Genomic DNA, 225,244 nt, shown 5'->3' with positions numbered 1-225,244 from the left:
GCGATGAGGAGCCATCACTCACCGTACTCAAGCGGCGACACCGCATCTCGCCACACCTAGCCCCACCTGCACGAATCGGCATGCGGGTCGCGGAATCGGCCCTATTAACTGTCGACGTTCACGCAATCGCGTGCGCCTGCATCCTTACAGCCTGCGTCGGGTATCGCACCCACGCATACACCCCGCGTGGCTGGTCGAAGTTCCTCGGCGGCTTCTGTCGTAGCTGCTACTCGGCCGCCGTCAGGAGCATCGGCTCTTCGCGCATAACCCACTCCCCGATCCACTCGTTCATCAAGCAGCCGGAGTGCTCGGCGTACCGCTTGTTCTGACTCATGCAGTGCAGGGTAGGAGCCCCGCTGAACATATGATCGGCCCATGACCGAGCAACCCCGCTTCATGACCCCAGTCGACGTCGCTAAGGAGCTGGCGGTGAGCCAGTCTCAGATGTACGCGATTCTGAAGTCTGGCGCGCTACCCGCAATCCAGGTCGGCGGCCGCGGCCAGTGGCGGATCGAGCGGTCAAAGCTCGAGGAGTACATTGGCCGCCTCTACGAGCAATCGGAAAAGCAGCGGTCGAGGCTAACTCCGGAAGACCTTTCCGCCGAGTAGATGGAGGACGAGGAAGAGTGGGGCCCGTGCCGGTCGCACGAGGAGTGGCTCCTCATGTACGAGCGCGGTCTGACCCCTAAGCGGATTGCGAAGCTTTGCAGGGTCGAGACCCGGGCAGTACGCCGGGTAGCAGAGAGAGCAGACCGCAAAGACGAGTCGTTCTTCCAGCGGCGGCGCGTCGTGCACAACCAACCATCGCTTCCGCGGGTCCGCCCCCTTCTTACGTGGCAGCAGCGCTACGACAACCTCCAGTGGTTCATCGACACCGTCGGACGCTTCCCGACACAAACAGGGCGGGTATGGGAACGAATGTGCCACCACTTCCTCTACGTGCAGCGTCACAAGCACCACGCCAAAGCACTTACCGCTGAGCAGGTCTGTCTCCTCGACACGCTGGGCGACTGGTACGTCGCCCCTCGTGCTGAGGACCACTGGCAGCAGCGACTCGAAGCGTACCTGCGCTTCATCAGGGAGCACGGGCGTCAGCCGCGGGTGGAGTCGGAGAAAGGCAGCGAGGAGCGGTCGCTAAAGGTCTGGGTGTGGTCGCAGCGAAGGCGCTTGGTCAACGGAACGATGCCGACCGAGCAGGTTGCGGTGCTCGACGCGAGCATCCCACGCTGGCGACCTAGGGTCTGAAACAGCGCATCCTGCTACAGAGTCACCAGCATGGTGCGATTTCGGGCGCCGGTCTTCCGGAGCATCGACCCCACGTGTTTCTCCACGGTCTTCACTGAGATCCCGAGCCGCGTGGCGATCTGCTTGTCTGCTAGGCCCTCGGCGAGCAGATCGCGCACCTCAAGTTCGCGGGCCGTCAGATGAGCGGCCGTCGGTTCCTGCTCGAAGGTGTGCCGGGTCCCGGTGAGCTGGCTGAACATAGCGCCGTCCAGCAGGGCGTCTCCTCGGGCGGCGGCGACGACAACGCGCGCCACCTCCGAAGGCGTCGAGGACAGCGAGATGAAACCCCGTACGCCCAACGACGCCGCGGCCGCCAACTGCTCATGCGTGGGGCTGTCAACCACGGCGACAATGGGCCGCTCGACTTTGTCTCCGCTTGAGTTCCTCGCGTCCGCGTGCTGACTCAGCATTTGCTCGTCGAGGATGATCATGTCCGGCTGCAACAACGACACCGCCTCGGTGAGGTCTCCCAGCGTGTCTAGTTCACCGAGAACCTGGACCGACGGCTCGGACGTTTCGAGCATCCGCACGAGTCCGGCTCGAATAAGCGGCTGCGTGCAGGCGACGAGAACCTTCCAGCGTTCCCGAGACCCGTCGCCGTTAGAGGAATAGGGAACCTCCGCGCGGATGCTGGTGCCCCAGCCCAGCGTCGAGTCGACGTGCAGTTCGCCGCGAAGGTAATGGGCGCGGGCGGCCATGCCGTGCAGGCCGAGTCGGGTCTTGCCGCTATCGGTATCGCTCAGCGTCGCACCGCGGTCGAAACCGCGGCCGTTGTCCTCGATGACGGCCGCCATGGCGGTGGCGTCGTAGAAGATGCCGACCCGACAGGTGGTGGCGCGCGCGTGGGCGACGACGTTCGCGACCGCCTCCTGCGTCAGCATGAACAGCTGGTGCGCGACGACTGGCGCCAGCTCGTGCTGCTCCCCGGTAACGAGGAGCGTGAAGTCGATGGGATAGCTGGTGCCCACTCGGTCGAGCTCTTGCCGGACCGCGTCCTCGAGGGAACTACCGGCGAGGCTCGCGGGCGCGAGGCCGAGCACCGTGCGGCGGGTTTCAAAGAGAGCTTCGTGGGCGAGCACGCGGGCGGAGTCGATGTGCTGGATCGAGGGTGAACCGCCCGGGGTCGCCTTGTCCGCCCGATCGAGGTGCAACAGGAGCGAACCGAGGGACCGGCCGATGGTCTCGTGAACGCCCTGCACGGCCCGTTCCCGTTCACCGGCGACGGCAGCTTCGCGCGCCTTTTCAGCGGCGGCCTGGTGTAGACGGGAGTTCATAATGGCAATGGCGGCGTGGTTGGCGAACAGCTCGACCAGAGACGCGTCAGCCGCGGTGAACATGCGGCCGGGTCCGCTGCTGAATATGGCGAAGGTCCCGATGATGCCGCCATCCCAGGCAATGGGGACACCGATGACGGCGCTCCCCCAGCGTGGGTCAGTGGGACCAATATGCCCGATGGCCACAGATGCGTAGCGGTCAAGGATCACCGTTCCACGGGTGGCGACGATCTGTCCGGTAAGACCCTCCGTCAATGGGAAGGTCTGGCCCTGATGGCAGCTGACGCCCTGGTCAACTTCCTTGCGGTAGTGGCCCTCCGTCTCGTGCACGATAGAGATGGAGCCGCTCTCACAGTCCAAGAGCGCGACGGCGTGCCCGAGCACGCGCTCGAGGAGTGGTACCAGCTCGAACCGTCCGGCGAGGTCGCCAGCGAGCTCGGTGATGCGGTCGAGCTCCGACGGCGGGGCGTGGTTCCCGTAGTTATGGGTCTGGTGTGGCGTGGGAAGCTGCGGCATGCATGGCACCTGTCTCCTGCAACCCGGCGCGACACTGCGCTCGGACCTTCAGAATAGCGGGCCGCCCAGTGCCAGCAATTTGTACAGCAAACGGGGTGCGACGAAGACGACCGCCAGGTGCTCCTACCTCGCCGCCAATCTGCCACAGCATCACATAGCCAGCAACACAGCGCCCCACCGCGATCAGCCCTGACAGTGAAGTCGACTTGCGGCTCGCAAGAACGGACCGCGAACTGCGGTGATGTCCCGAGCGACTGCGTGCGCCTACATCCTGACAATTAGCGTTAGATAGCTTCCCAGGCGTACCTGCGACTTGGTAATCGAGATTTCTCCGCTCCGGCTCGGCCGTCGCCAGGAGGATCAGCTCCTTGCGCATGACCCACTTCCGACCCGCTCCCTATCGAGCAGCCGTAACGCTCGATGAACCGCCTATTCTGACCTGCGCGTTGCAGGTCAGAAGCGCCTGCTAACGTATGATCTGGCCACGACCGAGCAGCCCCAATTCCTCACACCCCTCGGGATCGCGAAGGAGCTCTCGTGAACCGATGGCAAATGTACGCGATCGTCAAGTAGCGGGCTAAGTTTAGGAAATTCCGAGCGCCCAAGCAGCGTTGCTCGATGAAAGCATCTCGGGTTGGGTAACCCCAAGGTTGACGAGAAGTAGGGCTCAGCCCGTTCTTCTTTTGATCAACTCACTTCCGCCATTTTGGCTCACAGCTGCGGGCCGCGTGCCAATCCGTGAAAAACGCTTTCACAACCAGATGCTGTATCTCGAGTCCCCGGCCGCTCGGCAGGTGGCGGTCGACTCTCCTGACGGCTAGCCCTTGAGCTCATGAAGCATGCTAAAGAAAACTTCACGTTTAACCCTGACTCTGACTCCCACTCTTGGCGAATCTGCGGCAGACATACCAGATGCACTACCGCCTTCTTCCGAGACACAGCTCACGACTAATGGTCGCTACGCAAAGCATCAAGTACTGCGCGGCCCGTGATCCTCTTGGACAGATAGCGAGTCACTGAGTGCGAATCACTACCATTACTCACCTCGAAATCATCAACCTGGGGCCAGACAGCAGAAACCCCACCTGCGGCAGCGACTGGATCGACTTTGTCGAAAATATTAATCCAACTAGCCAGATTACCCGGCAAACAATTCCCCCGCGGACTTATGCCGAACCTCATCCGGCTCGATACCGTTCGCATCGACAATGGGGAACCTAATGTGATTAATCTTTCGACCTTGCAATCGGCGTTCAGCGCTAACGTTTCATACGCGACAACCGAACCCAGGGAGTGCCCAATTAGAACGTCGCAACCAGATCCGATGCTGTCGAGCAACCTACCGCGTATATTAGCAGCCAGCGTATCATCTGCGAGGTACCGACGAACCTGCCTCAGTTCACTGATAAGAGCGGTGATCCACCAGAGGTCGAACTGACTACTCATGCGCTGAGTCAAGGGCAGAAGTGCCGTCGGAATCGCAACTTGACCTTTCGTCTTTATTGAGCTGCAAAGCGAGATTTCCGTCAACGCCCTAACCAAGAATTCCTCTTCCTCCGGGGAAACCTGACTGTAATCTGGTAACTCAGGTCCTCTACGTCCTCTAAACGCAGGTACTCCTTGGTCAGCTTCAGACAGGAATAGATCTCCATAAAAAGCCAACTTCAGATCCGGCCCGCTCACGATTTCTTCTGCTATAGCGGCCAGTCTCAGACCGTCCTCGAACGCATCGAGCCATTTGGTCCTCAACTGAGCACGACCCAGCTGTTCCTGACCAACGCCATGTATGCCAACTACAGTCAAGCCGTCCGCCTTCGCTCGGTGATTACTCACATAGCCCTATCAAAGGTCTAACTTGGCCACTAAATCGACCGCATTCGAATACAGTTCCAGTTCCGAGCCACCTCTGCCTCCCATGATTCGGTATTCAATCTTCGATAGCGTACTCATCCAATAGATCGGAGTCATCTGAAAGCATCTTGTAGAGATTAAGTCGAGCTTCCGCCTGGACGGAGAAACTAACTTGTTCATCTGACATCACGAGTAATCCATGCCCGATCAAACGATTTAGGGCACTTCGCACATCACCATCCAGATTCGCGAAGAAGTCGGTTGTCGGCAGGGTGTCCCGCGCCGCGATAAAAAGCAAATCATTTTTTAGCGCGCCTGGTTGCTGTTGTGGCGTAACGTGTCTAAGCGCCACGCCACTAGCCATGTGACTCTTCAGCACCGAAGGACCGTTTTTGTAGGTCCGATCATGGCGGTTCTCGTCGACAAAACGATGCAAATCTGCGATACCGACTCGACCGTTCGAATTCGCTGCCCCTCCTTCTAACCCCGCTGCTAGTAGACGCGTGAACTGGCCCCACCCTCCCGCCAAAGCATCCTCTGCTGCCAATCGATCTGGTCCGCATGCTGCTAGAACTGAAACATTCGGGGGTAGAATTATAAAATCGCTGAAGAAAGCATTAGAAAACGAGTTCGCTCGACCCGCGAAGCAGCAATCTAGGATAAGGGTCAGCGAGCTGAAGCGTTTCGCATGCTCCACCGCCTGGCGAATGAGTAGATCAAACGGCACCCCACCGAGGTTTAGGTTCTGTGCCAAATCTGGCGTCACGAGCTGTAAATCACCAGAAACGCCCACCTGTCCGTGACCGCTGAAGTAGAAGACAAGATCCCTATCGGAGCGTTCTTCATCTTCAGCATACGAATCTCGCGGATTTCTTGGATCGCTCTTCTCATTCATCGGGTCGAAATATTCATCAACCAGCAGCTTATTGAATTCATCAAGTAGACTATCAGCGGTAAAGTTCTGGTTCTCTCTCTTAGGGAATATTTCAACGGTAAAGTTTGCAGAACCGTCGACATTGGTCTGCAATAACTTCGCCATGTTTTGCGCATCACTGTGCGCATGACTCAGCCGCAGTTCCGCAGGATACTCATTAATCCCAATGCAAAGGGCTTTTCGGTTGGTCATTTATTAAATTCACCGACCGGGATATGCCGCTGAAGATCGAACTTCATCTGAGTGAGTTTCTTCGTGCTCTTAAAATCGACCTTGAAATTATCGCCTTCTGCATCCAGCAAAAGCTTTTCTCTACGTTGGGTTAAGAATGCGCACACTTGAGTGGCTATTCTAATCAAGTCTGCATCTAATTGACCCTGTCGAACCGCGCGCATATTTGGGTCGAACAACACATCCGACCCACTCCTCGAAGCACGTAGTAGTTGACCGCATAGATACACCGAAGTGAGCGCGGCCAAGCTCCAGGACTTTCTGTATGCCTCAGGGTAATCGCTCCTGACAGATTCGACTGACGCCCTAATCTTCAAAGCAAGTGCAATGTGTGCGGCGCCGATCTCCTCCGTGAAAATTCGCTCGTAAGCTCCGGTCTGGAAGAGAACCTGTCGCTTAACCGCCAACGCGGGCTCCTCCAGATACAGACCGCAAAGCCACTGCGCAGCGTCATCATTACGTATAGTCTTACCCCCAGAAATCAGGTTAGCATCGGGGCGAAGAACATAATCGTAGCTGGAGAGAGCCAGCTCTCTCTTCAACTCAAGTTGCCTGTCATCAAGAGCGCGAAGATTTCGAGTCGTTACCGGGTTTTGAGTATTGCTTCTAATAGCGATCTGCGCAGCTTCATCTTTGTCGCGCCCCGCTGCAACAAATTTCACTACTACTTCAAGTTGCGAGTCTATCCGCTCCCTATTCTCGTATAGCGCAATGAGCGATTGTGCTCCGTTGACTACTGACAGACCCTCCACTACAAAGTGATCCGCCTCGTCGCGTATTTCGTTGCATACGACCGTCAGACCGTTATGACTCGCAAGGAAGTCACTATTGTCGGCCGCTCTTACGGCCGTGTCCAGTGACTTACGGACTCGATTCATACCTAGCCCAAAACGAACGTTGAGGTCAAACAAACGTCGATCTTCGATACCATCCCAGCACACGAGATCCGTCCCAGCCATCGGTACGATGAGCACCGGAGCTTTCCCCTTTGGCACGTATATCCAACCTCCGGGCTTCTTGACTATGTCAATCTCAGCCTCAATAGTGCCCGGCTCGGTGATCGCGCGCGCGAACGATCGCATCCTAGAGATGTCGAGGATATCGAGTGAGAAAGGTTTTTTCGCCGCTTCTCGAAGTCGCGATTCCGACGCACCCGAGATCTGCCCAGGCGTCACGACCACGATGTTCCAATCGACGTCGTCGGCTGACGCAAGCTCGAACTCGCCTTCTAATAAGATTCGCCTAGTGCGTTTGTTGGACCTACGGAGAGCGTCGAGCAGAATGGAAGCGTTCTCCGTCACCGTCGACAATTTTGCAACTATCTCGGATATATCTTTCGGGCTAACACGGATGTTGATTTCGCTTTCTACGAAGATCAAAATATTGAATATCGGAACGCCTCCTTGCGAGGCCGCAACAAATCCGTCTAAAAGTAGTCTCGCATCACCAAGTCGAACAGCAGCTGGCGGCGTGAATACGTATTCGAAACTGTCCTCGCGATCGACGTAGTAACGGTTACGAATCACCCATAAACAGAACCGCTCTCTGGTGTCTGTCACGCCGTCGATGCTCTCAATTGCGGCAAGGTCCTGTTGAAGGCTTGTTTGACCAATACTATTAATATTCACCGATCAGGCTTCCTATCTGCTGAGGTTTCCTAGCGGAACGGGGCAGGCGGCGCAGTTTCAGGACCTTCGAATGTGCGCTTTTAATTTCCGCTCGGTTGACTCCTGAAATTTGAATATTCAAACTTCCGAATCGTCACGAACGACCGTGAAGTACCAAACAATTTTGCTTACTGACAAACTACACCGATGAACGTTGTACTAATAGTATGAAATACTATTAAGTCCCAGTTCACACGATTTGCAGCCGACATAGACGGTGCCTCATCCTGCTTGGCCCTGTCGGCCTGAGCTAGGGATCATCGTAGGGTACTTGCTATCCAACGCGGAGTCGTCGGGTGACGGGCCTCCCGAAGAGTGGTTGGAACCTACGCACCCACTGCGCCGATCCCACCTACAGTGCCCCGACACTCAACGAGGCTCGCCTTAGAACGACGCAACGTCTCCCCCTTATACGCGAGCGATTGCGGGTGCAGCGCTTGTTGGCTCGTTCACCCGTCGGAAGCCTCCAGTGCAAGCACTCGATCGAGCCGCAACAGGGTATTCCGAGCAGAGTGGGTCAGCTTCGCGGAATCATCCGATATCCTCGATGAGTCCCACTAAGCGAGGCATGGAGAACAGTAGATGGCTGTCGCAAACAGCGGCGAGATCGAATACGGTGATGTTTTCACGCGCCGCTGGGTTGTAGAGGCGATTTTGGACCTGGTGGGATACACACCTGATCGAGATCTGGCCTGCATGACCCTTGTAGAACCCTCCATCGGATCTGGCGCATTTCTCATACCCGTCGTGGAGCGACTACTGAAGTCGGCCAATGCTTATGGTGCTGATCTCGACCAGCTCGGCGCGGCGATCTTCGGGCTTGACCTGCAACGCCAGCACGTCGAGACCTGTCATATTCGCGTGCTTGAGCTACTCCGTGCTGCTGGCGCCACGAAGGAGCAGGCAACGGCGCTCGCTCACAGTTGGCTTCACACCGGCGACTTCTTGCTGGACAGAATCCCGAAAAATGTAGATTTCGTTGTCGGGAATCCTCCGTATATTCGAACGGAGGACCTTGATGACCTAGTGGAAATGGAATACCGCCGACGCTGGCAGACGATGCGTGGCCGTGCAGATATTTATGTAGGGTTCTATGAGAGGGGCCTCGGGGTGCTTGCACCCGGTGGACGACTTGGCTTTATATGCGCGGACCGCTGGATGCGCAACGCTTACGGGAGGCATTTACGCGGTTATGTCATTTCGGGCTACTGCGTGGAGTCGGTCTGGCAGATGCATGACGTCGACGCTTTCGAAGCAGAAGTGTCAGCTTATCCTGCAATCACCATAATTTCTAATTCCTCACAGGGGAATGTCACGTTCATCGATACCACCAGTTCATTCGATTCGAAATCTGCTCGCGAAGCATTGTCGTTTGTCGAAGGAAATCATGATGAGGGCGCAGGTAGCGGGTGGGAGGCGACGCGCCTACCTAGCTGGTTCGAGACTTCAGACTTTTGGCCAGCGGGGTCACCGCGAACCATCAAGTTACTCGAGCGGCTGCAGGAGAGCTTTCCAACGCTGGAAGCAGACGGCACAACGCGAATCAGTATTGGGGTGGCAACCGGAGCCGATAAGGCATACATAATGCGTCGGCATTCCGACATAGACGTCGAAGAGGATCGTCTGTTGCCCATTGTCATGTCCGATGACATTCGGGCAGGCTATCTCAAGACTCCAACTCACGTCCTGCTGAATCCGTGGGGTGACGACGGAAAACTGGTGGATTTGGCGGTCTATCCGAGGTTAGCTGCAACTCTCGGGTCTCACGAAGCCGTCACCAAGCGATTCGTAGCGAAGAAGTATCCTGCAACATGGTATCGAACGATCGATAAGGTATATCCCGGATTAGCGGCGAAGCCGAAACTCTTACTACAGGATATGAAAGCGCAAATCACACCGGTCTTAGAGCCAGGCGGCTACTACCCGCACCATAATCTTTATTACGTTACTTCCACGTCCTGGGACATGGAGGTACTGGGAGGAATATTGTTATCTAGGATTGCCGAGGCCTTCATCAGCGCATATGGAGTGAAAATGCGCGGAGGCACTTTACGGTTCCAAGCGCAGTATCTACGAAAGATTACTGTGCCGATGCCAGACAGCATCCCTGCTGATGTCGCGGACAGACTTCGGAAAGCATTCCGTGAAAGTGATCGAAACGCGGCCACGCGTGCGGCGGAGGAAGCGTACGGGCTTATGCCTGGCGAAAGCGATATCTCCTGGAGGGCAAACTGATATGGAAGAGCAGAGTGCTGTACTTGAACTGCTGACGGACTTTTGGATGGAGAAGTACGAAGCCGACAGGCTAGCTGCCGCATCAGGAAAAAAGGGGTCGGGCGCTCAGTCGCGCAACGCCCGCCACATGCGCAAACTCGCGAGTTTTGTCCGGCAAATGTTCCTCGACGCCGGTCTCGACGATCACGAGGTTCAGATCGACAGAGCAATACCTGGGTATTATCGGAGATCGAAGAACTGGGACGTAGTCGCCACTCACAAAGGACACCTCGTTGGTGTCGTCGAGCTCAAGTCGCAAGTGGGCAGCGAAGGCAACAATGGAAATAATCGGATCGAGGAAGCACTAGGCAACGCGTTCGACGCCGGAACGGCGCAAGACCTAAACCAGGCCTTCGGCTCCTTGCCCGTGTGGCGAGCATTTTGCATCATATTCGGCTCCGATCCAAGTCTCGCGAAGCCAGTCGGCACGCGCGGCACACCAGTATTCCGCACCGATCCAGTATTCGATGGCATGAGGTATGTCGATCAGTGGGCGATCGCGGTGGAACGTTTCATCCTTACAGGCGCTTACAACGCTGGGTGGATGGCGGTTACTTGGGTGGACGAAGCCGAGAACGTTGACTTTGCCGAGCTGGTGCCTACTGCGACAATTGAAACCCTGCAAATGCAAATCCAAGCGCGCGTTCTATTCGCTAAGGAATCACTTCGTCGCGTATAACAGCGCCTAGTCTGAAATAGACACGAGGACCCTGACGTCGTCGCATACCGCCCAGTAGCTTCGTCCGCCCGTGTAGGTGAGCAGGCCGCTTCGTACGTTCTCGCACACCAGCTCCGGGTCGTGGGCCAGCGGGTCGCCTCAGCCCCTCATCGCTCCAAGTAGCGAACTGGAGGACGTCGTCCATGACGACGGCGACGTCGTGCACCTTTGGTCGTGCACCTTAGGTCGTGCACCTTTGGTCGTGCACCTTAAGTCGTGCACCTTAAGTCGTGCACCTTAAGTCGTGCACCTTAAGTCGTGCACCTTAGACGGCATCATCGACCGGGTGCCTTGCGCGTGGTGCCACGCGCCGGGCTCGCCGCCCTTCACACCTCACCGGTAGCTGAGCCAGCCGTCGTCGTAGGTCGCGACGGTGCCCGCCTCCCAAAGCGGTACGCCAGAACTAAGCGACGTCGTCGCCGCGGAACTGCTCGTACATGCCCATGGTCCGCAGCACCTCGATGAAGCCGGGCAGTTTGTCCGTGGTGAGGAGCCAACCGATGCCCTTGGCGTGCTGCTCGCCGGCTTCAATGATGGTGTCCTCGACGGTGCTGAGAATTTTAGGCGAGGAGTAGAAGTCGACCTTGCCGTTGGCCTGCGCCTGGCCGCGCAATGTTTCGTTCTCGAGGGCCTTCTTCAGGACCGTCTCTGCCACAGAGAGTTGATCCGCGTCGGACAGTCCGGAGCCCTCGAAAAATCCGTTGACCTGCTCGATGATCTCGGCCCACCTCAGCTTGTCGGCGTCATGGACCATCCCGGACCCGGGTTGCTTCATCGGCTCGAGCTGTTCAGGATCGCCCTCGGCGAGGCGCAGATCTGCCTTCTGCTGCTTCTGCAGCTTGTAGTGCGTCATCACCACCTCGGACAGGTCGATGGTCTCCCGGTCCTGGTTATCTGCGCGAATCACGCGGATGAGCAGCCGGTAGAAGATCGACCGCTTTTCCAGATCGGTGTCCTGGTAGTCGATGATCTGCGAGAGGAAGTCGTAAGCCCTGATGAAGGTGCCGAGGTCCTTTCGGAAAATCTCGAGGGCATCCTGCGCCGACGTGTCCTGGGCCTCGACGGCGGCCCGGTAGCGCGCACGGAAGATCGACCGCGCGGGGGCTACGGACGCTGTGAGCTCCTCATGGCTCGTCCTGCCGATCCACACCTGCACGGCACGTTCGACGTCGCTTTGGTCATAGATCCCGGCGCCGTCGAGCTTGGCCTGCAGGTCGTGGACAATATCCGGGTCCGTGACCCTGGAGAGCTCGGCCGTGGTGTGGTACTGGCGGAACGCGGCAAGGATCTCGTCCGGGTCGTTCACGAAGTCCAGCACGAAGGTCTGGTCCTTGCCGGTCGTCACCCGATTCAGTCGAGAGAGGGTCTGGACAGCAGAGATTCCGGACAACCTCTTGTCCACATACATCGCGACCAGGAGTGGCTGGTCGAACCCCGTCTGGAACTTGTTGGCCACCAGCATGATCTGAAACTCATCGGTGGCGAATGCCTTCGGCAGTTCGCGACCCTTCAGGCCGGGGTTCATGGTGATCTCGGTAAAAGCTGACGGCCCCGAGTCCGGATCCGTCACCTCGCCGGAGAACGCTACGAGGGCCGCGAGGTCCTTGTACCCCTTCTCGGCGATGTACTTGTCGATGGCGAGCTTGTAGCGGACGGCCTCCTTCCGTGACCCCGTGACCACCATGGCCTTCGCTCGGCCTGCCAGGTGGTGGCGTACGTTCGAGCGGAAGTGCTCGACGACGATCGCGACCTTCTGCGTGATGTTGTACGGATGTAGTTTGACCCACCGCATCAGCTGCTTCACGGCCTCGGACTTCTCGACGACGGCGTTGTCGGCTTCGTAGTCCACCCCGTTGTGCGCCAGCTTGAACGCGAGCTTGTACGGCGTGTAGTTCTTCAGGACATCGAGGATGAAGCCTTCCTCGATGGCCTGCTGCATCGAGAAGACGTGGAAAGCCTGCGGCATGCCGGCGTCGTCCTTGCGTCCGAACAGCTCGAGAGTCTTTGCCTTCGGCGTCGCGGTAAAGGCAAAAAACGAGATGTTGCGGCTTTCGGCACGGTTGGTCATCTCTGCAGCGAGAACGTCCTCGACGTCGACGTCGTCGTCCGCTTCCCCGGTTCCCGCGCCGACGGAGGTGAGAACCTTCTTCAGGGTCTTGGCGGTCTCGCCGGACTGGGAGCTGTGCGCCTCGTCCGCAATAATTGCGTACTTGCGCCCGGCGAGGCCGGTGTCCTTCTCGATCGCGTCCAGCGCGAAGGGAAAGGTCTGCAGCGTCACGCCGATAATCTGTCTGCCGGCCAGGAGTGCTTCGGACAGCGCAGCTGACTTGGATCCACCGGTCGAGATGATGGCCTCGAAGACGCCCTGCGTCTTCTCCAGCTGCTGCACCGCGTCGCGGAGTTGGCCGTCAAGGACTTTGCGGTCGCTGATGACGATCACCGAATCGAAGACCTTTGCTCCGGACGCGGTGTGAAGGGCATTGAGCCGGTGCGCGGCCCAAGCGATGGAGTTGGTCTTGCCCGAGCCTGCCGAGTGTTGAATCAGGTACCGCTGGCCGGGGCCCTCGGCGGCTGCGGTCTCGGCGAGCTGGTTCACGGCCTCCCACTGGTGGAAGCGCGGGAAGAGCAGGGACTTGTCGATCGTCGTCTTGCCGGCAATCGGGTCGGTCCTCCTGTTCACCTGCAGGTGCATGAACTTGCCCAGGATGGTCAGCCAGGAATCACGCTGCAGCACCCGCTCCCAGAGGTAGCTGGTGGTCGAGCCGTGCGGGTTGACGGGATTGCCCCTGTGCCCGTGGTTGCCCATATTGAAGGGTAGGAACCGGGTCTGTGCGCCCTGCAGGTGGGTGGTCATGAACGCTTCGCTGTTGGAGACGGCGAAGTGCACCAGCGCGCGGTGCCCGAAGGACAGCAGCGGTTCGACGCGTCGGGTCGCCGGGTCGACGGGCATGCGGGCGGTCCTGTACTGCTCGACGGCGTCCTGCACCGTCTGTGTGAAGTCGGTCTTGAGCTCCATGGTGGCCACGGGCAGACCGTTGACGAAGAACACCAGGTCGATGCTGTTCTGGTTGCCGGAGGAGTAATAGACCTGCCGCATAACGCGCAGGCGGACCTTCGAGTAGTCGTCGACCGTTTTCGGGTTGAGATTGTCCGCCGGCTTGAACTGACACATGGAGAACGACGACGGCGTCACCTTGAAGCCGCTGCGCAGCACCGCGAGGGTTCCGCCGCCATTCTCCAGAGGAGTGTCGAGGACCTTGACCATGCGTTCGAGGATGCGCCTAAAGGCCTTGTCCTGAACCGCCTGATCTTCGCTCGGGTTGACGATCTTCCGCAGCTGTTCGGGCTGGGTTTCGACGAGCCAGGCGCTGACGTCATCAGGGTAGAGAGCGAGCTCCTTGTCGTAGCCCGTGCCATTCTGCGAGTACAGCCAGCCGTGTGCGGCGAGGTACTCGCAGATTTCCCGCTCGAACTCGTTCTCATTGTAGATCGCCATCCTTATCCGTGCCCCTTCGCTGCCCAGTAGTCCCGGACGTCGATGTTCCCTGTGATGGCGGCCGAGATCAGAGCCGCACGGCGTTCTTTCGACAGTTCGACGGCTTTCTTGGCGTCGGTGATGGCGGCGTCAATCGCGGCGTGGTCAGTGTGCCAACGTTTGACCGTTGCCGTCTGAACCTCCACCGGCGGCACGGGTATGGTCAAATTCCGAAGAGATTCGACATTGAAATGCCCTTGTATCGCACCAACCGACCCCGCTCGTACCTTTTCTTGGACCTCGGCCGAGTTGAGTACGAATGCTAGGAAATCTCCAGATACGGTGCTCCCGGGACGAACAAGTAGAAGGTCGATAGCGTTGTAGCCATGCATCTCAGAGGGTACCCGAGCGGCAGCACCCGCTTGGCCCGTACGGACCACGACCACATCGTTTTCTCGGAGCGCAGATTTGCGGTGGTACTGGTGCCCCGCTTCTGTGATGAACACGATTTCATCGAGGTTGATTGCCGCCTCCTTCACGTTCGTCCCCCGAAGGGCCGGTACTCCTTCATCTGCATACCACACAGAAGGCGAGACCACGATCCCTACCGTTACAGCCGAAGTATGTTTCAACGGTTTCGTCGTACTGAAGATCGCTGCTTCGGAGATAAGCACCGATCGCAGCGCGCTGCGGCGCTCATTCAACAGCCGGATGAGTTCCTGCTGATCCGAAATGAATGCGTCGATCTCGCCCGTTTCGTGGTCGAGGAAGTAGGCGATGTCCTTTTGCAACTTGAGTGGTTGAGAAGGAAAGGTCATATTTGCGTATTTCGACGCGCTGTAGTTTTCGATCGTCGAGCCCACCGTGCCAGCTCTTATCTGGTTCCAATAATCAGTCGATAGTGTCCAGTATGAAATGAAGCCGGGATCCACCAAGTCTACGTTTGGACGAAACCGAGCGAGATACCCGGCATAACAGCAAACTTCATCCGACAGATGAAGGTAGCTCTTGCCCACCGTAGCTCCGACAGCTGCCAGCAAGAGATCGTTCCGCCTCACATCTGCGCTCTTTGCTAAATTGGACGGCTGGGAGGCGTAGACGTCGGTTCGAAGAGCTTTCTCAGAAGCTATGTCAGTGATGCGAATGTAGCGCGGGTCCGAGTAATCGCTGTGGCCGCCTGGCAAGCCGAGCCCGTTTCGGAGTGGTTCGGCGGCAACCTGTTTGAGTCTCAATCGTTTCATACGTGCACCTTTTCCAGACGCGCACGAATTCGACCGAGAACCGCATCGAGGTCAGCATCGATCTCCTCCAGTGGCCGTGGTTCCTGGTACTTGTAGAAGTGTCTGGTGAAGGGGATCTCGTAACCGACCCTGGTCTTGGTCTCGTCGATCCATGCATCCGGAGCGAAGGGCCTCACCTCACGCTCGAAGTACTCGTGGATGTCCTCATGCAGCGGCACGTTTTCGGTGTCGCGCAGGTCGGCATCGGACTCCGGCTGACCCTTGGCATCGGTACAGACGTCGGCGGCCTCGTCGCGCGCTGAGAGGCCGACAGCCAACGCCTTGTACTGCGCCGGGGTCAGCGTAAGACCGGCGTCCCGCACGGCCGTGCGGAGTTCCGTGATGAAACTGCCGCGGCTAGTCCAAACCTTCCCCTGATCCATGCCGCCAAGGGCTTCGCGAAGTGCAGCAACCTGGCCGTCGCCGAGCTTGGCGAGGACCTTCACGGCAAGTGCCTCTCCGACGCGCTCCGCAGTTGCAGCGAAGTTGAGGCGCAGCGGGCGCTCCACTGTGATGGTCCGGTAGCCGAAGTCCTGGTTGCTGAAGGTCTTGCTGTACCCCTCGCCGTCGTCCTCGTAGTTCCCGTACAGATTCACGATGCGATCGATGTCTCCCGCGCCGAGCTGCTTGCGCTTGGAGCCAAGGCTTTTACGCATCTTCTCGAAGAATCCGGTGCCGTCGATCAACTGGACGGTGCCCTTGCGCTCAGCGGTCTTGCGGTTGGTGAGCACCCACACATAGGTGGAGATGCCGGTGTTGTAGAACATGTCCGTGGGCAGGGCGATGATCGCCTCGAGGAGGTCGTGTTCCAGCACGTAGCGGCGGATCTCGGACTCACCCGAGCCGGCACCCCCTGTGAAGAGCGGCGAGCCGTTGAGGACAATAGCCGCTCGGCCACCGCCGTCGCGCGCCGGACGCATCTTCTTAATCAGGTGCAGCAGGAACAGCAGCGACCCGTCGGAGACGCGTGGTAAACCCGGACCGAAGCGGCCGTCGTAGCCCTGCTCGCGGTGCTCCTTCTCCACAGTGGGCTGGGCCTTCTTCCAGTCCACGCCGAATGGAGGGTTCGAGAGGCAGTAGTTAAAGGTCTTGCCTCGGTGCCCATCGTCGATCAGGGTGTCGCCGAGGACGATCGCGCCGACGTCCTGGCCCTTGATGACCATGTCCGCCTTGCAGATGGCGTAAGACTCCGGGTTGATCTCCTGCCCGGCGAGCATCAGCGTGGCATCGGGGTTGCTGTCGCGGATGTGCTCCTCGGAGACGGAGAGCATGCCCCCGGTTCCGGCCGTCGGGTCGTAGACGGAGCGGACGATGTTGGGCTGGTGGAGTTCCTCATCATCGGGCGCGAAGAGCAGGTCCACCATGAGGTGGATGACCTCGCGCGGGGTGAAGTGCTCACCGGCAGTCTCATTCGAGGACTCCGCGAATTTCCGGATGAGTTCCTCGAAGATCAGACCCATCTCGGCATTGGACACCGTGGCGGGGTGGAGATCCACGGCCGCGAACTGCTGGACGATGAGGAAGAGGAGATTGTGGTCGTGCAGTTCCTCGAGGCGTTCCTCGAGCTTGTACTTTTCGAAGATGTCCCGCACGTTACCTGAGAACCCGCGGATGTAGTCGAGCAGGTTGTCACGGATGTTGTCGGCGTCACCCGTGAGCTTGGTGAAGTCGTACTTGGAGGTGTTGTAGAACGAATGCTTTGACTTCCGCGGCAGGAGAACCGTCAGCGGCATCACGCCGTCCTTCTTCGCGCCGTACTCCTCGAGCACAGCGTCCTTCGTCTCCGCGAGCACGGCGTCGATGCGACGCAGGACGGTGAACGGAAGGACGATCGAGCCGTACTGGTGGGGTCGGTAGGAGCCGCGGAGAAGATCCGCGATGTTCCAAATAAAGTTGGCGTAGTTGTTCGGTCCTGCAGACGGCAAGGCGCTCCCCGAAGATACTCGTGAACTGGCTTTGGTGTCATGCTACTGGCGCGAGCACCGAGGCTGTGGAGGCGGGCCAACGCCGGCGAAAGGAGGATTTAACCCAAGTGACACGAGCGTCGAGTCCCTGCAAACAGAAGTAGTAGCGCCGCGGTTCTACGCATGACGGCTGCATTCACCTGGCAGATGGGCAAGAAGCCTACCAATGCACTCCAATATGATCAACCAAGATTCTATTGTTCTCAGAATCGAAGGCAAAATACACGCGACCACATTCAGCCGCAGGCACTCCATCATTTACTTTAACGTGCGGTAGCCTACTGTAGGACTGGCCCTCCCACTCGAATTGCTGGAAATGCTTTGGCATGTTGTCGTCCTGTAAAGCAATACGCAGATCGTACTGCTCGCGCACCCACGTGTCGATATGCCCAACGGATCGCTGTTTGCCGTCATAAAGGTCCCTGGCAACGCGTGCCAGCTTTATCAATGCAGCTCGCATTAAGTCCGGGGTCGCATACGCAGAGGCTTTTTTCCAAGATTTTAGTGCATTCACCGTGAAGGTGATACGTCCTTCAACCGCTTGTTCGAGATGCTGGCACAAGGTATCGAGAGTTCCTGTATCGGCGGAAACTAGTTCAGATGGTGCATCGCTAAGACTAGGTGCGACCGGTTCGTCAACGCGATCTTGCATGTAAGTTGCGTAGACATTTGCTTGCTCAAGTTCAGCTTGCAGCCTAGCAACCACTTGCTCGGCCGCATCTGCGGTTTGTTCTGCTCGAATCCACTCCTCTATAGCGGCAGCCTGATTTGCTAGCGCTGAATCACGCTCAACTCTCAATGCGGCAAGCTGCTCATCTATTGACCCCGATTCGGCAGCTGCCTGTGAGGCTCGCGCGGACTCCCGGGAACGTAACTCTAAGAGATCCTGTTTAGCCATCCTGAAGAGCTCATCCCTACCCCCCGTGAGCACGGATAGCGGCGAAACACGCGTCATTAAGAACTGTCGCAGCTTATCTTTTTCAGGCTCATTCAAGAGTGAGGGTTGCACCTCCAGGGTTGGCGCGTTGAAATCTGCCCAAACCAGAACACCACCCGCGTAAGGAACTACCATGGCAGCATGCATCGCCTGCAGCTGAATCGACGCTCGATAGTCAAGTGTCACGACACGAACTAATCCGACGAGACGACTCGCCGCTCTTTGAGCTGCGGCCTGCGCCTCCAAGGTACGAGTGTGCAGTAGAAGAATGGGTAGGCGTCGTCGAACTGCCAGCGCATCACTGAGCAGCGATACCTCTTTTGCATTCCTCACCTGGATAAATCGGCCATCCTGAACCTGCTTATTGACTCGAACTATCAGCCTTTCATCCTCGACAATCATCGCGATGATGGCAGGTTGGAACATCTCGACAGGGGCCGCTGGTGTGAGTTCGGTGCCTGCGAGTTCACGCGCCATTGACACGCGTAAGCTGCACTCTTCGGCCTTCGCGCCGACAGTGACCCGGGTGACGAACGTTGCGCGTCCCGGACTAGTGTCTCGCCGTTCGATGCGTGTCGCCCACACGCCGTCGCCTTGAACATGCGTCCAAGAGACCGACCTTTTCTGATCGTGCGCATCGGGTAGAACGAACTGTCCGTCTTGGAGGAAGGTAGAAGCGGCTACCGCGGGCACGCCTGCCTGAGCAATCCACTCACCCACTAGGTCCAGGGAAACCAGCGCAGCACTTTGGCCAGCATCGGGGCCAGACGCCTCAATTGAGAATGTCGTGACGTAAAGAACCTGCAAGCTTCCACTCCTTAGAAAGGTCGTTGAGCACGTAGGGTCAATACGCAGCTGACCTCATTAGGTACCGATACAGCAGCTCCCCGGCGCAAGGTCGTAGTTGAAAGGTATAGCACGAGGCGCATATGACCCGTTGGAGCGCAGGCGCTTAACGCGCTCTCAGCATCCGACGTACTCGTCGCCCGGCGCTCAAGGTCCGGTGAGGGGTGAACCAACTATCTGCAGTAAATGAGCCAGCCTGTCCTACTCATTGCTTCGATCAGATTGTCGGTGATGCTTTGGCATGACACCTTCGTCTCTCATGCACTGAGCATCTCAATGTAAGTCAGTGCTTCCAACGACCTCCGCGTATTTCGCCTGCAGGTCGTAGAGCGCCGACTGATGGACGGCGTCGTCGCGGTCCCCCACTGCGTCGCGGACCACGATCGGCACGAGGTTGTGCTGGACGGCGTCGACTGCCGTCGCCCGGACGCAGCCACTGGTACTCACGCCGACGATGATCACGGTGTCCAGGTCAGCCTCACGCAGCCGCTCGGCGAGGTCGGTGCCGAAGAACGCGCTTGCTCCCTGCTTCACCAGCACCGTCTCCCCCTCGAGTGGCGCCACCTCGGGCATGAGCTCCCCCATCGCCGGCACGGCACTCGGTGTCTCGCTGATGAGCAACCGCAGCGCCGGGACCTTCCGCATGAAGACGCCGCCCTGCTCCTCGCTCTCGAACCGCACTACCGTGTGGAACACCGGGTAGCCGGCAGCCCGGGCCTGTGCGAGGACGGCAGCTGCGCCAGCCAGACACTCGTCGGACGGCAGGCACAGCGGACTCGACGGATCGAAGTAGGCCCGCATGAGGTCCACCGCGATGACCGCTCGGCGCGGACCCGGCGTCAGGTGCCCGTCGAATCCCGACGAAAACCCCGGCGACGAAGAAGAATCAGGATCAAGACCAGTCACAGCACCGCCAGCGGAGGAGTCGGGGCCGGCAGTCCGGTCTCGGTGAGGCTGTTGGCCAGCAGGTTCTCCATGGAATCGCCCCGGTTGAACAGCGGCAGCGGCTCCTCACGGCCCTCCCGCATCGAGGCACGCAGTGTATCGGTGGCAGCGGCGTCGAGGTCACCGTCGTCGTCGCACACCACCCCGTACGCGCGCGCACCCGCCTGCGTGACCAGGCCGCGCCGCACCTCCTTGCACACCAGCTCCGGGTCACGCGCCAGCGGGTCACCCCAGCCGCCACCGCCCCACGTCACGAAGTGGAGGACGTCATCCTTGCCGACGGCGACGTCGTGCACCTTGGACGGAAGCACCTCGCGGGTGCCGTCAGCGCGGTCGATCCACTTGGTGCCGCGCGCCCCGGGCTCGCCGCCCTTCACGCCCCACGGGTAGGTGAGCCAGCGGTCGTCGTGGATGGCGATGGTGCCGGCCTCCAGGAAGCGGTACGCCACGTCCACGCCGTTGCCGCCACGGTGCAGTCCCGCGCCGCCGGTGTCCGGGATGGTCTCCCAGCGGTCGATGATCAGCGGGTAGTAGCTCTCCAGGTACTCGCACGGGATGTTCACGAAGGACGGCCAGAGGGAGTGGCCGTCCGGGCCGTCACCCACGGGACGCCCGGGGATGCCGCCGAAGCCGATGGAGTACAGCTGGAACCACTCGCCCTTCCGCTCCCCCTCGCTGTAGTTCCCCGAGTACATGAAGTGCGGGGAGGAGGAGAAGCCGGCGGCGTTCAGCAGGTCAGGGTTGGCCTGGCCGAGGAGCCCGCCGAAGAGATCGAACAGGCGGCCGATCCCGTGGTTCCTGCCGTTGAGCGCCGCCGGGTAGTCCGGCTTCCAGAACGAGTTGTCCGGGATCTCCACATCCACCAGCGGGTAGAAGCCGTCATTCCAGAGGATCTGCGGATCCGCGACGGTGATCATGTAGATGCCGAAGAACATCCGGATCAGGTTCTCGTTGATGTAGTAGTTGATAGGCCCCTGCGCCTGCGGGGCGCTGCCCGTGAGGTCGATCAGCACCTTGTCGCCCGTGCGGGTGATGGTCATCGTCAGCTCGTACGGGCCGTAGCCGCGGCCGTCGTCGTCGATGTAGTCCGTGAAGGAGAGCGGCTTGCCCTCCTCGAACACCAGCGCGAGCAGCACCTTCATGGCGCGGTAGTTGCGGTCCAGCAGCGCGTTCAGCGCGGACGTGTAGGTGTCCACGCCGAACCGCGCGCACATCTCCTGCACGCGGCGCGACGCCGTGCGGCACGCCGCGACGATCCCGTTCAGGTCCGCGCGGTTCCAGTCCGGCTTCCGCACCTGGTTGAGGATGATGCCGAGCGAAGTGTCGTCCCGCTCACCCTTCCGGTACAGCTTGAAGGGCGGGATGATCACGCCCTCCTCGAAGATGGTCCGCGCGTCCGTGGGCATGGACGCCGGGGTCTTCCCGCCGACGTCGGTCATGTGCCCGAACTGCGACGCCCACCCCACGATGCGCCCCTCGAAGAAGATGGGCATCACCACGAGCCAGTCGTTCGCGTGGCTGATCGCCGCACCGCACGAGTACGGGTCCGACGTCATGAGGACGTCGCCCTCCTCGATGGTGCCGCTGAAGTTCGCCAGGAAATTCGGGATGGAGAGCCCGAACTGGCCCACGATCATCTTGCCCTCGGGGTCCGCGATGAGCGGGAACTCGTCGTGCTGCTCGCGGATGCCCGGGGAGAGTGCCGTGCGGAACAGGGTCTCGTCCATCTCGTAGCGGGCGCTGCGGAGGGCGTTCTCGATGAGGTCGAGCGTCACAACGTCCACGTCCACCGGGGTCAACGGCGAGGTGGCGGTCTCGATCAGCTGTGCCATGGGTCAGTCCTCACTCATCAGGTTCGAATGGGTTGCTGCTGCGTCATGCTCGATGGGCCTGATCAGGAGGCTCCCGTGGTGGTGCACGGTGGCCGTGTGCCCCGGCAGCACCAGCGTGGTGGAGTCCATCTCGGCGACGACGGCGGGGCCCGTGATCACGTTGCCGGCCTTCAGCAGGTGGCGGTCGTAGATGGACGCCTCGAGGTGCTGCCCGCCCACGAAGATGGTGTGCGTGCTGCGGAGCGCCGGCAGCGGATCGGCCGGTCCGGCGTCGAGCGTGACGCTCGCGACCTGCGGGCGCGGGCCGCTCACGGTGGCGCGGGCGGTGACGATCTCGTGCTCGTTGTCGAGGAGGAATGCGAAGAGGCGCTCGTGCTCGGCGTCGAAGGAGGCGCGCAGGGCGGTGAGCCCGCCGTCGCTCTGGCTCGCTGCGAAGGTTCTGAGGTCAACGGTGATCGGGATCTCGAAGCCCTGCCCGTGGTAGCGGAGGTCCGCGGAGTAGGTGACGGTGAGATCCTCCTCGGCCAGTCCCGCGGCGAGCAGCGACTCCTTCGCGGTACCGGCGAGCTCCTCGAGGACGCCGCGCACCTGGGCGTCGTCGAGCTCGCTGAACCGCCGCACCAGGGTGCGGGCGGCCTCGTCGCGGAGGCTCGTGGTCGCGTCGCCGTAGGCGCAGAGCACACCGGGCGACGGCGGGATGATCACCGGCCACGCGCCCGTCAGTTTGCCGAGCGCGTTGGCGTGCAGCGGGCCGGCGCCGCCGAACGCCACGAGCGCGAAGTCCCGCGGGTCGAAGCCCTGCTGCGTGGACACGAGCTTCAGGGCGCCGTAGATGTTCTCGTTGACGATGTCGATGATGCCCTCGGCCGCGGCCTCCACGCCGTCCAGCCCCACCGCCTCGGCGATGGTCTTCACCGCGGTGGCGGCCGCCTCGACGTCGAGCCCGATCTCCCCGCCCGCCAGCTGCGACGGCAGGAAGCCGAGCACCACGTTGGCGTCCGTCACGGTCGGCTCGCTGCCACCCTTCCCGTACGACGCCGGACCGGGCACCGCACCCGCGGACTGCGGGCCCACGCGGAGCGCGCCGGTGAGCTGCGGGACGTGCGCGATCGAGCCGCCGCCGGCCCCGACGGTCCGGACGTCCACCGAGGTGGCGCGGACCGTGAGGTCACCCACCGTCGTCTCGCGGCCGATGCGCGGCGTGAGGTCCTGGACGAGCGCGACGTCGGTGGACGTGCCGCCCATGTCGAAGGTGAGGAGGTTCTTGAAGCCGGCCTGCTCGGCGGCCCAGACCGCACCGGTCACGCCGCCGGCCGGGCCGGAGAGCAGCAGGGACACGGGGTTGCTGGCAGCGACCTTGCCGGATACGAGGCCGCCGTCGCTCCTGAGGATGGAGAGCTGGCCCTCGATGCCCGCGGCGGCGAGTTTGTCCTCGAGATTGCCGACGTAGCGGGAGACCTGGCCCTGTACGTAGGCGTTAGCGACGGTGGTGATGGTGCGCTCGTACTCGCGGAGTTCGGGGAGCACGATGGAGCTGCGGGAGACGGGGATGCCGGGCAGTTCCTCGGCGGCGAGCTCGGCGATGCGCGCCTCGTGGCTGCCGTTGGCGTAGGAGTTGATGAGGCTGATGCTGAGCGCCTCGATGCCGCGCTTCCTCAGCTTCCGCAGCTGGGTGCGGACGTCGTCGTCGTTCAGTGCGATGCGCACGCTGCCGGACGTGGTGACCCGCTCCTCCACCTCCACAGTGTCCTCGAGGTCGGCGAGCGGCTCGGGCTTCGGCCAGATGATCCAGCCGGCCAGGCCGCCGGGCACGAAGGAGCGGGCGATCTGCAGCACCTGCCGGAAGCCCTTGGTGGTCACGAGGCCCACGCGGGCCCCCTTGTGCTCGAGGATCGCGTTGGTGGCCACGGTGGTGCCGTGCAGCACCTCGGTGACGTCCGACGTCGCGATCCCGGCCGCCCTGCACGCCTGCTCGATGCCGTGGAGGACGCCGATGGACTGGTCCTCCGGGGTGGACGCCGTCTTGTACCGGTGGGTCTCGCCGGAGGCCTCATCGATCAGGAGGATGTCCGTGAACGTGCCGCCCACGTCTACGCCGAGCCGAAACGCCATCAGGTCTCCTCTGGGTGGTGCTGCCTCGTGCCGCTCCGGTCTCGCTTGCATCGGGGCGGCGCGCATCGGATGGGGTGTGGAGTGTGACGCCCGCCGTCCGGGCCCGGAAGGGGACGGGTCCGGCAGGGGGGGTGGCGGGCGTCACACCTCCACTGCGTGTCAGCGTAGGGGCGGGGGTGCTGCTCGTCAATCAAATTGCATACAACTCGCCCCCCAGAGCTTGCATATTTCATTCTGTGTGGAATAACTGAGGTCAGTTGTATACGTTCGGGCTCCCCGCCCGCCCCATTCGAACGCCCGGAGGCCTGCCGATGACTGCCAGCGACACTCCCGCTCCCCCGCCCGCCGACGCCGCGCCGCCCGCCACCGGGCCGCTCGCCGGACTGCGCGTCGTCGAGATGGGACAGCTCCTCGCCGGACCGTTCTGCGGCCAGATGCTCGGCGATCTCGGGGCCGACGTGGTGAAGATCGAGGACCCCGCCAAGGGTGATCCGCTCCGCCAGTGGGGGCGCCAGCTACCCGAGGGGCAGTCGCTGTGGTGGTCCGTCGTCGGGCGCAACAAGCGCTCGGTGACCCTGAACCTCCGTGACCCCGAGTGCCAGAACCTCGCGCGGACGCTGATCGGCACGGCGGACATCGTCATCGAGAACTTCCGGCCGGGCACGATGGAACGCTGGGGTCTCGGGTACGCCGACCTCGCCGCTGTGAATCCCGGCCTGATCATGGTGCGCGTCTCCGGTTTCGGGCAGGACGGCCCGTACTCGCAACGCGCGGGCTACGGTGCCATCGGCGAGGCGATGGGCGGCCTCCGCTACGTGGTCGGCGACCCGTCCACGCCGCCGTCGCGCGTGGGCATTTCCATCGGCGACACGCTCGCCGCGCTGTTCGCGACCATCGGCGCGCTGGCCGCCGTCCGCGAGCGCGAGGTCAGCGGGCGCGGGCAGGTGGTGGATTCGGCGATCTACGAGGCGGTGCTCGGCGTCATGGAGTCGCTGGTGCCGGAGTGGCAGGTGACCGGGTACCAGCGAGAGCGGACCGGCGCGATCCTCCCGAACGTGGCGCCCAGCAACGTCTACCCCACGCGGGACGGCTCGTGGCTGCTGATCGCCGCGAACCAGGACACGGTGTTCGGTCGGCTCGCGGCGGCGATGGGGCAGCCCTCGCTCGCAACCGATCCGCGCTACGCCACGCACGGCGCGCGCGGTGAGCGGCAGGAGGAGCTCGACGCCCTGATCGGCGCCTACACCTCCACCCAGGACGCCGCCGTGCTGGAGGCCTCGCTCGAGCAGCACGGGGTTCCAGCGGGGAAGATCTTCCGGCCCGTGGACATGCTCACCGACCCCCAGTACCTGGCCCGCGAGTCGATCACCGAGGTGCAGCACCCTGTCCTCGGCACCGTCGCGCAGCAGAACGTGTTCCCTCGGCTGAGCCGCACCACCGGCACCGTCCGCTGGCCCGGCCCGCCGCTCGGCGCGCACACCGCGGAGGTCCTCGCGGAGGTGGGGGTCGACGACGGCGCCCTCGCGTCCCTGCGCGAGCGGGGGCTGGCATGAGTTTGCCGGGTCTGCCGTCCTCCATCCGGCTCGTGGAGGTGGGCCTGCGGGACGGGCTGCAGTCCGTGCCGTCGATGGTGCCGACCGCGGAGAAGGTCGCGCTCGTGGAGCTGCTGATCGACGCCGGTGTCCGCGAGATCGAGGCCGTGAGCTTCGCGCATCCGAAGGTGCTCCCCCAGCTCGCCGACGCCGCCGAGGTGATGGCCGCGGTCCCGCGCGTCGACGGGGTGCGCTACCGCGGGCTGGCCCCGAATTTCCGGGGTGCCGAGCGGGCGGTGGACTGCGGGCTCGACGAGCTCGTGGTCGTCGTGTCCGCCGACGAGGAGGTCAGCCTCAGAAACCAGCGGCTCACCGTGGACGAGATCCTGGCCGACGTGTCGCGCATCGGCGCGTTGGCGTCGTCGTCGGGCGTGCGGCTCGTCGTCGCCGTCGCGTGTGCGTTCTTCGCACCGGCGCGCGGACCCGTTCCGCGCGAGGAGCGGCTGCGCGTGGTGCGGGCCGCCGTCGACGCCGGGGCCGACGGCGTGTACCTCGCGGCCACCTCGGGTGAGGAGGAGCCGGGTGAGATGTACGACGGCGTCGCGGAGGTCCGCGCGTTGTACCCGGGACTCGACGTCGGGGTGCACCTTCACAACCGCAACGGCTTCGCGCCCGCCAACGCGCTGGCGTGCATGATGGCCGGCGCCACGTGGCTGGAGGGCTCCTTCGCGGGGCTCGGCGGGGACCTGTGGTTCCCGGGCGATCCGTCCGTGCTGGGCAACGCGGCCCTCGAGGACCTCGTGCACCTGTGCGATGGGCTGGGCGTCTCGACCGGGATCGACCTTTCGACGTACATGCTCGCCTCGGACCGGATCGTGGAGCTGACCGGGCGGGCGTCGTCGTCGTTCGTGTCCCGCGGGGGCACGCGTGCCGGGCTGGCCGCGGCGTCGTGGCCGGACGCGCAGTGACTCTTCCCGCCGCGTCCGCGGAGGTCGCCGACGATTCCGCCTACGGCCAGGTACGCGCCCTGATCGCCTCGGGCGAACTGGCCGCGGGATCGTGGCTGCGCGAGACGACGCTCGCCGCGCGCATCGGCGTCAGCCGAACCCCCATCCGCGAAGCGCTCAACCGGCTCGCCGCCGAGGGGCTCGTGGAGCTCAGCCGCAACAAGGGCGCGCAGGTGGTCAGCTTCTCCCCCGAGGACATCGCCGGCCTCTACGACGTGCGGGCCGGCTTCGAACCGCACGCCGTGCTGCTCTCCGTCCCCAACCTCACGGACGACGACGTCGACGAACTCGCGTCACTGTCCGCCCGTATGGAGGCTGTCGTGGCTGCGGGCGGCGACATGTCCGGCCTGAGCGCGCTGAACGCCGCATTCCACGGCATCTTCATCGAGCGCTGCGGGAACCGGCACGTGGCGACGGCGCTGCAGGCCGTCATGCGGCCCGCCGTCGTCTCGCACACCTTCCGGAAGTACAGCGCCGAAGCCCTCCGCCGGTCCATGCAGCACCACGCCGAACTCGTGGCGGCGGCATCGGCCCGGGACGGCGAATGGGCCGAAGCCGTCATGCGGACGCACATCCTGGCGGCACGCAACGCGGCGGGGGCGAACCCCTCGACGCGGTAGGTCGGCCGGTGGTGGGCCTCAAGCGGCCGTGGCTGATGCGCCAAGACCTGGATGATCACTTCTTGATCTCCCGTTGACGCGCGTGAAAGCGTACCCTCTACGCCTGCATCGGCTCGGGCGCGTGCCTCCTGATCGCAGCACTCCTCGGCATGTGCAGATTCATCCGCACGATCACGACAGGTAGTTGACGCACTACTAGACAGCCGAAGAACCTGGTGTCAGGACCTCCACAGCGCACAGCAAGCCGGGAGCACGCGCGAGGCGAGCATCAGTGGTCACCAGTGGACACTCGAGAGCCTCGGCCAGCGCCACGTAGGACGCGTCATAGCTCGTGAGATTCTCGCGTAGTGCCCAGCAGCGCCCCAGCAGCGGGCGATGGATAGCCCGTTGAAGCGGCAGGTCGACAAGGTCAGAAACGGCCTGTCCAGCTCGTGCGGTGGTGAGCCCTCCATGTCGCACCAGGCGCCTGAGCACCGATACCACCTCGAGGTCGATGAGCTCCGGCGCTGCAAGAGTGTCCCGCCGCAACGCCTCGCGGGCTCGTTCGCCGTCCACCCCATCATCGGCGAGCGCCACGACAAGCACGCCGGCGTCAATGACCAGCACGGTCTTCCCGGATCAGTTCGTTGACCGCCCGAATCGACGCGGAACCGCCTCGCAGAGTCGCGACCCGGCGCATGACCTCCTCCACCGAGGGATTGGCTGCCTCCACGATCAGCCGACTCCGCAGGTACTCCTGCAGCGATTGGTGCGCCTCGTCCGCCCGCCGACGAAGCACCGCGTGTGTCTCAGCGGGCACGTCCTTGATCTGAATACTCGGCATGGCGCCATTATGGCGCTACATGTCCATCGTCGCAAGAGTATCCGCCACAGCAGTTGTTCCACTGAGCACCGCTCTCGTGGCGACGACGACGACGATCAGCGGCGGTCCGCCAGTCCCTAAGCCGTCGGGCTCAGGAGGCGACCGGCGCGCCCAGGGTGTCGGCCGTCTTCCACCAGAGCAGGTTGACCTCCGCGTAGCGGTCCATGGGATCGAACGGCTTCGCCCACGGCTTGTCGATGATGTAGTGGATGTTCTTCACCGACGCCGCGTCCCAGACCGACGGGTGCTGGTGCGGCAGGGTCTTCAGCGCGTTGTAGACGTAGGGCAGCGGCTGCCAGCGGTCGCGGTAGTACTCGTTGAGAAAGTCCTGCTCGGCGAACGGGTAGGCCGAGAGATCCTCGACGGCCGCCAGCCGGGCCACCATGTCGGCGAGGACGGCCTCGTCCGGTGACAGCACCAGGAAGCCACCGTTGAGGTAGTTGTCCGTCGCGTCCGGTTCGGTGACGTGGCCCCCGCCCCGGCAGTGCGTGTAGAAGCAGGTCTCGGGCCGCCAGCTCGGCGGGTAGCTCGCGATCCGGTTGGGGTTGCACCGGCAGGCATGGCACGCAGCGATGCCGCCGTCGGGCAGATCAAGGGCGAACAGCTCGTCCATGGTCCGGGTCACGAGCATGTCGGCGTCCAGGAAGACGACGCGCTCGAACTCCGTGAGGCCCCACACGGCCAGCTTGGTCCACACCTCCGCGAACCGGGCGTTGGCGTAGCTGTCAGCCGAGCCACCGGCCGGGCGCAACGGTGCGACGTCGCGCAGGAGGCACCCGTCGTCCTGCAGGAGCCGGCGGGCCTCGTCGTCGATCCCGTCCGTCACCATGACGACGAACGGCGCGGTGCTTCCCGAGGCCTCGAGCGAGGCCCGGAGCGTCCGGACCCCGATCAGGTAGTCGGGTTGGGTCAGCAAGGTCACCCAGGCGTTCATCGGTGGTGTTCCTGTTCTGGCAGTCACGGGTGGCTGGAAGCAGCCGGGTCAGTCGAGCAGGGCGGCGGTGAACGTGTTGGCGAAGCGGTGCTGCGGGTCGAGGGTCTCGCGGACGCGGCGGAAGGCCTCCCACTGCGGGTAGAGCGCCGGCCAGTTGTACAGCGACTCGTCGAAGTACTTGCCCCAGTGCGGGCGGCCACCCTCCTCGGCGAGGGCGCGCTCCACGGCCCGGAGGAAACTGTCGCCCTCCTCGGACAGCGAACCGTCCGCCGCGTAGTAGACCACGAAGCCGAAGTAGCAGGTGTCCTGGCCGTTGGACGGGCTCAGCCATCCCTCGGACGCGCCGGTGCAGCGCAGGATCACCGGGTAGTGCATGCGGGGCTTGGTCGCCGCGTGCCACTCCTTGAGCTTCCTGATGACCGCTCCGGCCTGCGCGAGCGGGATGCCGATCTCGACGTTGATCTGGGGGGTCGCGATCCCCTTGCAGAACACCTGGTAGATGTCACCCGTGACGTCGGTGAAGTCCCGGAAGCGCGACACCGTGCGGAGCGACTTCCCGTTGTCGGCGACACCCTTGCTGTCGTCGCGGAGGTGCTGCAGGGTTGCCTCGATCGTGCTGTTCATGGACGTGTCGGTCGTCGCGTACTCCACGAGCTTGCTGCCGCCGGCCCGGTAGCCGGAGAGCTCGTCGTCGGACGCCTCGTTGGCGGTCCACACCTGGACCTGGTTCTCCTGCGGGAACCACCAAGCCTTGACCAGGATGTTCTCGCGGTTCCAGGTCTCCAGGTCCGTCTCCAGCGTGCCGGCGTCGACGGCCTTCTTCACGCAGGTGTAGATCACGGTGTCCCGGGCACGCAGGGTCACGGCCGTGATCACGCCCAGAGAACCGAGGCTGAGCTGCACGGCGGGGAAATCAGGGTGGTCGTGCGCGTACTCGGCGACCGTGCCGTCGGCCAGCACCATGCGGATGGCAAGCGCGGCACCGGCGATCGAACTCTGCTGCAGGCCCTGACCGTGGGTGCCGGTGGACAGGGCACCGGCCGCGGTCTGCTCGGCGATCACTCCGGGTGAGGCGTCGAGCATCTGCCCGCGCGCGGACAGGAACGCGTACACCTCGGCCAGGGGCGTGGAACCGCCGAAGGTCGCGGTGTCCTCAGTGCTGGAGATCAGGCCGCTCAGCATGCTCAGGTCCAGGAGCGTTCCCTTGCCGTCCGCGACCTTGATCATCCTGCCGGGTGACATGCGGCTCCCGATCATGCGGACCGGGCCGTCGCTCGTCGCGAGGAACTCACACAGCTCCGCCTCGGTGGCCGGGACGACGAGCGAGCCGGGAGGGCCCAGACGGGAATTTCTCGCCCAGTTGCGGAGCCTGGTGTCCTCTCCGTCGAGGTCAGGTTCCTGGGCGGGGTAGGCAAGCTGTGTGGTGGACATGACGCGTCTCCTGTAGAAGTTCGGTTCTGCCTTCGAAGCCGCACTGACCGGTGGAGATGATCCACCCCGCAGGCGTATTCCACTGCTGGGAACGAACTTCTCACGTCTGTAGAAGTCCTGCTAACACCATAGCCCAGCCTCGGTCAACCAGATGATTACACTGACAAAATGACTGTTGTATGCATACCCGACGCCCACGCCCGTGACCTCCTCGGCGACCTCCCCGACGGCGTCGAGGTGATCGCCTGGAACGGCGAGGACGAGAAACCCGACCGCCTCGCGGAGACCGTCTTCTGGGTGCCGCAGGTCGAGGACTCCACCGACCTCCCCGGGAAGTTCGCAGCAATGCCGAACCTCGACGTGGTGCAACTGCTCAGTGCCGGCGTCGAGGACATCCTCGACGAGGTCCCGGACGGCGTGATCCTCTGCACCGCGCGGGGAGTGCACGGTCCTGCGGTTGCCGAACTGGTCCTCACCCTCGTGCTGGCCACCCTGCGTCAGCTCCCCCACTTCACCGACGCCCAGCGGAAGGGCACGTGGGATCCGCTGGAGGCCGACGACCTGCGTGACAAGCGCGTGCTGATCATCGGAGCCGGTGACCTCGGTGAGCAGACCGCCAAGCGGTTACGGAGTTTCGACGCCGAACCTGTGTTCGTAGCCCACACGGCACGGGATGGCATCCATGCCACGTCGGAACTGCCTGACCTGCTGCCCAAGGCCGACGTGGTGGTGCTGACGCTTCCGCTCACGGCGGACACGGAGGGGCTCGTGGATGCGGAGTTCCTGGCGCGAATGCCCGACGGCGCCCTGCTGGTCAACGTGGCGCGCGGCAAGGTGGTGGACACCTCGGCACTGCTCGCTGAATTGACCACCGGGCGGCTGCGCGCCGCCCTGGACGTGATGGAGCCCGAGCCGCTGCCCGACGGGCACCCGCTGTGGACGGCGCCGAACCTGATCATCACCCCGCACGCCGCCGGGTCCGTCGTGCAGTCCGGCCCGCGTGCCTTCGCGCTGGTCAACGCGCAGGTGCGCCGCTATGTGGCCGGCGAGGATCTCGTCAATGTCGTGAAGAGCGCCGACTGAGCCTTCGCCCTGCGCGGTGGAGGGGCGGAACGGACGTCAGGCGAACGCCGTGAAGTGTGGCCCGAGGGTGTCGAGCCACGCGACGGGATGCTCGGCCACGGCGTCGGCTCCGGGCCTGATCCGCGCTGCGTCGACCGCCTCCACCAACGCTGCACCGGTCCTGGTAAACGGGTACTGATCCAGCACCCAGCGGCGGTTCGCGGCGCGGACGGGCGCCAGGGCGTCGATGTCCTGGATCAGCTCGGCCACGCGGTCGCGGATGAGCAGCGGTCGCTGGTCGGCGATCCGCCAGGCGCCGGGCGCCTCGAACAGCTCGTGGCCCCCGCCGCCGTCGTACCCGACGACGAGGCAGCCTGACGCGAGCGCTTCGGCGACCGGCAGACCGAAGCTCTCGGTGTGCCCGAGGGCGATGAAGACCGCGGTGCTCCCCAGGGTGGCGGCCACGTCCGCGCGCGGGGCTTGGACCAGTTCCACGAGCTCGACGCCGGCGAGCCGGGGATCCTCGGCCAGCACCCGCTTCAGCAGCGAGGCCTCACGCGGCCGCTTCTTGGGGAACCAGCTCACGCGGAGCTGGTTGCGGGCGCCGGGGGTGAACAGCTCGCCGTCCACGGGGTTGGGGACAAGGCTCACCGGCAGGCCGGGCAGCGCGGCGGACAGCACGTCGCGGCTCTCACCGGACACCACCCAGACGGCGGGGGCCGGGGACCAGCCGGGGAAGTCGGCGTCGGAGCCGTCGGAATCGGAGGGGTCGCCGGCGGCGAAGGTGTAGAAGTGGTTCTGGTTGAAGATGACCTTGCGGGCGCCGGGTGCCGGGTCGCGGCCCTGCACGGTCGGTGTCTCCGGCAGGACCAGGAGGTCGTCCGCGCCGATCGGGGTGGTGGCGCCGAACAGCATCGGTACGTCGTCGCCGATCCAGTCGGTGCGGTCGTCGGGATCGGGCAGCCACAGCCAGGCCTCGTACCCGGCCTCGCGCAGCAGCCGGACGTGCTGCGTCATCACGTGCACACCGCCGCTGTGGTGGCGCGTGGCGAACCCCGCGTAGACGATCCGCCCCGCGCCCCGTGGCGCGCTCACCAGGCGGGAGGGGTCAGATACCAGGACGCGCCGCTGCCGGTGTTGTGGGCGGGGAACGAGCCCGGTCCGAGCCCCACGTCGGCGCGCCACCCCTCGCCCCACTTGGCGTCGAGGCCCTGCAGGATCTCCGCCCGGTTGCCCTCGGAGGACTGACCGGTCGCGTTCATCGTCTGCCGGCGGAGGTGCGAGACGTACGCTCCCTCGGTGATCACGCACCGCAGGCCGGCTGCCCGCACGCGGATGGCCAGATCGAGGTCGGCGCCGTAGCCGTGGCGCGGGAACGCCACCTCGTCGAGCCCGCCCAGCCCGACGACGGACGGTACCGCGAACGCGATCGCCGTGCCGTCGCAGAAGTCGACGTCGCGGAGCACATCACGGGGGACGTACTCGGCGGCGGTGGGCGGGATGGTGTGGGCCCGCTGATGGAGCCAGAAATCGTCGTAGCAGGCCGCCGCGAGCGCGATGTCGCCCGCGGTTGCGAACGGCGCGAGCAATCCGTCGAGGAATCCGGGCGAGAGCCGGATGTCGTTGTTCAGCACCACGCAGACCGCGTGCCCGTCCTCCGACGCCGTCCGCAGCGCCCAGTTCGACGCACCGATCCAGCGCAGGTTCTCCCCCGGGCGGTACACCGAGATGTTGCCTTGCGGAAGGGCGTAGTCCCCGGCGTTGTCGACCACCACGATGCGCAGGGTCGGTTCGAGGTCACTGCCGTCACGGCAGAGGTCGGCGACGACCGCGTCGGTCAGCTCCGGCGAACCGAACGCGGGGATGACCACCAGGGCCGACGCCGTGGGCGCGGAGGGCGTCACTGCTCGGCGCGGGCGGCGCGGCCCCCGCGGCAGCCGTTCACGGTGATGGAAGACATCGGTTCCCCTCGGGTCAGGTGGACGTGTGCCACGGCAGCGAAGACTACCGGGTGTTCGACCGAACCCTTGCCATCGAGCACGCCAGCTCCTTCACGGAAGCCTTCCGCAACCCGGACGAGCCAATCGACATCGCCGGTCCGAATCCCACACCGCGCTCGCACCGGCTGGGACCACGTCCGACGGATTGCCCAGCAGAAGCAGAGCCCGGACGCCTAGGATCGGAATCATGACCGGCGACGAAGACCTCGACCCACCCGTGCCCAGCTACCTCGAGGGCATCGAGCTCAGGCGGGTCCACGACGGGAAGATCATCGAGGACCACGACGACGCATCATCACCGCCTGACGGCGCCGACACGTAGGTCTCCGACCTGCATCGTGAACCGGAGCAGCTCATCCTCCACGCCCTACCGCTGGAGGGCCTTGCCGTCCGCATCGAGGTAGTCGCGCCACGAACGCGTGGGGGTCCAGCCCAGCATCCGCTGCGCCTTGGCGCTCGAGATGCCGGAGGCGTCCGGCCGGCTCAACTGACGGAGCTCGATCTGATCGCCGTAGTACTGCTCGAGGACCTCGGCGAAGTCGTAGCCCCCTACGTTGTCGGGTGACGCGATGTAGAACACCTCATGACCCGGCAGATCCGACTCCGTGGCCAGCACGATGGCGTCGGCCAGGTCGTAGGCGTCGATGTAGCTCCACAGATTGGGGCTCAACACGGAGCTGTCGCGGATCTGCGGGCCGAGGTTCAGCTCGTAGTTGCCCTCGAACTGCACCCAGCACGGGCGGATCGAGATGCACCGGAGGTCCGACCGCCGCACGGCCGCATCCATCAGCTGCTCACCGAAATGCTTGGACAGCGCGTACGGATCCTGGGGACGGATGGGGTGCTCCTCGTCCACGGGAGCGTAGTCGGGGAGGAAATCCCGCTCGGGGAAGAAGAAGCCGGGCACGGTCTCGCTCGAGATGTACACGAATCGCTTGACCCCGAAGCTGATGGCGGCCTCGAGGACGTTGAACGTCGCCATCAGGTTGGTCTGGAAGACCACGTGGGGCGGGTTGCCCGTCGGCTCCGGGATGGCCGCGATGTGGACGACGGCGTCCGCGCCGCGCACGACGGCGTAGGCCTCGCCCGCGTCCGTGAGGTCGGCCATCGTGTACTTCGGGGCACCATCGGGCTTGCGGTCGAAGCCAGGGCGGGTCAGATCGGTGGTCATGACCTCGTGCCCGGCGTCGATCATCGCCTGGGTGGTGGCACGGCCCACCTTGCCGTGCGCTCCGGTGATCAGGACTTTCATGGGCTCTCCTTGAAGGGGGCGAGTGGGCGACGGCTGTGACGATCATGAGGCCACGTGTGCCTCCGAACGCTTGTCCTCACCTGTACACGACGTCCCGCGCACCCGCCCGACGGAGTCGGCCTCGCACCAGCGCGCGTACTGCAGCCACGATCTGTGCAGTGGCGGGAGGTACTCGGAAGCAGTACTAGGCCGGCGTCACCTTCTGCGTCCCGGCGAGCACCTGGAAGGACGTGGAGAGGCTCGACGTCGCGGCGCGGTCGGTGCGCTCGGACAGCACGTACCAGTCCATCCGCACGCCCTGAGGCCTGACCTCGAGCACGGAGTAGCCGTGGGAGTCGAAGTCGAGGTACTTCACGTGGGGGTTGTTCGTCCGGAAGCGGGCCTCGACGCCGAGTGACGCCGTGCGCGGAGGCACCTCGAGGATGTCGTCGAGGTTGTCGCTGGTCACCGAGGTGCACACGAGCTCCGTGCCCACGGAGGCGCCCGTCGTCGGGTAGGTGCTGCGGTCCGCTGGGAGGTCGCAGGCCCAGCCCGAGTGGATGTCACCCGTGAGGAACACGGTGTCGGTGATGCCGTTGTCGCCGAGGTGACGCAGCACGCGCGACTGGTCGGCCGTGTAGCCGTCCCACTGGTCGATGTTGTAGGGGACGCCGTCCACCGTCGTGGTGCCCATCAGCTTCTCCATGGCGTCGGTGGAGGCGGTGCCCATGGCCGGCGGGAACAGCACGGGCGTGATCATCACCGGGTTGCCGACGAGCTTCCACTGCGCCTGCTGCGTGGAGAGGCCGTCGAGCAGCCACTCCATCTGTGCCTCGCCCGTGATGCTGCGTGCGGGGTCCTTGATGGCCGGGTCCGTGGTGGACGGCGCCTGCTGGTCCCGGTAGGAGCGCAGGTCCAGCATCGAGATGCTCGCGAGCGCGCCGAACTCCAGGCGGCGGTACAGCTGCCCACCGGCCTCGTACCGTACCGGCATCCACTCGGCGTACGCCTGCATCGCAGCCGCGCGTCGCTCCACCCAGAGGCCCTCGGCACCCTCGGTGTGGTTCTCCGCGCCACCCTCCCAGGCGTCGTTGGTGGACTCGTGGTCGTCCCACGTCACCACGAACGGCACGGCCGCGTGCAGTGCCTGCAGGTCGGCGTCCTCCTTGTACTGCGCGTGGCGCCGGCGGTAGTGCTCCAGCGTGGTCATCTCGACGGCGGGATCGTGCGGGCGGACGACGACGTCGCGCGCCTGGTACTCGCCCGGCGCGTACTCGTAGAGGTAGTCGCCGAGGTGGAGGACGAGGTCGAGGTCACCGCGGGCGGCGAGCAGGCGGTAGGAGGAGAACCAGCCGGCCTGGAGGTTTGCGCAGGAGACGACGCCCACGCGCAGGAGGTCCACGGCCGCACCCGGCGCCGGCGCGGTGCGCGTCCGGCCGACCGGTGACTCGTCCTTCCCGCTGAGGAAGCGGTAGAAGTAGGTGGTCGCCGGGCTCAGCCCGCGGACGTCAGCCTTGACGGTGTGGTCACGCTCCGGCCCGGTCCTCACCGTGCCGCGCGCGACGACGCGGCGGAAGTCCGCCGTCGTCGACAGTTCCCAGCGCACCGGCACGGCCGGGCCCTTCCCACGGCCGGGCTTCGCATCCTTCGTGGGCGTGACGCGCGTCCACAGGAGCACGCCGTCGGGCAGTGGATCGCCCGAGGCGATGCCATGACGGAAGGTACCCGAGGCGGCGACGGCCGGGACCGCGACGGCGGTGGCGGCAGCAGCGGTGGCGGTGCCGGCGACGGCGAGCGTGCTGGCGGCCTTCAGGACGGAACGGCGGGAGAAGTCACTCATGCTCCTGATTACACCGTGCAGCACGGGCCCCGCACGCCGTTTCGGGCGGTTCGTGGCCCACTGTTCAACGGACGTTCACCGGGGCTCCGAGGGGCGCGTACGACGGCGGGCGCGCACCGCCGTCGTCCGTGCTGCCCACCTGATCACCGACGGAGGCTTGCGGACGAATTGAGCCCAGCGCTGATGAATGTCAAGTGAATGATGGGTGAACGGTAGGGTGGGGCAACAGTCTTCAGAGCCCGAAGGGGTGCCCGGCGGATCCCGGGGTCGCGATCGTGAGGAGCAGCCATGTCCGGAGTGCCAGTCCGCGTGGCCGGACGCGCCGTCGTCGTGCTCGGACACCTCGCCGTCTACACCCTGATCTGGGCCGGGCTCGCGATGCTCACGGCCGGTCTCGGTATCCGCTACTTCTGGGGCGAGATCTCGGTGACCCAGATGCGCCTGAACCTCGTGTCCGTCGAGACCGACGGCGGCGGCGGCACCCTCGTCTGGCTGGGCATCCTCGGCGTGGGCGTCGCGCCCCTTCTCCTGACCGGGGGCATCGCACTCTGGCAGCTGCACCGGCGTCGTGCGGGTCGCCATGCTGTGAAGCCCGAGTCAGCTCCGCGGAGGCGTCGCTCGCCGTGGATCATGCGCACCGTCTCCACCGCCCTGGTGGGCACACTGGTGATCGCGGGATCCACCGCGTTCGTGAGCACCGTGGGCGTCCGCGACTACGTGGCCGCCGCGGATTCCGAGTACGCGATCGGTGACTACTACGCCGCCCCGACCGTCACGAGCGCAGAGAACAAGCGCAACCTCGTGGTCGTCTACCTGGAATCGGGCGAGGAGACCCTCGCCAATGACGAGTTCTTCGAGAAGGATGCCTTCGCCGCCCTCAAGGACGTCACCCAGGAAGCCGATGGCTGGCAGAGCATCGACGGTTTCGAGCAGTACCGCGGCGGCGGCTGGACCATGTCCGGCCTCGTGAGCACCCAGTGCGGCATCCCGCTGAAGGGCTCCGGCCCGGTGGCGGACAGCACCGCTCCCTCGCCGTCGGGCGACGACGTCGAGACCTACCTCGGCGGGGTGACCTGCCTCGGTGACGTGCTGGCCGACCACGGCTACACGAACGTGTTCCTGGGCGGGGCGAACGGCTCCTTCGCCGCGAAGGACACCTTCCTCGCCACGCACGGCTACTCGACGACGAAGGACCTCACGGACTGGCGGCTGGCCGGCGAAGCCCCCGCGAGCTTCCGCAGCGACTGGGGCCTCAGCGACGAACGCCTGCTGGCCAACGCGAAGACCGAGGTGGATGCGCTGCACGCCGAGGCCGAGCGCACGGGTACGCCCTTCAACCTCTCGGTGCTGACCCTCGACACCCACGAGCCCGTGCACGTGTACGACTACTGCGGCGTGGACACCAGCAACGAGGTCACCTCGGTGTTCTCCTGCTCCATGGATCTCGTGGCGGACTTCGTACAGCATCTCCAGGATCAGGGCTACCTCGAGGACACCGCGGTGGCGATCATGGGCGACCACCTCAAGCACATGAACGCCGGCGACGCCTTCCAGGAGCAGCTTGCGGACCACCCGAACCGGACGATCTTCAACCGGCTGTGGGTCCCGGGGACCCAAGGTCCGCTCCGCTCCGGAGCGGACCAACTGAGCATGTACCCGACGCTGCTGGAGGCCGCGGGCTTCACCCTGGCCGACCGGGAGGCCGGCCTCGGCGTCTCAGCGTTCACCTCGACCCTGCCGGCGCGGTCGGCGCAGACGTTGAAGCCGGACGTCTACGGCGAGCTCCTCGACTCGCACTCGTCGGAGTTCTACGAGGGCGCCTGGGGCACCACCACCGCCGACTGACGGGTGCCTCCGCGTTGCGCCTAGGCTTGCTGCGAACCCGTACCCCGCCACGAGGAGAGCCATGACCTACGAACTGCGCACCTACATCGCCGCCCCCGGCAAGCTCGACGCCCTGCTCGAGCGGTTCCGCTCCCTCACGCTCGACCTGTTCGCCGAGTACGGGATCAGGAGCCTCGGCTACTGGACGCCCGTGGGCTCGGACGACACCCTGGTCTACCTCGTGCAGCACGACGGCGATCCGAAGGCCAACTGGACGGCGTTCGGCAGCGACCAGCGGTGGATCGACGGGAAGGCCGCCTCCGAGGTGGACGGACCTCTCTCGACGTCGATCGAGTCCGTGATGCTCGAGGCCACGGACCTGTACCCGGTGGCGGAGCCCCGTCAGCGGTAGGTCCCTCACACAGGTCTGCGACGAATGCGCAACCACCGCGGACAGCAACGCACTTCTCCTCCCCAGGGGTCGGTCAACCCGTACGGTCAAGCAACCGACTCGACCACAACCAGGGAGCATTCAATGAAGAAGTCCTCGATCATCCTCACCGCCGCGGCCGTCACAGGCCTCACCGGTCTGTCCGCCGCCCCCGCCTTCGCCGTAGCGCTCCCCTTCGACAATTGTGGTGAGGCTGAGGCGGTCGGTGTGTTCAACATCCCAGCCGGCACACCGGGTTATCAGCTGGACCTCGACCGTGACAGGGACGGATTCGGTTGTGACGCCGCGGGCACCCCGGCCTACGATCCGACGATCGTCGACAGAATCGTCGCGGAGAACACAATCGTCACACCGCCCGTCGTCACGCCGACACCGCCGCAGCAGATGGGGCAGATGCCCGTCGGAGGAGCCGACACCGGTGTGAGCCAGGCTCCCGAGGAGAGCGGCACCGGGGCGCTCGTGCTCGGCGGAGGTCTCGTGCTCGTGGCCCTCGGCGGCACCTACGCTGTTCGACGTCGTAGCGCCGTCCGCTCCTGATCGCACTGGATGCACCGATGCCCGGCACCCTCGAGGGTGCCGGGCATCGTTCGTCGTGACGACGGCGGGCGTGAACCGTCCCACTTCACGGGTCCACTAAGTGGGAATGCGCGCACATTCCCACGTAGAGGACCAGCAAAGTGGGATGGACCGCTCGCTCGCGACGTGAGGCCGGGATACGCGACGCAGACGACGGGTCAGACCTCGCACTCCCCGGGGCAGACAGGCCGCTGCACGCCGGTCCGATGAAGCGGGGTGCGGGTTACTCCGGACGCGCGAGCGGCGGAGGAGTCGTCGTCGTTGGGCGATCGCCGAACGCAGGGACCGCGGGAGGGGCGTCCTGACCCGAGAAGAGCCTCCGCTTCGGGCTCTCGCTCTTCTCCACCTCGGCGAAGACCGCCATGTCGCGCACGTTCTTCTGCACGGTGATGGCGCCGAAGAGGGACATCAGCATCGCCAGCCCGTAGAAGCCCTTCTCGGACAGCAGCATGTCCGCGTTCCAGAGGCCGATGACCAGGAGTGACAGGGCCGCGACGACGGAGAACCACGCCACGCCGTAGTAGATGTTCGTGACCGGGATGTCCTCCGCGCGGTCACGGATGGTCTTCTGGATGGAGATCACCGCGAACAGCCCGAAGAGGAGCAGCGTGAAGTAATAGCCCTTCTCGTTGAGCTCCATCGACGCGTTCCACAGGCCGATCAGGTAGGACGACACCCCCACGAGCAGCGCGACCCAGCTCGCGCCGATGAAGGCTCCCGTCGGCTTCTGCGGTACGAGCTTCGACTCAGCCATGTGTTTCCCCCTTGAAAGGTCGAGCAGGCGCTCGATGTGTCCTGGATGTGCACTCTATAGGCGATGCCCGGCACCTCGAGAGGTACCGGGCATCGTGGCGTATGCCGAGAGGGCTCAGCCGGTCGTCACGTCTCCGCTCCGACGCCGCCTGGCCAGCAGGAGGAGCCCGCCGATCAGCGCCAGCAGGATGCCGAGCCCGGCGATCATCAGCACGTTCGTGCCGGTGTAGGCGAGGTCGCCGTCCGAGGCGAAGAAGCCGTCGTCGTCGTACCCGCCGTCGTAGCCGCTGCCACCGCCGGCACCGTTCCCCGCGCCGTCGTCGGAGCCGCCGCCGGTACCGTCACCAACACCGTCATCCCCAGTGTCACCCGGGGAGGGCGAGGGCGAGGGGGAAGGCGAGGGGGTGGGGGTAGGGGTAGGCGTCGGGGTCGGGTCGACGACGGCTCCGTCGCCGACGGCCGCACGGCCCACCGACGCCGGTGCCACCGGGCTGAACTGCTCGAAGTACTCGACGGCGGCGATCAGGTCGATCTGCCCCGAGTCCGCCGGGTTCGCTCCCTCGGTAAAGACCGTGAAGCCGTCGCCCCCGCCCGCGAGGAACGAGTTCGTGGTCACGCGGAACACCTGGTCGTCCGTGATGCGCACGCCCTCGAAGCTCATCGAGGTGACGCGCTCCCCCAGCGGCGCATCCGGGAGGTACGTGTAGCCGAAGCCCTCCGAGACGCCGAGGTGCAGCTTGTCCGCGGGGTCCGCCGAGCGCCACTGCTGCTCCAGGAGCTGCTTCAGCTGGGCACCGGTGAGGTCGAGCGTGAAGAGCGTGTTGCCGAACGGCTGCACCGCCGCCACCTCGGCGTAGGTGATCGCTCCGCCGTCGTCCCCGAAGAGGAGGTCCGCGCGGACACCGCCCGGGTTCATGAACGCGATCTGCGCGGGCTCGCCGCCGAACTCCGCGTTGGACGTCGCCTCCAGCTGGATGTCCGCGATCAGGTTCGAGAGCGAGGACTCCGTGGCGCGATTCGGACCGCGGGTGATGTCCGCCGTGATGCTGCCGACCTGGACGGCGCCCTCGACGTCGGCCTTGGCCTTCGCCTCGGCGACGATCGCCGCGACCTCCGGATCCGCCGGGTACAGCGCCACGTTGCCCTCACCGGTCAGGGGCAGGAGGGCGGACTCGACGGCGACGACGTCGCCGGTCTCCCGGTCCACGCGCACCTGCAACTGGTCCAGGAGGGTGCCGTACTGGCCGGCCTGCAGCACCGGACGCTCGCGGTCCCCGAGCCCCTCGACGGGGAACGAGCAGTTGTACGCCTGGTGGGTGTGCCCGGAGAAGATGGCGTCGATCCCCGCGGAGGCACCCCGCACGAGCTCACCGTACGGCGAGTCCTCCGCGGCGATCGTGGCGCAGTCGGTGCTGCCCGAGCCGTCGTGCGCGAGGAGCACCACGACGTCGGCCTCGCCGTTGCCCTCGAAGCCGTCGCGCAGCTGGCCGGCCACGCGATTGGCGGCCTGGAGCTGGTTGCCGAACCGGAGCCCCTGGATACCGGCCGGGGACACGAGCGTCGGTGTGGCCTCGGTGACGGTGCCGATGAAGCCCACACGGACGCCGTCGACCTCCTGGACGGAGTACTCGTCCAGCACGGGCTCACCCGTGGCCGCGCTGTACACGTTCGCCCCGAGGCCGAACTGCGTTCCGCCGTAGCGCGGCAGCACGCGGTCCGTGAGATCCGCGAAGCCGCGGTCGAACTCGTGGTTGCCCACCGCGGAGACGTCGAGACCGGCGGCGACGAGCGCGTCGATCGTGGGGTTGTCCTGCTGCGAGAAGGACGTGAAGGTCGAGGCGCCGATGCTGTCTCCCGCGGAGACGAAGAGCGTGTTCGGATTCTCGGCCGTGAGGGTGTTCACCGCGCCGGCGATCACCGCAGCGCCGGCTTCGGCCCGGTTGGGCTCGAGCCGCCCGTGGAAGTCGTTGATGCCGAGCACCTGCACCGTGGTGGTGTCCGCGGTGATGTCGAAGAGCGTGGTGGTGCCGGAGACCTCGTTGCCGACGGCGATCATCGGCTTGCCCGTGGGTGAGCCCGCCGCGGGAATGAACCTGAGGCCCTCGGGCCCGAGGTCACCCGCGGCCGCGAGGTCCCCGCCGTCCTCCACGGACTGGGAGAAGTCGCGGTTGTTCACATAGGTGACGAAGGTGCTGGCGGCGGGGTCCGTGATGTCGTAGACGGCGATGCCGCCCACGCGCTCGAGTCCGATGAAGGCGTACGTCCGGCCCTCCACCTCGCCGATGGCGAGGTTCTCCGGCTCGGGGCCCTTGTCGTCGCTGCGGCCCTCGAGGTTGGACTCGGAGTGGTTGGAGTTGAAGAAGCCGGGGTTGGCGGCGTGGGTGATCTCCTCGAGGTCGTCACCCGAATCGAACACCTGGGTGCCGCCGGTGGTCCACACGGAGAAGGAGCGGCTGCCGAACGCGAACAGCTCGTCGTAGCAGCCCTCCGCGGTGAGGCCGCTGGCGGTGCTGATGTTCAGGCGGCCGAGGTCGGCATCGCCGGTCAGTCCTGCCAGCGGGCTCGTCGCGCAGAGCGGCGCGAGGCCGTCCTCGCCGAGGTCCTTGACGCGCGCCGGCTCGACGTACGCTCCCCACTCGCGGGCGTCGCCCTCGTTGGCGGTGACGAGGTACGTCTCGCCGTCGCCGGCGGTGTAGGAGTTCAGCCCGTCCGGCATGTACAGGCCCTTGAGGCCCGGGTAGGTGCGGATGTCGAAGGTCGGGGCGTCCTCGGGGTCGCGGTCCGAGGGGTCCAGGCCGTTGCCGGCGAACCCGTGGTCCTTCGCGCCGAGCGGCAGGATGTCCGTCACCGTGGCGGAGGCGAGGTCGACGACGGCGAGGGCATTCGCCTCCTGCAGCGCGGCGTAGGCTGTGCCGCCGTCGATCGCGATGTACTCGGGCTCGAGGTTCTCGGAGACCGGGCGCGCGGACCCGGCGATGCCCGCGAACACGCGGACGCCGTCGGGCAGGGGCAGCGTGCCGCCGTTCTCCGGGGTCTCGAAGGCACCGAACCCGGCGGTGCGGACGGCGGTCTGAGCGGGCGCCGCGACGGTCGCGGGGAGTGCGACGACGCTCACGGATCCCTCGGGGTCCACGGTGTATCCCTCGCTCGGCTCGCCCTCGTTGGCGACCACGGCCGTGGTGCCGTCCGGGGAGATGCTGACCATGTCCGGCAGCGCGCCGACCGTCACGGAGCCGAGGACGGCGCCGTCACCCGCGGCGTCGAAGAAGAGGAGCGTCCCCGGATCGGTCTTCACGGGCGCTTCGAGCGCGACGACGCCGAGGCCGTCCGCGCGAATGGCGACCGAGTTCGCGACGCCCTGTCCCTGGATGCCGAAGAGTCGCGCGGGCTCAGTGGGGTCGGCGACGTCGAGCACGTCCACCAGCCCGAGCTGCGCGTTGACCACGAACATGCGCTTCGACGCGGCGTGGTACGCCACGATCTCCGCGGCCGACTCGTCGAACACACCCGTCTCGAAGGAGCCGACCGGCGCGACCGTCAGCGCGGCGTCCTCGCTCGAGTAGGTGATGGGCGCGGGCACGACGGCGGCGCTCGCTGGGAGTGCCAGGAGGCAGGTGCCGGTGACGGCTACCGCCGCGAGGGCGCTCGTGAGGCTGCGGAAGGGGCGGGACGGAGCCATGGTTCTCCCAGATCGGGGTACGGGTTCCTCCCTGTGTACAAACCCGACGCGGCCTACGGGTGAACGGACGGCGCCGCCCAGGTGACGCTCATGGAACTGTCAGGGGCGCCGTACGCGCCGATCCCTCCACGCCCCGGTGCACCACAGCGCCCACAGCACCAGCAGCGGCTGGAAGAAGAGGCGGGTCAGGCGCGCGGCGTCGGTATCGAGCCCGAAGGCGCTGACGCCGTCGACGTACTGCGCGATGTTGCCGGGGAAGATGGCCACGAAGAACGCGGCGACCGTCCAGCCCACCACCAGCCGGTACCTGCCGAGAACCAGCAGCGCGGCTCCGAGGAGCAGTTCGACGACGCCGGACGCCACCACCACGAGGTCCGGGTCCAGCGGCAGCCAGGCCGGCACCTGCGCCACGAACTCCTGCCGTGCGACGGTCAGGTGAGCGGTTCCCGCGAACACGAGGAACGCTCCGAGGATCACCCGTCCCACCGTGCGTACCAGACTGTTCCCCGGGCGTCTCATCCGGTGAACCTAACACCGCAGCCCGGCCGACGGCGGTAAAGTCAGGGTGCTGCCGTTCCCAGCCCTATCACCGCGAGATCCCTTCCGGGGAGGACGCCGCCCTCGTCAGAGGGGTGCGCCCACGCGGCGATCAGGGCGACCATGGACGGCAAAGCACCCCGCTGTGAACCATGAAGGAGATCGTCATCACCGCCCGGAACCGCACCAACGTCCGCCTCCGCACCACCCTCGCCCTGCTGGCCGACCACCAGGCAGCAGGCACCGCCGTCACCCCCAGCGAACTGATGGCGCAGGCCGTGGCCGAGGTGCCCTTCGACGCCACCGAGGCGGAGCTGCTCTCCGGCGGGATCCCCCGCGGCTACAAGGCCCTGACCACGGCCACCTCGAAGCTCGTGAAGGCCGGCTGGCTCGTCAAGGGCCGTGCTGGGTGGACGGCCACCGAGGAGGGCGTCCGAGCGGTGCGCGCGTTCGACGACGCCGACCAGTTCGTCAATGCCATGCTCAGCGGTGCTCCGATCCCGGACCACGCCGAGGCACCCGTGCACGCCCCGCCCTCCCCCGAGCAGCTCGGTGAGGAGTCGACGGACTCGGCCGAGGCGTCGTCCTCCGACGCACCGGCGTCTACCGCGCCTGCTGCATCGGTGCTCTCGGACTCCTCCGACTCCTCCGCTCCCGAGGACCCGACGCCGCCGGACGTCACTCCGACCATCGAGGCTCCCGAACTCGAGGACGCCGCGTCCGGCTCCGGTTCGGGGACCTTGGACGCATGGCATGACCAGCCCCAGTCCGTGGCGCTCTCCGGCGATTTCGACCCCCTGTTCGGCGAGGCGGGCCACTGGAGTCTCGACCGGCGGGAACTGCAGCTCGACTACGACTCCGCTGCTAACACCTGGGCCCGGACCCTGCAGCTGCCTGCCGGTACGTACCAGTACAAGATCGTGGTCAACAGCTCGTGGGAGGAGAACTACGGCCGGTACGGCGAGCGCGACGGCGCCAACCACGAGCTGCATCTGCTCTCCGACACCGCGGTGACCTTCCGGTTCGACTACGGCACGAAGGACGTCGCCACCTCCTAGCCGGGATGTCCGACCGCCGACGGCCCCGTCTGCTGCACGCGCGGCGGGCGGGGGCCGTCGTCGTTCCTGTCCGCTCGGCGGTGTCACGTCAGGCGACAATTAGCTGAATCGGAAGGCTCAGCCTCTACCCGAGGACGGCGTTGGCGATGAACAGCAGCGGGATGGACCCCGCCCACACCGCCGTGGTGATACCCGACCAACCCCTCAGGGCCGCCGTGCCCTCGAGACCCGCGAACCGCGTGACCACCCAGAAGTAGGAATCGTTGAAGTAGCTGAACACCATGGATCCGGCGGTACAGGCCATGGCGGCGACGATCGGGTCGATGCCCAGTGACCCGACAAGTGGCGCCGTGACCGAAGCCGCCGTGATCATCGCGACGGTGCCGGAGCCCTGGGCGATCCGGACGAGCGTGGCGATGAGGAACGGGACCAGGAACGCGGGCAGGGGCGTCGCGGCGATGGCCTCCGCGAGAGCGTCTCCCACGCCCGAGCTGCGCAGCACCTGCCCGAGCGCTCCGCCTGCCCCCGTGATGAGGAGGATCAGCCCGGCCGACGCCGCTGCGTCTGCGAACCAGCCCTGCACCTTGGTGCGCGGGGTCCAGCGCGGCAGGAGCGTGTAGACGGCGAGGATCACGCCGATGACCAGGGCCACCACGGGGTTTCCGACGAACGCGAGGGGCGCTGCCCACGCGGACGGCTCGTACTCCCCTGCCGCTGCGCCGACCACACCCTGATTGCTCTGGTCGATCGCGCCACTGACCGTGTTGAGGATGATCAGCACCAGCGGCACGAGGAGGGGCAGCGACGCGACGAACGCGCCGACCTTGTGGGGCTTCGCGCCCGGAGGTGGCGTGCCGAGGTCCACGGAGGGATCGGCGGGCAGGTCGACGACGTCGTCGTCGTGCACCGACCCGTCGGGTCCCGCCTGCGCGTGCGCTCCGTCCAGGGGGCGATCCGCCACGGCGGTTCCGCTGCGGCCCCGGGCGGCGACGCCGCCATACACGGCCTCGCGCACCTCCTGGGACATCGACGATTCCAGCTTCGGCCCCATCCACTTGGCGTAGACCACCACGACGGGCAGGAGGATCACCGTGAACACGAGGCCCGCGAGGATGAGCGCGCCGAGGTCCGCACCGAGGATCCCCGCGACCGCGAGGGGCCCCGGTGTGGGAGGCACGAGGTGGTGGGTGAGCGTCATGCCGCAGCCGAGCGCGAGGGCGAGGGTGATGTACCCGGCGCGCTTGACCCGGGCGATGGAGCGGGCGAGCGGGTTCATGATCACGTAGCCCGAGTCGCAGAACACCGGGATGGAGACGAGCGCCCCGACGCTGCCGAGCGCCCACGGCTCGCGCCCCTTGCCGAAGAGCTTCAGGAACGCGAGCGCGAGGGCGTTGGCGGCGCCCGAGACCTCGAGGATCTTGCCGATCCCCACGCCGAGCCCGATCACGATCCCGATGGACGCGAGCGTGTTCCCGAAGCCCGTGGTGATCGAGGAGACGATGTCCAGCGGCGCCTGACCCGCGACGAGTCCCGTCACGAGCGCGGCGATCAGGAGTGCGACGAACGCATCCAGCCGGGTCTTCAGGACCAGCACCACGATGGTGGCGATGCCCAGGACCAGTGCGAGCAACAGTTGTATGTCCACGGTGACGTACTCCTCGATGACGGCCGGGCCTCGTTGCCCGGGCTCGATGTGTCAGGACCGGCGGCCGCCTCGACCGTCAGTGTGCTGTGGGTCACAGTAGCACCGCGGCATCCGCGCCTGGAGGGCAACCTTCACTCAGCGTTGTCCAAGGTCTGCCTGTGGAATGCGGTTCGCGCCCGATCGTGCGGACAGGATGACACGCAGGCGACGAAAGAGGCACGGGACGTGGGATCGATCGACAGGGAGTGGGTTCGGGAGAACCGGCACGCGGCCGACGGCGTGCGGCGATCACCCTCCGGACGAGTGCCGCGGTGGGCCATCGACGAGGCCCTGGGCAAGCAGGTCGTCCCCACTGCGTGGCGCCCTCCGACGGCGGCCAGTCGCCGCAGCAGGCGTGACCGACGGCGCCTCCGTGTGGGTACCGTCGGCGTGCTCGCCCTCGTCGCGTTCCTCTACTCGTCGCCCTCGCTCTTCTCGCACGTCGTGGTGCCCGCCGCGGCACCGTACCTCCCGGGAGCAGATGTCCCCCCGCGCGGCGTCGAGGCAGCCGACGCTCCCCTCGGGCTCCCGCCGGTTGCGCCTGCGTCGGACGCCTACAGGTTCCACGCGTCACCCGTCGGGGACCAGGACAAGATCGCCTACGACCCCTGCCGACCCGTTCACTACGTGGTCCGGCCCGACGGCGCGCCGATGGGCTCCGAGGGACTCATCGAGCAGGCTGTCGCAGAGGTCTCGGCTGCCACGGGTCTCCACTTCATCGCGGACGGAGCAACGGCGGAGGGCCCGAGCGTGGAGCGCGATCTGTACCAGCCGGGCGTGTACGGGAGAAGGTGGGTACCGGTCCTGGTGACGTGGTCGAGCCCGTCCGAAGTACCCGAACTCGCGGGCGACGTCATCGGGCTCGGAGGGAGTGATTACGCCCAGGCTCCTGGCCAGCCGCTCGTGTACGTGGGCGGGCAGGTCCACCTCGACGCCGCGGACGCCACGGACGTCCTGGCGTTCCCCGAGGGCCGGGACCGCGTCCGGGCGACGATCATGCACGAACTCGCCCACGTCGTCGGACTCGACCACGTCGACGACCCGGCGCAACTCATGCACGCCGAGAACACCGGGATCGTGTCCTTCAACGACGGTGACCGTGCGGGCCTCGCTCAACTCGGCGCCGGTCCCTGCGCACCGGGGCTGTGAACTCGCCGTGTCAAGAGTTCGGGAACAGACCCTCGATCCGGCGTACCGAAGCTCCCTCGCACGCCGGTAGATTTATCCGATGAGCAATGACGCCGCCCCGGTCCTCCGCCCGTTCAACCCGGACGGCGGTGATGATCAGCCCGCCGAAGCACTCGAGGCGATGATCGCCCAGATCGAGGCGGAAGTCGCAGAGCTCCAGTTCGACCGCTTCCGGAACAACGACGCCGTGGCGCTCGGGCAGCTCCTCGTACAGCTCGGGGTGGGGCGCAACCTGCCGATCGCGATCGGCATCAGCACACCGGATCACCTGCTGTTCCGCGCCGCGCTCAACGGCGCCACCCCGGACAACGACCACTGGCTCGCGGCGAAGAGCCGGACCGCGCTGCGCTACCGTGCGCCGTCCCTGCTCGTGGGGCTCAGGGCGCGGCGTGGCGGCGGCCGGTTCGAGGACAACCCGCTGATCGACCTGACCACGCATGCAGCGCACGGCGGGTCCTTCCCGCTCTTCATCAGGGGTGTCGGCGCCGTGGGCACGGTGACGGTGTCGGGGCTGCCGCAACTCGATGACCACCGGCTGGTGGTCGAGGCCCTCCGCACCTTCCACGCCGCCGACGGCCTCTAGTCCGAGCAGACGACGGCGGTCCGCCAGGTGCGGCACCGCCGTCGCCCTTCGGTCACAGCGCCGCGTCGATGGCCTCCGCGATGGGCGTGGGGCCGCTGTTGAACCGGATCGTCTTGTCCACGGTGCCGAGATCGGCGAGGACCACCGCGGCGACGTGCGCCACGTCCTCGCGCGGCACGGAATCCTGCTGCGGTTCGTCACCGACCTCGATCCGCCCGGTGCCGGGCTCGGTGGTCAGCCCTCCGGGTCCGAGGATGGTCCAGGCGAGCTTCGAGGCGCGCAGGTGCTGGTCCGCTGCGGCCTTGGCCTCCGCGTAGTGGAAGAACCCGTTGTCCTCGGGCACCCCGTGATCCGTCCGCGAGCCGATGTAGGACACCATGACGTAGCGGCCCACCGAGGCGAGCTCCGCAGCGTCCATCGAGCGGATCGCGGCGTCGCGGTCGATCGCGTAGGTGGCCTCGGGACTGCCGCCGCCCGCGCCGGCGGACCAGACCACGGCGTCGTGCCCGCGGAAGAGGTCCGCCATCTCGTCGACCGACAGCGAGGACACGTCCGCCACCACGGGCGTGCCGCCGATCTTCTCGACGTCGCCCGCGTGGTCGGGGTTCCGGAACACGGAACTCACGTGGTGGCCCTGGCCGGTCAGGAGCTCGGTGAGGTGCAGCGCTACTTTGCCGTGCCCGCCGATGATGGCTACGCGTGACATGGGATCTCCTTCGAATCGGTGGTCGGTTCCCCTTCGACGCTAGACCTCGTCACCGACGGAGCGCCACCGCCCGCAGTGGGTTCAGCCGCTGGCGGAGGCCTGCTACGACGCGTCGATGGGCAGCAGCAGGTCCTTGACCGCCGGATCGGTGCGGAGGAACTCCTGCACGGCCGGGTCGGCGAAGGCCTCGGTGAGCTTCCTGATGTTGTCCGTGTCGAGATAGTCGGTGCCGACGGTCAACTGCGAGGCGAACTCGTCCGGCGCCGCGGGAGCGAAGATCTGCTGTTCGAGCGGAACCTTGGCCGCGGTGTAGTACTCGGTGTATCCGACGGCTGCGTCGAGGTCCGGCAGAGCACGCGACTGCGCCCCGAAGTCGAGCAGCGTGAAGGAGAGGTTCTTCGGATTGGACTCGATGTCCTCCTGCGTGGCCGTCCACTTGTCCATGCCGTCCTTCAGGGTGATGAGGCCGGCACGCTCGAGCAGCCAGAGCCCCTGGGCCTCGTTGGCGGGATCCGAGTACAGCGAGATGGTGCCGCCGTCGGGGATCTGGTCCACGCTCGTGTACTTGTCCGACCAGATGCCGAAGCCCCAGCGGAACACCGGTGCCACGGCGGTCTCGCGGAAGTCGGGGTTCGCTTCGAGGACCTGCCCGAGCCACAGTTCGTGCTGGTAGATCGTGGCTGCGACCTCTCCCTCACTCACGGCGCGGTTGATCGTGTTGCTGTCGCTGAGTCCTCGGAACTCGATGTCGATGCCGTACTCCGGCGCCACCTCGCGGTCGATGAACTCGATGAGCGCCTGCTCCGCATGGTTGCCCTCGGCCGTGGCCACGAGGAGCGTGGCGCCCTCCGTCTCTGCGGCGGATTCCGCAGGATTCAGGAGCGGGACGGCGATGAAGGCGCCCGCGGCGAGCACGGCAACGGCTCCTCCCGCGATCCACGGCGCCCGGCGCCGCCGTCGGAGCGTGAAGCCGTGACCGGCCGCGGGTACTGATGCGACCGGGGTGTCGGAAGGGGTCGTGGCGGGACTGCTGGACGAAGTGTTCTCGGTCATGATGAAGGCCTTTCTGGGCACGCCGAAGGACGTGATGGCGGGAGGGAGGGAGGGGAAGGAGGTGTGCGAGGGACGGGACCGGTGTGTCAGGCCCGCTGCAGGCGTTGCTGAGGGGTGGTGTGGCGGACGAGCCGATCGCCGGTCACCTGAACGAGTGCCACCGTGGCGACGAGGATCACGATCGTCGCGAGCATCACCGTGTTGTCGAAGCGCTGGTAACCGTAGGTCACGGCGACGTACCCGATACCCCCGGCGCCGATCGTGCCGGCGATGGCCGAGTACTCGATCATCGCGATCACCTGGATGGTGAGACCGCCGATCACCGCGGGCACGGCCTCGCTGAACTGCGCGGTCCGCATGACCTGGAAGGTGGAGCCACCCGAGGCGCGGGCCACCTGGACGACGGACGGCGGGACGGACCGCAGGGCGTTCTCGACGATCCGCGTGAAGAAGGCGATGCCCGCCAGTGACATCGGCAGCACGGCAGCGGCGATACCGATGTTGGTCCCCGTGATGAAGCGTGTGAACGGCACGATCGCCGCCATCAGGATGAGGAAGGGCAGTGACCGGCCGATGCTGATGATCCAGCTGAGCGCGGTATGCACCGCCGGACGTTCGTGGAGTCCGCCCGGCGCGAGGTTGTGGAGCAGTACCCCCAGTGGGGTGCCGAGGACGACGACGACGGCCATGACGATGCCGACCATCGCGACGGTCTCGCCGTAGGCGGGAGCCAGCAGCGCGGGGAGGTCCCGGATGAGCACGTCCGCGCGGGGCAGCACGAGGGCGCTCATGCCACGCTCCCGACGGCCCCGGTGAGGACTCGCTCGGTGGCGCCGGCGGGCACCCTCCGGAGATCCGGCGTGCCGCTCAGGCCGCACCGGGCGAGCGCTGCTGCCACGCGGGCGTCGTCGTCCGTCCCGATGCCCAGGGTGGCGCTGCCGGTGTTGACCCCGTGCACCGTCTCGACGGCTGCACCGAGCAGGTGGACGGCGACCCCGAGCTCTGCCGTGACGCGCTGGATCCAGTCGCCGGGTACGGAGGTGGAGTCGTAGGTGACGAACCATGCGCGGGTTCCGCTCTCGGCACCGGCGTGTCCGCGGCGGGGCTGCAACGACCTCCCGAGCCGGGATTCGTGCGAGGTCAGCAGATCCACCAGGGAGCCCTGCTCCACGATCCGCCCGTGATCGAGCCGCGCCACGGTGTCCGCGACCTGACGCACCGTGTCCATCTCGTGGGTGATGAGGACGACCGTCAGCTCGAGATCGTCCCGGAGTTCTCGGAGGAGCCCGACGACGGAGCGTGTGGTGTCCGGGTCCAGCCCCGACGTGGCTTCGTCGGCGAGCAGGATGCTGGGTCGCAGGGCGAGCGCGCGTGCGATCCCGACCCGCTGCGCCTGGCCGCCCGAGAGCTGGAACGGGTAGTGCCCGGCTTTGTCGGCGAGCCCCACGCGGTCCAGCAACTCGTGCACACGGGCCGCCGTCTCCTGCGGTGTCACGCCGAGGAAATCGAGGGGCAGGGCGACGTTCTCGGCGGCCGTGCGCCGGCTCAGCAGACTCGAGGACTGGAAGACGGTGCCGATGCGGCGCCGTGCCTCGCGGAGGTGTTTCTCGGGCAGGCCGGACAGGTCCTCGCCGTTCACCACCACGGACCCCGAGGTGGGACGCTCCAGCAGGTTGATGCACTGGGCGAGGGTGCTCTTGCCCGCGCCGCTCGGTCCGACGACGGCCGCGATGCGCCCGGTGGGCACCTCGAAATTGAGTCGGTCGAGAACGGTGACGGCGGTGCCTCCGTGGCCATAGGTCTTGGTCAGGTGTCGTAGAGAGATCATGGGGTTCCTCGGAAAGGGCGGAGTGGATCGATAGAACGGCGCTGGACGGCGGCGCCGGGAATCTGTGCCGCAGGTTGACGCAGGACGACGGCGCCGGACGTCGGTTCAGGTGCGCGTCAGGTGCGCTTCAAGAGCGGACGGGCTGGAGTCGGTACCGCGCTCCGCGGTGATCCTCCGGCAGGCGGTCGCCCTTGCCGAACAACTTCTGACGCAGTGTCCCCTCGGCGTACTCCGTGGGATAGGCGCCGCGCTTCTGCAGCTCGGGGATCACGTGCGTGATGACGTCCTCGAAGGAGCCGGGCGTGATGGCGTAGGCGAGGTTGAAGCCGTCGACGTCGGTCTCGTCGACCCACGCCTGGAGCTCGTCGGCCACCTGGGCACCGGAGCCGACGATCCGAGGCCCGAGCCCTCCGATCCCCGCCCATTCCGCGATGTCGCGGACCGTCCACGGGGCGCCGTCGTCGTTCACCTTCTGGAAGTTCGCGACGGCGGACTGGATGGCATTCGACTCGACGTTGCCGAGTGGCTCGTCGGGGTCGTAGATGCTGAGATCGATCCCGAGCCAGCCGGACAGCAGCACGAGGGCGCCCTCGTAGCTGACGTACTGCTGGTAGTCGGCGTGCTTCGCCCGGGCCTTCTCCTCGGTCTCGTCGGTGATGATCGTGAGCATCGTGTAGATCCGCACCGCGTAGCGATCCCGACCCGCCGCCTCCACCGCGTCCCGGATACGGGACACGGAGTCCTTGAGGATGGCCTTCGTGGGCGCACCGACGAACACGGCTTCTGCGTTGCCGGCCGCGAAACGGACGCCGCGGGGCGAAGCTCCGGCCTGATAGATCACCGGGGTCCGCTGCGGCGACGGCTCGCTCAGGTGGATGCCGGGGACGGTGAAGTAAGTGCCGTCGTGCCCGATGTCGTGGACCTTGGCGGGGTCGGTGAAGACGCCGGTGGCGCGGTCGCGGACCACGGCGTCGTCCTCCCAGGACCCCTCGAGGAGCTTGTAGAGGACCTCGAGGTACTCGTCGGCGTGGTCGTAGCGCTCATCGTGTTCGAGCTGGTCCTCGTTGCCCATGTTCCGGGCGGCCGAGGGCAGGTAGCCCGTGACGACGTTCCAGCCCACCCGCCCGTTGGTGAGGTGGTCCAGGGTGGAGAGGCGACGGGCGAAGGGGTACGGGTGCTCGTAGGCGGTGCCTGCCGTGACGCCGAAGCCGAGGTGGTCGGTCACGAGGGCCATGGCGGAGACCAGCAGGAACGGATCGTTGACGGGTGTCTGCGTGCCCTGCCGGAGGGTCGCCTCGTTGGAGCCGCCGTAGACGTCGTAGGTACCGAGCACGTCGGCGATGAAGATGCCGTCGAACAGACCCTTCTCGAGCGTCTGCGCGAGATCGGCCCAGTACCGCAGGTCCTTGTAGCGCCAGGACTGGTCCTCGGGGTGCCGCCACAGCCCGGGCGACTGGTGGCCCACGCAGTTCATGTCGAAGGCGTTGAAACGGATGTGCCGTGCGGGAGCGGGCATGAAGAATCCTCGTGTCGAGGCACTGCCGTGGAGGGAGCGCCGTACTTGCCCGGCAGCTCAGCCGGACCGAATCCTCACCTGGGGCACCCCGCTACAGCGAGAGGGTTGCCGTCCAACGAACCAGGGTTTTGCGTTGGAACTCGTGATTCTGGGTCCGAGCCTAGGCCGGGTGTTCCGCGGACGTCCACCCTCCCGGGTCACAGTGCGTCACGAACCTCCGCTCCGGCGACGGGGTCACCAGCGGTCACCGCAGGTAGGAGGCGCCGTTCACGTCGATCACGGTGCCGCTGACCCAGACCGGCGCATCGGTGGCGAGCCAGGCCACCGCCTGCGCCACCTCCTCCGCCGTCGCGACCCGGTTGAAGGCGCTCTGGGCGCGCACGGCGTCGCCCGCGGGGCCGTCGAGCACGGTGCGGCCCATGGCGGTCTCCACGAAGCCGGGCGCCACGGCGGCCGAGAGGATGCCGTGCGGCGCCAGTGCCACCGCGAGCGACTGCGTCATGGAGTGCAGCGCCGCCTTGCTCGCGCCGTACGCGGGCGTGGTCGGCTCGCCCCGGTAGGCGCCGCGCGAGCCCACGGCGACGAGGCGGCCGCCGTCGGGCCCCTGGGGGCGCTCGATCAGGTGCCGCGCGACGAGCCACGCGAGGTTCGCCGGGCCGGTCAGGTTGACGGCGAGCGTGCGCTGCCAAGCGCGCTGCCACTCCTCGTAGGAGGTGGAATCGATCGGATGGGCAGTGAACACGCCGGCGTTGTTGACGAGCACGTCGACCCCGCCGAGTACACCGACGGCGTCCGTCAGGATGCGGGAGCAGGCCTCCGGGTCCGCGACATCACCGACGACGACGGCGTGGCCCTCCCCGGGAAGACCTGCGCGAACCGACTCCGCGGCGTCGACGTCCCGGCCCGCGTGCACGCCCACGCGGTGCCCGCGGCCTGCGAGTTCGACGGCGATGCCGGCGCCGATGCCGCGACTCGCGCCGGTGACCAGGATGCTCAGCGTCATGCTCCTGACGCTACAACCTGCACGGCTCCAGACGTCGGCCCTGTGCACCTGTGGATACTCCCGCCATTGTGGGAGTCACCCTTGCTAGGCTGGCTCACCACTTGCCCCTCCGCGTGCCGAAGGATGTCATGGAACCGTTCACAACCCACCTCGAGAGGGGCTTCCTCCGTCTGCGGTGGCGACGCGGAGTGGAGGTCACCCACCCCGTCGCCGTCGCTGCCGCCCGCGCCCTCGCCGAGCACCACGGCCCCACGGCGCTGCCTCTCCTCGTCCACATGCACGGGATCACGGGCATCACCCCGGAGGCACGGGTGGGCATGAGTTCGTACACCGGCTTCAGCCGCGTGGCCATCGTCGGCGAGGATGCCGTGGACGAGGTGATGTCCGGCTTCGCGCACCGCTCCCCCACGACATCCCGGTACTTCTCCTCCGAGGCCGATGCCCTGAGCTGGCTCGTCGATGCCCCCGGTCGGGATGCCGTCGCCACCCACCACGAGTCCCCTGCCGGTCAGGAATCGGCGCGTTGACCACCGGCGCTCGTCGATGCCAGAGTCGGGACCATGAGTGAGCACACGAAGGACGACATCTCCGTCAGCGACGACGGCGCGAAGACCCGCTACGTCGCTATGCTCGACGGCAACCCCGCGGGCATCGCCGCCTACGAGCGCTCGGGTGACACGATCGTCTTCACGCACACGGTCGTCGACGAGGACCTCGAGGGCAGAGGCATCGGCAGTGTCCTGATCCGGCACGCGCTCGACGACGCCCGATCGCAGAACCTCACGGTGGTGCCCCGCTGCGAGTTCGTGGCCGCGTTCATCGACGACCATCCCGAATACCAGGACCTCACCGACCGCTCCGCCTGAGCCGGACGAACCTCCGCGGCCCCCTACGGAGTGGAACCTGTCCGTCGGCGCCGCCCGCGTTACTGATCAGGCCGAGCCGCGTCGATCCGATAACACCGCGCGCGCTCGGGATCAGGCCGAGCTGCGTCCGCCCGCCGGAAGGGCCGCATCGATCAGCACCTCGGCCGCCTGACGCGCGTGGTCCGCCGCGCTAGCGGTGCCGGCGATCGCCGCCGTCGTCTGCGCTCCCTCCGCGAGGATGGACAGCTGCGGAGCCAGGTGCGACGGCGCCCCTGCCTCCTGCGCGAGCTCACCGACGTACCGCTGGAAGGACTCCTTGTGCTTCCGCGCGTACTCGGCGACGTCCGGGCTCACGGCGCCCAGTTCCGCGAAGCTGTTGATGAAGCCGCACCCACGGAACGAGTCCTGGCCGAACCACTCGGCCAGGTAGTCGAAGATCGCCAGGAGCCGGTCCCGTGGGGTGGACGCGCGGCGGACCCTGGCGTCCAGCCCGTCCGTCCAGGACGCGTGCCACCGCTCGAGGACGGCCATCACGATGCTGCTCTTCGAGGGGAACTCCTGGTACAGCCGCTTGAGCGAGACACCGGCCGCCGTGCGCAGCTCGTCCATGCCCACGGACTGGATGCCTCGGGCGTTGTAGAGCTCATCGGCGCTCGCGATGATGCGTGATCGCACGTCGTCGGAAATCATCCAGCCATTCTACTTGTTTTGAGAACGATCGTTCTATACTCTGTGATCAGCAGGAGAGAACGACCGTTCTCACCGCTCGAGGAAAGGACGCACGTCATGGGTTTCATCAAGGTCGGCACCGAGAACAGCACGGATCTCCACCTCTACTACGAGGACCACGGCACCGGTCAGCCGGTCGTCCTCATCCACGGCTACCCGCTCGACGGCGGCTCCTGGGAGAAGCAGACCGCAGCCCTCCTCACCGCCGGCTACCGTGTCATCACCTACGACCGCCGCGGCTTCGGGCAATCCAGCAAGCCGACCACCGGCTACGACTACGACACCTTCGCCGCTGACCTCAACACGGTCCTCGAGACCCTCGACCTCACGGACGCCGTCCTCGTCGGATTCTCCATGGGCACGGGTGAGGTGGGCCGCTACATCGGCACCTACGGAGAGGCCCGCGTCGCCAAGGCCGTCTTCCTCGCCTCGCTCGAACCGTTCCTCCTGCAGACCGATGACAACGCCGCCGGCGTGCCCTCGACGGTATTCGACGGCATCCGTTCGGCCGCCATGGAGGACCGCTACGCCTGGTTCACGAACTTCTACAAGGACTTCTTCAACACCGACGTCTACCTCGGCAACCGCCTCAGCGAGGAAGCACTCCGGGGGGCCTGGAACGTGGCAGCGGGCTCGTCCTGGTACGCCTCCTTCGCTGTCGTCGATTCCTGGCTGACCGACTTCCGCGCCGACATCGCCAAGATCACCGTGCCCACCCTGATCGCCCACGGCACCGAGGACCGCATCCTGCCCATCGACTCCACGGGCCGCGAGTTCACCAAGCACCTGCCTGCCGCGGAGTACGTCGAGATCGAGGGCGCACCGCACGGCATGCTGTGGACGCACGGCGCCGAGATCAACGAGATCCTGCTCCCCTTCCTCGCGAAGTAGCCGCACGAGCGGGAGGGGCGCCGGTTCGTCCGGCGCCCCTCCCGTCGTGGTCACGTCACACGCGTGTGCCGTGCGTGGACGTCAGAACTGGATGCCGCGCGTGAGTGCGCCGTCGATCAGCAGGTTGGCACCGGTGGTCCGGCTGGAGCGCGGGCTGGCGAGGAACACGACGGCGTCCGCCACCTCCTGCGGGGTACCCAGGCGGCCTGTGGGGTTGAGCCCGAGGGCCGTGGCGAACAGGTCCGGGTTGCCGCTCTCGATGCCCTGCCACACCCCGCCCTCGTGGTACGTGTTGCCCGGCGACACGGTGTTCGCGCGGATGCCCTGGCCCGCGAGCTGGAACGCGAGCCCGGCCATGTACCCGATCAGCGCGGACTTCACGGTGCCGTAGGGACCGGACGCGAAGTCCACCTCGCGTCCGGAGACGCTCGAGATCGCGGTGATCGACGGCGTCGGACTGTTCGCCAGGTGCGGCAGCGACGCCTTTACCAGGCGCACCGTACCGAGGAGGTCCACGCGCAGGCTCGCCTCCCAGTTCTCCTCGGTGTCCTCGATGGCGAGCGCGCTCACGTTGCTCACCACGGCGTCGATCCGGCCGAAGTCCGCCGCCACGGCCTCCACCCAGGCAGCGACCGCCGCGCCGTCACCGACGTCGAGCACGTACCCGGAGACCCGGCCCGACGACGACGCGAACGCCTGCTCCGTCGCCGCGACCTCCGCTGCGTTGCGCGCGCAGAACGCGACATGCGCGCCCTCCGCCGCGAAGGACTCGACGATGGCGCGGCCGATACCCTTCGTACCGCCGGTGACGACGGCGGTGATGCCGTCCAGGTGCAGGTCCATGGTGTGCCTTTCGGAAGGGGGTGGCCGGGCGGGTGAGCAGGCGGATCAAGGGTCGGGTCAGCGGAGGGCCGCGGCCTCGCGGCGCAGGTGCGCGTGGAGCCCGCCGTAGGCGTCGGCCGCCGGGAACAGCGCCTTGGGCGCCTTGACCACCACGCTGTAGTTGGCGTCCACGGCGTTGGCGATCGGCGCCAGTGCCGTCTGCGTGAGCAGCTGGTAGGCGTCGAGGTGGTGCAGTCCGAAGAGGTCGCCGAACCAGCGCACCATCTCCACCTGGCCGATCCGCCAGGAGTCCTCCATGGGCCGGGACGAGCCCACGGCCATCCAGTGGTAGTCGGTCTCCAGCCGCGGCCATGCCGGGGCTCCGCCCTTGATGAGGTCCACGATGATGGTCGAGTGCATGGCCCCTTCGACCGCCGTGCCGCACGCCTCGCCCTCACCCTGCCGGTAGTGGCCGTCGCCGATCGAGAACAGCGCGCCCTCCACGTTCGCACCGAGGTACACCGTGGTGCCCGCCTTGACGTCCGGCGCGTCCATGTTGCCGCCGAACCGCTCGGGCACGAGGCTCGAGCGCACCTCTCCCCCGGGCGGGGCCACACCCACGGTCCCGAGCATCGGCTCGAGCGGCAGCGCCACCTCGAAATCGCCGTGGCGTGACTGGAACCCCACGGTGCGGCGCTCGGTGTCCACGTGGTAGATCCAGGTGATGTCCGGCAGCGGGTCCTGCAGCGTGGCCGTGCGGTCGGTGCTCGTGAGCCCGCCGAAGAAGGGGATGGTCGCCGAGGCCCCGTAGGACCGCGCGGGCGTGAGATCGACGACGTGCAGGGCGAGGGTGTCCCCCGGCTCCGCGCCCTCCACGTAGAACGGCCCGGTCTGCGGGTTCACGAAGTTGAGGTCCACCTTCTCGCCCGAGACGTCGTCCACCGAGGTCAGCGCGTTGTTGAAGGCGTCCTCGGACCACAGCTTCAGCGCCGTACCGGGGCGCACCGTCATGACGGGTGCGCTCCCGCCGAAGGTGTAGACGAGCTGATCGGGCCGCGGGTGGTACTCGATGATCTCCATGACCGGATGCTACGGGCAGCCTCCGGACCCGACAAGGGCCGTCCGCGTCAGTTGGCGAGGACGTCCACGAGACGCAGCTCGGCCGTCCACAGCCCCACGGAATCGCCGGTGTTGTTGAGGATCGACGCCGTGTACCCATTGAAGTACGAGGTTGCGGTGTTGGTGCCCGGGCCGGTGTGGACCTTCAGCTCGGCCCCGGGCTGCAGCACGTACCCCTCGCCGACGCTCAGCACGTTGTTGGCGGCGTCGCGGAGGAACCAGCCACTCACGTCCACGGCCGACGCCGACGTGTTGCGCAGCGTGACGTACTCCCCGCCGTCCGGCAGGACGTCGTCGCCCGCCGGGTTATTGATGGCCTCGCTGATCTCCACGGCGGCGCCGGGGAACACGGGTAGTCCGCGGAGGAAGCGGCCGATCTGGATCGGGAAGTCCGTGGTCACGGCGTCCACCCCGAGGTCCACGACGGCCTGCACGGCCTCCGGGGAATTGACGGTGTACACGCTCATGACGAGCCCGGCCGCCTGGACGCGCGCGACGTCGGCGGCGGTGAGGCCGCGGTAGTTCGCCCCGATGGAGTCGACGTAGGTGGCCAACTCGGCGAGGACCGCGGCCGAGGGGGCGGCGCCGGTGAGCTGCTGGAGGGGCACCTCGGGTGCGAGCTCGGCGAAGCGGCGGTTGGAGGCGGCATCGAACCCGATGACCTGCACCTTGTCCACCGCCACGAGCTTCTGCCAGGCCGGGTTCCCGGTGAGTTCGTCCGCGACGAGCTGCTCGATCCCGGGTGAGTTCCGCGGGCTCTTGATCTCGATGTACACGCCGGTGGTGCGGGTGGCGGCCTTCACGGCGTCGTCGAGGTGCGGGATGCGCTCGCCGACGAAGCGCGCGTCGAAGGAGGAGCCGGCGTCGAGCTGCTGGAGCTCGGCCCAGGTGAAGGAGGTGATGGGATCGTTGGCGCGCTCGGGGAAGACCTCCTCCACGTCGGTGGTGCGGGCCGGGGTGTCGTCGTGGAAGAGGAACGGCACGCCATCCGCGCTGAGCTGCACGTCGATCTCGATGAACTCCGCTCCGGACGCCCGGCCGTCCCGGAACGCGGCGACGGTGTTCTCCGGAGCAGTGCCGCCGGCGCCGCGGTGGCCCACGAGGAGGGGTGCCCCGACCTGGCGCTTCGCCGGGTGCGCCGTCGGCACGTCGGCCACGCGGGCGGCCTGCGCCGGGACGGCGAGGAACGAGAGCCCGACGGCGATCGCGGCTGCGCGGGCGACGGGACGGACGATGCGGTGCGGCATGGAGTTCCTTCGGTCGGTGGCCTCACGCCGGATCCGGTGCAACGCGGCGCACCCCTCATGCAACAGCCCGAACCCGACGCGCTGAGCAACGGTGCGTGAACGCCCGGTGAAGGAGAACTGCACCCACCTGACACTTCCGGGCACCGATCATCGGGCGCGGACGCCAGCGGCCTCGTAGCGTGGGGAGGGAAAGGAGGCGGTGCCCGTGGAACTCTGGAACCGCGCGATCGAACTCATCGAGGAAGACCTCACGGCGCCGGTGGACGTCGGCGCGCTCGCCCGGACGGCGCTCACGTCCGAGTACCACTTCCGCCGCATGTTCGCGTCCCTCGCGGGCCTGCCCCTCTGGCGAGTACATCCGCCGGCGGCGCCTGACGGTCGCCACCGCGGAGATCGTGGACGGGATGCCCGTCCTCGAGGTGGCCGTCCGCTACGGATACGGATCGGCCGAGGCGTTCACCCGAGCGTTCAAGGCCATGCACGGGCTGACGCCCTCCGACGCGCGCCTTCCCGGCGCCGCACTCCACTCACAACCGCACCTGAGGTTCCATCTACGCATCGAAGGGAGATCGACCATGAAGCACCGGATCGTCACGAAGGAGGAGTTCGCGCTGGTGGGCCTCCGAACACGCGTGGCACTCGTCCACGAGGGCCACAACCCCGCGATCGAGGAGTTCGAACGCAGCCTGGACGAGGGCGTCGACGCCGTCCTCGCGGAACTCGTCGACACCGAGCCCGCCGGCCCGCTCGCCGTCACGGACAATCTCGAGGACCCCTCCACGGAGGGCACCGCCCTGGACTACTGGCACGCCGTCGCCACGACGCAACCTGCTCGGGAGGGTTTCGAGCGGTTGCCCGTACCCGCCGGGACGTGGGTGGTGTTCGAGACCGAGGGCGCTTTCCCGCAGGCGCTCCAGCAGATGTGGGCGGACGCCGCGGCGGAGTGGTTCCCGGCGAACCCCTACCGCTGGGCGCCCGGCCCGCAGCTGCTGAGCGTGCAGCCCGACCTCGGCGGGTCGAGCGGCCGCGGGCAGCTGTGGATCCCGATCGAACCGGCCTGAGATGAAGGGGCCGGGCTCAGGCCCTGCCCTTGAGGATCAGGTTCCAGTAGACCTTGGGCAGCAGGATCCGCTCGGCCACGAAGGTCAGGCGGCGCTCGCGGGCGAGGTTGTTCCAGCCGGGCACAGTGGGCATGGGCGAGTACTTGTCGTCGAACTCGGAGAACACCACGGTGTTCCGGGTGACCACGAAGGGGCACGCCGAGTAGTGGTTGTACTCGGCCGTGGGCTTCTTGCCTTTGAGCACGGCCCGGATGTTCTTCGCGAGCACCTTCGTCTGCATCCGCAGCGCAGCGCCCGACTTCGAATTGAGCGTGGAGGCGGCGTCACCGAGCGACCAGATCTCCGGGAAACGCGGGTGGCGCAGGATCACGGGATCCACCTCCACGAACCCGCCGATGTTCCCGGGAGCGGGCAGGTCGGTGGTCTTCAGCCATTCGGGCGCGGACTGCGGCGGGACCACGTGCAGCACCTCGTACCCGAGGGTCTCGGAAGCCCCGGTGACGGTGTTGGTCAGGCGCACCGAACGGCCCGTGGGATCCACGGAGGCGAGTTCGGTGCTGTAGCGCACCTCGATGCCGTACTCGTCGATCTTGCGGCCCAGTTCCTCGTCGACGATCTCCATCCCGAAGATGGTGGGGGTGGCCACCGCGAGGACCACCCGGATGTCCTCGAGGACGCCCTGGCGCCGCCAGTAGTCGCACGCGAGGTACATGGGCTTCTGGGCGGCGCCGTCGCACGATGCCGGTCCGGGGGGCTGGGTGAAGACCACGGTGCCGCCGGTGACCGCCCGCAGGAGCTTCCATGCCTTGGGAGCGAGTTCGAACTCGTAGTTGGAGGCACCGAACGGGCCCTCCATGGCGTCCTTGAGGCCCGGGATCGCGTTCCAGTCGTTCTGGATGCCCGGGCAGATCACCAGGTGGTCGTAGGTGACGGCCGAGCCGGAGGCGAGCAGCACCGTCCTGGTCTCGGTGCTGACGTCCGTGGCCTTGTCCCTGATCCAGGTGACCCCCTTCGGCATCACCTCGGACTGCAGGCGGACCGCCTCCAGCGCGTCGGCGGTTCCGCCGGCGATGTGCGAGAAGAGCGGCTGGTAGTAGTGGCGCTCGCGTGGCTCGATGACCGCGACGTCCTTCATCCGGTACCGCTTCAGGCGCCCGGCGAGCGAGACGCCCGCGTTGCCCCCGCCGATGACGAGGATGCGGTGGTGCCGTTTCTCGCCCGGTTCCGGCACCACCGGAACGGTGCGGCCCGCCGATCTGGTGCTCGTGCTGGCGCTCGATTCGATGACCGCTACCTCTTCCGCTGTGCGTTGCCCTGCGCTACGTGCGATGCCCTGCCGATCCTTCGACAGTACCGCTCGGTGCCGACAGTGGGCGCTGCTCCGCGGGGGAGGCGGACGGGCACGACAGTGTGCAGCGGGTCAGCCTTTGGAGGCCTGCGCGTCCTCCGTGCGCACGCCGACGGTTCAGGAGCGGGCGTAGCGCCGGACGAACGCGCCGAGGATCCGCGCCGGCTGGTCCACCGCCAGGGCCCGCGCCCTCGCCATGTACTCCTCGGCCTGCTCCGGCGGGAAGTAGCCGGCGTGCCGGTAGGTGTCGATGCGCCCCACGAGCGCCTCGACGTCGAGCTCCGGGTGGAACTGCGTGGCGTAGACGTTCTCGCCGACCCGGAACATCTGCACCGGGCACGTGGCGGAGGAGGCGAGGAGCACGGCACCCGGCGGGAGCGCCGCGCAGGCCTCCTTGTGTCCCACGAACGCGGGGAACGACGACGGCAGCCCCGCCAGCAGCGGGTCCGCCGCGCCGTCGTCGGTCACGGTCACCTCGACGGCGCCGATGGACTCCGCGTACGTGCTGTCCACCACGGCACCCTGGTGCCGGCCGAGGGTGCCGACACCGTAGCAGGCGCCGAGGAACGGGACGTCCTCGGGTACCACGCGGTCCAGCAGCGCCCCGAGTTCGCCCTCGACGCGGAGCTGCACGGCGCTCTTGGACTCCTCGGGATCGGAGGCGTTGAAGGGGCTCCCGCCGAGGAAGATCCCCGAGTAGTCCGCGAGATCGACCTCCGGGAGCGGCCCGGCCTCGAGCCGGACCCGCCGCAGTTCCGACTCGGCCAGACCGCCGAAGCGGAGGAAGCTCCTGTACTCGGCGTCGGCCGCGGCGTCCTCGGCTCGCGTGGCCAGCAGCAGGAAGGGTTTCACCCCTCGATGCTACTGGCCTCCAGGACCGCCGCCCCGCCGTCGGCCGCCACCTCGCTGCCACCCGCCGCGCGCGCCCGGAACCTCGCGCCGTCTGGGCCGGTGACCCGGTAGCCCCCGCCCGCTCCGGATACCCGGAACTCCCCCGAGGACCCGTCAGGCGTGGTCACGGTCACCACCGTGCCGTCGGCGGCGCCCGGGTAGACGGTGACGAGGGGGTCCTCGAGGTAGTCGTAGTCGGGGCGGTCGGAGCGGTTGCCGGTCACCAGCACCGCGCCTTCCCGCACCCACACCGGCAGGGAGTCGAAGCCGTGCACCTCACGCCGCCACGCTCCCCCGGTGACCACCTCTCCCGTGAGCAGCTGCGTCCACGTACCGGCGGGCAGGTAGTACTCCACCTCGCCGCCGGCCGAGAACACGGGGGCCACCAGGAGATCCGGGCCCAGCATGTACTGGCGGTCCAGGTGCGCGACGGCGGGATCACCCGGGAACGCGAGCTGCATGGGCCGCATGAACGGTGTACCCCTCGTGTGCGCCTCCAGGCCCACGGAGTACAGGTACGGCATGAGGGACAGTTTGAGCCGCGTGAAGGTCCGCGTGACGTCCACGGCACTCTGGCCCGCGGGCTCGTCGCCGGTGTCGAAGGCCCATGGGACGCGGTAGTTGGTGGAGCCGTGCAGGCGCGAGTGGCTCGAGAGCAGCCCGAAGGCCAGCCAGCGCTTGAACACGGCGGGGTCGGGTGAGCCCTCGAAGCCGCCGATGTCGTGGCTCCAGTACCCGAAGCCGCTCAGCGCGAGCGAGAGCCCGCCACGCAGGGTCTCCGCCATGGACTCGAAGGAGGAGGAGTTGTCCCCGCCCCAGTGCACGGGCATCTGCTGCCCGCCTGCGGTCGCCGACCGGGCGAACAGCACCGCCTCACCCGGGCCGCGGACCTCCTCGAGTACGTCGAACACCGCCCGGTTGTAGAGCTGGGGGTAAAGGTTGTGCATCGTCTCGGGCGGGGTGCCGTCGTGCCACTGAACGCCCAGCGGGATGCGCTCGCCGAAGTCCGTCTTGATGGCGTCGACGCCCTGGTGGAGCAGCGTGCGGACCTTGCCCTGGAACCAGGCGGTGGCGTCCGGGTTGGTGAAGTCCACGAGCCCCATGCCCGCCTGCCACAGGTCCCACTGCCACACCGTCCCGTCCTCGCGGCGCACCAGGTAGCCCGCCCGGGCGGCCTCGTCGAAGAGGCTGGAGCGCTGCCCGATGTACGGGTTGAGCCAGGCGCTCACGCGCAGCCCGCGGTCGTGCAGCCGTGCGAGCATGCCCTCGGGATCGGGGAACACCCGGGCGTCCCACTCGAAGTCCGTCCAGTTGAACTCGCGCATCCAGAAGCAGTCGAAGTGGAAGACGCTCAGGGGCAGCTCCCGCTCGGCCATGCCGTCCACGAAGTGCGTGACGGTCTGCTCGTCGTAGTCGGTGGTGAAGCTCGTGGAGAGCCACAGGCCGTAGGACCACGCCGGTACCCGGGCGGGCCGGCCTGTGAGGCGCGTGTAGCGCTCCAGGATCTCTGCCGGGGTGGCGCCCTGGATCACGAAGTACTCGAGGATCTGCCCGGGCACCGAGAACTGGACGCGCTCCACGGCCTCGGATCCCACCTCGAAGGAGACGTGCTCCGGGTGGTTCACGAAGACTCCGTAGCCGCGGTTGGTCAGGTAGAACGGGATGTTCTTGTAGGACTGCTCGCTCGACGTGCCGCCGTCGGCGTTCCAGATGTCCACGGTCTGGCCGTTCTTCACGAACGGGCCGAAGCGCTCGCCCAGCCCGTACACGAGTTCGCCGACACCCAGCGAGAGCTGCGCGTGCAGGTACGACGACGACGGCGCGCGCCCGCTGGCCGTCACGCCCGCCACCCCGGCGGGTTCGGTGGTGACCGGTGCGTCCGGCGCGAGGTCCATCCGGCCGATCGACTTGTGGCCGCTCGAGGTGAGCATCCGTCCGTCGGTCTCGAAGGTGAGGTTCCACGGCGCTCCCCGGGTGATGCGCGCGGTGAGCGGACCGGCCGTGAGGATGCCGCCGTCGTCGTCCGCCGAGGCGGTGCCGCTGCCCTCCTCCGCGCCCACCAGGTCGAAGCCGCGGTGCGGGGTGTCCCCGCGGTGGTTCTCGATGCGGACGCCGATCACGCCGTCGAGCGGGCTGCTCAGGGTGACGGTCAGCAGGGCCCGGTTCAAGGTGTCGCCGCGCCGCTCGATGACCTTCGTCGGCGCGGAGACCGTGAGCCGGCCGACCACCGCCTCGACGTCGTAGGCCTCCTGCGCGTACTGCGCATCGACGCCGGGGCGGACATGCCAGAATCCGTCGGTGAATTTCATGGTTACTTGACTGCTCCTGCTGTGATGCCCCGGGTGAGGGTGCGCTGGAAGATGAGGAAGAAGATGAGCGTGGGAAGGAGCCCGAGGAGGGCGGAGGCGCTCGTGGTGGTGACGTCCATGAGGCGGTCGCCCTGCAGGACGGTGATGGCCACGGGTACGGTCTGGTTGTCATTGCCCACGAGGAACGTCAGCGGGATCAGGAACTCGTTCCAGGTCCAGATGAAGAAGAAGATGAGCAGCACGCTCAGCGTGGGCCGGGAGATCGGGAAGATCACGCGCCAGAGGATCTGCCAGCGGCTCGCGCCGTCGAGCGACGCCGCCTCCAGCAGTTCCCTGGGGAACGTGCCGTACACCGAGGCGAGCAGATAGGTGCCGAACGCACTCTGGATGACCGTGAAGATGATGATCACGGCCCACTGGCTGTCGTAGAGGCCCACCTCGCGGAACATGAAGTAGAGCGGGTAGAGGAGCACCTCCTGCGGCAGCATGTTCGCGAGCAGGATCAGCAGCACCAGCCAGGTCCGGCCGCGGACGCGCCCGATGCCGAGCGCGAAGGCGTTGAACATCGAGATACCGACCGCCAGGACGGCCACCACGGTACTGATGAAGAAGCTGTTCCAGAGCTTCCGCGGGAAGTCGACGCGCTCCCAGAAGGCCGTGATGCCGTCGAAGTACAGCGAGGACGGCAGCGAGAGCGGCCCGCCGGTGGCGTAGTCCGCGGGTGACTTGAACGAGTTGGCGAGGATCAGCAGGAACGGGACGGCGATGAGCAGCCCGATCAGGGCGGCGATCGCGAGGATCACCCAGTCCCCCGGCGTCTTCCGCGCGCGGCCTCCGCCACGTCGTGGCCGCGGGGCCTGTAGTGCGTCCCGGGTGATCGTACCGGCGGGGGTGCCGGCAGGGCTGTCGGTGATGGCCATCAGCGTGCCTCCTCACTGCGTTCGAGCCTCGTCTGCACGAGGACGAAGATGATGCTGACGACGGCGATGACCACCGTCAGCGCGGTGGCGATCGTGGCGCCGTAGCCCACCTGCTGGGACTGGAAGAACTCGCTGTAGGCGTAGTAGGCGGGGACGATCGTCGAGGTCCCCGGGCCACCGCCGGTCAGCGCGTAGATGGGTCCGAAGACCTTCAGCGCCGCGATGGCGCAGGTGAGCGTGACCACGAAGATCTCGGGCCGGATGATGCTCACGGTGATGGCGCGGAAGCGCTGGAACCAGTTGGCGCCGTCGAGCTCGGCGGCCTCGTAGAGCTCGGGGTCCACGCGCTGCAGGGCCGCCATGAAGATGACCACGGGGTAGCCGAGCTGCACCCAGACCATGATCACCATGATGCTCGGCAGGGCGGTCTCCGGGCTGCCGAGCCAGTTGCCCTGCAGGCCGCCGAGCCCCACGCCGGCGAGCACTTGGTTGAGCGCACCGTTCTCGGGCCGGAGGATCCAGCCGATCACGATCGCCGCGATGACGCCCGGCAGGATCTGCGGCAGGTAGTAGGTGGCGCGGAGGAAGCTGGCCACACGGCCGCCGAACTTCCGGCCGATGAGGTCGAAGAGCATCGCGGCGAGGACGAGGCCCAGCACGGTGGGGACCACCACCATCGCGATGATCATGGCGACGGAGTTGCGGAACGAGGTCCAGAACGTGGTGTCGCCGGCCAGCTCCACCCAGTTCTCGAGGCCGATGAACTCCGGCGGCCGGATGCCGCGGTAGGAGGTGAACGTCAGGTAGACGTTCCACAGGAGGGGGACCACGATGATGAGCGTGAGCAGTGCGAGCCCGGGCAGCAGGTAGAACCAGAAGGACGTGCTGCTCGAGCCGGGGATGAGGCTGGTGGGGGCGGAGCGCCGGACGCGCTCCTTCGACCGGGTTGCGATCGCCATGGGCGTGCACCTTCCAGACGTGGTGGTCGGGGGTCGGTCGTGCCGCCGGGCCGGGACTGGCCTGGCGGCACGATCAGGGGTGGGGGTTCGGCCGTCAGCCGACGATGTCGTCGACGCCGCTCTGGTACTGCTCGCCGACCTGCTCCTGGAACTCCTCGGGGGACGTGGTCCCGTTCAGGAGCTCCTGGAGACCGGCGTTCAGCTCGTCGTAGAACGTGGGGGTGGGCCAGTCCGGGTAGAAGGCGATGCCGTCCTTCTCGGTGAGGGCGTTGAAGTTGGCGATCAGCTCGGAGCTCTTCTCGTTCGTGATGTCCGCCGGGTCCGCCGCGACGGGGACGCCGCCGTTGTTGCCGATCAGGTTCTGGATATCCGGGCGCATGGTGATGTCGATGAACTCGTAGGCGAGCTCCTTGTTGGCCGCGTTCTCCGGTACGGCCCACATGTTGCCCGCGGATCCCGGTGCCAGTTCGGCCTCGGGGAAGAGGAACGTGCCCCACTCGAAGCCGGTGGCCTCGGTGGTGAAGCGGTTGTGCCACCAGCTACCCGAGAAGAAGATCGGGTTCGTCCCGTTGATGAAGGCGGTGCCGGCGTCCTCCGCCGTCGAGCCCGTGGCGTTGGTGGAGATGAAGCCCTTGTCCGTCCACTCCTTGACGGTCTCGGTGGCGTAGGAGACCTCCTCGCCCTGCCAGTCCACCGGGTTCGTGTACAGCTGGTAGTCCTCGACCCATTCGCGGTCCGCCTGGGTCAGCGCGAGCTGGTACCAGAGCTGCCCCAGCGGGTACTCCGCTGCGGATTGGGCCATGGGCGTGATGCCCTGGTCCGTGAACGCCTGCATCACGTCCTCGAACTCGTCGAGGGTGGTCGGGACCTCGAGCCCTGCCGCGGTGAACATGTCCTGGTTGTAGTAGACCTCCACGAACTCGCCGTAGTTCGGTATGCCGAACCAGCTGCCGGAGCCCATGATGCCGCGCTCGTCGTACTTCGCGGTGGTCTGCAGCGACGGCGCCAGCTTCTCGTCCCAGCCGTACTCCTTCACGGCCTCGTCGAGGTTGCTGAGCAGGCCCTGGCTGGAGAGCAGCCCGGCCGTCGCATTGCCCTTGTTGTACTCGAGGAGGTCCGGGGCCTCGTCCGAGTTCAGCACCTGGCTCGCCGTGGACCGGATCTGCTCGAAGCTGCGCTCCTCGAACTCGACGGTGGCGCCCGTCTCCTCCTCGAAGATCCTGATGGCCTCCTCCCAGGCGATCCCCATGGCGCTCGTCTCGCTCTCGAAGTGCCACAGCTTGAGGGTCTGCCCGTCGCCTTCCGCGGAGCCCTCCGAACCGGAGCCCGAGCCGGAGCAACCGGACAGGGCGAGCGCTGCTGCCGTCAGTGCTGCGCCGATGATCATTCTGCTTCTCTTCATGGCCTACTCCCTTGTAGTGGTCGGCTGATCGCCGACACTGATCGAAACGTTTCGACGGCGGGCGATGCCGGCCCTCGTCGAGGTGGAACTGGTGGGTGGACAGGGTCCCGGCGCTAGCTGCCCGGGCTGGGTGCCGCGACCGAGCCGTGGTCGCGGTATCTCGGCGCGACGAGTTCGACGCGCGGTTCAACGGTGCCGTCGAGCTGCTGCACAGCGAGATCGACGGCTCGGACACAGGAATCCGCCGGGATCAGCGGAATCACGTCGAGGGGCGGGGTGAACACCGAGGTGTCGAACGTGGGCACTCCGGCGACGACCGAGAGATCGCCCGGGATCGAGAGGCCGCGCCCGGCGATCGCCTCGAGGACGCCCTTGTGCACGCCCTCCTCGGCGTGGATCACCAGTCCCGTGGGAGCCTGGTCGGCATCGAGCACCCCGAAGAGCGCCCCACGGACCTGGGAGGCGTCCTTCTCGACCACGGTGAACAGCGCGCGGACGCCGCGCTCCGAGGCCCGGGCCAGGAAGCCGTCGCGGAACCGCATGGGGAAGTTCGAGCCACGCTCGTAGACCGCCTGGGGGTGTCCGAGGAGCGCGAGCGACGTGTGCCCCGCGTCGACGAGGCGGTCGACGGCCATCGCTGCGGCAGCCTCGAAGTCGAGGTCCACGCAGACGAGGCCCTCGGCGTCGCCGGGCACACCGATCAGGACCGCGGGCACGCCGAGCGACCGCACGAGATCGGCACGCTCGTCGTCGACCGAGACGTCCAGGACGATGATGCCGTCGACGAGGCGACTCGAGGAGACCCGGCGGAGACCCTCGGTGGCCTCGTTCTCGGTCAGCAGGAGGACGTCGTAGTCGTGCGCGCGGGCAGCGGTGGCGACCGCGAGGACGAAAGCCATGTGGGCCGGTGCGTAGGTGTCACTCCTCAGGGGAGCGGTGAGCGCGAAGATCCGGGTCCGGGTGCCGGCGAGCATGCGGCCCGCCGCATTCGGCATGTAGTCGAGTTCCCGTACGGCCTGGTCGATCCGCAGGCGTGTCTGCTCGCCGATGGGCCGCTTGCCACTGAGGGCATAGGAGACGGTGCTGATGGACACTCCTGCGACGCGCGCCACGTCGTGGATGTTGGCCATGCTGACTCCGATGTCTGCGGGAAGGACGGGGACCGGATCTAATCGTCTAAACGTTTCGACGACCGGCTGCCTGTACGCTACGTCACATTCTCGCGGCGGACAAGAGGCAATTCCTGAAGCGTCGTCGCGACCCCCTACCGACGACCCGGACACGAAAAGGGAGGGACGCCATGGCGTCCCTCCCTTTCCGTTCGATCCGGGTTACCCGCGCGAGCCCGCGCGGTCCAGCAGGTCGAGGTCGGCCAGCTCCTCGGCCGCACGCTCGAGATCGCCCTGCAGGATCTCGACGGGCCCGGCACTGTGGCGGCCGTGCGAGGGCTGCCGGACGACGACGTCGGACGCGTCACGCGCGCGGCGGTCGCCGTCGTCCGTGACGAGGGCCTTCGCCTCGAGCCGGGCGGCCTGCTCGGCGTCGCGCGCAGCACGTCGTGCGCCCGTGTGCACCTTCTCGTCGCCGGACGCGGACGTCGTCCCGCCGGTCTTCTCGCCGGTCTTCCCGCCGGCGAGAAGACCGACAGGGGCGGACGTCGCCGCCGGGGACATCGACGCGGCAGGTCCCGCGGGAGCAGCCGGGGCCATGTCCACCGTGGTCCGCAGCGGGGTCTCCTTGATGAAGAGGATGCAGACGAGGCTGACCAGCGCGATGGCGGCGCAGACGAGGAAGATCAGCGCCGTGCTGTCGCCGTAGGCGGCCCGGACGATGTCCGCGATCGGTGCGGGGAGGTCAACGAGATCCAGGGACCCTCCTGCGGCGCCTCCCGAGGACGGGATGCCCGCGGCGGTGAGGCCCTCGGTGGTCTTGGTGGCCACCTGCGAGCCGAGCAGGGCACCCAGGACGGCGACGCCGGCGGCACCGCCGAGCGAGCGGAAGAAGGCCACGGACGCACTGGCCGAGCCGATGTCCTTGACCGCCACGGTGTTCTGCACGGCGAGCACGAGGTTCTGCAGCAGGAGGCCGAGGCCCATGCCGAACAGGAAGGTGTACACGCCGACGAGCCGGAGGTCCGTGAGGTGGTCGATGGTCCCGGCCAGGCCGAGGCCCGCGATGAGGAACAGCGCACCGGCGATGAGGTACCGCTTCCACTTGCCGAAGCGGGTCACGAGCTGACCGGCGCCGATGGAGCCGAGCAGGTTGCCCGCGATCATCGGCAGGGTCAGCAGACCTGCCTCCGTGGGCGTGGCCCCGCGGGCCACCTGGTAGTACTGGCCGAGGTAGCTGGAGGAGGCGAAGAGCGCGATCCCGACGCCGATCGAGGCGACGATCGCGAGGGCGGTGGTGCGCTCGGTGATGAGGGTCAGCGGAATCATGGGCTCCGGCGCCTTGGCCTCGACCACGAGGAGGAGCGCGAGGAGGATCACGCTGCCGCCCACCATGAGGGCGCTCTCGCGGGAGAACCACGCGTAGTAGCCCTCCTTGCCCGCGAAGGAGACCCAGATGAGCAGCAGACTCACGCCCGCGGTGAGCAGGAGCGCGCCCAGCCAGTCGATGCGGGCCTTGCGGCGGGTGTCGGGGAGCTTCAGGGTGAGCTGCAGCAGCACCAGCGCGACGACGGCGAGCGGCACGCAGACGAAGAACGTCCAGCGCCAGCCGAGCGGCGAGTCGACGATGAAGCCGCCGAGTAACGGGCCGCCCGCGGTCGCGACGGCCATGACGCCACCGAGGTAGCCCGAGTACCGGCCGCGCTCACGCGGGGCGATGATGGTCCCGATGATCGCCATCGCGAGGGCGGTCAGCCCGCCCATGGCGACACCCTGGATGACGCGGGCGGTGAGCAGCAGCGGGATGTTCTGCGCGAACCCCGCGAGCACGGAGCCCGCGACGAAGATGACGATGCTGACCTGCACCAGCACCTTCTTGTCGAACAGGTCGGCGAACTTGCCCCAGATGGGGGTGGTGGCGGCGTTGGCGAGCAGCGCGGCGGTGATGACCCACGCGAAGTCCGTCTGGGACCCGTTGAGATCGCTCATGATGGTGGGCAGCGCGTTCGCCACGATGGTGCTGCTGAGGATCGCGGTGAAGAGCCCCGCGAGCAGTCCCGTGAGGGCCTGCAGGATCTGCCGGTGGTTCATCGGCTCGTCGTTGCCCTTCGGTCCCGCGTGATGCGCTGCGTCGGGTGCGGAGGGTGCGGAGGGTGCGGAGGCTTGGGTGGAGGGGCGTGCGGACGCCGCTACGTCCGTCGAGTGCGTGGCCATCAGCGGTCTTCCTTCGTGGTCTGGGACGGGATGTCCTGGTGGTGACGGCCGTCGTTGCCCGTGTCCTGGGTGGTGCGGGTGCTGCTCGCGCCGGGGGCGCCGGCGTCGTGCGCGGCCGAGCGGAGCGCCGCGGCCAGGTGCTGCACGGACGACGACGCCACGTAGGCCTTGTTCTCCGTCCAATCGGAGAGGATCTCGCGCAGGGTCGCCGCGCGTCGCTCGTAGGTCTCGGCGAGGTAGCGCTCCCCCCTCGGTGAGAGGGAGAGCAGGCTCGCCCGGCCGTCCAGCGGATCGGGTGCCCGGTCCACGAAGCCGGCCTGCTCGAGGTCGGCGAGCTGGCGGCTGAGTGCGGACGCGCCGATACCGAGCCGGGCGGCGAGCGCGGAGGCCCTCATGGGGCTCCCCTCGCCGATGAAGAAGAGCACGCCCGTGTGGGCGGGCCCCAGGTCGGCGTTCTTCATGCCGGCTGCGGTGACCCCGCGCAGTGCGCGCTGCAGATCGAAGATGCTGTGCACCAGTTCCGCCGCTGTGTGCTGCGCTACCGACATCCCGACTCCCCTGACCGTCACGAACGTCCTACCAGTTCGTTGCTCTAAGTAACGATACTCCTGACATTTCGTTAGGTCAACTAAACAAACGGTCCTCCGTCCACGTCAAGGAGGTAAGCCGACGGCGGCACCCCTTGCCGTCGTCGCGCGCGGACTGTTACGCCTGATACAGAGCGCGGGTTCCCTACCCGCACGGAATGCGCCCGCTCGCGGGCCGCGGAGGAGGACTGTCGCCATGGCACGCAAGGAACCGAAGGTGGAGGAAGTCACCGAGTCCGATCTCGAGGTCGGCAAGGGCCCGAAGGAGTGGGCGGCAGGCCTACCCGGCGTGTACCACTCCATGAAGCCGGCCATCGAGCACATGGGACTCGAGCGGACGCTGAAGACCGTCCTGAAGATGAACCAGAAGGACGGGTTCGACTGCCCGAGCTGCGCCTGGCCGGACCCGAGCAAGCGAAAGGCGTTCGAGTTCTGCGAGAACGGTGCGAAGGCCGTGACGTGGGAGGCCGCGCCGGTCATCATCCCCACCGACTTCTGGGCCGAGAACTCCCTCACCGAGCTCCGCGAGCGCTCCGAGTTCTGGTTGGGCATGCAGGGCCGCCTTACGGAACCGCTGCACAAGCCTGCGGGGGAGGATCACTACCGGCCGGTGAGCTGGGACGAAGCATTCACCATGATCGGCAACAAGCTGAAGAGCCTCGACTCCCCCGACGAAGCCGCCTTCTACACGAGCGGCCGCACGTCCAACGAGGCTGCGTTCATGTACCAGCTGTTCGCCCGCGGCTACGGCACCAACAACCTGCCCGACTGCTCCAACATGTGCCACGAGTCATCGGGCTGGGGCATGGGACAAACCATCGGTATCGGTAAGGCGACCGTCACGTTCGACGACTTCGCGGACGCCGACCTCATCATCGTGATGGGCCAGAACCCCGGCACCAACCACCCGCGCATGCTGACCGAGCTGGAGGCGTGCAAGGAGAACGGCGGACAGATCGTCGCCGTCAACCCGCTGCCGGAAGCCGGCCTCAAGCGCTACAAGAACCCGCAGAAGGTCAAGGGCGTGGCCGGTAAGGGCACCGAGATCTCGGACCAGTACCTGCAGGTGCGTTCCGGCGGCGACATGGCACTGCTGCAGGCTGTGTCCAAGCGCGTGTTCGAGGCCGAGGAGGAGAACCCGGGCAAGGTGCTGGACCACGCGTTCCTCGAGGAGCACTGCGAGGGCCTGGACGAACTCCGGAACTACCTGCTGAAGCTGGACGAAGCCACGGTCCTCGAGGCCACGGGTCTGACCTCCGTGGAGATCGACGAGCTCGCCGCCCGTTACATCGCCGCCGACAAGGTCATCATCACCTGGGCCATGGGCATCACGCAGCAGAAGAAGGGCGTGGCCACCATCAAGGAGATGATCAACCTCCTGCTGCTGCGCGGCAACATCGGCAAGAAGGGCGCCGGCGCCTCCCCCATCCGTGGGCACAGCAACGTGCAGGGTGACCGCACGATGGGCATCTGGGAGCAGATGCCGCCCACTTTCATGGACGCCCTCGGCCGCGAATTCAACTTCGAGCCGCCGCGAGAGCACGGGGCCGACGTCGTCGAGTCGGTCCGCCGCATGCGCGACGGCAAGGTGAAGGTGCTCGTGGCGCTCGGCGGTAACCTCGTCTCCGCCGTCTCGGACACCCAGATCGCCGAGAAGGCCTTCCAGAACACCGACATGACGGTCCAGATCTCCATCAAGCTCAACCGCTCGCACCTCATCACGGGCGAGGAGGCGTTGATCCTGCCCTGCAAGGGCCGCACGGAGATCGACCGCCAGGCCACGGGCGAGCAGTTCGTCTCGGTCGAGGACACCGTGTGTGCCGTCCACGCGTCATCGGGCACCGTGGAGCCGGTGTCGGACAACCTCCTCTCGGAGCCGGCCATCATCTCGCGGCTCGCCATGGCGACCATCGACGGCAGGATCAACGCCGACTGGGCAGGGTTCGAGAAGGACTACGACCTCGTGCGCGACCACATCTCCCGCGTGGTCGAGGGCTGCGAGGACTACAACGTGAAGATCCGCCGCAAGGGCGGGTTCATCCTCCCCAACGGCCCGCGCGACTCCCGTACGTTCAACACCCCCACGGGTAAAGCGGTGCTCACGGTCAACGACCTCGAGTACCTCGAGCGGCCGGAGGGGACGCTGATCCTGCAGACCCTCCGTTCGCACGACCAGTGGAACACCACCATCTACGGCAACAACGACCGCTACCGCGGGATCAAGAAGGGCCGCCACGTGGTGTTCATCAACCCCGAGGACATCGCCGAGCTGGGCCTGGAGGACGGCCAGAACGTGGACATCCACGGAGTGCACGACGACGGGGTGCAGCGAGTGCTCCGTGCCTACCGCGTGGTCACGTACCCCACGGCCCGTGGCTGCGCGGCGTCGTACTATCCCGAGGCCAACGTGCTGATCCCCCTCACCCACGTGGCGCAGGGAAGCAACACCCCCACGTCGAAGCAGGTCATCGTCCGGTTCGAGCCGAGTCTCCACACGGCGCCGGCCAGTCATGACTCCTCGGCCGTGGCTCCCGCGCCCGTGCCGGACACGGAGCCGGACGGCTTCCCGGGAAGCGGGACGACGCCGGCAAAGGTCGCGGAGGCAGCGAACGCCTGATCCGCCGACGCCGGAGGTGACCGCGGGTAGCGGACGCCTCCGGCACCAGGCTGCGTCGCGTTGATACGCGCGGCCGCCCATACCGCGCCACTGGTCACGGATGCGTCGTCGATAGACTGCTCACGTTCGACGGACGGGAGCAGGGCATGATCGGGCAGCAGCAGGACGAGCGGGCTCTCCATCAGCGCCGCGTGGTTCGGGTGCTGGTCGTCGCGCAGATCCTCGGCGGTATCGGCGCGGGCGCCACCCTCAGCCTCGGGGCGCTGCTCGCAGCGGAGACCTCGGGATCGAGCGCGTGGTCGGGGATGGCTGCGACCATGGCCACGCTCGGTGCCGCCGCCGCGGCTGTGCCGCTCGCGCAGCTCGCACAACTCCGAGGCCGTGGGGTCGCGCTGGCCACCGGCTCGGCCATCGCCTGCCTCGGTGCCCTGCTGGCGATCACCGCGGCAACGCTGTCCCTGTTCCCCCTGCTGCTCGTGGCGCTCGTCCTCCTGGGCGCAGGCGCTGCCACCGGCCTGCAGGCGCGCTTCGCCGCGACCGACCTCGCGACGGAATCCACCCGCGGACGCAGCCTGTCCGTCGTCGTCTGGTCCACGACCATCGGGGCCGTGCTGGGACCCAACCTCTTCGAGCCGGGCCAGGCGGTCGCCGTCGTGCTCGGCATCCCGCCCCTGAGCGGTGGTTTCGTGTTCACGGCGGCCGCGCAGACCGCCGCAGCACTCGTCTACCGGCTGGCACTGCGCCCCGACCCCCTGCTGACCGCCCTCCGCGCCCAGGACGACGCCGCGCCGGCCTCCCCTGCTTCCCCGTCCGACGGCGCCGGTTCCCGCCCGGCCCGACGCCACGGTCTCGCGGTCCTCGCCCGCACACCGGGAGCGCGCTTCGCCGTCGTCACCATCGCGGTCAGCCATGCGGCCATGGTGTCCCTCATGTCGATGACGCCCGTCCACCTGCACGATCACGGGGCCACCCTCTCGATCGTCGGGCTCACCATCAGCCTGCACATCGCCGGGATGTACGCGCTCTCCCCCCTCTTCGGCTGGCTCGCCGACCGCGCGGGCGCCGTGCGCGGCATCCTCTGCGGTCAGGTGCTGCTGCTCACCGCCCTGCTCGTCGCGTGGCGCGGAGCCGAGTCGCAGACGTGGGTCACCGTGAGCCTGATCCTGCTCGGGCTCGGATGGTCGGCGTGCATCGTCTCGGCGTCGGCGCTGCTCGCGGGCGTCGTCGCCGTGCACGAGCGCGCTGCCGCGCAGGGCTCCTCGGACCTCGTGATGAACCTGGCGGGCGCCTCGGGCGGCGCGCTCGCCGGGCCCGCGCTGGTGCTCCTCGGCTACTCGGGGCTCGGCCTGCTCGTGGCAGTGCCCGTCGCCGCGGTGCTCGTGTGGACTGTGGCGCGGTTGCGGGAACGGACGCCGGTCGGCGTCTGAGCGTGCCTGTCGTCGGCCGTCGCTCGTAGGCCGTCGCTACTGGGCCGAGCCCGTCCAGCCCTTCTCCTCCTGCGTCTGCTCGTCCTTCGCGATGATGGTGAGCACGGTCTTCGCGGCCTTCTCCACCGCGGCGCTCGTCTCCTCGCGTCCGTCCGTGGTCACCGTGCCGGCGGCGTACCCCACCATGAAGGCGCTGATCGCGCCGGCGTGCGGGGAGAGATGATGCGAGGAGCGCTCGGCGACCTCCACGAGCCGCGGATGGTCCACCTCGAGATCCAGGATCTGCAGGGCCTGCGCCAGGGTGCGGCTCCATTCACTGAGGGTGCGCTCTTCGTCGTCGGGCGTTGCCATGGTGTCTCCTCGTGGGTGGGCCGGTATGCGTGGTGCTTCCCCAGCAATAGCACCGCGCTGCGACGGCTCTCAAGGGCCATCGACCGGCGGCCACGCCCTTGACTCCTGGGCCGGCGACCGATCAGTGGCCCCGAGCGACCTCGGCGGACCGTTCGTCCTGGACCGGCCAGGTTCCCGTGGCGAAGAACTCCTCCAGCACGGCCGTGGGCGCCTGAGGGTCGAGTCCCTGCCGTGCGAGCCAGGCGTCGTCCCCGTACGTGGCCCCGTACCTGTCCCCGGAATCACACATGAGCGAGACGATGCTCCCCGTGCGGCCGTCGGCCACGAGATCGGCCACGAGTTGCCAGACGCCCCAGAGATTCGTGCCCGTCGACGGCCCCGCATGCAAACCTGTCAGCGTGCGCAGATGCCGGCTCGCGGCGACGGACGCGGAGTCCGGCACACGGATCATGGCGTCGATGACGGACGGCACGAAGCTCGGCTCCAGCCGCGGCCTGCCGATGCCCTCGATGCGCGAGGGGCGCCCCGTCGGGCTCGAGCCGGGCTCGGCCCAGGCCGGGAAGAAGGCGGACCCTTCCGGGTCGACGACGGCGAGGCGCGTCGGGTGCCGGTGATAGCGGAGGTACCGGCCGATGGTCGCACTGGTGCCGCCCGTGCCGGCACCGACGACGATCCACGCCGGGACCGGATGCGGCTCGAGGGCGAGCTGCTCGAAGATCGACTCGGCGATGTTGTTGTTGCCACGCCAGTCCGTGGCGCGTTCGGCGAAGGTGAACTGATCCATGTAGTGGCCGCCTGTCTGCCGGGCGACCTCCTCCGCGGCGGCGTAGACGTCCGACGCGTGCTCCACGAACCTGCAGGTGCCACCGTACTGCTCGATCAGCGCGATCTTCTCGCGACTGGTGGTCGCGGTCATGACGGCGATGAACGGCAGCCCGAGCAGCTGGGCGAAGTAGGCCTCGGAGACGGCCGTGGAGCCGCTGGACGCCTCGACGATCGTGGTTCCCTCCGTGATCCAGCCGTTGACCAGCCCGAAGAGGAACAGCGACCGCGCCAGGCGGTGCTTGAGGCTCCCGGTGCGGTGCGTCGACTCGTCCTTGAGGTACACCTGGACCCCCCAGTGCTTCGGAAGGGGGACGGCGAACAGGTGGGTGTCGGCCGACCGGTTGCCGTCCGCCTCGATGCGCCGCACGGCGTCGTCGGACCACGATCTGTCTGTAGGGATGAACCTCGTCACCGCGTCAGACTACAAGCGGGCGGTGGAGGTCGCCGTCGGGGGTGTACTACGCCACACCGGGGTGACACGATTTCCTCGTCCTGTCTCCAGGGCACCTCGACGGAGAGGAACCACCCAGCATGACCAACTCCCCTTTCATCCGGACACGCGGCACGCGGCTGGCGGCCCTGCTCGGAGCATCGATGCTCCTCGCAACGGGCTCCGGAGCAGCGGCCACTGCAGCACCCTCCACACCGATCCTCACCCAGACGGCGGTGGCCGCACCCGCGAAGAAGGCACCGCCGTCGTCCTCGCCGGATTTCGGCCCGAACGTCACCGTCTTCGACCCGAGCATGCCCGTGGCCGAGATCCAGGCGACGGTGGACGCGGTCAATGCCCGGCAGATCGACGACGAGATGGGTACCCGGCGCGACGCTCTCCTGTTCCTCCCGGGAACGTACGGCACGGATGCCGAGCCGCTGCAGTTCAAGGTGGGCTACTACACGGAGGTGGCAGGGCTCGGCGCCTCACCCTCGGACGTGGTGATCAACGGCAAGATCGAGGTCTACAACCGGTGCCTCGAGGACAACGGCACGGCCAACTGCATCGCCCTCAACAACTTCTGGCGCACGCTCTCCAACCTGACGCTCGAGGTCAACGGCGCGGGCCAGGACGGCTGCCGGGCCACGGCGAACTTCTGGGCCGTCTCGCAGGCCGTCTCGCTCCGCCGCGTGAACGTCACGGGCGGCACGCTCTCCCTCATGGACTACTGCACCGCCGGCCCGCAGTTCGCCAGCGGCGGGTACCTCGCGGACTCGAAGGCGGGCGACGTCGTCAACGGGTCCCAGCAGCAGTGGCTCACCCGCAACAGTGAGATCGGCAGCTGGTCCAACGGCGTCTGGAACCAGGTGTTCTCGGGCACCGTGGGAGCGCCGGCGGACGAGGGCTTCCCCGTTCCCCCGTACACCACACTGGACGAGACCCCGGTCAGCCGCGAGAAGCCCTACCTCTTCGCGGACACCAACGGCGCGTACAGCGTGCGCGTGCCCGCGGCCGAGACGAACTCGCGCGGCATCTCCTGGGGCGAGGGCCTCACCGCAGGGCGCACCATCCCGCTGTCCGAGTTCTTCGTAGCCCGTCCCGGCGATTCCGTCCAGGCCATCAACAACGCCCTGGCGCGCGGCAAGAACCTCCTGCTGACACCGGGCGTCTACGACATCGCGGACACCATCAGGGTGAAGCGCGCCGACACCGTGGTGCTCGGGATCGGCCACGCGACGCTGACCGCCGTGAACGGCGCCGTCCCGATGCGCGTCGCGGACGTACCGGGCGTGGTGATCGCCGGCGTCACGATCGACGGCGGCACGGTCAACTCGCCGGTCCTCCTGCAGATCGGCACGAAGAACGGCACCAACGGGGCGAAGAAGAACGACGCCGCCAACCCCACCACCCTCAGCGACGTCTACTTCCGTATCGGGGGCCCGCACGTCGGCAAGGCCGACACCAACCTCGAGGTCAACAGCGACAACGTACTGATCGACCACATCTGGGTGTGGCGCGCGGATCACGGCAACGAAGGTGCGTTCGGCTGGGACGTCAGCACGGGGCGCAACGGCGTGATCATCAACGGCGACGACGTCACCGCGACAGGCCTCTTCGTGGAGCACTACCAGGAGTACAACACCATCTGGAACGGCGAGCGCGGCCGCACCGTCCTCTACCAGAACGAGCTCCCCTACGACCCGCCGAACCAGGCGGCGTGGCAGCACGACGGCGTGCTGGGATGGGCCGGCTACAAGGTGGCGGACGATGTCGAGCAGCACACCCTGTGGGGCGGCGGCTCGTACATCTTCACGAACGTGGACCCGACCATCCGCGCCACCCGCGGTTTCGAGGTACCGGACACCCCGGGAGTCGTGCTGAACCATGTGCTGACCGTCAATCTCGGCGCGGGGACCATCGATCACGTGGTGAACGACACCGGGGCGCCCGTCAGCAACGCGAACACGGGCATTCCGAGCTACCTGGTGCGCTACCCCTAGCGCGGGTGCCGGCGGCGGGTGGGATGGCGTCTCGGCCGCTGATGCACGCGTGATGGGTGGGGCGAACATCGGCTTCCCGACGCCTCGTCCCACCCATCGCCATGATCAGCCCTGCACGCCGCTGTGGTAGCGAGGCCACGTGTGCGTACTCTTCAACGTATGCAGACCATGACGCAGTGCAGGTGATCGACGTCCGGGACGCAACGCCCCCTGAGGACAACATCGTCGTCTTCCTCGAACACCTCACCCGTGTCGGCGCGGAGCTCCTCAGCGATGAGGAGCGCGTCGCCTGTGGGCTGATGCTCCGTCACACGGACGGGCAAGCCCTGTTCTGCAGCGCATCGCCGGTTGTCACGGAGATGTACGGGGTCCTCGCTGCCCTGCATGCCCTGGGTGAAGGTCCCGCTCCCCATGCCCTCAGCGCGTCCGAGCCGCAGGTCGCCGAGGACACCGGGGATCCGCGGCATCCACCGTTCTTCGGCGTGCCGGCGTCCCGGGGATTCGCCTCCATCCTCAGCGTTCCCTTGATGATCGGCGCGGGGGGCTCCGCCGCACTGAACTTCTATGCCCGGCCGGTGGCGTTCTTCTCCCCGGACCGGCAACACGTCGCGGCGGTGTTCGCCGAACAGGCGAGCACCTCGATCGAGTTGCGGTTACGGCTCACGCAGAGCCAGGACCTGGCGCACCACATGCGCTCGGCCATGGAATCACGGACCAGCATCGACATGGCGATCGGGATCATCGTCGCCCAGAACAGGTGCACCCAGGAAGAAGCCTCCGCCATCCTCAAGCGCGCCTCGAATGCCCGAAACGTCAAGCTTCGGCACCTTGCACAGGACATCGTCCTGCGGGCGAGTGGCGGCACCTCGATCACCCACTTCACGTCCTGACCGCTTTCCAGGAGACCAGTTGTCCCCGACGGCTTCCTACCGCTGGTCGAGCGGCCCACTCTGACCGGCGTGTGCGTCGTCGTCTGCATCGGCGAGGAGACGAGGGCCGACGAACTGATCCTCGGCGCGACGGGCGAGGACACGCAGTTTCGCGTCGTCGCTCGTCGAATACTCCCGTGGCTGCTGGTCGATCACGCAGAGCGTGCCGATCGTCCACCCGCCGGGTCCGCGGAGCGGGTAACCGGCGTAGAAGCGTATGTAGGGCTCCCCCACCACCAGAGGGTTGTCCTTGAACCGTTCATCCTCGAGGGCGTCGAGCACGATCAGCGGGCCGGCGTTGCGGATCGTCGCGTTGCAGAATGAAATCTCTCGCGGCATGTTCTGCTGCACCGGTCCGATGACGGACTTCAGGAACTGCCGCCGGTCATCGATCAGGGCGACGATCGAGGAGCTCACGTCGAAATAGTCCTTGGCTTCCTGCGTGATCGCATCGAATCGCTCCTCATGCTCGGTGTCCAGCAGACCGGAGCGGGTCACCGCGTGCAGGCGTTCCAGTTCCTGTTCCCTGGGGGTGAGCAGGAACGCACCGGCGGCGCCGAGCTCGTGTCGGGAGCCCGGCGCGTCCGGCAACGAGCCATCGGACGACGCACTCACCGGAATCTTCTCCCCGCTGTCGCCGAGGAGCTCGTTCGTCGCCTCCGCGAGGATGTCGCATTCCCTGTCCTCGAGCGCCAGCAATCCACCCAGGTACGCCTCGAGCTCGAACTGTGACACGGCACCACCCAGGGCGTAGTACGTGACCCAGACACGTTGTAACGACAATCCACTGTCCGAGAGGGCCTCCCTGAACTGCTGGACCTGCGGTTGTGAACTCATGACGTGAACCTTCATTTCGACGATCCTGCCCGAGCCGTTCGACTGGCATTGTGAGGCCACCGACCGACTCCTGCCCCCATGACTCAGCTGGCTTATCATTCGAGGCTACCAACTTCAGCTGCTCCGACGTGCCAACACCGGTCCTCGACCCCCAGCCTGTACTTCTCGGCCGCTCAGGGGACGGGAGAGGGTGACTTGCCAGAAGGGAGCACCAGCCGAACTGAGCCAACCCCTCGGGTGGGATTCGTGCCGCCGCGAGCCGGGAGCGACCTCGACGTAGTAACCGCTGGTGCTCGAAGTGCGTCGTGGGCTCCGCGTCGCTGACTGAGGCGACGACGGCTTCGGCGACAGCATGCGGGTGAGTGACGTGGCGCCATCCGCCCGCCTGCAGCGTGGGGAAGGGCGGGACGGAGAGTCCTGTCGCAAGAACCCAACGAAGCAAACATCGTCGGCGAATCAGTACTGACGAGGAACACGCGGACCGCTGTCAGGGCTCTGTCGGTCCTCGAGACCTAGGGTCGAACGATGGGGAATCACGAGTGGCAGAGGCACGACGACGAGCACAGCGGAGCGGTCGAGATCATCGATCTCGGTGCGCCCGGGTCACCGTTGACGCTGACCGCATCCAGGACTCCGGTCACGCCATCTCGGCGTCCACACGCGGTGATCGGCGTGGGCGCGGCCGCGGCACTTCTGCTGGTCCAGGCCTCGCTCCCCGCAGCAGCGGGGCCGGTGCGAGGGGCGGATCAGCTGACCGCCGATCCGGGACGAGCATGCGTCGCCGCCGCTGCGGCCACCGATGATGAGGCGGTCAAGATCCCGCCGGGCTACAACCGCTACGGCCTCACGACGTCGCGCACTGAATTCATCGAGATCGGGTTACTGAGACCCGACGGCTTCATCGAGTCCTGCGAGGACCAGAACCAGCTCGCCGCCCACGGGGTCATGTTCAGCCCGCGCGCGGACGAATTGTGTCCCCTCCCTGCGGGCACGAGCTACGTCTACACGTCGGGTAGGACGAAGAACGGCATGTCGCTCACGCTCGCCGGTACACGCGCGGAGGACGGAACCGTGACCGAGTACTCCGCGGACCCCGCGGACCCCGACGAGCAGACCGTCGAGTGCATCCACGTCCCCGCACGCTAGCGGAGCGGCGCGGCTGACGCGGCGTGTCGCGCGCGGCACACCGCCCGCCCACGACTCGCCGCCGAATCGGGTGACCGCAACTTCGCGCACCACCGGGTGACACTTGCAGTCCTTCCCTTCCACCCGCACCCGCACCCGCACCGCCCGCATCCTGCGGAAGCAGCACTGAGGACCCCATGACATCCATCATTGGCACGTCACGCCCGAGAACTCCTGCCGTCGCGGGCTCCACGCCACGCGGTCCGCACCCGTCCTGGAAGCGCGTAACCGCCGAGGGTCCGAACTCGAACCGCAACGCCCGGAACCTGCTCATCACCACGACCTACGCCCTGGTCGCGATCGGCCTGATGATGGTGCTCTCGGCGTCCTCCGTCGAACTCGTCGCCTCCGGGAAGTCCCCGTACGACTACTTCATCAAGCAGCTGATGTGGGTGGGTCTGGGCAGCATCGCGCTCGCCATCTGCGCCGTCATCCCGTTCAGGGCCTACCGGAAGCTGTCCTGGCTCATCCTCCTCGGCTCGTTCGCACTCGCACTGCTCGTATTCAGCCCCATCGGGCACGAGGTGCAGGGCAACCTCAACTGGATCAAGATCGGCTCGTTCACTGCGCAGCCCTCGGAATTCCTGAAACTCAGCATCATCATCTGGGGCGGCGCGATCCTCGCGAGGAAAGCCAGGCTCCTCGACCAGGCGAGCCACATGTTCGTCCCGGTGGTGCCCGTCGCCGCCGTCGCCGTCTGCCTCGTCATCGCGGGCAAGGATCTCGGCACCGCCATGATCCTGGGGCTCATCATCGCCGGACTGTTCTTCTTCGCCGGCGCCAGCATCAAGCTCTTCGTCGCCGGGACCGTGGTGGGTCTCGCCGTGACGATCATCGCCGTGGCCTCCAGCCCCAACCGGATGAAGCGCGTCGACGCGTGGCTCAACCCGACGGCAGACGGCATGGCCGAAGGCCTCGGCTACCAGGGCGCCCAAGCCCGCTATTCACTCGCGGGCGGCGACGTGTTCGGCGTCGGGCTCGGACAGAGCCGCCTGAAGGTCAACTGGATCCCCGAGGCGCACAACGACTTCGTGTTCGCCGTCCTCGGCGAGGAACTCGGCCTCATGGGCGCACTCCTCGTGATCCTGCTCCTCGCCGTCCTCGGGTACTCCATCTACCGCATCGCGAAACTCGCGAAGGACCTCTACTCCACCTACGTCTGCGGTGGCATCCTCGTCTGGATCATCGGCCAGGCCATCGTCAACATCGCGGTCGTCACCGGCATGGTTCCGGTCATCGGCGTGCCCCTGCCCTTCCTCTCCTACGGCGGCTCGTCCATGATCGCGCTGCTCTCCGCCGTCGGCGTCCTCATCTCCTGCTCCCGCGCCACCGACCGTCGGGCCTCGATCACCTCGGAACAGGCCAAGGCTCACCGTGGACACGCCCTGACCATCCACTGAATCATGGTGACCATCTTGGCCCTTACCAACGGCTGGAGGCGGATGAGCTGCAGTAGGAGTTCGGGGAAGGCCCGTGCCTCATCGCCTGGTCGACGGTCGAACCCGTCTACGTCAAGGACCCGTTCGGGGAAGAACGAGGGTCTGGGGGCCATGTAGGTCCACTCCAACCAACGTGATGCGTTCTTCGACGCTGACCGGAACCTGGACGAGATCGGGCTCGCGACCGAGGAGGACATCTCCATCGGCGTAATCGGGTTCAGGATCAGCGATCGGCAGGGCGGACCAGGCGTCACAAGTTGCGCGTGATGATCAAGCTATCTCCCGAGCAACAGCGTCGACGGTCTCGAGTTCTGACGCCGCGCCGCGGACCCTTCGAGCCCTGGACCGGGTGTCAGCCGAGCGGAACGGCGCGGTCCTCGAACCACCGCACGAGGTTCAGCATCACCCGGCGCGTGACTGCAGGATCCGCGTCGTCGGTCGCATCCACGAACGTCCTCTCGAAGCCCGGGACGTCGCGGGACAGGGCAGGGCTGACTACGTCGTGTCGCATGGCCCACCCCGGGAACTGACGGTGGTCCCGCGTTTCCTCGATGATGACCCGAAGACGGGCATGGCGGGGATCGGCTCTGATGACGGCGAGGCGCTGCCTGACCGCCGCGGCGGGGCCCTCGAGCACCTGCACGAAGCGGCCACCGCGGTACAGCAGCAGACCGGTGAGCTGCTCGCGCTGGTTCGTGCGGCGGCAGGTCGACAGCAGATCGGCGAGCGCCACGTCGTCGAAGTCCTGCGTCGCGACGCTGGAGTACACCACGGAGAGCACCTGCTCAGCGCGAGCCGGCTCCGACGCCGGAGGCGCGTCGTCGTCGTCCTCCGACAGCCCCCAGACGGCGAGGTCCACCTCGCCGTCGTCCTCGCCAGCGTCATCGATGAACACGTCGTCGCGGCCGCTGCCGTCCCTGCTCCGCCCCGTGCTGTACGGAGCCCGGGGGCCGCGGGCGAGGTCATCGATCATCTCGTTGACGGACTGCGAGATCATGTCCCGTTCGAGGGCGGGAAGGGGCATCAGTCCGTGCAGGTATGCGTCGACCTCGTACTCGTCGACGTCACCGCCCATGCTCAGGTAGTGCAGCCACAGCTCCCCCACGGTGATCCCCACGCGATCCATGGCGTCGAAGGTGAAGGCGTGCTGGACCAGATCGGCCTGACGCTCAGGGGTCGCGTCGTCGCCCGCGGTGGTGTGCTCGCCGTCGTTCCGGTCCTGATCGTCGAAATGCTCGACCATGCCGCACCCACTCCCGCCACCTACTCGCGCCCGTGACCCCATCACCTGACCTGTCCACCGTAGCGAGTCACCGCTCCGAACGGGTCGGCGGCGGGCCGGGTGGACCGCGACCCGTTTCTGTGGCACAGCAGCTGTCGGGAGTAGCTGGAGGGTCAGCTGCCGGAGTCCGACGGCGGGGATCCCGGCTCGACACCGCCGGCCCTGAGGGCGCTCGGCGTCACCCCGAACCATCGCCGCACGCATCGCGTCAGGGCCGACTGCTCCGCGAGACCCACGAGCCCTGCGACCTGCTGCAGCGGCAGGTCGGTGCGGGTCAGGAGGCGGAGCGCGGTGTCGCGGCGGGCGTCGTCGAGCAGGGACTCGAACGTCGCGCCCTCGGCCGTGAGCCTGCGCTGGAGGGTCCGGGGGTGCATCCCGAGGAGCCGCGCCACGGAGGAGATGCGCGGCGGCGCGGAGCCGAGCAGGCCGTCGATGGCCTGGCGCACCTGCGGGGCGACCACGCGGCCCGGTTCCGGGAAGTGGTTCCGCAGGTAGTCGAGCGCGATCTCGCGGAGCGTCTCGTCCACCTGCACCAGGGGGCGGTCGAGCAGGCTCCGCGGCACGCGCAGCAGGGACGCCGGCTGCCCGAAGCGCACCTCCGCGCCGAAGAACTCGACGTAGCGCGAGGCCGGCGCCTTCGGCAGGTGCGAGAGGTGCACGGAGTGGAGCCCGTACGGTCCGCCGACGAGGAACCTGATCATGCGGTGCGAGAACGCGAGGATGGCGTCCGTGGCCTGACGCGGGGGTGTGCCCTCCGAGGAGCCGTAGCAGAGCCCCACCTCCCCCGCCCGCCCCTTGGGGTCCGGCACGAGGGTGAACCGCAGCACCGGGCTGTGAAGGAAGAGGAACTGCGACGCGCAGTCGAGGGCCGCGCCGACCGTCGGCGAGTTCTGCACCGCGACCGCGAGCGGCCCGAGGATGTCGATGTCCTGGTACTCGGAGATCCGCAACCCGAGGTCAGGGCACGGGAGCGAGCGCGCCGCACCCTCGAGGAGCCGCGCCATCGCGACGTCGGGTACGAGGACGTCGTCGCTGTCCAGCGCCTCGGGCGGCACGCGGTAGTGCGCGGCGAGCGCTCCGGCGTCGCCCCCGAACTGCTCGACGACGGCGCGCAAGCCCCGCAGGCCGGCAGATCGGATCACGGAGCTCATGTCGCACAAGGGTAAACATGTGTCGCACTGAGTCAAGTCGCCGAGCGGCGGCGCGCGGAATACTGGAGGCATGAACGCTCCCGAACACCTCGACGTCGTCATCGTCGGCGCCGGTCTCTCCGGCATCGGCGCCGCCTACAGGGTCGCCACGGAACTGCCCGGGAAGAGCTTCGCCGTGCTCGAAGCCAGAGGCGCCATCGGCGGCACGTGGGACCTCTTCCGCTACCCCGGCGTCCGCTCGGACAGCGACATGTTCACCCTTGGCTACCCCTTCCGGCCGTGGACGGAGGCGAAGTCCATCGCCGACGGCTCCTCGATCCTGAAGTACGTCCAGGAGACCGCCGAGGACCCCCGGATCAAGGACCGCCTGCGTTTCCGCACCAAGCTCGTCAGCGCCGCGTGGTCCTCCGAGGATGCGCGGTGGACGCTCGAACTCGAGGAGAGGGACGACGACGCCCCGGCGGAGCGACGCCGGCTCACGTGCGGTTTCCTCTACCTCTGCAGCGGCTACTACAACTACGACCGAGGGTACGAGCCATCCTTCCTTGGCATCGGGTCCTTCGAGGGCGAGATCGTCCGGCCGCAGTTCTGGCCCGAGGACCTCGACTACGCCGGCAAGCGCGTCGTCGTGATCGGGAGCGGCGCCACCGCCGTCACGCTCGTGCCGTCCATGGCGAAGGAGGCCGCGCACGTGACCATGCTGCAGCGCTCCCCCACCTACGTCACGGCCGTCCCCAGCCGCGACGCGTTCTCCGACGCCGCCCGCCGTCGGCTTCCCGCGGGCCTCGCCCACCACGTGGCGCGCGCCAAGAACGTGCTCTTCACGCAGGCGTTCTACCAGTTGTGCAGGCGCAGGCCCGAGACGGCCAAGAAGCTCATCCGCACCCAGACCGCCCGCATCCTCGGCGACGAGGCGATGGTCGAGAAGCACTTCACGCCCGCCTACAACCCGTGGGACCAGCGCCTCTGCGTCGCCCCGAGCGCCGACCTGTTCAAGGCCCTGAAGTCCGGCAGCGCGTCCGTGGTCACGGACACCATCGACACGTTCACGCCCACCGGCATCCGCCTCGCGTCGGGGCAGGAACTCGAGGCCGACGTCGTCGTCACCGCTACGGGGCTCTCCATGCTGCCGCTCGGCGGCGCGACCTTCACGGTGGACGGTGCGCCCGTGAACCTCGGGGACTCCTGGGTGTACCGGGGGCTCATGGTCAGCGGCGTGCCGAATCTCGCGCTCTGCGTCGGCTACACCAACGCCTCGTGGACGCTCCGCGCCGACCTCAGCTCGCGCTACGTGTGCCGGTTCATCCGCTACCTCGACCGGCACGGTCACCGGTACGGCGCTCCGGCGGCCGACGGCGGCATGACGGCCCGGCCCATCCTCGACCTCACGTCGGGGTACGTGCAGCGCGCCGTGTCCGCGTTCCCCAAGCAGGGCGACCGGCAGCCGTGGATCATGCGGCAGAACTACCTGCTCGACGCCCCCAGCGCCCTCCGCGGCAACGTCGCCCGGAACATGGTGTTCGATGCGCCCACCGCCCCATACGACACCGTCCCCGCACCCGAGCTCGACCCCGAGGAGATCCACGCGTGAGCATCCAGCCCTTCCAGTTCACCGGCGCCACCGCCGTCGTCACCGGAGCCGCAGCCGGGATGGGCGAGCACCTCGCCCGGGGGCTCGCAGAACGCGGCAGCCACCTGCTCCTCGCGGACCGCGATGCAGCAGGGCTCGACGCCGTGGCCTCCTCCATCCGCGCCGCCTACCCGGACATCCGGGTCACCACGTTCGTGGCGGACCTTTCGGAGCGGGACGCCGTGGAGCGTCTCGCCACGGACCTGCTCGCGGCGACGGACCGTGTGGACCTGCTCGTCAACAACGCCGGGGTGGCCCTGGCGGGCCGGTTCGACCAGATCGGCATGGCGGACTTCGACTGGGTCATGGCGATCAACTTCACGGCGCCGGTCCTTCTCACGCACCGTCTGCTCCCCCGCATGGCGCCAGGCGGTCACATCGTGAACCTGTCCAGCCTCTTCGGGCTCGTGGGCCCGGCCGGCCAGACCGCGTACTCGTCCAGCAAGTTCGCGCTCCGCGGCTTCACGGAGTCGCTCCGCAACGAGCTGCTCCCCCGCGGCATCGGCGTCACCTCGGTGCACCCCGGTGGCATCCGGACGAACATCGCGTTGAACGCGCGCATCGGCGGGAACCTGAGTGAGGCGGACGTGCAGCGCGCCAAGCAGGACTTCACGAAGCTGCTCACCTTCCCCGCGGATCGCGCCGCCGAGCTGATGCTGGAGGCGGTGAAGGCGCGCAGGGCGCGCCTGCTCATCGGGCTCAGCGCCAAGCTGCCCGACGTCGTCGCCCGCGTGGCACCCATGTCCTTCGGGGCGTTCGAGCGCCGGGCCACCGCCGTCGTGCGGCTCGTGCGGAAGGCACGGCGGTGAACTACCCGGCACCCGTGCTCGACGACGGCTACCTCGCCGTGGACAACGTCCGGGTGCGCTGCCGCGACGAGGGTGACCGCACCATGCCGCCCGTGGTGCTGCTCCACGGGATCGGCCGGAGCCTCGAGGACTGGGCAGGCCTCCACGGGCGGCTCGCTCCGGATCACCGGGTGATCGCGCTCGACCTCCCCGGCTTCGGTCTGTCCGAGCGGACCGCAGGCCGGTACTCGCTGGAGACGCTCGCCCGCTTCGTGCTCGCCGCCCTCGACGCCCTCGGCGAGCACCGCCCGGTGCACCTGGTCGGTAACTCGCTCGGCGGTGCGATCGCGTTGAAGATCAGCGCGCTCGAGTCGCAGCGCGTCCGGAGTCTGGTGCTCGCCAACAGCGCCGGCTTCGGCAAGGAGGTGACGCTCGCGCTGCGGTTGCTCGCCATCCGGCCGCTCGGCAGGCGGCTCATGCGGGACACGTCGCGGAAGGCCGCCTACCGGACCGAGCGCGCACTGTTCTTCGACAAGCGCTTCGTCACCGAGGAGCGCCTCGACCACGCGCACGCCGTCTCGGCGAACCCGGTGTACGCGGAGGTGCTGCTCTCCGTCGCGAGCCACCTCGGCACGGTCCGCGGGGTGCGTCGTCGCTGGCGTACCCGGCTGCTGACCGCCGTCGCGGCACAGCGGAAGCCCACGCTCGTGGTCTGGGGCGACGAGGACCGCGTGCTCCCTGCGTCCCACCTCGAGCACGCCCGGCGCATCTTCCCCCACGCCGAGTTCCACCTGTTCGAGCGCTGCGGGCACATGCCGCAGATCGAACGGGAGGAGGAGTTCGACGCGCTGGTCAGGGCGTTCATCGGCAACCTGAAGGCCTGACGGCGTCCTTTCGCGGTCACATCCTCCCGGGTGCATGCGGGGCCGGGCAGGATGTCGGACCCGCATGGTGAAATGACGCATGCCGCGCGTCATCTTCCACACCGCAACCACCCTCAACGGCTTCCTGGCCGACGACCACAACTCGCTCGAGTGGTTGTTCGACGTCGAGCCCCCGCCTCCGGAGGACCACGAGCGCTTCGTCGAGACCATCGGCGTGCTGGTCGAGGGCTCGACGACGTACGAGTGGGTGCTCGAGCACGAGGGGTTGCTCGCTGATCCCACGAAGTGGCAGGACCTCTACGGAACGCGTACCACGTTCGTGTTCACCACGCGCGAGCTCCCCGTACCCGAGGGCGCGGACGTCCGCTTCGTCTCCGGCGGGGTCGCAGCCGCGTTCGGGGCCATCGTGGAGGCCGCGGCCGGCCGGGACATCTGGGTGGTGGGCGGCGGTGACCTGGCCGGCCAGTTCCTGGCCGCGGGGCTGCTGGACGAGATCAGAGTCGCCGTTGCGCCGGTGACTCTGCCGACGGGCGCCCCGCTGCTGCCGCTGCGGGTGGAGTCCGATCAGCTGCGATTGCGCGGGGTGGAACAGCAGGGGCAGTTCGCGTTCCTCACCTACGCCGTGACCCGGGCCGACCGGGCCGGAGGACCGTCATGACGCTCGGGGGAGTGCCCGCGCGGTATCACGCGATCGGCCGGACCATCAGCTCGTCAGCTCCCGCGAAGCCGTGCCGCGCATAGAGCGGGCGTGAGCGCCTACTCGGCGCCGTGACGAGCCGCACCGCACCGACTCCGCGGGCATGCTGTGCCGCTGCGTCGACGAGCAGGCCGCCCAGCCCTGCGCCCCGGTGCTGCGGCAGAACGTACACGTTGGCCAGGTAGGCCCAGCAGGACGGCGACGAGCCGGGTTCCGGCATGCGGTGGAAGACGGCGACGTTGCACATCCCACGCGCTACCCCCTCGTCGTCGGACGCGAGAAACAGCGCGCGGTCGGACGTGCGGGCCCACGCGATGAACGCCGCGGTGAAGGAACCGCTGGAGGTCTCGGCAGAGGAGTCGGAGGAGCCGTCCGTCCCGCCCGCCACCCACGGCTCGTCGGACGGCGCACTGTCCTCGAGCGCCCAGGCGGTACGCAGCGCCGCGAGCGCCTCGAGCCCCGCGTCGCCGTCGTGCGCGACGCTCCTGATGCTGCTCACGCGGGGACCACGTGCGGCACGTAGGCCTTCTGCCACCTCTCCAGCTCGGCGAAGAACGCGCTGCGCGCGGGCTCCGGGGACAGCGTGAGGTCGTGGATGCCGCCCGCGATGCGCACGAGGGTCACGTGGGCGCCGAGCCGGTGCGCCCGTCCGGCGATGTGCGCGACGTCGAGCACCACGTCCGTGGACGAGACGCGCGCGGGCTCCTTCGTCGGGGAGGAACTGGCGTCGGAGCAGGCGACGAGGACCGGGCAGTCGATCGCCAGACCCCGCTGCACCTCCGCGTGCCCGCGGCGGACGGTGCGCAACCAGCCCGCCACCACCGGGTAGCCGCCGTGCGGCTTCCAGGCGAGGTCGTACTCCCACGCCCCGCCCGTCTCGCGGTGCAGGTAGTGCCCGTAGGCGCTGCCGAGTTTCCCGACGACGGCGCGCGGCCGGCGCACGCCGAGGCGGTCCACCGCCGCCGTCCCGAGGGTGCGGGAGAACAAGCTCGCGTTGAGGTCGAACCAGGGGCTGTTCAGCACGAGGGCGTCGACCACGCCGCGCCCACGCCGGCGGTGCGCCCAGAGCGAGGTGATGAGCCCGCCGGTGGAGTGGCCCATGACCACGAGGACGTCGTGGCCCTCCTCCTCGCGGATGATCCGAGCGGCATCGTCCAGTTCCTCGTCGTAGGTCTCGAGGCTCAGCACGTAGTTGGGGGTCTGGTGGTCCCGGAGCGAGCGCCCGTACTTGCGGAGGTCCAGGGCGTAGAAGTCGAACCCTGCACGGAGCCATGCGTCCGCGAGGTGGTCCTGGAAGAAGTAGTCCACGAAACCGTGCACGTAGAGCACCGCTCGGCGCGAGCCTCCCGGGAGGGAACGGCGGACCAGCGTCGCGACCACGTCGCCCTCGTCGTCGGCCTTCAACAGAAGGGTCCGCGCGCCGTAGCCCTGCCCGAGGACGTCCTCGTGGTAGCTGCTCTCCGGATCCGTCGTCATCGTGGTCCTTCCCGGCCGGCGGCCCTGAAGGCCGGGCCCGCGTTCTCGGGGCGCGCGGGCTCTGTTCACCCGCCGCAAGACTGCCGTCATCAGTGTGTCACCTGCTCTCTGTATGCTGACGCCACCGCACCCACACCAGGAGTTGATTGACCGTGTCACAACGCTTCACCAACGGCCCCCACCGCGCCATTGCGGCGGTTGCCATCGGCTGCGCCGCAGCGCTCACCCTCGCGCCCGCAGCCACCGCCGCACCCGGCGGCACCAAGGGCCCCACGACGTCGACCACCACGATCACCGTGATGGGCACCAGCGACCTCCACGGCTACATCGAGAACTGGGACTACTTCACCAACGCGGAGTACACGGACGCGGCCGGCAACGACGTCGGCCTGGCGAAGATCTCCACGCTCGTCAACCAGGTGCGCGCCGATCGCGGCGCCGACTCCACGCTGCTGATCGACAACGGCGACACCATCCAGGGCACGTCCCTCACCGACTACTACGCGAACGTCGAGCCCGTCGACGAGACCGGCGAGACGCACCCCATGGCCGCGGCCATGAACGCCATGGACTACGACGCCACCACGCTCGGCAACCACGAGTTCAACTACGGCGTGTCACTGCTGCGCGCCTACGAGGGCCAGCTGGACTTCCCGGTGCTCGGCGCGAACGTCAAGGACTGGACCACGGGCGAGGACGCCTTCACGCCGTACGTCCTGAAGACCGTCAAGGTGAAGGGCCAGAAGCCCATCCAGGTCGGGATCCTCGGCCTCACCACGCCGGGCAGCGCCATCTGGGACAAGAACAACGTCGAGGGCGAGCTCCGCTTCCTCGACATGGTGGAGCAGGCGAAGAAGTACGTGCCGGAGATGCGCGCCGCCGGCGCCGACGTCGTCGTCGTCAGCTCCCACTCCGGCCCGTCCGGAACCTCGTCCTACGGCGCGGGCCTCCCCGTCGAGAACGCCTCGACGCTCATCGCGGAGCAGGTGCCGGGCATCGACGCCATCCTCGCGGGCCACGAGCACCGCGAGATCGCCGAGACCTTCGTGACCAACAAGCAGACCGGTGAGCAGGTCCTCCTGACCGAGCCGAAGAACTGGGGCCAGCGCCTCTCCGTCATGGACTTCGAACTCGCCAAGGTCCGCGGCCAGTGGGACGTGGTGTCGGCGAACTCCGAGCTGCTGAACAGCAACACGGTCGAGGCGGATCCGACGATCTCCGCGATCGCCGCCGAGCAGCACCGCACCACCATCGACTACGTCAACACCGCCATCGGCACCGCGACCGAGACGATGTCCGCGGCCGATTCCCGCTTCCGCGACACCGCGGTGATGGACTTCGTCAACACGGTGCAGGCCCAGGCCGTGGACAGGGCCCTTGACGGGACGCCGAACGCGGACCTGCCCGTGCTCTCCATCGTGGCACCGTTCAACCGGGCGGCCGTCATCCCCGCCGGGCCCGTCACCATCCGTGACATGGCCGGGCTGTACGTCTTCCCGAACACCCTGTTCGGCGTCGAGCTGACCGGCGCACAGGTCAAGGACTACCTCGAGTACTCGGCGCGGTACTTCAATCAGACCGCCGCCGGAGCGCCCATCGACCCGGCGACACTGACCAACGCGGGCGGCACGCCCGACTACAACTACGACATGATGTCCGGCGTCTCCTACCAGATCGACATCAGCAAGCCGGTGGGCCAGCGCATCGTGAACCTCAGCTACAACGATGCGCCGATCGATCCGGTGCAGCGCTTCGCCGTGGCCACCAACAACTACCGGCAGTCCGGCGGCGGGAACTTCCCGCATATCGCGACGGCTCCCGTGCTGGTGAACCAGACCACGGAGATCCGTCAGCTGCTCATCGACTACCTGATCGCCGAAGGCAGCATCGACCCCGCCTCCTTCTTCGAGGAGAACTGGGAGCTCACCCGCAACGGCGCGCCCGTCTTCGACTGACGCACACCCGTTGTTCCCGGAAGGGTCCGGACCTCACGGTCCGGACCCTTCTGCTGTGCTCCCCTAGATTGGACGGATGACCATCGAGATCTCACGGGCAACAGCGGACGACGCCGAAGCCCTCGCCGCCTGCGCGGCAATCACCTTCCCGCTCGCCTGCCCCGCGGGCTCGCGGCCCGAGGACATCGCCGACCACATCAGCACGCATCTCTCACCGGAGCGCTTCACGGACCTGGTCGCGCGTCCCGGGCACACCATCCTCTGCCTCCGCGACGCGACAGGCGTCAGCGGGTCGGACATCAGCGGGTCGACGATCAGCGGGTGGAGCATGGTGGTGCTCGATCAGCCCGGGGACGCCGATGTGCTCTCCGCGCTGTCCCTCACCCCGACTGTCGAACTCAGCAAGTTCTACGTGCATCCCGACCAGCACGGTCGCGGTGCGGCTGCGGCCCTCATGGCCGCGACCCTCGGTGTGGCCGCCGACTCGGGCTACGCGGGCGTGTGGCTCGGGGTCAACCAGGAGAACGCGCGCGCCATCAGGTTCTACGAGAAGCACGGGTTCCGCCGCGTGGGGTCGAAGCGGTTCCGTCTGGGTGAGCGCTTCGAGGACGACTACATCCTCGAGCAGCCGCTACCCCCTACGGCGTCGCGCGGCTGACGACCTTCCCCGTGAACTCCACGTTTCGCCGCGCGGACGCACCTCCGTACCGGGCTCCCCACGGATGGGATCAGCGGCCGGTGGCTATCCAGTAGCGCAATCTCGCCGCCGCAGCCGGGAAGGGCCCTGCGTCCTCGTCGAGCACCCCACCGCACCGCTCGATGACGGTTCGCGAGCCGTCATTGTCCGGATCGCAGGTCACGAGCGCCCTCCCGATCCGGAATCGTGCGCCTCCACGAGTGACAGGTCCAGGATCTGCGTCGCGTAGCCGCGGCGACGGGCGTGCGGGCGCACCGCGTAGCCGATGTGCCCGCCGACCGCCTCCAGGAAGGGGTTGAGGGAGTGGCGGATCGAGACGTGGCCCACCACCTCGCCGGACACCTCGGCCACGAAGTAGGACGCCGCAACACGACCGGGGCGCAGATCCTGGCCCCGCCGCTCCCGGTCCAGTTCGTCGAGGTACTGCTCCCAGGGTTTCCCCGGCCGGTACCCGAAGAGGAACTCGAAGCCCTCCGCCGCGAGTTCCTGCTGCGCGACGGCGATGACGGGCTCGTCCGTCGCGGTCAGGTACCGGAGGGTGACCACGCCGCGAGCGGTGTGCTCGGCGGTGTCCCGGACGGCGTCGTCGGACCCGCCTCCGGTCAGGGCCGACGGCGGGAGCTCGTGAGCTGAGGAGGCACTGTCTGCTGTGGCGGGCATCCGGTCACTGTACGGGCGGTAGGCGCGGTCCGGGGGCCGCGATCGGATCCGAGGCTGCAGGGACAGTCCCGAGGAACCGCGCGATGTCCACCGCGCACGCCTCCGGGGAACGGTCCGTCGTGTCGACGGCGAGGTCGTAGCTCACGTCGTCGTGCACGCTCAGCGCCTGCCGCCTCGCCATGCCCGCGACGCGGTCGGGGCGGTCGGCCTCCCGTGCAGCAGCGACCTCGGGGGCGCAGTGCACGCCCACCCACACGACGCCCTCGGCCCCGAACAGCGAGCGGAGCCGCTCCTGCCCGGCACCGCCGGAGAGCAGCACCTCGTCGAGGATCAGCGGAGCTCCGGCGGCTGCCATCGCGCGGAGTCCCGCGTACCAGCAGCGTTCGAGCCGCCTGTGCTCCTCGGTGAAGGTGATACTCCCATCCCGGTGAAACGTGATACCGGATGCAGCGTGCTCGCCCCGTCCGGGAAGGGCGTCGATGAACGTGTCCACCCCGAAGGTCAACCACGGTCCCGGGAGGATCTCCTGGAGCGCGCGTGCGATCGACGACGTGCCCGCACTCGATCCGCCGTTGAGGACGAGGACGGATGGACGGAACCCCCGGACCGCGTCCGGATCAGGCGACAGTCAGCTCACCCATGCGGCCCCAGCCCTCCGCGGCGATGCGTTCGCTGATGATCTGCGGTGTCTCCACCAGCGCCTGCGGCATGTCCTGCATGGCCTGCGAGAAGTGGTCGCTGTTCACGTGGGCCTCGGCGGCGTCGTCCTGGAAGGCCTCGACGAGCACGAAGGTGTGGGGATCCTCGACGCTGCGCGACCACTCGAACCACAGGTTGCCCGGTTCCTGGCGGGTCGCCTCCGTGAAGTCGCGGGTGTGCTCGATCCAGCGCTCGCTCCACTCCGGCTTCAGGGTGAACTTGACGACGATGAAAATCATGGGGATGCCTTCCGGTGCGGGGTCGGGTACTCCTTCAACCTAGGCGCTGCACCGGCGGCGTGCATGCGCCGTCTCCGTATGTTGATCACCGGCACCGGGGACGGTACACCTCCCTGTCCCACCGCGAGGCACCCCCGCTCACGGGCAGTACCCCGGCAAGTGCAATACGGCGTAATGCAAACGTGAGGGGGCCCGGCCACCGGGCGTAGCCTCGCCGGAATGCAGCACACACAGGGAAGCATCCCCACCCTCGACCTCAGCACGGCGCGATCCGCCGACGGCACCTTCTCCCCCGACTTCATCGAGGCCCTGCGCGACGCCGCGCACACGGTCGGCTTCTTCCACATCGTGAACTACGGCGCCGCCCCCACCCAGGTGGACGACCTGTTCTCCATCACGCGCCGCTTCTTCGACCTCCCCCTCGAGGAACGCCTGGCCATCCACAACCGCACCTCGCCCCACTTCCGCGGCTACGCGGGTCTCGGGACGGAGATCACCCGTGGCCGCCCGGACGCCCGCGAGCAGATCGACTTCTCCCCGGAGCGCGAACCCGTAGCGGACTACCCCGCGGACGAGCCGTTCTGGCTCCTGCAGGGCCCGAACCTGTGGCCCCGCCACACCCTTCCCGAGCTCGAGCACCGAGCCATGGAGTGGGCGGCCCTGATGTCCTCGGTGGGCGCCGAACTGCTCTCCGCGATCGCCGTGGCCCTCCACCTCCCCGAGGACTACTTCGCGGAGCCCTTCGAGGGGACTCCTGCATGGATGGCCAAACTCGTGCACTACGTCGGCGGCGTCGTCGAGGGTGCCGGCTCCCAGGGCGTGGGCTCCCATGCCGACTACGGCTTCGTGACACTCCTCCTGCAGGACGAGGTGGGCGGCCTCGAGGTGCTGCCGCACGGAACCACCGAATGGGTGCCGGTGACGCCCATCCCGGGGGCGCTCGTCGTCAACCTGGGCGAGATGCTCGAGGTCGCCACCGAGGGCTACCTCGCCGCGACCATCCACCGCGTCACAGCGCCCGCCCCCGGGGTGGACCGTTACGCCATCCCGTTCTTCTGGTCGCCGCGGCTCGATGCCGTGATCGAGCCGGTTCCCTTGACCGAGGACCTCCGCGCCGCGGCGCGCGGTCTCTCCGACGACCCCGACAACCCCATGCTCTCCTCCTACGGCTCGAACATGCTGAAGGGCCGCCTGCGTGCCCACCCGGACGTCACCGAGCTCCACTACCCCGAGCTCGCCGCCCGCTAGCCGCGCGACCCCGGGACAACGAACGACGACGGCGGCACTCACTTCGAGTGCCACCGTCGTCGTGCGCACTGCGTGGCACAGCCGTGCCGCTGGTCCTCCGTTCCTCGCGCGGCGAAGGGCTGGTCGAATTCCGAGCTTTTGCGCCACCAATGACGATCGTGAGGTAAGGATCAACGCTGATTCTGTGCCGGTCGACAAGGATCAGCGCAGGCTAGGGCAAGGAAGATGAACGCAAGGCAAACTCGCTACTACGTTGGTGCTCGTCGAGGGAAGCCAGTCCCCAGATCGTGTGGATCCTGCTCTTCGACATGTTGCTGTAGCTGGAATTACAGCCACGACGGCGCCCCGTCCCGGGTGCCGGATTCTCATTAGAAAGAGGCCCTGTCATGCGTAAGTCCGCAAAGATCATCACCGCCCTGTCCGTCACCGGTCTCGCTGTCGCTGCCGGTTCCGCCTTCACCGGCACCGGTCTCAGCACCTCGGGCGCCGCGGCAAGCGCTCAGTTCATCGGCGGCACGGTGTCGCAGGCTGTCACCGGCGCAACACTCACCAATCTGCAGTACGGATTTGTCGACAACACGACGAAGACGGCCGTCAATCAGGTGACACTGACCTTCGCGGAGGGCGCTAACGGCAAAGCCGTCACGCTGGCCCTGGCCGGCGGCGACGCCGCTATCTTCACCTGCACGGCCGTGACGGCCAACGCGTCGACCTGTAACGCAGCCACGGGTACGAGCCAGACCGGCGTCACGAACGCTACCGTCACCGTCGCTTCGTAGCGGCTAATTGGTTGACCGGCCCCGAAGGGCCGGTCACCCATCCCGTTGTCCGCCACATCGTCACGTGCAGAACGAACTACCCGAGTCCCTGGGGGTAATCGGTGGCTACACCCTTGATGCAGAGACTGAGCAATGTCGGGCTCGTGTTGCTCGCTGCCGTGGCGACATGCGCAGCGCTTGTGCTGGTCAGTGGTCAAGCCGCAGTGGTCATCACCCACGGCATCAGCATGAACCCCGTCTACCACGAGGGCGATCTCGTCGTCGTCGCGCGCGCAGCCTCGTACGGAGTGGGCGACATTGCCGCCTACGACCTCCCTGACAAGGATGAGGTGGCCCTTCACCGGATCATCGACGGCGACAGCAGCGCGTTCATCTTCCAGGGCGACAACAACCAGTCCATCGACCCGATCCAACCGAGCGGTGAAGACCTCGTGGGCCGGGCCGTCCTCCACATCCCCCAGGGCGGCGTGTGGCTCAGGGCCCTCACGAGCCCTCCCGTCCTCGGCCTGGTGGCCTTCGGCCTCGTCACCGCCGGCAGCGCCGTGACCACACGGAAACAGCGCAAGCGAAGGAAAGCAGTCATGGCCCAGCACTCCGCCAGCCCATCAACCGCGTACCAGCCCCTGGGAATGCTTCCTGCACCGCTACGCGTTCCTGCCGCCCTCTGCGCCGCGTCCGCCGTCGTCGGTGTCAGCCTCGGCGCGCTGGCCTGGTCCGCCCCCCTGCAGGTCCCGTCCACGGCGCTGGTCGAAGCCGGCACGCGCATGGACTTCTCCTACACCGCCGCCGTCGGCGAGAGCCCGGCCTACGATGCCACCACCGCAACGTCACCGGACCCGATCTTCCGGACGCGTGCCGATACCGTCGATGTCCGCTACAGCTACTCCGGCGATGCCGGAACCGTGAGCGTGCTCGCCGAGCTGTCGATGCAGGGTGGTTGGCAGTCGACCGTGCCCCTCTCCGAGCCCGCCACCTTCACCGGCAGCGAGCACGAAGGAACCATCCAACTGGACCTCGACGCACTCGAGGCGAGGGCCGAGGCTGGTGCGGTTGCCGCGGGCCTGCCGATGGGCCCCGTCTCGGTCGCCCTGGTGCCCGAAGTGGCCACCGAAACGGGAGCAACGTTCCGGCCCGCGCTGAACCTCGACCTGGCGCCCCTGGCGCTCACCCTCCCCGGGGGCGCAGACAGCCTGTCCGTCACGGACACCGCCGGCGCGCAGCAGACGGCGCTCGTGTCCCGGACGGTCGGCGTCAACGGGGTCGGCATCAGCGCTGCAGCAGCTCGCGTTCTTTCGGCAGTACTGCTGGCCGCAGCCATCATCACCGGAACTATCCTCACGGTCCTGGCCCGCCGGATCACTCCGGAGGACGAAGCCGCAGCAATCCGGCGCCGCTATGCCGCGTTGCTGGTGCGCGTGCATCCCATGCCGGCACCGCAGGGGCGGCCGGTCATCGATGTCACCACCTTCCCGACACTGGCGAAACTTGCCGAACGCTACGGCCTGCTCGTGCTGCACTGGTCCCGCAGCGGCATGGAGACCTTCATCGTCCAGGATGAGAACATCACCTACCGCTACCGACCGGCTCCCATCGACTCATCGAGCGAATCGGAGCTCGACCTCGTGGACGCTCATCAGGAGCGGTGACACCGCATGTCTCGTGAGCGCCCGTCGCGCCCTGCTCGCGAGCGGATCAGGCCTCGCCCATCATCAGGCCCTCGATGGAGTGCTTCTGCGTGATCGGGGTGAGCTCGTCGACAACTGGGCACACGACGTGCCGCCGGACGCGCTCGGGCAGGGAGTCCTAGAAGCCCCGTGTCACCTGCATGGAGTGGTGCTCGGCGTTCCCCGCTCCGGGGGCATCGATCCCGAGCACCAGGGACGGGACGGGATTTCTGCGACTTGTTTCTCGTGCCGCAGTGGATGGTCAGCGCAGAACGGGCGAAGATATCACCCAGGTGGGGGCACGACGGAAACTACTGCGGCACGGACACGTGGATCCAGACGGCACCGCCCTCGGCGGACGGGCTCGGACCTGCGGTTCACGGCGGAAGCGGACCAGCGCCGGCGAGCGTCCGGACCAGGAGCGCGCCGGAGCCGCTCGCGAAGGTCAGGCCGTGGAAGGACGGCGCACGCGCCACCTCGGTGAACCCAGCGCCGCATGCAGCGCGAGCGACGCCGAGTTGGACGTCGAGACGACGCAGTGCACGATGTCCGTCCTCCGGGCCAGCCAGCGGCACCGCAGCACGGTCAGCTCCGCGCCCAGACCCTCGCGGAGGAGCTCCGCGAGGACCGCCGGACGGACCTCCCTCACGCGGGCGTCGGGCGTTCAGCGCCCACAGCGGCGACAGCTTCCAGTTCGACCAGCTGACCCGGGTAGCCGAGAACGGTGACACCGAGCAGCGTGCTCGGCGGCGCAGGGGTTCCGAGCCGCTCGGCCAGCCGGTCCCAGACGTCGACGAGGTCCTGCCGTTCCGCGGATGCCACGTAGATGCGCAGCTGCACCACATCGGCGAGCGCAGCCCCCGATGCGGCGAGGACGGCTTCGAGGTTGTCGAGGGCGAGGTCCGCCTGCCCGCGTGCTCCGTTGCCCCCGACGTCGCCCACGGGCGTGAGCGGGCAGGCACCGGCGCAGAACAGCAGAGCCGACGCCGGAGCGACCCGCTGCGCGTAGGTGTAGGGCACGGGCGCGAGATCGGCAGGTCCGGACGAGGGGATCACCGCCCCAATGTACGCGGAGGCGCAAGGGCGGTCGGTCACGGACGGATCCAGCGGATGCGGATGGGCCCGCGCACGTCGGCCTCCACCCGCTCACCCTTCTGCGTGACGTCGACGAGGCCCTCGTCCGCGAGCCCGAAGGCGATCCGCCGAGCCGCCGGCATGAGGTCGCGCCAGGCGTCTCCCCCGATGCTGCGTGCCGCATCGGACGGGCAGAGCGTCTTATCACAGCCCCGCTGCTCGGCGATGCGCAGGATCTCCGCGCGCAGATCCTCGTCCGAGGGACGGTCAGGCATCGCCGTCGTCCTGCACCTGCTCCGCGGGCGGTTGCGGCGCCTGGTTCCTCGCCTGCAGGGCCTCGAGCTGCTCCAGGGCGCCCGTCCACCGGACTCTCCGCTGGGCGGCGGTCTGCTCCCACCACGGCGTGCCGCGCTCCCCCAGCCCCTCCTTCGCGAGCTGCACCGTGCGGCGTGCCCGTGGCAGTGCCGCGCCGTCGTCGCCCTTCGCACTGTTGCGCACTCCCGAGCGTCCGCGCCCGAGGTGGGACATCAGGCGCGCCTTCACGTCGTCGGGCAGGGAGGGGTCGGTCTTCCGCCAGCGGCGGCCGCTGTGCAGGAAGAAGCGCTCGTCGTCGGAGGTGCCTGCGAGATCACTCACGGCGGTCAGCTCGCGGACCCGGGCGGGCCGATGAGCAGCAGGACCGTGAACACCACGGAGACCCCGACGATCGCCACGAACACGGCCGTCAGGGGCGCTCGGAGCACCCATGCCTGCAGCTGCTCCAGGAGGTTGCGGGGGTGCTCACCGCCGGGGGCGAGGCGCCAGGAACCGGCGAGCCGGCCCTTCCGCTCGATCCAGCGCTCGTAGGGGATGGTGGCGAAGGGGACGACGGCGGAGGCGAGGCCGAGCACGCCCGTCACCGGGGACCAGCGCTGGTTGATCCAGACGAATGCGACCGTCAGGACGAAGCAGAGGAACACGAACCCGTGCACCGCTCCGGCGGGTGGCACCAGCGCCTCGGTGGTGCGCGTGACGTACTTGAAGAACATGCCCAGCAGCAGGAACGCCCACGTGATCGCTTCCGCGACGGCAACGGTCCTGAACAGGGTGCGGGGGTTCATCGGTCCTCCTGGTCGGCTCTGCATGGTGGTTCCATCCTCCCATCAGCCGCCCGGCCTCACGATCGCCGGGAAGAGAGCCGGGAAGAGAGCCGGGCACCGAGCCGGGCATGGAACCGGGCATGAAGCCGGGCATGAAGCCGGGCATGAAGAAGGCCCCGGAGCCGATGCTCCGGGGCCCTTTCGGCGGGACTACTTGCCCTTGAAGGCGTTCGTCACGTCGGACGCGGCGTCCTTGACGTTCTCGCCGGCCTGCTTGGTGGTGGCCGAGGCCTGGTCGGCCTGGCCCTCCGCCTTGAGGTCCTGGTTGTTCGTGGCGTCGCCGGCGGCCTCCTTGGCCTTGCCCGCGAGTTCCTCGGCCTTGTTCTTCGCCTTGTCGATGAAGCTCATGATGCGTCCTTCCCTGTTCCGTTCTCGTCCCCGGGGGGATCCCCGGCGATGCGTTACTGCGTAACGTTCCTGGTTCTCGACGCCGTGGAGACGTCGATGATGATGGCCACCGTGCGCGGCACGGCTTCGAGCGACGACGCGAGGCGCTCCACGGCGCCTCCACGGATCGAGGCCACGGTCTCCGCGATCTCGGCCCTGTGGTTCAGCGTGGCGCGGATGGTGATATCCGGCGCCCCGGCACTTCCCCGGAGCACGCTCCTCGCCTTCTGTACGTCCGGCAGCTGCTCCACATCGGCGTTCAGGGTCCCCTCGAGGAGGGCCGGGTTCAGCGTCACGAGGCCGTTGTCATCGGCGGCGTGCAGCCGGTACACCCGGGCACGACGGCGGCGGGGCACCTGTGCGGCGAGCCACGCCAGTCCGAGGACCGCGAGGATCACGCCTGCGGCGACCAGCCCACCCTGCAGTGCGGGTGCGGCTGCCGTGGCCTCGGGGTCGAACCCGACCACCGGCGTGCCGCTTGAGGGGGTCGGCGCGCCCTGGACCACCGAGCCGAGGAGGCCCAGCGTGGCTGCGAGGAGTGCTGCCGCTCCGATGAGGAGCACGAGGCCGATGACGGCGAGCCAGAACCTGTTGAGCCGTGCGGGTGATTGCCTCATGATCGTCTCCTTCCGAGGGTGTGCCTGGGGATGATGTCCGGCGTACCGGGATGCGCGGTGGTGGGGTCCGGGGTCAGGTCAGTCATGGTGCTCCGTCCTGGCGCGCACCCTGACCCTGGGCGCGGGCTTCAGGCCGAGATCGTCCACCGAAGACTGGACGACGTCCCTGACCGTGGCCTGGAGTTCACCTGTGGACACGAGGTACGTGGACAGGGAGAGCTTCAGTCGTCCGCCCCGAAGCTGGGCGCGGGCGGCCGAGACGCCGTCCACCCGCTCGGCGCGGGCCGTCGCGAGGCGTTCGACGGCGGAGCGTCCCATGACCGTCGTGGTGCCGTCCATACCGTGCCAGGTGGTTCCCGCTGTGAGCGCGGTGCGCCGCCCCGGCAGCAACGCCGCCAGCAGGAGTACCAGGCCGATCACCGCGGCCACCGCCGCGGCGGCGTAGAGGGCGGTGGAGCCCCACGTCACGGCCGTGGTGGTCGAGAGGGCGCCTTCGGCAAGGGAGGTGTCCCCCGTGAGCGCGGACACCCCGAGCCAGACGAGGCCTGCCCCGGCGGCGACGAGCACGATGGCTGTGAGCGTGGCCGGGAGCGTCCGGCTGGGCCGGCGGGGCAGCTTGTGTGCCGATGCGGTACTCATGCGAGCGTCCTTCCCTTGCCGGCGGAACCGTTCTCGAGCGAGGCGATGGTGACGTCGATACGTCCCACGTGCACCGCCGTCGTGCGTTCGAGGACGTCCGTGACGTGGCGGCGGAGCGCCTCGGACCCCGCACGGAGCGGCGCCGGGTACTGCATCGCGACCGTCAGGGAGACGTACGCGATGGTGCCGTTGAGTTCGACGTCGGCACTGGGCCTGGCGTCCAGGTCACCCGAGGCTCCGAGCCCCAGGACCCCGCCGGATCTGCCGCCGATGAATGGCAGCTCGGAGGCGGCCTGGCTGGCGATCTTCCGCAGCACCTTCTCCTTCATGACGAGGTGTCCGCGATGCGCCGCATCCGGCGCCTGCGGATCGGTGGTGTTCCTCATGGCGCTCACCCGTTCGAGCTGCGGCGGTTCAGGAGGTCCTGCACGTCCAGCTTGCCCTCGAGGTAGCGGCCGATGGCGAGGCCCACCGCGGCGAAGAAGACGACGGCGATGAACTGGAGGAACCCGCCGAACACGGCGACGATCCCCAGGAGGAGACCTACGAACAATCCGATGGTGCTGCGCGACATGATGCTGTCCTGTCTGATGGGAGAGGGGGAGGAAGGTGCGGCGGACGGAGCGCCCGCCGCACGGAGGTGCTACTCGAGCTCGGTGCCGCGACCCGAGGTCTCGGCGTCGTCCTCGTCACCCGGCAGGTGCACGTCGGTGACGTTGACGTTCACCTCGATGACCTCGAGCCCCGTGGCGCGCTCCACGGAGTTCACGACGTTGCGGCGGATGTTCTCGCTCACCTCGACGATCGAGCTGCCGTAGTCCACGACGATGCTGACGTCGATCGCCGTCTGGCGCTCGCCCTTCTCGACGCTCACGCCACCGCTGACGTTGGTCTGCGAGCCCGGGATGCGCTCGGTGATCTGGTTGAAGGCGCGGCGTGCCGCGTTGCCCATGGCGAAGACGCCGGGTACCTCGCGGGTGGCGACACCGGCAAGCTTCTGGACGACGGCCTCCGCGATGGTGGTGTCGCCCTTCTCGGTCTGCAGTGGGCCCTTGCGGACGGCGGCGGACTCGGTGCTCGGGGTGGACTTCTGGGCGGTCACTGTCTCGGCCATGATGCGTTTCCTTCTCTGACGATGGGACTGAATGCGTCGTACATGGGTAAGTCGTCGCCCGCGGGGCAAAGCGCACGGTGCATCGCTGAGACGCTGGTCACAGGAAGGTCGGCGTCCCGTGGTTCAGTGGTCCCGTAGTGTCCACACCTCCCGCACATCTCGTACCTCCCACACTGCTGAAGGGCCCGCCCGCATGTTCCTCCTCGAACCGGCCGTACCGGCCGCCGGTGCCGCGCCCGCGCACGCCGATCTCGTGTTCTCGGCGACGGACCTCGTCACGGCGTCCGAATGTGGGTACCGGCTGCTGCGCATCCTCGACGAGAAACTGGGCCGTGCGCCGAAGGCGGTGTTCGCCCCGGACGAGATGCTGCAGCGCGCGGCCTCCCTCGGCGACGTGCACGAGCACCGTGTCCTCGAGGAGCTCGTCGCCGAGCACGGCTCCTGGTCGGCCGGCACCAGCGGCGGCGTGTACGAGGTCGAGACTGCTGTCTCGATGGACCGTGCCACGCTCACCGCCAAGCACGAGGAATCCCTCGGCGCCCTCCGCTCCGGAGCCTCGGTGGTGTTCCAGGCGGCATTCTTCGATGGCACGTTCCACGGCCGCTCCGACTTCCTCGTCCGTGAACCGGATTCCTCCTACGCGGTCTGGGACACGAAGCTGGCCCGGCACGCGAAGGTGGGTGCCCTGCTCCAGCTCGCCGCGTACGGCGATCAGCTGATCACCGCCGGCATCCCCACGTCACCGGAGGTCACGCTGGTGCTCGGCGACCGCTCCCGCAGCATGCACAGCCTCACGGACCTGCTGCCCGTGTTCCGGGAACGGCGGTCACGCTTCCTCGACCTGGTCACCCGACACCGGCAGCAGCCGCACCGCGTGGCGTGGAACAGCCCCGACGTCGGTGCCTGCGGCCGCTGCGACTACTGCTCCGAGCAGGTCACGGCCACGCGCGACCTCCTGCTGGTCGCGGGCATGACGGGTGACCGCCGCGCGAAGCTGAGGGGTCAGGGCATCAGCACCATCGACGCGCTCGCCGCCATGGACCCCCGCCCGGAGGACGCTCCCCTGCAGCGCCTCCACGAGCAGGCGCGCCTGCAGGTGGGCCTCGGGGAGGTGGACGGCGCCGTGACCTACCAGGACGCCGACGCCGTGGAGCACACCGTCTCCTACCGTCTGCTGCCCGGCGCCACCGTGGCCTCGTTGCCCGCGCCCAGCCACGGGGACATCTTCTTCGACTTCGAGGGGGACCCGCTGTGGCAGGACCCGGTGGACGGCACCTGGGGGCTCGAATACCTCTTCGGGGTCGTCGAACAGCCCGAGGACCGCGACGCGGAACCACCGTTCCGTCCGTTCTGGGCGCACAGCCGCTCCGAGGAACGCGCGGCGCTCGTCGACTTCCTCGAGTACGTGGCGGCCCGCCGGCAGCGGTACCCGGACCTGCACGTCTACCACTACGCCGCGTACGAGAAGAGCGCCCTGCGGCGCCTGTCCCTGGTGCACGTCATCGGGGAGGACGCCGTGGACACCCTGCTGCGCGAGGGCGTGCTGGTGGACTTGTACGAGACAGTCCGGCACAGCCTGCGTATCAGCGAACGCTCCTACAGCATCAAGAAGCTCGAACCCCTCTACATGGGTGACCGGCTGCGGTCGGGTGACGTCACGGACGCAGGCGCCTCCGTCGTCGCCTACGCCGCCTACTGCGCTGCGCGCGATGCCGGTGAGGAACCACTGGCCGCGCGGGTGCTGGCGGGTATCAGCGACTACAACCGCTACGACTGCCTCTCCACCCTTCGGCTGCGCGACTGGCTGCTGGCGCTGGTCCCCGGGTCCGGCCGGCTCTCCCCGGTCTCCGGGGAGGTCGACGACGCCGATACGTCGCTCGCCGAGGAGGACGCCTCGACGTACGGGCCCAGGGCGGAGGAGGCCCGCCTGCTCGACCACCTCGCCGGACTCCCCGCCGAGCAGGCGCTGCAGGCCGACCGGCGGGCGGTGGCCATGGTCGCCGCCGCGGTGGGCTACCACCGGCGCGAACGGAAGCAGTTCTGGTGGTCCCACTACGACCGCCTCGCAGCGCCGCCGCACGACTGGGAGGAATCGCGGGACGTCCTGGTCCTCGACGAGGTCCGCGTGGAGCAGGACTGGGAGCGACCCACCCCGCGGTCCAACCCCGTACGCGTGCTCGCCGCACGTACGCGCCTGCAGCCCGGGGTGGAGGCCCAGGTTGGGTCCACCCACTTCGCGATCTACGATGCGCCCACGCCCCCGGGCACCGATGACGAGGACAGCAGCGGTGTGGGCCGCGGTGGGTGGTACGACGTGGCGGTCACCGGGCTCACCGAGGAGCGCGGTGCCCTCCGGCTCCTGATCCGTGAGAAGTTGCGGAAGGGCGGCGAGCCACGCGGTGAGTTCCCCGTGGCCCTGGCGCCCGACCGGCCCCTCCCGACAGGCTCCCTCGAGAAGGCACTGATCGCCCTCGCGGACCGGGTGGGTCAGACGTTGCCCGGGGTTCCTGACGGCCCTGCTCTCGATCTCCTCCGCCGGCTGCCTCCCCGGCTCGCCGGCGGCGCCCCGCTCCCCGAGGTGCCACCCGGACCGGACGGCTACGCGCAGGCCATCACGTCGGCCCTGCTGACACTCCGGGATTCCTACCTCGCCGTGCAGGGGCCCCCCGGTACCGGCAAGACCCACGTGGGAGCCGACGTCATCGCGCGTCTCGTGCGTCACGGCTGGAAGGTCGGCGTGGTGGCGCAGTCCCACGCCGTGGTCGACAACCTGCTCTGCCGCGCGCTGGAGGCGGGCGTCCCCGAGCACGTCGTCGCGAAGAAGCTCAAGGGCGCGGAGGAGGTGCCGTGGACGCGCAGGGCGGACGCCGACATCGTCCACCTCCTCGCCTCCGAGGGAGGCTGCCTCGTGGGTGGGACGGCCTGGACGATGACGGGCTCGAGCATCCCGCCGGCCTCGCTCGACCTGCTCGTCATCGACGAGGCGGGGCAGTTCTCGCTCGCGAACACCCTGGCCGTCGCGCAGGCCGCCACCAGGCTCCTGCTCCTCGGGGACCCGCAACAGCTCCCCCAGGTCTCGCAGGGCACGCACCCCGAACCGGTGGACCAGTCGGCCCTGGGCTGGCTGTCCGACGGCCACGCCACGCTGCCGCCCACACTCGGGTACTTTCTCGCCGACACATGGCGCCTGCACCCCGCGCTGTGCGACGCCGTCTCGACCTTCGCCTACGACGGGCGGCTGACCACGGCCCCCGCGGCGCGCGGCCGGCACCTGGACGGCGTGGGCCCGGGGATCGCCCTGGTCGAGGTGGAGCACGCGTCCAACACCACCTCTTCGCCCGAGGAGGCCGCGGAAGTGGTGCGGCAGGTGCGCCGACACCTCGGGTCGCCGTGGACGTCCGGGGAGGCGACCGACGCAACCGGCGGGGCAACCGGCGGAGCGTCGTCGCCGCGGCCCCTCGGTGAGGAGGACATCCTGGTGGTCGCCGCCTACAACGCGCAGGTGCACCTGGTGCAGCGTGCACTCGCGGTGGCCGGCCTGCGGAAGGTGCGCGTGGGAACCGTGGACCGGTTCCAGGGTCAGCAGGCCGCCGTCGTGCTCGTCACGATGGCGACGTCCTCCGCGGCGGAGGCCCCTCGCGGCATCGGGTTCCTGCTCAACAGGAACCGGGTCAACGTCGCGGTGTCGCGTGGGCAGTGGCGGGCCGTCATCATCAGGTCACCGTGGCTCACGCACCACATGCCGACCACCCCGGCGGCACTGGCCGAACTCGGCGCGTTCATCGGGCTGTGCGAGCGCGGGCGCCTGAACTGACGTCGGCGCCCCCAGCGGTCACACTGGCGCCGGTTAATGCAAAAACAGGCCGGACCGAAGTCCGACCTGTTTCCGCGAAAAGAATCTAGGAGAAGATCCGAGCCTTAGAGGGGCTGGATGTTCGACGCCTGAGGACCCTTGGGGCCCTGCTCGGTGTCGAAGCTGACCTTCTGGTTCTCATCAAGCGAGCGGTAGCCGCTTGCGTTGATGGCGGAGAAGTGTGCGAACACGTCTGCGCTTCCGTCGTCGGGAGCAATGAATCCAAAGCCCTTTTCAGCGTTGAACCACTTCACGGTACCTGTTGCCATTTTTGTTTATCCTTCTGAAATTCAGACGCGATCCGACTTTCGGAACGCCCCAGTCGCGGCGTGCTTGTCCGCTTTTTCAGAGACGCATCCGGCCCCTAAGGGCTGGACAGCGTGAAATACAAATGCGCAACACTACAACCACGCCCCACTTAACCAAACGAAGGTGGGTCATGGCAAGCAGAGACCACAACTTGTTCGCCGAGAGCCCATGTGATCGTCCCGTCCGGGTCGGCTCACGCCGCCGTTCGGGCCCCTGCCGTGAGCAGCATGGCGTCCGAGAGCAGCTCGAAGGAGCGGAGCCAGGTGGCCGTGCTGCCCGCCTGCGTGGCGACGATCAGCTCGTCCGCCCCCACCTGCGCCGCGAAGCGTTCGAGGTAGTCGCGGACCACGTCGGGCGTCCCCACGGCGCTGTAGCGCGCCATCTCCGCCATGTGCTGACCGCCGGGCGAGGCCAGGATCGCCTCCTGCTCCTCACGGGTGAACGTCTGCCCGCGCCCGAGGAGCAGCGTGACGCGCCGGAGCATCGCCTCGTGGAACTCGTGGTGCGCCTCGCCCGCGTCGTCCGCGGCAATCACGTTGACGCCCGCGATGAAGTGTGGTGCGTCGTTCTGGGCCGACGGGGTGAACTCGCGGCGGTAGATGCTGGCGGCGTCGTGCAGGGCCTGCGGCGCGAAGTGGGACGCGAAGGCGAACGGGAGACCGAGCACGGCGGCGAGACGCGCGCCGAACAGGGAGGAGCCGAGGATGTACAGCGGCACGTTCGTCCCGCGTCCCGGCGTGGCCTGGACGCCCGGCACGCGGGAGTCTCCCGTGAGGTAGCCCTGCAGCTCGAGGACGTCCTGGGGGAAGCTCTCGGCGGCCATGGGATCGCGGCGGAGAGCACGCGCGGTGGTCTGGTCACTCCCCGGCGCGCGGCCGAGCCCCAGGTCGATCCGTTTCGGGTACAGGCTCTCTAGCGTGCCGAACTGCTCGGCGATGGTCAGCGGCGAGTGGTTCGGCAGCATCACGCCCCCGGAGCCGAGGCGGATGCTCGACGTCCTCGCGGCGACGTGCGCGATCAGCACGCTCGTGGCCGACGAGGCGATGCTGCCCATGTTGTGGTGCTCCGCGTACCAGATGCGCCGGTAGCCCCACGCCTCCGCGTGCTGGGCCAGGGTGACACTCGCGGCGAACGTCTCCGCGGGCGTTGAACCCTCGGCGACCTGCGCGAGATCGAGGATGGACAGGGGAAGAGTCATGGGGGAACCTCTCGACATCGGTGCGCGCACGGGCACGCCGCACGCCTCTTGGAGGAACGACGCCACCGGAGCTTCTATTTCCCCGGCGGTCGTTCCCGGGCAGCGGCCTGTCATGGCCCTTCTGACAGACTGGCCCCATGGCCACTCACGACCTTCCGACCACCGAACCAGAGCTCCGCGAGCGCCAGGACCACCTCGTCCGGCTCCTCGCCGTCGAGCAGAACACCGCGCGGCTCCAGGACCTGAGCGACGAGCTCGAGGCCGTCCAGCGTCGCCTCGAGCAGGTCCGCGGGACCTGACAGACCTGATGGACCTGATGGACCTGATGGACCGACGTCGACCCCGTGGGGCCGCCGGCGTGAGGCCTCCGGCATGAGATCCCCCGCATGACGTCATCCGTGCATCCCGGCCACGCCGGGCGTCCGCTGCAGGAACCGGTCCTCGCCGGCATGGTGACGGCGCTCGTCGGCTTCACGTCGTCGTTCGCGGTGGTCCTCGCGGGGCTACGGGCCACCGGGGCCACAGCCGAGCAGGCCGCGTCGGGGCTGCTCGCGCTCACCGCCGTCGTCGGCCTGGGGATCGTCCTGCTGGCGCTGCGCTACCGGATCCCCGTGACGCTCTCGTGGTCCACCCCCGGGGCGGCGCTGCTCGCCGGTGCCACCGTGCCCGACGGCGGCTGGGCCGCCGCGGTGGGGGCCTTCCTCGTCACGGCGCTCCTGATCCTGCTGACCGGGGCGGTGCCCTGGCTCGGACGCCTCGTCGCGCGGATTCCCCAGCACCTCGCGCAGGCCATGCTCGCGGGCGTCCTGCTGCCCCTCTGCCTCGCACCCTTCCGCTCGCTCGGCACCATCCCGCTGCTGGTCCTGCCGGTGATCCTGGTCTGGCTCGTCGCCTCCGCCGTGGTCCCCCGCTGGGCGGTACCCCTGGCGCTCGTCGCAGCGTTGGTGATCATCGCCGTCGATCTCCTCCGCACCGGAGCGGTGATCGACCCGGCGTCCCTGGCGCCCTCGCTCTCCGTCACCCTGCCGACGTTCGAGCCGGGTGCCGTCATCGGCATAGCCCTGCCGCTCTACGTCGTGACGATGGCGTCACAGAACCTTCCCGGCGTCGCCGTCCTGTCCTCCTTCGGCTACCGCGCGCCGTGGCGGGCCGCGCTCACCGTCACGGGCCTCGGGACGGCCGCGGCCGCGCCCTTCGGCGGGCACGCGGTGAACCTCGCCGCCCTGTCCGCGGCCCTCTCCGCGGGCGAGGGGGCAGGAGCGGACAAGGACCGCCGGTGGGTAGCCGCGCTCACGGCGGGGTTGACCTACCTGGTGCTGGCAGCGGGCTCGGGGGCGCTCGTCGTCGTCGTGGGCGCGGCGCCCCCGGGGCTCGTGGAGGCCGTTGCCGGCCTGGCGCTCATCGGCACCATGGCGACGGCAGTGACCTCCGCCTTCCGCGAGGCCGAGGGCCGCATGAGCGGGGCCGTCACGTTCCTCCTCGCAGCCTCGGGCCTGTCGATCGGTGGGATCGGCGGCGCGTTCTGGGCGCTCGTCGGCGGGCTGGCGGTTCGCGCCGTGCTCGAGCGGGAAGCGGCTCGGCGGCACTGACGGCACCCGCGGTGGACTTCCCGTTCATCGCCGGAGCCACGGCGATGTCCGTCCAGCGTGTCAGACGGCGGTGTTCGGCGCCTGCGCCTCGTCACCCTGCTCGCGCGCCCGCTTCTCGCGTGCACGGTCGAGCGCGTTGATCACGGGAGCCGCGGTGATGCCGTGGATCACGATGGACAGCACGATCACGAGCCCGCCGATGCGCCACAGCGCGGACTCGTCGGCGGCGAACTCGCCCTTCGAGAGCGCGTAGCTCAGGTAGTAGATCGAACCGATGCCGCGTACCCCGAAGAACGCGAGCACGCCGCGCTCCCGCGGACCGGTCTTGCCGCGGGCCAGGCTGATCCAGGCCGTCAGAGGCCTCACCAGGAGGATGAACGCGACGGCCACCACGATCTCCAGCATCTGAAGGCCCTCGAACAGGCCACGCGCCACCGCTCCCCCGAGGAGCACAAGCACGACGACGGTCAGGAGCCGCTCGAGCTGTTCGATGTAGCTGTGCAGCACGCCGTGGTAGCCGTTGGTCTGTTCTCCCATGCGGATCGTGACGGCGCAGACGAACACCGCGATGAAGCCGTAGCCCTCCACCGCCTCGGTGAGGCCGTAGGTCAGGAACGTCGCGGCGAGCGCCACGAAGCCCTCCGAGTAGTTGGCGAGGCGGATGCTCTTCAGCGGCGTCCGGAAGAAGACCCGCCCGAGCAGCTTCCCCATGCCGAACCCGAAGGCGCAGCCGATGATCATGCGCCAGAGGACGTCGAGCAGGATCCACTCGGGGAACCACGCGGACGGGCTGAGACCCACGGTGCTGAGGAGGATCGCCAGGTACACGAACGGGAAGGCGAGCCCGTCGTTCAGGCCCGCTTCGGAGGTCAGACCGAAACGCACCTCGTCCTCGCCGTCGAGTTCCTCCTCCGACTCCGAGGGCTCCCCCACCTGCACCTCGGAGGCGAGCACCGGGTCGGTGGGAGCCAGTGCGGCGGCGATGAGGAGAGCGGACGCGACGCCGAGCCCGAGGATCCACATCCCCATCAGCGTGAGCGCGACGATGCACAGCGGCATGGCGATGCCGAGCAGGCGCCACGTGGTGGACCAACGGTGCCACCCTACGGGCCTGTCCAGGGCGAGACCGGCACCCATCAGCGAGATGATGACGCACACCTCGCTGAGGTGGAGGGTGACGTCGCCGTAGGCCAGCGGGTCCGGATCCGGGAGGTCGGGAGCGAAGCTGAAGATGAGGATCCCCGCGGCGAGGAACACCATCGGCATGGACACCGGCGCCCGCTGCAGCAGCCGGGGCAGCAGGGCTGCGGCGAAGACGGCGAGGCCGGCTGCCGCGAAGATGATGCTCGGAGCTTCGAACACGCCGTACCTCTTCCGTAGTCATCCCGCGTCCCGGGCCGCGGGATGGGTGCCCGATCCCGGGTCAGGCAACCCTCCCACGAATACCGCGGGCAGGGGCACGGCCGGGGCGCGGCGTCTCCCCCGCGTGAGAGTATGAAATTATGCCCATTTCGCCTCACCCCATGGTCGATGTCACCGACATCATCAGGATCGTGGGCGGTGCGGCGTTCCAGCGTGGGCAGACCTACGCGAAGGACGGCGCGGTCAGCTCGCTCGCCTGGGACGCCGACTCCAAGATCCTCACCGGCAAGGTCCGCGGTTCCGCCCCTTCCGAGTACCGCACCAAGCTCCGCCTCGGAGTGAAGGGTGACGGCCGCTTCCGCCCCCTCGAGAACTTCTGCAGCTGCCCCATCGGCGCGGACTGCAAGCACGTGGCGGCCACAGCCCTGCAGAGCAACACCGAGAACGTCCTCGCGAAGCACGAGCAGGAGCTCGGGGCCAACCCCGCACCGCGCACGGCGGCGCCCGCCGGCTGGCAGGCGTCCCTCCTCGATCTGCTGGAGGGGGACCTCGAGCCGGCCGCGCCGGCGGCCCTGACACCGCTGGGACTGCAGTTCGAACTCCGGACCCCGGAGGTCGCCGTCCAGCGGTGGGGGTCGGCCGCCGAGCGCCAGGGGCAGCGCACGCTCAACACGCGCCTCGGCGTACGGCCCGTGAGCCAGAACGGCAAGGGCAAGTGGATCAAGAACAACCTGTCCTGGGGCAGCATCAGCTACCAGACGTACGGGCTGAAACTGGACGCCGACCAGCACCGCTGGTTCTCCCAGTTCCCGGCGCTGCACCGCGGCACCGGCGTCAACTACTTCGGCAACAATGACTCCTGGCTCTACCTCGACGACTTCAGCAACCCCCTCCTCTGGCAACTGCTCGAGGAGGCGGAGCGCCTCGGCATCGCGTTCGTCGGATCGAAGAAGTCCGTCACCATCGCGCTCGCCGGTCGCGCGATCCTCAAGCTGGACGCGACGGAGACCGAGGACGGGTCGCTGCAGCTGTGCCCTGCGCTGGACATCGACGGGCAGCCGCACCCCTCCGACACCGCCCACGTGATCAGCACGCACGGCATCTACACCGTGGCGCCGGATGACACGATCACGCTCGCGCCGACGTCCCGCCGACTGACGGCGAAGGACATCGAGTTGCTGCAGCGTGGGCGGCCCGTGGTGGTGCCGGAGGAGGAGAAGTCGCTCTTCCTGCAGGACTACTACCCGAAGCTGCGGCAGTCGATCGACGTGGACAGCAGTGACGGCAGCGTGGAGCTCCCCGAGATCCAGCCGCCGTCCCTCGTGCTCGTCACGGCCTACGGCCTTGAGGGCTCGGTGTCGCTCGACTGGCACTTCGACTACCCGCTCGGCGACGCCGTGCAGCGCCGGCCCCTGCGCAGGGGCGGGCCGGGCAGCGATGACGGCTACCGCGACGCCGACGCCGAGGACGCCCTCTCCGTCGCCGCGCGCCGGGTACTCGGGAGCATGCCGCTCCGGCAGGTCACGCTCCAGGACATGCAGGCCGTCGAGTTCGCGGAGGAGGTGCTGCCCGAGCTCGCCGCGCTCCCGGGTATCTCCATCGAAGTGGTCGGCGAGAAACCCGACTACCGGGAGCTGACGGAGACGCCGACCCTGCGGGTCAGCACCGTCGAGACGGACAACCGGGACTGGTTCGACCTCGGGGTCATGGTCACGGTCAGTGGCCGCACCATCCCCTTCGACTCGATCTTCCGGGCGCTCGCGCAGGGCCGCAAGAAGCTGAAGCTCGTGGACAACACGTACCTCTCGCTCGAGCAGCCCGTGTTCGACCAGCTCCGTGAACTGATCGAGGAAGCCCGCTCGCTGGCGGAGTGGGATCCCGAGTCGGGCCTGCAGATCAGCCGCTACCAGGCGGGGCTCTGGGCGGACTTCGAGGACCTCGCCGAGGAGACGGAGCAGGCGCAGTCCTGGCGCGACGCCGTCAGCGGTCTCCTGGAACTCTCCGACGTCGAGGCAACACCGGCGCCCGCCGGGCTCCAGGCGGAGATGCGGCCCTACCAGGCGGACGGCTTCAGCTGGCTCGCCTTCCTGTGGCGGCACCAGCTCGGCGGGGTCCTCGCCGACGACATGGGGCTCGGCAAGACCCTGCAGGCCCTGGCACTCATGGTCCACGCGCAGGAGACCACCGGGATCGACGCCCCGTTCCTCGTCGTCGCGCCCACCTCGGTGGTACCCAACTGGGGCAACGAGGCCCGGCGGTTCGCGCCCGGCCTGAAGGTGGTGACCGTCACCGACACCCAGGGCGCCTCGGGCGTGCCCGTGCGGGAGCAGGTGAGGGGCGCCGACGTCGTCATCACCTCCTACACGCTGTTCCGGCTCGACTTCCCGGCCTACCAGGAGCCCACGTGGGCCGGTCTGGTGCTCGACGAGGCCCAGTTCGTGAAGAACCGCGCGTCCAAGGTGCACCAGGCGGCCAAGGACTTCGATGCCCCGTTCAAGCTCGCGATCACCGGCACGCCCATGGAGAACAACCTCATGGAGCTGTGGTCCATGTTCGACATCGTGGCGCCGGGCCTCTTCCCCTCGGCCCGCAAGTTCACCGAGGACTACCGCACGCCCATCGAGAAGATCGGCGACAACCGGCCGCTCGTCCGGCTCCGCAAGCGCATCCGCCCGCTCATGATGCGCCGCACCAAGGAGGCCGTGGCCTCGGACCTCCCGCCGAAGCAGGAGCAGGTCCTCGAGGTGGAGCTGCACCCGGAGCACCGGCACATCTACGAGACCTACCTGCAGCGCGAACGGCAGAAGCTCCTCGGCCTGATCGAGGACATGAACCGCAACCGGATGATCGTCTTCCGGTCCCTGACGCTGCTGCGGATGCTCAGCCTCGACGCCTCGCTCGTCGACCCCGAGCACGAGGGCGTTCCCTCCGCCAAACTCGAAGTGCTCTTCGAGAACCTGGAGGGCATCATCGCCGAGGGCCACCGGGCGCTCGTGTTCAGTCAGTTCACGTCCTACCTGAAGAAGGCCGCCGAGCAGCTCGACGCCCGCGGCATCCCGTACGCCTACCTCGACGGATCCACCCGCAGCCGCGGTGACGTGATCGACTCCTTCAAGGAGGGCGACGCGCCCGTCTTCCTCATCAGCCTCAAGGCCGGTGGATTCGGGCTGAACCTCACGGAGGCGGACTACTGCTTCCTGCTGGACCCCTGGTGGAACCCTGCGTCCGAGGCCCAGGCAGTGGACCGGACCCACCGCATCGGCCAGACCAAGAACGTCATGGTCTACCGCATGGTGTCCAAGGGCACCATCGAGGAGAAGGTCATGAAGCTGAAGGAGCAGAAGGCGAAGCTGTTCACCTCGGTGATGGACGACGACGCCGTCTTCAGCTCGGCGCTGACCGCGGAGGACATCCGAGCCCTGCTCGACGTCTAGGCGCGCCCGGCCGCCTCCAGACGGCCTGCTGCCAGCCCAGACCGCTCGTCGCAGGGCAGGCGGTCGTCGTCGACGCGGGCTCAGTCGTCGTCGCGTCCGATGAGTGCCGGATCCAGCAGTTCGGCGAACGCCCGCGGCCTCGACGCGATCCACCAGTGGCCCCCCGGAACGGTGGTGACCGTGAGGTCGGGCACCCAGTCCTCGAGCCCGTCCACGAGCCGGGGCGAGAGGAACGGGTCCTTCAGCGGCACGATCACGTGGACGGGCAGCGTCACGCGCCGACGCCGTGGGAGCCTGACTGCGCCGCCCAGGTTCGCGCGGTAGAGGGCCAGCCCCCGGATGGGATCCTTGCCGACGTTGCGCCGTGCGGCGAACTCGTAGCGGCGGGTCATCACCGCGCGCCAGAACAGCTCGGGCAGCACCGGCAGCTGGAAGGCCGCGACGTACCAGCTCCGGAGCACCTGACCGACGCCCTCGGGCACGAGGCGCGGAGTACGGAGGCGTGCCCGTAGCCACTGCGAGAAGTGCCGGAGGTCCGGGCCGGAGATGCTCGTGAAGTCTACGACCAGCCCGTCGGCCCGCTCGTCCTGCACCACGGCCCATCCCTGGATGGAGCCCCAGTCGTGCCCCACGAGCCGGACGCCGTCGGGCGCGCCCACGGCGTCGAGCACCGTGAAGAGGTCGTCGAGGAGCTCCGGCAGGGTGAAGCCCGAGCCGCCCAGCGTCCTGGACCGGCCGGCGTTCCGCGTGTCGAAGGTGATCAGATGATGCGTCGACGCGAGTTCACGGATCACGGGCAGGTAGACGCGGTGGTCGTCGGGGTAGCCGTGCACCAACAGCAGGCTCGGTGTGCCCGGTTCGGGCTCCACGCCGTACTCGAAGACGGCGAGATCAGCGCCCGCCGAGCGGATGATGCGGAATCTCTCCCTCAGCGTGTCCATGCCCCAACCCTAGGTGCCCCGTGCCTCCCACGGGAGGTCGGCGGTCGCCGTGGACGGCGTGACCCGCCCGCGCTCCAGCCGGATGCTGCGGCCGGCGACGGTGTCGGCGAAGGCGTCGTCGTGCGTGGCCATGACCACGGCGCCGCCCGTCGACGCATGCTCGAGGACGAGTTCCGCCATGAGGGTGCGGGTGGGATCGTCGAGGCCCGCGGTCGGTTCGTCGAGCGCCCACACGCGCGGGCCGGTGGCCATGATGGAGGCGAGGGCCACGAGGCGCCGCTGGACGAACCCGAGCTCGTAGGGGTGTACCTGCTCCAGCGCAGCCAGCCCCACCCGCTCGAGCGCTGCTGACGCCCGGAGTGAGGCAGCAGCGCGGCGCTCGCCCGCGAGCAGCGGACCGTAGGAGACCTCGCGCAGCACGGTGCGCTCGAACAGCTGCTGGTCGGTGTCCTGGATGAGGTACCCCACGTGCCGGGCCAGGATGCCGGTCGGCTGCCGGGCGATTGTGACGCCGTCCACGACGACGGTCCCGGCGTCCGCCCTGCACAGCCCGTTGAGGTGCTGCAGCAGCGTGGACTTGCCGGATCCGTTGGCGCCGAGCACCGCCACGACCTCGCCCGTGCGGACCGAGAGATCGACGTCGCGGAGCCCGGCCGCTCCTCCGGACCCGCCTGCCCTGTCGGACCCCGCCGCCCTGTCGGACTCCACCGCCCTGTCGGACTCCACCGCCCTGTCGGACCCGGCCGCCCTGTCGGACCCGGCCGCTCCGCGTCGCTCGGGTCGGAGCAGCCGTCCGCGCTCGAAGGGGTAGGTGAAGCTGACGGACCGCATCGCCACCGCCACCTCTCCCGGCGCCGATCCGTCGGGCACGGTCTGCGGATCCGCGGACCCGGCCTGTGAGGAAAGGACGGCCGGACGAATGAGCGGACGGGCGGGGAGGCGCGGTGGCTCCCCCGCCGTCCCGATGCCGTACCGGCGCAGTCCCGCCCAGCGCGTCTCGGCAAGGGGTCCGGTGAACACGGCGCGGCCGTCGGCGAGGGCCACCACCCGGATGTCCGAGGGCGCCGTCCGGGGCAGGGTCGGTTCGCAGACGACGACGGCGGTGCCCCCGGCGCGCAGCATCTCGAGGGCCTCGGCGACTCCGGCCGCGGCGGCGCCGTCGAGCCCCTGGAAGGGCTCGTCGAGGATCAGCACCCGCGGGCGCTGGGCCACGGCCGCCGCGATGATGGTGCGCTGGAGCTGGCCTCCGGAGAGCCGGCGCGGATCCCGGTCGAGGAGCTCCGTGAGGTTCATGGCCGCAGCGATCTCCGCGACGAGGGTCCTCAGGTCCTCCGGAGCCACTCCACGGTTGGCGGATCCGAAGGCGATCTCCTCGGCGACGGTGGCCGACATCATGGACAGTTGCCCCCAGGAGCCCTGGGCCACGAACCCCACGCGCGCACTCCAGGCGGCGGGGTCGATCCGCGGATCCCCGGGGCTGCCGGTGAATCGGATGGTCTCGCCGTCGAGCGTGAGGCTCCCACGGAACGTGCAGCCGGCCTCGGACCCCGCCTGACCCGCGAGGAGGCGGGCGAGCGTCGTCTTCCCGGAGGAGGACGCACCGGCGATCACCACGTACTCCCCCGCCTGCACGGAGAGCCCGAGGTCCACGAGGAGCGGCACGCCGTCGTCGTAGGCGAAGGACTCGCTGACGAGGGAAATCATCCGATGACCTCGCGTCCGAGCCAGAGCACGGAGAACAGCCCGACCGCGACGAGCATCACCCGGCGTGCCATCCGCTGACGCCGCGAGTCGGTGTCAGCGACGTAGCTCGTGCGGACCCCGGGTGAGGAGAAACCGCGCGCAGCGAGCATGCGGTTACGCTCCGAGGCGTCGACGAGCAGCCCGATCACCAGCGGCGTGGTGACGGCCAGGAGGGCGCGGGCGCGGGTCAGCGGCCCGCGCCCCACCACGAGACCGCGTGCCTGCTGCGCGCGCGTGATCTGCCCTGCGCGGAGGGCGACGTGCGGGATGAGCCCGACGGCGGACCCGATGATGAAGACGAGCTTCCGGCTGACGCCCCGGTGGGTCATGGTGGCCAGGAGCTGCGGGACGTCGAGCGTCATGGCGACCGTCAGGAAGATCCCCGCGAAGACGCTCATGCGCAGGCCCATGAGCGCGGCGAACGTGAGACCCTCACCGGTGACCCGGGCCACGCCGAGATCGAGGAGCACGTCAGTGCCCTCGGGGAAGAACAGGCCGTGCAGCAGCAGCGTCGAGATCAGGAGCGGACCGGCGACGACGGCGACGGCCACGCCGATCTGCCGAGGTCGGCCGGAGAGCAGGATCGCGGGGAGGACGACGAGCAGCAGCACCGCCAGGGAGAACTGCCAGCGGTTCACGACGAGGACGAGCACCACCACCAGAGCTGCGGCGAGCAGTTCCGTGAGCGGGTTGTAGCTCCTTCGTCGTGGCATGCGTCAGGTCGCGGGGCTTCCGGCGTCGTGCCCGACCGCGCGGTCACCGCTCCGGACGCCGAGGACGCGGTGGGTCCTCGCGAAGGGGAACTGGCGGACGGCGCGGCGGGGCAGGGCATAGACGATCAGGGCGACGACGACGAACACGACGATCTTGTCCACGGAGTCCGAGAGCAGGCCCTGCTTGGTGGCGGCGACGAGCAGCTTGTCACCCATGGACCGGAAGACGGCGATGATCGCGTTGGTTCCCACCGTGCCGCCCCCGCCGAACATGAACGCGGCCACCGGGGCGGCGATGAGCCCGCCCACCGCGCCGACGACGAGCCCGGCCACGGGCGCCAGGTACACGTGGCGAAAGGCTCCGTACTTCGCGGCGAGCCCTGCGAGGACGCCGATCAGCGCCGCGCCGGCCGCGAAGGGCAGGGCGAAGGGGTTGAAGAGCCCCCACAGTGCGTTGCTGATGGCGCCCGTCGCGGCTCCGGCTGCGGGCCCTGCGAGGACGGCCACGAGCACCGTCCCGATGGCATCCAGGTAGATCTGCATGCCGAGCGAGCCGGCGATCTGACCGATCGCGATGTTCAGGGCGATGCCGATGGGCATGACGACGAGCGAGCTGGTGCTCAGCGTCGGCAGGATGCCCGCGACGAGGAGGGCGCCGCCGCCGAGGAATCCGAAGAGCACCACGAGGGAGGCGGTGCTGCCCATGCCGCCGGCGATCTCCGCGGGCTGAACGGTGACGAGGAAGAGGTAGGTGGCCGCGATGAGAACGGCACCGAGGATGATCAGCAGTCGGCGCGGCCGCTGTGTCGCGGGATCGGCTGCGAGGGTCAGGGGTGTCACGGTGGTCCTAGGGCGCGTCGGGGTGAGGTCAGCGCACCTCATGTCACCTCGGTGCCGGCCGGCAGCTACGCGGGCAGCCCCAGTGTACCGGCCGCTCACCCGGCGCAGCCGCGCGGTGGCGGGGCGGAGGCAGGTAGGGACAGGGCGGAGACGGGCAGAGACTGGCTCGCGTCGGGGTGGAAGCGGGGTCGGGCCGGGTCAGCCGTGCATGCGCGCGAGGTCCGCGAGTCGCTGCACCATGAGCTCGAACACCGCGGCAGGCTGGTTCCCCGTGACGATCCTCGCGTTCGGTCTGCGCTTCCACATGCCCACGGTGTCCGCGACGGTCTGGCCGATGGTCAGTGGCGAGGACGTCTCGACGTCCACCGTCGCGAGCCTCTCCTCGAAGGAGGCCTCGCCCGTGGCGACCATGACGGCGAAGAGGTCGTGGAGGTGCGCGATGTACCCCTGGTCGTACGCGCGGTGGAACTCCATGTAGAAGCGGAGGGCATCGGACACACAGGCGACGACGTCGTTGTCGCTCCCGCTGCGGAGCCCCGGCGGGTCCTCGGGTGAGAGCAGCTCCGGTCCCGCACCGGCAGCGCGCGCGAGGGCGTCGATGTGCGCGGGCGTGCACTCGATCCGCTCGGTGGTCTCGAGCGCGCAGACGATCGGGAGCTTCTCGACCGGCAGGCCCTCGTAGGCGGCGAAGACCTCCCGGGCCGCGTGCGGGTCCACGTGAATGTTCCACTCCGCCACCGGGGTGGTGTTCCCGGGGTGGTGGAAGGCCCCGCCCATGATGACGAGGCCCTTGAGGAGGTGGGGCAGCTCGGGCTCGGCCCGCAGGGCCAGCGCGAGGTTGGTCAGCGGTCCGGTCACCACCCCGGTGATCAGACCGGGGTGGCAGCGCACGGCCTCCACCCACACGTCCACGGCATGCCTGCCGGAGACACGGCCGCGGGGTTCCGGCAGCACGGCGTACCCGATGCCCTGGTCGCCGTGCGTCTCCTCCGTGGTCACGAGCGGCACCTCGAGGGGTACCTCGCTACCGATCGCCACCTCGACGCCCGCCTTTCCGCACAACTCGAGGAGGGCGAGGTTGTTGAGCGCCACCTGACGGGCGCCCACGTTCCCCGCCGTGCAGGTGATCGCCTCGATGCTCACCCCGGGGGTCGCCAGGAGGTACAGGAGCGCGACGGCGTCGTCGATGCCGGTGTCGACGTCGAGCAGGAGGCGGCTGCGCTCCGGGCGCCCCTCCGTCACGGCCGGTCCGCCGCGGTGGTGCGCAACAGCTCGAGGCGGAGGGTCCGAGCGGTCTCCAGGTGCCGCCGGGCGATGGTCCGGGCGTCATCACTGCGACGCTCCGCGATGGCGCTGATGAGCTCCTCGTGCTCCACGAGGACCTCCTGCCACCTGTCCCCCACGGACAGCGTGGACCGCGGCGTGTGGATGAGGTGCGTGGACAACCGCTGCAGCAGGTCCATCAGGATCGGGTTCCGCGCGGAGGCCCAGAGCGTGGTGTGGAACTCGAGGTTGTTGGTGACCCTCACGGTGTCATCGGGATCGACGACGGCGCGGTCACGCTCCAGCAGCGCCTCGAGCCGCATGAGATCGGCCGTGCCCCGGTTCAGGGCTGCCTGGCCCGCGGCCTCCTCCTCGAGCATGACGCGGAGGTCGTAGATCTGGATGACCTCCTGAGGGTCGATCTGCGGTACCTGCAGACCCCGTGCGGCGCGCTCGAGCAGGCGTTCGTGCTGCAGCCGGCTGAGAGCCTCCCGGACGGGCGTGCGGGAGACCCCGAACCGCTCGGAGATCACCACCTCCCGCAGCGCTGTGCCCGGCGGGTGCACCCCGGCGAGGATCTCGCTGCGGAGCACGCGGAAGATCGACTCGCCGTCGACGCGCGGTGACGCCTCTGTCGACTCGACCATGGATTTCCTCGCAGTGGGGACGGAACGGATGGGAGTGGTGCCGGTGGCCCGTCAGACGGGCCGGGCCGGGAGGTTTCCCTCCCGGCCCGGAACGCGCAGGTACAACCGGACGTCAGCTGGCGAGCTGGCGCAGCACGTACTGCAGGATGCCGCCGTTGCGGTAGTAGTCCGCTTCGCCCGGGGTGTCGATGCGCAGCACGGCGTCGAATTCCACCGGCGTGCCGCCGTCGGCGGGCGCCGCGGTCACGTGCACGGTGCGGGGCGTGCGGCCCTCGTTGAGCTCCGTGACACCGCTGACCGAGAACGTCTCGGTACCCGTGAGTCCGAGGGACTCGGCGTTCTGGCCCGCGGGGTACTGCAGCGGCAGCACGCCCATGCCGATGAGGTTGGAGCGGTGGATGCGCTCGTAGCTCTCGGCGACGACGGCCTTCACACCCAGCAGGGCGGTGCCCTTCGCAGCCCAGTCACGCGAGGACCCGGAGCCGTACTCCTTGCCCGCGAGGACCACGAGCGGGGTGCCCGCCGCGCGGTAGTTCTCCGCGGCGTCGTACACCGCGGCCTGCGGTGCGTCGGCCTGCGAGAAGTCCCGCGTGAACCCGCCCTCGACGCCGTCGAGCAGCTGGTTCTTGATCCGGATGTTCGCGAAGGTGCCGCGGATCATGACCTCGTGGTTGCCACGGCGTGAGCCGTAGGAGTTGAAGTCCTTGCGCTCCACACCCTTCTCGGTGAGGTACCGGCCGGCCGGGGTGTCGGACTTGAACGAACCCGCGGGCGAGATGTGGTCGGTGGTGACCGAGTCGCCGAGCTTCAGCAGGACACGCGCGCCGTCGATGTCCTCGACCGGGCTCGCCTCGCGCTGCAGGCCCTCGAAGTACGGGGGCTTCCGCACGTACGTGGACTCGGGATCCCAGGCGAAGGTGTCGCCGGCGGGCGTCGGCAGCGACTTCCAGCGGTCGTCGCCCTCGAAGATGGTCGCGTAGCTCGAGGTGAACATGTCCTCGTCGATGGACTCGTCGATGACCTTCTGCACCTCGACCGGGTTCGGCCAGATGTCCTTCAGGAACACGTCCGTGCCCGACTCGTCCTGGCCGAGGGGCTCGTTGTCGAAGTCGAAGTCCATGGTGCCGGCCAGGGCGTAGGCGACCACCAGTGGCGGTGAGGCCAGGTAGTTCATCTTGACGTCCGGGTTGATGCGGCCCTCGAAGTTCCGGTTGCCGGACAGGACGGCCGTGACCGCGAGGTCGTTGTCCTGGATGGCCTGCGAGATCTCGTCCTCGAGCGGACCCGAGTTGCCGATGCAGGTGGCGCAGCCGTAACCCACGGTGAAGAAGCCGAGCTTCTCGAGGTACGGGATCAGGCCCGACTTCTCGTAGTAGTCGGTGACGACCTTCGAGCCCGGCGCCACGGAGGTCTTGACCCACGGCTTGGACACGAGGCCCTTCTCGACCGCGTTGCGTGCCAGCACGGCGGCGGCGAGCATGACGGACGGGTTGGACGTGTTGGTGCACGAGGTGATCGACGCGATGCTGACGATCCCGTGGTCGAGCTCGAACTCGCGGCCGTCCTTCATGCTGACGGCTACCTTCTTCGACGGGCGTGAACCACCTGCACCGGCGCCGACGGTCTCCCGTGGCTCCGAGTTCTCGTCCGTGACGGATGCGGTGGTACCCGGGGTGAAGCTCGGGGAGTCGGACGCGGGGAAGCTCTCCTGCGAGGACTCGTCGACGGTGCCGCCCGGCGCGAACGTCAGGTCGGGGTCGTCCGAGTAGTTGCGCAGGTCCTCGCGGAACTGACTCTTGGCCTTCGTGAGCTCCACGCGGTCCTGCGGGCGCTTCGGGCCGGCGATCGAGGGCACGACGGTCGAGAGGTCCAGCTCGAGGTACTCGGAGAAGCGGATCTCGCGGGAGGGGTCGTGCCAGAGGCCCTGCTCCTTGGCGTAGGCCTCGACCAGCGCCACGTTCTCGGCGGGCCGGCCGGTGAGGCGCAGGTAGTCGAGGGTGACGTCGTCGATCGGGAACATGGCGGCCGTGGAGCCGAACTCCGGGCTCATGTTGCCGATCGTGGCGCGGTTCGCGAGCGGCACGGACGCCACGCCCTGGCCGTAGAACTCGACGAACTTGCCGACCACGCCGTGCTTGCGCAGGATCTGGGTGATGGTGAGCACCACGTCCGTGGCCGTGGCTCCCGCGGGGATCTCTCCGGTGAGCTTGAAGCCGACGACGCGCGGGATGAGCATGGAGACGGGCTGGCCGAGCATGGCCGCCTCGGCCTCGATGCCGCCCACGCCCCAGCCGAGCACGCCGAGGCCGTTGACCATGGTGGTGTGCGAGTCGGTACCCACGCAGGTGTCGGGGTAGGCACGGAGCACGCCGTCCACCTCGCGGGTCATGACGGTGCGCGCCAGGTACTCGAGGTTGACCTGGTGGACGATACCCATCCCCGGGGGGACGACCTTGAAGTCGTCGAACGCCGTCTGGCCCCACCGGAGGAACTGGTAGCGCTCGCCGTTGCGCTGGTACTCGATCTCCATGTTCCGCTCGAGCGCACCGGCGTTGCCGAAGGCGTCGATCTGCACGGAGTGGTCGATGACCATCTCGGCGGGCGCAAGCGGGTTGACGCGCGTCGGGTCGCCGCCGAGGTCGGCGACGGCCTCACGCATGGTGGCGAGGTCCACGATGCAGGGGACGCCCGTGAAGTCCTGCATGATCACGCGGGCCGGCGTGAACTGGATCTCGGTGTCCGGCTCGGCGTCCGCGTCCCACTGGGCGAGGGCGCGCACGTGGTCGGCCGTGATGTTGGCACCGTCTTCGGTGCGCAGCAGGTTCTCCAGCAGTACCTTGAGGCTGAACGGAAGATTGTCGGCGCCGTCAACCGCGCCCAGTCGGAAAATTTCGTACTCGGCACCGGCGACGTCGAGGACGCCTTTCGCACCGAATGAGTCCGCAGTCGACATGACGTTGGCTCCCTTCAGAGGTTGTGGAATACCTTCATACTAAGCCACGCCTACCCGCACTGTATACAGTCGTACACCGAAGCGTACGGCGCGTCACCTCCGGGACTGGACGGCGATCGACTCCTCGGGAAGGGCATCCGCGCCGAACAGCAACTCGTCCTGCTCCGGGGAGACCTGGCGGCTGTGGTCGACGATCGGGCCGGTGCCTGCGATCTCGCGGATCATCTCGATTCCGGCGATCGCTTCCTGCTTCGAGGCATAGAAGGTGGAGACCGCCACGAGGGTTCCGTCGGGGGCGGTCAGCTTCACCCGGAAACCGTCGTCGTGAGCGTCCACCAGTTTGAAGTATCCAGCCATCGTCCTACCTCCTTGTAAGGGGCTTCTTCATCTGCGGTCCCCCATCATAAGCACACTGACCGCCTCGGATCCGGCGCCGATCAGGGCTTGAAACACGCCGTGCGTCCGGGAAGATCAGGAGCATGGGAACCTGTTCCACAGTGTTGCCCACGCCACCCCCACTTCCGGGCGGCACGTGCGGTGGGCCGCCCGGCACCGGCCGGCCCCACCGGGACCCGAAGGAGCACCATGACCGAGCCCACCGACGCCCGTCCGAGCGACGGCCACCCCGCTGCCGACCGGCGGGAGCACGTCCTCGATCCATCGGCGGGCGCCGCCGGCCACGGCTCCGCCACCATCCGCGACGAGCAGTCCACCCACGAGGCCGGAGCTGTTCCCGCCGCCTTCACCGGGGCCGACTCCCCCGCGGAGGACGCCACCGGTACCGGTACCGGCGCGGACGACGACGGCGGGCAGTCCCGCCCGGAGGAGTCGCAGGAGCCCGACGGCTGGGACAGCGCAGCGCACCGCTCCTGAGCGGGCGGGACACGGTGGCGCGGAGCGGCGCCGTGTATCAGCGGACGCGGCCCGACGACGCGGTGCGGCTCAGCGATGCGGCCCAGCGACGCTCCTCGGCGACCCGGATCAGCGGCGCTCCTCAGCGACCCCGCTGCGCGAGGCGCGCCACGATCGACGCCGGCACCACGCGGGCGAGCGCCACGAGGACCCGGTACCGCGCACTGGGGATCGAGACCGCCTTGCCGGCCGCGGCATCGCGAAGCCCTTCGGCGACCACCTGGGCCGCCCCGAGCCACAGGAAGGACGGGATGGACGACGTCTCCACGCCCATCCTCTGGTGGAACTCGGTGCGGACGAAGCCCGGACACAGTGCCGTCACCCGGACGCCGTCGGCCCGGTAGGTGATGTTCGCCCACCGGCTGAAGCTGATCATCGCGGCCTTCGCCGCACCGTAGGTGCCCCGCGGGGTGAAGCCCGCCACGCTCGCGACGTTGATGATCGTGCCCGAGCCGTGCGCCCTCATGGTCGCCAGCGCCGTGTGCGCCAGCGCCAGGGGGACCTCGACGTGGATCCTGAGGTGCCGGATCTCGTCGTCGAGCGTGTTGTCCGCGAACGGGAGGGCCACCCCGTAGCCCGCGTTGTTCACGAGCACCGTCACCGGACGGTCCGTGCGGGCCAGGCGCTCCTGCACCCGGGCCCGTCCGGCGTCGTCGAGCAGGTCCGCGGTGATCGTCTCGACGTCGACACCCCAGCGCTCGCGCAGCTCTTCCGCCACGTTGCGCAGGCGTTCGTCCGTGCGCGCCACGAGGACGAGCGCATGCCCGTCCGCGGCGAGCCGGCGGGCGAACTCGGCCCCGATGCCCGAGGTGCCACCCGTGACGAGCGCGGTCCGTGTCATGAGCCCATACTCTTCCCCGCCCGTCCGGCGCACAAGACGACCGCCTCGCCGAGGGCCGTATCGCCGTGGCTCGCCAGCCTGTACGTTGGCCCCATCGGCGGGCACAGCAGGCACGACGGCGAAGCCCGCGGGTTCCGACGCCCGGGTCCACCGGGCGGTTCGACGCACCACGAAAGGCGAGTTCCATGAGCGGTAACAGAGCTGTTGCGTACAAGGGACCGGGGAAGGTCGAGGTCATCGACATCGACTACCCCACGTTCGAACTCAAGGACGGGCCGGGGGTGAACCCGGCCAACGTGGGCCGCTCGGTCCACCACGGCGTGATCCTGAAGACGGTGACCACCAACATCTGCGGCTCGGACCAGCACATGGTCCGGGGACGCACCACGGCGCCCGCGGACCTCGTGCTCGGCCACGAGATCACGGGTGAAGTGGTCGAGGTGGGGCGCGACGTCGAATTCATCAAGGTGGGTGACATCTGCTCCGTGCCGTTCAACATCGCGTGCGGCCGGTGCCGCAACTGCAAGGAACGCAAGACGGGCATCTGCCTCAACGTGAACCCGGACCGGCCGGGCAGCGCGTACGGCTACGTGGACATGGGCGGCTGGGTCGGCGGGCAGGCCGAGTACGTGCTGGTCCCCTACGCCGACTGGAACCTGCTGAAGTTCCCGGACCGGGACCAGGCGCTCGAGAAGATCCTCGACCTCACCATGCTGTCCGACATCTTCCCCACGGGCTTCCACGGCGCCGTCACCGCCGGTGTCGGCGTCGGGTCCACCGTGTACGTGGCGGGTGCGGGGCCCGTGGGCCTGGCCGCCGCCGTGTCGGCACAGCTGCTCGGCGCCGCCGTGGTGATCGTCGGCGACCTCAACGAGGACCGCCTGGCGCAGGCCCGGAGCTTCGGCTGCGAGACCGTGGACGTCTCGAAGGGCGATCCACGCGACCAGATCGAGCAGTTGCTCGGCGTGCCGGAGGTGGACTGCGGCGTGGACGCCGTGGGCTTCGAAGCGCGCGGACACGGGTCCGGCTCGGGCACGGAGGCTCCCGCGACGGTGCTGAACTCGCTCATGGACGTGACGGCGGCGGGCGGGGCACTCGGCATACCCGGGCTCTACGTCACCGGGGACCCGGGAGCAGTGGACGACGCCGCGAAGGTGGGCTCGCTCTCGATCAGCCTCGGGACGGGGTGGGCGAAGTCGCTCTCCTTCACCACCGGTCAGTGCCCGGTGATGAAGTACAACCGCGGTCTGATGATGGCGATCCTCCACGACCGCGTTCATATCGCGAAAGCGGTCAACGCAAAGTCGATCGGGCTCGACGAGGCGCCGCGCGGCTACGAGGAGTTCGACGCCGGAGCGGCCACCAAGTACGTCCTCGATCCGCACGGCTACGTAGCGGCCTGACCACGACCTGACCGCCCCCGAGCGCGACCGCGGGAGGAAGCGCCGAGAGGGCCCGGATCCGCAGGATCCGGGCCTTTTCCGCGTGTTCATCTCGACTCTGGCGCTCGGAGAAGCGTCAGTGTGGCAGACAAAGTTCATATTCGCCAGCTCTTTTCCCTCATCTTCGAGCGATGTCAAGCGGCGCGCCGTACCGGTTTGGCATCAAATCAGAATTGCTTTACGGTGGGACGAGTTCCCCGTCCGGGGAAGCGAATGAGCTGCAGAAAATCAGGCAGCGATGAATGCCCGGCACCGCCCTCCACCGCTCGTTGCTCAACCGGCGGCTGCCGAACCATGACCTCTAGAACGTCAAGGTGAGCAGCGGCGCGAAGAAGTCCGGGGACGGACCTAGTGCGGGTGGCCTTTCGGAGCATCGTAACCCCATGAAAACAACCTCTTTCAGCACAGGCGCCCGTCGCGGACTCGCAGCAGTGGCCCTCACCGGCCTCGGCCTCGGCGCAGCAGCCGGTGCAGCCAACGCAGACACCTGGGACCAGCTCGCGCAGTGCGAGAGCGGCGGGAACTGGAGCATCAACACGGGTAACGGCTACCTCGGTGGCCTGCAGTTCTCGCAGTCCAGCTGGAACGCAGCCGGCGGTACGGGCTCGCCCGCCGCCGCGAGCGTCGCCGAGCAGAAGCGCGTCGCCGCGAACCTCCAGCAGATGCAGGGCTGGGGCGCCTGGCCCGCCTGCTCCGCCAAGCTCGGTCTGACCTCCGGGTCGTCCACCGCCGTCGGCGGCTCGCAGGGTGCAGCCGCGCAGGCTCCCGTTCAGGTCCAGCAGGTCCAGCAGGCACCCGTCCAGGTGCAGCAGGTCCAGCAGGCTCCCGTCGTCCAGGCACCGGTCGTCCAGGCACCGGTCGTCCAGGCACCGGTGGCCCAGGCTCCCGTCGCCCTGAGCGGCGAGACCTACACCATCCAGTCCGGCGACACGCTCAGCTCGATCGCCACGAAGCTCGGCGTCGAGGGTGGCTGGCAGGCCCTGTTCGCCGCCAACGCCGACACCGTGATCCACCAGGACCTCATCTTCACCGGTGCGGTCCTGCAGCTCCCGGCCTGATCCGAGGCTTGTGAGCTCGCGCTCCTCCTGACCCGAAGCGCCGACGGCGCTGAGGGTCACCACGCGGCATCCGGCCGACGAGGCATGTTCCTCGAGGCCGGGTGCCGCGTTCTGCGTTGAGGGCCCTAGCACTACAGTGGAGCGCGGCATCGGCGTTCCGGCGGTGCCGACAGACGACGACGTCACTCGAGGAGTCTCCACGATGCCCGCCATGAAGTCCCCCTCCGCCCCGCGCCGATCCACGGTGTCGGCCGTGATGCGCCCGGTCAACACCCTGGTGGAGCGGTTCATCCCCAGCGCTCTGGTCTTCGCCGTCGTCCTGACGTTCGTGGTGGCGATCGCCGCCCTCCTGCTCACGGATGCCGGACCCGTCGAAGTGATCGACGGGTGGGGTGACGGCCTGGCCGGCCTCCTGGCCTTCATGACGCAGATGGCGTTGATCCTGCTGCTCGGCCACGCACTCGCGCACACCGGACCCGTGCGCAGATTGCTCACGCGCCTGGGCGCCGTCCCGCGGACAGCGGTGCAGGCCTACGTGTTCGTGTTCGTCGTCGCGGCCGTCGCGTCCCTCATCACGTGGGGGCTCGGACTGGTCATCGGTGGGCTGCTCGCCAAGGAGGTCGCTGCGCAGGCCCGGGAGAAGGGCCTTCGCCTGCACTTCCCCCTGCTGGTGGCCTCGGGCTTCTCCGGGTTCGTGGTGTGGCACATGGGCTACTCCGGCTCCGGCCCGCTGACCGCGGCCACCGAGGGCTCCTTCATCGCGGAACAGGTGGGCCGCACCGTTCCCGTCTCCGAGACCACCTTCTCCTGGTGGAACATCACCGCCGCAGTCGCCACGATCGTGCTCGTCGCCGGAGCGCTGGCGCTCGTCGCACCCAAGGGCACCGACGCCGTCACGGAGCTGCCGTTCGACGCCCGGACCACGGACGACGTCCACCTCGAGGACGAGGTGCTCACGCCCGCCGACCGTCTCGACGCCAGCCGCATCCTGACCAGCCTCGTAGGTCTCGCGCTGGTCGCGTATCTGGTGATCCACTACGTACAGGGCGGGACGGCGACGCTGGACATCGTCAACTGGACGTTCCTCGCCCTGTTGTTCCTCCTGGTGCGCAGCCCGTTCGAACTGATCGCACTCACGAAGAACGCCGCTGCGAACGTCGGGGAGATCCTCCTGCAGTTCCCCCTCTACGCCGGCATCATGGGCATCATGGGCTCCACCGGGCTCATCGGGATCCTCTCGGACGGGATCGTCGGCATCGCGACGCCTGGGAGCTTCGGCCTGCTGGCGCTGCTGTCCGCCGGGCTCGTCAACTTCTTCGTCCCCTCCGGCGGCGGTCAGTTCGCCGTCCAGGCCCCGATCATGCTCGACGCCGCCAGTCGTCTGGGCGTGGATCCCGCCGTGGCGATCATGGCTGTGTCCTACGGCGATCAGTGGACCAACATGATCCAGCCCTTCTGGGCGCTTCCCCTGTTGGCGATCGCCGGGCTGAAGATGCGGGACATCCTCGGCTACACGATGGTGACGCTGATCGTTTCGGGCCTCGTGTTCGCCGTCACCATGCTGGTCGTGGGCGCCGGCTGAGGTGACTCCGCGTCAGCCGACTCCGCGTCGGCCGACTCCGCGTCAGCTGCAGGAGGTCGCGTCGACGTCGATCCCCAGGTTGTGCGGCACCGCGTAGTCGCGGTCCGGTGTGGAGTACGCCACCACGATGTTGTCGGCGCTGCCATGCGTGACTCCCTCGGCCAGCTCGACGGTCACGATGATGTTCACGTGCGCATCGGGCTTCATCTGGTACCCCGCGGCGGGGACCGGCGGGCCAATGGGCTCCGGTGCCGCCGTGGGAGTCGGCGCGGCTGTGTGCTCCTCGTGGGCACTGCCCGGGGCGTCCGGGTGGTTGTGGCCCTCGCGATTGGCCGTCTGGACCATCGAGGAGATGACGTTCAGCCCCTCGGGATTGCCGAGCGCCATCTCACCGAACGTGAACGTCTCGAGCGTGGGGTTGTGGAGCATCACGGTGTAGCGCAACCGGCTGTCATCGGGCTGTACGCCGCAGAGGTCCGCCCCGTCGATCCCGACGTTGAGCGGATCCTCACCGAGGTCCGCGCCGATGGGCGCCGCAGCCGCACCGCCGTCGGCCGTCGCGGGCCCGGCGGGTTGCACCTGCGGTGCACTGTCCGTGTTGACCCCGAGCGGATTCTCCTCGACCGATCCGCAACCGGCGAGCGCGAGGAGGGCCACGAGCCCGAGAGCGGCGGTGGAACCCCGGCGCCGGACGGTCAGGGCACGCTCCGGTGTTCTCGTGAGTGCTTGTGGGAGTGTCAACGCTCGACCCATCGTCGGTGGACCGCACCGGACGGACCTCCGGCGCTGCTGGCTGTGATGATGGCTGTGATTCGTGGCACAGGCCCTTCCGGCTTGGTGGCTCCTCCGTCCGAACTGCAGCACTCAGCCCAGGGGCTTGCCTCCCGTGACGCCGAGGATCTCCCCGGAGACGTAGCGGGCGTCGTTCGAGGCGAGGAACACGTAGGCACCTGCCAGTTCGGCCGGCTGCCCCATGCGCCCCAGCGGGGTGTCCTCCCCGAAGGAGTCCAGCTTCTCGCTCGTGGTGGTCGCGGGCTGCAGGGGGGTCCAGATGGGACCGGGCGCGACGGCGTTCACGCGGATACCACGCTCGCCGAGCAGTTCGGCGAGGCTGACGGTCAGGTTGTTCAGTGCGGCCTTCGTGGCGGCGTAGTCCATGAGGCTCGTGGTCGGGTGGTAGCCCTGGACGGAGGTGGTGGTGATGATCGACGCCCCGGCCTCGAGGTGCGGCAGGGCGGCCTGCGTGAGCCAGATGGTGCCGTAGACGTTCGTCTCGAACGTGCGGCGCAGCTGGTCGGCATCCACGTCCGGCAGTCCGTTCGGCTGGGCGATGTGGAAGCCGGCGTTGTTGACGAGGATGTCGAGCCCGCCGAGTCCGTCGAGGACCGCCCGGATCGCCGACGGCGCGTAGGCCTCGTCGCGCAGGTCCCCCGGGACGGCGAGCGCGGTGCGCCCCTCCGCGCGGACGAGTTCGAGGCAGCTGGCGCCGTCCTCCTCCTCCTCGGGGAGGTACCCGATGGCGACGTCGGCGCCCTCGCGCGCGTAGGCGAGGGCAACCGCCCTCCCGATGCCTGAATCGCCGCCGGTGATGAACGCCCGCCGACCGGCGAGCCGTCCGCTCCCCGTGTAGCTGTCCTCGCCGTGGTCGGGGCGCGGATCCATCCGCTCGGTGAAGCCGGGGTACTCCTGAAGCTCCGTGGAGGCGTCCACTGCGGGGCCTCTCGGATCGTCCTGGTCGAGGGTGCCGCTGGGCTCGTTGTCCATGATGCTCCTGGTGGGTGGGGCCGGAGGTACTAAGCCTACTGTCGTTGTGTTTGCGCTGTGCCTACTGTCGTTGTGTTTGCGCCGTGAGTCCTCTAGTAATGGACCTATGACAGTGATCCTGAGGTCCCTAGAAACAGCCGTACCCGAGACCGCGATGGTGCAGCCCCAGGTACGCGACGTCTTCGCGGCACAACCGGACCTCACGCGGCTCGGCCGGCGGCTCGTGGGAGCGGCCTTCGACAGCTCGGGAATCGAGACGCGCTACACCGCTGTCAAGGAACTCACGGTCGAGACCGCGTCCGAGGAGCCGGTGTTCTTCGACCAGAAGAACATGCGAATCCTCACGCCCAGCACCAAGGTACGCAACGAGGTGTACGCGGAGGAGGGCACCAAGCTGTTCGTCGAGGCCGCCCGGAAGGCCCTCGACGCCGCGGAAGGCATCGAGGCCGCCGACGTCACGCACGTCGTCACCGTCTCCTGCACGGGCTTCTTCGCCCCCGGCCCGGACTACAAGATCGTCCGCGCACTCGATCTCGCGCCGTCCGTCCAGCGCTACCACCTGGGCTTCATGGGCTGCTACGCGGCCTTCCCGGCGCTCCGCTCCGCCAAGGCGTTCTGCGAGGCGGACCCCGACGCCGTCGTCCTGGTGGTGTCCGCCGAGCTCTGCTCGCTCCACGTGCGGTCCTCCAACAACCCGGACACCATAGTGGGGTCCTCCCTGTTCGCCGACGGCGCCGCTGCCGCGATCGTGACGGCACGCGACCTGCCCCTGACCACACCCGCGCTCAGCCTCGACCACTTCGAGACCGTCCTCACCCCGGTGGGCGAGGAGTCCATGGCCTGGAACATCGGGGACGAGGGCTTCGAGATGGTCCTCGGGACCTACGTGCCCCACATCATCGACGAGCACATCGTCGGAGCCCTCGCGCCGCTGCTCGCCCGTGACGAGACGCTGACGGGGCTCGACTACACGGACATCGAGCACTGGGCCATCCATCCCGGCGGCCGCAGCATCCTCGACAAGGTGGAGGCGAAGCTCGGGCTCACGGAGCAGCAGCTCGTGCCGGCCCGCGAGACCCTGCGCGACTACGGCAACATGAGCAGCGCCACCGTGATGTTCGTCCTCAGGAACATCCTCGACCAGCCCACCACGGGCGGGAACAACCGCGTGTGCTCCATGGCGTTCGGCCCGGGCCTCACCGTGGAGACCGCCCTGTTCACGCGGATCGGTGCGCCGGTCACGGGCAGCCCGACCGCTCGCACGGACGTCGCGGCGGAGGACGTCGTGGTGCCGGACGATCTCGGGGCCGTGCTCAGCAGAGCCGGCGCATGAGCCCACGCGGCTTCCTCGCCCGGCGTGACACGCACGCCACCGAGCAGATGGACCGGCCCGACTGCGACCCGGGGAAACTCGACCGCACCTACGCCCAGTTCGGTCTCGTCAACGCCGTCGTCTCAGGGTGGCGCCGCACGTACACCACCCTGCTGCGGCCCGCCTTCTCCCCCAGCGGCGTCAACACGCTGCTCGACATCGGGTCGGGCGGCGGCGACCTGCCGAGGACCCTGGCGCGCTGGGCACAGCTCGACGGCCTGCGGCTGGAGATCACCGCCGTCGATCCCGACGAACGGGCCCATGCCTACGCCGCGGCGCTGCCACCACTGCCCGGCGTCACGTTCCGCCGCGCGCTGAGTTCCGAGCTCGTGGCCGACCACGCGGTGTTCGACGCCGTGGTGTCCAACCACGTGCTGCACCACCTCGACGCAGCGGAGCTCGACGGCCTCCTCGAAGACACCGAGCAGCTCACGCGGCACATCGCGGTGCACAGCGACATCGCCCGCCACCCCGTCGGATACGCGCTCTTCTCCGCCGGGACGCTGCCGCTGCCCGGCTCCTACATCCGCGAGGACGGCCTCACCTCGATCCGCCGGAGCTACACGCCCGGTGAACTGCGCAGTGCAGTCACGGCCCGGCGCGGCTGGGAGGTCCGGACGGCCAGGCCGTTCATCAACCTCCTCGTCCTCGACAAGCGATCCGAGGGGGCTCCCCATGCATGACGTCGTGGTGGTCGGCGGTGGCCCGGTGGGCCTGTACACCGCGCTGCTGCTCCGCCAGGCAGGCCTGGACGCCGTCGTCCTGGAGCGCCGGACCGAGCGCAGCAGCCACTCGCGCGCCATCGGGATCCACCCGCCGGCATTGCGGGCGCTCGAGAGCGGCGGGATAGCCGACGAGCTACGGCGGCGCGGTGTCCTGATCCGCGACGGCGTGGCACGCAGCGCGGGCCGCCACGTGGGCACGGTGTCCTTCTCGATGCTCCCCGGGGAGGAGAAGTACGTGCTCGCGGTACCGCAGGCGGTCACCGAGGAGGTCCTCGAACTGCACCTCGAGAAGCACTTCCCGGGCACGCTCCAGCGGGGTACCTCGGTTGCGACGACGCGTGACACCGGAGACCACGTGCTGGTGGTGACGCGCGTGCAGGGCGAGAACCACGTGCTCGAGGCACGCCTCGTGATCGCCGCCGACGGCGCGCGCAGCTCGGTGAGGGACGACGCCGGCATCCGGGCCCCCTCGCGCAGGTATCCGGACTGCTACGTGATGGGCGACTTCCAGGACGACACCGCCGACGGCGACGACGCGGTGCTCTACCTCGAGACCGGCGGGATCGTGGAATCCTTCCCGTTGCCCGGCGGGATCCGGCGTTGGGTGGTCCGCATGGGCTGCCCGCAGGAGCGGCCGACGGCGGAGGCGCTGACCAGCCTCATCCACGACCGGACGGGCGTGTCCGTGGACCCGTCGACCACCTCGATGCTCAGCGCCTTCGAGGTGCAGTCACGACTCGCGGAACGCTTCGTGGCGGGCCGTACGGTTCTCGTGGGCGACGCCGCCCACGAGGTCAGTCCCATCGGCGGGCAGGGCATGAACCTCGGCTGGCTCGACGCGGAGCGGCTGGTGCCCATCATCACGGCGTCGCTCCGTGACGGCGAGGACGTCGCTGGGCCGCTCGCACGCTACGAGAAGGAGCGGAAGGCGGAGGCGATCGTCGCACGGCGGAAGGCCCACCTCAACATGGCGCTCGGGCGGCCGCTGCCCGGGCCCCTGATGCGCTCCCGCAACGCCTTCCTCGCGGCGCTCATCCGCAACGATGCCGTGCACGGCTCGGTGGCGCGGGCCTTCACGATGCAGTGATCCCGATGGGCACGCAGCGTCCGCGACGCTGCGCGATCACAACGACAGGGACCCCCGCCGTCCGACACCGGTTCGGTGACGATCGGCAGGGGTCCCGGGGAACGCTGCTGGATGTGACTACTTCTTCAGCAGGCCTTTCTTGACGTTCTCGGGGCGCTGCATCTCGCCCTGCTTCGCGCCCATCACGATGACGATGCCACTGATGAGGGGGAGCAGCCACTGCGTGGCCTTGAGCTGCGACTGCGCCTTCGCGAGCTCATCGCTCGCGCCGGGACGGGGTTCGGTCGCGCCCTCGCCACCCTGTTCGGCGAGTTCGCCGACCTTCTTGCCGAGGATGCCCGAGTAGAGCGAGAGGGCCATGCCCAGGACGGTCACGAGGGACTTCCACACCGTGTTGGAGCCGACGGAATCCTGGGCCGCGACGCGACCCTTGTTCGCTCCGATGAGGGCAACCCCGCCGAGGCCGTGAACGGCGAAGGCTGCGATCTGAACGGGGGTCCACTTGGCCCAGCCGAGCGCGGAGAGGCGCGTGCGCTCCTTGGGGTCCTTCGCCTTGCCGGTGGCACCGTTCAGTCCGACAGCGCCCATCAAGGTGCCACCGAACCAGGCTGCAGCGCCGAGATCGTGCGCGGATCGTGCCAAAAGGTTTCCTGCCATGATGTAGAGCTCCTTAGACGTTGGTTCGACCTACCCTCTACATCTATCAGCCTGCTTAGGATTACGCTATTGCCAACCCCGGCATGACGTCCGGTTGTGAACATGTCCGTGCAAGTGCTACGAAAGGTCCGCCACCATGACCGACCACTCAGAGGATCTCGACGACGTCTGGCCGAAGTGGAAGGAGTCCGTGAACATGAGCGCCTCCCAGCTGGAGACGTGGCTCGACACCGAGGAATCCAAGGCCGTCGGCTACAAGGAATCGGGCGAGGGCGAATCGGTGGGCCACAAGTCCGGCAGACGCATCATCGAGATCCTGAACACCAAGCGGGACGACCTCACGGACGACGACGTCAAGCACATGCACACGGTGGTCGGGTACGTGCACCGGCATCTCGCCCAGAAGCCGACCAAGGAGGACATCGAGTCCTCGAAGTGGCGCTACTCGCTCATGAACTGGGGCCACGACCCCCTGAAGTGATCCGCTTGAGGATGGTTCGCTGGAGCGAAACCTCCTGAACGCAGGACGGGGCCCCGCTGATGCGGAGCCCCGTTCGGCGTTCTCAGCGCCGGATCGGCTACTTCTTCGAGAGCGCGCTCTCCTTGTGGGCAGCCTGCTTGCCCGACTTCGAACTCTCGACCGTGTAGTACGGCTCGTCCTTCGACGCCTTGAACTTCTGGTCGTCGAACGTGAACTCCTTGTCGTGCTTCTCCACGACCTTGCCCTCGGTCTCGCCCTGCGACGTGTTCCAGGTGACCTTGTCGCCCTTCTTGAATGTCATGGTGATCCTTCCTCGGGTCCGCGGTTCGAACAGTGCTTTACGACCCTGCCACTCCCCGGCTGAAAAAGGAAGCCTACTGATCAAGATGGGTCGGGGCGAACAACCGCATGAGCGTCTCCACGACGACGACGTTCGGCCCCTCCCCCGCGAGGCTCTCCCGGAGCGCTGCGCCGACGTCCTCGGGCGTCACCCGCCGTGCGGGTACGCCGAAGGACTCGGCGAGCGCCACGAAGTCGGGCCTCGCGAGTTCCGTCGCCGTCGCCTTGCCGAAGGCCCCCTCCATGTACTCGCGGAGGATGCCGTAGCCGCCGTCGTCGACGATCAGCCAGGTTACCGGGAGATCGTGCTGCCGCGCCGTGGCGAGTTCCGCGATGGAGTACATCGCCGAGCCGTCGCCCGAGACCGCGAGTACGCGGTCCGGCAGGCCGTGGGAGGCGAGGCCCACCGATCCGCCGATGGCCCCGGGGAAACCGAAGCCGAGCCCGCCGGCGCCCTGTGCGGAGTGGAACTGGCCCTCGCGCGCATCCCAGCAACTCCACGCCCAGTAGGCGGAGATGGTCATGTCCCAGAAGGTCTGCATGCCTGCGGGGACCGCCTCACGGAGGTCCCGCATGAAGGCGAGCTCCTTGCCGAGGTCCTGGCCTTCCAGCCGCGCCGCGACCTTCGCGAGAGTCTCCGCGACCAGGGCGACGGCGTCGTACCCGGGCTCGCGATTCCGCGCCAGGGGTTGCAGCGCCTCGTCGAGGGCCGCGAGCGCCTGGCCCGCGTCCGCCCGGATGCCGAGGGCAGGCCGGTTCGACTCGAGCACGCGCGGTTCGGCGTCGATCTGGATGATCCGCCCGCGCGGCTCCATGGTGAAGTAGTTGGAGGTGACCTCGCCGAGGGAGGATCCGACGACCAGGAGCACGTCCGCGTCCTCGAGCACCTCGGTCACGTGACGGTCCTCCACCCACGACTGCAGGGACAGCTCGTGCGTCCAGGGGAACGCGCCGTTGCCGCCGGGTGAGCAGACCACGGGGGCGCCGAGCTTCTCGGCGAGGGAGAGCAGGGATGCCTCGGCGCGGCCGCGGCGCGCACCGCCGCCCGCGACGATCGCCGGGCGCGTCGAAACCCTCAGCCAGGCGACGGCCTCACGCGTGAGCTCGATGCGCGGGGGGTTGTCGAAGGGTTCGGCGAGGGCGTCCTCGACCTTGGGCACCATGACCGGGTCCAGCAGCACGTTCTGCGGCACCTCGACCCACACCGGACCCTGCGGGGAGGACACCGCTTCGGTCCAGGCGTCCTGAATGGCTGACGGGATGCCGGAGGCGTGCTGGATCAGGCGCTGGCTCTTGGTGACGTTGGCGGCGGAGGCCTTCTGGTCGTCGAGCTGGTGCAGCATGCCCTTGCGTCGGGCGCCGAGGCCCTCGAGCGGGATCTGGCTGGCGACGACGACCATCGGGACGCCCGTGGCGTACGCCTCCTGGAGACCGGCGAGCGAGGTGAGCGCGCCCGGGCCGGTGGAGAGGAACAGCACGCCGACGTCCCCGGTGGCCCGGGAGAAACCGTCCGCGGCGAAGGCCGAGTTGTTCTCCACGCGGGAGGAGACGAAGCGCAGGTCCGAGCGGGAGAGCGCGTCGAAGAGGCCGAGGGCGTGCTGGCCCGGGATGCCGAACACCGTCGTCGCGCCGAGGGCGGCGAGGGTCTCGATCACGAGGTCGCCGCCGTTCCGCTGGCCGGTCAGGGGTGCGGGCGGCGCGGATGCGGCGCCGTCGGTGATCTCCATCAGTGGTCCTCGGTGGTCGGAGCGGGCGTGGCGGATGCGGCGGGGGCCATGGTGTCGGCCATGAGCGTGACCAGATCGTAGGCGACGTGCGAGGCGGCAACACCGGTGATCTCGGCGTGGTCGTAGGCGGGGGCCACCTCGACGACGTCGGCGCCGACGAGGTTCAGGCCGCGCAGACCGCGCAGGATCTCCAGCAGCTCGCGGCTGGTGATACCGCCGGCCTCGGGCGTTCCCGTGCCGGGTGCGTGCGCGGGGTCGAGCACGTCGATGTCCACGGACACGTAGAGCGGACGGTTCCCGATGCGCGCGCGGAGCTGGTCGACGATCTCGTCGACGCCCTTGCGGTACACGTCGGAGGAGGTGACGATGCCGAAGCCGAACCTGCGGTCGTCCTCGAGATCGCGGACCCCGTAGAGCGGCCCGCGCGTCCCGACGTGCGAGATGGCCTCGGTGTCGAGGATGCCCTCCTCCACGGCGCGACGGAAGGGTGTTCCGTGCGTGTACTCGGCGCCGAAGTAGGTGTCCCAGGTGTCGAGGTGCGCGTCGAAGTGCAGCATGGCCACCGGGGAACCCGCGCGCTCCGCCGCGGCCCGGAGGAGCGGCAGGGCGATGGTGTGGTCCCCGCCGAGCGTGACGAGCCGCGCGCCGTCGGCCGTGAGGTCCAGGGCGTTCTGCTGCACGGTCTCGATGGCTTCGCCGATGTTGAACGGGTTCACCGCCATGTCACCCGCGTCAGCCACCTGCACACGCTCGAAGGGCGAGACGTCGAGGGCCGGGTTGTAGGGGCGCAGCAGGCGCGAGGCCTCCCGGACGTGGTTGGCGCCGAAGCGGGCGCCCGGCCGGTAGGACACCCCGGAGTCGAACGGGACACCGACGACGGCGATGTCCGCGCGGTCCACCTGGTCGAGCCGGGGCAGCCTCGCGAAGGTCGCCGCTCCCGCATAGCGCGGGATGCGGGCGGAGTCGACGGGCCCGAGATGGCCGCCTCCCGTGACGCGCAGTTCTTCCATGGCTGTGGCTCCCTCCGGGACCGCACCCCCGCGGTTGCCCTATATGCATCAAATGTTTTGGATCAGGCTATGCGGGGCATCCCGAGGGGTCAACCATCGACGGTGAACGAACACAGCATGGCGCGCAGGGCTGCATAGTCCTCGGTCCCGAGCCAGGCCGTTGCGTCTGCCGGGTCCGCGAAGCGGGTCTCGTCGAACGTGGCGGTGAAGGAGACCTGACCGTTGGTGCCGACCGAGATGAGCGGGAAGAACTGGCTGTACGTGCCGTCCGCCGGCAGCGCCCCCTGGTGCAGACGCGCGTTGTACTCGAGGCCACCGGTCGCGTAGTCCGGGTAGTAGTCGAAGACGAAAGTGATCTCCGCCGGCCCCGCCTCCACCTGGGCCGAGAGAGCCGGCAGCTCCTCGCTGTCGAGCAGCACATGACCGGGATGCGGGACGGCTGCTCCATCGCCGGGAATCCCTCCCTGGAACAGCGCGAGTTCCGTGCCGGCCGCATCCCGGATGGAGTACGCGGTGCGGCTGATCGGAACCCCGTAGTCGGGGGCGTCGTTCGGTGGCACCGGCATCGCCGTCCAGGCGGCCGGCATGACGAAGGAGTACGGGCCGTCCGAAGTCGTGAAGAGCGAGGTCGCAGGATCGATCAGGGAGGGTCCCACGGGCGGTGCCGTGACGGGACCTGGTGTCGCCGCAGCGGACGCAGACGGCGTGGCAGCGGCGGAGGTCGGTGTGGGCTGCGATGTGGGCTGCGATGTGACGCTCGGCGTGGTGCTCGGCGTGATGGAGGCCGCCGTCACCGGTTCCTCGGTAGCCCTGCCTGCGTCCGTCGAGTCGGCGCCACAGGCAGACAGTGCGAGGACTGCTGCAAAGGCAAGGCAGGTGAGATCGACGTTCCTCACGGATGATCCCCCAGCGGATGCATGATGGCGCTCGCCGATCGCTGCGCGCCGCTGGTTCCACCCTAGATCCGGCTCCCTCCCGACCCGGTGCGCGGCGATCACGCTTCGGCACCAGTTGCGGTCGGGATCGCGCGGAACAGGACCGTAAAGGAAGTGTTAAAACGCCGTCCGCGCAGAACCGGCGGACCTACCGTTGATCGGTGTCCTCCTCCGTCCGTACGCCGTCCCGTCCGCAGGCCCCCTCCCCCCGCACCCACCGGGTCCAGCGCTGGCTCCTGAACGAGGAGAGCCAGCCGACGTCGCACCAGCCGGAGCCGGAGAGGACCCAGTCCTGGTGGCGCGTCATGTGCCTCACGGGTGTGGACTACTTCTCCACCCTCGGCTATCAGCCCGCCATCGCCGCTGCGGCCGCGGGCGTACTCTCGCCGCTGGCAACCCTGATCCTCGTGGCCGTGACCCTGTTCGGCGCGCTCCCCGTGTACAAGCGCGTCGCCTCCGAGAGCCCTCGCGGTGAGGGCTCCATCGCCATGCTGGAGAAGCTGCTGCCCAAGTGGCGCGGCAAGATCTTCGTGCTCGTGCTCCTCGGGTTCGCGGCCACGAGCTTCCTCATCACCATGACGCTCTCCGCCGCGGACGCCACGGCGCACCTCGTCGAGAATCCCTTCGCCCCGGGCTGGCTGCACGGACAGGAAGTCCTCATCACCGTCGTCTTCCTCGCCCTGCTCGCGGCGGTGTTCCTCCGCGGTTTCCGTGAGGCGATCGGCATCGCCGTCGTGATCGTCGCCGTGTTCCTCGTCCTGAACCTCGTGGTGGTCGTGGTCGCCGTCGCGCAGATCGTCGCGCAGGACGGCCTCGTGACGAACTGGTGGACGGCACTGACCACCCAGCACGGCAACCCGCTGGTCATGGTGGGCCTCGCGATCCTCATTTTCCCCCGCCTCGCCCTGGGGCTCTCCGGCTTCGAGACCGGAGTGGTGGTCATGCCGCAGATCGACGGCAAGCCCGGTGACACGGAGGAGAACCCCGCCGGTCGGATCGCCGGGGCGCGCAAGCTCCTGACCTCCGCCGCACTGATCATGAGCGGCTTCCTCATCTCCTCCAGCTTCGTGACCACACTGCTCATCCCGGCCGAGCAGTTCGAGGAGGGCGGCGAGGCCAACGGTCGCGCCCTCGCGTACCTCGCCCACCTCTACCTCGGCGACGGCTTCGGCACCGTGTACGACCTCTCGACCATCAGCATCCTCTGGTTCGCGGGCGCCTCGGCGATGACGGGGCTGCTGAACCTCGTACCGCGCTACCTCCCCCGCTACGGCATGGCGCCCGCGTGGGCCAAGGCCGTGCGTCCCCTCGTGCTGGTGATCACGCTCATCGCCGTCGTCGTCACGTTCTTCTTCAAAGCCGACGTCGACGCCCAGGGTGGCGCCTACGCCACCGGCGTCCTCGCGCTCATCACCTCGGCCTCCGTGGCCGTGACGCTCTCGGCGCGGCGGAAGGGCCAGCGGGGCCGCACGATCGGCTTCGGCATCGCCACGGCCGTCTTCGTGCTGACCACTGTCGTCAACATGGTCGAGCGACCGGACGGGCTGAAGATCGCCTCGTTCTTCATCCTCGGCATCATCGTCGTCTCGTTCGTCTCCCGCTCACGCCGCGCGTTCGAGCTGCGTGCCACGAGCATCCGCCTCGACGAGAAGGCACTCAGCTTCGTGAGCTCCCAGGACGACGGCGACATCCTGCTGATCGCGCACGAGCCCAAGCGCCTCAGCGGTTCGGCCTACCGCCACAAGCACCAGCACGCCTGCGCCGTCTCGCACATCCCGAACGGGGCCACGCCCCTGTTCATCGAGGTGACGGTGGACGACTCCTCGGACTTCGAGACCGAGCTCAGCGTGCGCGGCGTGGTGCGGCACGGGTACCGCATCCTCGAGGTGCACTCCTCCAACGTGCCGAACACCATCGCCGCCGTGATGCTCCACATCCGGGACGTCACGGGCCTCATGCCGCACGTCTACTTCCGCTGGACGGAGGGCGATCCCGTGGCGAACCTCTTCAAGTTCCTCTTCACAGGCGAGGGGGAGATCGCTCCGGTCACCCGCGAGGTGCTGCGGGCCGCCGAGCCGGATGTCACCAAGCGCCCCTGGGTGCACGTGGGCTGACCGCCCTTCAGCCGGAGGCGGCGGGGACGAGCGTCCAGAGGACCACGGCGCGCTCGCCTCCGGGGTTCAGCCAGGTATGGGGTTCCCGGCCGGGGAACGTCACGGTGTCCCCTGCGGCCAACTCGTAGCGGTCGTTCGAGAACACGAGCACGAAACGGCCCTCGATGACGTGCAGCGTCTCCACCTCGCAGTCCACCGAGTAGAGCTCGTCCTCGCCGCGGCCATGGGGTTCGACGACGGCGCGGATCATCTGCAGGCGCCGTTCCGACCGCGCGGTGACGAGTCGCTCGTTGATGCCCTCGCCACCGAGGTTGATCCTCGGGGCGTCGGCCAGCCGCGTCACATGGGTCTCCGGTACCAGGAAGAGGTCGCCGATCGTGATGGACAGCACCTGGCAGAGGGTCACGAGCGACGCCACGGACGGCGACGTCAGGTCCCGCTCCACCCTGCTGAGGAAGCCCTTCGTCAGCCCCGTCGCGTCCGCCACCTGCTCGATGGTCATGCGCTGGGTCTGCCGCGCCGTCCGGATGCGCGACCCGATGGCCACCGGCGCATTGCTGGGCTCGACGGGCAGGGCCTTCATGCGTGTCCTCCTCCCATGGCCGGTCGAGCGCCGCCACGAGCTGCGAACGCGTCTGTCACGGGCTCGTCACACGAGCTTGCCATGATTGACCCATGCAGACACTCAACATCGCCATCGTGGTCGCCTATCTCGTCGCGATGCTCGGCTTCGGATGGTGGGGGAAGTCCTGGACACGCAACACCAGTGACTACCTCGTGGCGGGACGGCGGCTCGGGCCCCTCCTGTACACCGGCACCATGGCCGCCGTCGTGCTCGGTGGTGCGTCCACGGTGGGCGGCGTGGGCCTCGGGTACCAGTACGGCATCTCCGGCATGTGGCTCGTCGTGGCGATCGGCACGGGCGTGCTCCTGCTCAGCCTGCTCTTCGCTCCCACCATCCAGAAGCTGAAGATCTACACGGTCTCCCAGATGCTGACCCTCCGCTACGGCCACGGGGCCACGCGCATCTCGGGCATCGTGATGCTGGCCTACACGCTGATGCTCTGCGCCACGTCCACAGGCGCCTACGCCACCGTCTTCGTGGTGCTGTTCGGCTGGGACCGCGCGCTGTCCATCGCCGTCGGCGGCGGGATCGTGCTCGTCTACTCGACCGTCGGCGGGATGTGGTCCATCACGCTCGCGGACATGGCGCAGTTCGTCATCAAGACCATCGGCGTCTTCGCCCTCATGCTGCCGTTCTCGCTCGCCGCCGCCGGCGGGTTCGACGGCATCCGCGAGCGGGCGGGGGCCGAGTTCTTCAGCATCGACGGCATCGGAGTGCAGAGCATCATCACCTTCTTCGTCGTCTACACGCTGGGCCTGCTGATCGGTCAGGACATCTGGCAGCGCGTGTTCACGTCGAGGACGCCGGACATCGCGCGCTGGGGCGGCGCCACCGCAGGCACCTACTGCATCCTCTACGGTGTGGCCGGCGCGGTGATCGGGATGAGTGCGAGCGTCATCCTCCCCGCCGTGGAGGTGCGCGACGACGTCTACGCGGACGTGGCGCTGAACGTCCTGCCCATCGGCATCGGCGGGCTGGTCCTCGCGGCGGCCGTGGCCGCCATGATGTCCACTGCCTCCGGCGCCCTCATCGCGGCGGCGACGGTGGCGCGGACCGACGTCGTGCCCTTCGTGCGGAGCTGGTTCGGCTCACGTGACGCCGCACCGGCGGCGGAGGAGCGGACGACGGCGGACCACGACGTGGCGTCGAGCCGCTGGTGGGTCCTGGGACTCGGGGTGGTCACCATCGCGCTGGCCATCCTGGTGCAGGACGTCGTCGCCGCGCTCACCATCGCGTACGACATCCTGGTGGGCGGACTCCTCGTCGCGATCCTCGGCGGGCTCGTGTGGCGCCGGGGGAACGGGATCGGCGCCGGCGCCTCGATGGCCGTCGGGACGGTCGTGACGCTGGGGGTCATGGCCTACCTGGAAATCACCCTGGCGGAACCGTTCGCCGGTGTCTACGCGAACGAGCCCATCTACTACGGGCTCGCGGCCTCACTCGTCGTGTACGTGGCGGTGTCCTTCGCGACCCCCGCGACGGACGCTGGGGTCATGGCGGCCTGGGACCGGCGCGTGGCGGGCGAGCTCCCCGAGGATGCCGCGGTCGAGGGTGCCCGCTGACCACGCGTGGCAGCGAGCTAGGGTGAAGGATGCGCCTCACCCGTGACCCTCGTCGATCTCCTGCCCGGCAGGTCGCCCTGGTCCTGGTGATCGGAGGACTGACCGCCGCACTCTGGTACGGCTGGTTCGCGTGGGACACCGAGTACCAGAGCGATGCTGGCGGCCGACTGTCCGGCCCCTATGAGGTATGGCAGGGCGTCGGGGCGTTCCTGTGCAGCATCGTCGTCTTCTGGTTCGCGCACCGCCTCCTCCGTCTCGTCGTCGCCGTCCTGGTGATGCCGGCCTGCTTCACGCTCGCGTGGATCACCACGGCGCTCACGGTCGACTCCTCCGGGTTGTGGGTCGTCGGGGCCGTCCTCGTCGGGGTCGGGTCCATTGCGGGCGCCGCCGTGATGCTCGGCCTCGCTGCCGCCATGGAAGCCGGCGCCCGCGGGATCCGCCGCTCCCCCGCCGCGCACGCCTGATGGATGGACATGCCATGACCAGCGGGTCGATCAGTGAGGGAATGCTCGTCGAGGTGGGTGGGCGGTCGCGCTCCGAGCTCCACCGATTGCTGCGTGAGGCAGGCGTACACCTCAACGCCTACGCCGAGACCCTCCTCGCCCACCCCGCCTTCGATTCCCCCGTCAGCCGGACCCTGCAGATCGTCGAGCGGACCGTGACGGAACTCGGCCTCGAGGACGGCGGGGTGCAGTCCGAGGTCTTCGCGGCCGCCAGGAGTCTGGGCCTCGAACTGTGCCCTCTCGTGACCGGACCGTACCTCCGCCTGGCGATGATGGATCAGGTGGACGCACCGGACTCGGTCCTCTCGGCGGGTCGCAGCCCGGCCGGCGCCCTCCACGTCGCGTCCGAACCCGTCACCTCCGACGTCGAGTACCCCAAGGGGTTCTACCTCCGGGTCGTGGACGGACAGCCCTGGCTGCGCGGGTACCGGTGCGACGACACCTACGTGTCACCGCCGGACCAGCGGCTCGCGTTCGTCCTGCCCGACGACAGACGGTCCACCCGGTCGTGTGAGTTCCTCCCCGGCACGCTTGGCGGGCCCAACGGCCTTCCCGACGACGCCGCCGCCGCCGCCGCCGCCCTGATGATCGGATGCCGGTGACGAATCGGCGTCGGTGTGGGAGACCGGCCACCCGGCTCTGGTCTCCGTGCGGCGGTGCGCGTAGGTTCGTTCGAGGCGACCCATACGGTCGCCGCCGCACATCCACAGCACGCGAGGGGATCTCATGCGCAGCAAGGGCACAGCTCAGCCAGGACTCGTCCTCAGCGTCGCGGGAGGGATCGTCCTCGTTGTCGCCGCCGTCCTCGTGGTGATGGGGATCGATGCCCTCAATGCCGTCACCTACAGGGCCACCGGCGGATCCCCCGTCGGCGCGTACCTGCTCATCGGAGCCGGTGCTGCCGCCCTGCTCGCAGGTGGCGTCTCCCTCGCCGTCGGACGCCGTCGTCACGCCGCCCACATGGACCGCCCCCGCACCTACGCCGATCAGCACGAGGACCACACGCTCACCGCGGAGGATCGCACCGGCATCCCGCACGACACGAAGGCCCGCGAGTACCCGATCGGCTACGGGGGCTGACCCGTCGGCGATCCCGCGGCCGCACGGCAGCTGGCGACGTCACGGGTGGACGAGGCGCGGAGGCTGAGCGCCGTCCTCGACGGGCTCGACGACGCCGCCGTCCGCTCTCTTGTGGACGGCGCCTCACCGCTGGGCACGGGTATCGGCGGCTCGACGGCCACGGTCCTGCTCGACGGCGCCCCCGCCTTCGTGAAACTCATCCCCCTCCCCGCCGCCGAGGTCGCGGATCCCACCGCCACATCGAGCCATCTCGGGCTCCCCTTCGCGTCGCACTACGGGATCAGCAGCCTCTCGCACGGCGCCGGGCGTGAACTGGCCTGTCATCGCGCGACGTCGGGCTGGGTGGAGGACGGCCTCGTCGATGCCTTCCCGCTGCTTCTCGGGTGGCGCATACTGGAGCGCCCCTGCGCTGTGGATCTCAGCGAGTTCGAGGGCGATGCCCCACGGCGCCGCTGGGGACGTCGGTGGCCGCATGTCCGGGAGCGGCTCATGGCGCTGAAGGAGGCCACCTGGTGCCTGGTGATCGTCCTCGAATACGTTCCCGAGACGCTGGGCGCCCGGATCCGCAGGAGCCTGGCCGATGGCACCGGCGCGGACGTCTTCCCGGACGCGGTGCGCCAACTGCTCGCCGCCACGGCGTGGATGAGCAGCAACGGCCTCCAGCACTTCGACGTCCACCCGGGCAACATCCTCGTCCGGGAGGGCCGTCTCCTCCTCACGGACTTCGGCCTCGCACTCCAGCGCGACGCCGACCTGACCGAGGCGGAGGGGGCGGGCATGCCCCTGCACGTCGGCTTCGACCGCGACACCGCCCTGATGCACCTGTTCCACTGGACGCTGTTCGACCTCGGCCACACCTCCCGCGGTGAACGGCTGGAGGTGTTGTGTGCCGTCGCCGCCGATCCTGCCTCACCGGCGCTGGTCCCCCTGCGGGCGGCCCTCGGCGACGGCGCGGACCTGATCGCGCAGCACGCGGAGGTCGCAGTGAGGATGACCGGGATGGTCGACGTCCTCCTCGACGACGCGTTCGGCACCGACTACCCGCACAGCTGACAGGACCGGCCCCGACGCTTGTCGGAACCGGTCCTGTCGATCACGTGATTCCTTCCTCGGGGTCAGCGGCCGGCGGCCGAGGAGCCTCCCCTGCTGTCCTTCGACGTGCGCCCGCCGTCCTTCGCGCCCTCGGGGGTACCTGCCGGGCGCGTGACGTTCTCGGGACCCTTGCCGTCGTCGTCCCGTCCGCGCACCCGCCGCCCCTGCGTCCCGGGGCGCTCCTTCGCCTCGTCGACAGCGACGGCGGCGTCCGCCTTCTTCTCCTCGTGCTGCTCCTTCGGGGTGGAGCTGAGACCGTGGCCGGTCTCGTCGAGCGCGGTCTGCTTCTCGGCATCGGCGATCTCCTCGCCGGTGATGGCGTCGTCGCTCTCCTTGTTCCAGGCCTTGATGGCCGCCCAGGTCACGGCGGCGACCGGGACGGAGAGAATGGCGCCGATGATGCCCGCGAGGATGGTGCCCGCGGTCAAGGCGACCAGGATCACGAGGGCGTGCACCTGCAGCGTGCGGCCCATGACCACCGGCTGCAGGAAGTTGCCCTCGAGCTGGTTCACGACGATGACCACCACGATCACCGCGAGCGCCACGCCCGGCCCGTTCGCCACGAGTGCGATCAGGGCGGCGAGGACGCCGGCGAGCGTCGCGCCGACCAGTGGGATGAACGCACCGATGAACACGATTGCGGCCAGCGGCAGGGCGAGCGGCACACCGAGGACGAGCAGGGCGATACCGATGAACACGGAGTCCACGAGCGCCACGATCGCCGTCCCGCGAACGTAGCCACCGAGGACCGCCATGCTGCTGTAGCCCACGCGGCGTGCCTTCACGAGGCGCTTGCCCTTGAAGGCACGGAGCACGAACGCCCAGAGCTTCTCGCCGTCCTTCAGGAAGAAGAACAGGATGACGACCATGAGCAGCGCGCCGGCGGAGAAGTTGCCCGCGGCGCTCAGCCCGGAGATGGCACCCGCCCCGGCGGTGCTCGAGGTCGCGAAATCCACCGCCGCGTCCCGTGCCTGCTGGATCTGCGCGTCGTCGATGGGGATGGGCCCGTTCTGCGCGAACGCGTACAACTGGTCGAAGCCCTCGGTGGCCGAGGTGACCAGCTCACCGGCCTGACCCACCACGGCGAAGACGATGCCCGTGATCAGGCCACCGAAGACGACGAGGAGCAGGAGGAACGCCGCCGTGGTGGCCGTCGTGGCGCCCCATCCCTTCCTGCGGAGCAGGTTCACGAACGGGCCGATCGCCGCCGCGAGGATCAGCGCCAGCAGCATGGGGATCACCACGAGCCGGACCTGGATCAGCGCGTAGACGGACACCACGGCGAGGATCAGCAGCAGGACCAGCTGCGCGGCCCGGATGCTGGCGTTCCCGAGGCTGTCACCCCAGGGGCCCCTCCGGGCGGGAGAGCTGTGCTCCGTGGGTGGGGAGGACGTCATGGACTGTCACCTGTTCCTTCGGCCCGCGGGCCATCGTTGAGCAATCGTGTGCGCACCTCGCGGCGGAGGACCTTGCCGATCTGCGAGCGCGGCAGGTCCTCCACCTCGACGACGGTGCGCGGAACCTTGTAGGCCGCGAGTGCCTCACGGCAGTACGCCCGGAGGGCATCGACGTCGAGCCGGGCCCTCGGGGCCAGCACGACGGCGGCGGTCACGTCCTCGCCCCCACCCTCCCGCGGGAGGCCGACGACCGCGGCGTCGGCCACGCTCGGGTGGGCCCGGAGCGCGTCCTCGACCTCCGAGGGCGCCACGTTGAATCCGCCCGTGATGATGAGTTCCTTGATGCGGTCGACGATCGTGATGAAGCAGTCGGCGTCCACCTGCACGATGTCCCCGGTGCGGAACCATCCGCCGTCGAGCAGGACGGCCCGCGTCTCGTCCGGTTTCCGCCAGTACCCCTGGAACACCTGCGGACCGCGGATGAGCAGCTCGCCCGCTTCTCCGGCGGGGCGATCCTGCGCGGGATCCTCGGGGTTGACGACGCGCACGTCCGTCCCGGGGAACGGGACACCCACGGTGCCTGGTTTCCGGGACGGGCCGATGGGATTCCCCGCGGCGACCGGCGACGTCTCGGTGAGGCCGTACCCCTCGATCAGGTAACCGCCGGTCGCGGCTTCCCACGTGCGCACGGTCTCCTCCGGCAGGTTCATGGCGCCGGAGATCGCGAACCGGATGCTCGTCAGGCTCACTCCGCGCTCGGCGGCCCTCGCGGCGAGTCGCTGGTAGATGGGCGGGACGGCCGGAAGGAAGGTGGGCGGGCTCTCGGCGACGGCGTCGAGCACGAGGTCGGCGTCGAACTTCGGGAACAGCACGAGCTTGGCGCCGATGCTGAGCGCGAAGGTCAGGCACAGCGTGAGTCCGTACGCGTGGAACATGGGGAGCACCGCGTACACCGTCTCGCGTCCGGCTTCGAGGCCCGGGACCCACGCCCTGCCCTGCGCCGCGTTGGCGAGGAGGTTCCGGTGCGTGAGGATAGCTCCCTTGGGCACGCCGGTGGTGCCGCTCGTGTACTGCAGGGCCGCGGTGTCCCCGGCGGCCGGTCTGGGGTGCGCGGCGGGCAGCCTGCGGTGGCGGACGAGCTCACGCCACGGGACGAGCGTGCGTGGTCCGGTCTGCGTCTCCGTGGTGGTGAGCGCCTTCCGCGCGGCCCGCGCTCGGGGCACGGGCAGGGCCAGCGCGAGCCGTCGGGACGCAGGCATGGCGCGGGTGAGGTCCACGGACACGATCCCGCGGACCGGGATGTCCGCCGGGAGCTGCTGGACACGCGGCACCACGCGGTCCCACGCGATCGCCACCGTTGCCCCGTGGTCCTCGAACTGGTGCCGCAGCTCGCGGTCCGTGTACAGCGGGTTGTGCTCGACCACGATGGCGCCGAGCCGCAGCACCGCATGGAAGGCGACGATGTGCTGCGGGCAGTTGGGCAGCACGATCGCCACGCGGTCCCCCGCCCCGACCCCGAGGTCGCGGAGACCCGCGGCTGCACGCGAGACGGCATCGCCTAGCTCCCGGTACGTCGTCGTCGCGCCGAAGAACTCGAGCGCGGCCTTCCTCCCGTAGGAGGCGACCGACGCGTCGAACAGATCGGTCAGGGTGCCCTCCGGGACCTCGAAGGAGCGCGGCACACCGGGCGCGTAGCGTGCGACCCACGGTCGGGCTGCGAGATCCATAAGCCTGCTTCCTGTTTTCTTCGACTGTAGCGCGGGTCGCCGGACCACGGTACCCGAGGACGTCGCCGTGCGGGCCGTGGACCGCCGGCCGACCCCGTGGGTCCTCGAGCCCGTGCGCCGGTCCTGCCGTCCGGCGGCGATGCTCGGCCATGTCTCGAGCACCGGGGCCGGCACTGCTGTCCGGTACCATGGACGCCGAAGGGGAGTAGCTCCGCGGCCGTACCAGGCGCGCGGCCTGTCGACATACTGGTGCCCGAGGCACCCGGCAGTCCACCGGTGACGCACCGGCGAGCGAGACCTTCGGCCGACACGACGCCCGTGTCCCCGGCCGGAGCCCCCCCGCTCCGAGCGGCGCGCACGGGCACCCACCCGACGGAGCCCCAGTGACACCCCCCGACCTGAACCCCTCACCCGACGACGTCCGCCGCTGGCGCCAGTACCTCGCCGACGAGCGCGCCGAGGCGGCGACCTACCGGGACCTCGCCCGGCGCCGGACGGGAGAGGAACGCGAGATCCTCCTCGGCCTCGCCGACGCCGAGAAGCGCCACGAGGCCCACTGGATCGGTCTGCTCGGCGACCGCGCCGGCAAGCCGCTGCAACCGTCCCTCCGGAACCGCTTCCTCGGAGCCCTCGCACGCCGCTTCGGGTCCGTCTTCGTGCTGGCACTTGCCCAGCGCGCCGAGGGCCGCTCGCCCTACGCCACCGACCCCGCCGCGACGAGCGCCATGGTCGCCGACGAGCAGATCCACGAGGAAGTGGTGCGGGGCCTCGCCACCCGGGGCCGCAACCGCCTCTCGGGGAACTTCCGCGCCGCGGTCTTCGGGGCCAACGACGGCCTCGTGAGCAACCTCGCCCTCATCATGGGCATCGGCGCCACCGGCGTGTCCACCTCGTTCATCCTCTTCAGCGGACTCGCCGGGCTGCTCGCGGGCGCCCTGTCCATGGGCGCGGGCGAGTACGTCTCGGTCCGGTCCCAGCGCGAACTGCTCTCCGCGACCCGGCCCACGCAGGTGACACTCACGGCGGCGAAGGAACTGGACATCGCGGCGAACGAGCTGGTGCTCGTGTACCGCGCCAGGGGCATGACGCCGGCCGCCGCCCAACACCGCGCCGAGGAGCGGCTGGGCCTGCACAGCTGCGACTGCGATCCCAGTTTCTCGCTCAACCCCGACGACGGGCCGACCCGTGACGACCACGAGGCGGTGGGCACCGGGCTCGGGGCGGCGGCCTCCAGCTTCTGCTTCTTCGCCTCCGGCGCCCTGATCCCCGTGCTGCCGTACCTCGTGGGCCTCGAGGGTGTGACCGCCGTCGTCGTCGCGTGCATCCTCGTGGGGCTCGCCCTGCTGGCCACGGGCGCCGTGGTGGGCCTGCTCTCGGGCGCCTCGCCGCTCCGCCTCGCGCTCCGTCAGCTCGCGATCGGCCTCGGCGCGGCGGGCGTCACCTACCTGCTCGGGCTGCTGTTCGGCACCACGGTCGGTTAGGCGCGGCGCTGCTGCAGCACGTGGTCCTCGAGTTTGGCGAGGGTGGCCTCGATGCTCGCGGGGTGCCTGCGCGTGAAACCGGCGAGCGTGAAGACCACGCGCCAGCGCACCGCGCGGCCGTCCCACTCCTCGCGGACCAGGGTGCTCTCGCCGCGCGGCTCGAGCGTGTACCGCCAGACGTGCGCGGAGAAGTGTCGCCAGGCGATCCGGCGGCCCTCCTCGAACTCGATCACGCGGTTGAGGATCTTGTAGGAACCGCCCATCTTCATGTCCATCCCGAACCGCGCTCCGAGGGAGAGGCGCTTGGGCCCGTTGGGCTGCTCCCCGCGCACGGTGCCCGAACCGTCGATCACGCTGTGCAGCGCGGGCGTCGCGAGCACCTCGAAGATCTCCTCCGCGGGGGCGGCGATGATCCGCTCGCGCGAGATGAGGTAGCGGGAATCGGTGCGGGGCGTCGTCGTCATACGCCCCATTCTGCCGCCCGCGCGGACCTGACCCGGACCTCACGCACGGCGCCGGAACGCGACGAAGGGCCCCCTCGCGGCGGGAGTCCTTCGTCGGCCGGGGTGTCAGGGGCGGAGCAGCACCTTGATGGCACGCCGCTCGTCCATGGCCCTGTAGGCCTCCGCGGCCTCCTCGAGCGGCATGACGACGTCGAACACACGGCCGGGATCGATGGTGCCGTCCAGCACGTCCTCGAGCAGTTCGGGGATGTAGGTGTGCGCGGGCGCCATGCCGCCGCCCACCGTGATGTTCTTCGCGAACAGGACGCCGATGGGCAGCTCCGGGCCGCCGGCGGGTACGCCCACGAAGCCGAGGTGACCGCCGGGCCGCGTGCTGCGCAGCGCCTGGTCCATGGACTCCTTGGTCCCCACGCACTCGAGCACGGAGTCGGCGAGGACTCCCCCGAGCAGCTCGCGGACCTTCGCCACGCCCTCGTCGCCGCGCTCCGCGACGATGTCCGTGGCCCCGAACTCCCGCGCGAGCGCCTGACGGTCCTCGTGCCGGGACATCGCGATGATGCGCTTCGCACCCAGGCGCTTCGCTGCGAGCACTCCGCACAGGCCCACGGCGCCGTCCCCCACGACGACGACGGTGGTGCCGGGGCCCACCTGGGCCGACACGGCGGCGTGGTGTCCGGTGGACATGACGTCGGAGAGGGTCAGCAGGCTGGCCGTCAGGGCGTCGTCGGGCTCGGTGACGCCCTCGACCTTCCGCAGCGTGCCGTCCGCCTGCGGTACGCGGACCGCTTCACCCTGCCCGCCCTGCACGAAGTCGCCGTGCTCGTCGGTGCTCCCCCAGCCCGTGAGGTGGTCGCACGCGACCGTGACGCCGTTGCGGCACTGCGGGCACGTGCCGCAGCTGTCCACGAAGGGCGCGATCACGAAGTCGCCGACCGAGATGTCCCGCACGTCGTCTCCGACGGACTCCACCACGCCGACGAACTCGTGGCCGATGGCCTTCGGCTCCTTCGTGGGACGGACTCCGCGGTAGGGCCAGAGGTCCGAGCCGCAGACGCAGGAAGCCGTCACGCGCACCACGGCGTCCGTGGGGCGGACGATGCTCGGGTAGTCACGGTCCTCGACGCGGATGTCTCCGGGGCCGTGGATGATGGTGGCGCGCATGGTTCCTCCTGGGTTCGGCTGTCTCCGGCAACCCTACAAGCCCCACACAGGGCGGGGCACGCCGTCGCGCGGCTCAGGGACGCGCGGTGGAGGCCTTGAAATCGTGCTCGAGCTGCTCCAGAGTGCGGCCCCTCGTCTCGGGGACGAACCTGCAGGCGAAGAGGATCGCGGCGACCCCGAGGACCACGAACACGAAGAAGGTGTTCGAGATGGTGATCGCGTCCATGAGGATCGGGAAACTGAGGCTGACGGCGAAGTTCACCATCCAGAGCACGAACACCGCGGCTCCCATGCCGAGGCCGCGGAGGCGCATGGGGAAGATCTCCGAGAGCATGAGCCAGGTGACGGGCGAGATGGCGCCCTGCTGGAACGCCAGGAAGGTCACGGTGAGGGCCAGCACGAGGAACCCGCGCGTGGTGCCCTCGGGCACGAGCAGCGAGACGAGCCCGATGGCGAGCAGGGCCGACGTCGTCCCGATCTGCCCCACGAGCAGCATGGGCCGGCGCCCCACCCTCCCGAGCAGCCAGATGCCCACGAAGGTCGCGGCCACGGAGATCACGCCGTTCGCGATGTTGGCCGTGAGCGCGGCCTGCGTGCCGAATCCGGCGACCACGAGGATCTGCGTGCCGTAGTACATGATCGAGTTCACCCCGGTGATCTGCTGGATCACCGCGAGTCCGAGCCCGACCACGACGATGCGCCGCAGCCAGGGCTCCCGCAGGTCGCGGAAGCTCGCCCGATCCCGGGCGCGGTCCTCGAGGGCGAGGGTTTTCACCTCCTCGTACTCGATCCGCGCGGCAGCCGGCGGGCGGAGGCGCTGCAACACCCTCAGCGCCACCCCGAAGGCACCGTGCGCCGCGAGCCAGCGCGGGCTCTCCGGCACGAAGTACATCCCGATCCAGAGGCCGATCGCGGGGAGGGTCGCGAGGACCAGCATCCACCGCCAGATCCCGTGGCTGTCGCCGAACACGGTGCCGAGGAAGGCACTGGTGCTGAAGGCGATCAGCTGGCCCGTGACGATCATGAGTTCGTTGCGCGTGACCACCTGGCCACGCCGGGCGGCGGGCGAGAGTTCCGCGAGCAAGATGGGCACCATCACGGACGCTCCACCGACGGCGAGCCCGAGGACCAGCCGCGAGACCACCATGACGGTCACGTCCGGCGCGAGGGCCGTGCCGAGGGTCCCGACCAGGAACACCACCGCGAGCACGATGATCATCTTCTTGCGGCCGTAGGCGTCCGCGAGCCGCCCGCCCACGAGCGCCCCGAAGGCCGCGCCGAACACCAGCGAGCTGGCTACGAGCCCCTCGGTGAACGGGGTGAGGCGGAGATCGTCCACCATGAACGGGAGCGCCCCGTTGATCACCCCGGTGTCGAAGCCGAACAGCAGGCCGCCCAGGGTGGCCACCCAGGTGACGCGACGCAGGTACTTCCGCTGCTGCTCGCCGTCGGCCCCGGCCGTGTCGGCCTGCCCGTTCCGCTTCGCGCTGCTCATCGTCCGTGCATCTCCTGAGGTTGTCGTGCGGCTGGGATCGTGCTGCGGGGTGGAGCCGTGCAGGCTCGCCTGCCCCCACGGGCCCCGTCGTCTCCTCACGCTACGTGCGGTGCTGTCCGGCCTGCAGTGGCCGGGGTACCCGGGCTGCGATCGACACCGCCTGCGTGCCCGCACGGCTCGGCCCCTCGACCCGACCCCTGTACCCGGCCCCGAACGCGGAACAGCCTCCCCCGCAGCTGCGGGAGAGGCTGTTCGCGATGCGGCATCAGAGCGTGGCGTAGACCTCGCGGAGGAGCTTGGCGGTTTCGGACGGCGTCTTGCCGACCTTCACGCCGGCGGCCTCGAGGGCCTCCTTCTTAGCCTGAGCGGTCCCGGCGGAACCGGAGACGATCGCACCTGCGTGGCCCATCGTCTTGCCCTCGGGGGCCGTGAACCCGGCGACATAGCCGACGACCGGCTTGGTCACGTGGGCCTTGATGAACTCGGCGGCACGCTCCTCGGCGTCCCCGCCGATCTCACCGATCATCACGATCGCCTTGGTCTCGGGATCCGCCTCGAAGGCAGCGAGCGCGTCGATGTGCGTGGTGCCGACGATCGGGTCGCCACCGATGCCTATCGCGGTGGAGAAGCCGAGGTCGCGCAGCTCGAACATCATCTGGTAGGTCAGGGTGCCCGACTTCGAGACGAGCCCCACGCCGCCCTTGCCGGTGATGTTCGCCGGGGTGATGCCCACGAGGGACTCCCCGGGCGTGATGATGCCGGGGCAGTTCGGGCCGATGATACGCGTGACCTGCGTGCCGTCGGCGTCGACCTTGGACTGGGCGAGTGCCCAGAAGGCGGCCGAGTCCTGCACGGGAACGCCTTCGGTGATGACGACGACGAGGCCGATGCCGGCTTCGATCGCCTCGACGACGGCGTCCTTCGTGAAGGCCGGCGGGACGAAGACGATCGACACGTCGGCGCCGGTCTCCTTCATGGCTTCCTCGACGGTCCCGTAGACGGGGAGGGTGACGTCACCGTGCGTGACGGTGGTACCGGCCTTGCGGGCGTTGACGCCGCCGACCACCTGGGTGCCGGCCTTCAGCATGAGGGCGGTGTGCTTGGTGCCCTCGCCTCCGGTGATGCCCTGGACGATGACCTTGGAGTCCTTGGTGAGGTAGATAGACACGGGTGTTCCCTTACTTTCCGTAGGCCAGCGCGGCAGCCTTGTCGGCGCCTTCGTCCATGGTGTCGGCGAGGGTGACCAGCGGGTGGTTCGCCTCGGCGAGGATGCGCCGGCCCTCTTCGACGTTGTTGCCGTCGAGGCGGACCACGAGGGGCTTGTTGGCCTCGTCGCCCAGCATCTCGAGGGCCTTGACGATCCCGTTCGCCACGGCGTCGCACGCGGTGATCCCACCGAAGACGTTCACGAAGACGCTCTTGACCTGGCTGTCGCCGAGGATGACGTCGAGACCGGCGGCCATGACCTCGGCGGATGCTCCACCGCCGATGTCGAGGAAGTTGGCGGGCAACACGCCGCCATGGGCCTCGCCGGCGTAGGCGACGACGTCGAGCGTGGACATGACCAGCCCTGCACCGTTGCCGATGATCCCGACCTCGCCGTCGAGCTTGACGTAGTTGAGGTCGTTCTCCTTGGCCTTCGCCTCCAGGGGATCGGCGGCGGCCTTGTCCTCGAGCGCTGCGTGGTCGGCGTGACGGAACTCGGCGTTCTCGTCGATGGTGACCTTGCCGTCGAGGGCGACGATGTCCCCGCTACCGGTCTTGACGAGCGGGTTGACCTCGACGAGCGTGGCGTCCTCCTTCACGAAGACGTCCCAGAGCTTGAGGATCGTGTGGATGACGCCGTCGCGCACCTCGGGGGCGAACCCCGCGGCGTCGACGATCTCCTCGGCCTTGGCCTGGTCGATCCCGGTGCCGGGGTCCACGGCGATGCGCGCCAGCGCCTCGGGGCGTTCGACGGCGAGCTGCTCGATCTCCATGCCGCCCTCCACCGAGCACATGGCCAGGTAGTTGCGGTTGGACCGGTCGAGCAGCACGGAGAAGTAGTACTCCTCGGCGATGTCCGCGCCCTGCGCGATCATGACCGTGTGGACCGTGTGTCCCTTGATGTCCATCCCGAGGATGTCCGAGGCGTAGGAGAAGGCCTCGTCGGGAGTCTTGGCGACCTTGACGCCGCCCGCCTTGCCGCGACCGCCCACCTTGACCTGAGCCTTGACGACGACGACACCGCCGATCGTCTCGGCTGCCGCCTTTGCTTCCTCGGGTGTGTGCGCCACGATGCCGGCCAGCACGGGAACCCCGTGTGCCTCGAAAAGATCGCGCGCCTGATATTCGAACAGGTCCACGGGTGAGAGTCCTTCTACGTCGAAGTAGGTTTACACAAGGGACTGTATCCCTTCGGGCGTGAGGCCTTCCTCAGACTATCCCTTTCGTGAGTAAGGCCACAGTTCTATCTGCGGTAGAACAAAGGCCCGTGGTCGTTGAGGAATGTCACCCGATGGCGGTGACCGCGTCGCGGTTCGCGAGGAAGCCCTCGGACGTCCCGAGATGCGCGCAGATCATGCCGTCCCGTCCCAGCCCGCACCGGAACCCGCGCAGTTCGACGGCCTGTCCGCGTTCGAGGAGCGGCAGCTTCGCGATCACCCCTGCGCCGGCCTCGACTCCAGCCGCGAACTCCGCCTCCATGGTGGTCATGCCGATCCGGCACCCTCCATAGGCGAGCGCGTCGGCAGTGAGCATGACGGTGCCCCCCTTGAATCCCAGGTTGGTCCCCGAACAGTCCGCCGTGATCTCCGTGGGCGCCGGGTAGGCGGCGAACTCGCAGTAGGCGGCGTCGACCTCGAGCTGGGTGTCGTCGCGCTCGCCCGCGGCCATGATCGGATCCACCGGGTTGTCGAAGATGCCGCCCTGCTTCGTGCTGATGGCGCAGTAGGCGCTGCGGTCGGCGGCCAGGACGGCGAGGGACTCCGCGTCCGGCTGCAGGCCGAGCTCCTCCGGGGCGCGGAGCTCCATGGCCTCGAGTTCCGCGAGGGGTTCGAGATCGGTCACCGCCGTGGGGGTCGCGCCGTCCCCGGTGGGGAGCTGCACACACCCCGAGAGCAGCAGGGGCACGGCGAGCAGTGCCGCTGCCGTGGCGCCTCGCCGACCGTCGAATCTCCGGACCATGATGTGCTCCCCCTGCCCCTCACCTGCCCGCTGTCATCCTCTGCCCGCTGTCATGCCGCGAGCCGTCAGCGCTGCTCCGGGCCCGTCATGCCACCTTCGTCAGTGGTGCGTAGCGGAGCAGCAGACGCTTCTCCCCGACGTCGAACCGCACCTTGGCGACCGTCTTGTCACCTGCACCCTCGACGGAGAGTACCGTGCCGTTGCCGAAACTGGAGTGGTTCACGTGATCGCCCACAGCCACGGAGACCACCTCCTTCTGCGGCTGCACACGGCCCACGGCCTTCGCCGGCGCGGCACCCCCCGAGAAGCCACCGCCGCCCGCGCCCCAGGAGGAGCCGCTGAAGCGGGGACCACTGATACTGCCCGACGTCGTCCAGGCCGGCTTGGCCGCACCCTCGCGCTTCCAGTCGATGAGCTCCTCGGGGATCTCGCTCACGAACTGGCTGGCCGGGTTGTATTGGCTCTGACCCCACATGCTGCGCACCTCGGACCGCGTGATGTAGAGCCGCTGGCGCGCGCGGGTCAGGCCTACGTAGGCCAGGCGCCGCTCCTCCGCGAGCTCCTTCGGGTCCGTGGCGGAGCGCTGGTGGGGGAAGATGCCCTGCTCCATACCGGTGAGGAACACCACGGGGAACTCGAGGCCCTTGGCCGTGTGCAGGGTCATGAGCGTCACCACGCCCTGCCTGCGCGCCTCCTCGACAGCACGCTGCACGTCCGCGGCCGAGCCATCGGGGGCGTCCGGGATCTGGTCGGCGTCCGCAACGAGCGACACCTGCTCGAGGAAGTCCCCGAGCGTACCCTCGGGGTTGTCGCGCTCGAACTCACGCACCACCGCCACGAGCTCCGCGAGGTTCTCCACGCGCGACTCGTCCTGGGGGTCGTTGCTGGTGCGGAGCTGTTCGAGGTACCCGGTCTGCTCGAGCACGGCCTCGAGCGCGGCGGAGGCTCCCGAGCCGCTCGCCACCTCGGCGAGGTCGTCGATGAGCTTCACGAAACCGAGCACCGCATTGACGGAGCGCGTGGCCATGCCCGGCGCCTCGTCCGCCTTCCGCAGAGCCTCCATGAAGCTGATGCGCTCACGCTCGCTGAGCGAGGCGATGGCGTACTCGGCGCGGTCGCCGATGCCGCGCTTGGGTTCGTTGAGGACGCGCCGCAGGTTGACGACGTCGTCCTGGTTCACGAGCACCCGCAGGTACGCGAGGGCGTCCTTGATCTCCTTGCGCTCGTAGAAGCGCGTGCCGCCCACCACCTTGTAGGGCAGCCCGACGCGCAGCAGGATCTCCTCGACGGACCGTGACTGTGCGTTCGTGCGGTAGAAGATCGCAACGTCACCCGGGCGGACGCCCTCGTCGTCCTGCAGGCGGTCGATCTCCTCGGCGATGAAGCGCGCTTCCTCGTGCTCGTTCTCTCCTACGTAGCCGACGATCTTCTCGCCGTTGCCCTCGGCGGTCCACAGCCGCTTCTCCGGCCGGTTCGGGTTCCGGGAGATCACGGCGTTGGCAGCGCTGAGGATGTTCTGCGTGGACCGGTAGTTCTGCTCGAGCAGGATGGTCCGGGCGCTCGGGTAGTCGTTCTCGAACTCGACGATGTTCCGGACGTCCGCACCGCGGAACGCGTAGATGGACTGGTCGGAGTCGCCCACCACGGTCAGCTCGGCGGGATCGTCCGTGGACTCACCGGGCACGCCGACGATCTCGCGGACCAGGGCGTACTGCGCGTGGTTGGTGTCCTGGTACTCGTCGACGAGCACGTGCCGGAAGCGCCGGCGATAGTAGTCGGCCACGCCGGGGAACGCCCGGAACATGAACACCGTCTGCGCGATGAGGTCGTCGAAGTCCATGGCGTTGGCCTGCCGCATGCGCTGCGCGTACCCGGTGTAGACCTCGGCGACCGCCTGCTCGAACGGGTCCGAGAGGTCGGCGTCGGAGGCGAAGGTCTCCTCGTCGATCAGCTCGTTCTTGAGGGCGGAGATCTTGTGCTGGATGGCCTTGGGCGCGAACTTCTTCGGATCGAGGTCCAGCCCCTTGGCCACGAGCGTGATGAGCCGCAGCGTGTCGGCGGAGTCGTAGATGGAGAAGTTCGAGTTCAGGCCCACCGACGCGGCCTCGCGGCGCAGGATCCGCACGCAGGAGGAGTGGAACGTGGAGATCCACATCCGCTTGGCGACGTCGCCGATGAGCCCCTCGATACGCTCGCGCATCTCCGCGGCGGCCTTGTTCGTGAAGGTGATGGCGAGGATCTGTCCCGGGTGGGAGCGGCCGGTCGCCAGGAGGTACGCGATGCGGTGGCTCAGCACGCGGGTCTTGCCGGAGCCGGCGCCGGCGACGATCAGGAGCGGGGAGCCGCCGTGCTTCACGGCCTCCTCCTGCTGGGGGTTCATGCCGACGAGCAGCTCGCGCGCCCGGTCCTCGTCCACCCCGACGCGGGAGGGAACGTGGGCCGTCGCGGGATCCGCCGGGTCCGCCGTCGACGACGCCGTCGACGACGCCGTCCCCGCCATCGCGGCCTCGCGCGCTCGCTTCTTCTCGGCGGCCGTGGGGGCGGTGACGTAGGGATCGAAGAGCATGTCCATGGTGCGTCAAGTCTAGGTGCTGCCCCCGACAGTCGAGGGTCGACGGAGCCGCGGACGGCACTGCCCCCACCGGGAGAACCGATGGGGGCAGTGGGGGTGGGACAGGGCGGACGGACTACTTCTCCGTCTGCAGCTCGTCCTTCTCGATACCGAGGATGAGGAGCTTGCCGCTCTTCCGGTCCGCGAGGTACTCGCGCATCTCCTTCTTGATGACGGGGAGGAGGAAGTACACGCCGAGCAGGTTCACGAAGGCGCAGACGAACAGGGCGGCGTCGGCGAAGCTGATGACCTGTGTGAACGTCAGCACGCAACCCGCCACGGTGAAGAACAGGAAGATGACCTTGTACGTGACCTCGGCCGCCTTGCCGCGCCCGAACAGGTACTCCCAGGCCTTGAGCCCGTAGTAGGACCACGTGATGAGCGTGGAGTAGGCGAACAGGACCACGGCGATGGCGAGGACGATCGGGAACCACGGGAGAACCGTGGCGAACGCGTCCGAGGTGAGGATGACGCCGTCGGGCGTGTCACCGCCGCCCTGGACCTGGTCGATGCCTGCCTGGAGGCTCGGAGCCCCGGCGATCACGATCGCGAGGGCCGTCATGGTGCAGATGAGCACGGTGTCCACGAGCGGCTCGTAGAGCGCCACGAACCCCTCGCTGACCGGGCGGCGCGTCTTGACGGCCGAGTGGGCGATGGCTGCCGAGCCCACGCCCGCCTCGTTGGAGAAGGATGCACGCTGGAAACCGACGATCAGGACGCCGAGCACGCCACCGGCGATGCCCTGCGGGTTGAAGGCCCCACCGATGATCGCGCCGAACGCGGCCGGCACCTGGTCGATGTTCACGATGATCACGAAGAGGCAGGCCAGCACGTAGATGCCGCCCATCGCCGGAACCAGACGGGAGGTGGTGGCACCGATCGACTTGATGCCGCCCAGGATCACGATGGCGACGAAGAACGCGAGCACGACGCCGAAGATCAGCGCGGCGCCTGCACTGCCCAGCGGGCCCTCCTCGCCACCGGTGACGTTCTGCACCTGCGCGAAGGTCTGGTTGGCCTGGAACATGTTGCCGCCGGCCACACCGAAGATGAGGATCGCGACGGCGAAGATCCCGGTCAGGATCTTCGCCGGGATGGAGCCGAGCTTCTGGAACGCGATGGGCAGGTACTTGAACGGACCGCCGCTGACGGTGCCGTCCTCGTGCACCTCCCGGTACTTGACGCCGAGCGTGCACTCGGCGAACTTCGTGGCCATGCCGATCAGCCCCGCGCAGATCATCCAGAAGGTGGCACCCGGGCCACCGAGGGCCATCGCGGCGCCCACGCCGGCGATGTTACCGAGGCCCACGGTCCCGGAGAGCGCCGAGGTGAGTGCCTGGAAGTGCGGCACCTCGCCCGGATCGTCCTTGGAGGAGTACCGCCCACGGACCACTTCGTAGCCGACCTTCAGGCCGCGGAGCTGGGGCACCCCGAAGTAGATCGTGAAGATGATTCCGGCAAGGATCAGCCACGCGACAACAGCCGGGAAGCTGACGTCGCCGATGGTGATGGGGAAGAAGACGATGCTCGAGAAGATCTCTGTGGGCCGCGCGAAGGCGTTGTTGATGGCCTCGTCGACGGCGGCGAGCCAGCCGACGTCGTCCGCGACGGCGCGTGGAAGTGTGATTGTCATCCCACTACTAGACGCCCTCGGCGCGCCGTGCGCAATTCATCCGGGACCTGAGGAAGAAACCTTCACACGACTGAAACAGGAGCGCGCCCCGGTGCGGGGCTCATCGACGATACTGGGGACGTGGCCAAGACGAGGGCGCAGATCGCGCGCAAGCACAGCACCGGAGCAACCCCCGCCGCGGTGCCCGTAGCGCCTCGCCCCCAGCGCTCCAACGGGACGCTCGTCCTCGTGGCGGCCGCCGTCGCCTCCCTCTTCCTCTTCTGGTACTTCCACCTGCTCACGCTCGGTCAGATGACCCAGCTCTCGGACGGCTTGACCATGCCGGACATGCTGGTCGGCGGGTACGACGTCGCCCACCTCGAGCGGCTCCGCGGCGCGATGGACGACGACGCCCGGGGTCAGCTCAGCTACCTCCACAGGACCGCAGGCACCCTCTTCCCGCTGATCTTCGCCTTCGCGTGGCTCCTGCTGGTCCAGCTGAACGCGGGCCGACGGTGGTTGCGGTGGGTGCTGTGGAGCCCGGTGATGCTCTTCGTCGTCGTGGACCTGTGGGAGAACGTCGCGATCGACACCGCGCTGGCGAATCCGGAGCCCGGAGCGGTGGCGCTCGCCTCGACCCTGACGGTGCTGCGCTGGATCCTGCTCCCGCTGAGCCTCGTAGCGGGAGCGGTCGCGGTCTTCCTGCCGCCGCGTTTCCGCGCCGGTAGGGAGCGCGGCGCCTCCGGGGAGGAGCGGGTAAGCTGAGACCGCCGGAACGGTCGATGACCCCGGTCCGAGCCTCTGTAGCTCAGTAGGATAGAGCGTCCCTCTCCTAAAGGGAAGGTCGTCGGTTCGATTCCGGCCAGGGGCACGTACGGCTTGCACGACGAACGAGGGATGGGCACTCCTGCCCATCCCTCGTTCGCGTTCCGGCAGGTAGGTTGGTCGCCATGGGGACCATCAGTGCAGTACCGGCGCGCCTCGTGCGCCTTTCAGCAGCAGCCTGGCAGTACGCCGAATCGCTGGGCGGGACACCTCGGCACGACGTCGGGCAGCCTCCGGTTCCCGAACCCGCCGGGCAGACGGTCCTGCAGGAGCTCGACAGGGCCGGCATCACCTCCGGCGGCGAACTGACCACCGCGTGGGAGCGCGCACTGGGGACCGCTGCCGCACCGCAGGCTGTGCTCCGCATCACCGCCGTGTACAACGGCATCTCCGGCCAGAGCACGCTCAGCATCTCCGGTCCACATGTGGTCTGTGTCAACCGGCGACGATCGGTGGACCGCTCGGCCGAAGGAGCCGTCCACATCACGGGCCGGGAACCCGCCGTCGAGGTCAGCCTCTTCTCGCTGGACACCTTCTGGGACGGGGTCCGGCGGGTCCTGCCTCCACTCCCCCAACTCCGGGCGGGTGCCGAGGAGATCTCCTCGGTCTTGGAGGAGGGCGACGGCCTTCAGGAGGTCGTGGCGACCGACGTCGCCACGAACTTCTCCGCACAGGTGACCGCCGAGCTCGCCACCGGCGTCGGGGGCGCGCTCAAGGGCTGGGTGGGCATGTGGGCGGTGCACGAGGACCAGCTCTACTCCATCCGGACACGAGGTCGGGGCACAGACGTGAAACCCGTCGTCGTCCCGGTGGAGGCAGGTCACGTGGCACGTGAAGTGGGCTTCGCCCTGGTCGGGGCACTCAGCGTGCCCGGTCTCTCCGGCTCCCGCGGCGGCGCAGCGTGACCGGCATCATCGGGATGAACCCCGAGCAGGTGCGTGAACTCGCCCGTCTGCTCGACGCCTCCTCGCGGGCACTCGACGACACGGCGTCCACCATCAGCACCGCGGTCCGGAACGTCTCCTGGCATGGCGGGGACGCCGAGCAGTTCCGCCACTCCTGGTCGAGCCGCCACGCGCCGGTTCTCCGTCAGGTCGGCTCGGCGCTGCAGGAGACGGCCCGCACGGCGCTCGCGGATGCCGACCAGCAGGAGGACGCCAGCTCCCTCGCCACGGCGGTCGGCGGAGTGAGCGGTTCGGGCAGCGGCGGCCCGGGTGGTGACACCCCGGGCAACCCGTTCACCGACCTCTGGGGCGAGGCCACGGAGACCTTTGACGACGCCATCGACACGCTGGGCGACGGCGTCACGCAGATCGGGGACTGGGCGGAGGACGGCATCGCATGGGTCGGAGGGCGACTCGACGGCGGCGCCGAAGCGACCGAGGAAGAGATCGACCGGCTGGTGGAGCTGGCGGGGGGTCTGTTCGACGACGACGGCGGCGGGCCCCTCGACTGGGCATCGGACAGGGTGGACGATGCGGGCGGGTTCATCGCGGACGGTGTCCGCGAGCTCCCGAGGGAGGTCGCCGAATCTGCTCCGGACGTCTGGGAGGACCTGCAGAACTTCGGCGGGTTGTTCGCCCAGGGTGAGCCGCCGTCGATCACGGAGGTGGTGGCCGGTGGCACCCTCCTCCTCGGCAGTGCCGGGAACCTCGCCTACCGCGCCGCGACCGTGGGTCAGGACGATCCCCACTTCCTCGACGACGGGGAGGCAGAGGCGGGCGAGCCGATACCGCTGCGTGTCGGCACCCCGGGCGCCACCCCGGACGACGAGGACGGCGGTCACCGACCTGCCGTCGTCCCCGACTCCCTGGCAGCCATCGCGAGGAGCACGGCAGCCGCCTACGACGACGCGTCCGAGGACGGTGTGAGCGACGGTGGCGTACGGATCACGACGGTCGACGGTCCGGACGGCCCCTCCTACATCGTGTCGATCCCCGGCACCCAGGACTGGGCGCCCAGCGGGTCCACCCCGGCCGACCTGACCGGCAACCTCGAAGTGGCGTCCGGGCAGTCCTCAACGGCGTCGGAAGCGGTGCGCCTCGCCATGCTGGAGGCGGGTGTGCCCTCGGACGCGCCCGTGCTCCTGTCCGGCCACTCGCAGGGCGGCATGATCGCCATGGAGCTGGCCGGTGACGCCGGGTTCCGGGAGCAGTTCGACGTCACGAACGTCATGACCTTCGGTTCGCCCGTCGATACGGCCCACGTGCCGTACGACATCGACGTGGTGGCGTTCCAGCACACGACGGACGCGGTTCCGCACGTCGATCTCGGAGGCGTGACGGTCACGGGCGGCGTCACCATCCCACCCAACGCCGCTGCGGTCGTGACTCTCCCGAATCCTGAGGAGAGCTCCTGGTACGACCTCGGCGGGAACCACGACTACAACGCGTACGTGGCGTCGATCGCGGAGGCCGAAGCCGACGGCGGGCAGGCCAATGCGTACGGCAGGAACTCGTCCTTCGGTCAGTTCATGACCGACGATCCCTCAGCGGTGACCGGCGTCGTCGTACCCATCAGCAGGAGTCACTGACCATGCGCACGTCCCGAGTCCTCCGATCTGCTGCTCTCGCCCTGCTCTCCCTGACGGCCGCGACCGCCCTGACGGGGTGCGGCACCGAACCCGAGGCCGACACGAAGGCATGGGCCACGGCCATCGAGGCCGTGCCCGGCGTGACCTCGGCAGAGGTCGGATTCAGCACGTTCACGAACGGGGAGGAAGCAGAAGTTGACGTGTACACGGAGACGGACGACCCTGCAGAACTGGAGCGCATCCTCCGGGAGTCCATCCGGGAGTTCGTGGTCGCGTCGGAGGAGATGAGCGTCTTCGGCATCGACTTCGAGGTCTGGCGATCCGACCGCACCGCCGGCCTGAACCCCGCGAGCATCGGGTGGGACGACCTGACGATCGAGAGCCTGCGTGACGAGGTAGCTGCCGAAGGATGACCCCGCATCATCGACCGCCGGTCATCACGGTCACCGCCCTCTGCCTGCTCGACGGCGACGGGCGCCTCCTGCTCGTCCGGAAGCGCGAAACCTCGATGTTCATGCAGCCCGGCGGTAAACCCGCCCGGGGCGAGACACCCGAGCAGACCGGTGTCCGCGAACTGCGGGAGGAACTCGGCCTCGAGGTCACCGCCGAGGACCTCACGCGGCTCGGCACCTGGGAGGGCCCGGCAGCGAACGAGGCGGACACCCTGCTCCACGCCACCGTCTTCCTGTGTCCGCTGCAGGGCGAGCCCGTGGCGGCGGCCGAGATCGACACCGTGGAGTGGCTCGACCTCGACGACGCGCACCGGCGGGAGGACCTCGCTCCCCTGCTGACCGAGTACGTCCTGCCGATGCTCCGCCGGCGTTACTAGGACCCGCTGAGCGCTTCCTCGTCCGCGGCGACGGCTTTCTGCACCGCGAACTGCGTGCGGTGGAGTTCCTCGTACCGGCCACCCGCCGCGAGCAGTTCCTCGTGCGTACCGCGCTCCACGATCGACCCCTCCTCCACCACGAGGATCAGGTCCGCGCTGCGGATGGTCGAGAGACGGTGTGCGATCACCATGGCGGTCCGGCCCTCGAGGGCTTCGCTGAGAGCCGCCTGGACCGCGGCCTCTGACGTCGAGTCGAGTGCCGCCGTCGCCTCGTCGAGGATCACGACGCGCGGCTGCGCGAGCAGGAGCCGGGCGATCGTCATGCGCTGGCGCTCACCACCGGAGAGCCGGTACCCGCGCTCGCCCACCATGGTGTCCAGCTGGTCGGGCAGGGACCGGATGAGCGGCTCGAGCCGTGCTCGGCGGACGGCGTCCCACACCTCGTCCTCGGACGCTTCGGGACGTGCGAGCCGCAGGTTCGAGAGGATCGTCTCGTGGAACAGGTGGCCGTCCTGGGTCACCATGCCGAGCGTGTGACGCATCGAGGCGAAGGTGACGTCGCGGACGTCCGTGCCGGCGAGGCGCACGGCGCCGCTGTCGACGTCGTACAGGCGCGAGAGGAGCTGGGCGATCGTGGACTTGCCCGCACCCGAGGTGCCGACGAGCGCGACGGTCTGACCCGGCTCGATCCGGAAGGAGACACCGTGCAGCACCTCCTCGCCGCCGCGGGTGTCGAGCGTCGCGACCTCCTCGAGGGACGCGAGGGACACCTTGTCCGCAGAGGGGTAGGCGAAGCGGACGTCGTCGAACTCCACGGCCACCGGTCCCGGGGGAACCACCACGGCGTCGGGCTTCTCCTGGATGAGCGGTTCGAGGTCAAGCACCTCGAAGACGCGCTCGAAGCTGACCACGGCGCTCATGATCTCCACGCGCGCATTTGCGAGGCTCGTGAGCGGGGCGTACAGCCTCGTGAGCAGGAGCGCCAGGGTGACCACCTCACCAGTGTCCAGCTGGCCCGCGAGCGCGAGGTACCCGCCCAGTCCGTACACGAGCGCCAGGGCGAGCGCGGAGACGAGCATGAGCGCGGTGAAGAACACGAACTGCAGCATCGCGGTGCGGACCCCGATGTCGCGGACACGGGAGGCGCGGACCCGGAACTCCTCGGCCTCCTCGTCGGGACGGCCGAAGAGCTTGACGAGGGTGGCCCCCGGGGCCGAGAACCGTTCGGTCATCTGCGTGCTCATGGCGGAGTTGTGATCCGCAGCCTCGCGGCGCAGCGCTGCGAGCCTGCTGCCCATGCGGCGGGCCGGCACCAGGAAGACGGGCAGCATGACGATCGCGAGCACCGTCACGAGCCACGAGGTGCTGAGCATGACGATCAGCGTCAGGATCAGGGCCACGAGGTTCGTGACGACGCCGGAGAGCGTGCCGCTGAAGGCCTGCTGGGCGCCGATGACGTCGTTGTTCAGGCGGCTGACGAGCGCGCCGGTGCGCGTCCGGGTGAAGAAGGCGATCGGCATCCGCTGCACGTGGTTGAACACGGCGGTCCGGAGGTCCAGGATCACGCCCTCACCGATCCGCGCGGAGTACCAGCGCGTCACGAGGGACACCGCGGCGTCGGCCACCGCCACCAGGGCGATGACGACGGCGAGCCACACGATGGTGCGGACCTCGCCGCGGGCCACGATGACGTCGACCACCTGACCTGCGAGGACCGGCGTCGCGACCGCGAGGAAGGCCCCCACCACGGAGAGCCCGATGAACAGCATCAACTTCGCCCTGTAGGGCACCGCGAAGGTCATGATGCGCCGGACGGACTCGCGGGAGATGCCGTGCTTGCCGTCCCTCGCGGTCGAGATCTTGTACAGCGAGCTCCAGGCCGCGCCTTCCATGCTCATTGCGGGTTCCTTCCGTGGGCACCGACTCCAGCTTAGGTCGCCGGAGGCATCCGGCCCCCGCCGCAACAGTTCGGAACATTAAGTGCGGTCCGCGGTGTTCACCTCGGTAGTGTTCGATTCCGGTCCGGCGCAGGGTACCTAGCGTTCAAGGCGCTGAGCCGCCCGTCTATTTCCGCCACCGGGCGTACAGACCTCCAAGCTCGAAGGAAGATCTCCATGTCACACAGGTCACCCCGTCTCTCCGTCCTCGGTGCCGCCGCGGCCCTCACCCTCGCCCTCGCGGGGTGCTCGACGTCGTCGACCCCCGGCGGCGAGGGAGAATCCGCAGCGCCCAGCTCGCTGCAGGAGATCCAGGACTCCGGCGTGCTCACCGTCGGCACCGAGGGCACGTACAAGCCCTTCAGCTACCACGAGGACGGCAGCGGCGAGCTGACCGGGTACGACGTCGAGGTCATCACCGCCGTGGCGGAGAAGCTGGGCGTCGAGGCGGAGTTCCAGGAGACGCAGTGGGACGCGATCTTCGCGGGTCTCGACGCCGGTCGCTTCGACGTCATCGCGAACCAGGTGTCCATCACGGACGAGCGCAAGGCGGCCTACGACTTCTCCGTCCCCTACACCGTGAGCTCAGGCGTCATCGTCACGCGTGCGGACGCCACAGACATCTCCTCCTTCGAGGACCTCGAGGGCAAGACGACGGCGCAGTCGCTCACCAGCAACTGGAACACGCTGGCGACCGAGAGCGGCGCGAACGTCGAAGCGGTCGAGGGCTGGGCACAGTCCGTCACCCTCCTCGAGCAGGGTCGCGTGGACGCCACGATCAACGACGAACTGACCTACCTGGACTACCAGAAGACCGAGAACAACGAGGGAATCAAGATCGCGGCGACCACCGAGGAGTCCTCGGAGAGCGCCGTGGCCATCCGCAAGGGGAGCCCCGAACTCGTCGAGGCCATCGACACCGCGCTCGAGGAGCTGCGCGCCGACGGCACGCTGGCCGAGATCTCCGACAAGTACTTCGGCTCCGACGTCAGCCAGTGATCCACGGGCGACGTCGGACGTGCACCTCCATGGTCGACGCCGCGTGAACCTCGGAAGGAGCTGACCGATGGATTGGGAACTGGTCCGGACCTCGTTCTGGCCGATGCTGTCCGCCACGTTCGTCGGCACGATCCCGCTGGCCCTCGTGTCCTTCGTCCTCGGGCTGGCCCTGGCCCTCGTGATCGCGATGATGAGGATCAGCGGCCGCCCCCTCCTGTCCGCCGTCGCACGCTTCTACGTCTCGGTGATCCGTGGTACCCCGCTCCTGGTCCAGCTGTTCGTCATCTTCTACGGACTGCCGTCCCTCGGGCTGACGATCGAACCGTGGCCGAGCGCCATCATCGCGTTCTCGCTCAACGTCGGCGGCTACGCGGCGGAGGTGGTGCGCGCCGCGATCCTCTCCGTCCCGAAGGGCCAGTGGGAGGCCGGGCACACCATCGGGATGTCACGTGCATTGACCCTGCGCCGCGTCATCCTCCCGCAGGCGGCGCGCGTGTCGGTCCCTCCGCTGTCGAACACCTTCATCAGCCTCGTCAAGGACACCTCACTGGCCTCCGTGGTCCTGGTGACCGAGCTGTTCCGCACGTCCCAGCAGATTGCGGCGTCCTCCAGCGAGTTCCTGCTCATCTACCTGGAAGCCGCGGCGATCTACTGGATCTTCTGCCTGGTCCTGTCCAGCGGCCAGTCCGTCCTCGAGAAGCGATTGGACCGCTATGTCGCCCGTTGAGAACGTCCTGACCGCCACGGGACTCGCGAAGTCCTTCGGTGACACCCAGGTGCTGAAGGAGATCGACCTGACCATCGGCGCGGGTCAGGTCGTCGCGCTCGTGGGCCCCTCCGGCTCCGGCAAGACCACGGTGCTGCGCTCGCTCAACGGCCTCGAGACGCCCGACGGCGGCACGGTCACCTTCCGCGGCGGCCCGTCCGTCGACTTCAGCGGGCCGGTGTCCCGGAAGAACGCCCTCGCGCTCCGGGACCGCAGCGCCATGGTGTTCCAGAACTACAACCTCTTCCCGCACATGACCGTGCTCGAGAACATCATCGAGGGGCCAGTCCGCGTCCAGAAGCGCTCGCGCAAGGACGCCGTCGCGGACGCCGAGCGTCTCCTCGCCCGGGTGGGGCTCACCGCCAAGCGCGACGACTACCCCTTCAACCTCTCGGGCGGGCAGCAGCAGCGCGTCGGGATCGTCCGGGCCCTCGCCCTCCAGCCGGACCTGCTGCTCTTCGACGAGCCGACGTCCGCCCTCGATCCCGAGCTGGTCGGCGAGGTGCTCTCGGTCATCAAGGAACTGGCCGAGGAGAAGTGGACCATGCTGATCGTCACCCACGAGCTGGTCTTCGCCCGTGAGGTCGCGGACGAAGTGGTGTTCATGGACGGGGGCGTGGTCGTGGAGCACGGCCACCCCGACCAGGTGCTTCGCAACCCGCGCGAGGAACGGACGCGACGCTTCGTGCAGCGGCTGCTGAACCCGTTCTAGGGCTCTCGCGTCCCCCGCGACGCCGGGTACGGCGTCGCGCCGGGATCAGGCGCTGGTCAGGCCGCTATGCGGTCCGGGTGCGAGTAGCAGTTCAGTGACGTCCCGCGGCTGAAGCCCACGAGCGTCAGGCCGGCGTCGTCCGCGAGATCCGCGGCGAGCGAGGACGGCGCACTGACGGCGGCCAGCACGGGTATGCCGGCGAGCTGGGCCTTCTGCACGAGCTCGAAGGACGCCCGGCCCGAGACCTGGAGGATGGTTCCGCGCAGCGGCAGCATGCCCTCGCGGAGCGCCCACCCCACCACCTTGTCGACGGCGTTGTGCCGGCCCACGTCCTCACGCAGGCACAGCAGCTCGCCCTCGGCGGTGAAGAGCCCCGCGGCGTGCACCCCGCCCGTGCGGTCGAACAGTGCCTGGCGCTCACGCAGCCGGTCCGGCAGGGAGGCGAGGATGCCGAGGTCCACAGGCGCAACGTCCTCGTGCAGGTCGAAGCGGGAGGACTTCCGGACGGCGTCGATCGAGGCCGTGCCGCAGATGCCGCAGGAACTGGAGGTGTAGACGTGGCGCTCCATGGCGGTGTCGGGGAGCTCGACGCCCGGCCGGAGCTGGGCCTCGACGACGTTGAAGGTCTGCTGGCCGTTGTCGTCCACGCCGGCGCAGTAGCGCAGGCTGGGTAGCTGCCCCGGCTCCCAGATCACGCCCTCGGAGACCAGGAACCCGGCCACGAGGTCGAAGTCGTCGCCCGGCGTGCGCATGGTGACGGTGAACGCGCTGCCGCCCAGACGGATCTCCAGCGGCTCCTCTCCGGCGAGGACGTCCTCGCGGCGCCCTGTCTGGCCGCCGATGCGGAACTTGGTGATGCGGCGTCGCTGCGTGACCCGGTTCATTCGGCGCTCCTTACCTCGGCCCTATGATGAGGTTAGTTGACCCCGGACACCTCCCGGGACCTCACTGACTACACGAGGATGTGCATAGCGTGGCAACGAAGGCTCCGAAGGACAACATCGACGAGTCCCAGCTGACAGTGGGCGCCCGGAAGACCAAGGCAGTGGGGCTCCCCGCCGTCCTCAACTCGCTGAAGATCTCCGTGGACCAGATGGGGCCCGTGCGGGCCGCGCAGACGCTCCTGGCCGTGAACCAGGTGAAGGGCTTCGACTGCATGGGCTGCGCGTGGCCGGAGGGTGACAAGCGGCACACGGCCGAGTTCTGCGAGAACGGCGCGAAGGCCGTCGCCGAGGAAGCCACGCGCCGCACCGTCCCGCCGTCGTTCTTCGAGGAGCACTCCCTCACGGATCTCCTGACCCGTGACGACTACTGGCTCGGCCAGCAGGGCCGCCTCACCCACCCGATGCTGCTCGACGACGGCGGCACGCACTACCGCCCCGTCTCGTGGGACGAGGCCTACCAGGTGATCGTCGACGAACTGGCGGCGCTCGACAGCCCCGACGAAGCGGTCTTCTACACCTCCGGACGCACGTCCAACGAGGCCGCCTTCCTGTACCAGCTGATGGTGCGCGGTATCGGCACGAACAACCTGCCGGACTGCTCCAACATGTGCCACGAGTCCTCCGGATCCGCGCTCAACGAGACGCTGGGGGTCGGCAAGGGGACGGTCTCGCTCCTCGACCTCGACACCGCGCCGCTGATCATCATCGCGGGCCAGAACCCGGGTACCAACCACCCCCGCATGCTCACCTCGCTGGAGAAGGCGAAGAAGAACGGCGGCGCGATCGTCGCGATCAATCCGCTGCCCGAGGCGGGGCTCATGCGGTTCGAGAACCCGCAGAACCCCATGGGTCTGCTCGGAACGCGCTTCGGCGGCGGTACCGCCCTTGCGGACGACTTCCTGCAGATCCGCATCGGTGGCGACCAGGCCCTGTTCCGTGGCCTCGGCAAGCACCTGCTCGAGCGCGAGGAAGCGACCGGCACCGTCTTCGACCACGCGTTCATCGCCGAGCACACGCTCGGCCTCGAGGACTACCTCGGCAGCCTGCGCGAGACCACCTGGGAGGAGATCACCACAGCAAGCGGCATCTCCAAGGCGGAGATCACGAAGGTGGGCGACCGCATGATCGCCTCACCCGGGACCATCGTCTGCTGGGCCATGGGCCTCACACAGCACAAGCACTCCGTGGCCACGCTCCGCGACGTGGTGAACGTCCTCCTGCTCCAGGGCAACGTGGGCAAGGCGGGCGCAGGCGTCTGCCCCGTCCGCGGGCACTCCAACGTCCAGGGTGACCGCACCATGGGGATCTTCGAGCGCATGCCCGAGCCGTTCCACGATGCCCTGGACAAGCGCTTCCGGTTCGCCTCGCCCCGCAAGCACGGCGTGGACACCGTTGCCGCCATCCGCTCGATGCGCGACGGCACGGCCCACGTCTTCATGGGCATGGGAGGCAACTTTGTCCGCGCGACTCCCGACACGAACGTCACGGAGCAGGCGCTGAGCAACACGCGGCTCACCGTGCAGGTCTCCACGAAGCTGAACCGCTCGCACCTCATCACGGGCCGTCGCGGCCTGATCCTCCCGGCTCTCGGCCGGACCGACCGCGACACCCAGGCCGGCGGCGACCAGCGCGTCACCGTGGAGGACTCCATGAGCGCCGTGCACGCCTCGACCGGACGCCTGCAGCCCTCGAGTTCGGAGATGCGCTCGGAGATCGCGATCGTGTGCGAGCTCTCCGACCGCCTCTTCGCCCGCGAGGACAGCCCTTTCCGGGAGAACGCACCGCAGCTGGACTGGAAGGCGGCGCAGTCCGATTACCGCGTGATCCGCGAGCACATCAGCGCCGTGGTCCCCGGCTTCGACGACTTCGAGAAGCGGATCGACACGCCGGGTGGCTTCGTGCTCCCGAACGGCCCCCGCGACAGCCGGACGTTCACGACCGCGACCGGGAAGGCCAACTTCACCGGGAACACCCTCGAGTACCCCAAGGTGCCGAAGGGCCGCCTGCTGCTGCAGACGCTCCGCTCGCACGATCAGTACAACACCACGATCTACGGCAAGGACGACCGCTACCGCGGCATCCACAACGGCCGCCGCGTCGTGTTCCTGAGCCCCGAGGACATCACCGAGGCCGGCCTCCAGGACGGCGACATGGTGCACATGGTGTCCGAGTGGGCCGACGGCATCGAGCGGCGCGCGGAGAACTTCCGCGTGGTGGCCTACTCGACGCCGAAGGGTTGCGCGGCGGCGTACTACCCGGAGACCAACGTGCTGGTGCCCCTCGACTCGACGGCGGACATCAGCGGCACCCCGACGTCGAAGTCCGTGATCGTGAGGCTCGAGAAGGCCCTCTAGCGCCAGGGCAGGGAGAGGGCCTGGAGGTCCTCTCCCTGCTCGCAGCCATCGGCCGGCACCACGAGCACGCCGTCGGCCGCCGCGAGTCCCCGCAGCATGCCGGAGCGCTGGTGCGTGCTCGGTACGGCGCGCCCGGCCTCGAGCCGGTAGGGGACGAGCCGGCTCCTGCCGGGCAGGGGCTCGAAGGCGTCGGCGCTCGTGACCGTCCCGGGAACGGTCAGGGGTGCGCCCCGGAGGCCTGCGAGGAGCGGGGCCGTGACCGTGAGCATGGCCATCATGGCGGCGAGCGGATTCCCGGGGAGGCCCACGAGAAAGCGTCCGTCGGGCAGCCGCGCCAGGAGGGTCGGGTGCCCGGGCCGCATCGCGATGCCGTCGATGATCAGCTCGGCGCCGAGTTCCGTGAGCGCCCGGCGGATGTGGTCCGCGGAAGAGCTACCGGTTCCTCCCGTGGTGATGAGCACGTCCCCGGAGCTCCGCATGAGCGAGGCCTCGTCCGTCGGTTCGGCGCTGAGGGCCGCCACGACGTCGTCGAGGTCGTCCTTCGCACGGCTCGCCACGTCCACGTGGCCGCCGAGCAGTGCGACGAAGCCCGGCAGCTGCGGCCCGAACGTGTCACGCACCTGGCCCGCGTGGGGAAGCCCGTGGTCGATCACCTCGTCGCCGGTCATGAGCAGCGAGACCCGCGGCGCCCTGAGGACCGCGAGGGTGTCGTGACCGCACACCGCGGCCAGCGCTATCTGCGCCGGATTGAGCACCACTCCGGCCGGAATGGCCTCGGAGCCCTCCTCGGCCTCCTCCCCCGCCGGGCGCACGTGCTCGTGCGGAGCCGGCTCGTCGGGACGGGCCGCCGCATTGCGCTCGAGCACGTCACCGCGGACGGCGCCGTGCTCGGTGCGGAGGACACCCACGGCGTTCTGCGGCACCACTCCTCCGGTGAGGATGAACGTCGCCTCGCCGGGCGCGAGGGACACCTCGCCGGAATCGGCGTGCGGCGCGGGCCTGCCGCGCGGGTGCTCCTCGGGCGGGGCGTGGCTGACCAGGCGCCACGGCGGTTCGCCGTTCACGGCCCAGCCATCCATCGCGGACGAGGCGTAGTGGGGCATCGGTTGCAGGGCGAGCACGGGCTCCGCGAGCGTCTGACCGAGTGCATCCGCCAGCGTGACCGTCTGGACGGGAAGCGCTCGCCCGGCCTCGTGGGCCAGCAGCCGGGCTTCCTCCCAGTCGACGTTGCGGGCGTTCGAACCGTCGCTCACTCGTTCCCGCCGTCCGCCGCGGGGCTGGGGCAGAGGTCATTCGCCAGGGCCAGCGCCGACCGCATCGCCACCTGCTCGTCGGCCTGGCCGCTGCCGACCGCGAGACCGGCGGCGTATCCCGCCACGAAGGTGGTCAGCGGTGCGGCTGGCCGCACCACCCCGTGCGCCGCCTTGCCGGCCAGGGCGAGGACGGCGTCGATGTCCACGTCCGTCCCCTCGATCTCGAAGGCCTCGACGAGCTTCCGCGTCCATTCGTGCAGCAGTTTCTGGCGATCGTCCATGGGATCCTCCGGGTGTGCTAGGGAACGGCGACACCCAGCTCTCGTGCATCAGCCCAGGTGTCGACGTCGTGCGTTGTGCCCGGTGGGACCGGGACCTGCCTCGTCCTCACACTAGCAAGGAGGCTGCGCATCGAGAGGTTCGCGGCGGAGCCGCCGGCGAGTACGCCGTCGATCGCGGCAGCGAGATCCCCGGTGCGGTACAGCGCCGCGAGGGGCTGTTCGCGGCCGCCGTCGAGCGCGACCAGCGAGGTGTCGGCACGGTTGCGTGCCTCCTCGAGCAGGGCGTCGAGCAGCCCGGGGACGCCCGGCATGTCACACGCCACGACGACGCTCCAGGGCGAGCGCTCGCCCACCCCGAGCGCGAAGGCGGCGGCGAGGGCCGCCGCCGGTCCGGCGAACGGCGGTTCCTCGCGGACGAAGGCCAGCCGCGGAACCGCACGCGCGCCGTCCTCCGCAGCGGCACGCAGCACGAGCTCGACCTCCCCCGCCCCGTCCGGTCGCGGCCCGACGACGGTCAGCGACCGCGCGCCGACGAGGGCGCGACACGTGCGCTGGAGGAGGGTCTCGCCGTCGAGCACGAGCCCGGCCTTCGCCACCCCGCCGAGGCGGGAGGACCGTCCGCCCGCCAGGACGACGGCGTCGAACAGTGGTTCGGGGTGGGTCACGCGGCGGTCTCGGTCAGGAAGGCGCTCCACTGCGGAGCCGGCTTCTCCAGCTCGCGGATCTGCCACTGCGGTCCGCGTGGGGGCAACGGCACCACCCGCAGCTTCCACCCCAGGCTGCTGAGGGTCTTGTCGCCCTTGGCGTTGTTGCACTTCAGGCAGCAGGCCACCAGGTTCTCCCACGAGTCGGCGCCGCCCCTCGAGCGCGGCATGACGTGGTCGATGGTCGAGGCCGCCTTCCCGCAGTACGCGCAGATGTGGTTGTCGCGGCGCAGCACGCCGCGGCGCGTGGCGGTGACGTCATGGCGGTACGGGATCTTCACGTACCTGTTGAGCAAGATCACGGAGGGTCTGCCGAGAACGTCCGTGGGGCCGACCACGGGCTCGTCGTCCTCCGCGACCACACTCGCCTTCCCCGTCAGCACAAGCACCAGCGCCCTGCGGAACGTGACGACCGCAAGTGGTTCGTACCCAGCATTCAGAACGAGTGTGCGCATTCGACGAGCCTCATCGCTGACCTGTTCCCCGCTACCGGTTGCCAGTCGGGACGACGGGAGAAGAGCTTCGAAAGTGACACTGCAAGAGTAAGCCGGACACGGGGCAGCCGCTAATCACGCGGCTCCGCAGGGCTGCAGGTGTCGTTCCGCCCCTCGGCATGCACGGGCTCACGGGACGGCAGTCTGTTAAACGCGAAAGGACCGGCGGGTGGCCGGTCCTTTCGTGAAGCGTCGGTGCGGAAGCGTCAGCCGCCCACGCGGATGTAGACACCGCCGGAGCCGAGCTCGGCCGGTGCGATCACCGTCGTGTTGCCGTTGAAGCCGCCGTGGACCGCCTGGCCACCGCCGATGTACACCGCGATGTGAGCCATGCCCATGCCGCCGTCGGCGTAGTAGATGAGGTCACCCGGGATGGCTTCGCCCGCGCTGACCGTGCGGCCGAGGGAGAGGTAGCCGGCGGGCCAGCCGTGGAAGTTGATGCCGGCGGCGGCCAGCGCGTTGCTCGCCAGTCGCGTGCAGTCCTGCATGACGCCGAGCTGGCCCTGGGCCGCGGCGGCGATGGTGGCCGCGACTCCCGAGGAAACGGCCGGCGGGGCAACTGCGGGAGCAGCGGGAGCTGCGACGCGCGCCGCGACCGGAGCGGCGACGGGCGCTGCGACCACGGGAGCAGGAGCCACGACAGCCGGAGCGACGACCGGTGCAACCGCTGCGGGCTGGACGACCGGAGCGGGCGCCGGGGCGGCAACCGGAGCCTCGACCACGGGAGCGGGTGCCGGAGGAGGGACGACCACGGGAGCGGCCTGGACCTTGACAGGCGTCCGGTTGAAGGCGACGGTCGTGGTGTTCGCCGCGACGACCGCGGTCCGCTCGACGGTGACGGTCAGCTTGGTGGTAGCGACCTCACGCTGCGGCTGGAGGTCCGCCGCGTTGGCGGCGACGCCGCTGGTGAGGACGAGACCGGAGGCTGCGGCGATGACCGCAGCCTGCCGTCCCATGCCGCCGGCGTTGCTGGTGACGGCCCTCGCGAGGTCCGAGAAACTCTGCGTGTCCCCGCGGTGGCGGGCGATCGTGGCGCGTGTCATGAAGGTCTCCGGGTATGAGGGGTTTAGCGGACGCGGACGAAGCTGGCGCCGGGGAGGTCGGACAGGCTGTGCAGACCGGTGTTCATACCGTTCAGACCGCCGCTGATGACCTGGCCGTTACCGACGTAGATGGCGACGTGGCCGCCGGTGATGACCAGATCGCCGGGAGCGGGCGAACCCACCACATCGCCGTACTGGAAGAACTGACCCGGTGCGAGGTCGCCGACCGACTTGCCGACCGAGCGCAGCGCCTTCTCGACCATGGCCGTGCAGTCCTGCGCCACGCCGATCTGCGCGTAGGCACTGCCGACGAGCCCGTCGGCCACACCGGAGGCGGCGGCGACGGGGGCGGCCGGCGCGGGAGCGGGCTGCGCCACGGCGACGGGAGCCGGGGCGGCGACGACGGCGACGGGTGCCGGAGCCTGCACGGCGACCGGTGCCGGAGCCTGCACGGCGACGGGCGCCGGCGCCTGCACGACCACGGGTGCCGGAGTCGGCGCGGCAACGGGCGCCTCGACGACGACGGGAGCCGGCTCCGGCGCCTTCTCCGGCGCCTTCTCGACGGCGACCGGGACGAGCTCGAACGCGACCTCGGCCGTGGCCGGGACGGTGACCTCGGCGGTGACGACGCGGGAGACGGTGAGGGTGGAGGCCTGGGCCTCACGCTCGGCGGAAGCCGCTCCGTGAGCCGGCAGACCGGCGGTGAGGACGAGACCCGACGCTGCGACGATGACGGCTGCCTGGCGGCCGACTGATCCTGCGTTGGACGAGACGGCGGCGGACAGTGCGGTCAGCGGGCTGACGGTTTGGGGCGCGCGGTGGCGGCCCAGCGTGGTGCTGGTGGACACGTTGGATTACCTCTCCCAACGCCTGCGAGGTGAGCTGTCGGATTCGGATGGGAGTCACCCGGCCGCTGCGAGCAGCGACTTAACCCCAAGGACCTCTCGAAAGAAGTCCACAAATTGGTTCCCCCGCCTCTGCCATGCGAATGGTGCGAACGGACCTCGAGCAATGGCAGAGCTAGGCGATTTGCAGGAGGGTGCCGGATCTAGAGCGAATTTGGCACGGGATGAAGGCTACCCGAGAACCAGCGGTATGTCACGTTCTGGTCACGGTCCTCAGGCTGCTTGCCTTTCCGGCCACCGTGCGGCGCTCCCGGGAAGGGTCAGGCGTCGACCGACACGAAGACGTGCGAGGCCACTTCGGGAGGCAGTTCGAGGGCGCCCTCGACCCCGGGGACGCGGACCGACACGTAGCCGCCCACCGATTCCAGGCTCAGGCTCGCGCCGGGTCGCAGGCCGCCCTCGTCGAGCTGGGTGAGGAGCTCCGGGTCCACCTGGATGGGCTCGGCGAGCCGGACGAGGGTCACGGCGCTCTCGGGTGAGTACGTGCCCATGGCGGCCAGGAGCGTCACGACGCCGTCGGTGAACTGCTCGGTCTGGACGCCACCGAGCGCCTCGAGGCCGGGGATGGGATTACCGTACGGGGACTGCGAGGGCTTGCCCAGCAGTTCGTAGAGCCTGCGCTCCACGCGCTCGCTCATGACGTGCTCCCACCGGCAGGCCTCGTCGTGCACGTACGCCCAGTCGAGGCCGATCACGTCGCTGAGCAGGCGCTCGGCCAGACGGTGCTTGCGCATGACCTCCGTGGCCCGGCGGCGTCCCACCTCCGTGAGTTCGAGATGCCGGTCCCCCGAGACCACCACGAGCCCGTCGCGCTCCATGCGTCCGATCGTCTGCGAGACGGTGGGCCCGGAGTGCCGCAGCCTCTCGGCGATCCGTGCCCGGAGCGCCACGATGTTCTCCTCCTCGAGCTCGAGGATGGTCCGCAGGTACATCTCGGTGGTGTCGATGAGGTCCGTCATGCGGTTCAGCTCCTTGGTGCGGTGCGGGTTCGCGGCTGGAGGGCCGCGCGCGGCCGGCGGTCAGGTCCGCCTCAGCCTGCGCCTCGCCACGCTTCCCAAGGTTAACCCATGGCGACGGGCAGGGCCGGTGCGCGCGCGCCTGCGGCGCCGTCCCGCGCGGGTACCGCGCCGCCGTCGCGGGCTCGTCACGGACAGGGGCCGCGTGCCCGGGCTGGGGCAGAATGAGGGGCACACGCCGCCGCCGACCACCTGGAGCATCCTTGACCGACCTGCCGCGCATCCCCGACCACCTCCTGCCCGCCGACGGCCGCTTCGGCGCGGGCCCGTCCAAGGTGCGCGGCGCGCAGCTGGACGCCCTCGTGCGCGCGGGCAGCACGCTCCTCGGCACCTCGCACCGCCAGGCGCCCGTCAGGAACCTCGTGGGTGACGTCCGCGAGGGCCTCATGACCTTCTTCGGCGCCCCCGAGGGCTACGAGGTGATCCTCGGCGTCGGCGGATCCACAGCCTTCTGGGACGCGGCGGCGTTCGGTCTCGTGGAGGCGAAGGCGCAGCACCTCTCCTTCGGTGAGTTCGGATCGAAGTTCGCGTCGGCCACGGACAAGGCCCCGTTCCTCGAGCCCTCGAGCATCATCACGTCCCCTCCGGGCGCTCGTCCGGATGCCGTCGCGGAGGCGGGCGTGGACACCTACGCCTGGCCGCAGAACGAGACCTCGACCGGCGTCGCGGCGCCCGTACGGCGCGTGGACGGGACGGACGACGGCGCCCTGACGGTCATCGACGCCACCTCCGCGGCCGGCGGGCTGCACGTGGACGTCGCCGAGACGGACGTCTACTACTTCGCCCCGCAGAAGAACTTCGCCTCCGACGGTGGGCTGTGGCTGGGGCTCTTCTCCCCCGCGGCGCTCGACCGCGTGGCGCGTATCAGGGCGGGCGGGCGGTGGATCCCCGATTTCCTCGACCTGCAGACGGCGGTGGAGAACTCCCGCCTGAACCAGACCTACAACACGCCCTCGCTCTCCACCCTCGTGACCCTCGACGCCCAGGTGCAGTGGCTGAACGCCGAGGGCGGACTGCCGTTCGCCACGTCGCGCACCGCGGACTCCGCGGGGCGCCTGTACGCCTGGGCCGAGGCCTCATCGGTCGCGTCCCCCTACGTCACGCGGCCGGAGTACCGTTCGAACGTGATCGTCACGGTGGACTTCGAGGAGACCGTGGACGCCGCACGGGTGGCCGCGATCCTCCGCGCCAACGGAGTGGTGGACGTCGAGCCGTACCGCAAGCTCGGCCGCAACCAGCTGCGCATCGCCACCTTCGTGTCGATCGAGCCGGACGACGTCTCGGCGCTGATCGCGTGCATCGACCACACGGTGGAGCACCTGCTCGGGTAGGCCGTGGCCGCCTACTCGGCGGCTCTCTCCTCGACGCCCGCCTCGTGCTCGATCCGGAGGCGGCGCGGGGCGGTGCGGTCGTACCGGAGCCGCACCTCGTGGTACCGCCAGGCCCAGAAGATCCCGATCGCCGCAGCCAGGAGACCGGACGCCGCGGCGACCCCGAGGCTCCACCGGGGACCGAAGGCGTCGGACACCCACCCCACCACGGGCGCCCCGAGGGGCGTCCCGCCGAGGAAGATCGCGAAGTAGAGCGCCATCACGCGCCCGCGCATCGCGGGCTCGGTGGTGGTCTGCACGTAGGCGTTGGCGCTCGTCATCAGGGTCAGGGCGAAGAGGCCGACCGGCACGAGCGCGAGCCCGAACAGCCAGAGGTTCGGTGCCACGGCGGCCAGCACGCAGGCCAGGCCGAAGGCCGCCGACGCCCCGAAGATGAAACGGAGGCGCGGCCGCTCCCGCCGCGCGGACAGCAGGGCGCCGGCCACCGAGCCGACCGCCATGACCGAGGAGAGCACGCCGAAGACGCCTGCGTCCTGGCCGAACTCGGTCCGGGCCATCGCCGCGATGAACACCGCGAAGTTCAGCCCGAACGTCCCCACGATGAAGATGGCCAGCATCACCACCATGAGGTCCGGACGTCCGCGCACGTAGCGGAAGCCTGCGCGGATGCGGCCCTTGCCCGCCGGTTGCCGCGGTTGCCGGTTGAGCTCGGACCTGCGCATCACCAAGAGGACGTAGACCATGGCGCCGAACGTGAGCGCGTTGATCATGAAGACCCAGCCCGGGCCGACGCCCGCGGTGAGCAGCCCCGCCGCGGCCGGTCCCACCAGGCGCGCGCCGTTGAAGGACGCACTGTTGAGGGCCATCGCGTTCGGTAGGTAGTCGTCGCGCACCAGGTCGGAGACGAAGGCCTGACGCGCCGGTGCGTCGAACGCCGAGACGATCCCGAGTGCGAGGGCGAAGGCGTACACGTGCCACAGGAGGGCCACATCCATGATCACCATCACGCCGAGGCCCACGCCGAGCAGGGCCATCGCGACCTGCGTCGTGATGAGGAGAGCGCGGCGGTCCACCGTGTCGGCGATGAGTCCGGCCCATGGGGCGACCACGAGCTGCGGCCCGAGCTGTAGGGCCATGACGATGCCGAGGGCCGAGGCGTTCTGCTCCGTGAGGATGTCGTAGACGAGCCAGTCCTGGGCCGTCCGCTGCATCCAGGTGCCGATGTTGGAGATCAGCGCACCGATGAACCACAGCTTGTAGTTGTGGATACCGAGGGAACGGAACGTACTCACCATGCCCTGCTCCCTCCTCGGCTCCGCGGACCGGTCACCCGGCGTCGGGCCGCCCGGTGTCGTCGTGCAGCGGATCGAGGCCGGACGGGTCACGGTCGAGCGGAGTGCTGTCGGACGGATTGTCGTGGATCGTGTCCACATCCCCGCCGTCGGGCTCCGCGCCTGCGGACTCAGCGCCTGCCGGCTGCGCGTCCTCCGTGTGCGCGGACTCCGCCTGCTCGGGCCCGGTATGCTCGCCCTGCGCATACTCGGTCTGGGTGTCCTCGGGCCGCACCCGCTCGGACCACGGTAGCCATTCGGGCGCCAGCAGTGCGGCGGAGGAGGGCAGCAGACCGACCTCGCAGACCGTCACGTCCTTGCTCCTGGCCACCCGTGCCACGGTCGCGTACCACTGCCATCCCCCGTACCCGGGCACGAAGGCCTCGAACCGGTGCGTGACGAGCCGCTCACCGTCCACGACGGCGGACACGTGACGGCCCACCTGGGCCTCGGGCGCCACCTCGAGCACGCCGAGACGGGCTCTCTCCACGGCTGCTTCGAGGACGGCGTCGGACTTCGGCACGCGCCGCGCGGCACGGGGCCTGCGCGGAGCTTCGGGCGTCTCCGACGCTCCGTCGGCGGGCACGTCGAGGTCCGTGGCAGGTTCCACTGAAGGCTCCCACAGGGTCTCGGGGGCGGCGTTCCGGGTGCTCGGCATCATGGTGGCAGCCTACGCGTCGAGGTCGTCGGCAACCGCCCTGAGCACGGCGGCCACCTTCGTCGCGTGGGACTTCTCGGGGTAGCGGCCCTTGCGCAACCCGTTGGAGACGGCGTCGAGGAGCTTGATGAGGTCCTCCGTGATGATGGCCATGTCGTCCGCGCTCTTGCGGGTCGCCTTCGCCACGGACGGAGCCTGCTCGAGGATGCGGGCGGACAGCGCCTGAAGCCCCCGGCGCCCGTCGGCCACACCGAACTCCATCTTCGTTCCCACCTTGACCTCGCTCACGCCCGCGGGGAGGGCGGAGGCGTGCAGGAACACCTCCTTGCCGTCGTCCGTGGCCAGGAAGCCGAAGCCCTTGTCCGTGTCGAACCACTTGACTTTGCCGATGGGCACGTCGTCTACCTCTTCTTGGCTGGGCCGCCCGGGGTGTCGGGCGGGGTCGGGCTGATGCTCCGGTGGAGCGCGCCGGTGCGGGGCGGGGATCACCGCGTCACCCGTGACGGGCCGCTCCTCCCGTGAAGTCCGGGTCTTCTAGGATATAGGCTCCCCGGCGTCGGTCCGTCGGCGCTCTTGTAGTCTTGGACCGCTATGAATCCCGAGGAATCCGTGGGCGGAGCCCACCCCGACCAGGCCCCTGTGACCGGCGTCCCGCAGAGCGGTGCCGACCACGCGTCCGGTGTACGCCTCGCGGTGATGGTCGCGGCCGTCGGGCTGGCCGCCGTCGGGCTCCTCTCCCTCGCGGCGATCCTCCTGACCGCGTTCCTGCAGGGAGAGGTGTGGCCGGGTTTCGTCCTCGTCACCTACGTCTGCCTCCCCGTCGCGTTCCTGCTGATGGTCTCCCTCGTGGTCCGGTCGTTCCTCGCACGCCGTCGGTCCTGACTCCCACCGGGCGCCCCCTCCGACCCCGGCGGCGGCGCTCTGTCGGAGGGGAACGGTAGCCTTGTCAACGATGTCCGCGATCCGAGCACTGGCCGACCAGGTGGCGAGCCGGAGCGATGACGATCTCCGCCGACTCCTCACCGTCCGGCCCGATCTCGTCCTCCCTCCGGTGCCCGATTTTTCCGCGCTCGCGGCACGTGCCTCCACCCGCGCCAGCCTGCAGCGCGCGCTCGACGCCCTCGCCCGCCCGCACCTGCAGGTCCTGGAGGCCCTCGTGGTCCTCAGCGAGGACCACGGGACCGCACCCACCCGGGACATGCTCGCCTCGGCCTTCGCCGACCCGGCCGGTGAGGCCCTGCTGCAGGTCATCGACGAGGTGATCGACCGCGCTCTGGTCGTCGACGACGGAGAGGGTGGCCTCCTCCCGGTGGGGGCCCTGTCCGACGCCCTCGGTCCCTATCCCGCCGGGCTGGGCCGGCCGTTCCGCGCCCTTGCCCGCTCCATCCCACGCTTCGGCGCGGCCCTCGTGGACGCCGTCGCGGTCCTGCTGCCCGGCTCCGCCTCCCCCGCGCTCACGCCCCCGGCTGCGGCGCGCCTGCTGGAGGGCGTGACGGCGGACGCGGCAGCGTGGTCCGACCTCCTGGCCGAGGCACCCGATGGCGTGGTACCGCTGCTGACCCGCCTGCGCGACAGCCCCGTGGGCTCCGCCGCCACCGGGGGCGACGGCGCGGCGTCCCCCGCCGTGCGCTGGCTGCTCGACCGATGCCTCCTGGCACCGCTCGACGCCCTCCATGTGGAACTGCCGCGGGGAGTCGGCATGGCGGTGCGCGGCCATGCCGTGTTCGGACAGCTCGACACCACGCCGCCACGGGCAGACGGCGGAACCACGCGGCAGAGCCTCCGTGACAACGCGGCGTACGGCTCCATCGCCGAGACGCTCCGGATGATGACGGCGCTGCTCGGTTCCGCAGCGGGGCAGCCGATCTCCACGCTGCGATCGGGAGGAGTGGGCGTGCGCGAACTGCGGCGCGTCCGCGAGGTCCTGCGCAGCAGCGACGTCGATGCGGCCTGGCTGCTCGAGCTCGCCGCCGCAGCCGGCCTCCTGACGCTCGACCCGGACGACTCCCGCTGGAAGGCCACGCGCCTCGGGGTGTGGGAAGCGCTCGAACGAGACGCCCAGTGGCTTCTGCTCGTCGAGGGCTGGCTCGCGGTGGACCGCGCACCGGCGCTCGTCGGGTCGAGGACGCCCGACGGGTCGGCGATCAACGCGCTCGCCGCGGAGGCCTCGCGCCCCGACGCGCCGCTCGTCCGCCGGCGCCTCATCGCCGTGGCGCTGCACCTCTCCTCCCCCGACGACGCCGGGGACCGCACGTCCGCGGCGCCGACCGGCTCGGCGGCGGCGAGCTCGGTGCCAGCGGGTCCGGCGCAGGCCGGCTCGGTGCCCGTCCTGACGGAGCAGTCCCTGATCGACGTCGCCGGCTGGCACCAGCCCCGGCTGCACCGGCGCTTCGCGCGTCTCGTCCCGGGAATGCTGCGGGAAGCGGCCGCGCTCGGGCTGACAGGCGGCGGTGCGCTCACCGAACCCGGTCGCCTCGTCGGGGAGGGGCACCTCGAGGACGCCGCGGCACGGGTCCGCGAAGCCCTTCCGGAGCCCGTCTCGCGCGTGGTGCTGCAGGCCGATCTCACCGCCGTCGCGCCCGGCTACCTGACGCCGGACGTCGCCCGCGGGCTCGCGCGCGTGGCCACGCCGGAGGGCCAGGGCCCGGCCACCACGTACCGGTTCTCGGCATCGTCCATCCGCTCCGCGCTCGACGCCGGTGATGACGCGGCGTCCATCCTCGCGTTCCTCGGCACGCATTCCGCCACCGAGATCCCCCAGGCGCTCTCGTACCTCGTGGAGGACACCGCGGCGCGCTACGGCAGCGTGCGCGTCGGACGCGCCGGCAGTTACCTCCGCACCGAGGACGACGCCGTCGTGGCCGCCGTCCTCGCCGATCCGAGGGCGGAGCTCCTCGGCGTCGTCCAGATCGCGCCGACGGTCCTCGTGGCTCCCGCGTCCCCCCAGGAGCTGACCTCCCTCCTCAAGGACCTCGGGTTCGCCGCGGCGACGGACCCGACGACCGGCGTCATTGCCCCGGTGCCGCCCGTGCCCGCCGAGGCCGGCCGGGTGGCGCCGGACCGGCTCCGCTCACGCCTGAACCCGTGGTCGGTCGCGGAGGAGGAGATCGACGCGCAGCTCGTCACGCTCCGCTCCGCTCGCACCGGATTCGTCGACGCCGCGGCGGCCGCCGACAGCGAGACCCTCCTCGGGCTCGAGACCCTGCGCTCCGCGATCCGCACCCGCAGCCGCATCCGGCTCGGCACGGCGGACAGCGACGGGAATCAGGTGCGGCAGGTTCTCGTTCCCCTCTCGGTGTCGGGCGGCAGGCTGCGGGTGTTCGATCCCGACCACCAGATGGAGAAAGTAGTGTCCGTGCACCGCGTCATGGACGTGGAGATCCTCGAAGGGAGTGCCGCCGATGGTTGACGGACCACTGATCGTCCAGAGCGACAAGACCATCCTGCTCGAGGTGGACCACGAGCTGGCCACCGAGGCGCGCCACGCCATCGCGGCCTTCGCGGAACTCGAGCGCGCTCCCGAGCACGTGCACAGCTACCGCCTGACGCCGCTCGGTCTGTGGAACGCGCGGGCTGCCGGTCTCGATGCCGAGCGGGTGCTGGACACCCTGCTGAAGTACTCGCGCTTCCCCGTGCCGCACGCCCTGCTGATCGACATCGAGGACACCATGTCGCGGTACGGCCGGTTGCGGCTGGAGAAGGATTCCCAGCACGGGCTCGTGCTCCGCACCACGGACTACCCGGTGCTCGAGGAGGTGATGCACGCCAAGAAGATCCAGCCGCTCCTCGGTCCGAGGATCGACGGCGAGACCGTGGTGGTGCACTCCTCCCAGCGCGGGCAGCTGAAACAGCTGCTGCTCAAGCTGGGCTGGCCCGCCGAGGACTTCGCGGGCTACGTCGACGGCACACCCCACCCGATCGCGCTGCTGGAGGACGGCTGGACCCTCCGGCCGTACCAGCAGCTCGCCGTGGAGAACTTCTGGTCGGGCGGATCCGGCGTCGTCGTCCTGCCCTGTGGGGCCGGCAAGACCCTCGTCGGTGCGGCCGCCATGGCCACGAGCAAGACCACCACCCTGATCCTCGTGACGAACACTGTCTCCGCGCGGCAGTGGAAGGACGAGCTGCTCAAGCGGACCTCGCTCACCGAGGACGAGATCGGCGAGTACTCCGGCGCCGTGAAAGAGGTGCGCCCGGTGACCATCGCGACCTACCAGGTCCTCACCCTGAAGCGCGGCGGCCTCTACCCGCACCTCGAACTGCTCGACGCCAACGACTGGGGCCTGATCGTGTACGACGAGGTCCACCTGCTGCCCGCCCCGATCTTCAAGATGACCGCGGACCTCCAGGCACGCCGCCGGCTCGGGCTCACCGCCACGCTCGTGCGCGAGGACGGCCGGGAGGGTGAGGTCTTCTCGCTGATCGGCCCCAAGCGCTACGACGCCCCCTGGAAGGACATCGAGGCGCAGGGCTACATCGCCCCCGCCGACTGCGTCGAGGTGCGGGTCGACCTGCCGCGGGACGAGCGGGTCGCCTACGCGATGGCCGAGGACGGCGACAAGTACCGCCTCTGCGCGACGTCGGACACCAAGTCCGACGTCGTCGAGCAGCTCGTCGCGGCACACGCGGGCGAGCAACTGCTCGTGATCGGCCAGTACATCGACCAGCTCGACGACCTCGCGGCACGGCTCGATGCGCCCGTCATCAAGGGTGAGACGTCCGTGAAGGAACGCCAGCGGCTGTTCGACGCCTTCCGGGCGGGTGAGATCACCGTGCTGGTGGTCTCGAAGGTGGCGAACTTCTCCATCGACCTGCCCGAGGCCTCCGTGGCCATCCAGGTGTCCGGCTCCTTCGGATCGAGGCAGGAGGAGGCGCAGCGCCTCGGGCGGCTGCTGCGACCCAAGGCCGACAAGCGTGCGGCGCGCTTCTACACCGTCGTGGCACGGGACACGCTCGACCAGGACTTCGCCGCCAAACGGCAGCGCTTCCTCGCCGAGCAGGGGTACGCCTACCGCATCCTTGACGCCTCCTCGATCGGCGATCTCGAGCCCAGGGACTAGAGAGCAAACGTGAAGGGCGGGTCCAGACAATTCACAGACAACGTGCGGATACTGACAGCGTGAAAAAAACTGGCCCCGAAGCGAAACTGCTGGTCGTCGACGACGAACCGAACATCCGAGAGCTCCTCTCGACCTCCCTCCGGTTCGCCGGCTTCGACGTCGTCGCCGCCGCCAACGGCCGTGACGCCCTCGCCGCAGCCGAGACCCACAATCCGGACCTCGCCGTGCTGGACGTCATGCTGCCCGACATGGACGGCTTCACCGTCACCCGGAGGCTCCGGGCGGCCGGCAAGCACTTCCCCGTGGTCTTCCTGACCGCACGCGACGACACCGACGACAAGGTCACCGGCCTGACCGTCGGCGGCGACGACTACGTCACGAAACCCTTCAGCCTCGACGAGGTCGTCGCGCGGATCCGGGCGGTCCTCCGCCGCACGCATCCGCTCGAGGAGGACGACGCCGTCATCCGCGTCGACGATCTCGAGCTCGACGACGACGCCCACGAGGTCCGCCGTGGCGGCGAGGTCATCGATCTCTCGCCGACGGAGTTCAAACTGCTGCGCTACCTCATGATGAACCCGAACCGCGTGCTGTCGAAGGCGCAGATCCTCGACCACGTGTGGGAGTACGACTTCAACGGCGACGCGTCGATCGTCGAGTCCTACATCTCCTACCTGCGCCGCAAGATCGACCGCGCCACGGACGCCGTGGCTCTGATCCAGACCAAGCGTGGAGTGGGCTACCTCCTGCGCACCGCCGACAAGCGGTAGCCACGGCCTTGATCAGGCGCTGGAACGCGGCATCGCTCCGCTCGCAGCTCGTCGCGATCATCATGCTGCTCATGATCGTGGCCGTGGGGGTCACCGGTCTCGCGACGGTCTCACTCCTGCGTGACGGTCTGATCGACCGGCTGGACCAGGACCTCGAGAGCAATGCCGAGAGCGTCGCGCGGGAGATCTACCGCGAGGAGACGCCGTCGGACAGTTCCCTGCTGCGGTTCTACGCCGCCGTGGTGGACGCTGACGGTGGCGTCGTCTTCACCAGCCAGCCCTCCGGGTCCGAGGATGCGCCGACCCTCGACGGTCTCTCCGCGCAGCGGATCGACGAGCTGCGCAGCGCGGGCTTCGACGTCGCCGGCACGGCCCCGGGGAGCCAGGGGTGGCGCGTACGGGTCTTCCCGTTCAGCAACACCGACGGCCACCTCGTGATGGCGTCCCGTCTCAGCACGGTCAACGACTCCCTGCAGGAGGCAGCCGAGATCGTCACGACCTCCGGGCTGGTGACCATCGCCCTCGCGTCGCTCATCGCCTTCGGCCTGGTGACGCGTCAGTTCGCGCCGCTGGCGCGCGTCGAGAGGACGGCGTCGGCCATCGCGGCCGGGGACCTCTCGCGGCGCGTGACGGTGGAACGCCCCGCCACGGAGATCGGACGGCTCTCCCGGTCACTGAACGCGATGCTCGCGCACATCGAACGCGCCTTCGCCGCCCGGACGGCGTCCGAGACGAAGATGCGCCGCTTCGTGGCCGACGCCTCGCACGAACTCCGCACCCCCCTCGTGACCATCCGGGGCTACTCGGAGCTCTACCGGCACGGCGCGCTGCAGAAGGACGAGGACGTCGCCGCGGCGATGAGCCGGATCGAGAGCGAGGCCATCCGCATGGGCCAGCTCGTCGAGGACCTGCTCACCCTCGCACGGATCGACGAGCAGCGGCCCCCCGAAGTGCGGCCCGTGGACCTCCTGGCCCTCGGTCACGACGCGGCCTTCGATGCCCGCGCGACGGCGCCGGACCGCTCGGTCACCGTGGTGGGGCTCGACGGCGGGAAACCCTCGAGCGCACCCACCATGGGCGACGAGGCCCGTCTGCGGCAGGTGGTCGCCAACCTGATGACCAACGCGCTGCGCTACACACCTCCGGGGACGCCCATCGAGATCGCCGTAGGCGTGGCGCCCGTGCTCCACGGTCACAGCGACTCGGTCCTCGAGGTGCGTGACCACGGCCCCGGCATCTCCGAGGAGGACGGCGCACGCGTCTTCGAGCGCTTCTACCGCGCCGACACCTCCCGGCAGCGCGAGACCGGGGGAACGGGACTCGGGCTCGCCATCGTGGCGGCCCTGGTGGCCCAGCACGACGGCTCCGTGCGGCTCGAGGAGACGCCCGGCGGCGGCGCCACCCTGTCCATCCGGCTGCCGCACGTGCCTCCCCAGGCGCCCGGCGAAGAGGGCGCCGTGACGGGCGACGGTGTCCGGTCCGCATCCGGCGGGAGCACGGCGACGGAGAAGCAGCCTCCCCCCGCCGGGGGCATCACTCCTCCACAGCCTCCGTCGTCGCGCCCGGTTATCCACAGAAGAGCCGACAGCCGCTGACCCGCGCGGCGGGTGCCCTAGCGTCGGAAGCGTCAAGGAACCGCGAGCACACGGGAGTACATCATGGCCTTCTTCAACGTAGACACCGACAGCCTGGCCGCCAAGAGCACCCAGGTCCAGGGCACCATCGCGCGCCTGCAGGCGGAGGTGAACTCGATGCAGGCCGGACTGCGGGAGCTCGAGGGCCTGTGGACCGGTCAGGCGGCCACGAACTTCCAGCAGCTCATCGTGCAGTGGCGTGCCACCCAGCAGCAGGTGGAGGAGTCGCTGACGGGCATCAACGAGGCCCTGAACGTCGCGACGCAGCAGTACGCCGAGGCGGAGCAGAGCAACGCCCGGATGTTCATGAGCTGACTCGTCCGCCGACGCCCGTCGACGAACGCACAAGGGCGGCACCCCCTTCCGGGGGTGCCGCCCTTGTCGTGCTGTGTCGTGCTGCGCAGACGTGCGCGGTCAGCGGTGGGTGGGGATTAGAAGCCGCCCATCCCGCCCATGCCGCCCATGTCGTCGCCGCCGCCGGCAGGTGCTGCCTTCTCCGGCTTGTCGGCCACGACGGCCTCGGTGGTGAGGAAGAGGCCTGCGATCGACGCTGCGTTCTGCAGGGCCGAGCGGGTGACCTTCACGGGGTCGTTGACGCCGGCGGCCAGCAGGTCCTCGTACACACCGGTGGCGGCGTTGAGGCCGTGACCGGCCGGGAGGCTGCGGACCTTGTCGACGACGACGCCGGGCTCGAGGCCCGCGTTGAAAGCGATCTGCTTGAGCGGGGCGTCGATGGCGACGCGGACGATGTTCGCGCCCGTCGCCTCGTCACCCGTGAGCTCGAGGTTGGCGAACGCCTTGGCGCCGGCCTGGATGAGGGCCACGCCACCACCGGCGACGATGCCCTCCTCGACGGCAGCCTTCGCGTTGCGGACGGCGTCCTCGATGCGGTGCTTGCGCTCCTTGAGCTCGACCTCCGTTGCCGCTCCGGCCTTGATGACCGCAACGCCGCCGGCGAGCTTGGCCAGGCGCTCCTGCAGCTTCTCGCGGTCGTAGTCGGAATCGGAGTTCTCGATCTCGGCGCGGATCTGGGCCACGCGGCCGGCGATGGCGTCGGCTTCGCCGGCTCCCTCGACGATCGTGGTCTCGTCCTTGGTCACGACGACCTTGCGTGCGGTACCGAGCAGGTCGAGGGTGGCGGTCTCGAGCTTGAGTCCGACCTCCTCGGCGATGACCTGGCCACCGGTGAGGATGGCGATGTCGGCGAGCTGTGCCTTGCGGCGGTCACCGAAGCCGGGGGCCTTGACGGCCACGGACTTGAAGGTGCCGCGGATCTTGTTGACCACGAGCGTGGCGAGGGCTTCGCCCTCGACGTCCTCGGCGATGATCAGCAGCGGCTTGCCGGACTGCATGACCTTCTCGAGGACCGCGACGAGATCCTTGACGTTGCTGATCTTCGAGTTGACGATCAGGATGTACGGATCCTCGAGGACCGTCTCCTGGCGCTCGGCGTCGGTGACGAAGTACCCCGAGATGTAGCCCTTGTCGAAGCGCATGCCCTCGGTGAGTTCGAGCTCGAGGCCGAAGGTGTTCGACTCCTCGACGGTGATGACGCCTTCCTTGCCCACCTTGTCGAGCGCTTCGGCGATCAGGTCACCGATCTGCGTGTCGCCGGCGGAGATGGACGCCGTAGCGGCGATCTGCTCCTTGGTCTCGATCTCCTTGGCCGAGGCGAGGAGCTCGTCGATGACGGCCTTGACGGCCTTCTCGATGCCGCGCTTGAGGCTCAGGGGGTCCGCTCCCGCCGCGACGTTGCGCAGGCCTTCCTTGACGAGTGCCTGGGCGAGCACGGTGGCGGTGGTGGTTCCGTCGCCTGCGACGTCGTCCGTCTTCTTGGCGACCTCCTTGACGAGTTCGGCGCCGATCCTCTCGAACGGGTCGTCGAGCTCGATCTCCTTGGCGATGGAGACGCCGTCGTTCGTGATGGTGGGGGCACCCCACTTCTTCTCGAGCACCACGTTGCGGCCACGGGGGCCGAGGGTCACCTTGACGGCGTCGGCGAGGATGTTGAGTCCCCGCTCGAGGCCGCGGCGGGCCTCTTCATCAAAAGAAATGATCTTGGCCATAACGGCGTAGGTCCTTTCGGGACGGTTGCATCTGAAGCTCGTGTTTGCTCGCCTGTGCGTGGTGCCCGCGACGGCCGGATGAATCCGGGGCGATCTCTTTCACGCTCCGGACGCACCCCCACCACAGAGGTTCGCTGCTTCACCCGTCACGCTCAGCCTTAGCAGTCTGCGCGCGCGAGTGCTAACTCAATAATTAGCACTCACACCCACCGAGTGCAACCTCCTCATGCGCTCGGGCGACGCTCGACGGACGCGTCCACTCCCCTGCTCGAGGGCCCGCGGGACATGCTCGGCGCGTGCCCTATGGGGCCTCGCTGCGGGGTTCCTCGGCAGGACCAACCGTCGTGGCCCCGACCCGGACGATCAGGGCTTACTGGAACTCGGGCCCGAGCACCACGGAGATGTCCGGCGACACATCGGGGCTGTCGACCACGTCGGTGATCCCCAGATCCTCGGCCACGGCCTCCGCACCTGCGCGCTGCACCTCGCCGTTGTAGAAGACCACCGAGGTGTCGAGAGGCGCTCCGGCCCAGTTGCCCGGGACCGCCGACGTCCAGCCGACCGCCGCGAGCCGCCCGGCGGCGACGGTGGCGAGTCCGGGCGACCCTGTCGCGTTGAGCACGTTCACCACCTGTGCCCGGTCCGCCGACACCGAGCCGGGCTCCGTGGCGGTGCCGGTCGGCGTCCCGGCGCTCTCGGACGGATCAGCACCCTCGGTGGGGTCGGTGCCGCCGGACGGGCCGGCGGTCGCGGCGGGATCCTCGCTGCCCGCGCTCGGGCTGGCCGCCGGGCCGGCATCCGAGGACGCGGTGGCGCCGCCCGCAGACGCGGCCGGCGGATCGTCGGAGCCGGTGAGGCCCAGTCGCGGGAGCAGGATGGCGGCCGCGACCACGAGGAGGAGGGCGAGGACGCCCACCGTGATCTTCAGGGCCAGCCCGCCGGCGCGGGCAGGGATGAGTCGCTGACGGTGAACGCCCTGACGTGCCGAGGATTCGGGAACCCTGTCGAACTCGTCGCTCGGGTGCTCACTCATGGATCAGGCAGGTCCTTCGGTTGTCCGCGGGTCTCAGATGTCCGCGCCGAGGCGGCGGGCGGACCGTGCGCGTGTGCGGGTGGTCCGGAGGCGCCGCAACCGCTTGACGAGCATCGGGTCGTGCGCGAGGGCCGCCTCGGTGTCGATGAGCACGTTGAGGGCCTGGTAGTAATGCGTGGCCGACATGTCGAAGAGGTCCCGGATGGCCTGTTCCTTGGCTCCCGAGTACTTCCACCATTCGCGCTCGAGCGCCAGCATGCGCTGCTCGCGGTCGCCGAGCACCAGGCGTGCCCCGGCCGGGTTCCCGGCGTCGTCGCTGTGTCGGAGCTGCTCCGTCATGGTCCTCGTCGCCTTCCCTCGGCTCGCGCGCGTCCACCCATGGTAGTTCCGAATCACACCGGTGTCATTTGCGGCACGCGTCCGCCGGGTGCGCAGCACAATGGGGGAATGGATCACGACGACGCCGCCCTGTTCGACCTGCCGGACAGCGCCCGGCGCCCGACTGCACGACGCCGCGCGGCACCTTCCCCCGAGGCGGCGCCGAGGCCACGGGCGAGCCACGCCTCGGTGGGAGCGAGGGTCTTCCCGTTCGCCGCCCCGGCGAGCCTCGGGCAGCTGGTGGCGCCGGACTGGGCGGAGGCCCTCGCACCCGCCGAGGGCGAACTGCACGGTATCGCCGAATCCCTCGCCGCGGACCTCGAGCGCGGCCTCCGCGTCCTGCCGGAGCCCGCCCACATCCTCCGGGCGTTCACGGCACCTCTGGAGGACGTGAGGGTGGTGATCGTGGGTCAGGACCCGTACCCGACGCCCGGGCACGCCGTCGGACTCAGTTTCGCCGTCGACCCGGCCACCCTGCCCATCCCCCGGAGCCTCGCCAACATCTACCGCGAACTGTCCACCGACGTCGGGTGCCGGCAACCCTCTACCGGGGACCTCTCGGGCTGGTCGGAGCAGGGAGTCCTGCTCCTGAACCGCGTACTCACCGTCCGCGCGGGCGAGGCCGCCTCGCACCGTGGGCTCGGCTGGGAGCACGTCACGGACGCCGCCGTCCGGGCGCTCGTGGCCAGGAACGCGCCGCTCGTCGCGATCCTGTGGGGCAAGGACGCCGCGAAGCTCAAGCCGCTGCTCGGCCGCACCCCGACCGTGGAGTCCGTCCACCCCAGCCCGCTCTCGGCGTCGCGCGGGTTCTTCGGGTCACGTCCGTTCAGCCGCACCAACGAGCTCCTGGTGCAGCAGGGCGCGGAACCGGTGGACTGGTCCCGGACAGCCTCCCGCGGGGCCTGACCTCGGCACGGCCCTCGGTGTCGCTCGCTAACGGCGGCGGTTCCGCTGGCGCTGCTCCGAGGTGAGCCTCCGCGTGAGGGGCCGGGCCAGGTTGTCCCCGAGCACCACGCCCGCGGCGATCGCCAGCACCACCGTGAGCGCGTTGAAGAGACCGAGCGCCCCCTCGGACACCACACCCGTGTCCAGCGTCAACGTGTACATGGACCGGAAGATGGTGAGTCCGGGGTACAGGAACAGGAGCGCCGGCACCGCGACCACGAGCTGCGGCGCACCGAGCCGCAGCGCGACGACGCGGGACAGCATCCCGATGAGGACCGCCGCGAGCGCCGGGGCGAGCCGGTACCCCACGCCCGCAGCCGTCGCGCTGATGAGCAGCAGGTAGCCCGCGACCGCCACGAGGGACGTGGGGACCACCAGTTTCACGTCCGTCTGCTCAGCGATGCAGATCATCGCGACGGCGATGAAGATCAGCACCGCCACGACCGGCCACGGATACTGCGACCCGGAGGATTCGAGGACCTCCAGCTCGGGCACGCCGAGCGCGGCACCGGCCACGAGGGCGACGGCGATCCCGGCGACGAGCGCCGCGAAGACGAGCAGCGACGAGAGGAATCGGCCGGCCGCGGTGACGGGGAACCCGTTGATGGCGTCCTGCATCGCCGAGACGAGCCGGCCCGTGGGCAGCAGGAGCAGGATCCCGCCCACCACCACCAATGCAGGGGCGATCGGCACGCGGAGCCACCAGAACAGGAGTGCGGTCAGGGTGACGAGCGCGGACGAGGTGGCGACCGAGAAGAACTCCGGCACGCGCCACTCCCCGAGCTTGCGGCTCACGAGGTCCACCGCGATGCAGCTCACGAACCCCACGAGCGACGCCAGCGGGCCACCACCGACGAACGCGACGATCGCCGCCGAGAAGATGCCGAACGCGGCCGTGACCATCCAGCGGGGGAACGGCTTGGACCGGTGGGTGATCTCGTCCAGCCGCTGCGCCGCCTCCGTGCGCGAGACGCCCCCGCCGATGATGTCGGAGACGAGCCGGTGGATGGCCGTGAGCCCCGCGTAGTTGTTGGTCCAGGAGCGCACCACCCGGAGCACGGTGGTGGGAGTCTGGTCCCGCGCGGAGTAGTTGATCACCACCGACTGGTTGGTGATGTCCACCTCGATGTGATCGAGGCCGAAGGCGGCCGTGACCGCGATGATGCTGGTCTCTACCTCGAGCGCGCCCGCCCCGTAGCGGAACATCGACTCCGCGAGGTTCAGGGCGAAATCGAGGGCCTTCCGGGCATTCGCGTCGGGGCCCCCGACCTGGATGGTGGGGTTCGCGTAGGGGCTCCCCGCGAGCCGCTCGACGATGCTCATGGCCTGCGTGGGAGGCGCCTCCCCCTGCACCAGGCGTCGGAGCACGGTGCGTGCGGCCACGTTCGGGCGGCCCGACCTCGGCACGCTCTGCGGCGTGGTGGGCAGCGCGTCCGTGGGCCGCGTGACCGCGTCCCGCTGCCGTCGGGCGCGGTTCGGCGTCGGGCGGCCGGGTTTCCGCTGGGGTTCTCCGGTATCCCGGGACGAACCACCGGACGCCGGAGGGGCGTCCGTGGCCGATGACCCCTCGGTCAGCCTGCGGCGCTCCTCCGGGCTCGGGTCGAACGGCCGCCGGATGACGGGGAGCGCCTCGGCGACCGGCGAGGGGTTCGTCCGGGGTGCTCGCACCTCGGCGTCGTCGCGGTCACCGTCCGCCATGTCCCACCTCGTGTTTCCTCATGCGTGGGCCCGGCGGGCCCGTGGTCCTGCCGGACCTGTCAGTAGAAGGGTTGCCGGTGTCGTCGCCAGTGGATCTGGCGCGCCACGCGCTCCCCCACGGCATGCCACACACGATACGTGCGGGGGCGGACGACGGCGTCGTAGCAACCCGCGAAGTCCGTCACAGTCTTGGTGAAACTCGTCTTGAACATCCCGAGTCCGTACTGGGGATGGTCCTTGTCCTTGAGCCGATCGGCCGGGGGCGTCCCGCAGAAGTCGTACTCGACCGCACCGAGACGCTTCATGTCGAGGATCGCCTCCCACTGGACGAGGTGCGAGTCCCCGTACTGCTTCCGGTTGGGCAGCGAGCCGCCGTCCTTGTAGGTCGCCTTCCTGCCGTACAGGATCACGAAGGCACCGACCGAGGGCCGTCCGTCCTCGTGGACGAAGTAGAACCGGCCCATGCCGGCGTCGACGAACTCCTGCCAGAACGCGCGGTAGTACTCGAAGGGTCGCGGCACCACGGAGAGGCGGCCCTGCTGTGCCTGGCCCATCAGCGCGTACATGGTGCGGTACGTCTCCTCGGTGGGCTCCACGCGCCTGGCCTGGACGCCGTCCCGGAGTGCGCGACGCACGGCATTACGTCCGCGGGAGGAGAGGTTCCGCAGCACCTGGTTCTCGTCGGGTCCGAGGTCGAGGATCGCCGTGCTGTCGTTCGCCTGGATGTTGAACGTCTTGACGAGTCCCGCGTCGGTGAAGGTGCGTCGCAGTTCCTCGGTGTCGGGGAAATCGGGTTCGATCTTGACGGCGAACACGCGGTCGCGCCGGCGTCTCGCGTACTCGACGACGGCGTCGACGAAGCCGGGCACCTCCTCGAACGTCGCGGTGTCCGGCCCCTTGATGAGGTACCACAGCGCTCCGAGCAGCGGCACGGAACGCTCATAGGCGATGACGTAGCTCGTGTAGGCCTCGCCCTCGACGGCAAGGTGGATGGGGTGCCAGCCCTGCCGCTGCTTCAGCCGGCTGAACGGGGCGGACTGCAGCATGTTCCCGCCGAGCGGGTTGGCCGTGACGAGCTCGTCCCAGCGCCCCACCTCCTCCGCCGTCGCCGCACGTGCCGTGAAGGTCGCCATGCTCAGTACCAGCTCTCGTGGTGGCGCACGCGGTGCACCTTCAGCGCCACCCGCTCGACGATGCGCAGCCAGGCGCGGTGCCGGAGCGGCGCGACCGGCAGGTCGAAGGTGCCCACGAAGTCCGTGATGGTGGAGTTGAAGCCTGTCTTGAACATCCCGATGCCGTAGTGCTCGTGGTCCTTGTTCTTGGCCTCGCTCGACGGCGGGGCACCGCAGAGGTCGTACTCCGTCACACCGCGCGCCTTCAGCCATTCGATGGCAGCCACCTCGAGGAGGGCGCTGGCGCCGCGGACCGTGCGCTTGCGGGTGCTGGCGGCGTCCTTCCTGCTCGCCTTCGCCCCGAGCACCATGAGGAAGTCGGCCGCCACCACCTCGCCGTCCACGGAGGCGAACAGGAAGGCCCCCGTCTGGGCACGTGCGTGGCGCTGCCAGAACCCCGTGTAGTACTCCTCGCTCCGGATGGAGAAGCTGCCCTCCGCCGTCTCGGCGAGCAGGCGGTAGAAGAGGGCGCAGGTCTCGTCGTCGACCTCGACCACGCGCGTCTCGACGCCGGCCTTCCGGGCCGCCCGGATGTTGTAGCGGGTCTTCGAGCCGAAGGAGGCCTCGATCGCGTCGAGCTCGCCGGAGATGTCGAGGACCACCGTGGAGACGTTGGGCTGCACGTTCGTGGTGCGCACCAGGCCCGCGTCGCCCAGCGCCACCGCGGCGTCGGCCGGGAGCTCCGGATCAAGCCGGATACCGAACACGCCGCGACCGGCAGCGAACGCCTTCAGCTGCGGCAGCAGGGCGAGCAGTGCGTCGACGTCGTGGACGCCGGGCCCCTTCGGCACGTACCAGTACCGGCCGAGCGGGAGGACGGTCTTCTGCAGCACCGCGAGGGCGACGTCGCCGGCCATCAGGTACACCGGCGTCCACCCCGTGACACGCTTGTGCTCGGCGAACTCCTGCCCCTGCATCACGTTCCCGCCATCCGGATTACGGGCGATCAGGGTGTTCCAGCGGGCACGCTCGTCAGGCGTCGCAAGGCGGATGGTCATGGTGATCGAGTCTACGTCAGCCCTCCGCACCGCCGCACGGCGGCGGGCGGGGACGTTGGTTGCCTGAGGTGACCTACCGCCGCAGCACCGGACCGGGCTAGCATCGCGCTATGGACTTCAGACACCTCGGACACAGCGGACTCAAGATCTCGGAGATCACCTACGGCAACTGGCTGACCCACGGCTCACAGGTGGAGAACGACGTCGCCACGCGGTGCGTACGCGCCGCCCTCGACGTCGGCATCACCACCTTCGACACTGCGGACGCCTACGCGAACACGGCCGCGGAGACCGTCCTCGGCGAGGCGCTGAAGGGCGAGCGCCGCGAGTCGCTGGAGATCTTCACGAAGGTCTACTGGCCCACGGGCCCCAAGGGACACAACGACGTCGGGCTCTCGCGGAAGCACATCATGGAGTCGATCGACGGGTCGCTGCGGCGCCTGCAGACGGACTACGTGGAGCTGTACCAGGCGCACCGCTACGACCACGCGACGCCGCTCGAGGAGACGATGCAGGCGTTCGCCGACGTGGTGCGCCAGGGGAAGGCGCTGTACATCGGCGTCAGTGAGTGGAACGCGCAGCAGATCCGCGACGGCCACGCCCTCGCGAAGGAGCTCGGTTTCCAGCTCATCTCGAACCAGCCGCAGTACTCGATGCTGTGGCGGGTCATCGAGGGCGAGGTCGTCCCCACGTCGGAGGAACTGGGGCTCTCGCAGATCGTCTGGTCCCCCGTGGCCCAGGGCGTGCTGACCGGCAAGTACCAGCCGGGCCAGCAGCCGGAGCGGGGGACGCGTGCGTCCGACGACAAGGGCGGCGCCGACATGATCAAGCGGTGGATGAGTGACGAGGTGCTGACCGGCGTGCAGAAGCTCGCCCCGATCGCCGAGGGCGTGGGCCTCACCATGGCGCAGCTCGCCATCGCGTGGGTGCTGCAGAACCCGAACGTGGCATCCGCCATCATCGGCGCCTCGCGACCCGAACAGGTGGAGTCCAACGCGGCCGCAGCGGGCGTGACGCTGGAGGCCGACGTCCTGAAGGCCATCGACGAGGCGATCGGCGACCTCGCCGAGACCGACGTCGCGAAGACCGTCTCCCCCGAGAAGCGGCCCGCCTGATGGCCACCATGAGCAGCGGGCTCACCGTCGCGGTCACGGGATCCAACGGCAAACTCGGCCGCAGCGTGGTGCGCGGGCTGCGCGACGCCGGCCACACCGTCATCGAACTGGACCAGTACGGCGAGCGCAGCCCCTCCTTCGTCAGGATCGACCTGCGCGACTACGGCCAGGTGGTGGACGCCTTCCAGAGCGTGGACGACACGCACCAGGGGCTCGACGCCGTGGTGCACCTCGGTGCCATCCCCGCTGCGGGTCTGCAGGCGGACGCCGCGACGTTCCACAACAACATGATCGCCACCTACAACGTGTTCCAGGCGAGCCGCCGGGCGGGCATCCGGAAGATCGTCTACGCCTCCAGCGAGACGGTGCTGGGGCTGCCGTTCGACACCCCTCCCCCCTACATCCCCGTGGACGAGGAGTACGCGGCACGGCCGGAGAGCACCTACTCCCTCGTGAAGCACCTCGAGGAGCAGCTCGCGATCGAACTGACGCGCTGGGACCCGGAGCTCAGCATCACGGCGCTGCGGTTCTCCAACGTGATGAACCCCGAGGACTACGCGGAGTTCCCCTCCTTCGATGCCGACCCCCTGGCCCGCAAGTGGAACCTGTGGGGCTACATCGACGGCCGGGATGGTGCGCAGTCCGTGCTGAAGGCCCTGGAGAACGCAGGTCCGGGCTTCGACCGCTTCGTCATCGCCGCCGCGGACACCGTGATGAGCCGCGCCAGCGCGGATCTCGCCGCGGAGGTGTTCCCCGGCGTCGAGGTCACCCGTGAGGTCGGCGAGCACGAGACGCTGCTGTCGATCGAGAAGGCCAGGCGGGTGCTCGGCTTCGAACCGCAGCACAGCTGGCGCGACCACGTCTGACGGGCGGAGTCCGCCTCGGGCGACGACGGATTGTCGCCGCGACCCGATGATCAGTAGGCTGATGATTGACGATGTGACAGCCCGACGAAAGGTAGAAGACGATGACCGAGAACCTTCCCGATGAAGAGCTGACCATCGTGGGCGAGAACCCCGAGGTGCCGAACGACTCCCTGGCACCCGAGGGCTTCGACCCCGTGCTCGAGGGCCAGCCGGACGCCTACGCGGACGCGGCCGAACTCAACCCGGACCGCTGGCAGGAGGATCCCCTGCTGCAGGACGAGCCGGGCGTGAACGCGAGCGGCGAGGACGGGATCGAGACTAACGAGAGCGGCGACGACGAGAACGGCGTCACGCAGACGGGCGAGGAGGGCATCCTCAGCGATGAGACGCTCCGCGAAGAAACCGCCGAGGCGCGCTTCGAACACGGCGACGAGCAGCTTCCGCCGGAGGTACCCATGATCGGCCAGGCAGCGGCCGACGTCGACTTCGGCATGATGGAGGACGACGAGGTCGACGCCAGCGACGACCCGGCCAACCGCGGCGGGTCCCCCTTGAACGCGATGGACCAGGAGGACATCAGGTAGCGCCCGCGCCCTGATGCACGACGAAGCCCCGGGAGCCACCTCCCGGGGCTTCGTCGTGCCGGGGACCGGCACGGTCTGCCCCTAGGCGCGGGGAGCCGTGTCCGTCCCGGTGGGCTCACCGGCACCGTCGGCGCCGCGCGCGTGGACGTCGTCGGACCGCGAGAGCCGCAGCGCAGCGGGAGCGGGTGGCGGCCCGTCGACGGCGCAGTGACCGGGTCGATCGACGCTGGCTCCGAGGGCGGAGCCACCGGAGCCGGCGCGGCCCGGGATGGCGGCGGTATTGCGGATGGTGACTGCCGCGAGGAGCGCGCCGATCACCAGGAGCACGGCGCCGATCAGGCACGCGGCGTCGAAGCCGGCGGCGAACACGGCCGGGTCGTCGTAGGCGTCGCCGGTCAATCCGGCCGCGGACGGCAGGACGGCGATCGCGATCAGACCGGCCGCACGGGCCACGGCGTTGTTCACCCCCGAGGCGAGCCCGGCCTGGTGCTCGGGAACTGCGGACAGCGCCGTGGAGGTCAGCGGCGCCACGAGGAGTGACAATCCGAGGCCCAGCACGATCACCGCGGGCAGGACGTCCACGACGTACGAGGCTCCCGGACCGATCCGCAGCATCAGCACCAGCGCGACGGCGCAGATCAGGGGACCGACGGCCATCGGGAGCCGCGGGCCGATGCGAGCACCCAGCGCCCCCGCGGTCGGCGAGAGCACCAGCATCAGGGCCGTGATGGGGAGCATCGCCGTGCCCGATGCGAGAGGGCCGAAACCGGCGACCACCTGCAGGTGCACCACGAGCAGGAAGAAGATGCCGCCGAACACCGCGTAGATGACGAACGTGACGGCATTCGCCGCACTGAACTGACGGTTCCTGAAGACGGCGAGGGGCAGCATGGGGTTCGGCACGCGTGCCTCGACGACGAGGAAGGCGACCCCCGCCGCGAGCCCGACCACCGCGGCGCCGATCACGCCCGGAGCGCCCGCGCCGCGTGTCGGTGCCTCGATGAGCGCGTAGGTGACCCCGGCGAGGGCGACCGCCCCGAGCACGGCCCCCGGGATGTCCAGCCGGCCCGTCGCGCGGACGTCCCGGGACTCGGGCACGTGCCGCGCAGCGATCCACACCACCACGGCGGCGAGGGGCACGTTGATGAGGAACACCCACCGCCAGGACACGCTCTCGACGAGCCATCCACCGAGGAAGGGCCCGATGGCCGTGGCCACGCCTCCCAGCCCGGACCACGCACCGATGGCCCGCGCCCTGTCCTCCCCCGAGAACGACGCCTGGATGATCGCGAGGCTGCCCGGGGTCAGGAGCGCACCGCCGATGCCCTGCAGGGCGCGCGCCGCGATGAGCGTTCCGGCGTCGGGAGCCACCCCGCACAGGAGGGACGCCACCGCGAACCAGACGACCCCGACGACGAACACCCGGCGCCTCCCGTACCTGTCGCCGAGCGCCCCGCCCAACAGGATGAAGGAGGCGAGCGTGAGGGTGTAGGCGGTGACCATCCACTGCAGGGCTCCGAAGCCGGTACCGAGGTCCTGCCCGATGGTCGGGAGGGCCACGTTCACCACCGTCGCGTCGATCCCGACGATCCCGGAACCGAGCACCGTCGCCACGAGGATCCACCGACCCGACGCCGAGGACATCCTGATCTCACGCACGCGCACCACCCGTCCGAGCCGAGGCCGCCCTGCGCGGCCAGGATCAGTGTGGCACCGCCGTCGCGCCGCGACCATCCTGCCGGCGCCCTGCCCCCGCCGATGCGGGCCGGATACCGGGCGCGTGACACCCGCCACAGACGGAATAGCTCCCCCGGCGGCCCGGTTACCGCCCGGTAGGACAACCCTCCGTCGGAAGAAGGCCTCATGAAACTGTTCTCCCCCCTCACGCTCGGCTCACTGGAACTCCCCAACCGCGTCGTCATGGCGCCGCTCACGCGCGTGCGCTCCGGTGAGGCCGGCGTGCCCGGCGACATCGTCGTCGAGCACTACCGCCAGCGCGCCTCCCTCGGTCTGATCGTGAGCGAGGGCACGTACCCCAGCCACGCGGGCCAGGGCTTCCCCGGCCAGCCCGGCCTCGTCGAGGACGAGCAGCTCGCCGGGTGGCGGCGCGTCACCGATGCGGTGCATGCCGACGGCGGACGCATCGTCGCCCAGGTGATGCATGCCGGCCGGGTCACGCACCCCGACACCAACGGCGGGTACGAGGTCGTGGCACCGAGTGCCATCGCGATCGACGGCACCACGAGGACCAGCAAGGGCAAGCAGCCCTATCCCGTGCCGCACGCCCTCGAGGGCGAGGAGCTCCAGGGCGTCATCGACGACTTCGTCACCGCGTCGCGGAGGGCCATCGAGGTGGGCGGGTTCGACGGCGTCGAGCTGCACGGCGCCAACGGGTACCTGCTGCACGAGTTCCTCTCGCCGGGGTCCAACCACCGCGAGGACTCCTACGGTGGCTCACCCGAGAAGCGCGCGCAGTTCGTGATCGAGCTCGTCACCGCCGTCGCGGCCGAGGTGGGCGCCGGAAAGGTGGGCCTGCGCATCTCGCCCGAGCACAACATCCAGGACGCGCTCGAGACGGAGGCGGCGGAGGTCCACACCACGTACGGCGCGCTCGTGGACGCCATCGCGCCCCTCGGACTCGCCTACCTCAGCGTGCTGCACGCCGACCCGACGGGCGAGCTGGTGCAGGACCTGCGCCGTCGGTTCGCCGGGCCCGTCCTGATTAACAGCGGCTTCGGCGTCATCACGAACCGCGACGAGGCCATCTCGATCCTCGAGGACGGTGTGGGTGACGCCGTCGTCGTCGGCCGCCCGGCCATCGCCAACCCCGATCTCGCGCGGCGGTGGCACGAGAACCTTCCCGAGAACGAGCCCGATCCCTCGACGTTCTACTCGGAGGGTCCCGAGGGCTACATCGACTACCCGTTCTACGACGACGCGAAGAGCACCGTCCGGTAGAGCAGCTCGCAGCCGGAGGGCGTCCCCGTCAGACGGGGGCGCCTTCCTCTGCGTCGGCGGTCCGCCCGCTCCGGCGACGATCCGTCCACCGGGCGAGCTGTGGAGCCCGCACCACCATCCAGCCGATCAGCAGTGCGACGGCGAGGTGCGTGTGGAGCATGAGCATGATCTCGGGCGAATGACCCCCGGCTGCCGCCCCTCCCACGGGCACCGCGCCCCCGTGGTGGTCCGCCGTGCCGGCTGGACCGTACGACGACGACGCTGCCCCGGCCAGTCCTCCGAGCAGCCAGTGCAGCACCTGCTGAGCGGCGCCCAGCGCGAGCATCACGGCCCACCCGGGAAGCGCCAGGCGCGCGACGACGGTTGCCGTGAGCGCCGACAACGCCGCCAGGCCACAGAGGATGGGCACGTTGGGCAGCACGCCGCCGGACAGGACATGTGCGGCGCAGGCCAACCCCATGGACACCAGCCCCACCAGCGCGGGGAGTGCCGAACGCGCACCGCCGCCGGCGGCCGTAAAGGGGCATGTTCCGTCCATGGCTCGATGGTAAGCACGCTGACCATCTGCCGTCACGTGCAGATTCCGGACCCTCCCCGCCCGACGGTGATCCGTAGACTGCCGGTGAGGGAGCCGCCGTTCCCCGGAACCGAAAGGACGAGCGCATGTCGGAGAACGTGAACGACGACCGGATCCACAACGAGTCCCCTGCCGAAGGGGACACCGACGCGGACCCGGCGGACATCAGGGTGCACCCCGAGGACCCGGCCGAGGGCGCCGACTCCGATGACCAGATGGAACCCGGCCAGTGATTCCCGGACCGTGACCCCCGGACGGTGACGGCGTCCCGCCGACAGAGCCGCCCATGGAAGAAGCGCCGACCCCTCGGGTCGGCGCTTCTTCTCCGTGCTGGGGTCCTCCCCGGGCTGCCGTCGTGAGTGCGCTGCCGTCGTCACTTCCCGGCGGGGAGGTTCACCTCGGGCGCGGCGATGCCGGTCAGCGGGTCCCGACGACGATCTCCCCGAAGGGGACCTCCTTCGAGGTCTCGGCACCCCGGTCCACGGCCTGGTCGCTGATCAGGATGCCGTGCTTGCCCTCGGCCACCGACTGCTTCATGACCATGAGGACCGTCTCGGCGAAGCCTTCGTCCTGGGCCTCGAGGAAACGGATGTAGGACGGCGGGAAGTTCTCGGGAACGGTGATCATGCCTTCACGCTACCCGCCCCGACCCATGCCTGCCGAGGGTTTTTCACGCCCCGGTGACGCTTTTCCGCCGCTTTCCTGGACTGCTCCCCGGTGATGGACCGTCAGTGTCCTTCGTATTCCCGGCGGGCAGCCGGTGCGTCTACTGGTACGCCCGCCAGCTCCGGCTGCCGCGCGGCGCCCCCGCGCATCTGTCGAGCACGCTCGGCTGCATGGGCGCGGGTGTCCCGTACGGCATCGCGGCGAAGCTCGCGCGGCCCGAGCGGCCCGTGGTCGTCCTCACGGGCGACGGCGCCCAGCAGATGGCGGGTCGGCCGAACTCGTCACGGTGGCCTCGCTGTGGCGGACGTGGCAGGACCCACGGTTCGTGGTGTGCGTGCTCACCAACGGGGACCTCACGGAGGTCTCGTGGGAGCAGTGCGAGATGGAGGGCGAGCCGCAGTTCGAGGCCAGCCAGTCCCTACCCGACGTCGACGCCGCCGCCTACGGTCGGCTGCTCGGTCTCGACGGCGTCCGGGTCACGGACCCCGCGGGTCTGGCGGGCGCGTGGGAGCGTGCCGTCACCGCCGACCGCCCGTTCGTGCTCGAGGTCGTGACCGACCCCGACGTCCCCCTCCTCCCACGGTTCCCCGCAGGTGCGGCGAAACTCGAGGCCATGCGGTGGGCCCTCGCAGGGTGATCCGACCACGGTGGGGCCGCCCTGCTCGATCGCTACGCCGCGCACGAGGCGGACCGCTGACCCTCGGACGGCGTTCGCCCGCGGTTCATGTGCGCGTCATCCGGGCTGCCTAGGCTCGGGGGCCCACCCCCCCGGCAGCGAGGACCCCCATGTGCAGCAGTGACCTGACCACCCCCGGAACGCACGACGTCGCGGCGGCGGACCGGGAGCTCGCGGGGATCGGCTGGGACCGACGCACGGTCCTGCGGTCCGCAGCAGCGCTCGCCGCAGCCGGTGCCTCGTTGACGCCGGCAGCCGCCGTCGCCGCTCCGGGCAACGGCAACGGACCGGCCGCCGCGGGCGATCCGCAGCTCACATGGCTCGTCGGTGACCATCACGTGCACACGCAGTACAGCCACGACGCGAAGTACCGCATCGAGCAGCAACTGCAGCAGGCCCGCCGCTACGGGGTCGACTGGCTCGCCTTCACGGAGCACGCGAACTTCGGGCACGCGAACAACGGCGGAGTGGTCGAGTCCAATAGGGAGATCCTCGCCCAGCGCGCCCTCCACCCCGAGCTCCTGATCTTCCAGGGCCTCGAGTGGTACATCCCGGCAGCGGAGCACGCGTCCGTCCTCGTGGCCCCCGGCGTGCACGAGGTGGACCTGCTGCGCACCTTCGAGCTGGTGTTCGACGGGAAGCTCAACCGCTGGGAGAAGCCGGCCCCGGGCTCGCCCGAGGAGGGCTCCGCGGAGCGCAAGGCGGTCGAGGCGATCGCCTGGCTCGCGGAGCAGCGCCGCACGGGCTACGTGGACGACGTCGTCGTCCTCGCCAACCATCCCCTGCGCCTCGGCATCGACTCGCCCCATGAACTGCGGGCCTGGCGCGACGCCGCCCGCGACGTGATGATCGGCATGGAGGGCGCGCCCGGTGCGCAGGGCAGCGGTATCAGTCAGAACACCGTGCCGGGCGATCAGCGCGGCGAGTACACCAACGCACCGAGCCAGTACAGCTTCCCCGGGTTCCCCGCGGACGCCTATCGCCCCTACGGCGGTTTCGACTGGGCGACGGCGACGGTCGGCGGCGTGTGGGACTCGCTCCTGGCCGAGGGTCTGCCGTTCTGGATCACCACGAACTCCGACAACCACCTCACGCTCAAGGACACGCTCCGGACCGGCCTGTACCCCGCACGGGAGCCGTACCTCAGCCTGCCCAGCGAGTTCGACCGCTGGAGCGTCGAGGGGCGGCGCCCCGACCCGGTGGAGACGGGGCAGCCCCAGGGCGGCAGCGATTTCTGGCCGGGCCAATTCAGCCGGCTCCACACGGGTGTCACCGAGAGGACCTACGCCGCAGTGCTGGACGCGATGCGCCGCGGCCGCATGTGGGTGGACCACGGCCATCTCCTCGCCGGCCTGGAGGTCAGGGTCCGCGAGCTGAAGAAGAACGGGAAGCCGGTCAAGGGAAGGGCGGCCGACGGCGTAACGCTCGGCTCGCGCCTGAAGGTGCGGCGGGGCTCCGACGTCGAGCTGACGATCACCCTCTCGCCGACCAGCTACCGCAATGCGGCTGGGATCCTGCCGCGCGTCGCGCACGTCGACGTCATCAGCGGGCCGGTGACCGGACCGGTCAGCGACCGCGACGCCCTCCGCGCGCCCGGGACGACCGTGACCCGGCAGTTCGACGTCTCCGGCACCAGCGGAGTCACCACCATGACGCACGTCTTCCGGGACGTGGCAGGGCCCTTCTACCTCCGCGTCCGCGGCAGCGACGGGAACCGCACCGGGGCCGGGTACCACGGGGCCGCTGTGGATCCCTCCGGTCCGCAGCGCCACGGCAGCGGCACCGTCGAGGCGGACCCGTGGCTGGACACGTGGTTCTACGCGAACCCGGTGTTCGTGGACGTCGTCGAGTGAATACCAAGGTTGCTGACCATCGGAGGCTTCGGTAGCGTCGAAAGTGCCTGCGGGATGCTCCGGACCATCCCGCGCCACCGCGCCCGTCAAGAGTCCGCTGTGAGGAGATTCTCATGACCGATGTCGCCAGCCAGCCGCCCGCCGAAGGGGACGATCGTCCCGTCCTGACCAACCGACAGGGCCACCAGGTCTACGACAACCAGAACTCCCGGACGGTCGGGGCCCGGGGTCCGGCGACCCTCGAGAACTACCAGTTCCTCGAGAAGATCACCCACTTCGACCGCGAGCGCATCCCGGAGCGTGTCGTCCACGCCCGCGGGTTCGTCGCCTACGGGGACTTCGAGGCCACCGGCACCTGGGGTGACGAGCCGATCGCCACCTACACCCGGGCCAAGCTCTTCTCCGAGCCCGGCAAGAAGACCGACGTCGCCATCCGCTTCTCCTCGGTCATCGGTGGTCGGGACTCATCCGAAGCCGCGCGGGATCCCCGTGGCTTCGCCGTGAAGTTCTACACGGAGGACGGCAACTGGGATTTGGTGGGCAACAACCTCGCCGTGTTCTTCATCCGCGACGCCATCAAGTTCCCCGACGTCATCCACTCCCTGAAGCCGGACCCCATCACGTTCCGGCAGGAACCCGCGCGCATCTTCGACTTCATGTCGCAGACCCCCGAGTCGATGCACATGCTCGTCAACCTCTTCAGCCCGCGCGGCATCCCGGCGGACTACCGCCACATGCAGGGTTTCGGCGTCAACACCTACAAATGGGTCAACGCCGACGGCGACACCAGGCTCGTGAAGTACACGTGGCAGCCTCAGCAGGGCGTGAAGAGCCTGACCGAGGAAGACGCCGCCAACATCCAGGCGACCGACCTCGGCCACGCCTCGAAGGACCTCTTCGAGGCGATCGAACGCGGCGACTACCCGAAGTGGGACCTGTACGTGCAGCTCATGGAGGACCGCGACCACCCGGAGCTCGATTTCGACCCACTCGACGACACGAAGACCTGGCCCGAGCAGGACTTCGAGCCGAAGCTCGTGGGCACCATGACCCTGAACCGGAACGTCTCGGACCACCACAACGAGAACGAGCAGATCTCCTTCGGCACCGGCGTGCTCGTGGACGGACTGGACTTCTCGGACGACAAGATGCTCGTGGGCCGCACCTTCAGCTACAGCGACGCCCAGCGCTACCGCGTGGGCCCGAACTACCTGCAGCTGCCCGTGAACTCGGCGAAGAACGCGCCCGTCCACACGAACCAGAGCGGCGGGCAGATGTCCTACGCGAGGGACCTCGCTCCCGGGCAGAACCCCCACGTCAACTACGAGCCCTCCATCACCGGCGGCCTCCGCGAGGGTGAGTACCCCACGCACGACGACCAGGGCCCCGAGATCCACGGGCGGCTGACGCGCAAGCGCATCCCCCTCACCAACGACTACCTGCAGGCCGGCCAGCGCTACCAGCTGCTGGAGCAATGGGAGAAGGACGACCTCGTGGGCAACTTCGTCACGCTGATCGGGCAGGCGGCACGCGCCGTGCAGGAACGCATGGTCTGGCACTTCTACCTCGTCGACGACGAACTGGGAGCCCGTGTGGGCGACGGTCTGGGCATCGGGCTCGACGAGATCAGGGACCTGGCGCCGCTTGCCAGCCAGACCCTGTCCGACGACGAAATGCTGCGCCTGAACAACCTCGGGAACAACGGGCCGCGAGACGTCTCGGGCCTCACGATGACGCACTGCGTGCCGAACGAGCACGTGGTCGTCAGCCGGTAACCCGTTCGGGTTCATCGAGGGCGCCGGCCACACTCGCCTGCGCCCCCGATGTACCTCAGGGCCGCGGGCGCGCGCCTCGATGCGTCCGCGCCAGCAGACGCCAGCCGCCCGTCTCGCCGGTGACGGTGCGGTCGGGCTCGAACAGGTTGCCCGTACTGACGGGAAGAGTGGTGCGCTTCAGTGCGATCGCCGGGAAGGCCCGCGCCATCACGCGTTCGTACAATGCCGGCGCAAGGACCCGCGCATAGACCGCAGCCGACTGCACCCGCCCCACCTGCGTCACGCGGCGTGGCCGTCGAGCGACCTTCAGGATGGCCTTCGCCACCCGCTCCGGGTCCGTCACCGGAGGAAGGGGACGGACGGCGCGGCCCGTGAAGTTCGCGGCGTGCTGATGGATGGGGGTGTCGATCGTGGCCGGCAGGACGGCACAGACGTTGATGTCCGGTGTGTCGGCCAGCTCCATGCGCAGCACCTCGAGGAAGCCGAGGAGGCCGAACTTGCTGGTGATGTAGGGGCCCACGAGGGGCGAGGTGATGCGTGAGTACACGGACGCGACCGACACCAGCGTGCCGGTGCCCTGCCGGCGGAAGACCTCGAGCGCCGCTCGCGCCCCGTACACCTGACCCAGCAGGTTCACCTGGATGAGCCGGTCGAAGACCTCCGATGGCGTCTGCTCGAACGTGCCGAAACTGTACAGGGAGGCATTGCCCACCCAGACATCGATCCGCCCGAACGCCGCGAGGGCCGCGTTGGCGAGCCGTCCGACGTCGGCCTCGGATCCGACGTCGGTGGCGACCGTGATCACCTCCGCGCCTGCCGCGCGGCATTCGATGGCCACGGCCTCCAGGGTCCCGGCGTCCCGTCCGGCGAGCACGAGGTGTGCTCCGGATGTCGCGAACAGCCGCGCGGTCGCCCGCCCGATCCCGCTGGAGGCACCGGTGATCACGACCGTCTCGGAGGATCTCATCGTGACCGTCCCGTGCTGCGTCGCGTCATCGGACCGTTCAGTGCCCTCGGCGGGGTTCGTGGTCGGCCGCGACGTCGGGATCGACGCTGTCCGCTTCCTGGTGATGATGGGTCACTTCCTCCCGCAGACCCTGTGCATCGGTCTGGCGTTCCTGGGCCTGCTGGCGCAGCCGCTCGGCCTGGACCTCTGCCTGCTGGGCCTCGGCCTCGGCCATCGAGGCCTTGGCCTCACGCTCACGGGCTTCGAGTTCGGTGGACCGGGCCTGCTCGCGCATCTCCGCCGCCCGGTGCCGGTCGTGCTCCTCCTGGCGCTTCCGCTGCGCCGTCCCGCGCTTCTTCGCGAGCAGTGCCACCGCCGCGATGATGGCGAGGAGCACCACGATCCCGACGACGATCAGGATGGTCTGGTTCATGTCCATTGCTGACTCCCTTGCTCGTGGACGGCGCGCGTGCGCCGCATGGTTCTAGCCTCCGAAGCCACCGAGCCCGGGGATCTTCCCCAGGAGGTCCTTCGGGTTGATGCCGAACTTCACCAGCAGGTCCGAGTGCTGCTCCGGATCCACCTGGTCGGGCAGTTCGGACTGCGCCTGGTCGGCGTGGTCGTTCTTGCCCTGACTCTTCAGCAGGTCGATGATCTGGGACTTGTCGATGCGCATGGGGATCCTCCTGATCGCTCGGGCGAATAGTAAGTGTGCTTAGTGAAGCATGGCACAGCGCCCTTCGCTTGTCACGGACGGCCGGAGCCGGTGCGGGCGGGCGGAGGTGCGCCGCAGAATGTCCTCATGCCGCTCACCCTGACACTCCTGGCCGACACGCACCTGCCCACACGGGCCCGGCGCCTGCCCGACGAGGTGTGGTCGGCCGTCGACGCCTCGGACGTCGTCGTCCACGCGGGTGACTGGGTCGAGCCCGCGCTGCTCGACGACCTCGAACGTCGATCGGGCCGGCTGATCGCCTGCTACGGGAACAACGACGGCGACGAACTACGCGAGCGCCTGCCCCTCGTCGCGCGGGCGGAGCTCGACGGTGTCCGGCTCGCCGTCGTGCACGAAACCGGCCAGAAGCAGGGCCGCGAAGCACGCATGGCGGCCCTGTACCCCGACGTGGACGTCCTCGTGTTCGGCCACAGCCACATTCCCTGGGACACCACCGCGCCCAGCGGCCTCCGGCTCCTCAACCCGGGCTCACCCACGGACCGTCGCCGTCAGCCGTTCTGCACGTTCATGACCGGCACCTTCGCCGACGGCGCGCTCGAGGTGGAGCTGCACCGGCTGGCGCTACGCTGACGCGGGACCGCTGCGTGCCACCGGGGCGCGTGATCCTCACCGGGCGCCGGGGTCTGTGTCGGTCTATGACGCGGGGCACGTGGCTCTCGCAGGAGGGCACCCTAGGGTCGGGAGCAGAACCGACCCCAGACCCTCCGCCCCGTCGCACGAAGGAGATCACCGTGACCACCAGCATCGAGACGCAGATCGCAGAGTTCAACGAGGGCTTCGACGCGCAGATCGGGCCCGTGCTCGCCCGGACCTTCGCCGGTGAGCAGGAGGACCTGCGGGCGGCGGGCCTGCCCGACGGCGTCGTGAAGGTCGGGGACGCGCTGCCCGAGGCCTCCCTGCTCACCGCCGACGCCTCCGTCGCCGATCTCTCGACAGTGCTGGCCGGAGCCCCCGCGGTCCTCGTGTTCTACCGGGGGGCCTGGTGCCCCTACTGCAACATCACGTTGAAGACCTACCAGGCCGACCTCCTCCCGGCGCTGACCCAGCAGGGTGTCGGGCTGGTGGCGATCAGCCCTCAGCACCCTGACCGCACGGCGGACACGGTGAGTTCCGCGGGCCTCGGCTTCACCGTCCTGTCGGATCCGGCCAACGTCCTCGCTGCGGGCCTCGGTATCGTCACCGCGCCGAGCGCCGAGGCCCGCAGCGCGCACACCGAACTCGGCTTCGAGGTCGCGGACAACAACGCGGACGGCACACCGGGGGTGCCGTTCCCCACGGTCCTCGTGGTCGACGCCACGGGGACGGTCCGCTTCGTGGACGTGCAGGTGGACTACACCTCCCGCACGGAGGTGCAGACCGTCCTGGAGGCGGTGCGGCAGCTCTGACATCCTCGAGGCCGGACGCACGCGGCGCAGCCGACGCCGGGCGTATCCGACGCAGCGGACGGCCGCTCGGCGTCGTGCAGCGCGTCCGGTACGGCGCATCCGAGGTGCCGCCCGGCCCTAGTCGCCGGAGGACGATCGGCCGGCCGTACCCATGGACTCCCGCAATCCCGCGAGTGCGGTGTCCGCCGCGCGGACCCGGAGGCGAACATCGCAACCATGGGTGACGCACTCTGGTGGGCCATGACCACCATCTCCACCGTCGGGTACGGCGACCAGTACCCGGTCACCCTCGCCGGACGGCTGGTCGCCGCCGCACTGATGGTCGGGGTATCGCGGTCCTCGGGGTGGTCACGGCGTCCCTCGCGTCCTGGCTCGTGGAGAGCGTGGCGGCGGAGACGGCCGCGGAGGTCGAGGCGGGCGAGGCGGACCTCCGCGCGGAACTCCGGGCGGTGCACGAACAGTTGAGGATGATGAGGGAGGACCTCGGGGCCGCGCGCGGAGACTGACAGCGCACGTCGTCTCTGGGACAATGGAGCACCCGCACCGAAGCGGCCGTGGTTGCCCGACGCTGGAAGGAGCACCATGACGGTCCTGCAGATCGCGCTCGTGGTGTGCGTCGTCGTCGTCGTGTGGCTCGCCGCCATCGCCCTGATCGTCGTCTGGGTCATGGGGATGAGCAGGAACGCGGAGATCGACGAGCGCATGTTCCGTCGTCCGGCGCGGCTCAGGGAATCGGACGATCACGAGCCGTCCCAACCCGACCGCACCTCCGCCTGACCTGCGCAAGAGGAGCATCCGGGCCCCCTGTCGGATTCGAACCGACGACCCCCGCTTTACAAGAGCGGTGCTCTGGCCAACTGAGCTAAGGAGGCGCGCTGGCACAGCCAGGCGGCGCCGCCGTCCCGAACGGGACGTCGAGCGCTCACCAAGGGTAGCCCAGCGCCTGCGGGGGCCGGAAATCACCCCGGCGTCGCGCTTCCGGGCAGGCCCACCCCTGCCGGGGTCTACCTCACCCGATAGAGTCGGGACACGACCCACCCCCCGCGCGATGGAGCCAGTTGTGACTGCAGTACACCCCTCGACCACGCCGGGCGTGGACGCGTCCTTCACCAGCGAGGGCGCGTACGGTGCCTTCGACTTCATCGTGGTCTCGAACCGGCTGGCGGTGGACCGCGTGGTCGACGAGCACGGGGAGAGTTCCTGGCGCCGCTCCCCCGGCGGCCTCGTGACAGCGCTCGCCCCCGTGATGGCGAAGGCCGACGGCGCGTGGGTCGGTTGGCACGGCGCCCCTGACGAGACCCTCGAACCGTTCGACGAGGCGAACATGCGCCTGGTGCCGGTGCCGCTCAGCGCGGAGGAGGTGGAGCTCTACTACGAGGGCTTCTCCAACACGACGCTCTGGCCGCTGTACCACGACGTCATCGCCTCGCCCGAGTTCCACCGCACGTGGTGGGACTCGTACCGGCGCGTGAACGAACGGTTCGCCGAGGCGGCCGCGTCCGTCGCGGCCCAGGGCGCCACCGTGTGGGTGCAGGACTACCAGTTGCAACTCGTCCCGCGGATGCTGCGGCAGGCCCGGCCCGACCTCAAGATCGGGTTCTTCAACCACATCCCCTTCCCGCCCCTGGAGATCTACGCGCAGCTTCCCTGGCGCCGCCAGGTCATCGAGGGTCTGCTGGGCGCGGACCTCATCGGTTTCCAGCGCCCCAGCGACGCCAGCAACTTCCTGCGCTGCGTCCGCCGCTTCACGGGTTTCACCATCAAGGCCCAGCAGGTGCAGGTACCACCGGGCGACGACGGCACTCCCGGCTACGTCTCGCGAGCGGACGCCTTCCCCATCTCCATCGACACCGAGTCCATCGCCGACCTCGCCCGGCGCCCCGACGTGATCGAGCGCTCGAAGGAGATCCGCCGGGAGCTCGGCGATCCGCAGCACATCCTCCTCGGCGTCGACCGCCTCGACTACACGAAGGGCATCGGCCACCGGCTCAAGGCGTACGCGGAACTGCTCGACGACGGCGCGATCACGGTCGAGGACGCCGCCCTCATCCAGGTGGCCAGCCCGAGCCGCGAGCGCGTGGAGCAGTACCGGCTGCTGCGCGAGGACATCGAGGGCACGGTGGGCCGGATCAACGGCACCCACGACACCATGAAGAACACCGCCATCCGCTACCTGCACCACAGCTATCCCGTGGAGGAGATGGTGGCCCTGTACCTGGCGGCGGACGTCATGCTCGTGACGGCGCTCCGGGACGGCATGAACCTCGTGGCCAAGGAGTACGTCGCGGCGCGGACCGGCAACACAGGGGTCCTCGTCCTCAGCGAGTTCGCGGGCGCCGCGGATACGTTGCGCCAGGCCATCCTCATCAACCCCCACGACATCGACGGGTTGAAGAGCGCCATCGTCTCCGCCCTGTCCATGCCCACCACCGAGGCGATGCGCCGCATGCGGCTCATGCGTCGCCAGGTGGTGCACAACGACGTCGAACGCTGGTCGCAAGCGTTCCTGAACGCACTGCAGTCGGGTGGCACCGGCCATGGCGCGTGACCCCGGGCTGACGTCCGCGCTCTGCACGCTGGCACGGACGCCCCACCTGCTCGTCGCGCTCGACTTCGACGGGACGCTCGCGCCGCTCGTGCCGCACGCCGAGGACGCCCGCGCGCTCCCGTCGTCGGCCGCTGCCCTCCGCGCCCTGGCCGGCCTGCCGCGGACGACGACGGCGCTCCTCTCCGGGCGGGCACTGGACAGTCTCCGTGCGGTCGCCGATCCGCCGGCCGCCACGCTGCTGGTCGGTAGCCACGGGGCGGAGACGTGGCTCGGCCCCGACGCCGAACCGCTCACCCTGACCGGCGAGCAGCAGGATCTCGCGGCCCGGGCGGTCGCGGCGGTGGAGCAGGTCGTCGCGGCGCACGAGGGCACGCGGATCGAGTTCAAACCGGCCGGGGTGGTCCTGCACACGCGCACGGCGGCCGACGACGTCGCGGACGCGGCCGTCGCGGCGGCCCGCGCGGAACTCGCCCTGATCGACGGACTGCGGGTCACGGACGGCAAACGCGTGCTCGAGATCTCGGTGCTGGCCGCGGACAAGGGCCAGGGCCTCGCGGTGCTGCGTGAGGCCTGTGGCGCGACGGCGGTGCTGTTCGCCGGCGACGACGTCACGGACGAGCATGCCCTTCGGACCCTCGCGGGCGAGGACGTCGGGATCCGCGTCGGCCCCGGCCCCACGGCCGCCCGGTTCACCGTCGGAACCCTCGAGGAGTTCGCCGACGTCCTGCAGGAACTCGAACGGATGCGCACCGAACAGGTCTGACCGGAGGTCGGCATGTCATACTACTGGTGCGTGACCGATGTCACCGGTACTGCTGGCAGGTCGCGCACCACAACTGAATATCTTCCATTCACTACGGATCGTCGGGCACGTACCTGCCCGTGAAAAGGAACCAACACCATGGCAACGGTAACGTTTGACCAGGCCACGCGCCTGTACCCGGGCACAGAGAAGCCCGCCGTCGACGGATTGAACATCGAGATCGCCGACGGCGAATTCCTCGTCCTCGTCGGCCCCTCCGGTTGCGGGAAGTCGACCTCACTGCGCATGCTCGCAGGCCTCGAGGACGTCAACTCCGGCCGCATCCTCATCGGTGACCGTGACGTCACCGACGTTCCCCCGAAGGATCGCGACATTGCGATGGTCTTCCAGAACTACGCGCTGTACCCCCACATGTCGGTCGCGGACAACATGGGCTTCGCCCTGAAGATCGCGGGCGTCTCGAAGGAGGAGCGTGCCGAGCGTGTCCGCGAGGCCGCGAAGCTCCTCGACCTGCAGGATTACCTCGACCGCAAGCCGAAGGCCCTCTCCGGTGGTCAGCGCCAGCGCGTCGCGATGGGTCGCGCGATCGTGCGTAACCCGCAGGTCTTCCTCATGGACGAGCCCCTCTCCAACCTCGATGCGAAGCTCCGCGTCCAGACCCGCACACAGATCGCGTCGCTCACGCGCCGCCTCGGCGTCACCACGGTCTACGTCACGCACGACCAGGTCGAGGCCATGACCATGGGTGACCGCGTCGCCGTGCTCAAGGACGGCATCCTGCAGCAGGTCGACACCCCCCGCAACCTGTACGAGCGCCCGAAGAACGTCTTCGTCGCCGGGTTCATCGGCTCCCCCGCGATGAACCTGCTCGAGCTGCCCGTCGCCGACGGCGGCGTCATCTTCGGTGGGATCGTGTACCCGGTCCCCGGCAGCGTCCTGGACGCCGCAGCCGGCAACACGGTCACGCTGGGTGTCCGGCCCGAGGACCTCGTCGTCTCCGCGACCGGTGAGGGACTGCCGGTCGAGGTCGACGTCGTCGAGGAGCTCGGCGCCGACGCGTACATCTACGGCCACACCTCCCTGGACGGCAAGGACCACGACATGGTGGTCCGCGTCGACGGGCGCCGCCCACCGATGAAGGGCGACACCGTGTTCGTCCGCCCCGAGCAGGGCCACGTGCACCTGTTCGACACCTCGAGCGGGCTCCGCCTGGCCGAGACGGTCTAGTCCTCACGGACAACCACGCACGACGACGTCGGTGGCGTCTCCCCCGCATCGCCCGATGCCCGGGAGGCGCCACCGCTTCTCGTTGAGCGCATCCACGCTTGAAGCAGGCCCTTCTTCCCGCCCCGACCGGAGGCACCACCATGACCGAGACGTCGAACGCGCAGTGGCATGACGAGCCCACCGACTACGACCAGGCCGGCAAACTGCCCCGGGTCCGGCCGGCGTCGTCGGAGGGGCCGAGCCTCGGCTCGCTGAACATCACCGCAGCAGCCACGGACCCCGAACTGCTCGACCTCCCCTGGCACGTCGCGCTGGAGCAGTGGCCGGCGAGCGCCCTCGCCGCCCTTCCCCGCGGCATCTCCCGGCACATCGTCCGGTTCGCACACCTCGGTGGGTCCGTGATCGCCGTGAAGGAGACCAGCGAGCACATCGCCCGGCACGAGTACCACATGCTGCGGAAGCTGCAGCGGCTGGATGTGCCCTGCGTGGAGCCCGTCGCCGTGATCTCCGGGCGCACCACGGCCGAGGGCGAGGAGCTGGATCCCGTCCTCGTCACGCGGCACCTGAAGTTCTCGCTCCCGTACAGGGCACTGTTCTCCCAGACGCTCCGCCGCGACACCCTCACACGCCTCATCGACGCCCAGGCGCTGCTGCTCGTCCGGCTGCACCTCATCGGTTTCTACTGGGGTGACGTCAGCCTCTCGAACACGCTGTTCCGCCGCGACGCGGGATCCTTCGCCGCCTACCTCGTGGACGCCGAGACGGGTGAGCTGTACCCCGAGCTCTCCACCGGGCAACGCGAGTACGACCTCGAGATAGCCCGCGTGAACATCGCCGGGGAGCTGATGGACCTCGCCGAGGGCGGCCTGATCGAGGAGAAGGTGGATCCGCTGGCCACGAGCGAACTCATCATGGACAGCTACCGGCGGCTGTGGACCGAGCTCACGGAGAAGGAGTCCTTCGAACTCGGCGAACGGTGGCGGGTCGGCGCTCGTATCCGCCGCCTCAACGAACTCGGCTTCGACGTCGAGGAGTACGCCATCAAGACGGCCGTCAACGGTACCCAGATCCAGCTGCAGCCGAAGGTCGTCGACGCCGGCCACCACAGCCGAAGGCTCCTGCGCCTGACCGGCCTGGATGCCCAGGAGAACCAGGCCCGGCGGCTCCTGAACGACATGGACGCCTACCGTGCCGATCACAACCCGGGCCTCGACGAGGAGTTCAGCGCGCACCTCTGGGTCAATGAGGTGTTCGAGCCGATCGTCCGGGCCGTCCCGCGCGAGCTCGGCGGCAAGCTCGAGCCCGCGGAGGTGGTGCACGAGGTCCTCGAACACCGCTGGTACATGTCGGAGCGCGAGGACCGGAACGTCCCCATGGCCGAAGCGGTCCAGTCCTACCTCGACGACGAACTACGGCACCGGCGCGACGAGGCCGAGATCATGCTGACCGCGGATGCCCGGACCATCGGCATCGACGAGGACTCCGAGTACGCCGACAACTGACGTCCGGATCCCCGCGGCGGGAGGTCGCAGCCGCCGTCGTCGGTCTTCGAAGGACCGCGCCCGTCCCCACGACTTCGCATGCCGATGTAGCTGGGTGCGATGACGTTGATGACGAGCGGGCCAGCGCCTTGATGCGGTGACACAGGGTGGCGTCCGATCACCCGACGACAGATGCATCGCAATCGCTCGCCCTACTGCGGCCGGTAGCTGATCACCGCGCGGACGGTCGGGGCCGCAGCCGTGGCGCGCACTCACCGTGCGAATGGACGCGATTACCGACGAAGCCCGCGAGGAGCCCTGGAACGACGAAGGACCGGCAGCCAGAGCTGCCGGTCCTTCATGTATGGGTGAACAGGTGCTGTGATCAGGGGCAGGTCTGCGTGGTGCCCTGGAACTCGACCTCTGTGCCACTCGGCACGCCCTGGCACAGCTCGGCCAACTCGGTGAACGCTGGAATCAAGGCGATGAGGCCGACGAGCAGAAGCGCTCCGATGATCGTGAAGAGGATACCGATGATGATGCCGGCAAGGGCGAAACCGTTGCCCATCTTGGCTTTCCGCGACTTCACGAATGCGACGATGCTGATGATCAGACCGACCGGGGCGATGAGGATTGCCAGAATGAAACCGACGATCCCGAGAGTCCGGCCCGGATTCTCCGCCGGCTGACCCTGGTAGCCCTGCTGACCGGGGTAGTTGCCACCGCCGGGGTTGCCGTACGGGGACGTGCCCTGCTGACCGGAGGGCGACGTACCCTGCTGACCGTAGGGCGACGTACCCTGTTGGCCCTGCGCGTCGTTCGATCCGTACTGGGGCTGATTCTGCCCGTACTGCGGCTGGTTCTGCTGGCCGTAGGGCGTACTGCCCTGCGATCCAGGTGTGTTGTCAGACATGCTGCTCCCGAGGAACGTCGTGGAAAGACCGGCGAATTCCGGCAATTTCCTGAAGAGTATCACTGGGCAAAGCTGCGCACGCGGAGGGCATCGGCAACGATCAGGAGACGATGGCCTTTCCCGGGTTCAGTGTGCCGAGAGGGTCGAAGACGTCCTTGATCCGCCGTTGCAGCTCGAGGACCTCGGGGCCCTGCTCCCACGCCAACCAGCGACGCTTGTACTGGCCCACACCGTGTTCTCCGGTGATGGTCCCGCCGAGGTCGAGGGCTGACCGCACCGACTCATCCAGCGCGGCTTCCAACCGGTCCCGACCGTCGCGGCCCTCGCTGCTGTCGACCCAGAACGTGGGATGCAGGTTCCCGTCACCGGCGTGCGCCACGACCTTCAGCTGCACTCGGTGGCGAGCAGCCATCGATTCGAGGGCAGCGACGTAGTGCACCAGCTGCGACTTCGGTACCGCGACATCCTCACCCACCCGGTACTGATCGTCGACGCCATCACCTCGGCTATGGCGCCGCAGATCGACCAGCCGTTCCGCTTCCTCCGAGCCCTCGTCACTGACGGATCCACCGAGCTCCGTGAGAGCAGCCCGGATGACGGCAGCCTCCGCTGCAGCACCGAATCCGTCCGTGCGCACCAGGAGGAGCGATCCACCTCGTGTCCGTAGATCCGACCCGTGCGCCTGGTCCAGCGCTTCCAGCGTGCGGCCGTCCAGCAGTTCGAGGATCGCCGGTTGAACACGGGCCCGCCCGATCGCGAGGACTCCCGCCGCCGCGGCCGGGAAGGCGTCGAAGAAGGCAGCGAGCGTGTGCTCGTCGTGCGGGAGGTAGCGGAGCCGCACGGTGATCCCGACGATGACGCCGAGCGTGCCCTCGGATCCGGTGAACAGGGCCGTCAGGTCGTACCCGGCGACGCCCTTGAACGTGCGGTGCCCCGTCGAGATCAATGTGCCGTCGGCGAGCACGACGTCGAGCGCGAGAACGGAGTCGCGCGTCACTCCGTACTTGGCGCAGCGCAGCCCGCCGGCGTTCGTGGCCACGTTCCCGCCGATCGTCGACCAACGGTAGCTGGCTGGATCCGGGGCGTACATGAGACCGGAGGCGGCGACGGCGTCGTTCAGCTCCGCGTTGATGACGCCGGGTTCGACGACCGCTGTCTCGTCATCGGCATTGATGGATATGATGCGGTTCATCATCTCCAGGGAGAGGATCACGCACCTACTGGTGGCGTGCGCCCCTCCGGATACCCCTGACCCCGCACCGCGGCTGACGACGGCAACCCCGTTGCGGTTCGCCCATCGAAGGAGAGACTGCACGTCCTCGACGCACCGGGCGCGGACGACGGCAAGGGGAAGCACTGGATCGCTGACCGGGCCCTGGTCGCGTGAGTACTGGAGAAGGTCGTCGGCATGCGTGGAGACCAGGGCCGGCAGGGTCGATTCGAGTTCGCTCAGCAGAGCGGCCCCGTTCATACGCCCCCCATGAAGCGCTGGTAGCGCATAAGCGCCAGGGGCCAGAACTCCGCGTAGAAGTCATAGACCTCCTGTACGTCCTCAGTCGTCCAACCACGGTGAGTGACGGTGAGTGTCGATCCGGTGAGGTCGTGTGGTTCATGCGTAGCCGGTCGCTCGGGTGCTCCCTCCCCACGACCGATCTCCTCCGCGCCCCCGTGCCCCTGAGGAGCCGGGGCCACGGCTGACAGCTCGAGAATCAGCTGTGTTACCGATGCCGACCCGACGTGGCGCCAGGTCAGTTCGAGCATCTCACCGGGGTTCCCTCCGACCACTTCGCCCCACACGTTCTCGTCGTCTTCTGCGGACGTCTCGACGAGCGCGTTCCCCTCGAGGTCGAAGAAGCTGCTCTCTCCCCATCGGCTCAGCTGCTTCGCGGGCCACCACAGATGCAGGTGCTCGGTGAGCCCGGCCCAGGCATGCTCGGACTCGGCCGGCACTGTCACGGATGCGCGCAGATCACTGCGTTCGCTTGCTGCACTCGGGGCGGCGGTGGGGTGCGAGAAAAGATCGCTCATGCACCGACCCTACCGCCGGTCCGGGGAACCCGAGGCGACCCGAGGCGACCCGAGGCGACCCGGAAGACGGTGCGACGCGAGCCTGGCCTCGTTCACTTGTCCGTTGCTGCGGCTGCGGCCGCCCGGCGCGGGTGTGGTTTGGGGGGTTAATGGGGTGAGGCCCCGCACCTGGTGGTGTGGG

Annotated in this window: 208 protein-coding genes, 2 tRNA genes, 2 pseudogenes and 2 riboswitches; of the genes and pseudogenes, 89 read left to right on the top strand and 123 right to left on the bottom strand. The window is 68.7% G+C overall.

Translation table 11 applies throughout. From position 1 onward, the window contains the following. The first annotated feature begins 375 nt into the window (after positions 1-375). Positions 376-609 (top strand): helix-turn-helix domain-containing protein, encoded by a 234-nt coding sequence (locus AC4D16_RS09750; protein WP_490954838.1) that lies wholly within the window; start codon positions 376-378, stop codon positions 607-609. Positions 610-663: 54 nt separating this feature from the next. Beyond that, positions 664-1,245 (top strand): helicase associated domain-containing protein, encoded by a 582-nt coding sequence (locus AC4D16_RS09745; RefSeq protein ID WP_490954837.1) that lies wholly within the window; start codon positions 664-666, stop codon positions 1,243-1,245. A gap of 14 nt (positions 1,246-1,259) precedes the next feature. On the opposite strand, the gene AC4D16_RS09740 is transcribed toward AC4D16_RS09745, so the two are convergent. From AC4D16_RS09740 to AC4D16_RS09725, 4 genes are all read right to left on the bottom strand, one after another. Continuing rightward, positions 1,260-3,074: a hybrid sensor histidine kinase/response regulator transcription factor gene (locus tag AC4D16_RS09740; RefSeq protein ID WP_490954836.1), complete on the bottom strand. Its 1,815-nt coding sequence runs from the start codon at positions 3,072-3,074 to the stop codon at positions 1,260-1,262. A gap of 948 nt (positions 3,075-4,022) precedes the next feature. Continuing rightward, positions 4,023-4,877: an alpha/beta fold hydrolase gene (locus tag AC4D16_RS09735; protein ID WP_490954835.1), complete on the bottom strand. Its 855-nt coding sequence runs from the start codon at positions 4,875-4,877 to the stop codon at positions 4,023-4,025. Positions 4,878-5,001: 124 nt separating this feature from the next. Continuing rightward, positions 5,002-6,051, bottom strand: coding sequence for a caspase family protein (locus AC4D16_RS09730; protein WP_490954834.1), 1,050 nt, complete (start codon positions 6,049-6,051; stop codon positions 5,002-5,004). Next, positions 6,048-7,718, bottom strand: coding sequence for an AIPR family protein (locus AC4D16_RS09725; RefSeq protein ID WP_490954833.1), 1,671 nt, complete (start codon positions 7,716-7,718; stop codon positions 6,048-6,050). The genes AC4D16_RS09730 and AC4D16_RS09725 overlap by 4 nt, the downstream gene beginning before the upstream one ends. A 621-nt stretch (positions 7,719-8,339) precedes the next feature. Here AC4D16_RS09725 and AC4D16_RS09720 point away from each other — a divergent pair. Then, on the top strand, positions 8,340-9,992 hold the full coding sequence (locus AC4D16_RS09720) for an Eco57I restriction-modification methylase domain-containing protein (protein WP_490954832.1): 1,653 nt from the start codon (positions 8,340-8,342) through the stop codon (positions 9,990-9,992). 1 nt (position 9,993) lies between these two features. Further along, positions 9,994-10,710: a PaeR7I family type II restriction endonuclease gene (locus AC4D16_RS09715; protein WP_490954831.1), complete on the top strand. Its 717-nt coding sequence runs from the start codon at positions 9,994-9,996 to the stop codon at positions 10,708-10,710. Positions 10,711-11,152: 442 nt separating this feature from the next. Here AC4D16_RS09715 and AC4D16_RS09710 read toward each other — a convergent pair whose 3' ends face one another. The 7 genes from AC4D16_RS09710 to AC4D16_RS09680 all read right to left on the bottom strand — a co-directional run bounded on the left by AC4D16_RS09710 (position 11,153) and on the right by AC4D16_RS09680 (position 24,140). Next, positions 11,153-14,245 carry a type I restriction endonuclease subunit R gene (locus AC4D16_RS09710; protein WP_490954830.1) on the bottom strand — a complete coding sequence of 1,031 codons (3,093 nt, stop codon included), beginning with the start codon at positions 14,243-14,245 and terminating at the stop codon, positions 11,153-11,155. A 2-nt stretch (positions 14,246-14,247) separates the two neighbouring features. After that, a complete protein-coding gene (locus AC4D16_RS09705) occupies positions 14,248-15,465 on the bottom strand; it encodes a restriction endonuclease subunit S domain-containing protein (RefSeq protein WP_490954829.1) in 1,218 nt (405 codons plus the stop codon). Then, a complete protein-coding gene (locus AC4D16_RS09700) occupies positions 15,462-17,429 on the bottom strand; it encodes a type I restriction-modification system subunit M (protein WP_490954828.1) in 1,968 nt (655 codons plus the stop codon). Before AC4D16_RS09700 ends, AC4D16_RS09705 begins: the two co-directional genes overlap by 4 nt. A gap of 199 nt (positions 17,430-17,628) precedes the next feature. After that, positions 17,629-19,212 carry a hypothetical protein gene (locus AC4D16_RS09695; protein WP_490954827.1) on the bottom strand — a complete coding sequence of 528 codons (1,584 nt, stop codon included), beginning with the start codon at positions 19,210-19,212 and terminating at the stop codon, positions 17,629-17,631. 312 nt (positions 19,213-19,524) lie between these two features. After that, positions 19,525-20,061 carry an isochorismatase family protein gene (locus tag AC4D16_RS09690; protein ID WP_490954826.1) on the bottom strand — a complete coding sequence of 179 codons (537 nt, stop codon included), beginning with the start codon at positions 20,059-20,061 and terminating at the stop codon, positions 19,525-19,527. Between the two features lie 92 nt (positions 20,062-20,153). Next, positions 20,154-22,028, bottom strand: coding sequence for a hydantoinase B/oxoprolinase family protein (locus AC4D16_RS09685; RefSeq protein ID WP_490954825.1), 1,875 nt, complete (start codon positions 22,026-22,028; stop codon positions 20,154-20,156). A gap of 3 nt (positions 22,029-22,031) precedes the next feature. Next, positions 22,032-24,140, bottom strand: a complete 2,109-nt coding sequence (locus AC4D16_RS09680) for a hydantoinase/oxoprolinase family protein (RefSeq protein WP_490954824.1) — start codon at positions 24,138-24,140, stop codon at positions 22,032-22,034. A 311-nt stretch (positions 24,141-24,451) separates the two neighbouring features. On the opposite strand from AC4D16_RS09680, the gene AC4D16_RS09675 reads away from it, so the two are divergent. The 3 genes from AC4D16_RS09675 to AC4D16_RS09665 are packed head-to-tail and all read left to right on the top strand — an operon-like array spanning position 24,452 to position 27,299. Then, positions 24,452-25,693 carry a CaiB/BaiF CoA transferase family protein gene (locus AC4D16_RS09675; protein ID WP_490954823.1) on the top strand — a complete coding sequence of 414 codons (1,242 nt, stop codon included), beginning with the start codon at positions 24,452-24,454 and terminating at the stop codon, positions 25,691-25,693. Continuing rightward, entirely contained in the window at positions 25,690-26,640 is a 951-nt protein-coding gene (locus AC4D16_RS09670; RefSeq protein WP_490954822.1) for a hydroxymethylglutaryl-CoA lyase, read from the top strand. The genes AC4D16_RS09675 and AC4D16_RS09670 overlap by 4 nt, the downstream gene beginning before the upstream one ends. Further along, positions 26,637-27,299, top strand: a complete 663-nt coding sequence (locus AC4D16_RS09665) for a GntR family transcriptional regulator (RefSeq protein WP_490954821.1) — start codon at positions 26,637-26,639, stop codon at positions 27,297-27,299. Before AC4D16_RS09670 ends, AC4D16_RS09665 begins: the two co-directional genes overlap by 4 nt. A 195-nt stretch (positions 27,300-27,494) precedes the next feature. Here the strand turns inward: AC4D16_RS09665 and AC4D16_RS09660 are convergent, their stop codons facing one another. The 4 genes from AC4D16_RS09660 to AC4D16_RS09645 form a co-directional block, all read right to left on the bottom strand. Then, entirely contained in the window at positions 27,495-27,905 is a 411-nt protein-coding gene (locus AC4D16_RS09660) for a type II toxin-antitoxin system VapC family toxin (protein ID WP_490954820.1), read from the bottom strand. After that, entirely contained in the window at positions 27,892-28,122 is a 231-nt protein-coding gene (locus tag AC4D16_RS09655) for a FitA-like ribbon-helix-helix domain-containing protein (RefSeq protein ID WP_490950453.1), read from the bottom strand. The genes AC4D16_RS09660 and AC4D16_RS09655 overlap by 14 nt, the downstream gene beginning before the upstream one ends. A 130-nt stretch (positions 28,123-28,252) precedes the next feature. Then, positions 28,253-29,095 carry a glycosyltransferase family 8 protein gene (locus tag AC4D16_RS09650; RefSeq protein ID WP_490954819.1) on the bottom strand — a complete coding sequence of 281 codons (843 nt, stop codon included), beginning with the start codon at positions 29,093-29,095 and terminating at the stop codon, positions 28,253-28,255. Positions 29,096-29,143: 48 nt separating this feature from the next. Beyond that, the gene (locus AC4D16_RS09645) at positions 29,144-30,526 is read right to left on the bottom strand and encodes a D-arabinono-1,4-lactone oxidase (RefSeq protein ID WP_490954818.1); all 1,383 of its coding nucleotides are present in this window, start codon (positions 30,524-30,526) and stop codon (positions 29,144-29,146) included. 168 nt (positions 30,527-30,694) lie between these two features. Here AC4D16_RS09645 and AC4D16_RS09640 point away from each other — a divergent pair, with 168 nt between their 5' ends. Further along, positions 30,695-31,609: a 2-hydroxyacid dehydrogenase gene (locus AC4D16_RS09640; protein WP_490954817.1), complete on the top strand. Its 915-nt coding sequence runs from the start codon at positions 30,695-30,697 to the stop codon at positions 31,607-31,609. Positions 31,610-31,645: 36 nt separating this feature from the next. On the opposite strand, the gene AC4D16_RS09635 is transcribed toward AC4D16_RS09640, so the two are convergent. Genes AC4D16_RS09635 through AC4D16_RS09625 form a run of 3 tightly spaced genes read right to left on the bottom strand, consistent with a single transcriptional unit; the run spans position 31,646 to position 33,629 of the window. Further along, entirely contained in the window at positions 31,646-32,683 is a 1,038-nt protein-coding gene (locus AC4D16_RS09635; RefSeq protein WP_490954816.1) for a glycosyltransferase, read from the bottom strand. Continuing rightward, positions 32,680-33,492: a glycosyltransferase gene (locus tag AC4D16_RS09630; RefSeq protein ID WP_490954815.1), complete on the bottom strand. Its 813-nt coding sequence runs from the start codon at positions 33,490-33,492 to the stop codon at positions 32,680-32,682. Before AC4D16_RS09630 ends, AC4D16_RS09635 begins: the two co-directional genes overlap by 4 nt. Further along, the gene (locus AC4D16_RS09625; protein WP_490954814.1) at positions 33,489-33,629 is read right to left on the bottom strand and encodes a hypothetical protein; all 141 of its coding nucleotides are present in this window, start codon (positions 33,627-33,629) and stop codon (positions 33,489-33,491) included. The genes AC4D16_RS09630 and AC4D16_RS09625 overlap by 4 nt, the downstream gene beginning before the upstream one ends. Positions 33,630-33,775: 146 nt before the next feature. Between AC4D16_RS09625 and AC4D16_RS09620 the strand changes: the two genes are divergently transcribed. Beyond that, a complete protein-coding gene (locus AC4D16_RS09620; RefSeq protein WP_490950460.1) occupies positions 33,776-33,910 on the top strand; it encodes a hypothetical protein in 135 nt (44 codons plus the stop codon). A 45-nt stretch (positions 33,911-33,955) separates the two neighbouring features. Here AC4D16_RS09620 and AC4D16_RS09615 read toward each other — a convergent pair whose 3' ends face one another. Next, a complete protein-coding gene (locus tag AC4D16_RS09615) occupies positions 33,956-34,840 on the bottom strand; it encodes an NAD-dependent epimerase/dehydratase family protein (protein ID WP_490950461.1) in 885 nt (294 codons plus the stop codon). A 184-nt stretch (positions 34,841-35,024) separates the two neighbouring features. Then, positions 35,025-36,659, bottom strand: a complete 1,635-nt coding sequence (locus AC4D16_RS09610) for an alkaline phosphatase D family protein (RefSeq protein WP_490954813.1) — start codon at positions 36,657-36,659, stop codon at positions 35,025-35,027. A gap of 288 nt (positions 36,660-36,947) precedes the next feature. On the opposite strand from AC4D16_RS09610, the gene AC4D16_RS09605 reads away from it, so the two are divergent. The 3 genes from AC4D16_RS09605 (at position 36,948) to AC4D16_RS09595 (ending at position 39,471) form a co-directional block, all read left to right on the top strand. After that, the gene (locus AC4D16_RS09605) at positions 36,948-38,504 is read left to right on the top strand and encodes a sulfatase-like hydrolase/transferase (RefSeq protein ID WP_490954812.1); all 1,557 of its coding nucleotides are present in this window, start codon (positions 36,948-36,950) and stop codon (positions 38,502-38,504) included. Between the two features lie 61 nt (positions 38,505-38,565). Next, complete coding sequence (locus tag AC4D16_RS09600; RefSeq protein ID WP_490954811.1) at positions 38,566-38,895, top strand: NIPSNAP family protein; 330 nt, start codon at positions 38,566-38,568, stop codon at positions 38,893-38,895. Positions 38,896-39,018: 123 nt separating this feature from the next. Next, positions 39,019-39,471: an excalibur calcium-binding domain-containing protein gene (locus AC4D16_RS09595; RefSeq protein WP_490954810.1), complete on the top strand. Its 453-nt coding sequence runs from the start codon at positions 39,019-39,021 to the stop codon at positions 39,469-39,471. Between the two features lie 262 nt (positions 39,472-39,733). Here the strand turns inward: AC4D16_RS09595 and yiaA are convergent, their stop codons facing one another. The 3 genes from yiaA to AC4D16_RS09580 form a co-directional block, all read right to left on the bottom strand. Continuing rightward, entirely contained in the window at positions 39,734-40,264 is a 531-nt protein-coding gene (gene yiaA, locus AC4D16_RS09590) for an inner membrane protein YiaA (protein ID WP_490954809.1), read from the bottom strand. Positions 40,265-40,378: 114 nt separating this feature from the next. After that, entirely contained in the window at positions 40,379-43,942 is a 3,564-nt protein-coding gene (locus AC4D16_RS09585; RefSeq protein ID WP_490954808.1) for a choice-of-anchor I family protein, read from the bottom strand. A gap of 99 nt (positions 43,943-44,041) precedes the next feature. Beyond that, positions 44,042-44,461: a DoxX family protein gene (locus AC4D16_RS09580; RefSeq protein ID WP_490950468.1), complete on the bottom strand. Its 420-nt coding sequence runs from the start codon at positions 44,459-44,461 to the stop codon at positions 44,042-44,044. Between the two features lie 170 nt (positions 44,462-44,631). On the opposite strand from AC4D16_RS09580, the gene AC4D16_RS09575 reads away from it, so the two are divergent. Next, positions 44,632-45,537: a pullulanase X25 domain-containing protein gene (locus AC4D16_RS09575; protein WP_490954807.1), complete on the top strand. Its 906-nt coding sequence runs from the start codon at positions 44,632-44,634 to the stop codon at positions 45,535-45,537. Positions 45,538-45,661: 124 nt separating this feature from the next. Here AC4D16_RS09575 and AC4D16_RS09570 read toward each other — a convergent pair whose 3' ends face one another. Next, positions 45,662-47,182 carry a GntP family permease gene (locus tag AC4D16_RS09570; protein ID WP_490954806.1) on the bottom strand — a complete coding sequence of 507 codons (1,521 nt, stop codon included), beginning with the start codon at positions 47,180-47,182 and terminating at the stop codon, positions 45,662-45,664. 225 nt (positions 47,183-47,407) lie between these two features. On the opposite strand from AC4D16_RS09570, the gene AC4D16_RS09565 reads away from it, so the two are divergent. Both AC4D16_RS09565 and AC4D16_RS09560 read left to right on the top strand, forming a co-directional pair. Beyond that, a complete protein-coding gene (locus AC4D16_RS09565) occupies positions 47,408-48,370 on the top strand; it encodes a matrixin family metalloprotease (RefSeq protein ID WP_490954805.1) in 963 nt (320 codons plus the stop codon). Positions 48,371-48,449: 79 nt separating this feature from the next. After that, a complete protein-coding gene (locus tag AC4D16_RS09560; protein ID WP_490954804.1) occupies positions 48,450-48,992 on the top strand; it encodes a heme-degrading domain-containing protein in 543 nt (180 codons plus the stop codon). 52 nt (positions 48,993-49,044) lie between these two features. Here AC4D16_RS09560 and AC4D16_RS09555 read toward each other — a convergent pair whose 3' ends face one another. The 6 genes from AC4D16_RS09555 to AC4D16_RS09530 form a co-directional block, all read right to left on the bottom strand. Beyond that, positions 49,045-49,698 carry an SDR family oxidoreductase gene (locus AC4D16_RS09555; protein ID WP_490954803.1) on the bottom strand — a complete coding sequence of 218 codons (654 nt, stop codon included), beginning with the start codon at positions 49,696-49,698 and terminating at the stop codon, positions 49,045-49,047. Positions 49,699-49,800: 102 nt separating this feature from the next. Beyond that, the gene (locus AC4D16_RS09550; protein WP_490954802.1) at positions 49,801-50,751 is read right to left on the bottom strand and encodes a MetQ/NlpA family ABC transporter substrate-binding protein; all 951 of its coding nucleotides are present in this window, start codon (positions 50,749-50,751) and stop codon (positions 49,801-49,803) included. An 86-nt stretch (positions 50,752-50,837) separates the two neighbouring features. Continuing rightward, a complete protein-coding gene (locus AC4D16_RS09545; protein WP_490954801.1) occupies positions 50,838-51,542 on the bottom strand; it encodes a methionine ABC transporter permease in 705 nt (234 codons plus the stop codon). Beyond that, on the bottom strand, positions 51,539-52,579 hold the full coding sequence (locus AC4D16_RS09540; protein ID WP_490954800.1) for a methionine ABC transporter ATP-binding protein: 1,041 nt from the start codon (positions 52,577-52,579) through the stop codon (positions 51,539-51,541). Before AC4D16_RS09540 ends, AC4D16_RS09545 begins: the two co-directional genes overlap by 4 nt. A gap of 127 nt (positions 52,580-52,706) precedes the next feature. Further along, complete coding sequence (locus tag AC4D16_RS09535; RefSeq protein ID WP_490954799.1) at positions 52,707-54,095, bottom strand: LLM class flavin-dependent oxidoreductase; 1,389 nt, start codon at positions 54,093-54,095, stop codon at positions 52,707-52,709. 36 nt (positions 54,096-54,131) lie between these two features. Further along, positions 54,132-54,243: riboswitch (SAM riboswitch) on the bottom strand. A gap of 96 nt (positions 54,244-54,339) precedes the next feature. After that, positions 54,340-55,098, bottom strand: a complete 759-nt coding sequence (locus tag AC4D16_RS09530) for an SDR family NAD(P)-dependent oxidoreductase (RefSeq protein ID WP_490954798.1) — start codon at positions 55,096-55,098, stop codon at positions 54,340-54,342. 128 nt (positions 55,099-55,226) lie between these two features. On the opposite strand from AC4D16_RS09530, the gene AC4D16_RS09525 reads away from it, so the two are divergent. After that, positions 55,227-55,625 (top strand): SpoIIAA family protein, encoded by a 399-nt coding sequence (locus AC4D16_RS09525; RefSeq protein ID WP_490950479.1) that lies wholly within the window; start codon positions 55,227-55,229, stop codon positions 55,623-55,625. Between the two features lie 33 nt (positions 55,626-55,658). Further along, entirely contained in the window at positions 55,659-55,964 is a 306-nt protein-coding gene (locus tag AC4D16_RS09520) for a GNAT family N-acetyltransferase (RefSeq protein WP_490950480.1), read from the top strand. A 111-nt stretch (positions 55,965-56,075) separates the two neighbouring features. Here the strand turns inward: AC4D16_RS09520 and AC4D16_RS09515 are convergent, their stop codons facing one another. After that, positions 56,076-56,654: a TetR/AcrR family transcriptional regulator gene (locus AC4D16_RS09515; RefSeq protein ID WP_490950481.1), complete on the bottom strand. Its 579-nt coding sequence runs from the start codon at positions 56,652-56,654 to the stop codon at positions 56,076-56,078. A 96-nt stretch (positions 56,655-56,750) separates the two neighbouring features. On the opposite strand from AC4D16_RS09515, the gene AC4D16_RS09510 reads away from it, so the two are divergent. Beyond that, on the top strand, positions 56,751-57,584 hold the full coding sequence (locus AC4D16_RS09510; protein ID WP_490950482.1) for an alpha/beta fold hydrolase: 834 nt from the start codon (positions 56,751-56,753) through the stop codon (positions 57,582-57,584). Between the two features lie 81 nt (positions 57,585-57,665). On the opposite strand, the gene AC4D16_RS09505 is transcribed toward AC4D16_RS09510, so the two are convergent. Genes AC4D16_RS09505 through AC4D16_RS09495 form a run of 3 tightly spaced genes read right to left on the bottom strand, consistent with a single transcriptional unit; the run spans position 57,666 to position 60,772 of the window. Further along, a complete protein-coding gene (locus AC4D16_RS09505) occupies positions 57,666-58,427 on the bottom strand; it encodes an SDR family NAD(P)-dependent oxidoreductase (RefSeq protein ID WP_490950483.1) in 762 nt (253 codons plus the stop codon). Positions 58,428-58,484: 57 nt separating this feature from the next. Then, entirely contained in the window at positions 58,485-59,486 is a 1,002-nt protein-coding gene (locus AC4D16_RS09500) for an acetamidase/formamidase family protein (protein ID WP_490954797.1), read from the bottom strand. Between the two features lie 47 nt (positions 59,487-59,533). Beyond that, on the bottom strand, positions 59,534-60,772 hold the full coding sequence (locus AC4D16_RS09495; protein WP_490954796.1) for a glycerophosphodiester phosphodiesterase family protein: 1,239 nt from the start codon (positions 60,770-60,772) through the stop codon (positions 59,534-59,536). Positions 60,773-61,176: 404 nt separating this feature from the next. Between AC4D16_RS09495 and AC4D16_RS09490 the strand changes: the two genes are divergently transcribed. Next, the gene (locus AC4D16_RS09490; RefSeq protein ID WP_490955181.1) at positions 61,177-61,833 is read left to right on the top strand and encodes an effector binding domain-containing protein; all 657 of its coding nucleotides are present in this window, start codon (positions 61,177-61,179) and stop codon (positions 61,831-61,833) included. 16 nt (positions 61,834-61,849) lie between these two features. Here the strand turns inward: AC4D16_RS09490 and AC4D16_RS09485 are convergent, their stop codons facing one another. The 9 genes from AC4D16_RS09485 to AC4D16_RS09445 all read right to left on the bottom strand — a co-directional run bounded on the left by AC4D16_RS09485 (position 61,850) and on the right by AC4D16_RS09445 (position 73,533). Further along, positions 61,850-63,067: an NAD(P)/FAD-dependent oxidoreductase gene (locus tag AC4D16_RS09485; protein WP_490954795.1), complete on the bottom strand. Its 1,218-nt coding sequence runs from the start codon at positions 63,065-63,067 to the stop codon at positions 61,850-61,852. Positions 63,068-63,298: 231 nt separating this feature from the next. Beyond that, a complete protein-coding gene (locus AC4D16_RS09480) occupies positions 63,299-64,033 on the bottom strand; it encodes a glutamine amidotransferase (RefSeq protein ID WP_490954794.1) in 735 nt (244 codons plus the stop codon). After that, positions 64,030-66,381 carry an alpha-xylosidase gene (gene yicI / locus AC4D16_RS09475; RefSeq protein ID WP_490954793.1) on the bottom strand — a complete coding sequence of 784 codons (2,352 nt, stop codon included), beginning with the start codon at positions 66,379-66,381 and terminating at the stop codon, positions 64,030-64,032. Before yicI ends, AC4D16_RS09480 begins: the two co-directional genes overlap by 4 nt. A 2-nt stretch (positions 66,382-66,383) precedes the next feature. After that, positions 66,384-67,301, bottom strand: a complete 918-nt coding sequence (locus AC4D16_RS09470; protein ID WP_490950489.1) for a carbohydrate ABC transporter permease — start codon at positions 67,299-67,301, stop codon at positions 66,384-66,386. Continuing rightward, positions 67,301-68,260: a carbohydrate ABC transporter permease gene (locus tag AC4D16_RS09465; RefSeq protein ID WP_490950490.1), complete on the bottom strand. Its 960-nt coding sequence runs from the start codon at positions 68,258-68,260 to the stop codon at positions 67,301-67,303. Before AC4D16_RS09465 ends, AC4D16_RS09470 begins: the two co-directional genes overlap by 1 nt. Before the next feature lie 94 nt (positions 68,261-68,354). Beyond that, positions 68,355-69,662 (bottom strand): ABC transporter substrate-binding protein, encoded by a 1,308-nt coding sequence (locus AC4D16_RS09460; RefSeq protein WP_490954792.1) that lies wholly within the window; start codon positions 69,660-69,662, stop codon positions 68,355-68,357. Between the two features lie 113 nt (positions 69,663-69,775). Then, positions 69,776-70,792: a LacI family DNA-binding transcriptional regulator gene (locus AC4D16_RS09455; RefSeq protein ID WP_490954791.1), complete on the bottom strand. Its 1,017-nt coding sequence runs from the start codon at positions 70,790-70,792 to the stop codon at positions 69,776-69,778. Between the two features lie 201 nt (positions 70,793-70,993). Then, complete coding sequence (locus AC4D16_RS09450) at positions 70,994-72,862, bottom strand: MFS transporter (protein ID WP_490950658.1); 1,869 nt, start codon at positions 72,860-72,862, stop codon at positions 70,994-70,996. 122 nt (positions 72,863-72,984) lie between these two features. Then, positions 72,985-73,533: a MarR family winged helix-turn-helix transcriptional regulator gene (locus AC4D16_RS09445; RefSeq protein ID WP_490954790.1), complete on the bottom strand. Its 549-nt coding sequence runs from the start codon at positions 73,531-73,533 to the stop codon at positions 72,985-72,987. 235 nt (positions 73,534-73,768) lie between these two features. Here AC4D16_RS09445 and AC4D16_RS09440 point away from each other — a divergent pair, with 235 nt between their 5' ends. Next, the gene (locus AC4D16_RS09440; RefSeq protein WP_490950494.1) at positions 73,769-76,189 is read left to right on the top strand and encodes an FdhF/YdeP family oxidoreductase; all 2,421 of its coding nucleotides are present in this window, start codon (positions 73,769-73,771) and stop codon (positions 76,187-76,189) included. A 146-nt stretch (positions 76,190-76,335) separates the two neighbouring features. Then, on the top strand, positions 76,336-77,616 hold the full coding sequence (locus AC4D16_RS09435) for an MFS transporter (protein ID WP_490954789.1): 1,281 nt from the start codon (positions 76,336-76,338) through the stop codon (positions 77,614-77,616). Between the two features lie 36 nt (positions 77,617-77,652). Here AC4D16_RS09435 and AC4D16_RS09430 read toward each other — a convergent pair whose 3' ends face one another. Together AC4D16_RS09430 and cds1 are read right to left on the bottom strand one after the other, a co-directional pair. Further along, positions 77,653-77,967: a DUF6457 domain-containing protein gene (locus tag AC4D16_RS09430; RefSeq protein ID WP_490954788.1), complete on the bottom strand. Its 315-nt coding sequence runs from the start codon at positions 77,965-77,967 to the stop codon at positions 77,653-77,655. Positions 77,968-78,088: 121 nt separating this feature from the next. Further along, positions 78,089-79,204, bottom strand: a complete 1,116-nt coding sequence (cds1, locus tag AC4D16_RS09425) for an L-cysteine desulfhydrase Cds1 (protein WP_490950497.1) — start codon at positions 79,202-79,204, stop codon at positions 78,089-78,091. A gap of 119 nt (positions 79,205-79,323) precedes the next feature. On the opposite strand from cds1, the gene AC4D16_RS09420 reads away from it, so the two are divergent. Together AC4D16_RS09420 and AC4D16_RS09415 are read left to right on the top strand one after the other, a co-directional pair. Next, positions 79,324-81,225: a pectate lyase-like domain-containing protein gene (locus AC4D16_RS09420; RefSeq protein WP_490954787.1), complete on the top strand. Its 1,902-nt coding sequence runs from the start codon at positions 79,324-79,326 to the stop codon at positions 81,223-81,225. A gap of 176 nt (positions 81,226-81,401) precedes the next feature. Beyond that, the gene (locus tag AC4D16_RS09415; RefSeq protein WP_490954786.1) at positions 81,402-82,115 is read left to right on the top strand and encodes a GAF and ANTAR domain-containing protein; all 714 of its coding nucleotides are present in this window, start codon (positions 81,402-81,404) and stop codon (positions 82,113-82,115) included. A 36-nt stretch (positions 82,116-82,151) separates the two neighbouring features. Here the strand turns inward: AC4D16_RS09415 and AC4D16_RS09410 are convergent, their stop codons facing one another. Next, positions 82,152-82,991 (bottom strand): GAF domain-containing protein, encoded by an 840-nt coding sequence (locus tag AC4D16_RS09410; protein ID WP_490954785.1) that lies wholly within the window; start codon positions 82,989-82,991, stop codon positions 82,152-82,154. Positions 82,992-83,516: 525 nt separating this feature from the next. On the opposite strand from AC4D16_RS09410, the gene AC4D16_RS09405 reads away from it, so the two are divergent. Together AC4D16_RS09405 and ftsW are read left to right on the top strand one after the other, a co-directional pair. Further along, entirely contained in the window at positions 83,517-84,137 is a 621-nt protein-coding gene (locus tag AC4D16_RS09405) for a hypothetical protein (protein WP_490954784.1), read from the top strand. 176 nt (positions 84,138-84,313) lie between these two features. Continuing rightward, the gene (gene ftsW / locus AC4D16_RS09400; RefSeq protein ID WP_490950502.1) at positions 84,314-85,576 is read left to right on the top strand and encodes a putative lipid II flippase FtsW; all 1,263 of its coding nucleotides are present in this window, start codon (positions 84,314-84,316) and stop codon (positions 85,574-85,576) included. A gap of 391 nt (positions 85,577-85,967) precedes the next feature. On the opposite strand, the gene AC4D16_RS09395 is transcribed toward ftsW, so the two are convergent. Further along, positions 85,968-86,858, bottom strand: coding sequence for a BLUF domain-containing protein (locus AC4D16_RS09395; RefSeq protein ID WP_490950503.1), 891 nt, complete (start codon positions 86,856-86,858; stop codon positions 85,968-85,970). Between the two features lie 152 nt (positions 86,859-87,010). After that, positions 87,011-88,048 (bottom strand): AraC family transcriptional regulator, encoded by a 1,038-nt coding sequence (locus AC4D16_RS09390; protein WP_490954783.1) that lies wholly within the window; start codon positions 88,046-88,048, stop codon positions 87,011-87,013. 70 nt (positions 88,049-88,118) lie between these two features. Here AC4D16_RS09390 and AC4D16_RS09385 point away from each other — a divergent pair, with 70 nt between their 5' ends. The 4 genes from AC4D16_RS09385 (at position 88,119) to AC4D16_RS09370 (ending at position 92,008) form a co-directional block, all read left to right on the top strand. Continuing rightward, on the top strand, positions 88,119-89,639 hold the full coding sequence (locus AC4D16_RS09385; RefSeq protein ID WP_490954782.1) for a flavin-containing monooxygenase: 1,521 nt from the start codon (positions 88,119-88,121) through the stop codon (positions 89,637-89,639). Further along, entirely contained in the window at positions 89,636-90,487 is an 852-nt protein-coding gene (locus AC4D16_RS09380) for an SDR family NAD(P)-dependent oxidoreductase (protein WP_490954781.1), read from the top strand. Before AC4D16_RS09385 ends, AC4D16_RS09380 begins: the two co-directional genes overlap by 4 nt. Continuing rightward, a complete protein-coding gene (locus tag AC4D16_RS09375; RefSeq protein ID WP_490954780.1) occupies positions 90,484-91,350 on the top strand; it encodes an alpha/beta fold hydrolase in 867 nt (288 codons plus the stop codon). The genes AC4D16_RS09380 and AC4D16_RS09375 overlap by 4 nt, the downstream gene beginning before the upstream one ends. Positions 91,351-91,429: 79 nt before the next feature. Continuing rightward, a complete protein-coding gene (locus AC4D16_RS09370) occupies positions 91,430-92,008 on the top strand; it encodes a dihydrofolate reductase family protein (protein WP_490954779.1) in 579 nt (192 codons plus the stop codon). 25 nt (positions 92,009-92,033) lie between these two features. Here AC4D16_RS09370 and AC4D16_RS09365 read toward each other — a convergent pair whose 3' ends face one another. Then, a complete protein-coding gene (locus tag AC4D16_RS09365; protein WP_490954778.1) occupies positions 92,034-92,546 on the bottom strand; it encodes a GNAT family N-acetyltransferase in 513 nt (170 codons plus the stop codon). Beyond that, positions 92,543-93,523, bottom strand: coding sequence for an alpha/beta hydrolase (locus tag AC4D16_RS09360; protein ID WP_490954777.1), 981 nt, complete (start codon positions 93,521-93,523; stop codon positions 92,543-92,545). Before AC4D16_RS09360 ends, AC4D16_RS09365 begins: the two co-directional genes overlap by 4 nt. A 152-nt stretch (positions 93,524-93,675) precedes the next feature. Between AC4D16_RS09360 and AC4D16_RS09355 the strand changes: the two genes are divergently transcribed. Next, positions 93,676-95,478: a bifunctional metallophosphatase/5'-nucleotidase gene (locus AC4D16_RS09355; RefSeq protein WP_490954776.1), complete on the top strand. Its 1,803-nt coding sequence runs from the start codon at positions 93,676-93,678 to the stop codon at positions 95,476-95,478. Between the two features lie 76 nt (positions 95,479-95,554). After that, a complete protein-coding gene (locus tag AC4D16_RS09350; RefSeq protein ID WP_490950512.1) occupies positions 95,555-96,136 on the top strand; it encodes a GNAT family N-acetyltransferase in 582 nt (193 codons plus the stop codon). Between the two features lie 70 nt (positions 96,137-96,206). Here AC4D16_RS09350 and AC4D16_RS09345 read toward each other — a convergent pair whose 3' ends face one another. Genes AC4D16_RS09345 through AC4D16_RS09330 form a run of 4 tightly spaced genes read right to left on the bottom strand, consistent with a single transcriptional unit; the run spans position 96,207 to position 97,773 of the window. Further along, positions 96,207-96,338, bottom strand: a complete 132-nt coding sequence (locus tag AC4D16_RS09345; protein WP_490954775.1) for a hypothetical protein — start codon at positions 96,336-96,338, stop codon at positions 96,207-96,209. Continuing rightward, complete coding sequence (locus tag AC4D16_RS09340) at positions 96,335-96,835, bottom strand: GNAT family N-acetyltransferase (RefSeq protein WP_490954774.1); 501 nt, start codon at positions 96,833-96,835, stop codon at positions 96,335-96,337. The genes AC4D16_RS09345 and AC4D16_RS09340 overlap by 4 nt, the downstream gene beginning before the upstream one ends. 4 nt (positions 96,836-96,839) lie before the next feature. Continuing rightward, a complete protein-coding gene (locus tag AC4D16_RS09335) occupies positions 96,840-97,463 on the bottom strand; it encodes a chloramphenicol phosphotransferase CPT family protein (RefSeq protein ID WP_490955180.1) in 624 nt (207 codons plus the stop codon). Beyond that, positions 97,453-97,773, bottom strand: coding sequence for a putative quinol monooxygenase (locus AC4D16_RS09330; RefSeq protein ID WP_490954773.1), 321 nt, complete (start codon positions 97,771-97,773; stop codon positions 97,453-97,455). Before AC4D16_RS09330 ends, AC4D16_RS09335 begins: the two co-directional genes overlap by 11 nt. Before the next feature lie 219 nt (positions 97,774-97,992). Here AC4D16_RS09330 and AC4D16_RS09325 point away from each other — a divergent pair, with 219 nt between their 5' ends. The 3 genes from AC4D16_RS09325 to AC4D16_RS09315 all read left to right on the top strand — a co-directional run bounded on the left by AC4D16_RS09325 (position 97,993) and on the right by AC4D16_RS09315 (position 101,446). Continuing rightward, the gene (locus AC4D16_RS09325) at positions 97,993-99,021 is read left to right on the top strand and encodes an isopenicillin N synthase family dioxygenase (protein WP_490950515.1); all 1,029 of its coding nucleotides are present in this window, start codon (positions 97,993-97,995) and stop codon (positions 99,019-99,021) included. Between the two features lie 386 nt (positions 99,022-99,407). Further along, positions 99,408-99,800: a hypothetical protein gene (locus AC4D16_RS09320; protein WP_490954772.1), complete on the top strand. Its 393-nt coding sequence runs from the start codon at positions 99,408-99,410 to the stop codon at positions 99,798-99,800. Positions 99,801-99,916: 116 nt separating this feature from the next. Further along, positions 99,917-101,446 carry a signal peptidase I gene (locus tag AC4D16_RS09315; protein WP_490954771.1) on the top strand — a complete coding sequence of 510 codons (1,530 nt, stop codon included), beginning with the start codon at positions 99,917-99,919 and terminating at the stop codon, positions 101,444-101,446. 463 nt (positions 101,447-101,909) lie between these two features. On the opposite strand, the gene AC4D16_RS09310 is transcribed toward AC4D16_RS09315, so the two are convergent. The 11 genes from AC4D16_RS09310 to AC4D16_RS09260 form a co-directional block, all read right to left on the bottom strand. Then, positions 101,910-102,113 (bottom strand): hypothetical protein, encoded by a 204-nt coding sequence (locus AC4D16_RS09310; RefSeq protein WP_490954770.1) that lies wholly within the window; start codon positions 102,111-102,113, stop codon positions 101,910-101,912. Continuing rightward, positions 102,110-102,520: a RidA family protein gene (locus AC4D16_RS09305; protein WP_490954769.1), complete on the bottom strand. Its 411-nt coding sequence runs from the start codon at positions 102,518-102,520 to the stop codon at positions 102,110-102,112. The genes AC4D16_RS09310 and AC4D16_RS09305 overlap by 4 nt, the downstream gene beginning before the upstream one ends. A 35-nt stretch (positions 102,521-102,555) precedes the next feature. After that, complete coding sequence (locus tag AC4D16_RS09300) at positions 102,556-102,813, bottom strand: DUF3253 domain-containing protein (protein WP_490954768.1); 258 nt, start codon at positions 102,811-102,813, stop codon at positions 102,556-102,558. Then, entirely contained in the window at positions 102,806-103,174 is a 369-nt protein-coding gene (locus AC4D16_RS09295; RefSeq protein ID WP_490954767.1) for a 2-polyprenylphenol hydroxylase, read from the bottom strand. The genes AC4D16_RS09300 and AC4D16_RS09295 overlap by 8 nt, the downstream gene beginning before the upstream one ends. 5 nt (positions 103,175-103,179) lie before the next feature. Next, entirely contained in the window at positions 103,180-103,638 is a 459-nt protein-coding gene (locus AC4D16_RS09290) for a DUF3817 domain-containing protein (protein ID WP_490954766.1), read from the bottom strand. A 189-nt stretch (positions 103,639-103,827) separates the two neighbouring features. Continuing rightward, on the bottom strand, positions 103,828-104,025 hold the full coding sequence (locus tag AC4D16_RS09285) for a CsbD family protein (RefSeq protein ID WP_490954765.1): 198 nt from the start codon (positions 104,023-104,025) through the stop codon (positions 103,828-103,830). 53 nt (positions 104,026-104,078) lie between these two features. Continuing rightward, a complete protein-coding gene (locus tag AC4D16_RS09280) occupies positions 104,079-104,681 on the bottom strand; it encodes a hypothetical protein (protein ID WP_490954764.1) in 603 nt (200 codons plus the stop codon). Positions 104,682-104,759: 78 nt separating this feature from the next. After that, the gene (locus AC4D16_RS09275; RefSeq protein ID WP_490950524.1) at positions 104,760-105,320 is read right to left on the bottom strand and encodes a DUF6286 domain-containing protein; all 561 of its coding nucleotides are present in this window, start codon (positions 105,318-105,320) and stop codon (positions 104,760-104,762) included. Then, complete coding sequence (locus AC4D16_RS09270; RefSeq protein WP_490954763.1) at positions 105,317-105,706, bottom strand: Asp23/Gls24 family envelope stress response protein; 390 nt, start codon at positions 105,704-105,706, stop codon at positions 105,317-105,319. The genes AC4D16_RS09275 and AC4D16_RS09270 overlap by 4 nt, the downstream gene beginning before the upstream one ends. A 5-nt stretch (positions 105,707-105,711) precedes the next feature. Further along, the gene (locus tag AC4D16_RS09265) at positions 105,712-105,894 is read right to left on the bottom strand and encodes a DUF2273 domain-containing protein (RefSeq protein WP_490954762.1); all 183 of its coding nucleotides are present in this window, start codon (positions 105,892-105,894) and stop codon (positions 105,712-105,714) included. Between the two features lie 69 nt (positions 105,895-105,963). After that, positions 105,964-106,434, bottom strand: a complete 471-nt coding sequence (locus AC4D16_RS09260; protein ID WP_490954761.1) for an Asp23/Gls24 family envelope stress response protein — start codon at positions 106,432-106,434, stop codon at positions 105,964-105,966. Between the two features lie 193 nt (positions 106,435-106,627). Between AC4D16_RS09260 and AC4D16_RS09255 the strand changes: the two genes are divergently transcribed. After that, positions 106,628-110,248 carry a TM0106 family RecB-like putative nuclease gene (locus AC4D16_RS09255; RefSeq protein WP_490954760.1) on the top strand — a complete coding sequence of 1,207 codons (3,621 nt, stop codon included), beginning with the start codon at positions 106,628-106,630 and terminating at the stop codon, positions 110,246-110,248. A 104-nt stretch (positions 110,249-110,352) separates the two neighbouring features. Here AC4D16_RS09255 and AC4D16_RS09250 read toward each other — a convergent pair whose 3' ends face one another. Together AC4D16_RS09250 and AC4D16_RS09245 are read right to left on the bottom strand one after the other, a co-directional pair. After that, positions 110,353-110,556, bottom strand: coding sequence for a cold-shock protein (locus AC4D16_RS09250; protein ID WP_026533290.1), 204 nt, complete (start codon positions 110,554-110,556; stop codon positions 110,353-110,355). A gap of 233 nt (positions 110,557-110,789) precedes the next feature. Further along, on the bottom strand, positions 110,790-111,794 hold the full coding sequence (locus AC4D16_RS09245) for an LLM class flavin-dependent oxidoreductase (RefSeq protein WP_490954759.1): 1,005 nt from the start codon (positions 111,792-111,794) through the stop codon (positions 110,790-110,792). 137 nt (positions 111,795-111,931) lie between these two features. Here AC4D16_RS09245 and AC4D16_RS09240 point away from each other — a divergent pair, with 137 nt between their 5' ends. Both AC4D16_RS09240 and AC4D16_RS09235 read left to right on the top strand, forming a co-directional pair. Beyond that, positions 111,932-112,093 carry a hypothetical protein gene (locus AC4D16_RS09240; RefSeq protein WP_490954758.1) on the top strand — a complete coding sequence of 54 codons (162 nt, stop codon included), beginning with the start codon at positions 111,932-111,934 and terminating at the stop codon, positions 112,091-112,093. Positions 112,094-112,180: 87 nt separating this feature from the next. Next, positions 112,181-113,383 (top strand): benzoate/H(+) symporter BenE family transporter, encoded by a 1,203-nt coding sequence (locus AC4D16_RS09235; protein ID WP_490954757.1) that lies wholly within the window; start codon positions 112,181-112,183, stop codon positions 113,381-113,383. 60 nt (positions 113,384-113,443) lie between these two features. Here the strand turns inward: AC4D16_RS09235 and AC4D16_RS09230 are convergent, their stop codons facing one another. Beyond that, the gene (locus AC4D16_RS09230; RefSeq protein ID WP_490950532.1) at positions 113,444-114,745 is read right to left on the bottom strand and encodes a cation:proton antiporter; all 1,302 of its coding nucleotides are present in this window, start codon (positions 114,743-114,745) and stop codon (positions 113,444-113,446) included. Positions 114,746-114,906: 161 nt separating this feature from the next. Here AC4D16_RS09230 and AC4D16_RS09225 point away from each other — a divergent pair, with 161 nt between their 5' ends. Further along, complete coding sequence (locus AC4D16_RS09225; RefSeq protein ID WP_490954756.1) at positions 114,907-118,179, top strand: DEAD/DEAH box helicase; 3,273 nt, start codon at positions 114,907-114,909, stop codon at positions 118,177-118,179. 80 nt (positions 118,180-118,259) lie between these two features. Here the strand turns inward: AC4D16_RS09225 and AC4D16_RS09220 are convergent, their stop codons facing one another. The 8 genes from AC4D16_RS09220 to AC4D16_RS09185 form a co-directional block, all read right to left on the bottom strand. Further along, positions 118,260-119,120, bottom strand: a complete 861-nt coding sequence (locus AC4D16_RS09220) for an alpha/beta fold hydrolase (protein ID WP_490954755.1) — start codon at positions 119,118-119,120, stop codon at positions 118,260-118,262. A gap of 9 nt (positions 119,121-119,129) precedes the next feature. Continuing rightward, a complete protein-coding gene (locus AC4D16_RS09215) occupies positions 119,130-120,824 on the bottom strand; it encodes an ABC transporter ATP-binding protein (protein ID WP_490954754.1) in 1,695 nt (564 codons plus the stop codon). Next, positions 120,821-121,576, bottom strand: a complete 756-nt coding sequence (locus AC4D16_RS09210) for an energy-coupling factor transporter transmembrane component T (protein ID WP_490950536.1) — start codon at positions 121,574-121,576, stop codon at positions 120,821-120,823. Before AC4D16_RS09210 ends, AC4D16_RS09215 begins: the two co-directional genes overlap by 4 nt. A gap of 3 nt (positions 121,577-121,579) precedes the next feature. Next, positions 121,580-122,416 carry an ECF transporter S component gene (locus AC4D16_RS09205; RefSeq protein ID WP_490950537.1) on the bottom strand — a complete coding sequence of 279 codons (837 nt, stop codon included), beginning with the start codon at positions 122,414-122,416 and terminating at the stop codon, positions 121,580-121,582. Positions 122,417-122,614: 198 nt separating this feature from the next. Beyond that, on the bottom strand, positions 122,615-123,658 hold the full coding sequence (locus AC4D16_RS09200) for a nucleoside hydrolase (protein WP_490954753.1): 1,044 nt from the start codon (positions 123,656-123,658) through the stop codon (positions 122,615-122,617). After that, positions 123,655-124,326: a GntR family transcriptional regulator gene (locus AC4D16_RS09195; protein ID WP_490950539.1), complete on the bottom strand. Its 672-nt coding sequence runs from the start codon at positions 124,324-124,326 to the stop codon at positions 123,655-123,657. Before AC4D16_RS09195 ends, AC4D16_RS09200 begins: the two co-directional genes overlap by 4 nt. Before the next feature lie 112 nt (positions 124,327-124,438). Continuing rightward, positions 124,439-127,279, bottom strand: a complete 2,841-nt coding sequence (locus AC4D16_RS09190; protein WP_490950540.1) for an aconitate hydratase — start codon at positions 127,277-127,279, stop codon at positions 124,439-124,441. Between the two features lie 93 nt (positions 127,280-127,372). Further along, positions 127,373-127,636 (bottom strand): YegP family protein, encoded by a 264-nt coding sequence (locus AC4D16_RS09185; protein ID WP_490950541.1) that lies wholly within the window; start codon positions 127,634-127,636, stop codon positions 127,373-127,375. A gap of 228 nt (positions 127,637-127,864) precedes the next feature. Between AC4D16_RS09185 and AC4D16_RS09180 the strand changes: the two genes are divergently transcribed. Continuing rightward, a complete protein-coding gene (locus AC4D16_RS09180) occupies positions 127,865-128,152 on the top strand; it encodes a hypothetical protein (RefSeq protein ID WP_490950542.1) in 288 nt (95 codons plus the stop codon). 121 nt (positions 128,153-128,273) lie between these two features. On the opposite strand, the gene AC4D16_RS09175 is transcribed toward AC4D16_RS09180, so the two are convergent. Further along, positions 128,274-129,032, bottom strand: a complete 759-nt coding sequence (locus AC4D16_RS09175) for an SDR family NAD(P)-dependent oxidoreductase (protein ID WP_490954752.1) — start codon at positions 129,030-129,032, stop codon at positions 128,274-128,276. Between the two features lie 185 nt (positions 129,033-129,217). Between AC4D16_RS09175 and fdhA the strand changes: the two genes are divergently transcribed. From fdhA to AC4D16_RS09160, 3 genes are all read left to right on the top strand, one after another. Beyond that, on the top strand, positions 129,218-130,435 hold the full coding sequence (gene fdhA, locus AC4D16_RS09170) for a formaldehyde dehydrogenase, glutathione-independent (protein WP_490950544.1): 1,218 nt from the start codon (positions 129,218-129,220) through the stop codon (positions 130,433-130,435). Between the two features lie 422 nt (positions 130,436-130,857). Continuing rightward, positions 130,858-131,532: a transglycosylase family protein gene (locus AC4D16_RS09165; protein WP_490954751.1), complete on the top strand. Its 675-nt coding sequence runs from the start codon at positions 130,858-130,860 to the stop codon at positions 131,530-131,532. A gap of 202 nt (positions 131,533-131,734) precedes the next feature. Beyond that, complete coding sequence (locus AC4D16_RS09160) at positions 131,735-133,114, top strand: short-chain fatty acid transporter (RefSeq protein ID WP_490950546.1); 1,380 nt, start codon at positions 131,735-131,737, stop codon at positions 133,112-133,114. Between the two features lie 42 nt (positions 133,115-133,156). On the opposite strand, the gene AC4D16_RS09155 is transcribed toward AC4D16_RS09160, so the two are convergent. Then, the gene (locus AC4D16_RS09155; RefSeq protein WP_490954750.1) at positions 133,157-133,855 is read right to left on the bottom strand and encodes a hypothetical protein; all 699 of its coding nucleotides are present in this window, start codon (positions 133,853-133,855) and stop codon (positions 133,157-133,159) included. Between the two features lie 123 nt (positions 133,856-133,978). Further along, positions 133,979-134,878 (bottom strand): SDR family oxidoreductase, encoded by a 900-nt coding sequence (locus tag AC4D16_RS09150; protein WP_490954749.1) that lies wholly within the window; start codon positions 134,876-134,878, stop codon positions 133,979-133,981. Here AC4D16_RS09150 and AC4D16_RS09145 point away from each other — a divergent pair. From AC4D16_RS09145 to AC4D16_RS09135, 3 genes are read left to right on the top strand one after another with little or no spacing between them, the layout of a single operon-like run. Next, on the top strand, positions 134,877-136,211 hold the full coding sequence (locus AC4D16_RS09145) for a type III polyketide synthase (RefSeq protein WP_490954748.1): 1,335 nt from the start codon (positions 134,877-134,879) through the stop codon (positions 136,209-136,211). The genes AC4D16_RS09150 and AC4D16_RS09145 overlap by 2 nt on opposite strands. After that, positions 136,208-136,933, top strand: coding sequence for a class I SAM-dependent methyltransferase (locus AC4D16_RS09140; protein WP_490950549.1), 726 nt, complete (start codon positions 136,208-136,210; stop codon positions 136,931-136,933). Before AC4D16_RS09145 ends, AC4D16_RS09140 begins: the two co-directional genes overlap by 4 nt. Continuing rightward, positions 136,926-138,062: an FAD-dependent oxidoreductase gene (locus AC4D16_RS09135; protein WP_490954747.1), complete on the top strand. Its 1,137-nt coding sequence runs from the start codon at positions 136,926-136,928 to the stop codon at positions 138,060-138,062. Before AC4D16_RS09140 ends, AC4D16_RS09135 begins: the two co-directional genes overlap by 8 nt. A 117-nt stretch (positions 138,063-138,179) precedes the next feature. Here the strand turns inward: AC4D16_RS09135 and AC4D16_RS09130 are convergent, their stop codons facing one another. After that, a complete protein-coding gene (locus AC4D16_RS09130; protein ID WP_490950551.1) occupies positions 138,180-138,719 on the bottom strand; it encodes a hypothetical protein in 540 nt (179 codons plus the stop codon). A gap of 136 nt (positions 138,720-138,855) precedes the next feature. Between AC4D16_RS09130 and AC4D16_RS09125 the strand changes: the two genes are divergently transcribed. Then, positions 138,856-139,200 (top strand): DUF3140 domain-containing protein, encoded by a 345-nt coding sequence (locus tag AC4D16_RS09125; protein ID WP_490954746.1) that lies wholly within the window; start codon positions 138,856-138,858, stop codon positions 139,198-139,200. A gap of 97 nt (positions 139,201-139,297) precedes the next feature. Here AC4D16_RS09125 and AC4D16_RS09120 read toward each other — a convergent pair whose 3' ends face one another. The 4 genes from AC4D16_RS09120 to AC4D16_RS09105 all read right to left on the bottom strand — a co-directional run bounded on the left by AC4D16_RS09120 (position 139,298) and on the right by AC4D16_RS09105 (position 143,172). Beyond that, positions 139,298-139,501, bottom strand: coding sequence for a hypervirulence associated TUDOR domain-containing protein (locus tag AC4D16_RS09120; protein WP_490950553.1), 204 nt, complete (start codon positions 139,499-139,501; stop codon positions 139,298-139,300). A gap of 73 nt (positions 139,502-139,574) precedes the next feature. After that, a complete protein-coding gene (locus AC4D16_RS09115; protein WP_490954745.1) occupies positions 139,575-141,266 on the bottom strand; it encodes a thiamine pyrophosphate-binding protein in 1,692 nt (563 codons plus the stop codon). Next, positions 141,266-142,276: an agmatinase gene (gene speB, locus AC4D16_RS09110; RefSeq protein WP_490954744.1), complete on the bottom strand. Its 1,011-nt coding sequence runs from the start codon at positions 142,274-142,276 to the stop codon at positions 141,266-141,268. The genes AC4D16_RS09115 and speB overlap by 1 nt, the downstream gene beginning before the upstream one ends. An 89-nt stretch (positions 142,277-142,365) precedes the next feature. Next, on the bottom strand, positions 142,366-143,172 hold the full coding sequence (locus AC4D16_RS09105; RefSeq protein WP_490954743.1) for a hypothetical protein: 807 nt from the start codon (positions 143,170-143,172) through the stop codon (positions 142,366-142,368). A gap of 200 nt (positions 143,173-143,372) precedes the next feature. Here AC4D16_RS09105 and AC4D16_RS09100 point away from each other — a divergent pair, with 200 nt between their 5' ends. Continuing rightward, positions 143,373-145,325: an amino acid permease gene (locus tag AC4D16_RS09100; RefSeq protein WP_490950557.1), complete on the top strand. Its 1,953-nt coding sequence runs from the start codon at positions 143,373-143,375 to the stop codon at positions 145,323-145,325. A 7-nt stretch (positions 145,326-145,332) separates the two neighbouring features. Here the strand turns inward: AC4D16_RS09100 and AC4D16_RS09095 are convergent, their stop codons facing one another. Continuing rightward, positions 145,333-145,908 (bottom strand): cupin domain-containing protein, encoded by a 576-nt coding sequence (locus AC4D16_RS09095; RefSeq protein WP_490950558.1) that lies wholly within the window; start codon positions 145,906-145,908, stop codon positions 145,333-145,335. A 92-nt stretch (positions 145,909-146,000) separates the two neighbouring features. On the opposite strand from AC4D16_RS09095, the gene AC4D16_RS09090 reads away from it, so the two are divergent. The 5 genes from AC4D16_RS09090 (at position 146,001) to AC4D16_RS09070 (ending at position 150,148) form a co-directional block, all read left to right on the top strand. Continuing rightward, entirely contained in the window at positions 146,001-147,512 is a 1,512-nt protein-coding gene (locus tag AC4D16_RS09090; protein WP_490954742.1) for a sodium:solute symporter family protein, read from the top strand. A 29-nt stretch (positions 147,513-147,541) separates the two neighbouring features. Beyond that, positions 147,542-147,976 carry a hypothetical protein gene (locus AC4D16_RS09085; RefSeq protein ID WP_490954741.1) on the top strand — a complete coding sequence of 145 codons (435 nt, stop codon included), beginning with the start codon at positions 147,542-147,544 and terminating at the stop codon, positions 147,974-147,976. Between the two features lie 14 nt (positions 147,977-147,990). Then, complete coding sequence (locus AC4D16_RS09080) at positions 147,991-148,617, top strand: hypothetical protein (RefSeq protein WP_490954740.1); 627 nt, start codon at positions 147,991-147,993, stop codon at positions 148,615-148,617. Between the two features lie 124 nt (positions 148,618-148,741). Continuing rightward, the gene (locus AC4D16_RS09075; RefSeq protein WP_490954739.1) at positions 148,742-149,095 is read left to right on the top strand and encodes a hypothetical protein; all 354 of its coding nucleotides are present in this window, start codon (positions 148,742-148,744) and stop codon (positions 149,093-149,095) included. Positions 149,096-149,140: 45 nt separating this feature from the next. Then, a complete protein-coding gene (locus tag AC4D16_RS09070; protein ID WP_490954738.1) occupies positions 149,141-150,148 on the top strand; it encodes a hypothetical protein in 1,008 nt (335 codons plus the stop codon). A gap of 62 nt (positions 150,149-150,210) precedes the next feature. On the opposite strand, the gene AC4D16_RS09065 is transcribed toward AC4D16_RS09070, so the two are convergent. Together AC4D16_RS09065 and AC4D16_RS09060 are read right to left on the bottom strand one after the other, a co-directional pair. Continuing rightward, complete coding sequence (locus AC4D16_RS09065) at positions 150,211-151,584, bottom strand: AI-2E family transporter (RefSeq protein ID WP_490954737.1); 1,374 nt, start codon at positions 151,582-151,584, stop codon at positions 150,211-150,213. Continuing rightward, positions 151,581-153,311 carry a long-chain-fatty-acid--CoA ligase gene (locus AC4D16_RS09060; protein ID WP_490954736.1) on the bottom strand — a complete coding sequence of 577 codons (1,731 nt, stop codon included), beginning with the start codon at positions 153,309-153,311 and terminating at the stop codon, positions 151,581-151,583. The genes AC4D16_RS09065 and AC4D16_RS09060 overlap by 4 nt, the downstream gene beginning before the upstream one ends. 383 nt (positions 153,312-153,694) lie before the next feature. On the opposite strand from AC4D16_RS09060, the gene AC4D16_RS09055 reads away from it, so the two are divergent. After that, positions 153,695-154,792: a VIT1/CCC1 transporter family protein gene (locus AC4D16_RS09055; RefSeq protein ID WP_490950567.1), complete on the top strand. Its 1,098-nt coding sequence runs from the start codon at positions 153,695-153,697 to the stop codon at positions 154,790-154,792. Here AC4D16_RS09055 and AC4D16_RS09050 read toward each other — a convergent pair. The 8 genes from AC4D16_RS09050 to AC4D16_RS09015 all read right to left on the bottom strand — a co-directional run bounded on the left by AC4D16_RS09050 (position 154,789) and on the right by AC4D16_RS09015 (position 165,321). After that, on the bottom strand, positions 154,789-155,256 hold the full coding sequence (locus AC4D16_RS09050; protein WP_490954735.1) for an SRPBCC family protein: 468 nt from the start codon (positions 155,254-155,256) through the stop codon (positions 154,789-154,791). The genes AC4D16_RS09055 and AC4D16_RS09050 overlap by 4 nt on opposite strands. A gap of 105 nt (positions 155,257-155,361) precedes the next feature. Beyond that, positions 155,362-156,417: a zinc-dependent alcohol dehydrogenase family protein gene (locus tag AC4D16_RS09045; protein WP_490954734.1), complete on the bottom strand. Its 1,056-nt coding sequence runs from the start codon at positions 156,415-156,417 to the stop codon at positions 155,362-155,364. Positions 156,418-156,490: 73 nt separating this feature from the next. After that, complete coding sequence (locus AC4D16_RS09040; protein ID WP_490954733.1) at positions 156,491-157,912, bottom strand: sugar porter family MFS transporter; 1,422 nt, start codon at positions 157,910-157,912, stop codon at positions 156,491-156,493. Positions 157,913-158,177: 265 nt separating this feature from the next. Then, complete coding sequence (gene sucD, locus AC4D16_RS09035; protein WP_490950571.1) at positions 158,178-159,080, bottom strand: succinate--CoA ligase subunit alpha; 903 nt, start codon at positions 159,078-159,080, stop codon at positions 158,178-158,180. Between the two features lie 10 nt (positions 159,081-159,090). Continuing rightward, positions 159,091-160,257 carry an ADP-forming succinate--CoA ligase subunit beta gene (gene sucC / locus AC4D16_RS09030; RefSeq protein ID WP_490954732.1) on the bottom strand — a complete coding sequence of 389 codons (1,167 nt, stop codon included), beginning with the start codon at positions 160,255-160,257 and terminating at the stop codon, positions 159,091-159,093. A gap of 145 nt (positions 160,258-160,402) precedes the next feature. Next, the gene (locus AC4D16_RS09025; RefSeq protein WP_490950573.1) at positions 160,403-161,077 is read right to left on the bottom strand and encodes a hypothetical protein; all 675 of its coding nucleotides are present in this window, start codon (positions 161,075-161,077) and stop codon (positions 160,403-160,405) included. A gap of 85 nt (positions 161,078-161,162) precedes the next feature. After that, complete coding sequence (gene pcrA, locus AC4D16_RS09020) at positions 161,163-163,643, bottom strand: DNA helicase PcrA (RefSeq protein ID WP_490955179.1); 2,481 nt, start codon at positions 163,641-163,643, stop codon at positions 161,163-161,165. Positions 163,644-163,764: 121 nt separating this feature from the next. After that, positions 163,765-165,321 (bottom strand): alanine/glycine:cation symporter family protein, encoded by a 1,557-nt coding sequence (locus AC4D16_RS09015; protein WP_490950574.1) that lies wholly within the window; start codon positions 165,319-165,321, stop codon positions 163,765-163,767. A 120-nt stretch (positions 165,322-165,441) separates the two neighbouring features. Between AC4D16_RS09015 and AC4D16_RS09010 the strand changes: the two genes are divergently transcribed. The 6 genes from AC4D16_RS09010 to AC4D16_RS08985 all read left to right on the top strand — a co-directional run bounded on the left by AC4D16_RS09010 (position 165,442) and on the right by AC4D16_RS08985 (position 169,487). Further along, the gene (locus tag AC4D16_RS09010; RefSeq protein WP_490954731.1) at positions 165,442-166,065 is read left to right on the top strand and encodes a hypothetical protein; all 624 of its coding nucleotides are present in this window, start codon (positions 165,442-165,444) and stop codon (positions 166,063-166,065) included. A gap of 32 nt (positions 166,066-166,097) precedes the next feature. Beyond that, positions 166,098-166,171, top strand: a tRNA-Arg gene (locus AC4D16_RS09005). A 79-nt stretch (positions 166,172-166,250) separates the two neighbouring features. Beyond that, complete coding sequence (locus tag AC4D16_RS09000; RefSeq protein WP_490954730.1) at positions 166,251-167,030, top strand: hypothetical protein; 780 nt, start codon at positions 166,251-166,253, stop codon at positions 167,028-167,030. Then, positions 167,027-168,658: a WXG100 family type VII secretion target gene (locus AC4D16_RS08995; RefSeq protein ID WP_490954729.1), complete on the top strand. Its 1,632-nt coding sequence runs from the start codon at positions 167,027-167,029 to the stop codon at positions 168,656-168,658. The genes AC4D16_RS09000 and AC4D16_RS08995 overlap by 4 nt, the downstream gene beginning before the upstream one ends. 2 nt (positions 168,659-168,660) lie before the next feature. Then, positions 168,661-169,071 carry a hypothetical protein gene (locus AC4D16_RS08990; RefSeq protein WP_490950578.1) on the top strand — a complete coding sequence of 137 codons (411 nt, stop codon included), beginning with the start codon at positions 168,661-168,663 and terminating at the stop codon, positions 169,069-169,071. After that, positions 169,068-169,487, top strand: coding sequence for an NUDIX hydrolase (locus AC4D16_RS08985; RefSeq protein ID WP_490954728.1), 420 nt, complete (start codon positions 169,068-169,070; stop codon positions 169,485-169,487). The genes AC4D16_RS08990 and AC4D16_RS08985 overlap by 4 nt, the downstream gene beginning before the upstream one ends. On the opposite strand, the gene AC4D16_RS08980 is transcribed toward AC4D16_RS08985, so the two are convergent. Beyond that, a complete protein-coding gene (locus tag AC4D16_RS08980; protein ID WP_490954727.1) occupies positions 169,484-171,385 on the bottom strand; it encodes an ABC transporter ATP-binding protein in 1,902 nt (633 codons plus the stop codon). The two genes, AC4D16_RS08985 and AC4D16_RS08980, sit on opposite strands and share 4 nt — an antisense overlap. Positions 171,386-171,601: 216 nt before the next feature. Here AC4D16_RS08980 and AC4D16_RS08975 point away from each other — a divergent pair, with 216 nt between their 5' ends. The 3 genes from AC4D16_RS08975 to AC4D16_RS08965 all read left to right on the top strand — a co-directional run bounded on the left by AC4D16_RS08975 (position 171,602) and on the right by AC4D16_RS08965 (position 173,901). Then, positions 171,602-172,423, top strand: a complete 822-nt coding sequence (locus AC4D16_RS08975) for an amino acid ABC transporter substrate-binding protein (protein ID WP_490954726.1) — start codon at positions 171,602-171,604, stop codon at positions 172,421-172,423. A 67-nt stretch (positions 172,424-172,490) separates the two neighbouring features. After that, the gene (locus AC4D16_RS08970) at positions 172,491-173,150 is read left to right on the top strand and encodes an amino acid ABC transporter permease (RefSeq protein ID WP_490950582.1); all 660 of its coding nucleotides are present in this window, start codon (positions 172,491-172,493) and stop codon (positions 173,148-173,150) included. Continuing rightward, positions 173,137-173,901 carry an amino acid ABC transporter ATP-binding protein gene (locus AC4D16_RS08965; RefSeq protein WP_490954725.1) on the top strand — a complete coding sequence of 255 codons (765 nt, stop codon included), beginning with the start codon at positions 173,137-173,139 and terminating at the stop codon, positions 173,899-173,901. The genes AC4D16_RS08970 and AC4D16_RS08965 overlap by 14 nt, the downstream gene beginning before the upstream one ends. 56 nt (positions 173,902-173,957) lie before the next feature. Here AC4D16_RS08965 and fdhD read toward each other — a convergent pair whose 3' ends face one another. Next, the gene (fdhD, locus tag AC4D16_RS08960; RefSeq protein WP_490954724.1) at positions 173,958-174,785 is read right to left on the bottom strand and encodes a formate dehydrogenase accessory sulfurtransferase FdhD; all 828 of its coding nucleotides are present in this window, start codon (positions 174,783-174,785) and stop codon (positions 173,958-173,960) included. An 89-nt stretch (positions 174,786-174,874) separates the two neighbouring features. On the opposite strand from fdhD, the gene AC4D16_RS08955 reads away from it, so the two are divergent. Further along, complete coding sequence (locus AC4D16_RS08955) at positions 174,875-177,199, top strand: FdhF/YdeP family oxidoreductase (RefSeq protein ID WP_490950585.1); 2,325 nt, start codon at positions 174,875-174,877, stop codon at positions 177,197-177,199. On the opposite strand, the gene AC4D16_RS08950 is transcribed toward AC4D16_RS08955, so the two are convergent. The 7 genes from AC4D16_RS08950 to AC4D16_RS08920 all read right to left on the bottom strand — a co-directional run bounded on the left by AC4D16_RS08950 (position 177,196) and on the right by AC4D16_RS08920 (position 182,838). Continuing rightward, entirely contained in the window at positions 177,196-178,452 is a 1,257-nt protein-coding gene (locus AC4D16_RS08950; protein ID WP_490954723.1) for a molybdopterin molybdotransferase MoeA, read from the bottom strand. The genes AC4D16_RS08955 and AC4D16_RS08950 overlap by 4 nt on opposite strands. Continuing rightward, on the bottom strand, positions 178,449-178,733 hold the full coding sequence (locus AC4D16_RS08945) for a DUF6457 domain-containing protein (RefSeq protein ID WP_490950587.1): 285 nt from the start codon (positions 178,731-178,733) through the stop codon (positions 178,449-178,451). The genes AC4D16_RS08950 and AC4D16_RS08945 overlap by 4 nt, the downstream gene beginning before the upstream one ends. A gap of 17 nt (positions 178,734-178,750) precedes the next feature. After that, on the bottom strand, positions 178,751-179,398 hold the full coding sequence (mobA, locus tag AC4D16_RS08940; protein WP_490954722.1) for a molybdenum cofactor guanylyltransferase: 648 nt from the start codon (positions 179,396-179,398) through the stop codon (positions 178,751-178,753). Then, complete coding sequence (locus AC4D16_RS08935) at positions 179,395-179,892, bottom strand: HNH endonuclease (protein WP_490950589.1); 498 nt, start codon at positions 179,890-179,892, stop codon at positions 179,395-179,397. Before AC4D16_RS08935 ends, mobA begins: the two co-directional genes overlap by 4 nt. Positions 179,893-180,137: 245 nt before the next feature. Continuing rightward, positions 180,138-180,974, bottom strand: coding sequence for an NlpC/P60 family protein (locus tag AC4D16_RS08930; RefSeq protein ID WP_490950590.1), 837 nt, complete (start codon positions 180,972-180,974; stop codon positions 180,138-180,140). A 23-nt stretch (positions 180,975-180,997) separates the two neighbouring features. Then, the gene (locus tag AC4D16_RS08925) at positions 180,998-181,822 is read right to left on the bottom strand and encodes an NlpC/P60 family protein (protein ID WP_490954721.1); all 825 of its coding nucleotides are present in this window, start codon (positions 181,820-181,822) and stop codon (positions 180,998-181,000) included. 5 nt (positions 181,823-181,827) lie between these two features. Beyond that, positions 181,828-181,980: riboswitch (cyclic di-AMP (ydaO/yuaA leader) on the bottom strand. 159 nt (positions 181,981-182,139) lie between these two features. Continuing rightward, positions 182,140-182,838: an iron-dependent transcriptional repressor DtxR gene (locus tag AC4D16_RS08920; RefSeq protein ID WP_490950592.1), complete on the bottom strand. Its 699-nt coding sequence runs from the start codon at positions 182,836-182,838 to the stop codon at positions 182,140-182,142. A gap of 221 nt (positions 182,839-183,059) precedes the next feature. Between AC4D16_RS08920 and serC the strand changes: the two genes are divergently transcribed. Then, entirely contained in the window at positions 183,060-184,226 is a 1,167-nt protein-coding gene (gene serC, locus AC4D16_RS08915) for a phosphoserine transaminase (RefSeq protein ID WP_490954720.1), read from the top strand. 11 nt (positions 184,227-184,237) lie between these two features. Here the strand turns inward: serC and AC4D16_RS08910 are convergent, their stop codons facing one another. From AC4D16_RS08910 to AC4D16_RS08900, 3 genes are read right to left on the bottom strand one after another with little or no spacing between them, the layout of a single operon-like run. After that, positions 184,238-185,521, bottom strand: a complete 1,284-nt coding sequence (locus AC4D16_RS08910; RefSeq protein WP_490954719.1) for an MFS transporter — start codon at positions 185,519-185,521, stop codon at positions 184,238-184,240. A gap of 31 nt (positions 185,522-185,552) precedes the next feature. Continuing rightward, positions 185,553-186,218: a DUF3027 domain-containing protein gene (locus AC4D16_RS08905; protein WP_490954718.1), complete on the bottom strand. Its 666-nt coding sequence runs from the start codon at positions 186,216-186,218 to the stop codon at positions 185,553-185,555. Positions 186,219-186,227: 9 nt separating this feature from the next. Beyond that, a complete protein-coding gene (locus tag AC4D16_RS08900; protein ID WP_490950596.1) occupies positions 186,228-186,611 on the bottom strand; it encodes a cold-shock protein in 384 nt (127 codons plus the stop codon). Between the two features lie 195 nt (positions 186,612-186,806). On the opposite strand from AC4D16_RS08900, the gene AC4D16_RS08895 reads away from it, so the two are divergent. The 6 genes from AC4D16_RS08895 (at position 186,807) to AC4D16_RS08870 (ending at position 193,991) form a co-directional block, all read left to right on the top strand. Beyond that, positions 186,807-187,097, top strand: a complete 291-nt coding sequence (locus AC4D16_RS08895) for a hypothetical protein (RefSeq protein WP_490954717.1) — start codon at positions 186,807-186,809, stop codon at positions 187,095-187,097. Positions 187,098-187,167: 70 nt separating this feature from the next. After that, complete coding sequence (locus tag AC4D16_RS08890; RefSeq protein WP_490954716.1) at positions 187,168-189,624, top strand: helicase-associated domain-containing protein; 2,457 nt, start codon at positions 187,168-187,170, stop codon at positions 189,622-189,624. Beyond that, the gene (locus tag AC4D16_RS08885; RefSeq protein ID WP_490954715.1) at positions 189,617-191,272 is read left to right on the top strand and encodes a DNA repair helicase XPB; all 1,656 of its coding nucleotides are present in this window, start codon (positions 189,617-189,619) and stop codon (positions 191,270-191,272) included. Before AC4D16_RS08890 ends, AC4D16_RS08885 begins: the two co-directional genes overlap by 8 nt. Before the next feature lie 59 nt (positions 191,273-191,331). Further along, positions 191,332-192,042 carry a response regulator transcription factor gene (locus AC4D16_RS08880; protein WP_490950600.1) on the top strand — a complete coding sequence of 237 codons (711 nt, stop codon included), beginning with the start codon at positions 191,332-191,334 and terminating at the stop codon, positions 192,040-192,042. Positions 192,043-192,050: 8 nt separating this feature from the next. Next, on the top strand, positions 192,051-193,637 hold the full coding sequence (locus AC4D16_RS08875) for a sensor histidine kinase (protein WP_490954714.1): 1,587 nt from the start codon (positions 192,051-192,053) through the stop codon (positions 193,635-193,637). Positions 193,638-193,700: 63 nt separating this feature from the next. Further along, positions 193,701-193,991 carry a WXG100 family type VII secretion target gene (locus tag AC4D16_RS08870; RefSeq protein ID WP_490954713.1) on the top strand — a complete coding sequence of 97 codons (291 nt, stop codon included), beginning with the start codon at positions 193,701-193,703 and terminating at the stop codon, positions 193,989-193,991. A gap of 116 nt (positions 193,992-194,107) precedes the next feature. On the opposite strand, the gene groL is transcribed toward AC4D16_RS08870, so the two are convergent. From groL to AC4D16_RS08855, 3 genes are all read right to left on the bottom strand, one after another. Further along, a complete protein-coding gene (gene groL / locus AC4D16_RS08865; RefSeq protein WP_490950603.1) occupies positions 194,108-195,742 on the bottom strand; it encodes a chaperonin GroEL in 1,635 nt (544 codons plus the stop codon). Between the two features lie 370 nt (positions 195,743-196,112). Continuing rightward, positions 196,113-196,775: a LytR C-terminal domain-containing protein gene (locus AC4D16_RS08860; RefSeq protein WP_490954712.1), complete on the bottom strand. Its 663-nt coding sequence runs from the start codon at positions 196,773-196,775 to the stop codon at positions 196,113-196,115. Positions 196,776-196,808: 33 nt separating this feature from the next. Next, a complete protein-coding gene (locus AC4D16_RS08855; RefSeq protein WP_490950605.1) occupies positions 196,809-197,114 on the bottom strand; it encodes a DUF3263 domain-containing protein in 306 nt (101 codons plus the stop codon). Positions 197,115-197,222: 108 nt separating this feature from the next. On the opposite strand from AC4D16_RS08855, the gene AC4D16_RS08850 reads away from it, so the two are divergent. Continuing rightward, positions 197,223-198,059 (top strand): uracil-DNA glycosylase, encoded by an 837-nt coding sequence (locus AC4D16_RS08850; RefSeq protein ID WP_490954711.1) that lies wholly within the window; start codon positions 197,223-197,225, stop codon positions 198,057-198,059. A gap of 27 nt (positions 198,060-198,086) precedes the next feature. Here AC4D16_RS08850 and AC4D16_RS08845 read toward each other — a convergent pair whose 3' ends face one another. Genes AC4D16_RS08845 through AC4D16_RS08835 form a run of 3 tightly spaced genes read right to left on the bottom strand, consistent with a single transcriptional unit; the run spans position 198,087 to position 201,966 of the window. Further along, complete coding sequence (locus tag AC4D16_RS08845) at positions 198,087-199,796, bottom strand: threonine/serine exporter family protein (protein WP_490954710.1); 1,710 nt, start codon at positions 199,794-199,796, stop codon at positions 198,087-198,089. Between the two features lie 59 nt (positions 199,797-199,855). Beyond that, positions 199,856-200,929 (bottom strand): lipid II:glycine glycyltransferase FemX, encoded by a 1,074-nt coding sequence (locus tag AC4D16_RS08840; protein WP_490954709.1) that lies wholly within the window; start codon positions 200,927-200,929, stop codon positions 199,856-199,858. Positions 200,930-200,931: 2 nt separating this feature from the next. Further along, positions 200,932-201,966, bottom strand: a complete 1,035-nt coding sequence (locus tag AC4D16_RS08835; RefSeq protein ID WP_490954708.1) for a lipid II:glycine glycyltransferase FemX — start codon at positions 201,964-201,966, stop codon at positions 200,932-200,934. Between the two features lie 110 nt (positions 201,967-202,076). Between AC4D16_RS08835 and AC4D16_RS08830 the strand changes: the two genes are divergently transcribed. The 3 genes from AC4D16_RS08830 to AC4D16_RS08820 all read left to right on the top strand — a co-directional run bounded on the left by AC4D16_RS08830 (position 202,077) and on the right by AC4D16_RS08820 (position 204,531). Further along, positions 202,077-203,081 carry an aldo/keto reductase family protein gene (locus AC4D16_RS08830; RefSeq protein ID WP_490954707.1) on the top strand — a complete coding sequence of 335 codons (1,005 nt, stop codon included), beginning with the start codon at positions 202,077-202,079 and terminating at the stop codon, positions 203,079-203,081. Further along, complete coding sequence (locus AC4D16_RS08825) at positions 203,081-203,947, top strand: NAD-dependent epimerase/dehydratase family protein (RefSeq protein WP_490954706.1); 867 nt, start codon at positions 203,081-203,083, stop codon at positions 203,945-203,947. The genes AC4D16_RS08830 and AC4D16_RS08825 overlap by 1 nt, the downstream gene beginning before the upstream one ends. 101 nt (positions 203,948-204,048) lie before the next feature. Continuing rightward, on the top strand, positions 204,049-204,531 hold the full coding sequence (locus AC4D16_RS08820; protein WP_490950612.1) for a hypothetical protein: 483 nt from the start codon (positions 204,049-204,051) through the stop codon (positions 204,529-204,531). An 81-nt stretch (positions 204,532-204,612) separates the two neighbouring features. On the opposite strand, the gene AC4D16_RS08815 is transcribed toward AC4D16_RS08820, so the two are convergent. Next, the gene (locus tag AC4D16_RS08815; RefSeq protein WP_490954705.1) at positions 204,613-206,190 is read right to left on the bottom strand and encodes a DHA2 family efflux MFS transporter permease subunit; all 1,578 of its coding nucleotides are present in this window, start codon (positions 206,188-206,190) and stop codon (positions 204,613-204,615) included. A 204-nt stretch (positions 206,191-206,394) separates the two neighbouring features. Between AC4D16_RS08815 and AC4D16_RS08810 the strand changes: the two genes are divergently transcribed. Continuing rightward, positions 206,395-207,489, top strand: a complete 1,095-nt coding sequence (locus tag AC4D16_RS08810; RefSeq protein WP_490950614.1) for an alkene reductase — start codon at positions 206,395-206,397, stop codon at positions 207,487-207,489. A gap of 28 nt (positions 207,490-207,517) precedes the next feature. Here AC4D16_RS08810 and AC4D16_RS08805 read toward each other — a convergent pair whose 3' ends face one another. Further along, positions 207,518-208,027: a hypothetical protein gene (locus AC4D16_RS08805; RefSeq protein WP_490954704.1), complete on the bottom strand. Its 510-nt coding sequence runs from the start codon at positions 208,025-208,027 to the stop codon at positions 207,518-207,520. A 125-nt stretch (positions 208,028-208,152) separates the two neighbouring features. Between AC4D16_RS08805 and AC4D16_RS08800 the strand changes: the two genes are divergently transcribed. Further along, positions 208,153-208,299: a hypothetical protein gene (locus AC4D16_RS08800; protein ID WP_490954703.1), complete on the top strand. Its 147-nt coding sequence runs from the start codon at positions 208,153-208,155 to the stop codon at positions 208,297-208,299. A 184-nt stretch (positions 208,300-208,483) separates the two neighbouring features. Here AC4D16_RS08800 and AC4D16_RS08795 read toward each other — a convergent pair whose 3' ends face one another. After that, positions 208,484-208,693, bottom strand: a complete 210-nt coding sequence (locus tag AC4D16_RS08795) for a hypothetical protein (protein ID WP_490950617.1) — start codon at positions 208,691-208,693, stop codon at positions 208,484-208,486. 53 nt (positions 208,694-208,746) lie between these two features. Here AC4D16_RS08795 and AC4D16_RS08790 point away from each other — a divergent pair. The 4 genes and pseudogenes from AC4D16_RS08790 to AC4D16_RS08775 all read left to right on the top strand — a co-directional run. Then, positions 208,747-208,938: pseudogene (locus tag AC4D16_RS08790) on the top strand (hypothetical protein); the annotation flags it as partial. An 80-nt stretch (positions 208,939-209,018) separates the two neighbouring features. Further along, positions 209,019-209,369: a thiamine pyrophosphate-dependent enzyme gene (locus AC4D16_RS08785; RefSeq protein WP_490954702.1), complete on the top strand. Its 351-nt coding sequence runs from the start codon at positions 209,019-209,021 to the stop codon at positions 209,367-209,369. Between the two features lie 149 nt (positions 209,370-209,518). Further along, complete coding sequence (locus tag AC4D16_RS08780; protein WP_490954701.1) at positions 209,519-211,261, top strand: PHP domain-containing protein; 1,743 nt, start codon at positions 209,519-209,521, stop codon at positions 211,259-211,261. Positions 211,262-211,374: 113 nt separating this feature from the next. After that, positions 211,375-213,036: a catalase gene (locus tag AC4D16_RS08775; RefSeq protein ID WP_490954700.1), complete on the top strand. Its 1,662-nt coding sequence runs from the start codon at positions 211,375-211,377 to the stop codon at positions 213,034-213,036. A gap of 55 nt (positions 213,037-213,091) precedes the next feature. On the opposite strand, the gene AC4D16_RS08770 is transcribed toward AC4D16_RS08775, so the two are convergent. From AC4D16_RS08770 to AC4D16_RS08760, 3 genes are read right to left on the bottom strand one after another with little or no spacing between them, the layout of a single operon-like run. After that, complete coding sequence (locus AC4D16_RS08770; RefSeq protein ID WP_490954699.1) at positions 213,092-214,003, bottom strand: SDR family NAD(P)-dependent oxidoreductase; 912 nt, start codon at positions 214,001-214,003, stop codon at positions 213,092-213,094. A 37-nt stretch (positions 214,004-214,040) separates the two neighbouring features. Further along, positions 214,041-214,421, bottom strand: coding sequence for a hypothetical protein (locus AC4D16_RS08765; protein WP_490950621.1), 381 nt, complete (start codon positions 214,419-214,421; stop codon positions 214,041-214,043). A gap of 45 nt (positions 214,422-214,466) precedes the next feature. Beyond that, positions 214,467-214,658, bottom strand: coding sequence for a hypothetical protein (locus AC4D16_RS08760; RefSeq protein ID WP_490950622.1), 192 nt, complete (start codon positions 214,656-214,658; stop codon positions 214,467-214,469). A 126-nt stretch (positions 214,659-214,784) separates the two neighbouring features. On the opposite strand from AC4D16_RS08760, the gene AC4D16_RS08755 reads away from it, so the two are divergent. The 5 genes and pseudogenes from AC4D16_RS08755 to AC4D16_RS08735 all read left to right on the top strand — a co-directional run bounded on the left by AC4D16_RS08755 (position 214,785) and on the right by AC4D16_RS08735 (position 216,880). Then, positions 214,785-215,288 carry a metallophosphoesterase family protein gene (locus tag AC4D16_RS08755; RefSeq protein ID WP_490954698.1) on the top strand — a complete coding sequence of 168 codons (504 nt, stop codon included), beginning with the start codon at positions 214,785-214,787 and terminating at the stop codon, positions 215,286-215,288. A 161-nt stretch (positions 215,289-215,449) separates the two neighbouring features. Further along, positions 215,450-216,103, top strand: a complete 654-nt coding sequence (locus AC4D16_RS08750) for a peroxiredoxin-like family protein (RefSeq protein ID WP_490954697.1) — start codon at positions 215,450-215,452, stop codon at positions 216,101-216,103. Positions 216,104-216,319: 216 nt separating this feature from the next. Beyond that, positions 216,320-216,373 (top strand): annotated as a pseudogene (locus AC4D16_RS08745) (ion channel); the annotation flags it as partial. A gap of 74 nt (positions 216,374-216,447) precedes the next feature. Beyond that, entirely contained in the window at positions 216,448-216,609 is a 162-nt protein-coding gene (locus AC4D16_RS08740; protein WP_490955205.1) for a hypothetical protein, read from the top strand. A 76-nt stretch (positions 216,610-216,685) separates the two neighbouring features. Continuing rightward, positions 216,686-216,880, top strand: a complete 195-nt coding sequence (locus AC4D16_RS08735) for a hypothetical protein (RefSeq protein ID WP_490950629.1) — start codon at positions 216,686-216,688, stop codon at positions 216,878-216,880. Between the two features lie 21 nt (positions 216,881-216,901). On the opposite strand, the gene AC4D16_RS08730 is transcribed toward AC4D16_RS08735, so the two are convergent. Next, positions 216,902-216,975 (bottom strand) — tRNA-Thr (locus AC4D16_RS08730). 188 nt (positions 216,976-217,163) lie between these two features. Between AC4D16_RS08730 and AC4D16_RS08725 the strand changes: the two genes are divergently transcribed. The 4 genes from AC4D16_RS08725 to AC4D16_RS08710 all read left to right on the top strand — a co-directional run bounded on the left by AC4D16_RS08725 (position 217,164) and on the right by AC4D16_RS08710 (position 222,143). Further along, positions 217,164-218,651: an alpha,alpha-trehalose-phosphate synthase (UDP-forming) gene (locus tag AC4D16_RS08725; protein ID WP_490950630.1), complete on the top strand. Its 1,488-nt coding sequence runs from the start codon at positions 217,164-217,166 to the stop codon at positions 218,649-218,651. Next, complete coding sequence (otsB, locus tag AC4D16_RS08720) at positions 218,641-219,414, top strand: trehalose-phosphatase (protein ID WP_490954696.1); 774 nt, start codon at positions 218,641-218,643, stop codon at positions 219,412-219,414. Before AC4D16_RS08725 ends, otsB begins: the two co-directional genes overlap by 11 nt. Before the next feature lie 138 nt (positions 219,415-219,552). Beyond that, positions 219,553-220,641: an ABC transporter ATP-binding protein gene (locus tag AC4D16_RS08715; RefSeq protein WP_490950632.1), complete on the top strand. Its 1,089-nt coding sequence runs from the start codon at positions 219,553-219,555 to the stop codon at positions 220,639-220,641. Between the two features lie 140 nt (positions 220,642-220,781). After that, the gene (locus AC4D16_RS08710; protein WP_490950633.1) at positions 220,782-222,143 is read left to right on the top strand and encodes a DUF4032 domain-containing protein; all 1,362 of its coding nucleotides are present in this window, start codon (positions 220,782-220,784) and stop codon (positions 222,141-222,143) included. A gap of 364 nt (positions 222,144-222,507) precedes the next feature. Here AC4D16_RS08710 and AC4D16_RS08705 read toward each other — a convergent pair whose 3' ends face one another. From AC4D16_RS08705 to AC4D16_RS08695, 3 genes are all read right to left on the bottom strand, one after another. Continuing rightward, on the bottom strand, positions 222,508-223,035 hold the full coding sequence (locus tag AC4D16_RS08705; protein ID WP_490954695.1) for a hypothetical protein: 528 nt from the start codon (positions 223,033-223,035) through the stop codon (positions 222,508-222,510). 100 nt (positions 223,036-223,135) lie between these two features. Beyond that, positions 223,136-224,506 (bottom strand): FAD-binding oxidoreductase, encoded by a 1,371-nt coding sequence (locus AC4D16_RS08700; RefSeq protein ID WP_490954694.1) that lies wholly within the window; start codon positions 224,504-224,506, stop codon positions 223,136-223,138. Continuing rightward, on the bottom strand, positions 224,503-225,063 hold the full coding sequence (locus AC4D16_RS08695; protein WP_490954693.1) for an SRPBCC family protein: 561 nt from the start codon (positions 225,061-225,063) through the stop codon (positions 224,503-224,505). The genes AC4D16_RS08700 and AC4D16_RS08695 overlap by 4 nt, the downstream gene beginning before the upstream one ends. Positions 225,064-225,244 lie beyond the last annotated feature (181 nt).

The sequence above is a fragment of the Arthrobacter sp. TJ-236 genome (genome assembly GCF_058269235.1).
This window is presented reverse-complemented; position numbering and strand designations above follow the sequence as displayed.

What these genes read in the sequence shown, in the direction of transcription:
- AC4D16_RS09750 (WP_490954838.1), top strand. Translation starts at nt 376, where the DNA reads ATGACCGAGCAACCCCGCTTCATGACCCCAGTCGACGTCGCTAAGGAG.
- AC4D16_RS09745 (WP_490954837.1), top strand. Translation starts at nt 664, where the DNA reads ATGTACGAGCGCGGTCTGACCCCTAAGCGGATTGCGAAGCTTTGCAGG.
- AC4D16_RS09740 (WP_490954836.1), bottom strand. Translation starts at nt 3,074, where the DNA reads ATGCCGCAGCTTCCCACGCCACACCAGACCCATAACTACGGGAACCAC.
- AC4D16_RS09730 (WP_490954834.1), bottom strand. Translation starts at nt 6,051, where the DNA reads ATGACCAACCGAAAAGCCCTTTGCATTGGGATTAATGAGTATCCTGCG.
- AC4D16_RS09720 (WP_490954832.1), top strand. Translation starts at nt 8,340, where the DNA reads ATGGCTGTCGCAAACAGCGGCGAGATCGAATACGGTGATGTTTTCACG.
- AC4D16_RS09715 (WP_490954831.1), top strand. Translation starts at nt 9,994, where the DNA reads ATGGAAGAGCAGAGTGCTGTACTTGAACTGCTGACGGACTTTTGGATG.
- AC4D16_RS09710 (WP_490954830.1), bottom strand. Translation starts at nt 14,245, where the DNA reads ATGGCGATCTACAATGAGAACGAGTTCGAGCGGGAAATCTGCGAGTAC.
- AC4D16_RS09705 (WP_490954829.1), bottom strand. Translation starts at nt 15,465, where the DNA reads ATGAAACGATTGAGACTCAAACAGGTTGCCGCCGAACCACTCCGAAAC.
- AC4D16_RS09685 (WP_490954825.1), bottom strand. Translation starts at nt 22,028, where the DNA reads ATGGCACAGCTGATCGAGACCGCCACCTCGCCGTTGACCCCGGTGGAC.
- AC4D16_RS09680 (WP_490954824.1), bottom strand. Translation starts at nt 24,140, where the DNA reads ATGGCGTTTCGGCTCGGCGTAGACGTGGGCGGCACGTTCACGGACATC.
- AC4D16_RS09675 (WP_490954823.1), top strand. Translation starts at nt 24,452, where the DNA reads ATGACTGCCAGCGACACTCCCGCTCCCCCGCCCGCCGACGCCGCGCCG.
- AC4D16_RS09670 (WP_490954822.1), top strand. Translation starts at nt 25,690, where the DNA reads ATGAGTTTGCCGGGTCTGCCGTCCTCCATCCGGCTCGTGGAGGTGGGC.
- AC4D16_RS09655 (WP_490950453.1), bottom strand. Translation starts at nt 28,122, where the DNA reads ATGCCGAGTATTCAGATCAAGGACGTGCCCGCTGAGACACACGCGGTG.
- AC4D16_RS09650 (WP_490954819.1), bottom strand. Translation starts at nt 29,095, where the DNA reads ATGAACGCCTGGGTGACCTTGCTGACCCAACCCGACTACCTGATCGGG.
- AC4D16_RS09645 (WP_490954818.1), bottom strand. Translation starts at nt 30,526, where the DNA reads ATGTCCACCACACAGCTTGCCTACCCCGCCCAGGAACCTGACCTCGAC.
- AC4D16_RS09640 (WP_490954817.1), top strand. Translation starts at nt 30,695, where the DNA reads ATGACTGTTGTATGCATACCCGACGCCCACGCCCGTGACCTCCTCGGC.
- AC4D16_RS09620 (WP_490950460.1), top strand. Translation starts at nt 33,776, where the DNA reads ATGACCGGCGACGAAGACCTCGACCCACCCGTGCCCAGCTACCTCGAG.
- AC4D16_RS09615 (WP_490950461.1), bottom strand. Translation starts at nt 34,840, where the DNA reads ATGAAAGTCCTGATCACCGGAGCGCACGGCAAGGTGGGCCGTGCCACC.
- AC4D16_RS09610 (WP_490954813.1), bottom strand. Translation starts at nt 36,659, where the DNA reads ATGAGTGACTTCTCCCGCCGTTCCGTCCTGAAGGCCGCCAGCACGCTC.
- AC4D16_RS09605 (WP_490954812.1), top strand. Translation starts at nt 36,948, where the DNA reads ATGTCCGGAGTGCCAGTCCGCGTGGCCGGACGCGCCGTCGTCGTGCTC.
- AC4D16_RS09600 (WP_490954811.1), top strand. Translation starts at nt 38,566, where the DNA reads ATGACCTACGAACTGCGCACCTACATCGCCGCCCCCGGCAAGCTCGAC.
- AC4D16_RS09595 (WP_490954810.1), top strand. Translation starts at nt 39,019, where the DNA reads ATGAAGAAGTCCTCGATCATCCTCACCGCCGCGGCCGTCACAGGCCTC.
- yiaA (WP_490954809.1), bottom strand. Translation starts at nt 40,264, where the DNA reads ATGGCTGAGTCGAAGCTCGTACCGCAGAAGCCGACGGGAGCCTTCATC.
- AC4D16_RS09585 (WP_490954808.1), bottom strand. Translation starts at nt 43,942, where the DNA reads ATGGCTCCGTCCCGCCCCTTCCGCAGCCTCACGAGCGCCCTCGCGGCG.
- AC4D16_RS09580 (WP_490950468.1), bottom strand. Translation starts at nt 44,461, where the DNA reads ATGAGACGCCCGGGGAACAGTCTGGTACGCACGGTGGGACGGGTGATC.
- AC4D16_RS09575 (WP_490954807.1), top strand. Translation starts at nt 44,632, where the DNA reads ATGAAGGAGATCGTCATCACCGCCCGGAACCGCACCAACGTCCGCCTC.
- AC4D16_RS09560 (WP_490954804.1), top strand. Translation starts at nt 48,450, where the DNA reads ATGAGCAATGACGCCGCCCCGGTCCTCCGCCCGTTCAACCCGGACGGC.
- AC4D16_RS09555 (WP_490954803.1), bottom strand. Translation starts at nt 49,698, where the DNA reads ATGTCACGCGTAGCCATCATCGGCGGGCACGGCAAAGTAGCGCTGCAC.
- AC4D16_RS09550 (WP_490954802.1), bottom strand. Translation starts at nt 50,751, where the DNA reads ATGACCGAGAACACTTCGTCCAGCAGTCCCGCCACGACCCCTTCCGAC.
- AC4D16_RS09545 (WP_490954801.1), bottom strand. Translation starts at nt 51,542, where the DNA reads ATGAGCGCCCTCGTGCTGCCCCGCGCGGACGTGCTCATCCGGGACCTC.
- AC4D16_RS09540 (WP_490954800.1), bottom strand. Translation starts at nt 52,579, where the DNA reads ATGATCTCTCTACGACACCTGACCAAGACCTATGGCCACGGAGGCACC.
- AC4D16_RS09535 (WP_490954799.1), bottom strand. Translation starts at nt 54,095, where the DNA reads ATGCCCGCTCCCGCACGGCACATCCGTTTCAACGCCTTCGACATGAAC.
- AC4D16_RS09530 (WP_490954798.1), bottom strand. Translation starts at nt 55,098, where the DNA reads ATGACGCTGAGCATCCTGGTCACCGGCGCGAGTCGCGGCATCGGCGCC.
- AC4D16_RS09525 (WP_490950479.1), top strand. Translation starts at nt 55,227, where the DNA reads ATGGAACCGTTCACAACCCACCTCGAGAGGGGCTTCCTCCGTCTGCGG.
- AC4D16_RS09520 (WP_490950480.1), top strand. Translation starts at nt 55,659, where the DNA reads ATGAGTGAGCACACGAAGGACGACATCTCCGTCAGCGACGACGGCGCG.
- AC4D16_RS09515 (WP_490950481.1), bottom strand. Translation starts at nt 56,654, where the DNA reads ATGATTTCCGACGACGTGCGATCACGCATCATCGCGAGCGCCGATGAG.
- AC4D16_RS09510 (WP_490950482.1), top strand. Translation starts at nt 56,751, where the DNA reads ATGGGTTTCATCAAGGTCGGCACCGAGAACAGCACGGATCTCCACCTC.
- AC4D16_RS09505 (WP_490950483.1), bottom strand. Translation starts at nt 58,427, where the DNA reads ATGGACCTGCACCTGGACGGCATCACCGCCGTCGTCACCGGCGGTACG.
- AC4D16_RS09500 (WP_490954797.1), bottom strand. Translation starts at nt 59,486, where the DNA reads ATGGAGATCATCGAGTACCACCCGCGGCCCGATCAGCTCGTCTACACC.
- AC4D16_RS09495 (WP_490954796.1), bottom strand. Translation starts at nt 60,772, where the DNA reads ATGCCGCACCGCATCGTCCGTCCCGTCGCCCGCGCAGCCGCGATCGCC.
- AC4D16_RS09490 (WP_490955181.1), top strand. Translation starts at nt 61,177, where the DNA reads ATGCCCGTCCTCGAGGTGGCCGTCCGCTACGGATACGGATCGGCCGAG.
- yicI (WP_490954793.1), bottom strand. Translation starts at nt 66,381, where the DNA reads ATGAAATTCACCGACGGATTCTGGCATGTCCGCCCCGGCGTCGATGCG.
- AC4D16_RS09470 (WP_490950489.1), bottom strand. Translation starts at nt 67,301, where the DNA reads ATGGCCATCACCGACAGCCCTGCCGGCACCCCCGCCGGTACGATCACC.
- AC4D16_RS09465 (WP_490950490.1), bottom strand. Translation starts at nt 68,260, where the DNA reads ATGGCGATCGCAACCCGGTCGAAGGAGCGCGTCCGGCGCTCCGCCCCC.
- AC4D16_RS09460 (WP_490954792.1), bottom strand. Translation starts at nt 69,662, where the DNA reads ATGAAGAGAAGCAGAATGATCATCGGCGCAGCACTGACGGCAGCAGCG.
- AC4D16_RS09455 (WP_490954791.1), bottom strand. Translation starts at nt 70,792, where the DNA reads ATGGCCAACATCCACGACGTGGCGCGCGTCGCAGGAGTGTCCATCAGC.
- AC4D16_RS09450 (WP_490950658.1), bottom strand. Translation starts at nt 72,862, where the DNA reads ATGAACCACCGGCAGATCCTGCAGGCCCTCACGGGACTGCTCGCGGGG.
- AC4D16_RS09445 (WP_490954790.1), bottom strand. Translation starts at nt 73,533, where the DNA reads ATGTCGGTAGCGCAGCACACAGCGGCGGAACTGGTGCACAGCATCTTC.
- AC4D16_RS09440 (WP_490950494.1), top strand. Translation starts at nt 73,769, where the DNA reads ATGGCACGCAAGGAACCGAAGGTGGAGGAAGTCACCGAGTCCGATCTC.
- AC4D16_RS09435 (WP_490954789.1), top strand. Translation starts at nt 76,336, where the DNA reads ATGATCGGGCAGCAGCAGGACGAGCGGGCTCTCCATCAGCGCCGCGTG.
- AC4D16_RS09430 (WP_490954788.1), bottom strand. Translation starts at nt 77,967, where the DNA reads ATGGCAACGCCCGACGACGAAGAGCGCACCCTCAGTGAATGGAGCCGC.
- AC4D16_RS09420 (WP_490954787.1), top strand. Translation starts at nt 79,324, where the DNA reads ATGACCAACTCCCCTTTCATCCGGACACGCGGCACGCGGCTGGCGGCC.
- AC4D16_RS09410 (WP_490954785.1), bottom strand. Translation starts at nt 82,991, where the DNA reads ATGAGTTCACAACCGCAGGTCCAGCAGTTCAGGGAGGCCCTCTCGGAC.
- AC4D16_RS09405 (WP_490954784.1), top strand. Translation starts at nt 83,517, where the DNA reads ATGGGGAATCACGAGTGGCAGAGGCACGACGACGAGCACAGCGGAGCG.
- ftsW (WP_490950502.1), top strand. Translation starts at nt 84,314, where the DNA reads ATGACATCCATCATTGGCACGTCACGCCCGAGAACTCCTGCCGTCGCG.
- AC4D16_RS09395 (WP_490950503.1), bottom strand. Translation starts at nt 86,858, where the DNA reads ATGGTCGAGCATTTCGACGATCAGGACCGGAACGACGGCGAGCACACC.
- AC4D16_RS09390 (WP_490954783.1), bottom strand. Translation starts at nt 88,048, where the DNA reads ATGAGCTCCGTGATCCGATCTGCCGGCCTGCGGGGCTTGCGCGCCGTC.
- AC4D16_RS09385 (WP_490954782.1), top strand. Translation starts at nt 88,119, where the DNA reads ATGAACGCTCCCGAACACCTCGACGTCGTCATCGTCGGCGCCGGTCTC.
- AC4D16_RS09370 (WP_490954779.1), top strand. Translation starts at nt 91,430, where the DNA reads ATGCCGCGCGTCATCTTCCACACCGCAACCACCCTCAACGGCTTCCTG.
- AC4D16_RS09360 (WP_490954777.1), bottom strand. Translation starts at nt 93,523, where the DNA reads ATGACGACGGATCCGGAGAGCAGCTACCACGAGGACGTCCTCGGGCAG.
- AC4D16_RS09350 (WP_490950512.1), top strand. Translation starts at nt 95,555, where the DNA reads ATGACCATCGAGATCTCACGGGCAACAGCGGACGACGCCGAAGCCCTC.
- AC4D16_RS09340 (WP_490954774.1), bottom strand. Translation starts at nt 96,835, where the DNA reads ATGCCCGCCACAGCAGACAGTGCCTCCTCAGCTCACGAGCTCCCGCCG.
- AC4D16_RS09330 (WP_490954773.1), bottom strand. Translation starts at nt 97,773, where the DNA reads ATGATTTTCATCGTCGTCAAGTTCACCCTGAAGCCGGAGTGGAGCGAG.
- AC4D16_RS09325 (WP_490950515.1), top strand. Translation starts at nt 97,993, where the DNA reads ATGCAGCACACACAGGGAAGCATCCCCACCCTCGACCTCAGCACGGCG.
- AC4D16_RS09320 (WP_490954772.1), top strand. Translation starts at nt 99,408, where the DNA reads ATGCGTAAGTCCGCAAAGATCATCACCGCCCTGTCCGTCACCGGTCTC.
- AC4D16_RS09315 (WP_490954771.1), top strand. Translation starts at nt 99,917, where the DNA reads ATGCAGAGACTGAGCAATGTCGGGCTCGTGTTGCTCGCTGCCGTGGCG.
- AC4D16_RS09300 (WP_490954768.1), bottom strand. Translation starts at nt 102,813, where the DNA reads ATGCCTGACCGTCCCTCGGACGAGGATCTGCGCGCGGAGATCCTGCGC.
- AC4D16_RS09290 (WP_490954766.1), bottom strand. Translation starts at nt 103,638, where the DNA reads ATGAACCCCCGCACCCTGTTCAGGACCGTTGCCGTCGCGGAAGCGATC.
- AC4D16_RS09285 (WP_490954765.1), bottom strand. Translation starts at nt 104,025, where the DNA reads ATGAGCTTCATCGACAAGGCGAAGAACAAGGCCGAGGAACTCGCGGGC.
- AC4D16_RS09280 (WP_490954764.1), bottom strand. Translation starts at nt 104,681, where the DNA reads ATGAGGCAATCACCCGCACGGCTCAACAGGTTCTGGCTCGCCGTCATC.
- AC4D16_RS09275 (WP_490950524.1), bottom strand. Translation starts at nt 105,320, where the DNA reads ATGAGTACCGCATCGGCACACAAGCTGCCCCGCCGGCCCAGCCGGACG.
- AC4D16_RS09270 (WP_490954763.1), bottom strand. Translation starts at nt 105,706, where the DNA reads ATGAGGAACACCACCGATCCGCAGGCGCCGGATGCGGCGCATCGCGGA.
- AC4D16_RS09265 (WP_490954762.1), bottom strand. Translation starts at nt 105,894, where the DNA reads ATGTCGCGCAGCACCATCGGATTGTTCGTAGGTCTCCTCCTGGGGATC.
- AC4D16_RS09260 (WP_490954761.1), bottom strand. Translation starts at nt 106,434, where the DNA reads ATGGCCGAGACAGTGACCGCCCAGAAGTCCACCCCGAGCACCGAGTCC.
- AC4D16_RS09255 (WP_490954760.1), top strand. Translation starts at nt 106,628, where the DNA reads ATGTTCCTCCTCGAACCGGCCGTACCGGCCGCCGGTGCCGCGCCCGCG.
- AC4D16_RS09250 (WP_026533290.1), bottom strand. Translation starts at nt 110,556, where the DNA reads ATGGCAACAGGTACCGTGAAGTGGTTCAACGCTGAAAAGGGCTTTGGA.
- AC4D16_RS09245 (WP_490954759.1), bottom strand. Translation starts at nt 111,794, where the DNA reads ATGACTCTTCCCCTGTCCATCCTCGATCTCGCGCAGGTCGCCGAGGGT.
- AC4D16_RS09240 (WP_490954758.1), top strand. Translation starts at nt 111,932, where the DNA reads ATGGCCACTCACGACCTTCCGACCACCGAACCAGAGCTCCGCGAGCGC.
- AC4D16_RS09235 (WP_490954757.1), top strand. Translation starts at nt 112,181, where the DNA reads ATGACGTCATCCGTGCATCCCGGCCACGCCGGGCGTCCGCTGCAGGAA.
- AC4D16_RS09225 (WP_490954756.1), top strand. Translation starts at nt 114,907, where the DNA reads ATGGTCGATGTCACCGACATCATCAGGATCGTGGGCGGTGCGGCGTTC.
- AC4D16_RS09220 (WP_490954755.1), bottom strand. Translation starts at nt 119,120, where the DNA reads ATGGACACGCTGAGGGAGAGATTCCGCATCATCCGCTCGGCGGGCGCT.
- AC4D16_RS09215 (WP_490954754.1), bottom strand. Translation starts at nt 120,824, where the DNA reads ATGATTTCCCTCGTCAGCGAGTCCTTCGCCTACGACGACGGCGTGCCG.
- AC4D16_RS09210 (WP_490950536.1), bottom strand. Translation starts at nt 121,576, where the DNA reads ATGCCACGACGAAGGAGCTACAACCCGCTCACGGAACTGCTCGCCGCA.
- AC4D16_RS09195 (WP_490950539.1), bottom strand. Translation starts at nt 124,326, where the DNA reads ATGGTCGAGTCGACAGAGGCGTCACCGCGCGTCGACGGCGAGTCGATC.
- AC4D16_RS09190 (WP_490950540.1), bottom strand. Translation starts at nt 127,279, where the DNA reads ATGTCGACTGCGGACTCATTCGGTGCGAAAGGCGTCCTCGACGTCGCC.
- AC4D16_RS09185 (WP_490950541.1), bottom strand. Translation starts at nt 127,636, where the DNA reads ATGGCTGGATACTTCAAACTGGTGGACGCTCACGACGACGGTTTCCGG.
- AC4D16_RS09180 (WP_490950542.1), top strand. Translation starts at nt 127,865, where the DNA reads ATGACCGAGCCCACCGACGCCCGTCCGAGCGACGGCCACCCCGCTGCC.
- AC4D16_RS09175 (WP_490954752.1), bottom strand. Translation starts at nt 129,032, where the DNA reads ATGACACGGACCGCGCTCGTCACGGGTGGCACCTCGGGCATCGGGGCC.
- fdhA (WP_490950544.1), top strand. Translation starts at nt 129,218, where the DNA reads ATGAGCGGTAACAGAGCTGTTGCGTACAAGGGACCGGGGAAGGTCGAG.
- AC4D16_RS09165 (WP_490954751.1), top strand. Translation starts at nt 130,858, where the DNA reads ATGAAAACAACCTCTTTCAGCACAGGCGCCCGTCGCGGACTCGCAGCA.
- AC4D16_RS09160 (WP_490950546.1), top strand. Translation starts at nt 131,735, where the DNA reads ATGCCCGCCATGAAGTCCCCCTCCGCCCCGCGCCGATCCACGGTGTCG.
- AC4D16_RS09145 (WP_490954748.1), top strand. Translation starts at nt 134,877, where the DNA reads ATGATGCTCCTGGTGGGTGGGGCCGGAGGTACTAAGCCTACTGTCGTT.
- AC4D16_RS09150 (WP_490954749.1), bottom strand. Translation starts at nt 134,878, where the DNA reads ATGGACAACGAGCCCAGCGGCACCCTCGACCAGGACGATCCGAGAGGC.
- AC4D16_RS09140 (WP_490950549.1), top strand. Translation starts at nt 136,208, where the DNA reads ATGAGCCCACGCGGCTTCCTCGCCCGGCGTGACACGCACGCCACCGAG.
- AC4D16_RS09135 (WP_490954747.1), top strand. Translation starts at nt 136,926, where the DNA reads ATGCATGACGTCGTGGTGGTCGGCGGTGGCCCGGTGGGCCTGTACACC.
- AC4D16_RS09130 (WP_490950551.1), bottom strand. Translation starts at nt 138,719, where the DNA reads ATGGCAGGAAACCTTTTGGCACGATCCGCGCACGATCTCGGCGCTGCA.
- AC4D16_RS09125 (WP_490954746.1), top strand. Translation starts at nt 138,856, where the DNA reads ATGACCGACCACTCAGAGGATCTCGACGACGTCTGGCCGAAGTGGAAG.
- AC4D16_RS09120 (WP_490950553.1), bottom strand. Translation starts at nt 139,501, where the DNA reads ATGACATTCAAGAAGGGCGACAAGGTCACCTGGAACACGTCGCAGGGC.
- AC4D16_RS09115 (WP_490954745.1), bottom strand. Translation starts at nt 141,266, where the DNA reads ATGGAGATCACCGACGGCGCCGCATCCGCGCCGCCCGCACCCCTGACC.
- speB (WP_490954744.1), bottom strand. Translation starts at nt 142,276, where the DNA reads ATGGAAGAACTGCGCGTCACGGGAGGCGGCCATCTCGGGCCCGTCGAC.
- AC4D16_RS09095 (WP_490950558.1), bottom strand. Translation starts at nt 145,908, where the DNA reads ATGAAGGCCCTGCCCGTCGAGCCCAGCAATGCGCCGGTGGCCATCGGG.
- AC4D16_RS09090 (WP_490954742.1), top strand. Translation starts at nt 146,001, where the DNA reads ATGCAGACACTCAACATCGCCATCGTGGTCGCCTATCTCGTCGCGATG.
- AC4D16_RS09085 (WP_490954741.1), top strand. Translation starts at nt 147,542, where the DNA reads ATGCGCCTCACCCGTGACCCTCGTCGATCTCCTGCCCGGCAGGTCGCC.
- AC4D16_RS09080 (WP_490954740.1), top strand. Translation starts at nt 147,991, where the DNA reads ATGACCAGCGGGTCGATCAGTGAGGGAATGCTCGTCGAGGTGGGTGGG.
- AC4D16_RS09075 (WP_490954739.1), top strand. Translation starts at nt 148,742, where the DNA reads ATGCGCAGCAAGGGCACAGCTCAGCCAGGACTCGTCCTCAGCGTCGCG.
- AC4D16_RS09065 (WP_490954737.1), bottom strand. Translation starts at nt 151,584, where the DNA reads ATGACGTCCTCCCCACCCACGGAGCACAGCTCTCCCGCCCGGAGGGGC.
- AC4D16_RS09060 (WP_490954736.1), bottom strand. Translation starts at nt 153,311, where the DNA reads ATGGATCTCGCAGCCCGACCGTGGGTCGCACGCTACGCGCCCGGTGTG.
- AC4D16_RS09050 (WP_490954735.1), bottom strand. Translation starts at nt 155,256, where the DNA reads ATGACGACGACGCCCCGCACCGATTCCCGCTACCTCATCTCGCGCGAG.
- AC4D16_RS09045 (WP_490954734.1), bottom strand. Translation starts at nt 156,417, where the DNA reads ATGCGCGCCACCATCATCCACGGCCCCGGAGACATCCGCGTCGAGGAC.
- AC4D16_RS09040 (WP_490954733.1), bottom strand. Translation starts at nt 157,912, where the DNA reads ATGAGCAGCGCGAAGCGGAACGGGCAGGCCGACACGGCCGGGGCCGAC.
- AC4D16_RS09025 (WP_490950573.1), bottom strand. Translation starts at nt 161,077, where the DNA reads ATGGTCCGGAGATTCGACGGTCGGCGAGGCGCCACGGCAGCGGCACTG.
- pcrA (WP_490955179.1), bottom strand. Translation starts at nt 163,643, where the DNA reads ATGCTCTTCGATCCCTACGTCACCGCCCCCACGGCCGCCGAGAAGAAG.
- AC4D16_RS09015 (WP_490950574.1), bottom strand. Translation starts at nt 165,321, where the DNA reads ATGACAATCACACTTCCACGCGCCGTCGCGGACGACGTCGGCTGGCTC.
- AC4D16_RS09000 (WP_490954730.1), top strand. Translation starts at nt 166,251, where the DNA reads ATGGGGACCATCAGTGCAGTACCGGCGCGCCTCGTGCGCCTTTCAGCA.
- AC4D16_RS08990 (WP_490950578.1), top strand. Translation starts at nt 168,661, where the DNA reads ATGCGCACGTCCCGAGTCCTCCGATCTGCTGCTCTCGCCCTGCTCTCC.
- AC4D16_RS08985 (WP_490954728.1), top strand. Translation starts at nt 169,068, where the DNA reads ATGACCCCGCATCATCGACCGCCGGTCATCACGGTCACCGCCCTCTGC.
- AC4D16_RS08980 (WP_490954727.1), bottom strand. Translation starts at nt 171,385, where the DNA reads ATGAGCATGGAAGGCGCGGCCTGGAGCTCGCTGTACAAGATCTCGACC.
- AC4D16_RS08975 (WP_490954726.1), top strand. Translation starts at nt 171,602, where the DNA reads ATGTCACACAGGTCACCCCGTCTCTCCGTCCTCGGTGCCGCCGCGGCC.
- AC4D16_RS08970 (WP_490950582.1), top strand. Translation starts at nt 172,491, where the DNA reads ATGGATTGGGAACTGGTCCGGACCTCGTTCTGGCCGATGCTGTCCGCC.
- AC4D16_RS08965 (WP_490954725.1), top strand. Translation starts at nt 173,137, where the DNA reads ATGTCGCCCGTTGAGAACGTCCTGACCGCCACGGGACTCGCGAAGTCC.
- fdhD (WP_490954724.1), bottom strand. Translation starts at nt 174,785, where the DNA reads ATGAACCGGGTCACGCAGCGACGCCGCATCACCAAGTTCCGCATCGGC.
- AC4D16_RS08945 (WP_490950587.1), bottom strand. Translation starts at nt 178,733, where the DNA reads ATGGACGATCGCCAGAAACTGCTGCACGAATGGACGCGGAAGCTCGTC.
- AC4D16_RS08935 (WP_490950589.1), bottom strand. Translation starts at nt 179,892, where the DNA reads ATGCGCACACTCGTTCTGAATGCTGGGTACGAACCACTTGCGGTCGTC.
- AC4D16_RS08930 (WP_490950590.1), bottom strand. Translation starts at nt 180,974, where the DNA reads ATGACACGCGCCACGATCGCCCGCCACCGCGGGGACACGCAGAGTTTC.
- AC4D16_RS08920 (WP_490950592.1), bottom strand. Translation starts at nt 182,838, where the DNA reads ATGACGGACCTCATCGACACCACCGAGATGTACCTGCGGACCATCCTC.
- serC (WP_490954720.1), top strand. Translation starts at nt 183,060, where the DNA reads ATGAGGGGCACACGCCGCCGCCGACCACCTGGAGCATCCTTGACCGAC.
- AC4D16_RS08910 (WP_490954719.1), bottom strand. Translation starts at nt 185,521, where the DNA reads ATGGTGAGTACGTTCCGTTCCCTCGGTATCCACAACTACAAGCTGTGG.
- AC4D16_RS08905 (WP_490954718.1), bottom strand. Translation starts at nt 186,218, where the DNA reads ATGATGCCGAGCACCCGGAACGCCGCCCCCGAGACCCTGTGGGAGCCT.
- AC4D16_RS08895 (WP_490954717.1), top strand. Translation starts at nt 186,807, where the DNA reads ATGAATCCCGAGGAATCCGTGGGCGGAGCCCACCCCGACCAGGCCCCT.
- AC4D16_RS08890 (WP_490954716.1), top strand. Translation starts at nt 187,168, where the DNA reads ATGTCCGCGATCCGAGCACTGGCCGACCAGGTGGCGAGCCGGAGCGAT.
- AC4D16_RS08885 (WP_490954715.1), top strand. Translation starts at nt 189,617, where the DNA reads ATGGTTGACGGACCACTGATCGTCCAGAGCGACAAGACCATCCTGCTC.
- AC4D16_RS08870 (WP_490954713.1), top strand. Translation starts at nt 193,701, where the DNA reads ATGGCCTTCTTCAACGTAGACACCGACAGCCTGGCCGCCAAGAGCACC.
- groL (WP_490950603.1), bottom strand. Translation starts at nt 195,742, where the DNA reads ATGGCCAAGATCATTTCTTTTGATGAAGAGGCCCGCCGCGGCCTCGAG.
- AC4D16_RS08860 (WP_490954712.1), bottom strand. Translation starts at nt 196,775, where the DNA reads ATGAGTGAGCACCCGAGCGACGAGTTCGACAGGGTTCCCGAATCCTCG.
- AC4D16_RS08855 (WP_490950605.1), bottom strand. Translation starts at nt 197,114, where the DNA reads ATGACGGAGCAGCTCCGACACAGCGACGACGCCGGGAACCCGGCCGGG.
- AC4D16_RS08850 (WP_490954711.1), top strand. Translation starts at nt 197,223, where the DNA reads ATGGATCACGACGACGCCGCCCTGTTCGACCTGCCGGACAGCGCCCGG.
- AC4D16_RS08845 (WP_490954710.1), bottom strand. Translation starts at nt 199,796, where the DNA reads ATGGCGGACGGTGACCGCGACGACGCCGAGGTGCGAGCACCCCGGACG.
- AC4D16_RS08840 (WP_490954709.1), bottom strand. Translation starts at nt 200,929, where the DNA reads ATGGCGACCTTCACGGCACGTGCGGCGACGGCGGAGGAGGTGGGGCGC.
- AC4D16_RS08835 (WP_490954708.1), bottom strand. Translation starts at nt 201,966, where the DNA reads ATGACCATCCGCCTTGCGACGCCTGACGAGCGTGCCCGCTGGAACACC.
- AC4D16_RS08830 (WP_490954707.1), top strand. Translation starts at nt 202,077, where the DNA reads ATGGACTTCAGACACCTCGGACACAGCGGACTCAAGATCTCGGAGATC.
- AC4D16_RS08825 (WP_490954706.1), top strand. Translation starts at nt 203,081, where the DNA reads ATGGCCACCATGAGCAGCGGGCTCACCGTCGCGGTCACGGGATCCAAC.
- AC4D16_RS08820 (WP_490950612.1), top strand. Translation starts at nt 204,049, where the DNA reads ATGACCGAGAACCTTCCCGATGAAGAGCTGACCATCGTGGGCGAGAAC.
- AC4D16_RS08810 (WP_490950614.1), top strand. Translation starts at nt 206,395, where the DNA reads ATGAAACTGTTCTCCCCCCTCACGCTCGGCTCACTGGAACTCCCCAAC.
- AC4D16_RS08805 (WP_490954704.1), bottom strand. Translation starts at nt 208,027, where the DNA reads ATGGACGGAACATGCCCCTTTACGGCCGCCGGCGGCGGTGCGCGTTCG.
- AC4D16_RS08800 (WP_490954703.1), top strand. Translation starts at nt 208,153, where the DNA reads ATGTCGGAGAACGTGAACGACGACCGGATCCACAACGAGTCCCCTGCC.
- AC4D16_RS08795 (WP_490950617.1), bottom strand. Translation starts at nt 208,693, where the DNA reads ATGATCACCGTTCCCGAGAACTTCCCGCCGTCCTACATCCGTTTCCTC.
- AC4D16_RS08780 (WP_490954701.1), top strand. Translation starts at nt 209,519, where the DNA reads ATGTGCAGCAGTGACCTGACCACCCCCGGAACGCACGACGTCGCGGCG.
- AC4D16_RS08775 (WP_490954700.1), top strand. Translation starts at nt 211,375, where the DNA reads ATGACCGATGTCGCCAGCCAGCCGCCCGCCGAAGGGGACGATCGTCCC.
- AC4D16_RS08770 (WP_490954699.1), bottom strand. Translation starts at nt 214,003, where the DNA reads ATGAGATCCTCCGAGACGGTCGTGATCACCGGTGCCTCCAGCGGGATC.
- AC4D16_RS08765 (WP_490950621.1), bottom strand. Translation starts at nt 214,421, where the DNA reads ATGGACATGAACCAGACCATCCTGATCGTCGTCGGGATCGTGGTGCTC.
- AC4D16_RS08760 (WP_490950622.1), bottom strand. Translation starts at nt 214,658, where the DNA reads ATGCGCATCGACAAGTCCCAGATCATCGACCTGCTGAAGAGTCAGGGC.
- AC4D16_RS08755 (WP_490954698.1), top strand. Translation starts at nt 214,785, where the DNA reads ATGCCGCTCACCCTGACACTCCTGGCCGACACGCACCTGCCCACACGG.
- AC4D16_RS08735 (WP_490950629.1), top strand. Translation starts at nt 216,686, where the DNA reads ATGACGGTCCTGCAGATCGCGCTCGTGGTGTGCGTCGTCGTCGTCGTG.
- otsB (WP_490954696.1), top strand. Translation starts at nt 218,641, where the DNA reads ATGGCGCGTGACCCCGGGCTGACGTCCGCGCTCTGCACGCTGGCACGG.
- AC4D16_RS08715 (WP_490950632.1), top strand. Translation starts at nt 219,553, where the DNA reads ATGGCAACGGTAACGTTTGACCAGGCCACGCGCCTGTACCCGGGCACA.
- AC4D16_RS08710 (WP_490950633.1), top strand. Translation starts at nt 220,782, where the DNA reads ATGACCGAGACGTCGAACGCGCAGTGGCATGACGAGCCCACCGACTAC.
- AC4D16_RS08705 (WP_490954695.1), bottom strand. Translation starts at nt 223,035, where the DNA reads ATGTCTGACAACACACCTGGATCGCAGGGCAGTACGCCCTACGGCCAG.
- AC4D16_RS08700 (WP_490954694.1), bottom strand. Translation starts at nt 224,506, where the DNA reads ATGAACGGGGCCGCTCTGCTGAGCGAACTCGAATCGACCCTGCCGGCC.
- AC4D16_RS08695 (WP_490954693.1), bottom strand. Translation starts at nt 225,063, where the DNA reads ATGAGCGATCTTTTCTCGCACCCCACCGCCGCCCCGAGTGCAGCAAGC.